217 protein-coding genes, 5 tRNA genes and 2 pseudogenes (1 of these 224 cut by a window edge) are annotated in these 225,433 nt (G+C 61.2%); 134 read left to right on the plus strand and 90 right to left on the minus strand.

Translation table 11 applies throughout. The features are described from left to right. Positions 1 to 56: 56 nt before the first annotated feature. A complete protein-coding gene (locus AC1RLZ_RS15665) occupies positions 57 to 959 on the plus strand; it encodes a plasmid partitioning protein RepB C-terminal domain-containing protein (protein WP_371420447.1) in 903 nt (300 codons plus the stop codon). 134 nt (positions 960 to 1,093) lie between these two features. On the opposite strand, the gene AC1RLZ_RS15670 is transcribed toward AC1RLZ_RS15665, so the two are convergent. Next, positions 1,094 to 2,308, minus strand: coding sequence for a DUF3846 domain-containing protein (locus AC1RLZ_RS15670; RefSeq protein WP_493189357.1), 1,215 nt, complete (start codon positions 2,306 to 2,308; stop codon positions 1,094 to 1,096). Positions 2,309 to 2,676: 368 nt separating this feature from the next. On the opposite strand from AC1RLZ_RS15670, the gene mobF reads away from it, so the two are divergent. From mobF to AC1RLZ_RS15690, 4 genes are all read left to right on the plus strand, one after another. Then, a complete protein-coding gene (gene mobF, locus AC1RLZ_RS15675; protein ID WP_493189358.1) occupies positions 2,677 to 5,340 on the plus strand; it encodes a MobF family relaxase in 2,664 nt (887 codons plus the stop codon). A gap of 34 nt (positions 5,341 to 5,374) precedes the next feature. After that, positions 5,375 to 5,608 (plus strand): hypothetical protein, encoded by a 234-nt coding sequence (locus AC1RLZ_RS15680; protein WP_371420444.1) that lies wholly within the window; start codon positions 5,375 to 5,377, stop codon positions 5,606 to 5,608. A gap of 21 nt (positions 5,609 to 5,629) precedes the next feature. Beyond that, entirely contained in the window at positions 5,630 to 5,992 is a 363-nt protein-coding gene (locus AC1RLZ_RS15685; protein WP_493189359.1) for a hypothetical protein, read from the plus strand. A 108-nt stretch (positions 5,993 to 6,100) separates the two neighbouring features. Then, complete coding sequence (locus AC1RLZ_RS15690) at positions 6,101 to 7,798, plus strand: recombinase family protein (protein WP_493189360.1); 1,698 nt, start codon at positions 6,101 to 6,103, stop codon at positions 7,796 to 7,798. On the opposite strand, the gene AC1RLZ_RS15695 is transcribed toward AC1RLZ_RS15690, so the two are convergent. Further along, a tRNA-Thr gene (locus tag AC1RLZ_RS15695) sits at positions 7,769 to 7,905 on the minus strand. The genes AC1RLZ_RS15690 and AC1RLZ_RS15695 overlap by 30 nt on opposite strands. Positions 7,906 to 7,984: 79 nt before the next feature. Here AC1RLZ_RS15695 and AC1RLZ_RS15700 point away from each other — a divergent pair. The 6 genes from AC1RLZ_RS15700 (at position 7,985) to AC1RLZ_RS15725 (ending at position 16,704) form a co-directional block, all read left to right on the plus strand. Further along, positions 7,985 to 9,265: a tyrosine-type recombinase/integrase gene (locus AC1RLZ_RS15700; RefSeq protein ID WP_493189361.1), complete on the plus strand. Its 1,281-nt coding sequence runs from the start codon at positions 7,985 to 7,987 to the stop codon at positions 9,263 to 9,265. 1,260 nt (positions 9,266 to 10,525) lie between these two features. After that, positions 10,526 to 10,987, plus strand: coding sequence for a hypothetical protein (locus tag AC1RLZ_RS15705; protein ID WP_493189362.1), 462 nt, complete (start codon positions 10,526 to 10,528; stop codon positions 10,985 to 10,987). A 71-nt stretch (positions 10,988 to 11,058) separates the two neighbouring features. After that, on the plus strand, positions 11,059 to 12,123 hold the full coding sequence (locus AC1RLZ_RS15710; RefSeq protein ID WP_493189363.1) for a hypothetical protein: 1,065 nt from the start codon (positions 11,059 to 11,061) through the stop codon (positions 12,121 to 12,123). A 181-nt stretch (positions 12,124 to 12,304) separates the two neighbouring features. Beyond that, positions 12,305 to 12,568: a hypothetical protein gene (locus AC1RLZ_RS15715; protein ID WP_493189364.1), complete on the plus strand. Its 264-nt coding sequence runs from the start codon at positions 12,305 to 12,307 to the stop codon at positions 12,566 to 12,568. Positions 12,569 to 12,648: 80 nt separating this feature from the next. Next, positions 12,649 to 15,240 (plus strand): bifunctional DNA primase/polymerase, encoded by a 2,592-nt coding sequence (locus AC1RLZ_RS15720; protein ID WP_493189365.1) that lies wholly within the window; start codon positions 12,649 to 12,651, stop codon positions 15,238 to 15,240. 699 nt (positions 15,241 to 15,939) lie between these two features. Beyond that, entirely contained in the window at positions 15,940 to 16,704 is a 765-nt protein-coding gene (locus AC1RLZ_RS15725; RefSeq protein ID WP_493189366.1) for a hypothetical protein, read from the plus strand. 34 nt (positions 16,705 to 16,738) lie between these two features. On the opposite strand, the gene AC1RLZ_RS15730 is transcribed toward AC1RLZ_RS15725, so the two are convergent. The 10 genes from AC1RLZ_RS15730 to AC1RLZ_RS15775 all read right to left on the minus strand — a co-directional run bounded on the left by AC1RLZ_RS15730 (position 16,739) and on the right by AC1RLZ_RS15775 (position 26,785). After that, on the minus strand, positions 16,739 to 17,056 hold the full coding sequence (locus AC1RLZ_RS15730; protein WP_493189367.1) for a hypothetical protein: 318 nt from the start codon (positions 17,054 to 17,056) through the stop codon (positions 16,739 to 16,741). A 77-nt stretch (positions 17,057 to 17,133) separates the two neighbouring features. Next, a complete protein-coding gene (locus AC1RLZ_RS15735; RefSeq protein WP_493189368.1) occupies positions 17,134 to 17,550 on the minus strand; it encodes a hypothetical protein in 417 nt (138 codons plus the stop codon). Positions 17,551 to 17,919: 369 nt separating this feature from the next. Continuing rightward, a complete protein-coding gene (locus tag AC1RLZ_RS15740) occupies positions 17,920 to 19,596 on the minus strand; it encodes a retron Ec67 family RNA-directed DNA polymerase/endonuclease (protein WP_493189369.1) in 1,677 nt (558 codons plus the stop codon). Positions 19,597 to 20,157: 561 nt separating this feature from the next. Beyond that, positions 20,158 to 21,036 (minus strand): hypothetical protein, encoded by an 879-nt coding sequence (locus AC1RLZ_RS15745; protein WP_493189370.1) that lies wholly within the window; start codon positions 21,034 to 21,036, stop codon positions 20,158 to 20,160. 10 nt (positions 21,037 to 21,046) lie between these two features. Next, positions 21,047 to 21,655, minus strand: a complete 609-nt coding sequence (locus AC1RLZ_RS15750; RefSeq protein WP_493189371.1) for a hypothetical protein — start codon at positions 21,653 to 21,655, stop codon at positions 21,047 to 21,049. 7 nt (positions 21,656 to 21,662) lie between these two features. Next, positions 21,663 to 22,451, minus strand: coding sequence for a TIGR04255 family protein (locus AC1RLZ_RS15755; protein WP_493189372.1), 789 nt, complete (start codon positions 22,449 to 22,451; stop codon positions 21,663 to 21,665). Between the two features lie 414 nt (positions 22,452 to 22,865). Further along, positions 22,866 to 22,941: transfer RNA gene (locus AC1RLZ_RS15760), tRNA-Thr, on the minus strand. Positions 22,942 to 23,094: 153 nt separating this feature from the next. Then, on the minus strand, positions 23,095 to 24,810 hold the full coding sequence (locus AC1RLZ_RS15765) for a heme biosynthesis protein HemY (protein ID WP_493189373.1): 1,716 nt from the start codon (positions 24,808 to 24,810) through the stop codon (positions 23,095 to 23,097). A gap of 7 nt (positions 24,811 to 24,817) precedes the next feature. Beyond that, positions 24,818 to 25,981 (minus strand): COG4223 family protein, encoded by a 1,164-nt coding sequence (locus tag AC1RLZ_RS15770; RefSeq protein WP_493189374.1) that lies wholly within the window; start codon positions 25,979 to 25,981, stop codon positions 24,818 to 24,820. A gap of 57 nt (positions 25,982 to 26,038) precedes the next feature. Next, entirely contained in the window at positions 26,039 to 26,785 is a 747-nt protein-coding gene (locus tag AC1RLZ_RS15775) for a uroporphyrinogen-III synthase (RefSeq protein ID WP_371425135.1), read from the minus strand. A gap of 144 nt (positions 26,786 to 26,929) precedes the next feature. Between AC1RLZ_RS15775 and tsaD the strand changes: the two genes are divergently transcribed. Genes tsaD through AC1RLZ_RS15795 form a run of 4 tightly spaced genes read left to right on the plus strand, consistent with a single transcriptional unit; the run spans position 26,930 to position 30,095 of the window. Further along, the gene (tsaD, locus tag AC1RLZ_RS15780) at positions 26,930 to 28,003 is read left to right on the plus strand and encodes a tRNA (adenosine(37)-N6)-threonylcarbamoyltransferase complex transferase subunit TsaD (RefSeq protein ID WP_371425149.1); all 1,074 of its coding nucleotides are present in this window, start codon (positions 26,930 to 26,932) and stop codon (positions 28,001 to 28,003) included. 10 nt (positions 28,004 to 28,013) lie between these two features. Further along, positions 28,014 to 28,994 carry an NAD(P)H-dependent glycerol-3-phosphate dehydrogenase gene (locus AC1RLZ_RS15785; RefSeq protein ID WP_493189375.1) on the plus strand — a complete coding sequence of 327 codons (981 nt, stop codon included), beginning with the start codon at positions 28,014 to 28,016 and terminating at the stop codon, positions 28,992 to 28,994. Positions 28,995 to 29,001: 7 nt separating this feature from the next. Next, positions 29,002 to 29,418 (plus strand): EVE domain-containing protein, encoded by a 417-nt coding sequence (locus AC1RLZ_RS15790; protein WP_315839883.1) that lies wholly within the window; start codon positions 29,002 to 29,004, stop codon positions 29,416 to 29,418. Continuing rightward, positions 29,385 to 30,095 (plus strand): class I SAM-dependent methyltransferase, encoded by a 711-nt coding sequence (locus tag AC1RLZ_RS15795; RefSeq protein WP_493189376.1) that lies wholly within the window; start codon positions 29,385 to 29,387, stop codon positions 30,093 to 30,095. Before AC1RLZ_RS15790 ends, AC1RLZ_RS15795 begins: the two co-directional genes overlap by 34 nt. A 1-nt stretch (position 30,096) precedes the next feature. On the opposite strand, the gene AC1RLZ_RS15800 is transcribed toward AC1RLZ_RS15795, so the two are convergent. Next, positions 30,097 to 31,146: a DNA topoisomerase IB gene (locus AC1RLZ_RS15800; protein WP_493189377.1), complete on the minus strand. Its 1,050-nt coding sequence runs from the start codon at positions 31,144 to 31,146 to the stop codon at positions 30,097 to 30,099. A 420-nt stretch (positions 31,147 to 31,566) separates the two neighbouring features. Between AC1RLZ_RS15800 and acs the strand changes: the two genes are divergently transcribed. The 3 genes from acs (at position 31,567) to AC1RLZ_RS15815 (ending at position 35,471) form a co-directional block, all read left to right on the plus strand. Continuing rightward, complete coding sequence (acs, locus tag AC1RLZ_RS15805; RefSeq protein ID WP_493189378.1) at positions 31,567 to 33,516, plus strand: acetate--CoA ligase; 1,950 nt, start codon at positions 31,567 to 31,569, stop codon at positions 33,514 to 33,516. Between the two features lie 38 nt (positions 33,517 to 33,554). Next, positions 33,555 to 34,676, plus strand: coding sequence for a Kelch repeat-containing protein (locus AC1RLZ_RS15810; RefSeq protein ID WP_493189379.1), 1,122 nt, complete (start codon positions 33,555 to 33,557; stop codon positions 34,674 to 34,676). Between the two features lie 279 nt (positions 34,677 to 34,955). Next, complete coding sequence (locus tag AC1RLZ_RS15815) at positions 34,956 to 35,471, plus strand: L,D-transpeptidase (RefSeq protein ID WP_493189380.1); 516 nt, start codon at positions 34,956 to 34,958, stop codon at positions 35,469 to 35,471. A gap of 63 nt (positions 35,472 to 35,534) precedes the next feature. Here the strand turns inward: AC1RLZ_RS15815 and AC1RLZ_RS15820 are convergent, their stop codons facing one another. Together AC1RLZ_RS15820 and AC1RLZ_RS15825 are read right to left on the minus strand one after the other, a co-directional pair. Next, the gene (locus AC1RLZ_RS15820) at positions 35,535 to 36,050 is read right to left on the minus strand and encodes a thermonuclease family protein (protein ID WP_493189381.1); all 516 of its coding nucleotides are present in this window, start codon (positions 36,048 to 36,050) and stop codon (positions 35,535 to 35,537) included. Between the two features lie 111 nt (positions 36,051 to 36,161). Next, a complete protein-coding gene (locus AC1RLZ_RS15825) occupies positions 36,162 to 36,389 on the minus strand; it encodes a DUF1674 domain-containing protein (RefSeq protein ID WP_493189382.1) in 228 nt (75 codons plus the stop codon). A gap of 194 nt (positions 36,390 to 36,583) precedes the next feature. On the opposite strand from AC1RLZ_RS15825, the gene AC1RLZ_RS15830 reads away from it, so the two are divergent. The 3 genes from AC1RLZ_RS15830 (at position 36,584) to purH (ending at position 41,491) form a co-directional block, all read left to right on the plus strand. Beyond that, positions 36,584 to 37,924 (plus strand): RsmB/NOP family class I SAM-dependent RNA methyltransferase, encoded by a 1,341-nt coding sequence (locus tag AC1RLZ_RS15830; RefSeq protein ID WP_493189383.1) that lies wholly within the window; start codon positions 36,584 to 36,586, stop codon positions 37,922 to 37,924. 182 nt (positions 37,925 to 38,106) lie between these two features. After that, a complete protein-coding gene (locus AC1RLZ_RS15835; RefSeq protein WP_493189384.1) occupies positions 38,107 to 39,798 on the plus strand; it encodes a heparinase II/III family protein in 1,692 nt (563 codons plus the stop codon). 100 nt (positions 39,799 to 39,898) lie between these two features. After that, positions 39,899 to 41,491 carry a bifunctional phosphoribosylaminoimidazolecarboxamide formyltransferase/IMP cyclohydrolase gene (purH, locus tag AC1RLZ_RS15840; protein WP_493189385.1) on the plus strand — a complete coding sequence of 531 codons (1,593 nt, stop codon included), beginning with the start codon at positions 39,899 to 39,901 and terminating at the stop codon, positions 41,489 to 41,491. A 12-nt stretch (positions 41,492 to 41,503) separates the two neighbouring features. Here purH and AC1RLZ_RS15845 read toward each other — a convergent pair whose 3' ends face one another. Next, positions 41,504 to 42,895 (minus strand): MFS transporter, encoded by a 1,392-nt coding sequence (locus AC1RLZ_RS15845; RefSeq protein WP_493189386.1) that lies wholly within the window; start codon positions 42,893 to 42,895, stop codon positions 41,504 to 41,506. Positions 42,896 to 43,001: 106 nt separating this feature from the next. On the opposite strand from AC1RLZ_RS15845, the gene ggt reads away from it, so the two are divergent. The 3 genes from ggt (at position 43,002) to AC1RLZ_RS15860 (ending at position 47,014) form a co-directional block, all read left to right on the plus strand. Next, positions 43,002 to 44,747, plus strand: a complete 1,746-nt coding sequence (ggt, locus tag AC1RLZ_RS15850) for a gamma-glutamyltransferase (protein WP_493189387.1) — start codon at positions 43,002 to 43,004, stop codon at positions 44,745 to 44,747. Between the two features lie 76 nt (positions 44,748 to 44,823). Continuing rightward, entirely contained in the window at positions 44,824 to 46,128 is a 1,305-nt protein-coding gene (locus AC1RLZ_RS15855) for an MFS transporter (RefSeq protein WP_493189388.1), read from the plus strand. Further along, the gene (locus AC1RLZ_RS15860; protein WP_493189389.1) at positions 46,115 to 47,014 is read left to right on the plus strand and encodes an amidohydrolase family protein; all 900 of its coding nucleotides are present in this window, start codon (positions 46,115 to 46,117) and stop codon (positions 47,012 to 47,014) included. Before AC1RLZ_RS15855 ends, AC1RLZ_RS15860 begins: the two co-directional genes overlap by 14 nt. Here AC1RLZ_RS15860 and AC1RLZ_RS15865 read toward each other — a convergent pair. Continuing rightward, positions 47,011 to 47,676 carry a glutathione S-transferase family protein gene (locus AC1RLZ_RS15865; RefSeq protein ID WP_493189390.1) on the minus strand — a complete coding sequence of 222 codons (666 nt, stop codon included), beginning with the start codon at positions 47,674 to 47,676 and terminating at the stop codon, positions 47,011 to 47,013. The two genes, AC1RLZ_RS15860 and AC1RLZ_RS15865, sit on opposite strands and share 4 nt — an antisense overlap. Before the next feature lie 133 nt (positions 47,677 to 47,809). On the opposite strand from AC1RLZ_RS15865, the gene AC1RLZ_RS15870 reads away from it, so the two are divergent. From AC1RLZ_RS15870 to panE, 5 genes are all read left to right on the plus strand, one after another. Then, on the plus strand, positions 47,810 to 48,412 hold the full coding sequence (locus AC1RLZ_RS15870; protein ID WP_493189529.1) for a DUF2239 family protein: 603 nt from the start codon (positions 47,810 to 47,812) through the stop codon (positions 48,410 to 48,412). 33 nt (positions 48,413 to 48,445) lie between these two features. Further along, complete coding sequence (locus AC1RLZ_RS15875; RefSeq protein ID WP_493189391.1) at positions 48,446 to 49,795, plus strand: MATE family efflux transporter; 1,350 nt, start codon at positions 48,446 to 48,448, stop codon at positions 49,793 to 49,795. A 97-nt stretch (positions 49,796 to 49,892) separates the two neighbouring features. Further along, on the plus strand, positions 49,893 to 50,507 hold the full coding sequence (locus tag AC1RLZ_RS15880; RefSeq protein WP_493189392.1) for a 2-hydroxychromene-2-carboxylate isomerase: 615 nt from the start codon (positions 49,893 to 49,895) through the stop codon (positions 50,505 to 50,507). An 11-nt stretch (positions 50,508 to 50,518) separates the two neighbouring features. Next, entirely contained in the window at positions 50,519 to 51,256 is a 738-nt protein-coding gene (locus tag AC1RLZ_RS15885; protein WP_493189393.1) for an SDR family oxidoreductase, read from the plus strand. A gap of 185 nt (positions 51,257 to 51,441) precedes the next feature. Beyond that, positions 51,442 to 52,365 (plus strand): 2-dehydropantoate 2-reductase, encoded by a 924-nt coding sequence (panE, locus tag AC1RLZ_RS15890; protein WP_493189394.1) that lies wholly within the window; start codon positions 51,442 to 51,444, stop codon positions 52,363 to 52,365. A 55-nt stretch (positions 52,366 to 52,420) separates the two neighbouring features. On the opposite strand, the gene AC1RLZ_RS15895 is transcribed toward panE, so the two are convergent. The 5 genes from AC1RLZ_RS15895 to AC1RLZ_RS15915 all read right to left on the minus strand — a co-directional run bounded on the left by AC1RLZ_RS15895 (position 52,421) and on the right by AC1RLZ_RS15915 (position 55,498). Continuing rightward, on the minus strand, positions 52,421 to 53,011 hold the full coding sequence (locus AC1RLZ_RS15895) for a c-type cytochrome (RefSeq protein WP_493189395.1): 591 nt from the start codon (positions 53,009 to 53,011) through the stop codon (positions 52,421 to 52,423). A 76-nt stretch (positions 53,012 to 53,087) separates the two neighbouring features. After that, on the minus strand, positions 53,088 to 54,356 hold the full coding sequence (locus AC1RLZ_RS15900) for a PQQ-dependent sugar dehydrogenase (protein ID WP_493189396.1): 1,269 nt from the start codon (positions 54,354 to 54,356) through the stop codon (positions 53,088 to 53,090). 258 nt (positions 54,357 to 54,614) lie between these two features. Further along, entirely contained in the window at positions 54,615 to 55,064 is a 450-nt protein-coding gene (locus AC1RLZ_RS15905) for a hypothetical protein (protein ID WP_371425517.1), read from the minus strand. Between the two features lie 161 nt (positions 55,065 to 55,225). After that, positions 55,226 to 55,300 (minus strand) — tRNA-Gly (locus AC1RLZ_RS15910). Beyond that, positions 55,280 to 55,498, minus strand: a complete 219-nt coding sequence (locus AC1RLZ_RS15915) for a hypothetical protein (RefSeq protein WP_493189397.1) — start codon at positions 55,496 to 55,498, stop codon at positions 55,280 to 55,282. The genes AC1RLZ_RS15910 and AC1RLZ_RS15915 overlap by 21 nt, the downstream gene beginning before the upstream one ends. 99 nt (positions 55,499 to 55,597) lie before the next feature. Here AC1RLZ_RS15915 and trxA (AC1RLZ_RS15920) point away from each other — a divergent pair, with 99 nt between their 5' ends. The 3 genes from trxA (AC1RLZ_RS15920) to AC1RLZ_RS15930 are packed head-to-tail and all read left to right on the plus strand — an operon-like array spanning position 55,598 to position 57,489. Next, positions 55,598 to 56,536: a thioredoxin gene (trxA, locus tag AC1RLZ_RS15920; protein ID WP_493189398.1), complete on the plus strand. Its 939-nt coding sequence runs from the start codon at positions 55,598 to 55,600 to the stop codon at positions 56,534 to 56,536. A 30-nt stretch (positions 56,537 to 56,566) separates the two neighbouring features. Beyond that, positions 56,567 to 57,241 (plus strand): LON peptidase substrate-binding domain-containing protein, encoded by a 675-nt coding sequence (locus tag AC1RLZ_RS15925; protein ID WP_371425513.1) that lies wholly within the window; start codon positions 56,567 to 56,569, stop codon positions 57,239 to 57,241. A 47-nt stretch (positions 57,242 to 57,288) separates the two neighbouring features. After that, the gene (locus AC1RLZ_RS15930; RefSeq protein ID WP_371425511.1) at positions 57,289 to 57,489 is read left to right on the plus strand and encodes a Trm112 family protein; all 201 of its coding nucleotides are present in this window, start codon (positions 57,289 to 57,291) and stop codon (positions 57,487 to 57,489) included. Positions 57,490 to 57,506: 17 nt separating this feature from the next. On the opposite strand, the gene AC1RLZ_RS15935 is transcribed toward AC1RLZ_RS15930, so the two are convergent. The 3 genes from AC1RLZ_RS15935 to gstA are packed head-to-tail and all read right to left on the minus strand — an operon-like array spanning position 57,507 to position 59,165. Then, complete coding sequence (locus AC1RLZ_RS15935) at positions 57,507 to 57,836, minus strand: DMT family transporter (protein WP_493189399.1); 330 nt, start codon at positions 57,834 to 57,836, stop codon at positions 57,507 to 57,509. 7 nt (positions 57,837 to 57,843) lie between these two features. Then, a complete protein-coding gene (locus AC1RLZ_RS15940) occupies positions 57,844 to 58,542 on the minus strand; it encodes a glutathione S-transferase family protein (RefSeq protein ID WP_493189400.1) in 699 nt (232 codons plus the stop codon). Further along, entirely contained in the window at positions 58,539 to 59,165 is a 627-nt protein-coding gene (gstA, locus tag AC1RLZ_RS15945) for a glutathione transferase GstA (protein ID WP_493189401.1), read from the minus strand. The genes AC1RLZ_RS15940 and gstA overlap by 4 nt, the downstream gene beginning before the upstream one ends. A 102-nt stretch (positions 59,166 to 59,267) precedes the next feature. Between gstA and AC1RLZ_RS15950 the strand changes: the two genes are divergently transcribed. After that, positions 59,268 to 60,230, plus strand: a complete 963-nt coding sequence (locus AC1RLZ_RS15950; RefSeq protein ID WP_493189402.1) for a LysR family transcriptional regulator — start codon at positions 59,268 to 59,270, stop codon at positions 60,228 to 60,230. Positions 60,231 to 60,255: 25 nt separating this feature from the next. Here AC1RLZ_RS15950 and AC1RLZ_RS15955 read toward each other — a convergent pair whose 3' ends face one another. Next, positions 60,256 to 61,476, minus strand: coding sequence for a ubiquinone biosynthesis hydroxylase (locus tag AC1RLZ_RS15955; protein ID WP_493189403.1), 1,221 nt, complete (start codon positions 61,474 to 61,476; stop codon positions 60,256 to 60,258). A gap of 142 nt (positions 61,477 to 61,618) precedes the next feature. On the opposite strand from AC1RLZ_RS15955, the gene tesB reads away from it, so the two are divergent. The 8 genes from tesB (at position 61,619) to AC1RLZ_RS15995 (ending at position 71,362) form a co-directional block, all read left to right on the plus strand. After that, positions 61,619 to 62,494 carry an acyl-CoA thioesterase II gene (gene tesB / locus AC1RLZ_RS15960; RefSeq protein WP_089263153.1) on the plus strand — a complete coding sequence of 292 codons (876 nt, stop codon included), beginning with the start codon at positions 61,619 to 61,621 and terminating at the stop codon, positions 62,492 to 62,494. 169 nt (positions 62,495 to 62,663) lie between these two features. After that, positions 62,664 to 63,002 carry a P-II family nitrogen regulator gene (locus tag AC1RLZ_RS15965; protein WP_089263151.1) on the plus strand — a complete coding sequence of 113 codons (339 nt, stop codon included), beginning with the start codon at positions 62,664 to 62,666 and terminating at the stop codon, positions 63,000 to 63,002. Positions 63,003 to 63,470: 468 nt separating this feature from the next. Continuing rightward, complete coding sequence (locus tag AC1RLZ_RS15970; protein ID WP_068730208.1) at positions 63,471 to 63,809, plus strand: P-II family nitrogen regulator; 339 nt, start codon at positions 63,471 to 63,473, stop codon at positions 63,807 to 63,809. Positions 63,810 to 63,863: 54 nt separating this feature from the next. Continuing rightward, positions 63,864 to 65,303, plus strand: a complete 1,440-nt coding sequence (locus AC1RLZ_RS15975) for an ammonium transporter (RefSeq protein WP_371425498.1) — start codon at positions 63,864 to 63,866, stop codon at positions 65,301 to 65,303. A 294-nt stretch (positions 65,304 to 65,597) separates the two neighbouring features. Further along, complete coding sequence (locus tag AC1RLZ_RS15980) at positions 65,598 to 66,827, plus strand: aminotransferase class I/II-fold pyridoxal phosphate-dependent enzyme (RefSeq protein WP_493189404.1); 1,230 nt, start codon at positions 65,598 to 65,600, stop codon at positions 66,825 to 66,827. A gap of 38 nt (positions 66,828 to 66,865) precedes the next feature. Then, a complete protein-coding gene (locus AC1RLZ_RS15985; RefSeq protein ID WP_493189405.1) occupies positions 66,866 to 69,328 on the plus strand; it encodes a DNA translocase FtsK in 2,463 nt (820 codons plus the stop codon). 193 nt (positions 69,329 to 69,521) lie between these two features. Next, a complete protein-coding gene (locus tag AC1RLZ_RS15990) occupies positions 69,522 to 70,376 on the plus strand; it encodes an outer membrane lipoprotein carrier protein LolA (RefSeq protein ID WP_371423389.1) in 855 nt (284 codons plus the stop codon). A gap of 170 nt (positions 70,377 to 70,546) precedes the next feature. Beyond that, complete coding sequence (locus tag AC1RLZ_RS15995; protein WP_493189406.1) at positions 70,547 to 71,362, plus strand: exodeoxyribonuclease III; 816 nt, start codon at positions 70,547 to 70,549, stop codon at positions 71,360 to 71,362. 5 nt (positions 71,363 to 71,367) lie between these two features. On the opposite strand, the gene AC1RLZ_RS16000 is transcribed toward AC1RLZ_RS15995, so the two are convergent. Both AC1RLZ_RS16000 and AC1RLZ_RS16005 read right to left on the minus strand, forming a co-directional pair. Further along, the gene (locus AC1RLZ_RS16000; RefSeq protein ID WP_371423391.1) at positions 71,368 to 71,817 is read right to left on the minus strand and encodes a cyclic nucleotide-binding domain-containing protein; all 450 of its coding nucleotides are present in this window, start codon (positions 71,815 to 71,817) and stop codon (positions 71,368 to 71,370) included. A 72-nt stretch (positions 71,818 to 71,889) separates the two neighbouring features. Continuing rightward, entirely contained in the window at positions 71,890 to 72,576 is a 687-nt protein-coding gene (locus AC1RLZ_RS16005; protein ID WP_068730214.1) for a response regulator transcription factor, read from the minus strand. Positions 72,577 to 72,765: 189 nt separating this feature from the next. Between AC1RLZ_RS16005 and AC1RLZ_RS16010 the strand changes: the two genes are divergently transcribed. Continuing rightward, complete coding sequence (locus AC1RLZ_RS16010; RefSeq protein ID WP_493189407.1) at positions 72,766 to 73,335, plus strand: L,D-transpeptidase family protein; 570 nt, start codon at positions 72,766 to 72,768, stop codon at positions 73,333 to 73,335. 341 nt (positions 73,336 to 73,676) lie between these two features. Here the strand turns inward: AC1RLZ_RS16010 and AC1RLZ_RS16015 are convergent, their stop codons facing one another. Then, positions 73,677 to 74,405 (minus strand): YggS family pyridoxal phosphate-dependent enzyme, encoded by a 729-nt coding sequence (locus AC1RLZ_RS16015; protein ID WP_493189408.1) that lies wholly within the window; start codon positions 74,403 to 74,405, stop codon positions 73,677 to 73,679. Between the two features lie 75 nt (positions 74,406 to 74,480). Here AC1RLZ_RS16015 and AC1RLZ_RS16020 point away from each other — a divergent pair, with 75 nt between their 5' ends. From AC1RLZ_RS16020 to holA, 4 genes are all read left to right on the plus strand, one after another. Beyond that, positions 74,481 to 76,178, plus strand: coding sequence for a diguanylate cyclase domain-containing protein (locus AC1RLZ_RS16020; protein WP_493189409.1), 1,698 nt, complete (start codon positions 74,481 to 74,483; stop codon positions 76,176 to 76,178). 183 nt (positions 76,179 to 76,361) lie between these two features. Further along, positions 76,362 to 78,971 (plus strand): leucine--tRNA ligase, encoded by a 2,610-nt coding sequence (leuS, locus tag AC1RLZ_RS16025; RefSeq protein WP_493189410.1) that lies wholly within the window; start codon positions 76,362 to 76,364, stop codon positions 78,969 to 78,971. After that, a complete protein-coding gene (gene lptE / locus AC1RLZ_RS16030) occupies positions 78,958 to 79,509 on the plus strand; it encodes an LPS assembly lipoprotein LptE (protein WP_493189411.1) in 552 nt (183 codons plus the stop codon). The genes leuS and lptE overlap by 14 nt, the downstream gene beginning before the upstream one ends. A 9-nt stretch (positions 79,510 to 79,518) precedes the next feature. After that, the gene (gene holA / locus AC1RLZ_RS16035; protein ID WP_493189412.1) at positions 79,519 to 80,547 is read left to right on the plus strand and encodes a DNA polymerase III subunit delta; all 1,029 of its coding nucleotides are present in this window, start codon (positions 79,519 to 79,521) and stop codon (positions 80,545 to 80,547) included. On the opposite strand, the gene AC1RLZ_RS16040 is transcribed toward holA, so the two are convergent. The 3 genes from AC1RLZ_RS16040 to rsmG form a co-directional block, all read right to left on the minus strand. Next, complete coding sequence (locus AC1RLZ_RS16040) at positions 80,544 to 81,434, minus strand: ParB/RepB/Spo0J family partition protein (protein WP_371423606.1); 891 nt, start codon at positions 81,432 to 81,434, stop codon at positions 80,544 to 80,546. The genes holA and AC1RLZ_RS16040 overlap by 4 nt on opposite strands. Before the next feature lie 111 nt (positions 81,435 to 81,545). Then, positions 81,546 to 82,400 (minus strand): ParA family protein, encoded by an 855-nt coding sequence (locus AC1RLZ_RS16045; RefSeq protein WP_371423398.1) that lies wholly within the window; start codon positions 82,398 to 82,400, stop codon positions 81,546 to 81,548. Beyond that, positions 82,387 to 83,097, minus strand: coding sequence for a 16S rRNA (guanine(527)-N(7))-methyltransferase RsmG (rsmG, locus tag AC1RLZ_RS16050; protein ID WP_493189413.1), 711 nt, complete (start codon positions 83,095 to 83,097; stop codon positions 82,387 to 82,389). The genes AC1RLZ_RS16045 and rsmG overlap by 14 nt, the downstream gene beginning before the upstream one ends. 102 nt (positions 83,098 to 83,199) lie before the next feature. On the opposite strand from rsmG, the pseudogene AC1RLZ_RS16055 reads away from it, so the two are divergent. Continuing rightward, positions 83,200 to 83,778: pseudogene (locus tag AC1RLZ_RS16055) on the plus strand (DUF4269 domain-containing protein). A 5-nt stretch (positions 83,779 to 83,783) separates the two neighbouring features. Continuing rightward, positions 83,784 to 84,119 (plus strand): MmcQ/YjbR family DNA-binding protein, encoded by a 336-nt coding sequence (locus AC1RLZ_RS16060; RefSeq protein ID WP_493189414.1) that lies wholly within the window; start codon positions 83,784 to 83,786, stop codon positions 84,117 to 84,119. Positions 84,120 to 84,148: 29 nt separating this feature from the next. On the opposite strand, the gene mnmG is transcribed toward AC1RLZ_RS16060, so the two are convergent. From mnmG to hemJ, 4 genes are all read right to left on the minus strand, one after another. Beyond that, entirely contained in the window at positions 84,149 to 86,023 is a 1,875-nt protein-coding gene (gene mnmG / locus AC1RLZ_RS16065) for a tRNA uridine-5-carboxymethylaminomethyl(34) synthesis enzyme MnmG (protein WP_493189415.1), read from the minus strand. A gap of 290 nt (positions 86,024 to 86,313) precedes the next feature. Then, positions 86,314 to 87,642, minus strand: a complete 1,329-nt coding sequence (mnmE, locus tag AC1RLZ_RS16070) for a tRNA uridine-5-carboxymethylaminomethyl(34) synthesis GTPase MnmE (protein ID WP_493189416.1) — start codon at positions 87,640 to 87,642, stop codon at positions 86,314 to 86,316. A 218-nt stretch (positions 87,643 to 87,860) separates the two neighbouring features. After that, on the minus strand, positions 87,861 to 89,126 hold the full coding sequence (gene rho / locus AC1RLZ_RS16075) for a transcription termination factor Rho (RefSeq protein WP_068730228.1): 1,266 nt from the start codon (positions 89,124 to 89,126) through the stop codon (positions 87,861 to 87,863). A gap of 274 nt (positions 89,127 to 89,400) precedes the next feature. Beyond that, a complete protein-coding gene (gene hemJ / locus AC1RLZ_RS16080; protein ID WP_493189417.1) occupies positions 89,401 to 89,823 on the minus strand; it encodes a protoporphyrinogen oxidase HemJ in 423 nt (140 codons plus the stop codon). A 472-nt stretch (positions 89,824 to 90,295) separates the two neighbouring features. Between hemJ and AC1RLZ_RS16085 the strand changes: the two genes are divergently transcribed. From AC1RLZ_RS16085 to dnaQ, 4 genes are read left to right on the plus strand one after another with little or no spacing between them, the layout of a single operon-like run. After that, positions 90,296 to 91,135 (plus strand): pyruvate, water dikinase regulatory protein, encoded by an 840-nt coding sequence (locus tag AC1RLZ_RS16085; RefSeq protein ID WP_149530365.1) that lies wholly within the window; start codon positions 90,296 to 90,298, stop codon positions 91,133 to 91,135. After that, entirely contained in the window at positions 91,132 to 91,740 is a 609-nt protein-coding gene (locus AC1RLZ_RS16090; protein ID WP_493189418.1) for a Maf family protein, read from the plus strand. The genes AC1RLZ_RS16085 and AC1RLZ_RS16090 overlap by 4 nt, the downstream gene beginning before the upstream one ends. A gap of 16 nt (positions 91,741 to 91,756) precedes the next feature. Next, positions 91,757 to 92,356 (plus strand): dephospho-CoA kinase, encoded by a 600-nt coding sequence (coaE, locus tag AC1RLZ_RS16095; RefSeq protein ID WP_371423404.1) that lies wholly within the window; start codon positions 91,757 to 91,759, stop codon positions 92,354 to 92,356. Between the two features lie 45 nt (positions 92,357 to 92,401). After that, the gene (dnaQ, locus tag AC1RLZ_RS16100; RefSeq protein WP_493189419.1) at positions 92,402 to 93,103 is read left to right on the plus strand and encodes a DNA polymerase III subunit epsilon; all 702 of its coding nucleotides are present in this window, start codon (positions 92,402 to 92,404) and stop codon (positions 93,101 to 93,103) included. 61 nt (positions 93,104 to 93,164) lie between these two features. Here the strand turns inward: dnaQ and secB are convergent, their stop codons facing one another. Continuing rightward, positions 93,165 to 93,644, minus strand: coding sequence for a protein-export chaperone SecB (gene secB / locus AC1RLZ_RS16105; RefSeq protein ID WP_493189420.1), 480 nt, complete (start codon positions 93,642 to 93,644; stop codon positions 93,165 to 93,167). Positions 93,645 to 94,148: 504 nt separating this feature from the next. Between secB and AC1RLZ_RS16110 the strand changes: the two genes are divergently transcribed. Genes AC1RLZ_RS16110 through AC1RLZ_RS16120 form a run of 3 tightly spaced genes read left to right on the plus strand, consistent with a single transcriptional unit; the run spans position 94,149 to position 97,202 of the window. Continuing rightward, positions 94,149 to 94,844, plus strand: a complete 696-nt coding sequence (locus tag AC1RLZ_RS16110; RefSeq protein ID WP_371423407.1) for a Tim44/TimA family putative adaptor protein — start codon at positions 94,149 to 94,151, stop codon at positions 94,842 to 94,844. Continuing rightward, positions 94,822 to 96,612: a murein transglycosylase A gene (gene mltA / locus AC1RLZ_RS16115; RefSeq protein WP_493189421.1), complete on the plus strand. Its 1,791-nt coding sequence runs from the start codon at positions 94,822 to 94,824 to the stop codon at positions 96,610 to 96,612. The genes AC1RLZ_RS16110 and mltA overlap by 23 nt, the downstream gene beginning before the upstream one ends. After that, positions 96,609 to 97,202, plus strand: a complete 594-nt coding sequence (locus tag AC1RLZ_RS16120) for a Smr/MutS family protein (RefSeq protein ID WP_493189422.1) — start codon at positions 96,609 to 96,611, stop codon at positions 97,200 to 97,202. The genes mltA and AC1RLZ_RS16120 overlap by 4 nt, the downstream gene beginning before the upstream one ends. A gap of 163 nt (positions 97,203 to 97,365) precedes the next feature. Here AC1RLZ_RS16120 and hslU read toward each other — a convergent pair whose 3' ends face one another. The 3 genes from hslU to hslV are packed head-to-tail and all read right to left on the minus strand — an operon-like array spanning position 97,366 to position 99,889. Beyond that, on the minus strand, positions 97,366 to 98,667 hold the full coding sequence (gene hslU, locus AC1RLZ_RS16125) for an ATP-dependent protease ATPase subunit HslU (protein ID WP_493189423.1): 1,302 nt from the start codon (positions 98,665 to 98,667) through the stop codon (positions 97,366 to 97,368). 41 nt (positions 98,668 to 98,708) lie between these two features. Beyond that, positions 98,709 to 99,320 (minus strand): DUF2585 domain-containing protein, encoded by a 612-nt coding sequence (locus AC1RLZ_RS16130; protein ID WP_493189424.1) that lies wholly within the window; start codon positions 99,318 to 99,320, stop codon positions 98,709 to 98,711. Continuing rightward, positions 99,317 to 99,889: an ATP-dependent protease subunit HslV gene (gene hslV, locus AC1RLZ_RS16135; protein ID WP_068730238.1), complete on the minus strand. Its 573-nt coding sequence runs from the start codon at positions 99,887 to 99,889 to the stop codon at positions 99,317 to 99,319. The genes AC1RLZ_RS16130 and hslV overlap by 4 nt, the downstream gene beginning before the upstream one ends. A gap of 201 nt (positions 99,890 to 100,090) precedes the next feature. On the opposite strand from hslV, the gene hisB reads away from it, so the two are divergent. The 7 genes from hisB to coaA all read left to right on the plus strand — a co-directional run bounded on the left by hisB (position 100,091) and on the right by coaA (position 104,765). After that, positions 100,091 to 100,684: an imidazoleglycerol-phosphate dehydratase HisB gene (gene hisB, locus AC1RLZ_RS16140; protein WP_493189425.1), complete on the plus strand. Its 594-nt coding sequence runs from the start codon at positions 100,091 to 100,093 to the stop codon at positions 100,682 to 100,684. Between the two features lie 31 nt (positions 100,685 to 100,715). Further along, the gene (locus tag AC1RLZ_RS16145) at positions 100,716 to 101,246 is read left to right on the plus strand and encodes a DUF2628 domain-containing protein (protein WP_493189426.1); all 531 of its coding nucleotides are present in this window, start codon (positions 100,716 to 100,718) and stop codon (positions 101,244 to 101,246) included. After that, positions 101,243 to 101,893, plus strand: coding sequence for an imidazole glycerol phosphate synthase subunit HisH (hisH, locus tag AC1RLZ_RS16150; RefSeq protein ID WP_371423414.1), 651 nt, complete (start codon positions 101,243 to 101,245; stop codon positions 101,891 to 101,893). Before AC1RLZ_RS16145 ends, hisH begins: the two co-directional genes overlap by 4 nt. Next, positions 101,890 to 102,627: a 1-(5-phosphoribosyl)-5-[(5-phosphoribosylamino)methylideneamino]imidazole-4-carboxamide isomerase gene (hisA, locus tag AC1RLZ_RS16155; RefSeq protein ID WP_493189427.1), complete on the plus strand. Its 738-nt coding sequence runs from the start codon at positions 101,890 to 101,892 to the stop codon at positions 102,625 to 102,627. Before hisH ends, hisA begins: the two co-directional genes overlap by 4 nt. An 8-nt stretch (positions 102,628 to 102,635) precedes the next feature. After that, positions 102,636 to 103,397, plus strand: coding sequence for an imidazole glycerol phosphate synthase subunit HisF (gene hisF / locus AC1RLZ_RS16160; protein WP_371423416.1), 762 nt, complete (start codon positions 102,636 to 102,638; stop codon positions 103,395 to 103,397). A 65-nt stretch (positions 103,398 to 103,462) separates the two neighbouring features. Further along, positions 103,463 to 103,783 carry a phosphoribosyl-ATP diphosphatase gene (locus AC1RLZ_RS16165; protein ID WP_493189428.1) on the plus strand — a complete coding sequence of 107 codons (321 nt, stop codon included), beginning with the start codon at positions 103,463 to 103,465 and terminating at the stop codon, positions 103,781 to 103,783. A 28-nt stretch (positions 103,784 to 103,811) separates the two neighbouring features. Next, positions 103,812 to 104,765, plus strand: coding sequence for a type I pantothenate kinase (coaA, locus tag AC1RLZ_RS16170; RefSeq protein WP_371423418.1), 954 nt, complete (start codon positions 103,812 to 103,814; stop codon positions 104,763 to 104,765). Positions 104,766 to 104,769: 4 nt separating this feature from the next. Here coaA and olsB read toward each other — a convergent pair whose 3' ends face one another. The 4 genes from olsB to AC1RLZ_RS16190 all read right to left on the minus strand — a co-directional run bounded on the left by olsB (position 104,770) and on the right by AC1RLZ_RS16190 (position 110,404). Next, positions 104,770 to 105,720: a l-ornithine N(alpha)-acyltransferase gene (gene olsB / locus AC1RLZ_RS16175; RefSeq protein ID WP_493189530.1), complete on the minus strand. Its 951-nt coding sequence runs from the start codon at positions 105,718 to 105,720 to the stop codon at positions 104,770 to 104,772. 141 nt (positions 105,721 to 105,861) lie between these two features. After that, positions 105,862 to 108,108, minus strand: a complete 2,247-nt coding sequence (locus AC1RLZ_RS16180; protein ID WP_493189429.1) for an ATP-binding protein — start codon at positions 108,106 to 108,108, stop codon at positions 105,862 to 105,864. A 176-nt stretch (positions 108,109 to 108,284) separates the two neighbouring features. After that, positions 108,285 to 108,755 (minus strand): hypothetical protein, encoded by a 471-nt coding sequence (locus AC1RLZ_RS16185; protein WP_493189430.1) that lies wholly within the window; start codon positions 108,753 to 108,755, stop codon positions 108,285 to 108,287. Between the two features lie 110 nt (positions 108,756 to 108,865). Further along, positions 108,866 to 110,404: a YifB family Mg chelatase-like AAA ATPase gene (locus tag AC1RLZ_RS16190; protein WP_493189431.1), complete on the minus strand. Its 1,539-nt coding sequence runs from the start codon at positions 110,402 to 110,404 to the stop codon at positions 108,866 to 108,868. A gap of 186 nt (positions 110,405 to 110,590) precedes the next feature. On the opposite strand from AC1RLZ_RS16190, the gene AC1RLZ_RS16195 reads away from it, so the two are divergent. Then, positions 110,591 to 111,625, plus strand: a complete 1,035-nt coding sequence (locus AC1RLZ_RS16195; RefSeq protein WP_493189432.1) for a diguanylate cyclase domain-containing protein — start codon at positions 110,591 to 110,593, stop codon at positions 111,623 to 111,625. A gap of 73 nt (positions 111,626 to 111,698) precedes the next feature. Here the strand turns inward: AC1RLZ_RS16195 and AC1RLZ_RS16200 are convergent, their stop codons facing one another. The 4 genes from AC1RLZ_RS16200 to rsmI form a co-directional block, all read right to left on the minus strand. Beyond that, positions 111,699 to 112,679, minus strand: coding sequence for an MBL fold metallo-hydrolase (locus AC1RLZ_RS16200; protein WP_493189433.1), 981 nt, complete (start codon positions 112,677 to 112,679; stop codon positions 111,699 to 111,701). A gap of 192 nt (positions 112,680 to 112,871) precedes the next feature. After that, positions 112,872 to 113,813, minus strand: a complete 942-nt coding sequence (gshB, locus tag AC1RLZ_RS16205; protein WP_493189434.1) for a glutathione synthase — start codon at positions 113,811 to 113,813, stop codon at positions 112,872 to 112,874. Positions 113,814 to 113,850: 37 nt separating this feature from the next. Continuing rightward, a complete protein-coding gene (locus AC1RLZ_RS16210; RefSeq protein ID WP_493189435.1) occupies positions 113,851 to 114,264 on the minus strand; it encodes a YraN family protein in 414 nt (137 codons plus the stop codon). Next, on the minus strand, positions 114,251 to 115,207 hold the full coding sequence (gene rsmI / locus AC1RLZ_RS16215; RefSeq protein WP_493189436.1) for a 16S rRNA (cytidine(1402)-2'-O)-methyltransferase: 957 nt from the start codon (positions 115,205 to 115,207) through the stop codon (positions 114,251 to 114,253). The genes AC1RLZ_RS16210 and rsmI overlap by 14 nt, the downstream gene beginning before the upstream one ends. 225 nt (positions 115,208 to 115,432) lie before the next feature. Between rsmI and AC1RLZ_RS16220 the strand changes: the two genes are divergently transcribed. Next, the gene (locus AC1RLZ_RS16220) at positions 115,433 to 116,659 is read left to right on the plus strand and encodes a penicillin-binding protein activator (RefSeq protein ID WP_493189437.1); all 1,227 of its coding nucleotides are present in this window, start codon (positions 115,433 to 115,435) and stop codon (positions 116,657 to 116,659) included. Positions 116,660 to 116,662: 3 nt separating this feature from the next. On the opposite strand, the gene hemW is transcribed toward AC1RLZ_RS16220, so the two are convergent. The 3 genes from hemW to rph form a co-directional block, all read right to left on the minus strand. After that, entirely contained in the window at positions 116,663 to 117,826 is a 1,164-nt protein-coding gene (gene hemW / locus AC1RLZ_RS16225; protein WP_493189438.1) for a radical SAM family heme chaperone HemW, read from the minus strand. Continuing rightward, complete coding sequence (gene rdgB, locus AC1RLZ_RS16230; RefSeq protein ID WP_493189439.1) at positions 117,813 to 118,454, minus strand: RdgB/HAM1 family non-canonical purine NTP pyrophosphatase; 642 nt, start codon at positions 118,452 to 118,454, stop codon at positions 117,813 to 117,815. Before rdgB ends, hemW begins: the two co-directional genes overlap by 14 nt. Before the next feature lie 119 nt (positions 118,455 to 118,573). Further along, positions 118,574 to 119,296, minus strand: a complete 723-nt coding sequence (rph, locus tag AC1RLZ_RS16235; RefSeq protein ID WP_371423430.1) for a ribonuclease PH — start codon at positions 119,294 to 119,296, stop codon at positions 118,574 to 118,576. 153 nt (positions 119,297 to 119,449) lie between these two features. Here rph and hrcA point away from each other — a divergent pair, with 153 nt between their 5' ends. Then, entirely contained in the window at positions 119,450 to 120,538 is a 1,089-nt protein-coding gene (gene hrcA, locus AC1RLZ_RS16240; protein ID WP_371423431.1) for a heat-inducible transcriptional repressor HrcA, read from the plus strand. 105 nt (positions 120,539 to 120,643) lie between these two features. After that, entirely contained in the window at positions 120,644 to 121,240 is a 597-nt protein-coding gene (grpE, locus tag AC1RLZ_RS16245; RefSeq protein WP_371423432.1) for a nucleotide exchange factor GrpE, read from the plus strand. A 94-nt stretch (positions 121,241 to 121,334) separates the two neighbouring features. Here the strand turns inward: grpE and pncA are convergent, their stop codons facing one another. Both pncA and AC1RLZ_RS16255 read right to left on the minus strand, forming a co-directional pair. Beyond that, positions 121,335 to 122,051, minus strand: a complete 717-nt coding sequence (gene pncA / locus AC1RLZ_RS16250; RefSeq protein ID WP_493189440.1) for a bifunctional nicotinamidase/pyrazinamidase — start codon at positions 122,049 to 122,051, stop codon at positions 121,335 to 121,337. 87 nt (positions 122,052 to 122,138) lie between these two features. Continuing rightward, complete coding sequence (locus tag AC1RLZ_RS16255) at positions 122,139 to 123,053, minus strand: hypothetical protein (RefSeq protein WP_493189531.1); 915 nt, start codon at positions 123,051 to 123,053, stop codon at positions 122,139 to 122,141. A gap of 412 nt (positions 123,054 to 123,465) precedes the next feature. On the opposite strand from AC1RLZ_RS16255, the gene dnaK reads away from it, so the two are divergent. From dnaK to AC1RLZ_RS16295, 8 genes are all read left to right on the plus strand, one after another. Then, the gene (dnaK, locus tag AC1RLZ_RS16260) at positions 123,466 to 125,364 is read left to right on the plus strand and encodes a molecular chaperone DnaK (RefSeq protein WP_493189441.1); all 1,899 of its coding nucleotides are present in this window, start codon (positions 123,466 to 123,468) and stop codon (positions 125,362 to 125,364) included. A gap of 195 nt (positions 125,365 to 125,559) precedes the next feature. Next, positions 125,560 to 126,702 carry a molecular chaperone DnaJ gene (dnaJ, locus tag AC1RLZ_RS16265; protein ID WP_493189442.1) on the plus strand — a complete coding sequence of 381 codons (1,143 nt, stop codon included), beginning with the start codon at positions 125,560 to 125,562 and terminating at the stop codon, positions 126,700 to 126,702. Between the two features lie 92 nt (positions 126,703 to 126,794). After that, complete coding sequence (locus AC1RLZ_RS16270) at positions 126,795 to 127,397, plus strand: class I SAM-dependent methyltransferase (protein WP_371423436.1); 603 nt, start codon at positions 126,795 to 126,797, stop codon at positions 127,395 to 127,397. Between the two features lie 45 nt (positions 127,398 to 127,442). After that, entirely contained in the window at positions 127,443 to 128,021 is a 579-nt protein-coding gene (locus AC1RLZ_RS16275; protein ID WP_493189443.1) for an NADPH-dependent FMN reductase, read from the plus strand. Positions 128,022 to 128,027: 6 nt separating this feature from the next. Continuing rightward, on the plus strand, positions 128,028 to 128,744 hold the full coding sequence (gene pyrF, locus AC1RLZ_RS16280) for an orotidine-5'-phosphate decarboxylase (protein ID WP_493189444.1): 717 nt from the start codon (positions 128,028 to 128,030) through the stop codon (positions 128,742 to 128,744). A 23-nt stretch (positions 128,745 to 128,767) separates the two neighbouring features. Next, positions 128,768 to 129,070, plus strand: a complete 303-nt coding sequence (locus tag AC1RLZ_RS16285; RefSeq protein WP_493189445.1) for a DUF1330 domain-containing protein — start codon at positions 128,768 to 128,770, stop codon at positions 129,068 to 129,070. A 120-nt stretch (positions 129,071 to 129,190) separates the two neighbouring features. Continuing rightward, complete coding sequence (gene dapB, locus AC1RLZ_RS16290; RefSeq protein ID WP_371423439.1) at positions 129,191 to 130,006, plus strand: 4-hydroxy-tetrahydrodipicolinate reductase; 816 nt, start codon at positions 129,191 to 129,193, stop codon at positions 130,004 to 130,006. Positions 130,007 to 130,028: 22 nt separating this feature from the next. After that, complete coding sequence (locus tag AC1RLZ_RS16295) at positions 130,029 to 130,652, plus strand: 2,3-bisphosphoglycerate-dependent phosphoglycerate mutase (RefSeq protein ID WP_493189446.1); 624 nt, start codon at positions 130,029 to 130,031, stop codon at positions 130,650 to 130,652. An 82-nt stretch (positions 130,653 to 130,734) separates the two neighbouring features. On the opposite strand, the gene AC1RLZ_RS16300 is transcribed toward AC1RLZ_RS16295, so the two are convergent. After that, positions 130,735 to 131,616, minus strand: coding sequence for a methylated-DNA--[protein]-cysteine S-methyltransferase (locus AC1RLZ_RS16300; protein WP_493189447.1), 882 nt, complete (start codon positions 131,614 to 131,616; stop codon positions 130,735 to 130,737). 93 nt (positions 131,617 to 131,709) lie between these two features. Beyond that, positions 131,710 to 132,228 (minus strand): DUF2244 domain-containing protein, encoded by a 519-nt coding sequence (locus AC1RLZ_RS16305; RefSeq protein WP_493189448.1) that lies wholly within the window; start codon positions 132,226 to 132,228, stop codon positions 131,710 to 131,712. Between the two features lie 22 nt (positions 132,229 to 132,250). Here AC1RLZ_RS16305 and nth point away from each other — a divergent pair, with 22 nt between their 5' ends. Further along, positions 132,251 to 133,027, plus strand: a complete 777-nt coding sequence (gene nth / locus AC1RLZ_RS16310) for an endonuclease III (protein WP_493189449.1) — start codon at positions 132,251 to 132,253, stop codon at positions 133,025 to 133,027. Here the strand turns inward: nth and AC1RLZ_RS16315 are convergent. Beyond that, positions 133,024 to 133,776 carry a sulfate transporter family protein gene (locus AC1RLZ_RS16315; protein WP_493189450.1) on the minus strand — a complete coding sequence of 251 codons (753 nt, stop codon included), beginning with the start codon at positions 133,774 to 133,776 and terminating at the stop codon, positions 133,024 to 133,026. The genes nth and AC1RLZ_RS16315 overlap by 4 nt on opposite strands. 139 nt (positions 133,777 to 133,915) lie before the next feature. Between AC1RLZ_RS16315 and AC1RLZ_RS16320 the strand changes: the two genes are divergently transcribed. Genes AC1RLZ_RS16320 through AC1RLZ_RS16330 form a run of 3 tightly spaced genes read left to right on the plus strand, consistent with a single transcriptional unit; the run spans position 133,916 to position 137,095 of the window. Next, on the plus strand, positions 133,916 to 135,298 hold the full coding sequence (locus AC1RLZ_RS16320; protein ID WP_493189451.1) for an ABC transporter substrate-binding protein: 1,383 nt from the start codon (positions 133,916 to 133,918) through the stop codon (positions 135,296 to 135,298). A 53-nt stretch (positions 135,299 to 135,351) separates the two neighbouring features. Continuing rightward, positions 135,352 to 136,230: a carbohydrate ABC transporter permease gene (locus AC1RLZ_RS16325; protein WP_371423445.1), complete on the plus strand. Its 879-nt coding sequence runs from the start codon at positions 135,352 to 135,354 to the stop codon at positions 136,228 to 136,230. 13 nt (positions 136,231 to 136,243) lie between these two features. Beyond that, on the plus strand, positions 136,244 to 137,095 hold the full coding sequence (locus AC1RLZ_RS16330) for a carbohydrate ABC transporter permease (RefSeq protein ID WP_493189452.1): 852 nt from the start codon (positions 136,244 to 136,246) through the stop codon (positions 137,093 to 137,095). A 6-nt stretch (positions 137,096 to 137,101) separates the two neighbouring features. Here AC1RLZ_RS16330 and AC1RLZ_RS16335 read toward each other — a convergent pair whose 3' ends face one another. After that, complete coding sequence (locus AC1RLZ_RS16335) at positions 137,102 to 137,992, minus strand: YiiX/YebB-like N1pC/P60 family cysteine hydrolase (RefSeq protein WP_493189453.1); 891 nt, start codon at positions 137,990 to 137,992, stop codon at positions 137,102 to 137,104. Between the two features lie 194 nt (positions 137,993 to 138,186). Between AC1RLZ_RS16335 and AC1RLZ_RS16340 the strand changes: the two genes are divergently transcribed. Next, complete coding sequence (locus AC1RLZ_RS16340; RefSeq protein ID WP_493189454.1) at positions 138,187 to 139,590, plus strand: flavin monoamine oxidase family protein; 1,404 nt, start codon at positions 138,187 to 138,189, stop codon at positions 139,588 to 139,590. A 25-nt stretch (positions 139,591 to 139,615) separates the two neighbouring features. Here the strand turns inward: AC1RLZ_RS16340 and AC1RLZ_RS16345 are convergent, their stop codons facing one another. From AC1RLZ_RS16345 to rpmI, 6 genes are all read right to left on the minus strand, one after another. Further along, positions 139,616 to 140,563 carry an MBL fold metallo-hydrolase gene (locus tag AC1RLZ_RS16345; protein WP_493189455.1) on the minus strand — a complete coding sequence of 316 codons (948 nt, stop codon included), beginning with the start codon at positions 140,561 to 140,563 and terminating at the stop codon, positions 139,616 to 139,618. Between the two features lie 73 nt (positions 140,564 to 140,636). Then, complete coding sequence (locus AC1RLZ_RS16350) at positions 140,637 to 141,404, minus strand: sulfite exporter TauE/SafE family protein (protein WP_493189456.1); 768 nt, start codon at positions 141,402 to 141,404, stop codon at positions 140,637 to 140,639. Next, a complete protein-coding gene (gene pheT, locus AC1RLZ_RS16355; protein ID WP_493189457.1) occupies positions 141,401 to 143,806 on the minus strand; it encodes a phenylalanine--tRNA ligase subunit beta in 2,406 nt (801 codons plus the stop codon). The genes AC1RLZ_RS16350 and pheT overlap by 4 nt, the downstream gene beginning before the upstream one ends. After that, positions 143,803 to 144,885 carry a phenylalanine--tRNA ligase subunit alpha gene (gene pheS, locus AC1RLZ_RS16360; RefSeq protein WP_371423452.1) on the minus strand — a complete coding sequence of 361 codons (1,083 nt, stop codon included), beginning with the start codon at positions 144,883 to 144,885 and terminating at the stop codon, positions 143,803 to 143,805. The genes pheT and pheS overlap by 4 nt, the downstream gene beginning before the upstream one ends. 180 nt (positions 144,886 to 145,065) lie before the next feature. Next, a complete protein-coding gene (gene rplT / locus AC1RLZ_RS16365; protein WP_068730282.1) occupies positions 145,066 to 145,425 on the minus strand; it encodes a 50S ribosomal protein L20 in 360 nt (119 codons plus the stop codon). A gap of 68 nt (positions 145,426 to 145,493) precedes the next feature. Next, entirely contained in the window at positions 145,494 to 145,694 is a 201-nt protein-coding gene (gene rpmI, locus AC1RLZ_RS16370; RefSeq protein WP_068730283.1) for a 50S ribosomal protein L35, read from the minus strand. A gap of 293 nt (positions 145,695 to 145,987) precedes the next feature. On the opposite strand from rpmI, the gene AC1RLZ_RS16375 reads away from it, so the two are divergent. Further along, positions 145,988 to 146,134 (plus strand): hypothetical protein, encoded by a 147-nt coding sequence (locus tag AC1RLZ_RS16375; RefSeq protein WP_493189458.1) that lies wholly within the window; start codon positions 145,988 to 145,990, stop codon positions 146,132 to 146,134. Positions 146,135 to 146,232: 98 nt separating this feature from the next. Here AC1RLZ_RS16375 and infC read toward each other — a convergent pair whose 3' ends face one another. After that, complete coding sequence (gene infC / locus AC1RLZ_RS16380) at positions 146,233 to 146,772, minus strand: translation initiation factor IF-3 (RefSeq protein ID WP_371423610.1); 540 nt, start codon at positions 146,770 to 146,772, stop codon at positions 146,233 to 146,235. A gap of 322 nt (positions 146,773 to 147,094) precedes the next feature. On the opposite strand from infC, the gene AC1RLZ_RS16385 reads away from it, so the two are divergent. Continuing rightward, the gene (locus AC1RLZ_RS16385) at positions 147,095 to 147,877 is read left to right on the plus strand and encodes an alpha/beta hydrolase (protein WP_493189459.1); all 783 of its coding nucleotides are present in this window, start codon (positions 147,095 to 147,097) and stop codon (positions 147,875 to 147,877) included. A 67-nt stretch (positions 147,878 to 147,944) separates the two neighbouring features. Further along, a complete protein-coding gene (locus tag AC1RLZ_RS16390; RefSeq protein ID WP_493189460.1) occupies positions 147,945 to 148,415 on the plus strand; it encodes a nuclear transport factor 2 family protein in 471 nt (156 codons plus the stop codon). Here the strand turns inward: AC1RLZ_RS16390 and queG are convergent. Together queG and AC1RLZ_RS16400 are read right to left on the minus strand one after the other, a co-directional pair. Further along, entirely contained in the window at positions 148,375 to 149,610 is a 1,236-nt protein-coding gene (gene queG / locus AC1RLZ_RS16395) for a tRNA epoxyqueuosine(34) reductase QueG (protein WP_493189461.1), read from the minus strand. The two genes, AC1RLZ_RS16390 and queG, sit on opposite strands and share 41 nt — an antisense overlap. Beyond that, entirely contained in the window at positions 149,559 to 150,251 is a 693-nt protein-coding gene (locus AC1RLZ_RS16400) for a glutathione S-transferase family protein (protein ID WP_493189462.1), read from the minus strand. Before AC1RLZ_RS16400 ends, queG begins: the two co-directional genes overlap by 52 nt. A 204-nt stretch (positions 150,252 to 150,455) precedes the next feature. Between AC1RLZ_RS16400 and AC1RLZ_RS16405 the strand changes: the two genes are divergently transcribed. Beyond that, complete coding sequence (locus AC1RLZ_RS16405) at positions 150,456 to 151,265, plus strand: undecaprenyl-diphosphate phosphatase (protein WP_493189463.1); 810 nt, start codon at positions 150,456 to 150,458, stop codon at positions 151,263 to 151,265. 155 nt (positions 151,266 to 151,420) lie between these two features. Here the strand turns inward: AC1RLZ_RS16405 and AC1RLZ_RS16410 are convergent, their stop codons facing one another. After that, entirely contained in the window at positions 151,421 to 152,389 is a 969-nt protein-coding gene (locus AC1RLZ_RS16410) for a complex I NDUFA9 subunit family protein (protein WP_493189464.1), read from the minus strand. Positions 152,390 to 152,552: 163 nt separating this feature from the next. On the opposite strand from AC1RLZ_RS16410, the gene AC1RLZ_RS16415 reads away from it, so the two are divergent. Next, positions 152,553 to 152,639: transfer RNA gene (locus AC1RLZ_RS16415), tRNA-Leu, on the plus strand. Between the two features lie 175 nt (positions 152,640 to 152,814). Beyond that, positions 152,815 to 154,308, plus strand: coding sequence for a site-specific integrase (locus tag AC1RLZ_RS16420; protein ID WP_493189465.1), 1,494 nt, complete (start codon positions 152,815 to 152,817; stop codon positions 154,306 to 154,308). Positions 154,309 to 154,360: 52 nt separating this feature from the next. Here the strand turns inward: AC1RLZ_RS16420 and AC1RLZ_RS16425 are convergent, their stop codons facing one another. Together AC1RLZ_RS16425 and AC1RLZ_RS16430 are read right to left on the minus strand one after the other, a co-directional pair. Beyond that, positions 154,361 to 155,515 (minus strand): hypothetical protein, encoded by a 1,155-nt coding sequence (locus AC1RLZ_RS16425; RefSeq protein ID WP_493189466.1) that lies wholly within the window; start codon positions 155,513 to 155,515, stop codon positions 154,361 to 154,363. 118 nt (positions 155,516 to 155,633) lie between these two features. After that, on the minus strand, positions 155,634 to 156,272 hold the full coding sequence (locus tag AC1RLZ_RS16430; protein WP_493189467.1) for a recombinase family protein: 639 nt from the start codon (positions 156,270 to 156,272) through the stop codon (positions 155,634 to 155,636). Between the two features lie 909 nt (positions 156,273 to 157,181). On the opposite strand from AC1RLZ_RS16430, the gene AC1RLZ_RS16435 reads away from it, so the two are divergent. Beyond that, the gene (locus AC1RLZ_RS16435) at positions 157,182 to 158,216 is read left to right on the plus strand and encodes a DUF1254 domain-containing protein (protein WP_493189468.1); all 1,035 of its coding nucleotides are present in this window, start codon (positions 157,182 to 157,184) and stop codon (positions 158,214 to 158,216) included. Between the two features lie 86 nt (positions 158,217 to 158,302). Here the strand turns inward: AC1RLZ_RS16435 and AC1RLZ_RS16440 are convergent, their stop codons facing one another. Then, positions 158,303 to 159,319 (minus strand): helix-turn-helix transcriptional regulator, encoded by a 1,017-nt coding sequence (locus AC1RLZ_RS16440; RefSeq protein WP_493189469.1) that lies wholly within the window; start codon positions 159,317 to 159,319, stop codon positions 158,303 to 158,305. Between the two features lie 444 nt (positions 159,320 to 159,763). Here AC1RLZ_RS16440 and AC1RLZ_RS16445 point away from each other — a divergent pair, with 444 nt between their 5' ends. The 9 genes from AC1RLZ_RS16445 to AC1RLZ_RS16485 all read left to right on the plus strand — a co-directional run bounded on the left by AC1RLZ_RS16445 (position 159,764) and on the right by AC1RLZ_RS16485 (position 169,306). Then, on the plus strand, positions 159,764 to 160,699 hold the full coding sequence (locus tag AC1RLZ_RS16445; protein WP_493189470.1) for a formylglycine-generating enzyme family protein: 936 nt from the start codon (positions 159,764 to 159,766) through the stop codon (positions 160,697 to 160,699). Further along, the gene (locus AC1RLZ_RS16450; protein ID WP_493189471.1) at positions 160,683 to 163,070 is read left to right on the plus strand and encodes an arylsulfatase; all 2,388 of its coding nucleotides are present in this window, start codon (positions 160,683 to 160,685) and stop codon (positions 163,068 to 163,070) included. The genes AC1RLZ_RS16445 and AC1RLZ_RS16450 overlap by 17 nt, the downstream gene beginning before the upstream one ends. A gap of 129 nt (positions 163,071 to 163,199) precedes the next feature. Continuing rightward, complete coding sequence (locus AC1RLZ_RS16455) at positions 163,200 to 163,547, plus strand: HdeA/HdeB family chaperone (RefSeq protein WP_492235749.1); 348 nt, start codon at positions 163,200 to 163,202, stop codon at positions 163,545 to 163,547. A 65-nt stretch (positions 163,548 to 163,612) separates the two neighbouring features. Next, on the plus strand, positions 163,613 to 164,434 hold the full coding sequence (locus AC1RLZ_RS16460) for a DUF2092 domain-containing protein (protein WP_493189472.1): 822 nt from the start codon (positions 163,613 to 163,615) through the stop codon (positions 164,432 to 164,434). Then, complete coding sequence (locus AC1RLZ_RS16465; RefSeq protein ID WP_493189473.1) at positions 164,431 to 164,739, plus strand: hypothetical protein; 309 nt, start codon at positions 164,431 to 164,433, stop codon at positions 164,737 to 164,739. The genes AC1RLZ_RS16460 and AC1RLZ_RS16465 overlap by 4 nt, the downstream gene beginning before the upstream one ends. A 336-nt stretch (positions 164,740 to 165,075) precedes the next feature. After that, the gene (locus AC1RLZ_RS16470; RefSeq protein WP_493189474.1) at positions 165,076 to 166,083 is read left to right on the plus strand and encodes a SphA family protein; all 1,008 of its coding nucleotides are present in this window, start codon (positions 165,076 to 165,078) and stop codon (positions 166,081 to 166,083) included. Between the two features lie 607 nt (positions 166,084 to 166,690). Beyond that, positions 166,691 to 167,512: an acid phosphatase gene (locus tag AC1RLZ_RS16475; protein ID WP_493189475.1), complete on the plus strand. Its 822-nt coding sequence runs from the start codon at positions 166,691 to 166,693 to the stop codon at positions 167,510 to 167,512. A gap of 76 nt (positions 167,513 to 167,588) precedes the next feature. Beyond that, a complete protein-coding gene (locus AC1RLZ_RS16480) occupies positions 167,589 to 168,437 on the plus strand; it encodes a hypothetical protein (RefSeq protein WP_493189476.1) in 849 nt (282 codons plus the stop codon). Positions 168,438 to 168,685: 248 nt separating this feature from the next. Continuing rightward, a complete protein-coding gene (locus AC1RLZ_RS16485; protein ID WP_493189537.1) occupies positions 168,686 to 169,306 on the plus strand; it encodes a hypothetical protein in 621 nt (206 codons plus the stop codon). A 1,183-nt stretch (positions 169,307 to 170,489) separates the two neighbouring features. On the opposite strand, the pseudogene AC1RLZ_RS16490 reads toward AC1RLZ_RS16485, so the two are convergent. Next, positions 170,490 to 171,233 (minus strand): annotated as a pseudogene (locus AC1RLZ_RS16490) (caspase family protein); the annotation flags it as partial. Between the two features lie 700 nt (positions 171,234 to 171,933). Here AC1RLZ_RS16490 and AC1RLZ_RS16495 point away from each other — a divergent pair. Beyond that, positions 171,934 to 172,566 carry a DUF1326 domain-containing protein gene (locus AC1RLZ_RS16495; protein ID WP_493189477.1) on the plus strand — a complete coding sequence of 211 codons (633 nt, stop codon included), beginning with the start codon at positions 171,934 to 171,936 and terminating at the stop codon, positions 172,564 to 172,566. A gap of 33 nt (positions 172,567 to 172,599) precedes the next feature. Next, positions 172,600 to 173,379: a DUF2182 domain-containing protein gene (locus AC1RLZ_RS16500; protein ID WP_493189478.1), complete on the plus strand. Its 780-nt coding sequence runs from the start codon at positions 172,600 to 172,602 to the stop codon at positions 173,377 to 173,379. A gap of 285 nt (positions 173,380 to 173,664) precedes the next feature. Here the strand turns inward: AC1RLZ_RS16500 and AC1RLZ_RS16505 are convergent, their stop codons facing one another. From AC1RLZ_RS16505 to AC1RLZ_RS16515, 3 genes are all read right to left on the minus strand, one after another. Then, a complete protein-coding gene (locus AC1RLZ_RS16505; RefSeq protein WP_493189479.1) occupies positions 173,665 to 174,300 on the minus strand; it encodes a 2-dehydro-3-deoxy-6-phosphogalactonate aldolase in 636 nt (211 codons plus the stop codon). Continuing rightward, positions 174,297 to 175,262, minus strand: a complete 966-nt coding sequence (locus tag AC1RLZ_RS16510; protein ID WP_493189480.1) for a 2-dehydro-3-deoxygalactonokinase — start codon at positions 175,260 to 175,262, stop codon at positions 174,297 to 174,299. The genes AC1RLZ_RS16505 and AC1RLZ_RS16510 overlap by 4 nt, the downstream gene beginning before the upstream one ends. A gap of 72 nt (positions 175,263 to 175,334) precedes the next feature. After that, entirely contained in the window at positions 175,335 to 175,793 is a 459-nt protein-coding gene (locus AC1RLZ_RS16515) for a hypothetical protein (RefSeq protein WP_493189481.1), read from the minus strand. 380 nt (positions 175,794 to 176,173) lie between these two features. Here AC1RLZ_RS16515 and AC1RLZ_RS16520 point away from each other — a divergent pair, with 380 nt between their 5' ends. From AC1RLZ_RS16520 to AC1RLZ_RS16545, 6 genes are read left to right on the plus strand one after another with little or no spacing between them, the layout of a single operon-like run. Further along, positions 176,174 to 176,263, plus strand: a complete 90-nt coding sequence (locus AC1RLZ_RS16520; protein ID WP_081421711.1) for a K(+)-transporting ATPase subunit F — start codon at positions 176,174 to 176,176, stop codon at positions 176,261 to 176,263. Positions 176,264 to 176,291: 28 nt separating this feature from the next. Further along, a complete protein-coding gene (kdpA, locus tag AC1RLZ_RS16525; RefSeq protein WP_493189482.1) occupies positions 176,292 to 177,995 on the plus strand; it encodes a potassium-transporting ATPase subunit KdpA in 1,704 nt (567 codons plus the stop codon). Positions 177,996 to 178,016: 21 nt separating this feature from the next. After that, complete coding sequence (kdpB, locus tag AC1RLZ_RS16530) at positions 178,017 to 180,140, plus strand: potassium-transporting ATPase subunit KdpB (protein WP_493189483.1); 2,124 nt, start codon at positions 178,017 to 178,019, stop codon at positions 180,138 to 180,140. 11 nt (positions 180,141 to 180,151) lie between these two features. Continuing rightward, positions 180,152 to 180,757 carry a K(+)-transporting ATPase subunit C gene (locus AC1RLZ_RS16535; RefSeq protein WP_493189484.1) on the plus strand — a complete coding sequence of 202 codons (606 nt, stop codon included), beginning with the start codon at positions 180,152 to 180,154 and terminating at the stop codon, positions 180,755 to 180,757. Between the two features lie 56 nt (positions 180,758 to 180,813). Beyond that, positions 180,814 to 183,534 carry a DUF4118 domain-containing protein gene (locus AC1RLZ_RS16540; protein WP_493189485.1) on the plus strand — a complete coding sequence of 907 codons (2,721 nt, stop codon included), beginning with the start codon at positions 180,814 to 180,816 and terminating at the stop codon, positions 183,532 to 183,534. Continuing rightward, positions 183,531 to 184,220, plus strand: a complete 690-nt coding sequence (locus tag AC1RLZ_RS16545) for a response regulator (protein ID WP_493189486.1) — start codon at positions 183,531 to 183,533, stop codon at positions 184,218 to 184,220. Before AC1RLZ_RS16540 ends, AC1RLZ_RS16545 begins: the two co-directional genes overlap by 4 nt. Positions 184,221 to 184,247: 27 nt before the next feature. Here AC1RLZ_RS16545 and AC1RLZ_RS16550 read toward each other — a convergent pair whose 3' ends face one another. Continuing rightward, on the minus strand, positions 184,248 to 184,829 hold the full coding sequence (locus tag AC1RLZ_RS16550) for a MarR family winged helix-turn-helix transcriptional regulator (protein ID WP_493189487.1): 582 nt from the start codon (positions 184,827 to 184,829) through the stop codon (positions 184,248 to 184,250). Between the two features lie 154 nt (positions 184,830 to 184,983). Here AC1RLZ_RS16550 and AC1RLZ_RS16555 point away from each other — a divergent pair, with 154 nt between their 5' ends. From AC1RLZ_RS16555 to ptsN, 17 genes are all read left to right on the plus strand, one after another. Next, positions 184,984 to 185,514, plus strand: a complete 531-nt coding sequence (locus AC1RLZ_RS16555; RefSeq protein ID WP_371423481.1) for a flavin reductase family protein — start codon at positions 184,984 to 184,986, stop codon at positions 185,512 to 185,514. A 49-nt stretch (positions 185,515 to 185,563) separates the two neighbouring features. Then, positions 185,564 to 187,063: a 4-hydroxyphenylacetate 3-hydroxylase family protein gene (locus AC1RLZ_RS16560; RefSeq protein WP_371423482.1), complete on the plus strand. Its 1,500-nt coding sequence runs from the start codon at positions 185,564 to 185,566 to the stop codon at positions 187,061 to 187,063. Positions 187,064 to 187,087: 24 nt separating this feature from the next. Beyond that, positions 187,088 to 187,468, plus strand: a complete 381-nt coding sequence (locus AC1RLZ_RS16565; protein ID WP_371423483.1) for a cupin — start codon at positions 187,088 to 187,090, stop codon at positions 187,466 to 187,468. Then, entirely contained in the window at positions 187,458 to 188,063 is a 606-nt protein-coding gene (locus tag AC1RLZ_RS16570) for a UbiX family flavin prenyltransferase (protein WP_493189532.1), read from the plus strand. Before AC1RLZ_RS16565 ends, AC1RLZ_RS16570 begins: the two co-directional genes overlap by 11 nt. After that, complete coding sequence (locus AC1RLZ_RS16575) at positions 188,026 to 188,646, plus strand: TIGR02444 family protein (RefSeq protein ID WP_493189488.1); 621 nt, start codon at positions 188,026 to 188,028, stop codon at positions 188,644 to 188,646. Before AC1RLZ_RS16570 ends, AC1RLZ_RS16575 begins: the two co-directional genes overlap by 38 nt. A gap of 119 nt (positions 188,647 to 188,765) precedes the next feature. After that, a complete protein-coding gene (locus tag AC1RLZ_RS16580; protein WP_493189489.1) occupies positions 188,766 to 190,187 on the plus strand; it encodes a UbiD family decarboxylase in 1,422 nt (473 codons plus the stop codon). 45 nt (positions 190,188 to 190,232) lie between these two features. After that, positions 190,233 to 191,198, plus strand: coding sequence for a Bug family tripartite tricarboxylate transporter substrate binding protein (locus tag AC1RLZ_RS16585; RefSeq protein WP_371423486.1), 966 nt, complete (start codon positions 190,233 to 190,235; stop codon positions 191,196 to 191,198). A gap of 81 nt (positions 191,199 to 191,279) precedes the next feature. Continuing rightward, positions 191,280 to 191,729, plus strand: coding sequence for a tripartite tricarboxylate transporter TctB family protein (locus AC1RLZ_RS16590; protein ID WP_371423487.1), 450 nt, complete (start codon positions 191,280 to 191,282; stop codon positions 191,727 to 191,729). Then, positions 191,726 to 193,228 carry a tripartite tricarboxylate transporter permease gene (locus AC1RLZ_RS16595; RefSeq protein ID WP_371423488.1) on the plus strand — a complete coding sequence of 501 codons (1,503 nt, stop codon included), beginning with the start codon at positions 191,726 to 191,728 and terminating at the stop codon, positions 193,226 to 193,228. Before AC1RLZ_RS16590 ends, AC1RLZ_RS16595 begins: the two co-directional genes overlap by 4 nt. Positions 193,229 to 193,276: 48 nt before the next feature. Then, positions 193,277 to 194,953 carry a thiamine pyrophosphate-binding protein gene (locus tag AC1RLZ_RS16600; RefSeq protein ID WP_493189490.1) on the plus strand — a complete coding sequence of 559 codons (1,677 nt, stop codon included), beginning with the start codon at positions 193,277 to 193,279 and terminating at the stop codon, positions 194,951 to 194,953. 125 nt (positions 194,954 to 195,078) lie between these two features. After that, on the plus strand, positions 195,079 to 195,693 hold the full coding sequence (locus tag AC1RLZ_RS16605; protein WP_371423490.1) for a ribonuclease D: 615 nt from the start codon (positions 195,079 to 195,081) through the stop codon (positions 195,691 to 195,693). A 164-nt stretch (positions 195,694 to 195,857) separates the two neighbouring features. Further along, on the plus strand, positions 195,858 to 196,607 hold the full coding sequence (lptC, locus tag AC1RLZ_RS16610) for an LPS export ABC transporter periplasmic protein LptC (protein WP_371423491.1): 750 nt from the start codon (positions 195,858 to 195,860) through the stop codon (positions 196,605 to 196,607). Next, positions 196,604 to 197,287 carry an LptA/OstA family protein gene (locus AC1RLZ_RS16615; RefSeq protein WP_493189491.1) on the plus strand — a complete coding sequence of 228 codons (684 nt, stop codon included), beginning with the start codon at positions 196,604 to 196,606 and terminating at the stop codon, positions 197,285 to 197,287. The genes lptC and AC1RLZ_RS16615 overlap by 4 nt, the downstream gene beginning before the upstream one ends. Positions 197,288 to 197,484: 197 nt before the next feature. Continuing rightward, positions 197,485 to 198,501 carry an LPS export ABC transporter ATP-binding protein gene (gene lptB / locus AC1RLZ_RS16620; protein ID WP_493189492.1) on the plus strand — a complete coding sequence of 339 codons (1,017 nt, stop codon included), beginning with the start codon at positions 197,485 to 197,487 and terminating at the stop codon, positions 198,499 to 198,501. A 90-nt stretch (positions 198,502 to 198,591) separates the two neighbouring features. Next, the gene (gene rpoN, locus AC1RLZ_RS16625) at positions 198,592 to 200,268 is read left to right on the plus strand and encodes an RNA polymerase factor sigma-54 (RefSeq protein WP_493189493.1); all 1,677 of its coding nucleotides are present in this window, start codon (positions 198,592 to 198,594) and stop codon (positions 200,266 to 200,268) included. Between the two features lie 60 nt (positions 200,269 to 200,328). Further along, positions 200,329 to 200,934 (plus strand): ribosome hibernation-promoting factor, HPF/YfiA family, encoded by a 606-nt coding sequence (gene hpf, locus AC1RLZ_RS16630; protein WP_092140795.1) that lies wholly within the window; start codon positions 200,329 to 200,331, stop codon positions 200,932 to 200,934. Positions 200,935 to 201,156: 222 nt separating this feature from the next. Further along, a complete protein-coding gene (gene ptsN / locus AC1RLZ_RS16635) occupies positions 201,157 to 201,618 on the plus strand; it encodes a PTS IIA-like nitrogen regulatory protein PtsN (protein ID WP_371423495.1) in 462 nt (153 codons plus the stop codon). 111 nt (positions 201,619 to 201,729) lie between these two features. Here the strand turns inward: ptsN and AC1RLZ_RS16640 are convergent, their stop codons facing one another. Both AC1RLZ_RS16640 and AC1RLZ_RS16645 read right to left on the minus strand, forming a co-directional pair. Then, positions 201,730 to 202,257 carry a hypothetical protein gene (locus tag AC1RLZ_RS16640; RefSeq protein ID WP_493189494.1) on the minus strand — a complete coding sequence of 176 codons (528 nt, stop codon included), beginning with the start codon at positions 202,255 to 202,257 and terminating at the stop codon, positions 201,730 to 201,732. Positions 202,258 to 202,309: 52 nt separating this feature from the next. Continuing rightward, positions 202,310 to 202,873, minus strand: coding sequence for a hypothetical protein (locus AC1RLZ_RS16645; RefSeq protein ID WP_493189495.1), 564 nt, complete (start codon positions 202,871 to 202,873; stop codon positions 202,310 to 202,312). On the opposite strand from AC1RLZ_RS16645, the gene AC1RLZ_RS16650 reads away from it, so the two are divergent. Beyond that, positions 202,872 to 203,084 (plus strand): hypothetical protein, encoded by a 213-nt coding sequence (locus AC1RLZ_RS16650; RefSeq protein WP_493189496.1) that lies wholly within the window; start codon positions 202,872 to 202,874, stop codon positions 203,082 to 203,084. The genes AC1RLZ_RS16645 and AC1RLZ_RS16650 overlap by 2 nt on opposite strands. A gap of 136 nt (positions 203,085 to 203,220) precedes the next feature. Here AC1RLZ_RS16650 and AC1RLZ_RS16655 read toward each other — a convergent pair whose 3' ends face one another. From AC1RLZ_RS16655 to AC1RLZ_RS16690, 8 genes are all read right to left on the minus strand, one after another. Next, positions 203,221 to 203,487, minus strand: a complete 267-nt coding sequence (locus AC1RLZ_RS16655; RefSeq protein WP_371423499.1) for a BQ00720 family protein — start codon at positions 203,485 to 203,487, stop codon at positions 203,221 to 203,223. A gap of 106 nt (positions 203,488 to 203,593) precedes the next feature. Beyond that, entirely contained in the window at positions 203,594 to 204,019 is a 426-nt protein-coding gene (locus tag AC1RLZ_RS16660) for an Hsp20 family protein (protein ID WP_068730313.1), read from the minus strand. A gap of 158 nt (positions 204,020 to 204,177) precedes the next feature. Continuing rightward, the gene (locus AC1RLZ_RS16665) at positions 204,178 to 205,275 is read right to left on the minus strand and encodes a sn-glycerol-3-phosphate import ATP-binding protein UgpC (protein WP_493189497.1); all 1,098 of its coding nucleotides are present in this window, start codon (positions 205,273 to 205,275) and stop codon (positions 204,178 to 204,180) included. Between the two features lie 6 nt (positions 205,276 to 205,281). Next, positions 205,282 to 206,130, minus strand: a complete 849-nt coding sequence (gene ugpE, locus AC1RLZ_RS16670) for a sn-glycerol-3-phosphate ABC transporter permease UgpE (RefSeq protein ID WP_493189498.1) — start codon at positions 206,128 to 206,130, stop codon at positions 205,282 to 205,284. Then, on the minus strand, positions 206,130 to 207,011 hold the full coding sequence (gene ugpA / locus AC1RLZ_RS16675; RefSeq protein ID WP_493189499.1) for a sn-glycerol-3-phosphate ABC transporter permease UgpA: 882 nt from the start codon (positions 207,009 to 207,011) through the stop codon (positions 206,130 to 206,132). Before ugpA ends, ugpE begins: the two co-directional genes overlap by 1 nt. Before the next feature lie 85 nt (positions 207,012 to 207,096). Next, positions 207,097 to 208,410 (minus strand): sn-glycerol-3-phosphate ABC transporter substrate-binding protein UgpB, encoded by a 1,314-nt coding sequence (ugpB, locus tag AC1RLZ_RS16680; RefSeq protein ID WP_371423504.1) that lies wholly within the window; start codon positions 208,408 to 208,410, stop codon positions 207,097 to 207,099. Between the two features lie 167 nt (positions 208,411 to 208,577). Beyond that, a complete protein-coding gene (locus tag AC1RLZ_RS16685) occupies positions 208,578 to 209,786 on the minus strand; it encodes a CaiB/BaiF CoA transferase family protein (protein WP_493189500.1) in 1,209 nt (402 codons plus the stop codon). Positions 209,787 to 210,009: 223 nt separating this feature from the next. Further along, entirely contained in the window at positions 210,010 to 210,435 is a 426-nt protein-coding gene (locus AC1RLZ_RS16690) for an organic hydroperoxide resistance protein (protein WP_184512582.1), read from the minus strand. Positions 210,436 to 210,595: 160 nt separating this feature from the next. Here AC1RLZ_RS16690 and AC1RLZ_RS16695 point away from each other — a divergent pair, with 160 nt between their 5' ends. Further along, positions 210,596 to 211,054: a MarR family winged helix-turn-helix transcriptional regulator gene (locus AC1RLZ_RS16695; protein WP_493189501.1), complete on the plus strand. Its 459-nt coding sequence runs from the start codon at positions 210,596 to 210,598 to the stop codon at positions 211,052 to 211,054. A 23-nt stretch (positions 211,055 to 211,077) separates the two neighbouring features. Here AC1RLZ_RS16695 and AC1RLZ_RS16700 read toward each other — a convergent pair whose 3' ends face one another. The 3 genes from AC1RLZ_RS16700 to AC1RLZ_RS16710 all read right to left on the minus strand — a co-directional run bounded on the left by AC1RLZ_RS16700 (position 211,078) and on the right by AC1RLZ_RS16710 (position 212,025). Beyond that, positions 211,078 to 211,317 (minus strand): GIY-YIG nuclease family protein, encoded by a 240-nt coding sequence (locus AC1RLZ_RS16700; RefSeq protein ID WP_493189502.1) that lies wholly within the window; start codon positions 211,315 to 211,317, stop codon positions 211,078 to 211,080. Positions 211,318 to 211,458: 141 nt separating this feature from the next. Next, positions 211,459 to 211,534 (minus strand) — tRNA-Ala (locus AC1RLZ_RS16705). A gap of 77 nt (positions 211,535 to 211,611) precedes the next feature. Beyond that, positions 211,612 to 212,025 (minus strand): TIGR02300 family protein, encoded by a 414-nt coding sequence (locus AC1RLZ_RS16710; protein ID WP_149529528.1) that lies wholly within the window; start codon positions 212,023 to 212,025, stop codon positions 211,612 to 211,614. Between the two features lie 148 nt (positions 212,026 to 212,173). Here AC1RLZ_RS16710 and aroA point away from each other — a divergent pair, with 148 nt between their 5' ends. From aroA to AC1RLZ_RS16770, 12 genes are all read left to right on the plus strand, one after another. Beyond that, positions 212,174 to 213,523, plus strand: a complete 1,350-nt coding sequence (gene aroA / locus AC1RLZ_RS16715; RefSeq protein WP_493189503.1) for a 3-phosphoshikimate 1-carboxyvinyltransferase — start codon at positions 212,174 to 212,176, stop codon at positions 213,521 to 213,523. A 111-nt stretch (positions 213,524 to 213,634) separates the two neighbouring features. Beyond that, positions 213,635 to 214,273, plus strand: a complete 639-nt coding sequence (gene cmk, locus AC1RLZ_RS16720; RefSeq protein WP_371423509.1) for a (d)CMP kinase — start codon at positions 213,635 to 213,637, stop codon at positions 214,271 to 214,273. 261 nt (positions 214,274 to 214,534) lie between these two features. Next, positions 214,535 to 216,238, plus strand: coding sequence for a 30S ribosomal protein S1 (gene rpsA / locus AC1RLZ_RS16725; RefSeq protein WP_068730324.1), 1,704 nt, complete (start codon positions 214,535 to 214,537; stop codon positions 216,236 to 216,238). A gap of 202 nt (positions 216,239 to 216,440) precedes the next feature. Continuing rightward, positions 216,441 to 217,421 (plus strand): signal peptide peptidase SppA, encoded by a 981-nt coding sequence (gene sppA, locus AC1RLZ_RS16730; protein WP_493189504.1) that lies wholly within the window; start codon positions 216,441 to 216,443, stop codon positions 217,419 to 217,421. A gap of 161 nt (positions 217,422 to 217,582) precedes the next feature. Then, on the plus strand, positions 217,583 to 217,894 hold the full coding sequence (locus tag AC1RLZ_RS16735) for an integration host factor subunit beta (protein ID WP_116659536.1): 312 nt from the start codon (positions 217,583 to 217,585) through the stop codon (positions 217,892 to 217,894). A gap of 87 nt (positions 217,895 to 217,981) precedes the next feature. Beyond that, the gene (locus AC1RLZ_RS16740; protein ID WP_493189505.1) at positions 217,982 to 218,371 is read left to right on the plus strand and encodes a LapA family protein; all 390 of its coding nucleotides are present in this window, start codon (positions 217,982 to 217,984) and stop codon (positions 218,369 to 218,371) included. A 57-nt stretch (positions 218,372 to 218,428) separates the two neighbouring features. Then, positions 218,429 to 219,085, plus strand: a complete 657-nt coding sequence (locus tag AC1RLZ_RS16745; RefSeq protein WP_493189506.1) for a phosphoribosylanthranilate isomerase — start codon at positions 218,429 to 218,431, stop codon at positions 219,083 to 219,085. Then, positions 219,085 to 220,302 (plus strand): tryptophan synthase subunit beta, encoded by a 1,218-nt coding sequence (gene trpB / locus AC1RLZ_RS16750; protein ID WP_371423514.1) that lies wholly within the window; start codon positions 219,085 to 219,087, stop codon positions 220,300 to 220,302. The genes AC1RLZ_RS16745 and trpB overlap by 1 nt, the downstream gene beginning before the upstream one ends. Beyond that, positions 220,299 to 221,135, plus strand: a complete 837-nt coding sequence (gene trpA, locus AC1RLZ_RS16755) for a tryptophan synthase subunit alpha (RefSeq protein ID WP_493189507.1) — start codon at positions 220,299 to 220,301, stop codon at positions 221,133 to 221,135. The genes trpB and trpA overlap by 4 nt, the downstream gene beginning before the upstream one ends. Positions 221,136 to 221,240: 105 nt before the next feature. After that, positions 221,241 to 222,170: an acetyl-CoA carboxylase, carboxyltransferase subunit beta gene (accD, locus tag AC1RLZ_RS16760; RefSeq protein WP_371423516.1), complete on the plus strand. Its 930-nt coding sequence runs from the start codon at positions 221,241 to 221,243 to the stop codon at positions 222,168 to 222,170. Between the two features lie 95 nt (positions 222,171 to 222,265). Then, positions 222,266 to 223,498: a bifunctional folylpolyglutamate synthase/dihydrofolate synthase gene (locus AC1RLZ_RS16765; RefSeq protein ID WP_493189533.1), complete on the plus strand. Its 1,233-nt coding sequence runs from the start codon at positions 222,266 to 222,268 to the stop codon at positions 223,496 to 223,498. Positions 223,499 to 223,555: 57 nt separating this feature from the next. After that, positions 223,556 to 224,296 carry a metallophosphoesterase family protein gene (locus tag AC1RLZ_RS16770; protein ID WP_493189508.1) on the plus strand — a complete coding sequence of 247 codons (741 nt, stop codon included), beginning with the start codon at positions 223,556 to 223,558 and terminating at the stop codon, positions 224,294 to 224,296. A gap of 145 nt (positions 224,297 to 224,441) precedes the next feature. On the opposite strand, the gene trxA (AC1RLZ_RS16775) is transcribed toward AC1RLZ_RS16770, so the two are convergent. Beyond that, the gene (gene trxA / locus AC1RLZ_RS16775; RefSeq protein WP_068734104.1) at positions 224,442 to 224,762 is read right to left on the minus strand and encodes a thioredoxin; all 321 of its coding nucleotides are present in this window, start codon (positions 224,760 to 224,762) and stop codon (positions 224,442 to 224,444) included. Positions 224,763 to 224,860: 98 nt separating this feature from the next. Beyond that, on the minus strand, positions 224,861 to 225,433 hold the 3' end of the coding sequence (gene addA / locus AC1RLZ_RS16780; RefSeq protein ID WP_493189509.1) for a double-strand break repair helicase AddA. 2,931 nt of this gene lie beyond the right edge of the window; 573 of the gene's 3,504 nt are visible here — the last part of the coding sequence; the start codon falls outside the window, past its right edge — the gene reads right to left on this strand; the stop codon is at positions 224,861 to 224,863.

Here is a 225,433-nt window from a genome sequence, read left to right on the forward strand (position 1 = left end):
AAGCTCGACACAATCCCGCGGAAGCTCGCCAGTCGGATGGAACGTGGAGATATTGCATGACAGCCCGTAAGTCCGAACGTCGCCCTGTCGCGATGGCCTTCGAGCGGGAGAGTGTCTCAATCCCAATGGTCAACATTCAACCGCTTCATCTCGTCAGCGACAGCGTCAAAAAAACCCCTAAATATGCTCAGATTCAGTCCTCCATTCGCGAGATCGGACTGGTTGAGCCACCGGTCGTCGCGCGAGCACGGGACGAGAAGAACAAATATCTCTTGCTTGATGGACACTTGAGGCTGGAGGTCCTGCGCGAGCTTGGAGCATCTGAAGTAACGTGCCTGATCGCAACGGACGACGAGGCCTTCACCTACAACAAGCGCGTGAGCCGGATTGCGATCATTCAGGAGCGCAACATGATCATGACGGCGATTAAACGAGGAGTCCCGGAAGAGCGGATCGCCAAGGTCCTCAATGTAAATGTCTCGCATGTTCGCCTGAAGCGTCGCCTGCTGGACGGGATATGCGCGGAAGCCGTTGAGCTCCTCAAGGATAAGCACGTGCCGATTTCGACATTTGCAGAGCTGAGAAAAATGGTGCCGATGCGCCAGATCGAAGCGGCTCAGCTTATGGTCGCTATGAACAAGTACTCGATCACCTACGCGAAGTCTTTGTTCGGTGCCACGCCGCAGTCCCAGTTGATCGACTCGGCAAAGCCCAAACAGGTCGAGGGACTAACCGACGATCAGGTTGCATTAATGGAGAGAGAATCGGCCAATCTGGATCGTGAGTTTCGCCTCATGGAAGAGTCATATGGGAATGACAATATGGATCTGGTGGTCGCCACCGGTTACCTGCAGCGGATTATTGAAAATGTGCGAGTTGTGCGTTACCTCGCCCAGAACTTTCCGGAACTCCTGGCGGAATTCCAGAAAATATCTGAGTCCACCAGGCCCTCCGCCTAAAAATCTAGGACCGAAAACGATGGGCCATAGGTATTCGATCAAAAGCCGTCTCGAAGGGTGACCCGAATTCCTCCGGCTTGCGGCTAAGCCGTCGGCGCCAGCACGCTGACTAAACCGTGACGTGTTTTCTATATTCAGGCCGGGACGACCACGACACGATTCGTACCCAAGGTCGGATCCGGCTCGGAGAACTTGACGCGTCGAATGATTTCGTCAACGCTGCACTTGACTGCAGCCATCGCATACTCACCGCCATGTGACCCAACAATAAGGCCACGGCCTGGGAGAATTTGGCCGTCGATCTCAAACGACAGCCGGTGCGTGAACAAGCCCTCGTCGTCTACATACAGAATATCACCCTTATCGAACTCTGCGGCCAGTTGGATGTCTCCCCCAATGGCCTGTTGCAGTGTTTCTACCGAACTTGTCACGCTGACAGATTTGACGCTGCGCTGATAGGGATCGATCAGGATCGCGGGATAGCGCGGCCTCTTGAGTGCCTCACCCGACTTAGAAACGTCGGCGTGGCCGGCAGGGAGCAGCTTGGACACGTTCAGGAACGTCGATCCTGCCGGCAGGAACGCGTCGGGGCGGTTCATCTGCTCGGCACGCTTGACATCGATTTTCCGCAGGTGGCTCGCGAGCCCACGCTCCTGCTCCTGTGCTGCATACCAGGCGGTGACACAAGCGACACGTTGAAGTTCCTGGGCGAGCATCGAGGATGTTACGCCGGCCGCTTGCAGGAGATCCGCGCTAACGGGTTGTTGATTTGGCGGTCCGCTTGACGGCGGAACAGTGTCAGTTGCCATGACCTCGTGTGTCGCTCCCCACATCCACGTCAGAATCCGGCGGCTGAATTCACCGGGGGGCGACACGACCGCGAAAACGCGCGGGGATGCAGGCCGCCGTCCGTCGGAGCTCCTTTGAGTGAGCAGCACGATGGCCGATACTTCGAAGCTGTCGGCGATTACCAGCGCTTGGTCAACAAAGTCTAAATACACCGCCAGATATTGATTGTTGAACATCTCGGCCTCGTCGGCCATCGCCTTCGTCATTTGCAGCTTTGCAAGGCCGCCGAGCGTGTTCTGGTCGACTTGGAATGCTGCAACGTGGCGATCGGAATGCCCGCCCTGATCCAGGAACCAGCGTGCGACCGTGGCGTCGAACTCTGTATTGATATCGACACCGCCGCGAGACCTCGCGCGGATGACGGCCGCTCTGTTTGCCGTCATCATCATGGCGAGCAGCGGGTTCTTTGCTTGCGGGAGGTGGCCCTCGCCCCGATCCACGAGATCTGCCGCCACCTCGCGGCCGGCATCCAGCAGGAATCGATCCAACCACGTCGTCATTCTCTTTTTCTCCAAATTCGGTGGCGTCTCAATACACAACGCGGCCTCGAGTCGAGTGAATACAAATGTTCAAATCCAACCAATCCATACTGAGCATCGCGAAAACCGCTGAGTGAGTGCTTCCCGCAGGGGGCGTCATCTTTTAGGCTGGCGGTAGCTTTGCTGGTCGACGTGAAATCTCCATCTCGACAGTCCTTCAACCAGGTCATCCACCGTCGCGGCGTTCAGTGAACGTCTGTTTTGCCGCCGATCGCAGGTAAGCACGGTCGCGCAATTGCATTGCAAATTCGGCCACTCTCAAAATTTGCAATGCACCGCACGACGACTTTAGGCGTGCTTGTTGTGGCCTCCTTCGATGGAGGCTTCTCATGGTTGCGACAATCGCAGCTGGCACGACAGCAGCGTACTACAGCAAGCAGAGCGAATATTATCTCGGCGGCGGCGAGCCGGCGGGTCGCTGGATCACGTCCACGGGCAACTTCGGCGCGACTCGCGGTGCGATCGTCGATAATACGCTGTTCGAGCGTCTTCATGCCGGCCTGGATGCGGACGGGGAGCCGCTGCTCACGAATGGCGGCGACGGCGCTAACCGGGTTGGCGGCATCGACCTGACGCTGTCGGCACCGAAGTCCGTCTCGGTTGTCTATGCATTGGCTGATCCGGCGGCGCGACGTGCGATCGAAGATGCCCAATACATCGCAAGCGAAGCGACCATCGGCTTTCTTGAACGCAATGCTACCTTTTGCCGCCGAGGCAAGAATGGTCTGCGGCTCGAACGCGCGCCGTCGCTTACCGTCGCTTCCTTCCAACATGGCGAGGCCAGGCCTGTTGCGCACGATGACGGGCGTGTATTTGCGGATCCGAATCTGCACACTCATGCGGTTATTCTGAACTGCGCCGTTCGTGAAGACAGCACCGTCGGCGCCCTCGACGCCCGCCACTTGTTCGCGAATAAGATGGCGGCCGGCGCCGTGTACCATCTCGCGCTGGCCTCAGAACTCCAAAAGCTCGGCTTTGCGGTCGGTGCCATTGGGAAGAACGGCATTTTTGAGATCGTCGTCCCGCAGGTCGATGCCGATCGTGATGCGGATCTCGCCCAGGGCTTCGTCGCGTTGCAGCGTCACTTCTCGGCACGCCGCAAGGAAGTCAAGCAGGCTATTGCGGCTGAAGGCCTCACGACCGCGGACGCGCCGGCACTTGCTGCCGCGATTGCTCTCGGCACGCGCTCCACCAAGCAGGAAGAGCGCGCCATCGACCGTTTCGAGCTCTGGGCCGAAGAAGCCGCGCCCTTCCTCGACGTCGACCGCCTGGTGGAAAATCTGCGGACGCCCTGGACCCGCTACCACGCTGAGCAGGAGGCGCTGATCGCCGAGCGCGTGGTGGCGGTGCCGGCGCAGTTGACTGAACACGAAAGCGTTTTCGAGCGGCGCCACCTCCATGCCGCGATCGCGACGTCCTTGGTGGGCACGGGGGCCGATGCAACCCGGGTCGAGCAGGAGGTTAGCCGTCTGATCGAGGCCGGCGGCGTCGTCGAACTCGGCAAGGATGGCTTGCAGCAGCCGGTCTATTCTACCCCCGAGCAGATTGCGATCGAGCGCGAACTCGTTGCCCTGACTGAGCGTTTGGTCGGCCAGCGCCGTACGGCGCCGGATCCGGATCATGTGCTTCAGCTATGCCGGGATCACGGGCTTTCCACTGAACAGACCCGAGCCGCTCTGAGGGCAACCACACCGGCGGCGATCTCGGTGATCGAAGGCGCCGCTGGATCCGGCAAGACGACCACGTTGGCTGCAATCGTGGCTGCGTATTCCGACCAGGCCATCTCATCTCAGCCATTGCGCGTGATTGGAAGCGCGACAGCCTGGAAAATTGCGCGTGAACTGCAGACGCTCGGCATCGAAGCGATGGCCACCGATGCCTGGCTTGCGCGCACGGCGCTGCCGTTCCTCGATTCCAGGACCGTCCTGGTGGTCGACGAGGCCGGCCTTCTGTCGTCTCGGCAGATGCACGCGATCCTGAGCAAGGCGGTAGAGGCTGGTGCCAAGGTCATCTTGGTTGGTGACCGTGAACAGCTCCAGTCCATCGGTGCCGGACCCGGCCTCTCGATCGTCGCAAGTGTCACTGACACAACCCGCATCGACAAGATCGTGCGGCAGCGCGAGGCCTGGATGCGCGCCGCGGTGACGGATTTCGCCAAAGGCCGCGCCGAAGATGGGCTGCGTGCCTTCGACACACGCGGTCTTCTCACGCTGACGGCAGGCGAAAAGGCGACGGTTGAACGTATTACGGACGCCTGGGAGGATACCCAGCGCGTGGTGTCGAACCCCTCCGTTTTGCTGATCGCCAAGACCAACGCGCAGGTTCGCGCGCTGAACGACGAAGTCCGGGTTCGCTTCAAGCGCGATGGCAGAATCGTCGGCGACGATATTGCGGTCGCCGCGGTGACCCCGTCCGGTCATGGCCAGACGCTCGCCTTCGCGATCGGCGACCGTATTCGTTTTCTGATCAGGCACGATAAGCTCAGCGTCATCAACGGCACCACGGCTACGATCACCGACATCGATGACCGTGAGACGCAGGACCCGACTCTTCATGTCGAGATCGCCGGTCGCCTGGCGCAGTTTCGCGTCTCGGACCTGGCGGACGAACACGGCCGGGTTCGCCTGGGCCATGCCTACAGTACCACGATCTACGGAGCCCAAGGCCTGACCACGGATCAGGCGTTTGTCTGGGCAAGCCCGTCGATGACCCGCCACGACGCCTACGTGGCGTTCTCGCGGGCGCGTGATCGCCTCGAGATTTTCGCCGACACCCGCGAAATCGACGCCCAGGTCCGCCTCGACCTCCCGCTGTCGGAGCGCCGGCAAGCCACGATCAGTCCGGAGCGGCGGCTTGACTGGCTGGCGGGACGGTTGTCACGACTTCAGGTCAAGACCTGCACGCTGGATCCGATGCTGGATCACGCCGCGCGCGTGCAAGAGCGCGACCGCGAGCGCGATCGTGAACGGTCGGTGGGGTACGACCGTGGCTAAACCGCGCGTATCCAAAGTGCGCTTGCGACCGCGCGTGCCGAAAAACGCCCACACGGCGCCGGCGGCGACCGCGCCGCTGCAGAAGCTTGCCAAGCCGAAGCGCCCTGGCGGCTCCGGTCCGCGCCCCTCCGACCCCGAATTCTGGACCGTGATCAACGAGATCAGCGATCCCGTCCCCATCGCGCCTGCCGAACTCGATGCCATCGAGAGCTACTTCTCGGCAGTGCTCGACACCGTCTTCGAGTCCGCTCGCAAGACACCTTCCTGACCCAACCAAAGGACCACAACTATGCCCAACCGCCTTCCCCCGATCGACCCTAATACCGTCCTCGGCCTGCAGCTCGAGCACTTCGCCGACATGGCTGTGACCGCCGCGCTCTGGCTGGTGCGAGAATCGCTGGACGCGATCGCCAACAGGACCGCCTTCGATCCCGACCCCAGTAACATCTATCGCGTGTTGGGCCGGCCTCCGGCGGTGCGTGTGCTGGACGATCTCACCGAAGATCAGCGCCACGACATGTTTGTCGAGGGCTTCCGTAACCTCGGCAACCCCGGCGGCATGGACAAGGCGTTCGAGTTGTCGCTGTCTCACTACAAGGAGATGTTGTGGGAGGCGTTCCGGACGCGCTGGAACAGCATCGCAAACGGGTGATCAAGGTCGCCTCTTCTTAACCGTGCGGTGGAATCGATGAGGAATCACTTCCCCTGATTCCACCGCATGAGTAGACTCTTTTTTCTGTACCGCGTGAGGATTTCCCCAATGGCCCGCAAGAATCTCAACGTCGTCGACACCGCGGCCACCACGAGTGAGCCGCGCCCGCGCAACGTGCTCATCTACAGCCGCGTCTCGACCTTGGCCCAGGCCCAGAACATGCTGAGCTCGGACGACCAGATCGCGCAACTGGTCGCGAAGAGCAAGCGCGAGGGCGACAATATCGTCGGCATCTTCCGCGACGAAGGCGAGACCGGCACCAACATGAAGAGGTCCGGCTTCGAGGAGATGATCGCGAGGGCGACTGACGGCTCGCGCACGGTCGATGCCATCCTCGTCTATTCGTTTTCTCGCGCTTTCCGGAATCAGGTCGAACAGGAGCTGACGGTCCAGTCTCTGCGCAAGCACCGCGTCGAGCTCATTTCCCACGCCGAACCGCTGGCCAATGACGACACTGGCGACATGTTTCGCAAATTCATCGGTATAGTTAACGAATATCAGAGCAAGGAAACAGCACGCGCGACCACTCGCACGATGCTGGCCAATGCTCGCCTCGGTTACTCAAACGGCGGAAACATCCCCTACGGGTATATGTCGGTGGATTCAGACATCGTCGGCAACAAGCAGAAAAAGAAACTGGCGGTCGAGCCGGTCGAGTCCGAAGTCGTCAAGCTCGCGTTCAATCTGGCTTTGAGTGGTGACGGGACCACCGGGCCGCTTGGCACCAAGAAAATCTCGATGTGGCTGAACGAACGGGGCTACCGGACCCGCAAGGGATCGTTGTTCGGCACCGGCACCGTCCATGAGCTGCTGACTCGTGAAGCCTATACCGGCTCGCGACGCTTCAACGAGTTCGATCGCAAGATTGGAGAGCGCAAGAAGACAGCTGACATCATCGAATACGACGTGCCAGAGATCATCGACCGGGCCACCTTCGATGCCGTGCAAGCCCTCCTGGTTTCCCGCCAGCCCCGCCTTAAGGGTCCGCGCCTTGCCTCGGCGCCGTCGCTGTTGGGCGGTCTCGTCCGTTGCGACTGTGCCAAGTCCTGCGCCCTGACCACGGCAACCGGCACGTCCCGGACCGGAACCGTCTATAATTATTACAAATGCGTTCAGGCGATCAAACAGGGGCGACACAAGCATGACGACGGCGCGTCCTGCAGCAACCGCAAGATCCCGCGTCCCGTCATCGAAAAGCTCGTCGTCGAGGCGTTGCTGGATCAGCTCCTGCAGCCCGAGCGGGTCACTGCCATCCTGACCACCCTCAAGGCGCGCCGCGATGGCCGTCAGGCCTCTGCCGACCGCCGCCTGGTCGATTTGGCCCGTCAGGTCTCCGATGCCGGGGAGCGGCTGTCGCGCCTCTACGCTTCGATTGAAGCCGGCACCATCGACGGCACCGACCCGTCGCTTAAGGAACGTGTTGCCGGCCTGAAGGCCACCCGAGACCGGGCCATGGAAGCTCTCGAATACGCCAAGAACTCCAGCGTGCTGCCGGTCGAGATCGATCCCGTCGCCATCGAGCGCTTCACCAGATTAATGCGTGAACAGTTGGTGTCCGGAGATGTTGCGGCCCGTAAGGCCTACTTGAGCGCCATCATCGATGCGATCGTCGTGTCCGACACCACGATCCGCATCATCGGATCAAATGACAATATCCGGGCGGCCCTTGGACCAAATGGCCAACCGACGCATTTGGTTCGTAAATCTGTTCAGGAATGGTGCCGCAAACAGGACTCGAACCTGTGACCCCGTCATTACGAATAACGGGGCGGGGTCTAACGCTGCCAAACACTCCCAAACAAAAACACCCCGTTAACCCCTATTTTCATTGGGCTTTCTGCACTATTGCGAGCTTGTGTTAGTCACAGTACCTAACATCTGAAAGTCCGGAATTTCCTACCCCAGACCTACCCCGGCGCTCGCGAGGTCATCATGTCCGAAGTGACCGTTCTGGCCCCGGAAAGGGCCAAAAGGATCGAACGGCCCTTTCTGTCCGAAAAGATCGCGGCCAGCGCCAAGGGCGAGGCTGGTCGATATGAGCTGCGGGATAAGAAGTACAGCGGCCTTCGGCTGGCTGTGCAGCCGTCCGGGATGCGCTCATGGGTTTTGCGCTACTCGAAGGCAGGGATAGATCGTAAATGGACCATCGGCCCCTATGACGCCGACGTGCTGTCATGGGATGCTGCCCGTGCGATTGCCAAGGTCGCATTGCTGGAAATTGCGAACGGCTCCGATCCGGCCGCCAACAAAACCGAAGCTCGCCGCAAAGCCGCCGCAGGTATAACCGAAGGCCAGTTGTTCTCTACTAATTGGACCGACTGGTGCAACGCGCCGAAACCCAAGTCCCGCAACAAAAAGGGCTGGCGGGAGTCGACTGCGCTTCGCGTCAAGCAACTGTACGAGTCGCAGCTAGAGCCAAAATGGGGCAAGCGCCGGTTAGAAGAAATCACCAAGGCGGACGTTTCAAGCCTCTTGGATAAAATCGCATCCGAACATCCGCAGGCCGCAGCGCGCACGCATCGGGTCTTAGCGTCGTTCTTCAATTGGTGCGTCACGAAAGATCGCCTTGGGAAGTCGCCTTGTGATGGGGTTCAATCCGCGAAGGCGAATAAGCGTAAGCGGAAGCTGACCGACGCCGAGATTCGATGGGCTTGGCTGGCATGTGCCAAAGAACCGTTCCCGCTAGGTCACATAATCCGCCTGCTAATTCTAACGCTGGCCCGCCGCAACGAAGTCAGCGGGCTAGTCTGGCGCGAATTGCACCTTGGCAACAGCCGGACATGGCGGCTCCCAGCGCTGCGAACCAAAAATCATCGCGACCATGAGATATTTTTGACTGACTCCATGCTCGAAGTCATCAAGGCGGTTCCGCGTGTGCAGAGCAAGGCGGGCTTCATATTTACGACCAATGGCACGACCCCATTTAGTGGTTTCAGCAAAGCTAAGAAACGCTTCGATGGCCTCATGCTGAAAATCGCCCAAGCCGAGGATTCGGCCGTCGCGTCAATTCCGAATTGGACGCTGCATGATCTTCGGCGAACCGGCTCGACCCGATTGCAGCGACTCGGCTTCGACGACGAAGTCATTGACGCCGTTCTGAACCACGCTGACGACGACGAATATTTGCAACACGACTTCGAGCTAGAAAAAGTGAAGGCGTTTGACGCTTGGTCGCGCGAAGTTGAGCGTATCGTTTCGGCGGCTAGCCGTTAACCAAACTTGTTTGGTGTCTTGACTCTAAATAACGTTGGGATACTTCTGAGCGTACGGTTCTGGCCTAACGGTTTATCCCGTTGGCTGACGTTCCGTGTCGTGGTCGTCGGGCTGATAGCCCAATGGTGACCTACCCGGCGCACCCAACATAGTTGGGCGTAGCGACATTTGATGATGGCCGATCAGTCATCGCAAAAGGGAACCGGCCCTTCCAACCTCTACAAAACGCTCGCCATGCGAGCGGTTGGAAGGCCGCGTTATGTCTCAATCCCCGCTGGACTCTCAGTCCGAGTACCTGACTGCCGCTCAAGTTCGCGCGCGCTACGGCGGTCAGAACGATATGTGGCTGCATCGTCGAATCCGCGATCATGGATTCCCTGCGCCAGTCAGATTCGGAGGCAAGCTTAGATTTTTCCGGCTTGCCGCCGTAATAGCGTGGGAGCGCGAGGCGGCGGCGCGTGAATACAGAACATCCACGCCGTTGCGCGGGGTGCGATCATGAGCATCCTTCGACTCCATGATCGCAACGCGGCTCGTGCGATTCTTGATGGCATCAGCAGCGAAGCCTTTGACGCTGGTATCCGGTCTGGTCGTATCCCTGCGCCTGTTCATGGCTATTGGTCAGGCTTTGAGCTGGACATTTGTCGCAGGCATTTGCTTGAAGCACGCCAGCTACTCCACGGCGCCATGCGACCGCCGTCGCCATCATTTCGGCGCATCGCCCGAACTTTCAAGACGCGGAGCAACTGCGTCGCTGTCATCCACTCGTTTCGTGAGGGGTGCTGACGATGGCTTCATTCTCAGACTCACTACAGGCTACCGAGTGCGAAAATCGCGAAGCCGAACAAGCAATCGAAAGCCAGACGCGACGCCTGCTTGCTGCCGACGCTGCACCGACCGATTCTGAAATTGCCGGCCTCGCTGATCGTGAGGCGGTCTCAGTGGCGACAGCATTGCTATTGGGCACCCTCCAACCATTTGCGCGCGGCGGTGCCCCCGATCTCATCTCGCTTTTTCTGCCCGGACAGAGGCCTGCGCTTCTGGCTTATACGTGCGGCGCGTACCTAAACGTCTTTCCGTATACAGGAAGCTTTGTTTCCGACCCCTTGGAGAAACTCCGAACTCGGACGGATAGCAAGGCGACTTTGGCCCGCTATGCATGCGGCGATCTAACTTCATGGAGAAAGGCGGAGACCGCAGCTCGCGCGGCTATGATACTTCGCAGACTCATTCCCGCCTCGATCAGGATGCGAGGCCGCCATGAGTGACTTTGCGCCGTACGACACGGAAGCCCAAGAGCTACAAATTCTCGCCCAGATAGATGCTCTGCCGGATGATGCTTATGAGCGCGTCCGGATTTGCCTTGAGAAGCGCCCATCAAAGCGCAAACGCGGACGGCCTGAGAACCCAGAACAAACCCAGCGGCGCACTGTCTACACGATGTACGTTGTTGAGCGAATTCGGCTCGTGGACGATTGGAATTTGAACGAGAGCAGAGAGGAGTCGGCGAAGCTCGTGGGACGACACCTCCGCTTCGATATGAGTAGTGGCACAGCCGAGACAATCGCTTTGGTAAATATCGCGCGCGGCAATAATAGACCCTACTTCAAGGCCGCTCGCAAAATGTGGGAAAAGATTTCTGACGAGAAGCGCGCGGCCATTTCAAAGGAAATGATAGCGCTGACCCCGGAGATAAATGATTCCGATTTATCTCCAGCGTAAGGGGGTCTTCAATTTCGTTCGCTCGCTCATATGCTTCTCACCGACGCATTCGAGAGAAAGGCACAGATCAAATGAGCAAGCAGTCACAAGTAACGCCGTCACGCGCGAGTGTGCTTCACGGAGAGTCAGAGGATTTCAAGACTTTCTTCAATAACGCTCTGCCGCCAGAGGGGCAATTGAAAGTCGCCATGGAGCGCCTTCAAGACCTCAAGCGGCAGAGTGAGCAGGCGGCGCGTGCCGACCGGCTCGCTGAATTGGTTGGCGCGAAGCGAAGCCTTGACGCAAATATAGCGCGCTACGATCTGGATTGTGAGCGCAAACACGCGCCGACAGGCGCCGACCGTGCGGAACAGCAGCAAAGGTTGGATGACCGCAAGGAAATTATCGCAGAGATCAAAGCGCTGAGCGAATCGGCACCCCCCGCCTTCGCATACGGGGATATTCGGGCCTTTGGGCAAGAAGCACGGCACCCAAAATATCGGCACAAACGATTTGACCACAACGGTCCTGGGACTCTAGTCGCCTTCGAGAGGTCTAGCGCAGCCGTCAACACCATCAAAGACCAGCGCAAGCATACTGCTCGTGCCAATCGACCCTTGGATGAAGCCTTCCGCCGCGTCGTATCGGAGGTGAGAAACACCGCGCGCGCGGGCGATGTGAAGCCACATTTGACGCTCCGAAACTTTCAAGGATTGCATGGTGATTTCAAGCAAGGTCGCCTGGCATGGAGTGATCGCCAAGACGGCTCTATCTCTGGCGAGCGCGCTCTGGCGTTTATGTGTGACATCTTTGGTGATGAAATAATCGCCAAGCTCAAGCACCGACTCCGCGAGAACTACAATCCGAAGACGGCGCTCACGGATCATGAGCGAAAACGCGCGCTCGCCAAGCTCGACGAGGAGTTGCTCCACGCGGAGCGCGTGAATGAAGCCGTATATATGGCCTGTCGCCGGGCCGGGCTTGACGTCCAGCGACGCCCTAATGCGGCAATGCTTGCAGTCTTGGAGATCGAGGTCGATCCCGACGCCAAAAGACCTACGGTACCGAAGGCTGGCGAGTCCCGTGGCTCTTTGCAGGTTGTCACAGCGGATGACCCGGAGCTTGTAGCTGAAAGTGACGACGACGAATTCGGCTGAGATTCGATTCGGGTCGCGCACTGCCCCTGCGCGTGTCCGATGCTCTGGTCACCTTGCTCCCTTGGTGATCAGAGTTAGCCCAAGGCGGCTGTCCACCGCCTTGGGCTCTCCTTTCACTTATCCAAAGCCCTTGCCACGCCTTGGATCGTTTACTGAACGGCAATATCAGAGGGGACTACACATGACAGACGCAGCAATGACGACAGCGCTCGTACGATTCAAAGCCAAGCACGGACACATGGCGATGCGGGAACTGTTAAAGCGAGTAGCGGGCGCACACGTGGCTTCCGAAGTGCCTGCCAACAAGGTGGTCGATGTGATCGTCGCGTGCGATTCGCATCGAGACTTTTCGAAGCCCGCAGCCAAGGCATCCAAGGCGGACTTCAACGACGCCAGCTTCGTTCGAGGAGTCTATGACCGCTGGAACGGCGGCTCCGCAAATTAGCAGGGATGAACAGAGTCACGCCCGACGTTGGAGCGCCGGGCGTGAATAGCCGAAGTACGTAGTGGAGCGGAGTGAAAATTATGAATATAGCAAATCGGGCTTCGGTGCAATCAACGTTCGCAAGGACCGCGATTGACGCTGCGACCCAGCCGCTTCTTGAAAATGGCTTTACGCTGATCCCACTCCACAAGCCCTTCGATACCAAGACCAAGAACGGAGTCACACGCTCCATAGGCAAAGCCCCCATTGATCTTAACTGGACGAAGGCGACCTATGACAACGAGCAAGTCATAGAGCGATGCGTCCGCGAGAAGCGCAACATCGGCGTACGCCTTCGCAAGACTCAGATCGTCATCGACATTGACCCACGCAACGGCGGCGACGTCGCCTATGCTACACTGTTCGCAGAGTATGGAATCGACGAGAGCATATTTCCGCGCGTCGTGACCGGATCAGGCGGCTTGCATCTGTACTGCCTCAACTCGACGGGCGCGCGTGTGCTCGATACTCTTGGCGAGGAATATCAAGGCGTCGAGTTTAAAAGCCGTGGCCGCCAAGTGGTCGCGCCTGGCTCGATCCACCCGGATACGATGAAACCCTATGTCTGGGACAAGAGCTATCCACCCATTGAGGACGCGCCAGAGATACCAGCGCGCCTGCTCAAGCTCATCCGCAAGCCGAAGGTCGACAGCCAGACGCGAGGCGGCGGCGAGTACGATCAAGAGCAAATCGCCGCGATGCTTGAACACCTCGACGCGCGCGAGTTCAGCGACCAGAAGAAATGGCTTAACATAATGATGGCGTGTCATCACGCCTCCAAGGGCGATGCGCGCTCCGAATTCATTGAGTGGTCAATCAGCGATCCTCAGTATCGCAACGACGCTGCTATCATCGGCCGCCGCTGGGATTCGCTACACCGCGATAAGCTGGGTGGCATCAAGGCCGGCACGCTTGAGATGTATATGCGTGAGGCCGGCGCTACAAATGCGATCCCCTATAAAGGCGTCAAAGCGATCCCATCCGATGAATGGGCGGATGGCGACGCATCGCTTGCCGAACATATCGAGCGCGATGACGAGTTCGAGCCCGATGCCGCGACAGAAGGCGACTTCGAAGATGACGGCGAGTTCGAAGCTGCGAAGCCGATGAAGTATGACATGGTGGAACTTGAGGCGATGCTCGACTATGCCGAAGAGGCGATGCTGTGCGGTGGCGCGCCGCTTTATCAAACCGCCAAGCGTCTTGTGCATCCCGTTCGCATGGAACGGGCATCGGGCGATGATGACTCTATTCGCCGGGCCGCTGGCGCGTTGACGATTCAGGAGGTGCCGGCGTTGCGCCTCAACCAATACATGATCGAACATGCAAAGTTCTTCTTGGTCAAGAAAGCCCCGAACGGCGCGGCGGCCGTCCAGAAAAAACACGCCGCTCCATTGCGCCTAGCGGAGCATATGATTGCCCGGCCGGACAAATGGAAGATTCCGCCACTGACCGGGATTATTGAAACGCCGACCTTGCGCCGTGACGGCTCCCTGCTCGCCGATGAAGGTTATGACGCGGCGTCCGGCCTATTGCTGGATATGGGCGGAGTGACGTTCCCCACCATCCCTGACAAGCCCTCGCGCCAAGAGGCGCTGTTGGCACTGAAGTTTCTCAAGCGCCCTGTGGCGGGCTTCCCGTTCGTTGCAGATGGTCACAACGGCGAAAGCGCGTCACGGTCGGTTATGCTGTCCGCAATGTTGACTGCTCTTATCCGCCGCTCGCTGCCTTCGGCCCCTATGCACGGCTTTAGCGCACCGACGCCCGGCACCGGCAAAACCTTGGCCGTGCAGGTTGCCGCCGTGATCGCAACGGGCCATGAGGTCACGGCCATGAGCCAAGGCGCAAATTCCGAGGAAGATGAAAAGCGAATTTTCAGTGTGTTGATGCAGGGCGACCAAGTCGTCTTGGTCGATAACGTTACTCGCCCCATTGGCGGCAACAGCCTATGCACGATTCTGACCGAACAGTTTTGGCAGTCGCGGATGCTTGGGTTTTCCCGCAATGCGACCGTTGCGACGAATGTCTTGATGACGGCGAGCGGCAACAATCTAGTGTTCGAAGGCGACATGACGCGCCGTGCGTTGTTGTGTCGGATGGATGCCGGAATTGAGAACCCCGAAGGTCGATCCTTCGATATGAATTTGAAGCAATGGGTTCCGGCAAACCGCGTCAAATTGGTGGTGGCGGGACTCACTGTATTGCGCGCGTTCGTCGAGGCCGGGAGGCCAGGACTCGATAAACTACCCGCCTTCGGCAGTTTCGAGGATTGGTCGAATCTAGTTCGCGGTGCAATTTGTTGGTTAGGCCAGCCTGACCCCTGTTTAACGCGCTCGCATATTGCCGCCGAAGACCCGGTCAAAGCGGAGCTGGCCGAACTTCTAACCGCCGTTCAGGCCGTGAAGGGTAGCGAGTGGTTCAGTGCTGGTGAGCTTCTCGCGATCACTGAAACGGACTATGCGCCGGGCGCTTCAATTATGGAGGTCATCGACTCCGCTGTCCCACGCGTCAACAAGAAGCGCCTCGGTCAGTATCTAAAGAGCCATGAGAGTCAGATTGTGGGGGGCTTGCGCCTTGAAACCTCAAAGGACACTGACCGTAAAATCAATCTCTATCGTGTGGCCGCGACATAAAGTTTACGGGGTTCACGGGGTTTACGGGGTAGGTTTGCCCTATACACAGTGGTCTCGTTCAAACCATTATTCTTTACCTCGATCTCGTTAGTAAAATATGGAATCGGGAAAGGGGAACGAGACAAGAGTCTATAGGGCAAACCTACCCCGTAAACCCCGTGAACCCCGTAAAGTGGTCTCGCCGCACGGCTTGGACCTCTGCATACTGGGATCGGTCGCTAATAAAAGATAATGCGAATTATTCCGCGCGTTCAACATACTTACGCGATGCCAATCGGACTCCGAAAGAGAAGTTCATTCTTCGGAGGGCACGGGGTCGTGAATCATAGGTTCTTCCGGGGCGATAAAAGCTATGAGGGCAAGTACCGGGGTCCCAGTGATTTTTTGATTCAGGGCTGAAAAATCGCGGTACCTGTTGCCTTAAGTAGCAGGCGCTACAGCAGCAGAAGAAATATTTCTCTCATGTTTGAACTACACTCGCAGCGAGTCGGCTTCGCTCGATAATGGCGCGCGCGCAGGCAGGGACCTCATGCGTTTCGCGTTCTCCGTCGTACGACCCGAGCAGGTCGCCCGTGACGAATCCAGAATGTACTTTGACTCGCTCCCATATCAGGCATTCTGTGGCTCTCGACTTGCAAAATCGAGGTACATCACATGCCGACCAACCGTCAGATAATGCCAGGGACGGGCATAGCGGGGATGACATTCACCCATCCCAGCGCCATCGAGAGCCGAGCTGCCTTGGCGAAGAAGCGGAAAGCCTTGGCAACGCGCCGGACGTCAGAGGAAGTCCAACGCCAGCTACAGCTCCGTGCCGTCGCTGGCGAGCCCGGAGAGCCGGGGCCGCGCGGGCTTCGGGGGCGGGATGGTGCTACGGGCGAAGCAGGACCACGCGGCCCGAAGGGCGACAAGGGTGAGAAGGGCGACCGGGGCGAGCGCGGTGCCGCCGGGCGCGATGGCGAGGATGGGACCAAGATATTCACGGGGCCGAAGGCGCCCAAGGGCGCCAAGCCGGGCGATCTTTGGCTGAAGCCCGACGGTGCCTATTACGAGCTAAAGAATGACAAATGGCGCAGCGTCACCGAGCCCACCATTCGCGGCCCGCGAGGTCCGGCCGGTGCGCCGGGGGTAGGCGTGCGCGGCCTGCCCGGCCGTGACGGCAATCGATTCTTGTTCGGCTTCGGTCCGCCCCCGGCGGCAAAAGGTCAAGGTGGGGACGTCTGGTTTGATTTGGAGCTCGGCGATCTCTGGCAAAAGCAACGTTCAGGTTGGGGTCTGTTCTTCAACGTCGGTTCACGCGCGTACGCGGGCGATGGTGCGCCGACGGAGAGCCCGCACGACACGGACGACATTCTTGAGAGCGACGAGCCGTCGAGCGACTCGGAGAGCGAGAGCGAACCGTCGTCGAGCGATTTCGATTCAGAGAGCGAATCTGAGTCCGAGTTTGTTTCTGAATTTGGCTAGGGTGCATGTCGCAGCGAGTTCCGCCTAGTGGGCATCACCGTTTGCCGTGATCGCGGAACCATTCCTTCACCGAAATCACCATCTGCCTCTCATCAATGCTCCGGTCCGGGTTAAAGGATCGCATCACTCTTACACCTGAATGACCGCCGTGCCTGTCTTCGAGCGAAAAGCGCTCCGTCCCGTGGCAGATTATATCGAGCGTTGATCCGTTGGCCGCTTTTAGCCGCACTTTGTTACCTTCGATCTGGGACGTAAAAGCCTTCAGCGTAGGATCAGTTATGACCTTCTCTGCCGCATGTTCGCCGACCCGCTTAGCTGCGTCGGTGGGTGTTTCGTCATCGAACATGTTCATAGCACAAGCTCCGATTGCGACGTGTAAGTTGCTGGAAGATGTGGCCGTGGCTATTTCTAACGTCCTGCCGGATCGAACTAACGCTTGCGCCGCGCGTCTTCCGTCTTCGCCATCAAAACTAACATCTCAAGTTGAGCGCGGCGATCTTTCCGCATGTCTTGGTTCTGCGCTTCCATCTTGGCTATAGCGGTCGCCCATGAGGCGGCTTCTTTGCCGAAGCACCCGCCGTCTTGTGCTAAGCGAAGAAAATCTATCGTTTGGTCCATGGCCGTGATCATCTTCGATGACGCCGCAACGCCGTCTGCAATGACATCTAGCGGGGCCGCATCCCTCGCTGTGTCCTTCACGATAGCAAAGAAGCTCTTCTTATAAAGCTCTGTCGCAGCCTGCAGTTCGAGCTTCTTTGAAGTCGCTTGACGATTTATGTCGGCACAATCCGCCCGCGCCGCACATACGCCGGCAACCAAGAAAAGAAATACGAAGATTGCTTTCATCGAGAGCGAGCTCCGTTAGAGCCAATACCAAGGCCAAGCGAGCGTCGAAACCAAATGCGAGATGCCTATTCCGGTATGGCAAAAGAAATAAACAATGCCCTTGGTCGCGGCGATGCAGTCAGCCCGGCTTATAAAAAGCGAAAAGTAGATCGAATGGAGCACACCGATTCCGATATATGCGCATGCGATCAGATAGAGCGCCGCCTGTAGCCCCGCCATGCTCGGTCCCTCGGTTCTGAGTTGCAGCGCGCACAGCCTACGTTTGCTGCCTCGGACGATTACAGTCTATCTGCAACTTACGGCTGTCAATAGACTGAGAGACAGCCTGCTAGTTATGCGGCCCAAATGAACACACGGCGCTGTCGAAACCTATGGCGCGTGATAATGCGCCATGACCGCTGCAATACGATTGAGCAGGCCGTTAAACCCAGAAAAATCAATCGTGGCCGCGTTCGGCTGAATGACCTTCTCAATCAACGCGACTTTTCCGTAATGGAGTGATGCATTGGAGTCCTTCGCCTTGAACGTCTTGCCGTCGATGACGGTGCTCAAAACAGAAGGTTGAAAAAGATCTTCGATACAGGATGTCCCACCCGAAGTGGAAGCCTCTGGTGTTTTAACGAGATAAAGATTGTGACCGAGATGATAGAATGGCGCGGAAGTCTTGGGTGTAATGGAAACTTTGTGTGCGACACCTATATCGGTCAGCACCTTCGGCACATCGTTGTCGACTACAAGGATGACGGGGTGCTTAAGGGGCCGATGGCGAAAACGCGTAATGCGTCGGGCGTAATCAATTGCCAGTATCTTCTGCCCACCGATGCCGCCACCTAGCTTTAACACCTCATCTGCGAGATCGCTGTGCTTGAAATAACCCAAGCGGCTCTGAAATCCGGCGGGTGTGACTGCAATCATCTGCGGGTACGTTGCTGCAAGACGCTGAAGCGCAATTCGTAAATACGCGTTATCGGTTTTCCCCTCGCAGACGATCAGCGGGCGATCGAGCATAACGAAGTGCTTGAAGAACAGAAAATCTCGGAAGAGCTTCCTGATCCCGCTATCTTTCTTTTCCGAAGCGATATCGACCTGTCGCGCGTATGCCACCGCATGCTTGATATGGAAGACGTGATTGAGCATCCCACCAACAACTTCGAGAGAGTTTGTCGGCGGCTCATCCTTCCGAGAATACGCCCCAGTGTTGAAGAACGAATGGCAGATTGACCGAAGACGCCTGTAGTAGTGCGCTTGTACATTGACTTTATCATTGACCGTCAGCCCCGTAACGACTTGCTTCGAGGATTTTAGGTGCATCCGAGTTTTCTTCGGATTGATTTTGAACCCGGTCGACTCGACCTCTTTTAATAACGAGGCATTGGCGAGCCATTGCGATTCAACAAATGGTAACTGAAACGCGAGGGCTGCAGGAAAGACTTTCTGGTTCGTAGAGAACGTCAGATCGTCTACATAACGCGAGTAAGTGCAGGAATGCAGCTTCGCAAGACGCGCAAGGCGAACGTCCATAATATGAGCAAGCAAATCAGAAATAATAGGAGACGATGGCGCGCCCTGAGGAAGTTCGTTGTCGTGACACGCTATCTGGGCGATTATTGTAGCGACGTCTTTGTGTAGCTTGAAATCGTTATTTCGTATGAAGAACCCTCTGACTCTGCCAAAATTGAAGGAGGGAAAGAAGTCTTCGATATCCAAATTGAGAACGTAGCGCCGTTTAGTGTGAGGGCTCGCGTTCGTGATGATGGATAGTCCCTTTTTGTAACCATGGGACATTGGACGACGGTGCTTGGGAAAGGAGGCTTCGATTTCTTCTCTACAGAGATAGAGTGCAGACGACAAATGTTGCTGCAGAGTTTTTATTCGCTCGACCGGCGCTTTTATCGTACGCACGCCGCCGCTTTTCTTAGAGATGGTGAATTCGTGATACTTCGATGCTTCAGGCATCTTATATAGTAGGAAAGTGAGCGCCTTTGGCTGATATCCGAGGATGGTTGCGACATCATGCAGCGAGGTCGCGGCCTTCAGAGATTTCAAGGTACTCATAGCGCGCGGGTAGAGAGTGGCTTACAGGCACTCCTTTGCGGTCCCATGAGTTTCATCATATCGACCATTTGCATTATTCGATTGCCATGTAGCAATGCGGGTCAGCCTTGAATCTTATATTGCGATTCGCAATAACAAATCTGCCTGTAAGCCGATAGTGGTTGTAGCTTCAGTGTCATTGAACGCAAGAGTTCGAACCGTTTTTCAGAGTTCTTTTTTGAATTGCTTGGCTGAATGGGGCGGCTCGGATCGCATCTGACGGAGGCGTAAACAGAGCAAAAAAGCGCCCTCATAGGCATCTTGTAAGGCGACATGATACGGATGCGAGCGGCGTCGGGCGGTGGCGGTGTCTGCCAGTGCCAGAGCATTATCGGCGCCATGGTCCGGCTGGCACCGGTTCACCAGCACACCCGGCGATGGCAGTGGCGGCAGCGCAGCACCATGGCCGGAGCAACCGCTGCTAAAATTCGAGCAACGGCGACGATGACTGGTCCCGTGGGTCGCACTATCTGCGGCGGCCTTATAAACGAGCGGGCTGCGATGCCAACCGCCTCATGTCCCGCTTTTAGCAGTTACCTGTGCGAGAGGCTTAACTATAGGGCTATGCATGGTTGGTTGCTGAGGCTTGGTTCTAAGGCTTACGTTTTCAGAACGCCATTCTTTAAAAGACTGCGCTTGTCTCCAAGTGATGGCTTGATCAGACATGACAATGCACGATTGCAATTCGATATCTTTCCAAACACCGTTTTGGCACAGTTTGGTATCGAAGGCCGCCTCTAGCGCGATGCGTGCCTTTTCGGCTTCGGACTCCGCGAGCGCCTCGTCGACATCAGTATCGTAGACCAACACTATATTGAGTACGTAGACATCGGTTGGTCCGCTCCGTTCGATCTCCAGGCCTTCGTCGACATCGAAGAATATTGCTCGTATGTGCTTTCCGTACTTCTTTGATACGGTTTTGAGCGTTTCTTCCCCGCCAGAAGTATTCAGTCGGCGATTAAATTCGTCTGGGAAGGCCGAACGCTGATATCTAACGGACAGCCAACGCTGAAGCACTACAAGCTCTTCGTAACTTGCGCGAACGTTGGAGTCTGGCTCGTATTGCGCGAGAGAGCTTTTCGGAATAGCGATCTTAGCCGAAGCAACCACCTCGATATTTTTCGAAGCCTTACCGCTTGTGCAGCTCAGGTGCAGGGTACGAGGGCTTTTTGCGAAAGCGAAGTTTCCATCGGCGGTTCCTATTTCACAACCAACAATCACCTCAACAATCGGCTCCGCTTCAGGTGACTGAGCTAGATCGCAATCATGTGACACAACAATCGCGATTGTGGCGTCCGGCTTAGTCGGATGCAATAGTCCGAGATCACGCAAAGCCTGCGTGGATAGGAGATGGCCCTGCCGCCATTTGGTATTGCTATCCCAAATGGCCATGCTCGCTTACTTAGCCTTCCTCACTCAGCATAGGAACGCCGAGAGAAGCCGCTCCAATCTTCCGATTTTTTCGGCCGCCGAGCATGTCGTCCAATCGGGCGCGTTGATTGCTTTCCTTTCGGACTATCGTCACAAATGCGTCCGCTGCCTCTAATGCGTCGCCGCCTTCTCGGACGATATCAAAAAAGTTCTTTCCGTCCTTAATCTTCCGGCGAAGCGCGTAGACTGGATTTTCTAAACCTTCAGCCGCGATGATATCCGACGCAATCGCTAGCTCACGCAACCGGTCAGCATTCGGTTGCGCGATCTGGTTCCCGGACTGCCAGTCGTAGATCGCCTGTCTGGACACGCGGAAAAGATTTGCCAAGTCCGTAACGCTAGACTTTAGGACTTCTCGAATTCGCATCAAGTCTTGGCTTGGCGTTCGCTCACAGCACTCAACTTCAGCAAACCCGGAATCCGAGTAACGCTTAAAAGCATAACCTTTTTCGCCACGGAGCTTATAATAGCTCTCGGTCGCTGAGCCTCCGGTACCAACCTGCAGAGCCAATGTAGTAGCGGCGGCAAAAATTGCGCCGGCAAACCAGCGCGTGGCGATAGACGTGGTTGTCGCAGTCATGTTTCCCTCATTTCCACGTTTTCAGTGCGTAGGGTGTGACCGTCATTTTAAAAACTTTTTCGATTTCGTCGTGTATGGCGAATAGGTTTGAACGAAGGCTACTAGCGTCATAGCGTGAGCGCGACTCAATGGAACCATCATTGTCTAGCGTAGCGTGTATCCCGTCGATCTCTTGGAATTTTTTAGCAATCACGAAGTGTAGCGGCTGAAGGTCGGGAGGAACGGCTATTTTGCCCGGCTGCACAACTACGCGAGCTACAATCCCTACGGAACCGACTCGACTTGAAGTCTCGAAGAACGAATGAGACAACTCACCACCCATCTTATCAAATAAGCCTAAAACAGATGGTTCTAAATACTCAGCGAGCTTTCCTTGTGACTCTGGGCACACGGCGTCCAAATACCGAACACCGACTCTATCAGTGTAACTTAGCCCGCCGACGGCCGAATGAACTATTTCAAGACCCTGCAAAAGCGTGTCGGAGAATGATTCGAAGACATCATAATCAGTCGCGAAATAGGTAATAGAGTTCTGTTGAAGATGAAAACCGAGCGTCTTCTCAATGTTGGAAAATATGTATTGCACGGTCGGGGCCACGGGCACGATCTGTCCTTCGGTCGCTCCCGCAAGATTCAAGTCAAAAGTCTGGACAATGGCTTTCTTGTAATCGGGGTAGCCGAGCGTCCTAAAAGCCTCTTGGATATCGACTGCGTATTTCTCTAACGCCAGCAAGTGGTTAAACTTTACCTGTGCCAACGCCAGATAGACAGGCGCATTCGCCAGTTTCGTGCCCATAACCGTCCCCTGCTTGACATACACTTGACACTTTACAATCTGCTTGACAAGTGGAGACTCGGTTAAAAGTTTCTCTAAAATGCGGCCGTTGGTCGCTCGATCTAGGGAAATTGATTGGCGGCAGCGGGGCGCGGAGGCGTATTTGGAAAAGGTCTGCCGTCGATATTAGAAATCTGCACCGAATCGCCGCGGTTATCAGTCGAAGGCCTCCCGCCGCCGAAGGGCGTGCGCACGATGCGCGAATCACCAGTAGACCGACCCCTGCCCCTCTAAAGGCCCAGCGGTGGCACTCGGATGCGCTGAGGTATCTGACGTAAGGCGATGATCCAACTGGCCAAATGCCGGGATTTTGCCGCTACCTACCCCGGCGCTACCCCGGCTTATTTTGGAAGGCGCTGAAAACCGGCTAAGTAGTGGTGCCGCAAACAGGACTCGAACCTGTGACCCCGTCATTACGAATGACGTGCTCTACCAACTGAGCTATTGCGGCGAACCAAGCGGCGATTCGGCTTTTCGGCCGAAAACGCTGGGGCATCTGATATCGCCCGGGGCGTTGCTTTGCAAGAAGCCGAGACGTCTCCGGCGACCGAAAAGCTGAGCGAACACCCGCCGAAACCTGCCATTTCGGCCCGAATGAGAGGTTTCAGCCGCCCCAGCGCCGCAGAAACCCGCGCCAGCCGCCCTGTTGCTGGCCCGCATTCAATTCGGCGAATTCATCGCGATAATCCTCGGCCTCGTCCACGCCGGGATCGTCCGGAGGCCGGACAATGGGGATGACGGCCGGAATGGCCACAGCGGGCTTGGCAGCGCTGGCGATATCGCTGCGATCACGGAACAGCGGTGGCGGCGCGGGAGCCGGTTTCGGGAGCGGCGGCGGCGCCTCCGCGGGTTCGGACGCGGCATCGGCCACCAGTTCGGGCTGTGCTGGTCCTTCAGGTTCCACCGCGAGGTCCTGAGCCGGCGCGGAGGGCGTGACCTCGGCCGGCACGGGCACCACGGGTTTTGGCATCGCGGGCGGCGGGGCCAGAACGGTCTCGCGCAAAATCTCGGTCTCGATCGTCGAGGCCCTGTCCGACGGCAGGGCGGCCAGCGGCGTCTGCCACTGGAACGCATCGATCCGGCCGGTGACCGGGGACACCGGTCGCCAGCGATCGGACACATAGCCGTCCGCGGTCCAGACCGGATCATGCAAAGCCCGCACGGCACGCATGGTCCAGGCGCGGGCGCGACCGCTGTCGCCATGTTCGGTACGTTCGATTTCCGCCATCAGCATCGCGACGCGCTGGGTGGAGTCGGCCGTGAACGGCGCCAGTGCTTCGCGGGCGCGCGTGAATTCGGCGGCATCGATGGCCGCGCGGGCGATCGCCAGCGCGCCTTCGATATGACCTGGCACTTTCGACGCCAGCGTCTCGACGCGCACCAGCCGCTGCCGCGCGGAATCGCCGAGCTTCACATGGGCATAGGCGTCGGCGAGATCCGGATGCGGCTGCGCCAGCCACGCGGTTTCGATGATCTTCATCGCGCGGCGGATCTGATGCGCCTCGCTCTGGAATCGGCTGGCGAGAACGGCGGCCGGCACCAACGTCGGCGCCAGCTTGATCGCCTCCATCACACTCTCGCGGGACAGGTCGCGATCCCCGGTTTCCAGCTCCAGCGCACGCGCCGTGAGCAGCACGCCGCGCTGCCGGCGAAATGTCGCGCGATCAATCAGGCCGGAGGCGAAATTGTTGTCGAGGATTTTCAGTGCGCCGGTCCAGTCACCCTGCGCGCAGCGGAAGCCGAGCACGGCTTGCGACGCCCATGTCGATGCCGGCGACAGTTTCAGCGCTTCCTCGGCGATCGTGACGGCAGCAACGGGATCATCGCTGCGCTGCGCCTCGATGAACAAGCCGCGCAGACCCAGCAGCCGCGTATCGCCACGCTCGGCCATCGCCTGGAAGGCGCGATGCGCACCGGCGCGGTCGCCATCGAGCTGGGCGGACTGGGCTTGCAGCAGCAAAGCGAGCGGATCGTCCGATGTCAGGCGCTTGGCGATGTCGGCATGGCGCCGCGCAGCATGACCATCGCCCTGTCCGATCGCCAGCAGACCATGGGTAATGGCATGACGTCCGCGCGCGTGACGCTTCTCGCGGCGACGGCGGCGCATCCGCTCAGGTGCACGCCACAAACCACGCAGGAGTGACCAGGCCAGAATCGCGGCGACCATGAGGAGGCCGAGGACCAGCAGGAATACCGGCAACGACGGCGAGGCGCGCCAGACGCCCCAGGACAGCACGACATCGCCGGGCTGGTCGGCCATCCAGGCCGCGCCCGCAGCCGCGAGTGCGATCAAGACGAGGAACAGAATGATACGGAACATCGGATTCCTATGGCGCCGGTTTGGAGAGCGCCGCCACCGCGTCGGCTGCGAATTGACGTGAAGCCGCCAGCGCTGCATCGCGGGTATCCACCCTATCGAGCCAGGGCTGAACCGCCGCGCGATCGGCGGGCGAGAGTGTCAGCAGCTCACGCCTGGCCGCAGCGATGTCACTGCTGCGCGCAGCTGTGGCCGCGCGCGAGACGGCACCGGTGTTGTCACCTGCACCGGCGGCATCGGTGCGCTCGAGGCGGATCAGCTTTGCGGCGCCAGCCTGCAGACGATCCATGAAACCTGCGCCTGCGGCAGGTGCTTCGGCCGGCGCCGGTGCCAGCTTCGGCAATAATGCGAGTAGTTCACGGCTGAGCCCGGCCGCGTTCGGCACGCCCGTCGTTGCAAACGCATCGAGCGGTTTCAGCTGATCGGCATTGCTTGCAAGCGGTTTGACGGCCGCAAGCGCCGCAGCATAGGGCTCGCCCTGGCGCACCGATGTGTCGAGCAGCGAAGCCGCAACGACACGGCGCAAGGCGGCGTCATCGACGGGTTTGGCATTCTGTTGCGCGGCCGACGACTTCAACTCGCTGGCGGCACGTTCGATCTGCCCTAGCCGTTCATTGATCGGCCCGAGATCGACCACGCCGGCTGCCGTGATTGGCGCGGATTTGAGTTGATTGACATCGGCGACAACACGATCCGATTGCGTCTTCGCAGCAGCAAGATCGCCGCGCAAGGCGCCGATGGATTTCTCGAGCGCCCCGACCCGCGTTGCCAGCCCCGTATCCGGCGCAGCGATCGGGCGCGCTTCGATCTGGGCGATGCGAGAGGCCAGTGCATCCACATCCGCTTTATCGCTCGATGCAGCCCCACTCAGCCCGAACCAGGCAATACCGGCGACAAGCGCACCAGCGACGGCGCCCACAGTGGCTGGAACCAGAACAGGCGCGCGCGCCGGCGCTGCTGACACCGGGTCGTTAGCCGCAACCTCCGCGGCGGGCTCGGACGGCGGCATGTCCGACGGCGCGGTATCGACGGACTCCGATGCTGTTCCCGGTGACGCAGGCTCCGCTGCAACCGGGCGTTCGGTGACCCCGGCAGCCGTCAATTCGATGGTCGGCGGTGGCCGCTTGGGCCGGCCGGCATCCGGAGACGATCCTGCATCGCTATCGTCGGCCATGGCGTCGGGTCCCCTCGTGACATGCCTGATCCCTATCGGGATTTGGTCACAGCAGTCTTAACGCGATAACGGCGCGATGGCACGATCCAGCGCCGCGAACAGGGCATTTTCGTCCGGGGTCTGCGCCACCACGACCTGGGTGGCTCCGGCATCATGGGCAATCATGCCGACGGCGGCCGACAGGCAATAATGTGGAACTGCGAGGGCAGCGATTTCAACGCCCGAAAGACCCGCCGCCCGGAAGAATGCCCGGGCGCTCCGCCGCGAATAATGCAGCACGGCCTCGATTCTGCCGGCCACGAAGGCCGCGGCAACATCATCCGGCAGATCGGCGACCGGCATCATCCGGTAGGTGGTTTGTGTCACCACGGTGAAACCGCGCGCACCGAGTTCGCCGGCGAGATCCCGCGCCAGATCGGCGCCCGCCAGATAGAGGAGCGGTCGGGTCTTGTTCAGCAATTTGCTCCTGCTGATCTCGGTCAGCAGTTCGCGGAGTGCTGCGGCATCGCCATCGGCCGACAGGACCCTGGCAAAGCCGAGATCGCGCGCCGCCTGCGCGGTCTTTTCGCCGACCGTGAACAGCGGCAGATGCAGCAGGGCTGCCTGCACCGGCTGATCAGCCAGCGCGCGCAGCGCATTGGCCGACGTCACGATCACGGCCCCGAAATCCGCGTCCGCATCGATGGACAGCATCACCTTTTCGAAGCGGAGCATCGGCGCCGCCAGAACCTCGACGCCCCGCGCCCGCAAGGCGGCGGCGGTGCTGGTATTGTCCGGCTGCGGGCGCGTGACGAGAATAGCCATATCTAAGGTCCGGTTTCGGGGGTCTCGCAGGCCGCACAGCCATCGAGTGATTGCACCTTGCAACCCCGCAATGCTACGCCGGGGACAGGAAAAGCCCGGATTTAGCTGATTTAGCAAGGACCGATAGTGACCACCGACCAACCGATGCTGGTGCTGGGAATCGAGACGACCTGCGATGAAACCGCAGCCGCCGTTATCGAACGCCAGCCCGACGGCAGCGGCAAGATCCTGTCCAATATCGTCCATTCGCAAACCGACGATCACGCGCCCTATGGCGGCGTGGTGCCGGAGATCGCCGCGCGCGCCCATATCGACCTGCTCGACGGGATTGTCAGCCGCGCGATGAAGGACGCCGACGTCAATTTCGCGCAATTGAGCGGCGTGGCCGCCGCCGCCGGCCCCGGCCTGATCGGCGGGGTGATCGTGGGGCTCACCACCGCCAAAGCCATCGCCATGGTGCATGACACGCCGCTGGTGGCCGTGAACCATCTCGAAGCCCATGCGCTGACGCCGCGGCTGACCACTTCCTTGGCGTTTCCATATTGCCTGTTTCTCGTGTCCGGCGGCCATACCCAGATCGTCGCGGTGCTTGGCGTCGGCCACTATGTCCGGCTCGGCACCACCGTCGATGACGCCATGGGCGAGGCTTTCGACAAAGTGGCAAAAATGCTCGGCCTGCCCTATCCCGGCGGCCCGCAGGTGGAACGCGCCGCATCAGGCGGCGATCCCAAACGCTTCGCGTTTCCGCGGCCGATGCTCGGCCGGCCCGACGCGAATTTCTCGCTCTCCGGCCTCAAGACCGCGGTGCGTAACGAGGCCAGCCGTCTCATTCCGCTGGAAGAACAGGACATCGCGGATCTCTGCGCCAGCTTCCAGGCCGCCGCCCTGGAATCGACGGCAGATCGATTAAGCGTTGGCCTCAAACTGTTCGAGGACCAATTCGGCCCGCCACATGCGCTCGTCGCGGCCGGCGGTGTCGCCTCCAACCAGGCGATCCGCGGCGCGCTACAGGCCGTCGCCGCAAAGGCGCAGACCACGCTGATCATCCCGCCGCCGGCACTGTGCACCGACAACGGCGCGATGATCGCCTGGGCCGGTGCAGAGCGTCTTGCCCTGGGACTCACCGACACGATGGAAGCACCGCCCCGCGCGCGCTGGTTGCTCGACGCTGACGCCAAGGCTCCGGCGGGCCATTCCAAATCCCGCGCCGCTTACTGACGGGAACACCATGGCCAACTTCAACTCAGTGGCGGTGATCGGTGCTGGTGCTTACGGCACGGCGCTGGCCGATGTCGCTGCACGCGCCGGTCGCAAGGTCGTGCTCTATGCACGCTCGACTGCAGCTGCCGAACTGATGCAGACGTCGCGCGTCAATCCGCGACTGCCCGGCACGGCCATCGACGACTCCGTCTTCGTCACGGCTGATCTCACGCTCGCCGCCCGCGCCGATATCGTTCTGCTCGCGGTCCCATCGCAGCAATTGCGGGAGGCACTCACCGCACTCGCACCGCTATTGCCCGCGGGCATTCCCGTGATCGCCTGCGCCAAGGGCATCGAGCGCGGCAGCCACAAATTCATGACGGAAGTCATCTTCGATGTCGCACCCCATGTGATCCCTGCCATCTTGTCGGGACCGAATTTCGCTGACGATGTCGCGGCTGGCCTGCCCACGGCCGTGACGCTCGCCTGCGCTGACGAGGATATCGCCGTCGCGCTCGTGCAGGCTTTGGGTTCGGCGACGTTCCGTCCCTATCACTCCACCGATGTGCGTGGTGTCGAGATCGGCGGCGCGGCGAAGAACGTACTGGCGATTGCCGCAGGCATCGTCGCCGGCAAGCAGCTCGGTGCGTCGGCACTGGCAGCTTTGACCACGCGCGGCTTCAATGAATTGCTGCGGCTAGGCATCGCCTGCGGCGCACGCACCGAGACGCTGTCGGGCCTGTCAGGATTGGGCGACCTGATCCTGAGCTGTTCGAGCGCGCAGTCGCGCAATTTTTCACTCGGCGTGGCACTCGGCCGCGGCGAACAGCCGGCGCCCGGCAAACTTGTCGAAGGTGAGTTCACGGCGCCGGTGCTGATCGAGCTTGCGGTGTCGAAGGGCGTCGATATGCCGGTGGCGATGGCCGTGGCGGCGATCCTGGCCGGCGAAGCGACCATCGATCAGGTGATCGAAGGCTTGCTGACGCGGCCGTTCAAGGCAGAGGGTTAGACTCGAAATGAAATACTGGCTGATCAAATCGGAGCCCGACGCCTGGTCGTGGGACGAGCAGAAGAAGGCCGGTGCCAAGGGCACCGAATGGACCGGCATCCGTAACCACACCGCCAAGCTGAACATGATGAAGATGAAGAAGGGCGACCGCGCCTTCTTCTATCATTCGAACATCGGCAAGGAGATCGTGGGTATTGCCGAGATCATCAGGGAGCATCATCCCGATCCCACCGCCGAGCCGGGAACACCCTGGGTCTGCGTCGACGTCAAGGCCGTGCAAGACCTACCAAAGCCGGTGTCGCTGGCGGCGATCAAGGCTGAGCCGAAGCTTGCTGACGTCGCGATCCTGAAGCAGTCCCGCCTGTCGGTGCCGCCGATCACTGCCGAGGAATGGAAGCTGCTCTGCAAGATGGGCGGGTTGTGAGCGCCGACGGCGCGGCCCACCCAACTGCAATATCTGATCCCGTTGCTTTCATCCGCGCCAATACGCGCCTGCTGCCGGTGCCGCTGGTGCCGGAAATCATGTTGTACGTGGCGGACGAAGCCGTGCCGCTATGGAGCAAGACCGAGGAAGAACTCGGCGAGGCCGGATTGCCGCCGCCGTTCTGGGCCTTTGCCTGGGCCGGCGGACAGGCGCTGGCGCGCTTTGTTATCGATCATCCCGAGCATGTTGCCGGCAAGACCATCATCGATCTCGCATCGGGATCGGGGCTCGTGGCTATCGCCGCGATGAAAGCCGGGGCAAGCAGCGTCCTCGCCTATGATATCGACGCCTTTGCACGCACGGCGATCGCACTGAACGCGGCTGAAAATGGCGTCAGGATCAACGCTCGCAGTGACGATCTGCTCGGCGGCCTGGTTGCCCCCGAAGCGCAAACGATTCTGGCAGGAGATATTTTCTACGAGCGCGACACGGCTGAACGCGCATTTGCATTTCTGTCCGCGCAGGCTGCAAGCGGTGCATCTGTCCTGATCGGCGATCCCGGTCGCAGCTATTTGCCGAAGGATAAATTGCGCAAGCTGACCGAATACAAGGTGCCGGTGACGCGCGATCTCGAAGATGCAGAGATCAAGAATACGGCGGTGTGGACACTCGCCTGACCTAACCCGCCTCGGCCACCACCTGCGCCAGAAGTTGCTCGCGCTTCGATTGCGAGCGATAGCCCGTTTGCGTCGCGGCGATGCGGGCAAGGATGCCGTCCTCGAAGGCGGTGACGATGGTATCGTGCACATAGCTCTTGCGGCAGATCGCCGCCGTGTTCTGCAATTCGTCCGCCGCCGAACGCACGGCGTCGAGCACCTGCTTCCTGCGTCCGCGCTCACTCGCTGCCGGCTCGATCCGCGAAAGCGTTTCAGCCACGGTGGCCGAGGCCATCAGAGTGCGGAAATCCTTCAGTGAAATCTTGATACCGGCGATATCGCGCAGGAAGGCGTTCACTGCTGCCGTGTTGACCTTGTGAATGCGGCCGGCATTGTCGCGATACTGGAACAGGCGCTTGCCCGGCACGTCGTGCAGAATACCAATCGCGCGGACGAGCTTCGACGCGTTGGACTCCTTGCGCACTGCCTTGCCGCCCTTGGCCTTGAAGGTGAGCACGATGCAATCGTCTTCGAGCTGCACGTTCGACTTCATCAGCGTGGTGGCGCCGCGCGTGCCTGACAGCTTCATATAGCTCTCATTGCCGGCACGGATCGCGGTCCGCGTGACGAGTTCGATGACAGCGGCGAGCGCGAACTCACGCGTCGGCTCGTCGCCAGCCAGAAGCGCCGAGACGTTGCGGCGGATCTTCGGCAGTGCCGCCACCAGCTTCGCCAGCCGATGCGCCTTGCGTTGCTCGCGAACCTTCTCCCAGTCCGAGTGATAGCGGTATTGCAGCCGGCCGGCCGCGTCGCGGCCTACAGCCTGCAAATGCGACGTAGGATCAACGGCATAGCGGACCTCGGCATAGGCCGGGGGCACCGCCATGGAGTTCAGCCGCTTGATCGTGCCGACATGCTTGATCGGGGTGCCGTTGGCCCTGACGAAGGAATAAGATTTTCCGCGTTTGAGCCGGCGGATGGTCAGCTCAGACTGATCTCCAAGCTTCAGGCCCATTTCACGGGCCAAAACCTCAACACTCGCGGGACTTGGCTTGAGACTTGGCTTGGCCATACCGGCTGACCGCGCGACGGAACGGGCGGAAACGGCCCGGGAAGGCGCGAAATTCTGCTGTTCCATCATAGTGTTATCTGCCTCGTCGGCCCTGTTCTCTGCTAATGCCGTTTATTGATTTTTGGTTCCGGGCCGCTTGGCCGTCCCCGCGAGGGCGATTTAGGGGCTTCCCGCAACTATTGCGAGTCCACAGGCGCGCAATTTCGGTTACTGGTTACCGTTCATCGGCCGAATTGGCCTTATGATGAAGGTTTGGCGGCCGGCAAAACGCGAACGTGATCGGGACTGCGACCTTGCGGACCGACCAAAGGCCTAGTCCGGCCCCGCTTGTCCAGCTATCTCGCCCCGGCGCATATTGCGCGCAACGAGAACCGGCTGGCGGCGACTTCGCGCAGCGGTCGCACGATGGTGGAGGGGACGATGTCCGACAAGATTTACGACGTACCGGCTGAGTGGACGACGCGCGCCTTCGTCGATGACGCGAAATACAACGAGATGTATGCGCGCTCGATCAGCGATTCCCAAGGCTTCTGGGCCGAGCAGGCCAAGCGCCTCAACTGGACCCACGCCCCCACCAAGATCGAGAACTCGTCCTTTGCCCCAGGCAAGATCTCGATCAAGTGGTTTGAGGATGGCGTATTGAACGCCGCCTATAACTGCATCGACCGCCATCTACCGAAGCGCGCCAACCAGACCGCGATCATCTGGGAAGGCGACGACCCCTCGCAGTCGAAGCACATCAGCTATCAGGAGCTGCACGACGAAGTCTGCAAGATGGCCAACGTGTTGCGCAACCGCAATGTCGGCAAAGGCGACCGCGTCACCATCTACCTGCCGATGATTCCGGAAGCCGCTTACGCAATGCTGGCCTGCGCGCGCATCGGCGCGATCCACTCTGTCGTCTTCGCCGGCTTCTCACCGGACTCGCTGGCGCAGCGCATCACCGACTGCCAGTCGAAGATCATCATCACCGCAGATGAAGGCCTGCGCGGCGGCAAGAAGGTGCCGCTGAAGAACAATGTGGATGCCGCGGTCGCCAAGGCCGGCGGTGTCGACTGGGTCGTCGTCGTCAAGCACACGGGCGCACCGGTGAATATGGATCCGGCCCGTGACTTCTGGTACCGCGAAGCCGCCGAAGTCGTCACCACCGAATGCCCCTGCGAGCCGATGAATGCGGAAGATCCGCTGTTCATCCTCTACACGTCGGGCTCCACCGGCCAACCCAAGGGCGTGCTGCACACCACAGGCGGCTATCTGTTGTTCGCCTCGATGACACATCAGTATGTGTTCGACTATCACGAGGGCGATATCTACTGGTGCACCGCCGATGTCGGCTGGGTCACCGGCCACAGCTACATTCTCTATGGGCCGCTGGCCAACGGCGCGACCACGCTGATGTTCGAGGGCGTGCCGAACTATCCGTCGATGTCGCGCTTCTGGGAAGTCATCGACAAGCATCAGGTCAACATCTTCTACACCGCGCCAACTGCAATCCGCGCGCTGATGCAGGCCGGCGACGAGCCGGTGAAGAAGACCTCGCGCAAGAGCCTGCGATTGCTGGGATCGGTCGGCGAGCCGATCAATCCGGAAGCCTGGGAGTGGTACTATCACGTGGTCGGCGAGGCGCGCGCGCCGATCGTCGATACCTGGTGGCAGACCGAAACAGGCGGCATTCTCATCACACCACTGCCCGGCGCAACGAAGCTGAAGCCCGGCTCGGCGACGCGGCCGTTCTTCGGCGTCGTCCCCGAGATCGTCGATGCCGACGGCAAGGTGCTGGAGGGCGAGACCTCCGGTAATCTCTGCATCGCCAAGTCGTGGCCGGGCCAGATGCGCACGGTCTATGGCGATCACGCCCGCTTCGAGCAGACCTATTTCTCGACCTACAAGAACAAATACTTCACCGGCGACGGCTGCCGCCGCGATGCCGACGGCTATTACTGGATCACGGGCCGCGTCGATGACGTCATCAACGTCTCCGGCCATCGCATGGGCACGGCGGAAGTGGAGTCATCGCTGGTCGCGCATGAGAAAGTGTCCGAAGCCGCGGTCGTCGGCTATCCGCACGACATCAAGGGACAGGGCATCTACGCTTATGTCACGCTGATGAACGGCGTCGAGCCGACGGAAGAGCTGCGCAAGGAGCTCGTCGCCTGGGTCCGCAAGGATATCGGCCCTATCGCCTCGCCGGATCTGATCCAGTTCGCGCCGGGCCTGCCGAAGACCCGCTCCGGCAAGATCATGCGCCGCATCCTGCGCAAGATCGCCGAAGACGAGCCGTCATCCCTGGGTGATACATCCACCCTGGCCGATCCCGCCGTGGTCACCGACCTTGTCGAGCATCGGCAGAACAAGAAGCCGGGAGCGTAACAGCCAGCCGCTCCGATCGGAAAACACGGAGTGATGTGATGGATCGTCGGTCATTCGTGTTGGGAAGCGCTGCAGTTGTCGCGGGCGGAGCCTCCGCCCGTGCGCAACATGCCGATCATCCGGCGTTGCCTGCGGCGCCCTCGTCGAAAGAGCCCTACGCCAAATTGCAGGGCGGCGTGCCGCATCACATGACGCCGGAGCAGGAAGCACAGCGCGTCACGGAAAGTCCTGCGCCGAAAGGGCCGCAAGGCAAGTGGGTATCGCGCGCAGCGCTCCCGCTGCCGCGCAGCGAGATGGCATGGGCGACGTCATGGGCCGACCGCATGCATATCGTCGGCGGCTATGGCGAAGGCCGTGTCGACCGCCCCTATCACCATGTCTACGACCCCGCGTCAGACCAATGGCTTGACGCCGCGCCGCTGCCGCGCGGGGCCAATCACGTCTCGGTCGCCGCCGATGCCGGCCGTATCTATGCGCTTGGCGGCTTCGTGCAGCAGAACCGCGGTTCGGATCAGAACGCTTATGCCTACGATGTCGCCGCCAACCGTTGGGATACGATCGCACCGTTGCCGAGACCGCGCGGTGCCGGCGCTGCGGTCGCGCTGAAAGGCAAAATCCATCTGATCGGCGGCGCGTCGGAACCGGCGGCCGAGCGCGCCAGTGTCAGCTGGCATGAGGTCTACGATCCCAGGACCGACAAATGGGAGACCCGCAAGGCACTGCCCGGTGCGCGCGACCATGTCGGCTGCGTCGCCTATCGCGGCGTGATCCATGTGATCGGCGGGCGCTTCAATACGTTCGAGTACAATACCGACCTGCACCATGTGTATCTGCCCGAGCGCGACACCTGGGAGCTGCGCGCCGCACTGCCGACCATCCGTTCAGGCCATGGTCTAGTGGTGTATCGCGACCGGCTGTTCGCCATGGGCGGCGAATCCGGCGTGGTACAGAATGGGCAGCTCACCCAGGGCAAGGTATTCGGACAAATGGAGAGCTACGATCCGGCCTCCGACACCTGGCAGAGCCACGCGCCGATGCTGACCCCGCGCCATGCGGTCGGCGCCACGGTCATTGGCGACTGGATCTATGTTGCCGGCGGCGGCGCCGTTCTTGGCGGCGCGGTACAATCCGCCGTCCACGAGGCCTTTACGCTGGCCTGATCGCTCTGGGCACGTCACCTCTCGCGGCCCTCACGCGATTGTCAGGGCCAGAGGGCCGCCCACTGGCCAATTTAGAGCGAGTGTTGTTTTCCGGGCATTTACTTTGTTCGGCGGATTTCCTCTTTAGGCCCTCGCTGGCGCTGTCCCTCGCGCCGGTAGAGACCGGTTGTTTACGCGACTGGTTGAGAATTTCCCGTGTGCAATTATTTTTATTTTCGCCGCCTTGAAGAGCGGCACGACCTCGTCGGCCACAACGGCCGGGCCGAACTGGAGAGCTCGATGTCCTTGAAGATTGCTCGTGCGTTGGCAGCCACCTTTGTCGTTGGCGCCCTGATGTCCCCTGCCGCACAGGCGGCGCCCAATCTGGTCGGCTTCCACGGTGATTATGCACCCGGCACCATCGTCGTGAAGACCAACGAGCGTAAGCTCTATTTTGTGCTCGAACAGGGTCAGGCCGTCCGTTATCCTGTCGGCGTCGGCAAGCCCGGCAAGCAATGGGCCGGCGCCACCAAGATTGACGGCAAGTATCGCCAGCCGGCCTGGGCTCCGCCCGCCGACGTCAAGCGCGACAATCCGAGCATCCCGGACGTGATCGCTGGCGGCTCGCCGGCCAACCCGATGGGCGTCGCCGCGATGACCCTCGCCGGCGGCGAATATGCCATCCACGGCACCAACCGCCCCAATTCGATCGGCGGCTATGTCTCTTATGGCTGCGTCCGCATGTATAACGAAGACATCACCGACCTCTATTCGCGCGTTTCGGTCGGCACGCCGGTGATCGTCACCCAGCGCTGATCGTTGTCAGCCTCGCTATTCTGAAAAGCCGCGCATCATGCGCGGCTTTTTGCTTGGCTTGTATCAGCGGCCGTTACACCAGCCGCTGCGATGACCGCCGCCATACGCGCGCGCATGACCTGCGCTGAGCAATGCTGCGGACACATTGGGTGTTTGTCTGGTTGCGACATCGGCAACCACGCGGCCGGGATATTTGTCGGGCCCGATATTGTAGATCGTGAGGCTTCCCTCGCGGAGCAACTTGTTCAGTGCGGCCGTCGCGGTTTCTGCCATCTGGATCTCGCGCGCGCATTGCCCCTTCAGCTCCGGCGCATCAATGCCGCGCAAACGAATGCGCACGCTGACGTCCTCACCCGACCCAAGATGCACGCGCGCGCCAAAGGTATCGCCATCGATGGCATAGCGCATCTCGATCGGGTAGCGGGCCTCGGCGTTGCCGGCGCGCCTGACGATCGCCTCGGAATCGCGGGCAGCTTCAGTCTGCTCCGCGCCCGGCAGGAATGGTAGCCAGCGCTTCAATGGCAGCATGGTGCCGGCGGCCATGCCGAGCACGAATACCCACGGCATCGCCGCGGACATGCGGGATCGCCACGGCGACGCACGGTGAATGCGCGATGCTGGGGTCATCGTCCTGCGATAATGTGAGTCGAAACAACCAGCCAGAAGAATCTGGCCAGGTGACCCGAAGTGTTAGAAATCGGACGCAATGCCCTTGCGTTCCCAGTCGCCAAAGCGCGTCGGCTCCGGGCCTTCAGGTCCCTGAAACTCTTTCGCTTTCGCCGCAGTATTTGCTGCGGCTGCAGCCCGGCGCTCTTCCGCCTCGGCCAGAGCGCGCTGTGCGGCTGGCGTCAAAACTTTCTTCAGTGCCGGCTCAGGCTCCGGCAAAGGCGTTGCGGACTCGGAAGGAATGTCGTTCATCTCAAATTTCCTGCTGAACCGGCAAGGGCGGCACGCGTTATACAAACAATGTCGAACAGTTGCCGTTCGACTGTGAACATATAAGGGCGATTCTTACATTTGGCATATTCGCATGCGACAGAATCGCTCCCACCCAGTGGTCGCAGGCTGAGCCTGCCCGTGCCATTGCCCGCCCTCCGTCGTGATGTTTTCGTATGCCGCAAGTAAGATACGCACCGCCAACCGAGGTCCCCGGCCTCGCCGCGCGACGGATTGCAGCGGACATTCTCGACGGCGTGTTGCATAAGCATCGAACCCTCGACGACCAGCTCGAAGGCGCAGCAGCCCATCCCGGCTTGAAAACGCTGTCCGACCGCGACCGCGCGCTGATGCGCCGCCTGGTTGCGACGATCCTGCGCAGGCTCGGTACGCTCGGGCATATTCTCTCCCGTCTGCTCGACCGCGGTGTCCCCACCGATGCCCCGCGTGCGCAAAGTGCGCTCTTGATTGGTGCTGCACAGATCCTCTGGATGGACGTGCCGGATCACGCCGCCGTCGACCTCTCGGTCCGCATGGTGCAGTCCGACCGCCGCGCGGCGAAATATGCCGGGCTGGTCAATGCCGTGTTGCGACGCTGCGCCCGTGAAGGCCAGCCGCTGATCGACGAAGTGGCCGCCCAGACTCTCGACATCCCGCCCTGGCTGATGGCGCGGTGGACGGCGCATTACGGCGAGACAGCCGCGAAGGAAATGGCCGTGGCGCTGAGCCACGAGCCGTGTCTCGACCTCACCGTGAAATCCGAAGCCGATGCCTGGGCCACGCGCCTGCACGGCGAAGTGCTTCCAACCGGTTCCGTCCGAACCTTGCTGCAGGGCTCGGTGACCATGCTGCCCGGCTTCGATGACGGCCAGTGGTGGGTGCAGGACGCCGCGGCGGCACTGCCCGCACGACTATTCGGCGACCTCAAGGGCAAACGCATCGTCGATCTCTGCGCCGCGCCCGGCGGCAAGACTGCGCAATTGGTCCAGGGCGGCGCGCAGGTCACTGCGATCGACCGCTCGTCGAACCGGGTGGCGCGGCTGCGCGAAAATCTCGCGCGGCTATCGCTGGAGGCCGAAACCGTCGTCGTCGATGGCACCGAATATCCCGGCGAGGGTTTTGACGGCGTGTTGCTGGACGCGCCCTGCTCTTCCACCGGCACCATCCGGCGGCACCCCGACGTCGCCTGGCTGAAGCAGGACTCCGACATCGTCATGCTGACCGCACTGCAGCGGCGCTTGCTGCAGAAGGCCGCTTCTATCCTGAAGCCCGGCGGAACCCTGGTCTATTGCACCTGTTCGCTGGAGCCCGAAGAAGGCGAACAGGCCATCGCCGACCTGCTGGCCAAGGACTCCAGCATGCGCCGCGCCCCGGCCGACGCCAGTGAAGTGGCCGGCCTTGCCGAGATCGTCACCCCCGATGGCGACCTGCGCACTTTGCCGAGCCATCTGCCCCATGCCGACCCCCGGCTCGGCGGGCTCGACGGCTTCTATGCGGCGCGACTCATTAAATCCTGATATTCACAGGGTAATCTCCCGATTCGCGAGGCTTCCACAGGAGGCTTCCTTGTACTGTGTGCGGATCGCGTTTCCGGCTAAAAGGATTCGCAACAACCTTTCTCTTCCAGTTCAAGGCGCGCGTGGTCGCACATCGCAGACGTATCTCGGGGCTGATCCTCGGCCGCTTCGCGCGGAGCGCGATGTCGCGCGCGTCTGGCGGATCGGCAGCGCTGGCCCGGCTCTGGCCCGGCCGCACCGATCGCCTGATCATTGCTCCGCATGATCTGCGCACCACCGACGCCACCCGCGCCGCCGAGATCTATGCCGGGCGCTTCGTCTTCGCCGGGAAGATCGTCACCTGTCACGGCCGCTCGATCTTCGATCTGGAGCCGCCATCGGAAGACTGGGAAGTTTCGCTGCTCGGCTTCGGCTGGCTGAGGCATCTGCGCGCTGCCGACACCGCCATTACCCGCGCCAATGCCCGCTCGCTGATCGACGACTGGATGTCGAATCCATCGCGCAAGCGCCCTGTCGGCCGCCGCGCCGACGTCATCGCGCGCCGCGTGATCTCCCTGCTGTCGCAGGCGCCGCTGGTGCTCGGCGATACCGACGGAAAATTCTATCGCCGCTATCTGCGCTCACTCAGCCGCGAGATTCGCTCGCTGCGCTACGCGCTGTCCCATGCACCAGATGGCGTGCCAAAGCTGCAGGTGCTCATTGCCCTGTGCTACGCATCGCTCTGCCTCGCCAACCAGGCGCGCCACATCCGCACTGCGACCCGCAAACTTTCCGACGAATTGCAACGCCAGATCCTCCCCGATGGCGGACATATCTCGCGCAATCCCGGCGCGCTGATCGAATTGCTGATTGATCTGCTGCCACTGCGACAGACTTTCGCCGCCCGCAATATCGCGCCGCCCCCGGCATTGCTGAATGCCATCGATCGCATGATGCCCATGCTGCGGTTCTTCCGCCACGGCGACGGCTCTTTCGCGCTGTTCAACGGCATGAGCAATGCGCCATCGCATCTGCTGGCGACGCTGCTGGCCTATGACGACACCCACGGCGTGCCGATGGCGCATATGCCGCATACCGGCTTCCAGCGCCTCGAAGCCGGCCAGATGACCGTGATCATCGATACCGGCCCGCCGCCACCGCCGAATGTCAGTCATGACGCGCATGCGGGCACGCTGTCTTTCGAGCTTTCCTCAGGTCCAAGCCGCATCGTCATCAATTGCGGCATGCCGTCGACCGGGCGCGACAACTGGCGCGCTTTTGCGCGCGGAACGCCAGCGCATTCGACGATGACCTATCACAACACCTCATCGTCCCAGTTCGTCGAACGCAGCGCGATGAAGAAATTTCTGCAAGGCGCGCCGATCGTCAACGGCCCGCATGTGGTGGAGAGCTATCGCGAGATCACCTCCAACGGCACCATCCTGACCACCGCGCATGACGGCTACCATTCGCGCTTCGGGGTGACCCATCGGCGCGTGCTGATGATCTCCGAGGACGGCTCAAAACTCGAGGGTGAGGACATCGTGGCGGCCGCACCCGGTGCGCGACTCAAGGGCAGCAATACCGACTACGCCTTGCGCTTCCACCTGCACCCTTCAGTGAAGGCCAGCCGGCTCAGCGACGCCCGTGGCGTCATGCTGGTATTGCCGAACCGCGACGTCTGGACCTTCGAGGCGCTGGACGACAAGGTCGAGCTGGAGGACAGCGTATTCCTGGCCGGTAACGACGGACCGCGCCGGACTGCCCAGATCGTGATCCACCAGAACGCCCAGCAGACCTCCAGCATCCGCTGGAGTTTTGCCCGCTCGGCCTCCTCGCCGTCGCAGACCACGGCCCGCCGCAATGCCCGCCGCGAGCCGGAATTGCCGTTGTAAATCAGGCCTTCACGACGAAATTGCTGGCATGCAAGCCCTTGCGGTTTCTTGCATCGCGAAACCATGCTACGCGGCGTCCTTCTCCCAAGGGATACGCATCATGACCGACCATCCGCGCAAGGTTACCCGCGCTCTATTGTCCGTTTCCGATAAGTCCGGGCTGATCGAATTTGCGCGGGCGCTGTCCGCCCACGGCATCGACCTCGTCTCCACCGGCGGTACCGCCAAAGCGATCGCTGCGGCGGGCCTGAAGGTCTCCGACGTGTCCGATCTCACCGGCTTCCCGGAAATGATGGATGGCCGGGTCAAGACGCTGCATCCGAAGGTTCATGGCGGGCTGCTTGCGATCCGCGACAATGCCGAACACGCCAAGGCGATGAAGGATCACGGAATCTCGCAGATCGATCTGCTCGTCGTGAACCTCTACCCGTTCGAGGAGACCGTCGCGAAGAACGCCTCCTATGAGGACTGCATCGAGAATATCGATATCGGCGGTCCGGCAATGATCCGCGCGGCCTCCAAGAACCACGATGACGTCACTGTCGTCGTCGAACCCTCCGACTATCAGTCGGTGCTCGACGAACTCGCGACCAACAAGGGCGCAACCACGCTGACGCTGCGCCGCCGCCTCGCCGCCAAGGCCTATGCGCGCACCGCCGCCTATGACGCTGCGATCTCGAACTGGTTCGCGGATCAGTTGAAGATCACCGCGCCGGATTTCCGTGCTGTCGGCGGCAAGCTCGTCGAAGCGCTGCGTTATGGCGAGAACCCGCACCAGACTGCAGCGTTCTATCGCACGCCCGAACTGCGTCCCGGCGTGTCTTCGGCGCGGCAGGTACAGGGCAAGCAACTATCCTACAACAATATCAACGATACTGATGCGGCCTATGAATGCATCGCCGAGTTCGACCCGAAGCGCACCGCGGCCTGCGTTATCGTCAAGCACGCCAACCCCTGCGGCGTCGCCGAAGGCAGCAGTCTGGTAGAGGCCTATCGCAAGGCACTGGCTTGCGATTCCACCTCCGCATTCGGCGGCATCGTTGCGCTGAACAGGACGCTCGATGCGGACACCGCGCGCGTGATCACCGAGATCTTCACCGAGGTCATCGTGGCGCCTGATGCCACCGAGGAAGCCATCGCCATCGTCGCCGCCAAGAAGACCTTGCGCCTGCTGCTGGCCGGCGCGCTGCCGGATCCGCGCGCGCCGGGCTTTACTGCCAAGACCGTGGCTGGCGGCATGCTGATCCAGAGCCGCGATAATGCTGTTGTCGACGACATGGTGCTGAAGGCCGTGACCAAGCGTCAGCCGACCGATGCCGAATTGCGCGATCTCAAATTCGCGTTTCGCGTCGCGAAGCACATCAAGTCGAACACCATCGTCTATGCCAAGGACCTTGCCACCGTCGGCATCGGCGCCGGCCAGATGAGCCGCATCGATTCCGCACGGATCGCAGCCCGCAAGGCGCAAGATGCGGCCGCTGAGATGAAGCTCGCACAGCCGATGACCCAGGGATCGGTGGTCGCGTCAGACGCATTCTTCCCGTTCGCGGACGGCTTGCTCGTTGCCATCGAGGCCGGAGCCACTGCGGTGATCCAGCCCGGCGGTTCGGTGCGCGACGATGAGGTGATCAAGGCGGCGGATGATGCCGGCATCGCCATGGTGTTCACCGGCGTCCGCCACTTCAAGCACTAAGCCTTCCCGGACTCAGGCCTCTCGCACGCGTGCGAGCAGGCCAAGTCCTCCGACGAAGAACAGCACCAGCACTGCCATGCCAGCCTTCTGGCTGGCGGTGACTGCGGTGACGAGGCCGATCAGCAACGGCCCGATGAAGGACGTTACCTTCCCTGTCAGCGCGAACAGACCGAAGAACTGCGCGATGCGATCCTGCGGCGCCAGCCGGATCAACAGCGTGCGCGATGCCGCCTGCAGCGGACCGCCCGCCATGCCGATCAGGCAACCCAGCGCGAGATAGGCCTTTTCCGCAGGCGCCGCGAACAGACCGCCGCCTGGCACCGGCGGCGTGACCTTGATGAAGAAGATGGTCTCGCGATCTATCAGCAAAATCGCGATGATCGAGGTCAGCAGCAGCAGGATGCTGCCGGTGATCACGCGCTTTGGTCCGAACGCGTCGTCGAGTTTTCCGCCGATGAAGGCGCCGAACGTTCCGGCAATGGCCAGGATGATGCCGAACGTGCCGATCTGAATCGTATTCCAGCCGAATGTGCCGGCCGCATAGATGCCGCCAAAGGCGAACAGCGATACCAGCCCGTCGGTATAGATCATGTTGGCAATCAGGAACGCCATCATCGAACGATGTTTCGGCAGTTCCGCGAGCGTGTGCTTCAGATCGGAGAGACCCTCCCGCACGGCGCTCTGCGCAGAGACCTTCGCGGGAAAGTCGGGTGTCAGCAGAAACATCGGCAGCACGAAGACAACGAACCACAATCCCGACAGCGGTGCCGAAATACGATCGCCCTCGAAGGTCGCGGGATCGAGACCGAGGATCGGGACCAGGCCGAACAGCGTGCGCCCCGTGGTGGGGTTCGCGGCCATGAAGCCGAGCACGATGATGAGGCTGAGAATACCGCCGACATAACCCAGCGCCCAGCCGGAGCCGGACAGGCGACCGATTTTGTCCGGCGGCACCAGCGTCGGCATCATCGCATTGTTGAAGACGGTCGCGAATTCCACCCCGATGGTCGCGAAGCCATAGGCGATCAGCAACGGCAGGATGATGGCGGGATCGCCGGGTTTGCCGATCCACATGATGCAGGCGCCGACTACGAAGATCGCGCCGAAGCTTGCGATCCACGGCTTGCGGCGGCCGCTCGCATCCGCAATCGCGCCGAGCATCGGCGATGCCAGCGCGATGATCAGCCCGGCGGCGGCAGTCGCGAAGCCCCACAGGGATTGCCCGGTTGCGGCGTCGGACGCCACGCGCGTGGCGAAATAAGGCGCGAAGACAAAGGTTGTGATGAGACTGAAGTAAGGCTGCGCCGCCCAGTCGAAAAACATCCAGCTGATCACCGCAGAGCGCGGCGGATAGGTCTTGGGCGCGGCTATCACAGAGGCTGATGAAGCGGCGGCGACCGCCATGAGTGGGTACCCCCGCGAATCACAGAGTGTTGTCTCGTACGTTTCACAAGCCATATAGCATTCGAGACGGCGATGCGATCATGTCCGCTGTCAGCCGGAGTGATCGATGATACCGTTTGCTTTCCTGCGTTGTGCGTGCATCGCAGCACTCGCGTTGATACTCGTCGTCCCGGCATCGACAAACGCGCAGCAGGCGCGTGACATCTATACCCCCGCACCGCCAGGCACGCTCAGGCCCATCGTCGCCAAGCATGGCATGGTGGTCGCCCAGGAAAAGATCTCCGCCAAGGTCGGCGCGGATGTCATGGCGCGCGGAGGCAATGCGATCGATGCCGCAGTAGCCACCGGTTTTGCCATGGCCGTGACCTATCCCCGCGCCGGCAATATTGGTGGCGGCGGCTTCATGGTCATCCATACCGCCTCCGGCGAGGACATCACCATCGACTACCGCGAGACCGCACCGGCGGCGGCCACCCGTGACATGTTTCTCGGCAGCGATCGCAATCCGGATATTGCGAAATCGCGCGACTCCGCGTTGGGTATAGGCATTCCTGGCACCGTTGCGGGACTTTCGCTGGCGCTGCAGAAATATGGCTCCGGCAAGTTCACCCTGTCGGATCTGTTGCAGCCTGCGATTGCATTGGCACGGGACGGCTTCGTCGTGGCGGACGATATTGCCGACACGCTGCCCGACCTGCGGCGACGCACCGCGCGCTGGCCATCATCGGTCAAGATCTTCTCACGCGCCGATGGCACAGCGCTGCAACCAGGCGATACGCTGATCCAGAGCGATCTTGCTGCGACGCTGACGGCAATCGCAGCACAGGGGCCACGCGGATTCTACGAGGGCCCGGTGGCGCAGAGGCTGGTCGATGGCATCAACAAGGCTGGCGGCCTTTTCGCGATCGAAGACCTCAAGGACTATCAACCGGTGATCCGCCAGCCGGTGCGCGGCAGCTATCGGGGCTACGATATCGTCTCGATGCCGCTGCCGTCCTCCGGCGGCACGGTGCTGTTGGAAACACTCAACATCCTCGAAGGCTTTCCAGAGACAGCCTTGCGGCAAGGCTCGGCGCCGTCGCTGCATCTGCTGATCGAGGCGATGAAACGCGCTTATGCCGATCGCGCGCGCTATCTTGGCGACCCGGCATTCGTCAACGCACCGATTGCGATACTGACATCGAAAGACTACGGCGCCAAACAGCGCGCCTCGATCGATCTCGACAAGGCGACGCCATGGACCGATGCGCTCTCTGCGGTGCCGCCGCGTGAGGGGCAGAATACAACCCACTATTCCGTGGTCGATGCTGCCGGTAATGTTGTGAGCAATACCTATACGCTGAACTTTCCCTACGGCGTCGGCCTCGTCGCCGATGGAACGGGCGTGTTGATGAATAACGAGCTCGACGATTTCACCGCAGCACCCGGCGCCTCGAATGCCTTCGGCCTGGTCGGCTTCGAAGCCAACTTGCCGGGACCAGGCAAGCGGCCGCTGTCATCGATGTCGCCGACCATCGTGCTGAAGGACGGCAAGCCTGTTCTCGTCACCGGCTCGCCCGGCGGCAGCCGCATCATCTCGACGGTGCTGCAGGTGATCGTCAATGTGCTCGACTACAAAATGGATGTGATGTCGGCCGTCGCCGCGCCGCGCCTTCACCACCAGTGGCTGCCCGATGAAGTCCGCGTCGAGCGCGGCTTCAGCGAAGAGACTCTCAACGCATTGCGCGCGATGGGCCACAAGGTGGTCGAACCGATGGGCCAGACTTCGGCCAATTCTATTCTCGTGACGTCAGACGGCTTGCTTGGTGCTCCCGATCCGCGTACGCGTGGCGCTGAGGCGTCTGGATACTAACGCCCGAAGAAATATCCGGTACTCCCAGGGGGCGGATGAGCGCCCCCAACCAAGATCATAAACGGGGGAAGCGATCATGAGCGGCGACAGACCAACCAATCCCGGCGCCATCGAGCGCGCGGAGATCGAAGACACCAGCCTTCTGGCCTTCTATCGCGACATGAATGCGCCGGAGCGCCGCACGTTCTGGGCCTGCGCCACCGGCTGGGCGCTCGACGGCATGGACTTCATGATCTATCCGCTGGTGATCGGCACCATCATCGTGATGTGGAAGGTCGATCCCGGCACGGCCGGCCTCGCCGGCACCGTGACACTTCTTGCCTCCGCGATCGGCGGCTGGCTTGGAGGCTATGTTGCCGACCGTATCGGCCGTGTCCGCACGCTGCAGCTCACAATCCTCTGGTTCTCGTTCTTCTCGCTGATCTGCGCCTTCGTGCAGAATTTCGATCAGCTACTCGTGGCGCGTGCGCTGCTCGGCATCGGTTTCGGCGGTGAATGGGCTGCAGGCGCGGTGCTGATGGGCGAAGCGATCCGTCCGCAGTATCGCGGCCGCGCCGTGGGCTCGGTGCAATCCGGCTGGGCGATCGGCTGGGGTCTCGCCGTGCTATCGCAAGCGATCCTGTTCTCCTATCTCCCGCCGGACGTCGCATGGCGCTGGATGTTTGCCATCGGCGCGCTGCCGGCTTTGCTGGTGCTGTATCTGCGCCGCTACGTCGAGGAACCGGTCATCGCCGCGGAGACCCGCGCCAGGCAGAACGCCAGCGGCGATCGGCCCAAGCTCAGCGAAATCTTCACTGGGCCGATGCTGAAGACCACGATCCTCGCATCGCTCGCGGCGACCGGCTGTCAGGGAGGCTACTACGCCATCACCTTCTGGGTGCCGCGCTTCCTCACCACCGAGCGCAAGCTGTCGATCGTCTCATCGACCGGCTATCTCTCGGCGCTGATCGTCGGCTCCTTCATCGGCTATCTCGTTGGTGCGTGGCTCGCCGACCGCATCGGCCGCCGGAATCTGTTTCTGACCTTCTCGCTCGGCGCCATCGCCGTCATCCTGATCTATACGCAGGTCACGTTGACCAACGAAGTGCTGTGGATCCTCGGCTTCCCGCTCGGCTTCTTTGCGTCGGGTTACTTCTCCGGCATGGGCGCGTTCCTCACGGAGCTCTATCCGACGCGCCTGCGCGGATCGGGCCAGGGCTTCTGCTACAATTTCGGCCGTGGCATCGGCGCTCTGTTCCCGTTCCTGGTCGGCGCACTGTCGAACACCACCAGCCTCGGCAATGCCATCGCGATCTTCGCCGTGCTGGCTTACGGCCTGTTCTTCCTTGCAGCCTTCGCGCTGCCCGAAACCCGCGGACGTATTCTCTATGCAGACGCCTGATTCATCATCGAGCGAGCCCCGGGCTTGCCCGGGGCCGCAGCCGACCCAACGCAGCGCGACGCGGTTCACCGTGCCGCGTGGCGCTGTCGATACCCATGCCCATGTGATCGGTCTGCCGCCGGACTATCCGTTCGTCGCCGGACGCAGCTACACACCGCCGGAAGCCACGGCGGCGTCCTATCTGTCGATGCTCGAGGCCACCGGCATGACATATGGCGTGCTGACGCAAGTCAGCGTGCACGGCACCGACAACCGCCTGCTGGTGGATGCGCTCACCGCCAATCGCCAGCGGCTGCGCGGCATCGCAGTGATCGGACTGGACTGTCCCGAGAAGGAAAAGGCTGCTTTGAAGGAGGCCGGCGTCGTTGGCCTTCGCCTCAACGTGCTCTATGGCGGCGGGATGGGTTTCGCGCAGCTTGAGGACTACGCTTCGCTCTGCCGCGAGATGGGCTGGCATCTGCAGTTTCTGATCGATGCCAAGGACATTCCGGCTCTCGTCTCGCGCTTTGCAAAACTCCCGGTGCCGTTCCTTGTCGATCACATGGGGCATTTCCCGACATCGCGCGGCGTCAACGATCCGGGCTTCGATGCTCTGGTCGGACTCGTGCGCGATGGCGCATGGGTGCGCCTGTCAGGCGCCTATCGCACCAGCGTTCAGGGCGGGCCGCCCTATAGCGATACAATTCCGTTCGCGCAGAAGCTTGTCGCCGCCAATCCCGACCGTTGCGTCTGGGGCTCCGACTGGCCGCATGTGGCGAACTGGGACGTGATGATGGGCGTGAGCGAGTTGCTTGACCTGCTCGCAGAGTGGGTGCCGGACGAGGCGGTGCGTAACCGCATCCTCACGGACAACCCACAGAAGGTGTTCGGCTTCCCGGCGGTCTAGCGTCCCACCGAATACGGTCCGCCCTTCTCCAGCGCACGCTGGTAGGCGGGCCGCGCGTGGATCTTCGCCAGCCAGGCCATCGCCTTCGGATGGCCATGCTCCAGCCCGGCGCGCGCCGAGGCGGCTTCGAGCGGGAAGCTCATCTGGATGTCGGCCGCGGTGAACTCGTCGCCGGCAAACCATTCGCTCTTTGATAGCTCGCCTTCCCAGAACGCCATGTGCTGCTTCAACTGCGGATCGACCAGTGTGTTCAGCGCCTTCGCCGAGATCGCATTGACCAGGGGGCGCATCAGCAACGGCGCGCGCTTCGGCAGCATCAGGAAGATCAACTTCAACAGCAACGGCGGCATCGCCGATCCTTCGGCATAATGCAGCCAGTAGGTGAAGCGCAGACGCTCCGGCGTGTTGGGCGGCGGGATCAACCGCCCTTCGCCGTAAGTGTTGACGAGATAATCGACGATCGCACCGGACTCGGCGACCGTGTTGCCGTTGTCGGTGATGACCGGCGATTTGCCGAGCGGATGGATCGCCCGCAGCGCCGGCGGAGCTAGCATGTTGGGCTGCCGGTTGTATCTGATGATCTCACAGGGAACGCCGAGCTCTTCGAGCAGCCACAGCACGCGCTGCGAGCGTGAATTGTTGAGGTGATGGACAGTCAGCATGGCGATCCTTCTGGGCGGCGACCCGGCGAACAGCGGAATATCACCCGGATGATATTGACATGAAAATCACCCGGGTATAAATCGTGCGGTATCTTCTGTATTGCCCCGCAGCTTTTACGTCGCAGGTTTCACAATGAACACAGCACCTTACAACTCCTTTAGTGCATTCGCCGGTGACCGGCTGCTGGCAGCCGGGCCATTGGCCGAGGTCGCCATCGCCGTCAAAATCGCATCCGCTGGCCAGATCGCCGACCCAATCACTATCTTCGACGATTCGACCGGGCGATCTATCGATCTCGATCTGCGCGGCAGCCACCGCGACATCGTCGCCCGATTGCCCCAACCGCCAGCGGCGCCCGCGGAAGCCGCGGCGGAGCCCCGCGGCCGGGGCCGCCCGAAGCTCGGCGTCGTCGCCCGCGAAGTCACCTTGCTGCCCCGGCATTGGGAATGGCTCGGCGCCCAACCGGGCGGTGCGTCGGTCGCGTTACGAAAACTGGTCGAGGCGGCGCGCCGCGCCCATGGCGACCGCGACCGGCTACGCGCCGCGCGTGACGCCGCTTATCACTTCATGTCGACGATGGCAGGCAATCGGCCCGGCTTCGAGGAAGCATCGCGCGCGCTGTTCGCCGACGACCGGCGGCGCTTTGTCGACCTGATCGCCGCATGGCCCGCCGACATCCGCGACCACATCGTCAAGCTTGCCTTCAGCGATCGCGCCGAACCAACCTCCGCGTGATCGGCCGCTCCACCAATACATAGGAAATACCCCGTGTCCGACACCCCTCCCCTCGGGAAGACCTTTCTCGCCTTCCTCGCACCGATGATGCTGAGCAATATTCTGCAGTCGCTGTTCGGCACCATCAACAGTATCTATGTCGGCCAGATGATCGGCACCGATGCGCTCGCCGCAGCGTCGGTGTTCTTCCCGACGATGTTCCTCTTTGTTTCGTTCGTTGTCGGGCTGGGAGCGGGCGCATCGGTGCTCATCGGCCAGGCCTGGGGCGCGGGCGAACGCCACAAGGTGAAGGCCGTCGCCGGCACGACCCTCGCCGTTGCCATTTTGCTTGCCGTGATCATCGCCGTGTTCGGCGGATTGTTCAGCCGACAGTTGATGATCGCACTTGCGACGCCGCCGGATGTTCTCGATGCGGCCACCGCCTATGCCCGCATCATGATGCTGGCGATGCCGGCGACCTTCATTTTCATTCTGATGACATCGATGATGCGCGGCGTCGGCGACACCGTGACGCCGCTATGGGCGTTGGCACTGTCCACCGTCATCGGTCTCACCGTCACGCCGGCATTGATCCAGGGCTGGTTCGGCCTGCCGCGGCTTGGCGTCGCCAGCGCCGCCTGCGCCTCGGCGGTGTCGGGCGCATTCACGCTGGTCTGGCTTGCCGTGTATCTGCGCCGCAAACATCACGCGCTCGCGCCGGACGCAGAATTCCTGCGCAGCATCCGGCTGGACGGCGCGCTGCTGCGCAAGGTGTTGCGGATCGGCATTCCCTCGGCAGCCGGCATGGCCGTGATGTCGATGGCCGAACTGGTACTGCTCGGCCTCGTCAACGGCTTCGGCTCCAACGCTACAGCGGCCTATGGCGCGGTCAATCAGGTTTTGAGTTATGTGCAGTTTCCCGCCATCTCCATATCGATCACGGTCTCGATCTTCGGCGCACAGGCTATCGGCCGCGGCCATACCGACCGGCTCGGCGCCATCGTGCGCACGGGATTGCTGATGAACCTCGTCCTGACCGGCGGGCTGGTGGCGATCGCCTATCTGTTCTCCCGCAGCCTCATGAATCTGTTCATCGTCGATCCTGTCGTACTCGAACTCGCGCAGCGATCGCTTCACATCGTGCTGTGGAGTTCGGTGCTCTTCGGCATGGCCACCTCATTCTCCGGAATGATGCGCGCCAGCGGAACGGTGTTCGCGCCACTGGCGCTGCTGGTGTTCGCTATCGTCGCCATTGAGGTACCCTCGGCCATCGTCCTCAGCCGCACCATCGGCCTCGATGGCGTCTGGGCCGCCTACCCCATCACCTTCTGCGCCATGTTCATTCTGCAGATGAGCTATTACATGCTGGTGTGGCGCAAGCGGACCATACACCGCCTGATCTGACGCGTCCTTGCGCCAGAGTATTATGATCATCATAAAAGCGGTGGACGCAGCGCACGCGCTGCGTCACAATGCCCTATAAAAAATCCGGGAGGCCATCGTGACCAAGACATCGCCGCAATTCCTGTTCGATTTCGGCAGCCCTAACGCCTATCTCAGCCATCTGGCGATCCCGGCGATCGAGGCTCGCACCGGCGTTAAGTTCGAATATGTCCCCGTACTGCTGGGCGGCATCTTCAAGGCCACCAACAATCGCTCCCCGGCCGAGACCTATGCCGGCGTCAAGAACAAACGTGAATTTCATCAGCTCGAGACCGAGCGGTTCGTGAAACGGTTTGGCGTCAAGCCTTACACCATGAACCCGTTCTTCCCAGTCAACACGCTGAATCTGATGCGCGTCGCCATCGCGGCACAGCTTGAGGGCGTGTTCGAGAAATATGTCGAGGCGGCATTCCATCATATGTGGGGTGAGCCAAAGAAGATGGATGACCCCGAAGTGGCCATCAAGGCGCTCACCGACTCCGGTCTCGATGGCGCAAAACTGTTCGCGCGCGGGCAAGAACCGGAGGTGAAGGCGGTGCTGGTCGCCAACACGCAGGCCGCCGTCGAGCGCGGCGCATTCGGCTCACCAACATTCTTCGTCGGCGATGACATGTTCTTCGGCAAGGAACAGCTGCGCGAGGTCGAGGAACTGATCACCGGCGCCGACAAATAACGGAGGGCACCATGCAGAAGCGCAACGCGACTGTCGCAGTCATCGGCGCCGGCGACTATATCGGCGCAGAGATCGCCAAGAAATTCGCCGCCGAAGGTTTCACCGTGTTTGCCGGCCGCCGTAACGGCGACAAGCTGGCGCCTTTGGTGGCAGAGATCGAGGCCACAGGCGGCAGCATCGTGGCGCGCTCGCTCGATGCCCGCAAAGAAGACGAGATCGCCGCCTTTCTCAATGACGCCGATACGCATGCGTCACTGGAGGTCTGCATCTTCAATGTCGGCGCCAATGTGAACTTCCCTATCCTGGAGACAACGGAGCGGGTGTTTCGCAAAGTGTGGGAGATGGCCTGCTATTCCGGATTTCTGGCCGGACGCGAAGCGGCCCGACTGATGATGCCGCGGGGGCAGGGCAACATTTTTTTCACCGGTGCGACCGCGAGCTTGCGCGGCGGCAGTGGCTTTGCCGCCTTTGCCTCCGCCAAATTCGGATTGCGCGCCGTGGCGCAGGCCATGGCCCGCGAACTCGGACCGAAGAACATCCATGTCGCCCATCTGATCATCGATTCCGGCGTCGATACGGCTTGGGTGCGCGAGCGCCGCGAGCAGCTCTGGGGCAAGGAGGCGCTCGATAATCCCGATTTGTTGATGCCGCCGGCGTCAGTCGCCGCGTCATACTGGCAGCTGTATCAGCAGCCGCGCAGCGCCTGGACATTCGAGCTGGAAATTCGGCCGTTCGGGGAGAAGTGGTAGTCCGCTTGCACCCCCAGCGATCATTGCGAGGTCAAGGAAAGATGACCTGCCAAGCTTTCCCCTAAGCCCTTGCGACGAAGCAAACCAGCCCTGCATCGACAAGGAACTGGATTGCTTCGCTTCGCTCGCCGTGACGGGCTACTGTTCGACAGCTTCACGTTCCAATTCAACATGGACTCATCCCAATGCGTATTCTCGTAGTCGGCGCCGGCGCTATCGGCGGCTATTTCGGCGGCAGGCTGTTGCAGGCCGGCAATGACATCACCTTCCTCGTGCGCCCGAAGCGCGCCGGTGAACTGGCCAGTGCCGGCCTTGTCATCAAGAGCCCCCATGGCGACGTCACGCTGAAGAATCCACCGACGGTGCAGGCCGACAAGATCACCGACAAGTTCGACGTGGTGCTGCTGAGCTGCAAGGCTTTCGATCTCGATGACGCCATTGCTTCTTTCGCGCCCGCCGTCGGGCCGAACACGGCGATCATTCCGCTGCTGAACGGCATGAAACATCTCGACGTGCTGGAGAAGAAATTTGGTGCGGAGAACGTGATGGGCGGCCAGTGCCAGATCGCAGCGACGCTCAACGAGGCACGCGAAGTGGTGCAGATGGCGCCGATGCAGTTGCTGAGCTTCGGCGAACGCAAGGGCGGTAGTTCGGATCGCGCGAAGGCGATCGCGGCGATCATGGCGACCGGCAACTTTGGAGGCACAGCCTCCGAGAACATCATGCAGGATATGTGGGAGAAGTGGGTGTTCCTGGCGACGATTGCCGGCTCCACCAGCGCGATGCGCGGCGCTGTCGGCGACATCGTCGCGGCACCCGGCGGCCGCGACTTCATCCTCGGCGTGCGCGATGAGATGAGCGCCGTCGCCAGGGCCAACGGCTTCGCACCGCGAGCAGCGTTCCTGGAACGCACCGAGGGCATGCTGACCGCTGAAGGCTCGAAGATGACCGCCTCGATGTATCGCGACATCCTCAACAAGGCGCAGATCGAGGCCGACCAGATCGTCGGAGATGTCATCGCCCGCGCCGATGCCGCCAAGGTCGCCGTGCCGCGGCTGCGGATGATCTATACGCACCTCAAGACGTATGAGCATCAGCGCGTAGCATAAACATCAGCACGTAGCCCGGATCGAGCCAATCGCCATCCGGGCTACCGACTTCTCCTCACAAATGCGCTAGGTAATGCGCCAGCGCAGTGATCTCTTCTTCACTTAGCGAATAGGCAACCTCGGCCATCGCAGCCATACCGCCACCGGCGCGGACGCCGGACTTGTAGTCGCGCAGCGCCTTGACGAGATAGTCCTCGCGCTGCCCGGCGATGCGTGACACCGCTTTGGTGCCGCCATAGCTCTCCGTGTGACACGATGCACAGCGCCGACCGGCGGCGGCCTGCGCACCCTTGGCCGACAGATCCGGATTATCATCGGGCTTCTTGCCCTCCGGCGGTTTCAGCGAGGCAAAATAGGCCCCGAGATTGCGGATGTCGTTGTTGTCGATCTGCTCCAAGATCGGCTGCATCTGTTCGTTCTTGCGCGTGCCCGAGCGGAAGAACACCAGCTGCCACTGGATAAACAGATCCGGTTGTGCGGCGAGCGACGGGATGTTTTCCATTTGCGAGATACCGTTCTCGCCGTGACAGCCGCTGCAGAGCTCGGCCTTCTCCTTGCCGGCGGCGATATCGGCAGCTTCAACCGGACAGGGCCCGGACCCAAGAACAAAAAAGACAAGAACAGCCGCGATTGCAGAACGACGCATGAGCCACATTCCCATTCCAGAATAAATGAGGCTGGAGCTGCGGATGACGCAACTCCAGCCTCATGCAATTCGCGACTTACTTCGCGTAGCTAATGCGATAGATCGCGCCTGCCCAATCATCGGCAATCAGTAATGATCCGTCCTTGGCGAGAACGATATCGGCAGGACGGCCGAGATAACCCTGGTCACCCTCGATCCAGCCGGAGGCGAAGATCTCCTGCTTGGCGTTCTTGCCATCCGGCCCGGCGATCACGCGCTTGATGCGCGCGCCCTGATACTTGTGCCGGTTCCACGAGCCATGCTCGGCAATGAAGATGTTGTTCTTGTATTCGGCAGGAAACATGCTGCCGGTGTAGAACTTCATCCCCAGGGGCGCGACATGGGCGCCGAGATTCAACACCGGCGGCGTGAATTCCGAGCACTTGTGCCCCATGGCAAATTTCGGATCCGGCATGTTGCCTTGATGGCAATGCGGATAGCCGAAATGCTCGCCGAGCTTCGAGATCATGTTGAGCTTGTCGCTCGGCATATCGTCGCTGATCCAGTCGCGTGCATTTTCGGTGAACCAGTATTTGCCGGTGCGAGGATCGACGTCGCCGCCCACCGAGTTGCGAACGCCGAGCGCTACGATTTCGGCATTGCCGGTCTTGGGATCGACACGGCGGATCTGCGAGAGGCTGGTCGGCGGAATCCCGATGTTGAAAGGAGGTCCGAACGGCACGTAGAACCACCCGTCTTTATCAGGCGCGAGATACTTCCAGCCATGTGCCGCGAATGACGGCATGTCGTCATAGACCACCTTGCCGTCACCAAGCTTGTCGAGATTTGCCTCGGCATTCTCGTATTTGATCAGCTTGTTGATATCGATCACATAGAGCGCGCCATCCTGGAAGGCGATGCCCGTCGGCATCTTCATGCCCTTGATGACGGTTTTGACCTCTTTCTTGCCGCCCTTGTCGGTAATCGCATAGACGTTGCCGAGGCCGAACGAGCCGACAAAGAGTGTGCCCTTGTCACCCCAGGCCATCTGCCGCGCGGCCAGCACGCCGGATGCATAGACCTCGATCTTGAACCCGGGAGGCAGCTTGATCTTCTTCATCATCGCTGCGAGTTCGGCATCGGACGCACCGGTCGGCGGACCCGACGGCGGTGCAAGGCCCTTTTGCGCTTCGGTCTCATCGCCGAGGAACCAATCGTCCGGCGGATTGGTCCAGAACTCCTTGGTATCGGATTTGTAGCTCTTGAGCTTCTGCTGTGCGCTGGCTTGATTGAGCGAGGCCATACCGATCGCCGTGGCGAGGATGGCGGCGCACGCAACAGCGGATCGACCAGTCATCGATTTCATCGCGTCACTCCCTGTGCAGCTCATTGCGGCTGCTATGTCTTATTGAACGTTCGGGACGAACTTATTGGTCTGTGATTTTCTCAGACAGTGAGATGCTAGCACAAATGGCGCAGGTGCAAAGCGCAACCAAACGTTCGCGCAAATGAAAGACATCGCCATGACGACGACATCCTGAAGAGCTATTTTGAAAGTTGGTTCCAGTGGCCTGATGCAGTCGGCGCATCGCACCGCATTATGATGCTATCACTGCTAAACTTTTTAGAGGCTGCCCTTGCTGAGATAGCGCCAGGCCACAGCCAATATGATCAACCCAATAAAGATCAGTGCTGCCGGCAGCTTCTTCTTTTCGCGCGGGGGCGGCGGCGTGTTGGGCTTGATCCGGCGGAAAGGCGTGACGTTGCTATTGTGGTCGTCGGGCATTGGTCTTGATCTCGAAGCCGTCTTGATGATGGGCGCGGTGCCGGTGCCGCCCATGCGGGAATAATAGCTGCGGTAGACAGTCTGGATGGTGGCTTCGGCCGCGGCCGGCTCGGATTGCTTGCCACGTGCGAGCAGCGCGAGATAGCCGGCATAGAATGTCTGGGCTTCCTGCGGCAGCGCGTCGAGGCTTTTCAGCTTCGCCATCATCAGCCAGGTCGCAAAATCCGCCCGCGCCTCATCATTGGCGCGCTTGGCAATTTCCAGGTTGGAATCCGTGGTCGACGGCATCGTCAGTCTCGTACCCGCTTCGCCCGTGGATTGTCTGCCCAACGCCCGATGATTTCAAGCGACGCGGGGCGGATCTGTGTGGCTGCGGATCACAAACAACGAGGCCGCCTTGCGGCGGCCTGCGGTCGATAAAATCAATGCCAAAAATGCCAGGAAAGTTCTGGAGCGGGCGAAGGGATTCGAACCCTCGACCCCGACCTTGGCAAGGTCGTGCTCTACCACTGAGCTACACCCGCATCCGAGAAGACAGGCGGCGATTGCTCGCCGCCGACGCGCAGACCTATGCCAAATGCCGGTGGCGAATGCAACAGGTAGACTGCATCTTGGATCAGGCCGACTAAATCGGGATTTATGGCCGTTTGAGCCCGATTTTGCCCGGAAAACCCGTCAAAATCGCCAAATGTCGCCTTCAGGCTCGAATCGGTGCCTGCCAAGCTTATTTGGCCGGATTGCAAATTACTGTCACGAACGCCATTTAATCGCTCAGGCCATGCTAAAAGCGGCCAAATTTTCAGACATCGAGCGAGGTTCACGTGACCATTATTGATCAGGGCGGCGCACAGGCGCCGCAGGCAGGTTCGACGCCGCAGGCAGCAACCGCTCTCATCAAGGACACGACCACCCGCACCTTCGTGCAGGATGTGATTGAGGAGTCCAAGCGTCAGCCGGTCCTCATCGATTTCTGGGCGCCGTGGTGCGGCCCATGCCGCCAGCTCACCCCCTTGATCGAGAAGGCAGTGACCGCCGCCAAGGGCAAGGTCAAGCTGGTCAAGATGAATATCGACGAGAATCCGGAGATTCCCGGCCAGATGGGCATCCAGTCGATCCCGGCCGTCATCGCCTTCGTCAACGGCCAGCCGGCTGACGGCTTCATGGGTGCGGTTCCGGAGAGCCAGGTCAACGCGTTCATCGACAAGCTGACGGCCGGCATGCCCGGCGCCGAGCCGACGGCTGCCGAATTGCTGCAGGAAGCCGAAGCCGTTCTTGCAGAAGGCGATCCGGCCACCGCCGCTTCGATCTATGGCGAGGTGATTGCCGCCGATGCCGGCAATATCGCGGCCATTGCCGGCCTTGCCCGCTGTTACGTCGAGACCGGCGCCATCGAACAGGCCAAGCAAACCCTTGAGCTCGTCCCCGCCGCCAAGCGTGAGGACGCCGCAGTCAAGGCGGTCCAGGCCAAGATCGATCTGGTCGAACAGGCCAGTGCGCTCGGTCCGGTCACCGAACTTGAACAGAAGGTCGCCGCGAATCCGCTCGACCATCAGGCCCGCTTCGACCTTGCGATCGCGCTCAATGGCGCCAACCAGCGCAGCGAGGCCACGGGTCATCTGCTCGAAATCGTCAAGCGCGACCGCAAATGGGACGACGACGGCGCCCGCAAGCAATTGATCCAGTTCTTCGACGCCTGGGGACCGACGGATGAGGCCACCGTTGACGGTCGCAGGCGGTTATCGACTATCCTGTTCTCGTAATTCTTTTCGCGTGACGAATCGGAACCGGACATGCCCATCAATATCGACTATCGCGGGCCTGCCGAACTTCCCGAGGTGATCCCGGTGTTTCCACTGCCGGGCGCGCTGCTCCTGCCGCGCGGCCAGATGCCGCTGAACATTTTCGAACAGCGCTATCTGGCGATGATCGACGATTCGCTTCGCGACGGGCATCGGCTGATCGGCATGATCCAGCCCGATGCGGCGCATTCGGCGGATGAGGCCAGGCCGGCACTGTTCAAGGTCGGCTGTGTCGGGCGCATCACCCAACTCGCCGAATCCGGTGACGGGCGCTACATCCTGGAGCTGACCGGTGTTTCCCGTTTCGAGGTGGTGGAGGAACTCTCGGTGCTGACCGCATACCGGCAGTGCAAGGTCGACTACTTCCCCTTCATCGACGATTTCACCGCACGCAAGGGCGAAGACGACGTCGATCGGGCCGCGCTGCTCGCGGTACTCACCGACTTCCTCAAGGCCAACAACCTGAAAGTGGATTGGGAAGGCATCGACAAGGCGCCTAACGAGGCATTGGTGAACGCGCTGGCGATGATGTCGCCCTATGGTCCCCCTGAGAAGCAGGCGATGCTGGAAGCGCCTGACCTCAAGACCCGTGCTGAGATCCTGATCGCCGTCACCGAAATGGATCTGGCCAAGAAGCGCACCAGCGGCGACCCGCCGCTGCAGTAATTCTGACAATCAGCTATGATCAACGACCGCATGACCGGAGCGCACCTATGACCACACCATCGATCGAGCGCGCAGAGGGCACCGTCGACGCCAAACTGCTTGAGATTCTGGTGTGCCCGCTAACCAAAGGGCAGCTCGAATTCGATGCCGTCCGGCAGGAGCTGATCTCGCGCCAGGCCAAGCTCGCATATCCGATCCGCGACGGCATCCCGATCATGCTGCCGGAAGAAGCGCGGAAGATCGACTGAATTTCTGATGTGGCGGCTCATGCTGGCGCAAATCTCAGGGCGACGATGCCCGCGACGATGAGGGCGACCCCGCCGCCGCGCAGCAGATTCATCGACTCGCCAAACAGCACGCTTCCGAACAGGACCGTCCCGGCTGCACCGATCCCGACCCATACCGCGTAGGCGGATCCCACCGGCAAAACCTCCAGAACCCGGCCGAGCAGGTAGACGAACGTGGCGAGGAAAATCAGCGACAGGATGGTCCAGCCCGGTCGGGTGTAGCCCGTGGCATATTTCATCGAGATCGCCCACCCCACGTCCAGAAGCCCGGCCACGATCAGTAGCAGCCATGCGACACCCTGGCTCATGGCTGCCTCATGCTGCGATCTTGAGAAGATGTGCGTCGCGCTCAGCAAGGAATGCACGCAACCGATCAGCGTAGTCTGCCGTGACGGCGTTCGCCACGCTCGGACGGTCGCGTAACGCTGCGCGCCATGCCCGAACCTTGGGTGTTTGGGCGAAGACTTCCGTGTCAGCGATGGTATCGAACACATCGAAGTAGCGGAAGATCGGCGCGTAAACCGCATCGACCATACTGAAGTGCTGCCCCGCGAAAAACGGCGCTGCGGTTAGCACGTTCTCGATGCGACCGAATTTTCCGGCCAACATCTTCCGCTTCGCTTCATAGCTGTTCGCTTCGGTGGCCGTCTCGAATCCCCACAGATCGGCAAGGATCGACGAGCCGAACTCGATCCAGCCACGGTGCCCGGCTCGTTCGAGCGGATCGGATGGGTGGAGCCGCACGCCCATCTGCGTCTCTTCGAGATATTCGCAGATCACCGCACTCTCGAAGATCGCGGCGGTGTCATTGCCGTCGCGCCGGACAAGCAAAAGCGGAACCTTGCCCAGCGGCGAGACGGCATGAAACCAGTCCGGCTTATGCGCGAGATCGATATAGCTCCGCTCGAAACGGACGTCCTTTTCGGCAAGTACGATGGCCGCACGCTGCACGTAAGGGCAGAGATGATGGCTTACGAGCGTCAGTGCTGGCGCGTCTGGCTGATCCACGGTCATGCGCTCACCTTTATTCTCTCGGCGCGTATGGCCTGCTGCACGGCGGGTCGCGCCTCGACGCGGGCCATGAAGTCGCGCAGATGCGGAAAGTTGGACAGATCCACCTTGGCGAAGTTGGACCACCCAACGATCGTGAACAGATAGGCGTCGGCCACCGTGAAGCTTTCTCCAAGGAGGAACCGCCTGCCCGCCGCCAGATGGCGCTCAACCGACGCCAACCGCTCTGCGATCTTTGCGCGTGCAACTTCTCCCGCCTGCGCGCCATATTCGGGGTGAAACAGCCACGGGCTGAACATCTTGTGGAGTTCGGTGGCAATGAAGTTGAGCCAGGATTGCAGCTCAACGCGTTGCGGCGTGCCGGCAGGTGGCACCAACCTGCTTTCGGGTTTGAGGTCCGCAAGGTATTGAACGATCACGGTGCCCTCGGTCAGCACTGTCCCATCATCGAGCGCCAGCGCCGGCACATAACCGTTCGGGTTCACCGCCGAATAGTCGCTGCCCGCCTCGGTGACGTGGGGCGATTTCCGGATATCCACCCGCACGAGTTCAAGCGGGATGCCGGCTTCGTTCGCAACAACGTGCGGCGAGAGCGAGCAGGTACCGGTGGCGTAATAGAGTTTCATGATTGGATCTTTCATTGCATCCATCGTGGGGTGGCTATCGCACCAGCAAAGTAGCGCCCGCACAGACGCAAGTCCCATTGGCGTTTCGCCAGCGACGCTTGCGTGACTGCAAGCAAACCCACTGCTATCTTCGTCAACATGGATGATTGGAACGAACTTCGGCTAGCGCTCGCCATCCAACGCGCGGGCAGTCTGACAGCCGCGGCGATCACACTCGGCGTGGATCACTCCACGGCCTTCCGGCGCCTGAAAGCGTTGGAGGACAAGGTTGGCGTGCGCCTATTCGAACGACTTCCAGGCGGCGCCTACCAAGCGACGGAGGCCGGTGCGCGGATGGCGGCTGGCGCGGAGCGCATGGAGGACGAGGCGCTGGCGCTTGATCGCGACATATCAGGTCGTGACCATCGTCTGTCCGGCCGTCTGACGGTCACGTCGTCCGAGACACTGGCCTATAGCCGGCTGACGCCGCTTCTCGCCGCGTTCCAGCAAACTCACCCCGGCATTGTCGTGGAGTTGGTGATCGACAACCGCGTACTGAGCCTGTCGCGCCGCGAAGCCGACATCGCATTACGTCCTATCCGTCCCAAGGAAGGCGATCTTTGGGGACGCAGACTGTCGGCCATCGCGTGGGGGCTCTATGCCGCCCCAGCCTATCTCGAGGCAATTGGCGGCCCGTTATCGAATCCATCCGAGATCGATCGCCATTCCCTGATCGGCTGGGAGGAAACAACGTCAGGCATCGGAGCTGCCGACTGGCTGTCGCGCGCCGCGCCATCGAATGCCTTCGTCTATCGGACAAACAGTCTGGTCAACCAGCTCGTCGCAGCGAAGGCCGGCATCGGGCTCGCGCTAATGCCGTGCTATCTCGCAGATCACGACGCCGGTGTGGCAAGAGCACTGGCTGAGCCGCTCAAGGAACTTGAGGGTGAACTCTGGATCGTGACTCATGCGGATTTGAAGAATACGGCGCGCGTCAGGGCCTTTTTCGATCTCGTCGGCGAAGGATTAACCCGTGAGCGCCCGCTGTTCGAAGGCGAAAAGTGGCAGACACCTTCACCATGTTGAGCGGCGTAACCGCATGACGTGCTGATTACAGCGCCTCGCCTTTCAACAGCCGCGGCACTTCGCCCGACAATCCCGCAGCCTGCTTGATGAAAGCACCCTTCAGCGGCGGCAGTCGATCGACGATGCCGAGACCGATGTCGCGGATACTACGCACGAATGGCAGATCGTTCGAGAACAGGACGTTCAGCACATTGGTGGCGACACCCATCGTCATGGTGTCGAAGCGGCGCCAGCGCTGGTAGCGCTCCAGCACATCGCTCTGGCCGAAATCCATGCCGAGCCGCGCAGCATCGACGATAGTCTCTGCCAATGCCGCGACGTCCTTGAGACCCATATTGAGTCCCTGCCCCGCGATCGGATGGATCACATGCGCGGCGTCGCCGATCAGAGCCAGCCGCTCGCCGATGAAGGAGCGCGCGACGAAATAGCCGAGTGGAAAGGCGCGCGGCTTGTCGAGCGCCTTAACCTCGCCAAGGTGCAGGCCGAAGCGCTGTTCGAGCTCCGCATGGAATTCATCGTCCGGCAACGCAACGATGCGCGCGGCTTCCGTGCGCTTCTCGGTCCACACCAGCGACGAACGCTTGCCAGTCAAAGGCAGAATTGCAAATGGCCCGGCGGGCAGGAAGTGTTCTTCGGCACGTCCGCCATGATCGCGCTCATGGCCGACAGTGACGACGATACCGGACTGGTCATAATCCCAGCCATGGGTCGCGATGCCCGCACGCTCGCGCAGCTTCGAGCGCGCGCCATCGGCGGCGACCAACAAGCCAGCCTCAATCACACTGCCATCCCCGAGCGTGACGCTGACACCGTCGGCCCGTGAATCGAATGTCGTCACCGCAGTCGCGCGCAGCTCGACGCCCGCCGCTTCGGCGCGGATCACGAGTTCGTCGATCAGCCGGCGATTCTCGACCATATGGGCGAATGGCTCGCCCGGCTCGACATGACCACCGAAAGTCAGGAAGGTCGGACGGGTCGCGTCCTCCAGTTTGGAATCGGTGACGACCATGTCGAGGATCGGCTGGCTTTCGGCGGCCACGGCGTCCCAGACGCCGAGGGCATCAAACAGCCGGCGGCAGGCGGCAACGATGGCTGTCGCGCGCGGATCGCGGCTCGGCCTGGCCGCCAGCGCGGGATCGGCGACAATGATCGGCAGATCCGAGCCAAGCCCCTGGCGCAACGCCAAAGCCAGCGCCAGCCCGGCAAACGCTCCCCCGCCGATGACAATGCCTCGTTGTGCCGCCATGATATCCGTTCTCGCTGTTGCCACGCGCTTATAGCTGGGCGAAACAGGAACGCGAAACAAGGGCGGCAACGAGACCGGGGCCTGTATGGCCAAGGTCTTGGTAAACCTCCCTTAATATTGCCGCCGACGGAAAGATGCCGACATGTCCAAGAGCCTGATCGATCTGATCGATATCCTCGATCTCGAGACCATCGAGGTGAACATGTTCCGCGGCCGCAGCCCGAAAACGCGCTGGCAACGGGTGTTCGGCGGCCAGGTGATCGGGCAGGCCATGGTGGCCTCGTGCCGCACCGTCGAAGGCCGCATGCCGCATTCGCTGCATTGCTATTTCATCCTGCCCGGCGACCCTCAGATTCCGATCGTCTACGAGGTCGAGCGGCTGCGCGACGGCAAGAGCTATTCGACCAGGCGCGTTACGGCGATCCAGCACGGCCACGCGATCTTCTCGATGATGGTATCGTTCCATGCTGAGGAAGAAGACTCGTTCAACCACCAGGATCCGATGCCGGACGTGCCACCGCCGGACAAGCTCACGGCGGAAGAACTGTCGAAACATCCGATCATCGAGAAGATGCCCGATTTCATCCGCCGCTATTACGAGTCCGACCGCCCGATCGAACTGCGTCCGGTGGAATTTCAGCGTTATGCCGGCGAAAAGATTCCAGAGGGCCGGATCAATTTCTGGATTCGCACCGCCGCGAAGCTGCCGGACGATCCGGCACTCCACATGTGCGCACTGGCCTATGCGTCGGACTTTTCGTTGCTCGATTCCATTATGGCCCGCTATGGCCGTACGCTGTTCGACGGTCAGGCGATGGCAGCCAGCCTCGACCATGCCATGTGGTTTCACCGCCCCTTCCGCGCCGACGAATGGCTGCTCTACAGCCAGGATTCGCCGAGCGCCCAGAACGGTCGCGGCCTCGCGCGCGGCCTGATCTTCAAGCCCGACGGCACGCTGGTGGCGACCGTGGCGCAGGAGGGCTCAGTGCGCGAGCGACGCGAGAAGCCGGCGACCTAAGTCTCTGCGCTTCCAGCCACGATTACCGCTTCGCCGTCCTGGCGTGCAAACGGCCCGCCCTGAAGGCAGGATTGCCGCTCAATTTCCGCGCGCCATGCCAACGGGGATGGCATAAAGCTGTCTGATTGCGTAAGCAGGGTCGCACACCGCCCCCGAAGAGGAAGCCTGCATGAAGCTCGTGGTCGCGATCATCAAACCCTTCAAGCTCGATGAAGTGCGTCAGGCTCTGACGGCCATTGGCGTCCACGGCATGACGGTGACCGAAGTGAAGGGTTATGGCCGGCAGAAGGGCCATACCGAGATGTATCGCGGCGCCGAGTATATCGTGAATTTCCTGCCCAAGCTGCGCCTCGAAATCGCTGTGGCGTCCGACCTCGCTGCCAAGGCGGTCGAGGTCATTTCCACCGGAGCCCGGACCGGCCAGATCGGCGACGGCAAGATCTTCGTGACCCCGATCGACCACGCCCTGCGTATCCGCACCGGCGAGACCGACAGCGACGCGCTTTAGGCAACAAGCCGGCGCCCGCCGGGCTTTCAGCCGAAGCTGCTCCCAGTCCGCTTGAATGCGCCCGAAGGGCTCTCCGGCCTTGTCCGGTTGAGCCACACCAATTCTACGCTCGTCAGTTGGAAGGGCCTGCAGATTAGACAATTTCGGGTTTTTTGCCTCGAATTGACGTATTCGGACACCTCTGGGCTGCCCGCCGCCTAAGCAGGAATATGTCGGGAGCCTGTCATGCTTCCCTTTTGGGCATAATTGACTAGAGTTTGGGCGCGACCGAATAGCGCACTCTGTCTCATCGCGTGAGAAACGCGAAAAGCTGGGGATTCATAAACCGTTAGAGAATTCCGCCGATCTGGCACGGCATTTGATTCTATCTGGTCTGGCTGTGCCCGCGTAGTGAACTTCTCCGCGTGGTGAACCTCAGTCGAGATCGCCCGGTCGGTTTTCGGTCGGGCCCAAGCGGGGATAGGACCCATGAAAATTGTTATGGCGATCATCAAGCCATTCAAGCTTGAGGAAGTCCGTGATGCCCTGACCGCCATTGGCGTTCACGGTTTGACGGTGACGGAAGTCAAAGGATACGGCCGACAGAAGGGCCATACGGAAATTTATCGCGGCGCTGAATATGCGGTGAGCTTCCTGCCCAAGATCAAGATCGAGGTGGCTGTCGCCTCCGATCAGGTCGACAAGACCATCGAAGCCATCACCACGGCCGCCAAGACCGGCCAGATCGGCGACGGCAAGATCTTCGTCATCAACCTCGACCACGCGGTTCGCATCCGCACCGGCGAGGCCGATGCTGCAGCCCTCTAAGTCGAATTCCTCGGATTTCGCGCTCACCCATTCTTCAATCAGGAGTCAAACACAATGACGTTTAAGCGTCCCTCTGGCGCGGGATTGGCGGCACTTGCCGTTGGCCTGTTCGCCGCAACTGCGGCTTACGCCGACCCGACGGTCAACAAGGGCGACAACGCCTGGATGATGACCTCGACGGTGCTGGTGCTGTTGATGACCATCCCGGGCCTCGCTCTGTTCTACGGTGGCCTCGTCCGCTCCAAGAACATGCTCTCGGTGTTGATGCAGGTTCTCTACACCGCCTGCATCGTGATGGTGATCTGGGCTCTCTACGGCTACAGCATCACCTTCACTGGCGGTTCGGCCTATATCGGTGGTTTCTCGAAGGCGTTCCTCGCCGGCGTGACGCCTGACTCGATGGCTGCTTCGTTCACCGCAGACGCCAACATCTCGGAGCTGGTCTACTTCTGCTTCCAGATGACCTTTGCCGCCATTACCCCCGGCCTGATCGTCGGCGCCTTCGCAGAACGCACCAAGTTCGCCGCGATTGCACTGTTCATCCCGCTCTGGGTGACGTTGATCTACTTCCCGATCGCGCACATGGTCTGGTACTGGGCTGGTCCGGACGCCATCGTGGCAGCTGCCAAGGCTGTTGCGGCTGCGGCTCCCGATGCGAAGGCTGCGGCTCAGGCCAAGCTTGATGAAGTCATGGCCGATGCCGGTCAGGTGTTCCTGTGGGGCGCTCTCGACTTCGCAGGCGGCACCGTCGTTCACATCAACGCCGGCATTGCTGGCCTCGTGGGCTGCCTGATCATCGGCAAGCGCACCGGCTACGGCAAGGAGCTGATGGCTCCGCACTCGCTGACCATGACCATGATCGGTGCGTCCCTGCTGTGGGTCGGCTGGTTCGGCTTCAACGTCGGTTCGAACCTCGAAGCCTCCGGCACTGCCGCTCTCGCGATGACCAATACCTTCCTCGCAACCGCGGTTGCGGCGATGGCCTGGATGTTCGCGGAGTGGATGACCAAGGGGCACCCGTCGCTGCTCGGCGCAGCATCGGGCGCGGTTGCCGGCCTCGTCGCCGTCACCCCGGCCTGCGGCTTCTCGGGTCCGATGGGCGCGATGGTTCTCGGTCTGGTCGCGGGCGTCGTCTGCCTGTTCTTCTGCACCGTCGTGAAGAACTCGCTCGGCTATGACGACTCGCTCGATGTGTTCGGCGTCCATTGCGTCGGCGGTATCATCGGCGCGCTCGGCACCGGCATCCTGGTCAACCCGGCCCTCGGCGGCACGGGCGTTATGGACTACGTCGCCGGCAAGATCGGCGACTACGACATGGTCACCCAGATGATCGCGCAGTGTAAGGCTGTCGCGACCACGCTGGTTTGGTCGGGCGTCGGTTCGGCGATCCTGTTCAAGGTCGTCGACGTGATCGTCGGTCTCCGTGTCAATGTTGAAGTCGAGCGCGAAGGCCTCGACGTCACCGAGCACACCGAACGCGCCTATAACATGTAAGCGTCGTGAGCCATCCCGGATCATCGATCCGGGATGCTCACAAAGGGATCGGTTGGGGCACTACCCGGCAATGTCCCAGCCGTCGAAGGGCTCCAGCGCAAGCTGGAGCCTTTCACTTTTTGGGGGGCATTCTGATCCCCGCATAGGCCTGGACGGTCGCTGAACACGTGATAGCAAGGCGAGCCCCTCGATGGTTAATCGCGTCTTAACCTCGCCGTATCTATGGTGGTTTGATCTCGTTTGGGCCGATCTCATGGGGCGATCGGCTGCCTTGAAAGTACTGGCGTTTTCCTGATGGCACTCACCGCTCCTCCTTCCGCGGCGCATGGCGCTGGCAGCCGGACCTCGGCTGGACCCGATGGCGAGCGTTCGCCGTTTGCGCGGCTGACGGAATTGCTGGCGCCGTATCAGCCCGGCCAACCGCTGATCACTCTGTCGTTGGGCGAACCGCAGCACCCGGTGCCGGATTTCGTCGGGCTGGTCCTCGCCAAGCACATCGCGGAATTCGGCCGCTATCCGATCGCCAGGGGCATCGAGCCGTTCCGGCGCGCCGCAGCCACATGGATGGGTACGCGCTTCAATCTCCCGCGCGCCCTCGATCCCGAAACCGAAGTGCTGGTGCTGAATGGCAGCCGCGAGGGCCTGTTCTTCGCCGCAATCACGGCCGCGCGCTTTGTCGGCCCACGCAAAGGCACGCCGGCGATCCTGCTACCGAACCCGTTCTATCCAGCCTACGGCGCCGGTGCGCGCGCCGCAGGTTGCGAGCCGATCTTCATGCCGACCACAGTGGCCAACGGCTTCCTTCCCGATCTCGATGCGCTCGACGAGGCGACGCTGGCACGCACTGTTGCGATGTACGTCGCCTCGCCGGCCAATCCGCAAGGCGCCGTCGCGACGCCCGCTTACTTCAGGAAGTTGCACGACCTCGCATTGCGCTACGGCTTCATTGTGCTGTCCGACGAATGCTATTCGGAAATCTACACGCAGGCGGCCCCAGACAGCATGCTGGCGTCAGCCGGGCCTGACTATGCCAATGTCGTTGCGTTCCAATCGCTGTCCAAGCGTTCGAACCTGCCCGGCATGCGCGTTGGCTTCGTCGCCGGCGACAAGAAATTCCTGAGTGCGTTTCACGAACTGCGCAACGTGGCCGCACCACAAGTACCGGGGCCGCTGCAGCAGGTCGCCATCGCCGCCTATAGCGACGAGGCGCATGTGGAAGAGAACCGCAGGCTCTATCGTTTGAAATTCGATCTCGCGGATCAGATCCTCGGCAATCGTTACGGCTACAAGCGGCCAGCCGGCGGCTTCTGTCTGTGGCTCGATGTCTCCGCCCATGGCGGTGACGAGGAGGCCACGGTGAGACTCTATCGTGACGGCGGCGTGCGCGTGGTGCCCGGAAGTTATCTGGCGCGCCCGCAGGCCGACGGCAGCAATCCCGGCGCCGGCTATATTCGTTTGGCCATGGTGCAGGACAGTGAAACGACAGCCGAGGCTTTGCATCGGCTGGTGAAGATTTTGAATTGAAGATCCTGGATTAATGCAGGGCGCATGAGCACTCCGGTATGAGCACCACGATCGAACGCGTCATTCCTCTCGTCGGCCACCTGCCCGCGTCGATTCGCGAGATGCTGGGACGACGACTGCGCGAACTCACAGGCTTCGGCCTAGTCTGCGTAGCGGGTGTTGCAGCAGCAGCGATGATGACCTGGTCGGTACAGGACCCAAGCCTGAGCCACGCAACGTCGCGTGCGATCCGCAATGTTGTCGGCTATCCCGGCGCGATCGGTGCCGATCTGCTGATGCAGATCCTCGGCCTTGGCGCGATCATGATGATTCTCACCATCGCCGTCTGGGGCTGGCGGATGATGACGCATCGTCATTTCGACCGCGAGGCACTGCGCATCGGTTGCTGGGTTTTGTGCACCATCATCGCATCAGGCTTTGCCAGCTGCTGGCAGCATGGCGGATCGTGGCCCCTGCCGACCGGCGTCGGTGGCGTGGTTGGCGACGCGCTGTTTCGCGCACCCGCGGTGGTCTTCGGCCCCGTCGGCTTCATCTATCGCTTCGTGCTCGGCCTCATTCTCTGCGCGGCGATGATCGCGTCTTTCTTCATCGCCTGCGGCTATGGCGCGCGCGCCAGGGAAGAATTCGCCGAAATCGACATTGAGGAAGACGACGAGCCGTTCGAGGAAGACGAAACCCGCGATCGCGGCTCAATTTCTGTCTCGCTGGGCTGGGCCGCGCACGCCGTCATGAGCGCGAAAGCACGTCTCGGCCGGTTGCTCTCGCTGATCTACGGCAAGATGGTCGCGAGCGAACCCAAGGCGCGCGCGGTATCCTTCGAGCGTCAGGAGCCTAATCTCGGCGGTCGTCGCAACAGTCCTTCAATTGCGCCGCATGACGAAGACGAAGAGCACGACTACGAGGAAGAAGAAGAGGAAGAGGAACCCGCTCCGAAGGCGCGCAAAAAATCCTCGGCCAAGCAGCCGGTGCGCAAATCCAACGGCAAGTTCGAACTGCCTTCCGTCGGCATGCTCACCGCGCCGAAGGCGGCCGATCGCAAGCCGCTCAGCAAGGCCGAGCTCGAAGCCAATTCGCGCGCGCTGGAAGGCGTGCTGCAGGACTTCGGCGTGCGCGGCGAAATCGTCAAGGCCAATCCCGGTCCCGTCGTCACGCTGTACGAACTCGAACCCGCACCGGGCATCAAGTCGTCGCGCGTGATCGGTCTCGCCGACGACATCGCGCGCTCCATGAGCGCCCTCTCCGCGCGCGTCGCCGTCGTGCCGGGCCGCAACGCCATCGGCATCGAACTGCCGAACGCCCATCGCGAGAACGTCTATCTGCGCGAACTCCTGACCGTGCAGGACAACAACGAGGGCATCAAGCTGCCGCTTTGCCTCGGCAAGAATATCGGCGGCGAGTCCATCATCATCGATCTTGCGCGTACACCGCATATGCTGATCGCCGGTACCACCGGCTCGGGCAAGTCGGTCGCCATCAACACCATGATTCTCAGCCTGGTCTACCGGCTGCGGCCGGATCAGTGCCGGCTGATCATGGTCGATCCGAAGATGCTCGAACTCTCCGTCTATGACGGCATCCCGCATTTGCTGACGCCCGTCGTGACCGATCCGAAAAAGGCCGTGGTCGCGCTGAAATGGGCCGTTCGCGAGATGGAAGAGCGCTACAAGCGCATGGCCAAACTCGGCGTCCGCAACATCGACGGCTATAATGCCCGTCTGGTCGAGGCCAAAGGCAAGGGCGAGGAGCTCACGCGCACCGTTCATACCGGCTTCGACAAGGAGACCGGCAAAGCGATCTACGAGGAAGAGAAACTCGACCTCGAGCCCTTGCCCTATATCGTCATTATTGTCGACGAAATGGCCGACCTGATGATGGTTGCCGGCAAGGACATCGAAGGTCTCGTGCAGCGTCTCGCGCAGATGGCACGCGCCGCCGGTCTACACGTCGTTCTCGCGACGCAGCGTCCATCGGTGGACGTCATCACCGGCACGATCAAGGCGAACTTTCCGACGCGCATTTCCTTCCAGGTCACGTCGAAGATCGACAGCCGCACCATCCTGGGCGAGATGGGCGCCGAGCAACTGCTCGGCCGCGGCGACATGCTCTATATGGCTGGCGGCGGTCGCATCTCGCGCGTGCACGGCCCCTTCGTCTCGGACGAGGAAGTCGAGAAGGTGGTGCGCCACCTGAAGACGCAGGGCGAGCCGGAATATCTCGAGGCGGTCACCGCCGAAGAACCGGAAGAAGGCGAGGACGGCGCCGTATTCGATGCCACCGGTATGGGCGCGGATGGCGGTGGTGGCGATCTATTCCAGCAAGCCGTTGCTATCGTGAAGCGCGACCGGAAGGCATCGACCAGCTACATCCAACGCCGGCTGCAGATCGGTTACAATCGCGCAGCGTCGTTGATAGAGCGGATGGAAAATGAGGGCATTGTCGGTCAGCCCAATCACGCCGGCAAACGCGAGATTCTCATCGAAGAAGAAGAAAGCGGTTTTTGAGAGTTTGACCCAGTCGATGGATAATCCCGCTTTCGAGTCGCGAAATCGCCACAGCTCCGGGTTAGCGCCTGCGCTGGTGGCGCCAGCTGCGACGGGGGCGCAAGAGACCACCGGCCGGACCGCAAAACCGGTACCCATTCTGACGCAAAGCGCGGTAAAATGCGCCGAACCCGCCGAGCAGGACGACGCCTTGATGAGACGCCCGACCCATCACGCCGCAGACCGGCCTTTCCTGCTCGTCGGCGCAGCCGGCCTTGCTGCGACGTTTGTCGCTGCCATTCTGGCCCCTTCGGCCTTTGCGCAGACAATCCCCTTGCCGCGACCTGCACCGCAGGCACGCGGCAATGCCAGCCTCCAGATGGCAGCCTCCGAGCCGCAAGCCGTTCGACCGCCGGTCGCCATCGCTCCCAGGACATCGGCAACGACATCCACGCCGCCCAATCCGGTCATTCCGGATCCGCGCCGCAATGTTCCCGCCAGCATTTTCATGACCTTCGATGCGAATCAGAAGGCGCAGGCGAGTAAGGTCAGCAGCTATCTGTCATCGCTCAGCAATCTGAGCGGTAACTTCGTTCAGGTGGGTCCAGACGGCAGCCGCACCACCGGTGATTTCTTCATCCAGAAGCCCGGCAAGGTCCGTTTCGAATATGATGCGCCGACGACCATCGCCATGGTGTCCGACGGCCAGTCGCTCGCCGTCCGCGATTCCAAGCTGGCGACCCAGGACATCTATCCGCTGTCGCAGACCCCGTTGCGCTATCTGCTGTCCGATCGCATCGACTTGATGAAAGACACCAATGTGGTCGCCGTCACCGCTGACGACCTCTATACGTCGGTGACCATTGAGGAGAAGAATGCGCTGGTCGGTACCTCGCGTCTGATGCTGATGGTCGGCACCAAGGACGGCCAGCTCAAGCAGTGGACTGTCACCGACCCGCAGGGCTATGACACCACGGTCGCGATCTACAATCTCGATACCGCGAAGAAGCCTGACCCCGGGCTGTTCAGGATCGACTTCACCAAGTATCCCACCAGCGGCGCGAATTAGACGCTCTTCCTTCCCTTCTCCCCTTGTGGGAGAAGGTGGCGCGGCCGAAGGCCGTGCCGGATGAGGGGTAACGGCCGAGCTCCGTTGCACCCCTCACCCGCCTCGACCGCTCGGCGGTCGATCCACCCTCTCCCACAAGGGGAGAGGGGAAGAGCCTCGTCCGGATTCCCATGCATTTCAAACTCACCACCTGGAACATCAATTCGGTGCGACTGCGCATCGACCTCGTCGCAAAGTTTCTGGAACAGATGCAGCCGGACGTGCTGTGCCTGCAGGAAACCAAGTGCCCGGACGATGCCTTTCCGCTGAAGCGCTTCAAACAGCTCGGCTACGATCATGTCGTGCTGAACGGGCAGAAGGGTTATCACGGCGTCGCCATCGTCTCGAAGCTTCCGTTCGAGAGCAGCGACATCCGCGTGTTCTGCAACAATCTCGACTCGCGTCACATCTCGGTATCGTTCGGCGAGAAGGCCGGCATGGCCGTGCCGCTGATCGTGCATGATTTCTATGTACCTGCCGGCGGCGACGTTCCGGATCCGGACGTGAATGTGAAGTTCGCGCACAAGCTCTCGTTCCTCGACGAGATGAAAACCTGTGAACCGCTGCATCCGCGCGGCGATGCGCGTCACATCCTGGTCGGCGATCTCAACGTGGCACCGCATGAGAACGATGTGTGGTCGCACAAGCAGATGCTGAAGATCGTGTCGCACACGCCGATCGAATGCGAAAAGCTGCTCGCCGTGCAAAGCGAAGGCAACTGGATCGACGTTGCGCGCGAACGCATTCCACTGTCGGAAAAGATCTACACCTGGTGGAGCTACCGCGCCGCCGACTGGGCTGCGTCCAATCGCGGCCGCCGCCTCGATCATATCTGGGTGTCGTCCGCACTGAAGGATTCGATCCGTGATTTCACCGTCACGTCAGATGCACGCGGCTGGGAGCGGCCATCGGACCACGTGCCGGTCACGACCGTTCTTGAGCTTTGATTCAGTTACTGGCTGAGCTTGGCGCCGATCAGCGTCACGTCACTGGCGAGCTGACTGACGCGGGTGGCCATGTCGTCCCGCAGACGGCGCGCGGCCGCGGGATCGCTGTCGAGCACGCGCTGAAACAGGCTGCGTGTGATGCGGATCGTGCTGGAGTATTCCGTAGCAACCGCCGTCGAGGGTCGTTGCATCGCCACCAGCAGTGCAAGTTCGCCTATCAATGTGCCGGGGCCCGCGATCACTTCATGATCGCTGCCGTCGTCGAGGCTGATGCGGAATGCGCCATTCTGGACGACATAGCCGCAATCGGCATCGTCGCCCTGCCGGAACAACACCGAGCCCCGCGAGAATTCCTGCTGCTCGGAGCCGATCGCGATCACGCGCAAGGCGGCGATACCCAACAGGCGCAATGTCGGGACGCGCTCAAGCAGGGCTACATCATCATCGATCGACATGCAGAACCGTGTGATCGGGACGCGCGAAGGGAGCCACCGAGCAGCTAATGGCGAATCGGCTCCCGAATCGTATCACGGCACCAACTTGTAGCCACCGGCTTCCGTCACCAGGATTTCAGGATTGGCGGCATCCTTCTCGATCTTCTGGCGCAGCCGATAAATGTGCGTTTCCAGCGTGTGCGTGGTGACGCCGGAATTGTAGCCCCAGACTTCCTGAAGCAGCGTTTCGCGCGACACCGGCAACTGGCCGGCGCGATACAGGAAGCGCAGGATCGCGGTTTCCTTCTCAGTCAGGCGAACCTTCTTGGCATTGGCGCCGGTGAGCATCTTGGAGCCGGGGCGGAAGCTGTAGGGACCGACGGTGAAAACGGCGTCTTCGCTGGCTTCGTGTTGACGGAGCTGGGCGCGAATACGCGCCAGCAGCACGGCGAAACGGAACGGCTTGGCGACGTAATCATTGGCGCCGGATTCAAGACCAAGAATGGTGTCGGAATCGGTGTCATGACCCGTCAGCATGATGATCGGCGCCTTGAAGCCCCCTTTGCGCAGGCTGCGCACGACTTCGCGACCGTCCGTGTCGGGCAGGCCGACATCCATCAGCACCAGATCGGGAGAATTGGCCTTGGCGGCAGTGGCGCCCTTGGCACCAGTGTCGACGGCGGAGGCCTCGAACTCTTCATGCAGCGACAGCTGCTCGACCAGCGCCTCGCGCAAATCAGTGTCGTCGTCCACGATCAAGATCTTGCGGGCATTGGGCATTGCGACAATCCTTTGAACGGCTGCGGCGAAGCGGTGTTCGCCGCGCTGAAACAGTGGGCCAGAAATCGTGACAGGCTTCGCCGTTACCGCATATTCTAGCGCAAAATCAGCGGCATTCCCGGCGAATGTACTGCTGCAGCGCGAAATAGAACATTTGCGGTAAATAGCAAGGCGGAGTTCGCGATCCGGATGGGAAGTCTCGTTATTTCAGATACTTATCGAACAAGCTTGCGTGATCGGCCGCTAACTATGATTCACATTCGTGCGTCAGCCGGAGACAGGCTCCGTGGATGGCTGACGACCGATCACGCAACTATACCCGTCGCGCTCGGCCGCGGCGGAATCAAGGCGAACAAACGCGAAGGCGATGGCGGAACGCCACGTGGGACATTTCACCCCATCCGGCTGTGGTGGCGCGCCGACCGCAATCCGCGGCCACGGACGCCCCTGCCGATCCGTTCCATCACGCCCATGGATGGCTGGTGCGAGGATCCCTCCGACCGGCACTACAATCGACCGGTCCGGCTCGACCATGGCAATGACGGCGACCGACTGTCCCGCGAGGACCATCTCTACGATTTCATCATCGAGATCGACCAGAACACCCGGCCACGGATCGCCGGGCGGGGAAGCGCAGTATTCCTGCATCTGGCCCGCCCGAAATTCGCGCCGACCGCGGGCTGCGTGGCGATGACCAAGCCCGCCATGCTGCGGCTGCTAGCCCGGATCGGACCGAAGACGAAGATCGTCATCGGGTAAATCTGGCGCAGACCCTGATCTTCAGGTTTTTCAGACGAGGCATGAAGATCCGGCCGGGATGAGAATGACCCGGCCAGACTGATCGGTTGCTCCGGCCTCTTATACGTTGAACCGTATGCTGATGATTTGAGCCATGGCGACGACCGGCATGCTCAACGTGGCCAGAAGCCAGGTAACGGAGGGAAAGTGTCGCATGTCTGTCCCTCTCGCCGGCGGGTTCCCGCGTCCGGGCCCAGTCGAGACGGAATGGTGCGACATTGTGGCGCATCTTCAGGCGCCCGATCCGGAACTTTTCAGTTCAGCAGAGCGCCTGCGGTCTTTTACCGGAAGCGGGAAAAGAACTACCGCTTCCCGAAAATCGCCGAGCCGACGCGGACATGAGTTGCCCCAAACTGAATGGCAATAGCGAAGTCAGCGCTCATTCCCATGGATAGTTGCGTGAGCCCGTTGCGCGCAGCGATCTTCGCCGTCAGCGCAAAATGCGGCGCCGGCGCCTCGTCAACCGGCGGAATGCACATCAGTCCGGAAATCGTCAGCCCATAGGTATCGCGACAGCGGGCCAGAAAATCATCGGCCTCGCCCGGTGCGATGCCGGCCTTTTGCGGCTCCTCACCGGTGTTGAGCTGTACAAACAGTTGCGGCGTCCGCTGCTGCGCCTTCATCTCCTTGCTTAACGCTTCGCAAATGCTCGGTCGATCGACCGAGTGAATCGCATCAAACAAGGCAACCGCTTCCTTGGCCTTGTTGGACTGCAAAGGCCCGATCAGATGCAACGCAATCGCGGGTTGAGTGGCGATTAGCGCCGGCCATTTGGATTTTGCCTCTTGGACGCGATTTTCGCCGAATACGCGCTGACCGGACTGGATCACGGGGATAATTGCGTCAGCCTCGAAGGTCTTCGACACTGCGATCAATGTCACAGAACTGCGATCCCGCCGTGCTTCGTTACACGCGCGAAAGATATCGTACTCGACCGACGCAAGTCCGTCGGTTGGTAAAGAAGGCGTTACGCCTGTCGGCTCTTGCACGGATTTATTTTCAACCACGGCGCGAACTTTCTTGAGATCCATTGCAGTTTAACGAATCCGGGAAAGGCTTTTTGAAGGCTTTGCAGTACCTATCTCCGCGGGGCTTAGGGATCGAAGATGTCACGCATCGGTATTAACCGCAATAAAGCGAGGCTCAGGGGAGCTCTCGGTATACGCGCTCGACTGGTCTTGTTGGCCCTCATTCTGGTCGGGCCATTGATGGCGGAGCGTATCCGTTCGCTCGATGCGACGCGTACCCACCAGATTGCGATGGCCGCGCGTGATTTCGCCGGCATCGCCCAGCACAGCGCCGATGCGCAGCGCGAGGTCTTCGCCTCCATCGAGGCCGTACTGAAATCATCCGCCTATATCTATACGTCAGCCGCTCAGGTGAATCGCAGCTGTGCGATCATGCGGGCAAGCCTGCGTGGAGACATGCCGTGGCTGCGCAGCCTGACGGTGGCCGGTGCGGATGGCATCGCCAGGTGCTCGACCTGGCCGGAAGTCATCGAGCAGAGATTCGATTTCAGCGATCGCCCCTATTTCAAGAAGGCCGTCGAGACCGGCGAATTCGTCGTCAGCGACTATCTCTTCAGTCGTCTCACGAATCAGCCGACCGTCATGGCCGCCTATCTCGCGCCCGGACTGACCAAGGACGACGATGCGGTGATTCTGGCAGCGGTGAATCTCGACTGGATGTCGAAGATCATCGGCAACCTCGGCGACCGCCCTGGCGTCAGTGCACTGCTGGTCGATCATGCCGGTACCGTGCTCGCAGCACCGCCCGCCGATGCCAGCGCCATCGGCCGGCCGATGGAAGACCTCGCCTTACTGCCCATGATCGAGGCGCATTTGCGCAATACGGACAAGCAGACTGGCTCGCTGTCATTCAGCGCCAGCGATGGTTCGCAGCGCGCCGTATCGTTCGCGATGATCCCGGGCACTGGCGCACAACTGATTGTCAGCATCGACGAGGCCCGGGTCTCGGCAGTTGCCGATCATGAGATTCGCACCGCCTATCTGCAGCTCGCTTTCGTCTGCCTGTTCGTTCTGCTTGGCGCACTTGTGGTTGCGGAGCGCTTGATCATCAAGCCGATCCAGATGATGGAGACCATGGCGAAGCGCTTCGGTCGCGGCGACTGGTCGGCGCGGGTTGCACGTAACACGCTGCCGGCGGAATTCGTGCCGCTGGCGCGCGCTTTTTACGGCATGGCATCGCAGTTGCGCGGTCGGGAACGGGAATTGCGCGCCAGCAACGAGCAGCTCACGGTGCTTGCCTCCATCGACATGCTTTCCGGCCTGGCGAATCGGCGGGGCTTCCAGAGCCGCCTCGATTTCGAATGGCTGAAGGCCCAGCAATCCGGCGACCATCTGACGCTGCTGATGATCGACGTCGATCACTTCAAACTTTTCAATGACACCTATGGCCATCCCGAAGGCGACGCCTGCCTGGCACGCGTCGGCGAAGCGCTCTCCAATCTGGCCGATCGCACCTCGGGCTTCGCCGGACGCTATGGCGGCGAGGAATTCTGCCTGCTGCTCCCGGGCACCGAGGTCGCCCGTGGCATTCAGATCGGCGAAATGGTGCGTGCCGCAATCTGGAACCTGTCGGTCCCCCACGCCACCAGCACGCATCAGCGCGTCACGGTCAGCGTCGGCGTGGCCTCGGCGACTCCAGCTACGCTGGAGACGGCGAACGATTTGATCGAGGCTGCCGATGCCTCGCTCTACGCCGCCAAACGACGTGGCCGCAACACCGTGGTGGAGCACGGCTTCGTCCGGGCATATGGCACGGCCGTGTCGCTGGCGGGGTGAGACGACGGGAGCCCACCCTGGCCCCGTTTCTTGTCTTAAACCATTGACCTAACGCGGCCTTTTATGGCCTAGTCGCCCGCCTCAAGCGCGAATTCAGCCCGAGCAAGCACCGGTTTGCGACCTCGTTCGCGTGTCCTTGATCTGAGAAGCGCTCGAACCGGCCGGCGGATTTCAAAAAGCACCATGAGCAACGAACGTTACAACGCCCGCGAGACCGAACCGCGCTGGCAGCGCGTCTGGGACGACAAGGCGATCTTCGCCACCAAGAACGACGATCCACGCGAGAAGTATTACGTGCTCGAGATGTTCCCGTATCCGTCGGGGCGCATCCATATGGGCCATGTCCGCAACTATACGATGGGCGACGTCGTTGCGCGCTTCCAGCGCGCGCAAGGCAAGAACGTGCTGCATCCGATGGGCTGGGATGCGTTCGGCCTGCCCGCCGAAAACGCCGCCATCGAGCGCAAGGTTGCCCCGAAGGCCTGGACCTATGAGAACATCGCATCGATGAAGAAGCAGCTGCAGACCATGGGTCTGTCGCTGGACTGGTCGCGCGAATTCGCAACTTGCGACCCTACCTACTACAAGCATCAGCAGAAGATGTTTCTCGATTTCATGCGTGCAGGTTTGGCGGAACGCAAGAAGTCCAAGGTGAACTGGGATCCGGTCGATCATACCGTGCTGGCCAACGAGCAGGTGATCGACGGCCGCGGTTGGCGCTCCGGCGCGCTGGTGGAACAGCGCGAGCTGACCCAGTGGTTCTTCAAGATCAGCAAATATTCCGACGAACTGCTGACTGCACTGGATACGCTGGATCGCTGGCCCGACAAGGTGCGCCTGATGCAGCGCAACTGGATCGGCAAGTCGGAAGGTCTGTACTTTGAATTCGGACTGATCGGCGCACCCGCCGGCTTCGACAAACTGCCGGTGTTCACGACACGGCCTGACACCATGTATGGCCCGACTTTCGCTGCGGTCTCGCCGGATCATCCGCTGACGAAAGCGCTGGCCGAGAAGGATCCGAAGGTCGCTGCCTTCATCGAGGAATGCCACCGCATGGGCACCTCGCAGGCCGAGATCGACACCGCCGAGAAGCTCGGCTTCGACACGGGCATCAAGGTCACGCATCCCGCCGACGCATCATGGACGCTTCCACTTTACGTCGCGAACTTCGTGCTGATGGATTACGGCACCGGCGCCATCATTGGCTGCCCGGCGCATGACCAGCGCGATCTGGATTTCGCGCGCAAATACGATCTACCGGTGCTCGACGTGTTCGTGCCCGTCGGCAGCGAAGAGCGCGTTGGTAACATTGCTTTCACACCGGCGAAAAGCGAGACCGTGCAGTATGTCCGTTGGGTGGGTGAACCCGGCGTGATGACCTGCGAAGAAGCGATGAAGAAGTCGCTCGATATTTTCGAGAAGGACGGCTGGGGCAAGCGCGAGATCAATTTCCGCCTGCGCGATTGGGGTATCTCACGACAGCGCTATTGGGGCTGCCCGATCCCGATCATCCACTGCCCGAGCTGCGATATCGTGCCGGTGCCAGACACGGACCTGCCCGTGGTGCTGCCGGAGGATGTTTCTTTCGACAAGCCGGGCAACGCGCTGGATCATCATCCGACCTGGAAACATGTGAAGTGCCCCAATTGCGGCGCGGATGCGCGGCGCGAAACCGATACGATGGACACGTTCGTGGACTCGTCCTGGTATTTCACGCGCTTTACCGATCCGTGGAACACGACGGCACCGACGACCACCGCTGTCGCCAATCGCATGATGCCGGTCGATCAGTATATCGGCGGCGTCGAGCACGCGATCCTGCATCTGCTCTACAGTCGTTTCTTTACCCGCGCGATGAAGGCGACCGGTCACGTCAATTTCGACGAACCGTTTGCCGGCATGTTCACCCAGGGCATGGTCGTTCACGAGACCTACAAGAAGCAGGACGGCACCTTCGCCTCGCCCGCCGAAATCAACATCACCGGCGATGGGGACGGTCGCCGGGCGACCATGCTGGCCGACGGCTCGCCGGTGGAGATCGGCTCCATCGAGAAGATGTCGAAGTCGAAGCGCAACACGGTTGATCCCGACGACATCATGGGGACCTACGGCGCCGATACCGCCCGCTGGTTCATGCTGTCGGATTCGCCGCCGGACCGCGACGTGATCTGGAGCGAGGAAGGCGTCAAGGGCGCCTCGCGCTTCGTGCAGCGCCTGTGGCGGCAGGTCAACGAATCAGCCGCCCACGGCAAATCGGTGCCGGCAGCCCGGCCGGCCGAATTCGGCCCCGATGCGCTGGCGATCCGCAAGGCCGCCCATGGCGCGCTCAGCAAGGTCTCGACCGAGATCGAAAAGCTGCATTTCAACGTCTGCCTCGCGCATATCCGCGAGTTTTCCAATGTGCTGGGTGAAGCCCTGGCATGGCCGGGAACCCCGGCCCCGGATGTCTGCTGGGCGCTCCACGAGGCCTCGGTCATTCTTGTTCAACTGTTTGCGCCGATGATGCCGCATCTGGCCGAGGAATGCTGGGGCGTACTCGGGCAGAAGGGCATGATTTCGGAAGCCCGTTGGCCGCAAATCGAGCCCAATCTGCTGGTTGAAGACACTATGACCCTGCCGGTGCAGGTCAATGGCAAGAAGCGCGGAGAAGTCACAGTGGCCCGGGAAGCGACGAACCCGGAAATTGAGGCTGCCGCTCTGGCGCTCGATGCTGTAAAACAGGCTCTCGACGGCAAGCCCGTCAAGAAGGTCATTGTCGTCGCCCAGAGGATCGTGAATGTTGTCGGCTAAATCCCGCATTGCCGCCCGGCTCATGGTCGTCGCCACCCTGGCGGCGCTGACGGCTGGCTGCTTCCAGCCGATGTATGCCGAGCGTGGCGATGGCAAACCTGGCCTGCGCGAGAAACTACAGGGCGTTGAAGTTCCGCCGCTGGAATATCCCAATGCATCGCCGCAGGCCCGCGTAGGCGTGGCGATCCGTAACGCGCTGATGTTCAAGATGTATGGTAGCGCCACCGGTCTGCCCCCGACCTATCAGCTGAAGATCCGCTTCAACCCGAGCCGGACCTCACTGATTGTCGATCCGAACACTGCGCTGCCGACCAGCGAAAATTACGGCATCGACGCGACCTATGGTCTGATCGAGATTGCCACCGGTAAGCAGGTTTTGACCGGAAGCACCTTCTCCCGCGTTACCTATGACATCCCCGGCCAGATGCAGCGCTTCGCCCGGGCTCGCGCCTATCGCGACGCCGAAGACCGCGCTGCGGGCGAGATCGCCGACAACATCAATACCCGTCTGGCGTCGTTCTTCTACGCCGGCACCTAAGTACGCCGCGTGGTTGCGCTTCGCGGAAAAGAAATCGACGCGTTTCTGGCCAGGCCCGACGCCGGCCGGCCGATTATCCTGCTCTACGGAGCTGACGCCGGACTCGTCCGCGAACGCGCCGACGCGCTGATGAAATCCGCGGTCGACGATCCCAATGATCCGTTTTCGTTGGTCCGCATGGACGGCGACGATCTTGCCGCCGAGCCGTCGCGCCTTGTCGAAGAGGCCATGACGGTGCCGCTGTTCGGCGGACGACGGGCGATCCGCGTCCGCGCAGGCTCCAAGAATTTTTCGGCCGGCGTCGATACGCTCGCCGACACCGACATCAAGGATTGCCGCATCGTCATCGAGGCCGGCGAGCTCAGGCCGGAATCGCCTTTGCGGAAAGTCTGCGAGAAGGCCAAAACCGCGGTGGCCATCGCCTGTTATCCAGACACCGAGCGCGATCTTGCAAAGCTCATCGACGAAGAGCTGCGCATCTCGAATCTCCGCATGGCACCCGAGGCGCGGGCCACTCTCATGGCGCTGCTCGGCGGCGATCGCCAGGCTTCGCGTAACGAACTGCGCAAGCTGACGCTCTACGCCCATGGCACCGGCGAAGTCACACTCGACGATGTCATGGCTATCGTCGCAGACGCGTCCGAATTGAAGATCGATCCGATCGTCGATGGCGCCTTTGCAGGAAATCCCACAGCGGTGGAAGTCGAGTTCAACAAAGCGATGATCGCGGGCACCTATCCCGGCATGATCATGATGGCCGCGCAGCGCCAGGCCGCATTGCTGCACAAAGCCAGCCTGCTGGTCGAGGCCGGCAGTTCAGCGTCATCCGCCGTCGAGAGCGGGTTTCCGCGGCTGCATTTCTCGCGCAAGGGAACGGTCGAAGCAGCTTTGCGGAATTTCTCGGCACAGCGGCTGGTGAACATCATCGACCAGCTCGCCATCGCCGCCCTCGATGTCCGCAAGCAAAACGCCCTCGGCGCGGTGATCGCACAGAGGGCGTTGATGTCGATTGCCGTGAACGCAAGGCGGCGCGGTTAGCCTTCCGAATCCAGCCGCTTCAGAATCTCGTCGAGCTGATCGAGATCTCGATACTTGATGATCACGGTGCCGCCGGGATCGCGGTGATCTACAGCGACCTTCAGCCCGAGCACGTCGCTGACCCGCTTTTCCAGTGCGATCGTATCCGCATCCTTCGCTGCCTTGGGAGACGACGTGCGTGGCTTCTGCGGCGCACGCTCCGGAACGCCCTCTTCATGCGCGAGTGCTTCAGTCTGACGAACGTTCAGTCCCTCGGCAATGATCCGCTTCGCGGCGCTCGATGCGTCTGGCAGATTGATCAGTGCGCGGGCGTGACCGTTGGACAACTGCCCCGATGCGATCAGGCCCTGCACGTCTTCAGGCAGCTTGGTTAGACGCATCATGTTGGCGACATGGCTGCGGCTCTTGCCCACGATTTTCGCGATATCTTCCTGGCTGTGTTTGTAGGTCTCAGCGAGCGCGTGATAGCCCTGCGCCTCTTCCATCGCGTTGAGGTCTTCGCGCTGCACGTTCTCGATGATCGCGATTTCCATCGCGGCCGAATCCGTCACGTCGAGCGGTACAATCGGCACTTCGTGCAGACCGGCGATCTGCGACGCACGCCAGCGGCGCTCGCCGGCGATGATCTCGAAGCGATCGTTGCTGCCCTTCACCGGGCGCACCACGATCGGCTGGATCACGCCATGCTGCTTGATCGAGGCCGCAAGTTCGCTGAGCTCCGCATCCGCAAAGGTGCGGCGCGGATTACGCGGGTTGGCCTTGAGAAATTCGATCGGCACCTTGCGCTGGTTGCGCGAAGGACGCTCGACATGTGCGGCCTCGCCGCCGACATCGCCGATCAGACTTGCAAGACCGCGGCCTAACCGCGAACGCGCTTCATCGGCCATCGCCAATCCCCTTGAACTCATCGCACCACTCCGCACTTAAACTTGAAATTCAGACCGCAGGAGCAATGGCGCAAAGTTCACCGCATCCTGAAAAATTATCGACGCAACGTCTCAGTGAGCGGTGCGCAGATCGCGCTCGCGCTGGATGACTTCGGTCGCGAGCCGCAGATAGGCTTCGGAGCCCGAGCATTTCAGATCATAGACCAGCACCGGCTTGCCATAGGACGGCGCTTCCGAGATGCGGACGTTGCGCGGGATCATGGTCTCGTAGACCTTGCTGCCCATGAATTCGCGCACGTCGGCGACGACCTGATTCGACAGGTTGTTGCGCGCGTCGAACATGGTCATCACGATGCCATGAATCGAAAGGTTCGGGTTCAGCGTCGAGCGCACCTGCTCCACCGTCTGCAGCAATTGCGACAGACCTTCGAGTGCGAAGAACTCACACTGCAGCGGAACGAGGATCGCATCCGACGCAGCCATCGCATTGACCGTCAGAAGATTGAGCGAAGGCGGGCAGTCGATCAGCACATAGGTGTAGTCGGAGCCCGGCGAGACATTGTTGTTCAGTTCGCCGATCGCGTCGCGCAGCCGGAAGGCGCGGTCGCGGGCCGAACCGAGTTCGAGCTCAAGGCCTGAAAGATCCATGGTCGATGCCGCGATATGCAGGCGCGGCACCGCGGTTACGACGACTGCATCGCGCAGCGGGGCTTCGCCGATCAGTACGTCATAGGTCGAGCAGTTGCGATTACGACGATCGATGCCGAGACCGGTGGACGCATTGCCCTGCGGATCGAGGTCAACGATCAACACGCGCTCACCGATAGCGGCGAGTGCCGTACCGAGATTGATCGCGGTGGTGGTCTTGCCGACGCCGCCCTTCTGGTTCGCCAGCGCCAGGATGCGCGGATGTCCAGGCACCGTATTTGACGTATGCTCTTGATATTCCTGATCAATTACGGTCATTTGCGTGGCCATTTTGGTTTGCGGACGGGGGCAGTCGCTCGATCCGGTCGAGTTCGACGATCCAGCCTTGTCCACCGGTCAGGCTGGCATGCAGTCGCGGGCTTAGTTTCCAATATCTAGTAGCTTCGGTCAATTCCGATTCTACATCTTGACCCTTGAGAAATAAGGCCTTTGTGCCCGGCTTCATGAAGGGTTCGGCGAAACCGATGACGATATGTAACGAAGCAACCGCACGAGCGGTGATGCAATCGACATGCTCGGGAAATCTATCCACATTATCCCCGATGTCAGCGAGATGAACTGTCCCCGGGGCTTGCGTCACACGTAGCGCTTCGCGCAGGAACGCCGCCTTCTTGGCGTTGCGCTCGACGAGATGAACATGTCCGCCGGCAACATCGCCCATCGCACAGGCCAGTACCACACCGGGAAAGCCGCCGCCGCTGCCGAAGTCCAGCCAAGTCTTTGCACCCGGCGCAAGATTCAAGAGCTGCAGCGAATCCGAGATATGGCGGGTCCAGAGATTTGGAAGTGTGGCGGGCGAAATCAGATTGGTCTTGGCCTGCCATTGCAGCAGCAGATCGACATAGCGATTAAGCCGCGCCTCCGTTTCACGTGAAACAGGTGTCAGCCGCAGCGCCGCAGCCTTGTCGGCATCGAGCCGGGGTGCAGGAGCAGCTTGCTGGGATCGTTGAGCCATTGGATTGTCTGTCAGAGGATTGGGACCCATCCATACTCTGAGTCCATTTTTCCCGCTATCGATTTGCCCCGCCACTACGACGAATCCGAACGAAAAGACCCGATGGCAGAGCGACCGACATATCAGGAGGCCCTGCGACGCGCCGATCTGCTCAGGATCCTGGCGCCGTTCGACCCACATACTGTTGGCACTCTCCCTCTTGGAGTTGCTCGATCTGGCGGCGATATCGATATTGTCTGCTGCGCGGTCGATCGCTGTGGCATCGCGGCTTTGCTTTGGGAGCATTTCGGCGACGCCGATGGCTTCGCGATCTATCAATGGTCGGCCAAAGGCCGACCTCTCATCGGAAGGTTCTAAGCGTATGGATGGTCATTTGAAATCTTTGCGAGCACTGATCCCGTCCATGAGCAGCCCGGTTGGCAGCATTTCGAGGTGGAGCGGAGGCTTCTTGATCTCGGCGGATCGGTCTTGCGGGCTGCGATCCTGGCGCTTCGGAGCGCCGGGGTGAAGACGGAGCCCGCTTTCGCGACCGTACTGGATCTTCCAGGTGATCTCTATCGAGCCGTGAGCGAGTTGTTCGGCTTGCCCGATGACCGATTGTTTGAATTGCTGACGAAGAGTGGCTTCAAAAGCGGATCGAGGGCCATTGAGCTGCGGGATGGTGAGCACAAAGGGAGCTGAACACCATGAGTGATGGCGCGACGCTGCAACGAATGGCCCTGGCCCTCGATGGGGTCAGCGCTGCCCCACACTTTGACCGGACCGCTTTCAAGACAAAGCGCATCTTCGTGACACTTGCTGCCGATGGTCTGACGGCAAACTTCCGGTTCTCCCCGGATGAGCAAGCGCTCAAATGCGCTGTCCTGCCCGACGCATTTTCACCACTCCCCAATGCCTGGGGTCAGCAGGGCTGGACTCTCGGAGTGCTTTCGAAGCTCCGTGAGGATGATCTGGCAAGTGCGCTTGAGGTGGCATGGCGCCACGCGCAGGCAGTGTCTCGGAAGAAAGCAGCTCGGAAATGATGCTGACGATCTGTTTCACGTGAAACAGATTAAGCGACACCAGCGGTCTGCTTCTTCCGCGCTTCGCGGCGCAGATAGGCTGCAAGAATTCCCAGCGCGGCGGGAGTCATGCCGTCGAGACGTCCCGCCTGCCCCACAGTGTGTGGAAGCGCCGCTTTCAGCTTCGCCCGGGCCTCGTTGGACAGGCCGGGGACCGCATCATAGTCGACATCGACCAGCGCGAGACTCTCATCCCGGCGGAAAGCCTCAACATCGGCTGTCTGCCGCTTCAGATAGACATCATATTTGGCGTCGATCTCGATATGAGTCCCGATCGCTGGGTCAACGGCCGACAATTCCGGCCAGATCCGGGTCACGCTTGCCCATTCGGTCTCCGGATAGGACAGGAGATCGAAGGCGGAGCGGCGCTGGCCGTCGTGATTGAGCGCCAGACCATGCTTCGCCGCCCCGTTCGGGGTAATCGAAAGCGCCTGGGTGAGCGCCTTGCCGGCTGCAAGAGCTTCCATCTTGGCGCCATGCCGGACGGCACGAACGCTGCCGATACAACCCAGGGCGATACCCTTGTCGGTCAGGCGCTGGTCAGCGTTGTCGGCACGTAGTGTGAGGCGATACTCGGCCCGCGAGGTGAACATCCGATAGGGTTCGGTGATCCCGCGGGTGACCAGATCGTCGATCATTACGCCGAGATAGCCGTCAGCACGGTCGAATACGACCGGCGCAGCGCCACTCGCCGCGAGCGCCGCATTCAGACCGGCAACGAGCCCCTGGGCGGCGGCTTCTTCGTAGCCGGTGGTGCCATTGATCTGGCCGGCCAGAAACAGGCCCGGCACGCGCTTGGTCTGCAGGGTCGGATCAAGTTCGCGGGGATCGACATGGTCATATTCGATCGCATAGCCCGGGCGGACCATACGGACCCGCTCCAGACCGGGGATCGAAGCCAGGATCGCGGCCTGAACCTCCTCGGGCAGCGAGGTCGAGATGCCATTCGGATAGACTGTGGGGTCGTCGAGGCCTTCCGGCTCCAGGAAGATCTGATGGCCGTCGCGGTCGCCAAAGCGGACGATCTTATCCTCGATGGACGGGCAATAGCGCGGCCCCGAGCTCTTGATCTGACCGGAATACATCGGCGAGCGATGGACATTGGCCCGGATCACCTCATGGGTCGCCGGTGTGGTGCGCGTGATGCCACACTGGATCTGCGGATTGGTGATCCGCTCAGTCATGACCGAAAACGGCTCTGGCGGATCGTCGGCAGACTGCATCTCGACCCCGGCCCAGTCGATGGTGGTCCCATCGAGCCTTGGTGGCGTGCCAGTCTTCAGACGTCCGAGTGTAAAGCCGACACGCTCGAACGCCCTGGACAGGCCGAGCGCCGGGGCTTCATCGATCCGGCCGGCGGGCCAATTCTTCTCGCCGAGATGGATCAAGCCGCGCAGGAAGGTGCCAGTGGTGATGACCACCGAGCCGGCAGCGACTTCGCGGCCATCGGCCAGGCGGATACCAGCGACTCCGCCATTGGCCATGAGCAGATCGTCGGCTTCGCCTTCGATCACGCTCAGATTTTCGGTGGCGACGATCGCCGCCTGCATGGCTGCGGCATAAAGCTTGCGGTCGGCCTGGGTGCGCGGGCCGCGCACGGCGGGGCCCTTCTTGCGGTTGAGCATGCGGAACTGAATGCCGCCGGCATCGGCAACGCGGCCCATCAACCCGTCCAGCGCATCGACCTCGCGGACCAAATGACCCTTGCCGAGACCGCCGATCGCCGGGTTGCAGGACATCGCGCCGATGGTCGCAAACTGATGTGTAACCAGAGCCGTGCGCGCGCCCAGCCGTGCAGCGGCAGCCGCGGCTTCGCAGCCGGCATGGCCTCCCCCGATTACGATGACGTCGAATTTGTCCTGCATGGCCGCAGCTTCTAGCGCGGGTGGGGCCGGGATTGAAGAGAAATCCACAGGCGGTGTTTCACGTGAAACAAGGTTCCGGCGGATGCCTCGAACAGCTCAGAGACTGTTTCACGTGAAACACCCTCACCCGCTCGTCAGAGCGGGTCTTTCCGACGAAGCAATCCAGCCTTCATTTTTGTACTGGGAACTCTCGCCCGTGGGTTGCTTCGCTCCATTCGCATGAGTGGCTGACGGGGAGACGATTTATCATGAATATTGATTCATAACTTTAATAAATGAACTAATAAATATTACTTACCTATACAAAAGTCTCGGAAGATACTGTCCAGAACATCCTCGACGTCCACCCGCCCCAGCAAGCGCCCTAATTGCTGCGACGCAGCACGTAAATCCTCGGCAATGAATTCTTCACCCCGCCCCGCCGACTCTGCGGCATGCCGCAGCAAATCTGCCGCGCTGCGCAGCAAAATCCGCTGGCGATCACGGGTGATCCATCCGGATTCACCGGAGCCGAAATACTGCGCAGCAAAATCCACCAGCAATCCCATGAGCTGAGGCAGCCCATCGCCCCTTTCAGCCGAGATGGAAATCATCAGATCCAGACCTCCGGCTCCTGCCAGATCCATCTTGTTGCGTACAACCCAGACCGGCACGTCGGAACCCGACAGCCATTGATCGGGGTCAGACCCAGACGCCGCCGCGTCAACGAGCCAGAGCACGAGATCGGCCTCGGCCGCCCGCCTCCGCGCCCGGCGTACGCCCTCCTCCTCCACCGGATCAGCCGTCTCGCGAATGCCTGCTGTGTCGATAATCGTCACCGGATAGCCATCCAGATCGAGCTGCACCTCGATAATGTCCCGGGTAGTTCCGGCATGCGGCGATACGATCGCCACATCGCGCCGGGCGAGCTGGTTCATCAATGTGGACTTGCCGACATTCGGCTGTCCCGCGATAGCCACGACCAGGCCATCCCGTAGGCGTTCACTACGCCCCTGCGCGGACAACACGTCTTCAATTTCCCGATAGAGTGCCGACGCCTTGGCCAAAGCCGGCGCCAGCAGTTCTGCTGACACGTCACCCTCATCAGAAAAATCGATACCGACTTCCACCAGGGCCAGCGCCTCGACGATCTGCTGCCGCCAGTTACGCGCCTTGTCCCCGAGCAGTCCCTTGAGTTGCCGCAGCGCCTGACGCCGCTGTCGATCGGTGTCCGCGTGAATCAGATCGTCGAGGCCTTCCGCCTCGGTCAGGTCCAGCTTGCCGTTCTCGAAAGCGCGGCGGGTGAATTCGCCGGGTTCCGCCGGCCGCAAGCCATCGATCGCCGCCAGTGCTTCAAACAAGGAAGCCAGCACCGCACGTCCGCCGTGGATATGAAACTCGGCGACATCTTCCCCGGTCGCACTGGCCGGTCCCGGAAACCACAGCACCACCGCATCGTCGATCGGGCCGAGCTTCTCGTCTGACAGCAGAACATGAGTCGCCAGTCGTGGCACTGGCAGGTTCTTCGCCAGACGCCCCAGAGCCTGCCCCGCCAGTGGACCCGACACGCGCACGATGGCGATCGCCGTTGGCGGTCGGCCGGAAGACAATGCGTAGATGGTCTGGTCGCGTGGGTGCATCGCCTATTTGCCGATGGGGGTGGCGGGATGCAATGGGGATTCTGGCTCCGAAATCCCATCCATACCGTTCTTAGGGTCTGCACTTCAGCCGGCTTCGCCGACTTCCGTACATTCCGGAACGATAGTGAGCGACGGCGCACAAAACGAAAAGAGCGCCGCTGCTTTCGCAACGGCGCTCTTCGAAATCCTGAGACTGTTCGTTCGAACAGCTCCTGAACTTACGTATTCATCGAGTCGAAGAATTCCGAGTTGTTCTTCGTGTTGCGGAGCTTGTCCAGCAGGAAGTCGATGGCATCCATCGTGCCCATCGGATTGAGAATTCGGCGCAGCACATACATCTTCTTGAGCAACTGCGGATCGGTAATGAGCTCTTCCTTGCGGGTGCCCGAGCGCGAGATATCGATCGCCGGGAAGGTCCGCTTGTCCGAAACCTTGCGGTCCAGGATGAGTTCCGAGTTACCGGTGCCCTTGAATTCTTCGAAGATGACTTCGTCCATACGGCTGCCGGTATCGACCAGCGCGGTGGCGATGATGGTCAGCGAACCACCTTCCTCCACGTTACGGGCGGCACCGAAGAAACGCTTCGGACGCTGCAGCGCGTTGGCGTCGACACCACCGGTCAGCACCTTGCCGGACGACGGCACCACGGTGTTGTAGGCGCGGCCGAGACGGGTAATCGAATCCAGCAGGATGACGACGTCGCGGCCATGCTCGACCAAGCGCTTGGCTTTCTCGATCACCATTTCGGCGACCTGGACGTGACGTACCGCGGGCTCGTCGAAGGTCGAGGAAACGACTTCGCCCTTCACCGAACGCTGCATGTCGGTGACTTCTTCCGGACGTTCATCGATCAGAAGAACGATCAGATAGCATTCCGGATGATTCGCCGTGATCGAATGCGCGATGTTCTGCATCAGCACGGTCTTACCCGTACGCGGCGGCGCGACGATCAGTGCGCGCTGGCCCTTGCCGATCGGCGCGACGATATCGATGACACGCGCCGAGAGATCGCGGCGGGTCGAATCTTCCAGCTCGAGGCGGAAGCGCTGATCCGGGAAGAGAGGGGTGAGGTTGTCGAAATTGACCTTGTGCTTCGACTTCTCGGGATCTTCGAAATTGAGCGTATTGACCTTGAGCAAAGCGAAATAGCGTTCGCCTTCCTTCGGGCTGCGGATATGGCCTTCCACAGTATCGCCGGTACGCAGGCCAAAGCGGCGGATCTGCGAAGGCGAGACGTAGATGTCATCCGGGCCCGGCAGGTAATTCGCATCGGGCGACCGCAAGAAGCCGAAGCCGTCGGAGAGGACTTCAACCACGCCTTCGCCGATAATGTCGGTTTCCTTGATCGCGAGCTGCTTCAAGCTGGCGAACATCAGCTCCTGCTTGCGCATGGTGCTGGCATTTTCGACCCCGAGCTCTTCCGCAAACGAGACAAGCTCGGCTGGCGTCTTGGCCTTGAGGTCCTGGAGTTTCATTTCCCGCATTGGGAGGGGTCCTGTGGAAAGTCGGGGAGGGAGCGCAAGATAGCGGAGACGGATGCGGACGCTGGAAAAGATCGGGAAAGTCCGCAGGTCTCTGGCAAGGAAGTCTTGAGCGAGGAAGGTGCTGAAGAAGCTTCAAACCTGATGCGGTGGCCGGTTCAAAAAACGAAACCGGTGCAAACCACATCCGCCTGCGTGGGGTGGGATGACGCGAATATAGAAAATCACAGGGTGTCGCGCAAGGAGCCGAAACGGCGGTTGTGATGAGAAATTTCGCCTAGAACGGCTTCACGATCACCAAAATCACGATCACGATCATTAAAAATGTCGGTATCTCATTGATAAAACGATAGAATTTAGAAGACCGCTTGTTTTTGTCCTGAGCAAAATCACGCACCCGGCCGCTCAGGAAGCCATGAACCCCGGACATCAGCAGTACCAGCGTCAGTTTGACGTGAAACCAGCCCGCACTGAACCAGTGACCCGCCCAGGCCAGATACAGGCCGAGGATCCAGGTTGCGATCATCGCTGGGTTGATGATCGCCCTGAGCAGACGACGCTCCATCACCTTGAAAGTTTCGGATTGCTTCGAGCCGATCTCCGCATCGCAGTGATAGACGAACAGTCGCGGCAGATAGAGCATGCCCGCCATCCACGAGATGACGGCGATCACATGCAGCGCCTTGGCCCATTCATACATTCGAAAGTTCTTTCCAGCATCACTGCGTCACATCGCACGTGCTGACACCGGAACATTTCACCGGAAAGCCGCGTTGCAGGACACGCCGATACAGAGCGGATCGTCGCACTATCCGCAAGCCATCCTTCTCTTAAATAATATTTATAGAATCTTAGGTTTGAGTCTAAGTGACAGTGGATTTCAGCCGCCCAAAACAATCCCAGAACTGTCCCGCGCTTATGCACATCGCCGCGTGATTTTCCGTCAGCCGCTTGCATGCAATATCCATATGCAGCGCAAGGGCTTACCGTCGTCGTGCACTGGATTATCCCAAGACAAACCCGGATAACCCCATTATCATTTCAGGCAGCCTCAGAGCTTTTCCTTTTCATGAGCCCTGTGAAGAAAAAACCGAGTTATCCCGGGCCTGCAGCGGCGGTGGTCGATATCCCGGAAAAGCTCCACAGAGATTCACAGGACATACACGATCATGGTGCCCACCACCGGCAGCTATTTTCATCTCCATCTGGTCTCCGATTCGACCGGTGAGACGCTGATCACGGTGGCCCGCGCCGTCGCCGCGCAATACGCCAATGTCACGCCCGTCGAACATGTCTACCCGCTGGTCCGCAGCCAGAAGCAACTCGATCGCGTGCTTTCCGAAATCGAGGAAGCGCCGGGCATCGTTCTCTTTACGCTGCTGGAAAAAGATCTCGTCGGCCGGCTAGAAGCCAAGTGCCAGGAAATCAACAGCCCGAGCCTGTCGATTATCGGGCCCGTGATGCAGCTTTTTCAGGCCTATCTCGGTGCGTCGACCACCGGCCGCGTCGGTGCGCAACACACGCTCAATGCCGAATATTTCAAGCGCATTGACGCGCTGAATTATTCGATGATGCATGACGACGGCCAGCATGTCGAAGGCCTCGAAGAAGCCGACGTGGTTCTCGTTGGCGTATCGCGCACGTCGAAGACGCCAACATCGATCTATCTTGCCAATCGTGGTGTGCGCACGGCCAACGTGCCGCTCGTCCCCGGCATCCCCATTCCCCATCAGCTTGAGACGTTGAAAAACCCGCTGGTGGTCAGCCTGCACGCGACGCCGGAGCGGTTGATTCAGATTCGCCAGAATCGGCTTCTCAGCATTGGCAGCGACACAACCAATGACGACTATATTGATCGCCAGTCGGTCACCGATGAAGTGACCTATGCGCGCAAGCTCAGCGCCAAATACGGCTGGGCTTTATTGGAAGTGACACGTCGCTCGATCGAGGAAACCGCGGCGGCCATCATGAAACTGTTGGCCGATCGCCAGCGTCAGAGGATGTCCGAATGACCATTTGGTGCGGCGTGCAGTCGCTGATTCTGGCGTCGCAGAGTTTGGCCCGTCGTGAGTTGCTGGCCAATGCTGGCATTACGTTTGATGCGATGCCCGCGGATATAGACGAGCGCGACATTCAGCAGAAATCCGGATTGACTGCACCGGGCGAGATCGCAGCCTTGCTCGCCGAGCGGAAGGCCGCCTTCATCTCGCTGCGCCATCCCGGTCGCTATGTTCTTGGCGCCGACCAGACCCTGGCGCTGGGTGACAGGATGTTCAGCAAACCTGCAGGCCGCGAACAGGCTGCGGAACAACTCGCCGCACTTGCTGGCCGGACTCACGAATTGCATTCAGCGCTTGCCGTCGTTTGCGATGGCGCGACGTTGTTCTCCAATGTCTCGGTGGCGCATATGACCATGCGCAAGCTGGATGATGCCGCAATCAATGCCTATCTTGATGCCGCGGGCGACAGGGTGACGACGAGTGTCGGCGCCTATCAGCTTGAAGGGCTGGGTGTGCATCTGTTCGAGTTGATCGAAGGCGATCACTTTACAATTCTCGGTCTGCCACTACTGCCGCTGCTGAGTTTCCTGCGCGGCGAAGAGATGATCGCGATCTGATTTTAATGAGGGCTTGATGCGCGTATTGGGGCTGACGGGTTCGATCGGGATGGGCAAATCCACCACGGCGAAGTTGTTCATGGAAGCCGGGGTGCCAGTCTATGATGCCGACGCTACCGTGCACATGATCTATGAGGGTGAGGCTGCACCGCTGATTGAAGCGGCGTTTCCCGGAACCACCGTGAACGGCAAGGTCGATCGCACGAAGCTCTCGCCGCTGGTGGTGCACGATGCTGCCGCCATGAAGAAGCTGGAGCAGATTGTGCATCCCCTGCTCGGCGCCTATCACAGGAAGTTCCTGGACGATGCGGAGAAATCGGGCGCGCCGGTGGCGGTGGTCGATGTGCCCCTGCTCTATGAGACCGGTGGCGAAAAACGCGTCGATGCCGTGGTCGTGGTGTCCACCAATCCCGAGCAACAGCGTGAACGCATTCTCGCGCGCGAGGGTATGACGGCCGAGAAACTCGATGCCATTTTGGCGCGGCAGCTGCCTGACGCTGAAAAGCGCAAGCGCGCCGACTTCGTGGTGGATACGTCGAACGGATTGGACCCTGTACGGGAGCAGATCCGTGAAATTCTCGCCGAGGCTGTTAAGATGCCACGCAGAAGACCCTAATCCTGGGCCCTGATTGCCCCTTGATTCGACAACCGGCTTATTTCGATGCGCGAAATCGTCATGGATACCGAAACCACCGGCCTGGATCCCCTCCGGGGCGATCGACTGGTGGAAATCGGTTGCCTCGAAATCTTCAACCGGATGCCGACCGGCCAGACCTTCCATGTTTACATCAATCCCGAACGCGACATGCCACAGGAAGCGTTCAACGTGCACGGGCTGTCGGCCGAGTTCCTGTCGACCAAGCCGCTGTTCCACGAGGTGGTTGACGACTTCCTGGCCTTCATCGGCGATTCGCCGCTGGTGATTCATAATGGCATGTTCGACCTCGGCTTCATCAATGCCGAACTCGATCGCATCAAGCGCCCGCCGGTGCCACGCGATCGTCTCGTCGATACGCTGCTGCTGGCGCGCCGCAAGCATCCTGGTGTGTCGAACAAGCTCGACGATCTCTGCGCCCGCTATGCGATCGACAATTCCCGCCGCACCAAGCACGGCGCACTGCTCGACTCCGAATTGCTGGCGGAGGTCTATATCGACCTGATCGGCGCCCGGCAGTCGCAACTGATTCTGGCGGACGAAGCACCAGCGCAGCCAACCGGCAGTATCAATGACGCTCCACGCCGCCAGCGCGAGATTGCGCTCGCGCCGCGCGTGACCGAAGCGGATCGCATCGAGCACCGCGCCTTTGTCGCGACCATGGGCGACAAGGCGATCTGGAATGAATTTCTGGGACCGGCGTCATAAAACGAAAATGGCCGGGACAAGCCCGGCCATGACGTAAACTGGTTGGCAAAAATCGCCGAACTTAGTTCGACTTGCCAGCCTCGGCCTGCCCCTGGCGTTCCATGTTCTGGCGATACAGACCGACAAAATCCACGGGGTCGAGCATCAGCGGTGGGAAGCCGCCATCGCGCACCGCGGTGGCGATGATCTCACGGGCGAAGGGGAACAGCAGGCGCGGGCATTCGATCATGATCAGCGGGTGCAGGTTTTCCTGCGGCACGTTGACGATGCGGAACACGCCAGCATAGGCCAGTTCAAACGAGAACAGCACCGAGCCGGCGTTCTCTGCCTTGCCCTCGACCGACAGCGTCACTTCATATTCGCTCTCGGAGAGATTGTTGGCGCCGACATTGATCTGGATATTGATGTTCGGCTGCTGGGCCTGCGGCGCCAGCGAGGCCGGGGCGTTCGGATTCTCGAAGGAGAGATCCTTGGTGTACTGCGCCAGCACATTGAGCTGGGGGGGTGACTGCTCCGGAGGGGTACCGTTGCCGTTTGCCATCGAAAGTTCTCCTGAAGCGCTGTCGGGCGGGTGGAACCGGTTCGTCGCGGACCTCCGCGCGAACGGTCGAATGAGGTGATCGCGGCGAGTGGCTATCATAGGCCTGCGGCACTCCACAAGGATGCCCCCGCCACAACCTGGACGCTAGAAAATCGCTGGTTTGACCCATCACTTGGGCATGCAGGCGCAAAACCGGTCATATTCGTCCCGAATTCACGTTAAATGACTGAAAGTGCGGGTTTTCCTCGCCCGATCCGATTTCCTCCGCCGGGCAAACGCGCTAGAATTTATCGAACCGGTTGCGGTCGAGGCTGCCGGCGCGAAGGCCGCTTTGCCGCAGCTCGACACGATGGCGCGCCATTGGCTGGGCTTAGTTTCATGTCTACATGGAGCAGGTCCGCCCATGATGCGATCTCCCGACCTTGGGGAGCCGATTTCAGGACTGCGATGGGCGGCATAGTCTTCCGCCGGGCATGCCCGGCACCGATCAGAAAGCAATAAGACGTGGACATTTACACCATCATCTTCCTGGCACTGGCGGTCTTCATTTTCATCCGCCTGCGCAATGTGCTCGGACAGCGCACCGGCGAGGAGCGTCCGCCCTTCGACCGTGCTGCGCGTGATGTTCTGCCGCCCGAAGGCAATGTCGTGCCGATGCCGGGCGGTCCCATCGATCAGGCTGCGCCGGCACCAGCCGCTGACGTCTCTCCCGCCGAGCGCTGGAAGGGCATCACCGAACCGGGTACGCCGCTTGCCGCGGGTCTCGATGCCATTGTGGAACAGGATTCGTCGTTCGATCCCCGCCATTTCCTTACTGGCGCCAAGGGCGCCTATGAAATGATCGTGCTGGCTTTTGCCAATGGCGATCGCCGCTCGCTGAAGGACTTGTTGTCGTCGGAAGTGTTCGACAGCTTCGATGCCGTCATCAAGGACCGCGAGAAGAACGAGCAGAAGACCGAGACCCGTTTCGTGTCGATCGACAAGGCCGAACTGGTTGGCGCCGAAGTGCGCGATCGCGCGGCGCAGCTCACCGTGCGTTTCGTGTCGCAGATGATCTCTGTGACGCGCGACAAGACTGGTGCCGTGGTCGACGGCAATGCCGATAAGGTCAGCGACATTACCGACGTCTGGACATTTGCCCGCGACATCACTTCGCGCGATCCGAACTGGAAGCTGGTTGGCACCGGCAGCGTGCAGTAACGCTGCCAGGCTCGGCCGGCTTGCCGCGCTGTGCGTGATTGCTGCTGCGTTGGTCCCCGCCTCGGCAGACGCACGGGCTCGGCGTCAAGCCAAGCACGCCAAACATGATCCTGCACAATTCGTGTATGTCCCGCGGCACAATCCTCCGCGGGAATGGCCGTTCGAATTCACCGGCAGCCAGTATGAGCCCGTCGCCTGGGCCGATATCGCTGGCTGGCGTGACGACGATCACCTCCTCGCCTTCCAGGCGTTTCGCACCAGCTGCAAGCCGATCGTTGCTCAACGCAATCCGTCAACGGATTCGAAGGCGCTCGGTACAACGCTCCGTGATCCCTGCCGTGCTGCCAGGAGCAGCGATATTTCCGACAGTGCCAAGGCCCGCGCCTTCTTCGAAGACCATTTCCTGCCGCTGCGAATCTCGCGTCTCGGCGAGCCCGAGGGTTTTGTCACCGGCTATTACGAGCCGGTGATCGACGGTTCGCGCGCAAAGACAGACGTCTACACCGTGCCGGTCTATCGTCGCCCTTCAAACCTGTTCGTGCGCGGCTATAGCCAGTCATCCGCCAGCATGCCGAATGGCGGCGATGTGTTTCGCAAGATCGGTCGCCGCAAGCTCGTGCCCTATTACGATCGCGGTGAGATCGAGGATGGTGCGATTGCGGGGCGCGGACTCGAGATCGTCTGGCTGAAGAGCCAGACCGATCTGCTGTTCACCCAGATCCAGGGCTCGGCACGCGTGCGCCTCGAAGACGGCGGCATGGTGCGGATCAATTACGATGCGCATAATGGCTATCGCTACACGCCGGTCGGCCGCGTGCTGATCGATCGTGGCATCATTCCGCGCGAACAGATGTCGATGCAGCGCATCCGGCAATACATGGAAGAAAATCCGGATGCTGCGAGTGAACTGCGCCGGCAAAATCGGTCCTATGTGTTCTTCCGCGAGGTGCAGCTCTCCGACAAGGACGAAGCCGTCGGCGCCCAGGGCGTGCCGCTGACGCCGGGTCGATCCATCGCCGTCGACAAGTCGCTGCATGTCTATGGCACGCCGTTTTTCATCGAAGGCGATCTGCCGGTGAATTCGGAGACGGCAAAGACGCCATTCCGTCGCCTCATGGTGGCGCAGGATACGGGGTCAGCCATCATCGGACCGGCCCGCGCCGATCTGTATTTCGGCGCCGGTGCCGAGGCGGGCCGTGTCGCCGGCCGCATGCGCCATCCCGCGCGTTTTGTGATGCTGGTGCCGAAGAGTCTCGATCCCTCTGCGCGCGGCCATCACATGCCGCTGCCCGATGCGCGCCCTTCGGCGGTAATTGCAAAGCTGTTTCCGCAGACGGAGCCTAAACCCGTCGAAGCGCCAAAGACCGAGATCACGACGGTCGATAATAAAGCAGGCGCCAAGTCGAATGCGACTGCAACAGCCAAGCCTGACACATCATCCGCAGCCAAAACTCCTGCGCCGGGCGTTACCAGCGCACCGCCTCTGCCCGCTGCTAAACCAGTTGCGGCTGGAGCCGCGGTGGCCCCGATGGCGGCAACACCTGCTCCACCCGCAGTGCCATTGCCCGAAGCACGCCCGCAGGCGGCGCCTCAGGAGACCCGCCAGGCTGCGGCCGGGGCGAAATCCCAAGTGAAGTCTGAAGTGAAATCCGACGTGCAGCCGGAGATGAGGCCCGAAGCTAAAACCAGGCGCGCCAAACCGAAGCGCCGTCTGTATCGTCGTGCGCCACAGCAGCCGCAGTCCCTGTTCCGTTTCCCCTGGCAATGAAGCGTTCACGTCCGCCGCAACTCATTGATCCCGTAGTGTCGCGCCGTCGTCGCGCGCTGAGCGAGGAAGAGCGTGAGCTTTGGGAACTGGTTGCCAAGCAGGTCAAGCCGCTGCGCAAGAAGCGTGTGGTCAAGCCTGATCCCGTGGAAGACGCGCCCGTACCTGTGAAAGTAGCGGCGCCTAAAAAGACTGTTTCAGCGCCGCCAATAGCCGTCAAACCCGCAAAGCCGGCACCGCCGCCTGTGCCACCATTGGCGCCGCTTGGCCGCCGCGAACGTTCGCAACTGTCGCGCGGCCGCAAGGAGATCGATGCGCGGATTGACCTGCACGGCATGACGCAGACGCGCGCGCATCACGCGCTGTCCGCATTCCTGCATCGGGCAAGTCACGAAGGTCTCACCTTCGTTCTGGTCATCACCGGCAAGGGCCGCACGGTAGGTCCTGAAGCCGAACGCGGCATCCTGCGCCGTCAGGTACCGCTCTGGCTGGGATTGCCGGAATTCCGGTCGCTGGTGGTGGGATTCGAGGAAGCGCATATCGGGCACGGCGGTGCGGGCGCGCTGTATGTGCGGATCAGGCGGGCAAGGTAGCCACAAGCTTGTCATTCGGGAATGCACGCAAGGCGGCGAAGCCGAATGAAGTGCAGACCCGGAATCTCGCAGTGATTGGGGCCGCGCGAGGTTCGAGGTTCGCGCAAAGGGCACGCCCTCAGCCACTCCAATCGGAGTGGCAGGAGACGACGAGATTGGCGAACTACAAAATAAACCGGCTCAAATCCGAATTTTTCGCCAGATCCCCCACATGCTTCTGCACATAGGCTGCATCGACCCGGATGGTCTCGCCGTTGCGATCCGGCGCCGCGAAGGAAATCTCGTCGAGCACGCGCTCCATCACCGTCTGCAAGCGTCGTGCGCCGATATTCTCGACGGTTGAATTCACCGCTACAGCAACGTCGGCCAGCGCATCGATGGCATCATCCGCAAACTCAAGCGTCACGCCTTCGGTCTGCAGCAGCGCGACGTATTGCTTGATCAGTGACGCTTCCGGCTCGGTAAGAATGCGGCGCATGTCATCGCGGGTCAGCGGGTTGAGCTCGACGCGGATCGGCAGGCGGCCCTGCAGTTCCGGCAGCAGGTCTGACGGCTTGGCGATATGGAACGCGCCGGAGGCGATGAACAGGATGTGGTCGGTCTTCACCGCGCCGTGCTTGGTGGAGACCGTGGTGCCCTCGATCAGCGGCAGCAGGTCGCGCTGCACGCCTTCGCGCGAAACTTCGCCACCGCTGCGGCCGTCGCGCACGCAGATCTTGTCGATTTCATCAAGGAAAACGATTCCGTTGTTCTCGACTACGTTGATGGCCTCCTGCACCAGTGCGTCGCTGTCGAGCAGCTTGTCGGCCTCCTCATTCACCAGCGGCTCATGCGCATCTTCGACACGGAGGCGGCGCGTCTTGGTGCCCTTGCCCATCCTGCCGAAGATATCGCCGATCGAGATCGCGCCCATCTGCGCGCCGGGCATGCCCGGGATTTCGAACATCGAGGGGCCGCCGGAGGACTGCACCTCGATCTCGATTTCCTTGTCGTTGAGCTCGCCGGCGCGAAGCTTCTTGCGAAACGATTCTTTCGTGGCCGCACTCGCGGTGGCGCCCACCAGTGCATCGACCACGCGATCTTCTGCCGCGAGTTGCGCGCGGGCCTGGACGTCCTTGCGCTTGCGCTCGCGGGTCAGCGAGATCGCGACCTCGACGAGATCCCGGATGATCTGCTCGACGTCGCGGCCGACATAGCCGACCTCGGTGAATTTGGTGGCCTCAACCTTGATGAACGGTGCGCCAGCGAGCTTCGCCAGCCGGCGTGCGATCTCGGTCTTGCCGACGCCGGTGGGACCGATCATCAAGATGTTCTTCGGCAGCACTTCTTCGCGGAGCGATCCGGTCAGTTGCAGGCGCCGCCAGCGATTGCGCAGCGCGATGGACACGGCGCGCTTGGCGTCGTGCTGGCCGACGATGAACCGGTCAAGTTCGCTAACGATTTCGCGGGGAGAAAAGTCGCTCATGTCACTCTACGTAGGTTGAGAAGGGCGTTGGGACAAGCGGGTCAAATGATGGGTGGTCCGGCCTGCCAGGTTCGGATCGCTTCGAATGGATGAATCAGCATGATCACGTTCAAAGTGAGATTGTCGCGAATGTGCAGGCCGACCAGAATCTCGAATAGCAGTGCGATTGCGACGGTCGCGGCGACCGGCAGCTTCCGCGCCAGGATGAAGCCCGTGATCATCGACAGTGTATCAGCCAGCGAATTGACGATGCTGTCGCCGAAGTAATTCAGCGACATCGTACCCGCGCGATAGCGCTCGATGATCCAGCTCGAATTCTCCAGCAGCTCCCAGCCGCCTTCGATGAGTATGGCGACGATCAGGCGCGCGATCCAGGACAGTTGCGGAAACAGCAGCCAGGTGGCGGCGTAGAACAGGAAGCCATGAATAATATGGGAAAAAGTGTACCAGTCCGTGAGGTGCTGGGAGTTCTCCGAACTCAGCACCACGCCATGCCAGAGTTTTACATAGCCGCACGCGCAGATCGGCAATCGCCCCATCGCAAAAAGAAGAGCCGCCTGCAGCGCGAGCAGGCTCAGCGCGATCAGGGCGCTCTGCTTGACCGAGAGGTCGGTGACAGACGACGCGCGGGTATTGTGACCCGCGACGGTCATGCCTCCAGCATTTCCAGCGTTACGTTGCGGTTGGTGTAGACGCAGATATCGGCCGCGATATCCAGCGACTTGCGCACGATGGTCTCGGCATCCTGGTCGGTATCGACCAGCGCCCGCGCCGCAGCCAGTGCGTAATTGCCGCCGGAGCCGATGGCCATCACGCCGGCTTCCGGCTCCAGCACGTCGCCGGTGCCGGTCAGCACCAGCGAGACGTCCTTGTCCGCGACGATCATCATGGCCTCCAGCCGGCGCAGATACCGGTCGGTGCGCCAATCCTTGGCGAGTTCGACGGCCGCCCGGGTCAATTGGCCGGGATACTGCTCCAGTTTGGCTTCGAGACGCTCGAACAGCGTGAAGGCGTCCGCCGTGGCGCCGGCAAAGCCGCCGATCACGTCGCCTTTGCCCAGTTTACGGACCTTTTTGGCGTTGGATTTGATGACCGTCTGGCCGATCGAGACCTGGCCGTCGCCGCCGATCACGACTTTACCGCCCTTGCGGACGGTCAGGATGGTGGTGCCGTGCCAGACCGGGGATGATCCGTCATGGGAGGCCGAATAGGATGCGTTCATGGAAACCCTCTTGAGCGCCTGATCTAGGCACGGATACCGGCCGTTGCAAATCCGGTGAGGAAGGATAGGCCGGTGGCCGGTCGGCGCGGATTCCGGTCACCATAGGGGCAAAGATCGGTCCGGAATCGGCTCTCCCGCGGTAGCGAAGGTGTCATCTCCCTGTTAAAAGGACGCGTTTTCAGCAGGCGGAGAGGCGTTTTCATGCGCACGGCGACGATCAAGCGCAAAACCAAGGAAACCGATATCGAGGTCTCTGTGAACCTCGACGGCACCGGCGTGTCCAAATCGACCACCGGAATAGGTTTCTTCGACCATATGCTCGATCTGCTCGCCCGCCATTCCCGCATCGACGTCACCGTGAAGGCGGTCGGTGACCTCCATGTCGATTTCCACCACACCACCGAGGATGTCGGCATCGCGCTCGGCCAGGCGGTCAAGCAGGCGCTCGGCGATATGGCCGGGATCACCCGCTATGCCTCGGTCTATATGCCGATGGACGAGACCCTGACCCGGGTGGCGCTGGATATTTCCGGCCGGCCGGTGCTGGTGTTCAAGTCCGCCTTCCCGACCCACAAGATCGGCGAATTCGACACCGAACTGGTGCGCGAATGGTTCAATGCCTTTGCCGGCAATGCGGGCGTGACTTTGCACGTCGAAACCCTATATGGCGAGAACAGCCATCACATTGCCGAATCCTGCTTCAAGGGTCTGGCGCGGGCACTGCGGACGGCCGTTGCGATTGATCCGCGCAATGCCGGCGAAGTGCCATCCACCAAGGGTCAGCTCGGCGGCTGATCGGCCTCTACGGTTCCGGGCGGAGTTTGCCATGCCGGTCTACACAGTTCATGCGCCTCGCGGCGCCGGCCCTGAGCCGTTTTCAGCGACGGACAGGTTCGAGTTCGTGCGCGATGGATTCCATCTATGGGCGTTCCTCGCCGGCCTGATCTGGCTGATCTATCATCGGCTGTGGTGGGCGCTGCTCGGCTATGTCGTGCTGTCGGTCGCAGGCGAAGTCGCATTGTCGCTGCTGAAGGTCGATATCGGGGCGCGCTTTATCGTGATGCTGCTGTTTGCGCTGCTGATGGGCTTCGAGGCCGCCAGCCTGCGACGCTGGACTCTGTCGCGCGGCAAGTGGCGTCAGCTCGATGTGGTCGTCGCCGATAACAAGGATGCCGCCGAGCGCCGCTTCTTCGATCGCTGGACGACGCAGCACCACACCGTCAACGACCAGTGGGCGAGCGATCGTGGCGGTCCGCCGCCGACGCGTCACATGCCCCGCCAAGCATTCTCGCGTCCGCCGTCTCCGGCGCAAAACGACATCGTCGGGTTATTCCCGCAACCGGGAGTGACACGGTGAGCGTTGCCATTATCGATTACGGCTCCGGTAATCTGCACTCGGCGGCAAAGGCGTTCGAGCGCGCCGCGCGCAGTATGGATGTGCCGGAGAAAATCATCGTCACGCGCGATCCAGAAGCCGTGTTTCGCGCCGATCGCATCGTGCTGCCCGGCGTCGGCGCCTTTGCGGATTGCCGTAAGGGACTGGATTCGCTGGACGGCATGGTCGAGGCCATGACCGAAGCGGTGCGCGACAAGGCCAGACCTTTTTTCGGCATCTGTGTCGGCATGCAGCTGATGGCGACCAGGGGCAAGGAGCACGTCACGACCGACGGGCTGGGCTGGATCGCCGGCGATGTCGAGAAGATCAAGCCTCGCGAAGAAAATCTGAAGATCCCGCATATGGGATGGAATACGCTCGATATGGTGCGAGAGCATGCTGTGCTGGAGCGCCTGCCGCTTGGGCCGAAGGGCCGCCACGCCTATTTCGTGCATTCCTATCACTTGAATGCGGTCAACGAGGCCGATGTGCTGGCGCGCGCCGACTACGGCGGTCCCATCACCGCCATCGTCGGCAAGGACACCGCGATCGGTACGCAATTTCATCCCGAAAAGAGCCAGCGCTTTGGGTTGGCCCTGATTTCGAACTTTCTGAAGTGGAAGCCGTGATTCTCTTTCCCGCCATCGATCTGAAGAACGGCCAGTGCGTTCGCCTCGAACAGGGCGACATGGCGCGCGCCACTGTGTTCAACCTCAATCCCGCAGCTCAGGCGCGCGACTTCGAGACGCAAGGCTTCGAATATCTCCATGTCGTCGATCTCGACGGCGCCTTTGCTGGCAAGCCGGTGAATGCGCAGGCGGTGGAAGAGATGCTGAAGGTCGTCAAGATGCCGGTGCAGCTCGGCGGCGGCATTCGCGATCTCAAGACCGTCGAAGCCTGGCTCTCCAAGGGCATCACCCGCGTCATCATCGGCACAGCTGCGGTGCGCGATCCCGCTCTAGTGAAGGAAGCGGCGAAGAAATTCTCTGGCAAGGTCGCCGTCGGCCTCGATGCGCGCGATGGCAAGGTTGCCGTCGAAGGCTGGGCCGAGACCTCGACTGTCACCGCACTGGAAATCGCGCAGCGCTTTGAAGACGCCGGCGTTGCCGCCATCATCTTCACCGACATTGCGCGCGATGGTCTCCTCAAGGGTATCAATTGGGATGCGACCATTGCGCTGGCCGACTCGATTTCAATTCCGGTGATCGCCTCGGGCGGCCTCGCCTCCATCGATGATATCAAGGCCATGCTTGAGCCACGCGCTGCGAAGCTCGAAGGCGCGATCTCAGGCCGTGCACTGTATGACGGGCGGATTGATCCGGCCGAGGCGCTGTCGCTGATCAAGCAGTCACGGGCGGCATAGGAGCTGGTATGTTCAAGGTGCGCGTGATCCCCTGCCTCGACGTCAAGGACGGACGCGTGGTGAAGGGCGTCAACTTCGTCGACCTGCGCGATGCCGGCGATCCCGTCGAGGCGGCGATTGCCTATGACGCCGCGGGCGCCGATGAGCTCACTTTCCTCGACATCAACGCCACCCACGAGAACCGCGGCACCATGATGGACGTGGTCCGCCGCACCGCAGAAGCCTGTTTCATGCCGCTGACGGTCGGCGGCGGCGTGCGCACGGTGGACGATATCAAGACGCTGCTGCGCGCCGGTGCCGACAAAGTCTCGATCAATTCGGCCGCGGTGGCCAATCGCCAGTTCGTCAAGGAAGCCGCCGAGAAATTCGGCGACCAGTGCATCGTGGTCGCGATCGACGCCAAGCGATCCGGCTCGCGTTGGGAGATCTTTACCCACGGTGGCCGCAAGTCCACGGGCATCGATGCCATCGAATTCGCCCAGGAGGTCGTCTCGTTGGGCGCCGGTGAAATCCTGCTCACCTCGATGGATCGCGACGGCACCCGCTCCGGCTTCGATATCGAGCTGACCCGGGCCATCGCCGACAGCGTCGGGGTACCGGTCATTGCCTCGGGCGGCGTCGGTAATCTCGATCATCTGGTCGAAGGTATCAGGAGCGGTCACGCCACTGCGGTTCTGGCGGCCTCGATTTTTCACTTCGGGGAATTTACCATTCGCGAGGCCAAGGACCATATGGTGCGGGCCGGACTACCGATGCGGCTCGACCCCTAGGGTCACTCGACCCGTAAGTCAAAGTCTGGCAGGAGTCCGCGCTGCCCAGCCAACAAGGCGCCGAAATGGCTTTTACGCTTCACGATCTCGCCGATACCATTGACGCCCGCGCGGCAGCGGGTGGCGACGCGTCCTATACGCGCAAGCTGCTCGACAAGGGCGCGGAGCATTGCGCCAAGAAGTTCGGTGAGGAAGCGGTCGAGACCGTGATCGCGGCAGTCGAGAACGATCGCACCAATCTGATCAATGAAAGTGCCGACCTGCTGTTTCATCTGCTGGTGCTTCTGAAGGCGCGCGGCGTGACGATTCAGGAAGTCGAGACGGCGCTAGGTCAGCGCACGTCGCAATCCGGACTGCAAGAGAAGGCTTCGCGCCAGAGCGAGTAACAGCGTCGATCATAACGGGGACCGCTTCATGGATGTGCGGGCAGACCAACAATATAATCCCTATCGGACTTTCTCGCGCGAGCAGTGGGCGAAGCTGCGCGACGATACGCCGATGACGCTGGAGGCCGGCGAGATAGCCGCCCTGCGTTCGATGTATGATCGCCTCGATCTGCGCGAGGTCGAAGAGATTTATCTGCCGCTGTCCCGCCTGCTCTCGATCTATGTCACGGCAACGCAACGGCTGTATTACGCACAGCGCAAATTTCTGGGTATCGAAGACCGCAAGATGCCCTACATCATCGGCGTAGCCGGCTCGGTGGCCGTGGGCAAGTCGACCACTGCGCGCGTGCTGCAGGCGCTGCTGGCGCGCTGGTCGCCGCGGCCGAAGGTCGATCTCGTGACGACGGACGGGTTTCTGTATCCGAATGCAGTGCTCGAGCGCGAAGGCATCATGCAGAAGAAGGGCTTTCCCGAGAGCTACGATCTGCCGACGCTGCTGCAGTTTCTCAGTGACATCAAAGCCGGTCGCAATGCCGTCCGCGCGCCGGTCTATTCGCATCTCACCTACGACGTGGTTCCAAACAAGTGGGTCGAGGTCGACCAGCCCGACATCCTGATCGTCGAAGGCGTCAACGTGCTGCAGACCGGGCGTCTGCCGCGCGACGGCAAGGCGGTACCTGTGGTCTCCGACTTCTTCGATTTCTCGGTTTACATCGATGCGGACGAGCCGGTTCTGCGCGACTGGTATGTGAGACGGTTTCTGGCGCTGCGCGACACTGCGTTCCACGATCCGCGGTCATACTTCAATCGCTACGCGCTGTTGTCGGACGAAGAAGCGACGGCGACTGCGTTGGCGATCTGGGAACGGACGAACCTAGCCAATCTCGAAGACAATATCCTTCCGACGCGGCCGCGTGCGACGCTGATCCTGAAAAAGGGCGCGGACCACGTGGTGGAGAACGTTGCGCTACGTCGGCTGTAGACGATCACGCTGCGTGACGTGAGGCGTCCGTGCTGAAGTGCTCGATGTAGCGGGCGCCGATCGACGTTACAGGCATCACGATCAGGACGTCGGTGGTGCCGAACTGATGATCGATCACGGCGCCGTCGCCGATCATGGCGCCGATTCGCAGATATCCCTTGATCAGCGGCGGCAACGCACGAAGTGCCGCCTTGGTGTCGATGGCATCCGCGGCCATCCGGTTCATCTCGACATAGCGCGACGGATGCGCGCGGGCGCGCCAGGCTTCGGGTGCGCGCGCATTGTGGTGCAGGAACGACAGCGGCAATGCCAGACGATCCGGATCGGTGCCTTCAAAGCTGGCACAACCGATCATGACGTCGAACTTGTTCTGGCGCACATAGCTCCAGATGCCCTGCCATAACAACTCGACGGTGCGCTTGTTGCGGTAGCGCGGCAGCACGCAGGAGCGACCGAGTTCGAGAAAGCGCAGACCCGCATGGCGCTCGATCATCCCCGACAGATCGAATTCGCTATCGGTATAAAAGCCCCCGTTCTGCATGGCTGCCTCATGGCGTAGCAGGCGATAGGTGCCGACCACTGGCTGCTTGCCGGATAGCGTAGGCTTCGCGTCGTGATCGACGACGAGAAGGTGATCGCAGATCTTGTCGAATGCATCCTTGTCGCGGCGTGCGAGCATGGTGGCGGCGTCGGCGATCGCAGTGCCGTTCTTGTAGAATACCTTATAGCGCAGACGCTGCGCGCGCTTCACGTCGCGCTTGTCCTGCGCGAGGCGAACTTCGAGCGGACCCATCCGGCCCAACGAACCGGTGGTAGCCGGAATGCCGTTGGCGGGATGAAGATGCAGCGGCGGCTTGAACCAGGTGATCGCAGTCTGTGCGGCGGCGCTCATGTTCTGGGGCCGCAACATCTGCATGAAACCCTGTTTCGGTCGCACCAGTTCGTTGCCGTGCATGGCCATCCCCAACTCAATCGCCTTGTGCCGCAGGCATCACGCGAATCATCGATGCGGCCTATCCGCACCAGACATCACGAGCGCTCAACAGCCGTGTGACGGACGTGTTGCGGAGGTGTGACAGCGACATTGAGAGTGGAGCTAGGCGGCGATATGCCGCGAGGCAGCAAGTCCCTTGAGGGCTTCGGCGAGTTTGTCGCGGTCCAGCGGCTTCATCAGGAAGCCATCCATGCCGGCCTCGAAACAGGCGTAGCGATCTTCCACCAGCGCGTTGGCTGTGAGGGCGAGGATCGGCGTACGCCTGACGCGCTGGCCGGCCTCGCGCGCGCGAATGCGTTTGGTGGTCTCAATGCCGTCGAGCTTCGGCATCTGGATATCCATCAGGACGAGATCGTAAGGCGTGCCTGCGGAATCCGAGGCCAGCCAGGATTCCAGCGCCTCATTGCCATTGGTGGTCACGACCGGCTTGTGGCCCAGCCGCGTCAGCAGTGAGCGCATCAGCAGCGCGTTGATCTCATTGTCTTCGGCAACGAGGATCGACAGACTGGGCCCCGTCGCCAGCGCCAATCCCGGCGTGGCAGGTTCACGCTCGAGCAGATCATCGGGGGCGATCGCTGGCGAATCGGTCTGCAGGGTCAGGCGCGCAGCGAGCGAGGCCGCACGCAGCGGCTTCACCAGATAGCCGGTGAAGGCGCTCGGTGCCGTGGGCTGCAACTCATGTCGCATTGCCGGGGTAAACAGCACGATCCGTCGTAGCGCGTGCGGAATTGCGGCGTCCGCGAGGTGTTCGGCGGCGTCAGCACCAAGGGCGCGATCGATCATGACAGCATGCCACGACCGTTCGGGCAGCAGTGCTTGTGCGACGGCAATATCCGATACGGTGCAGGTCTGTGCCCCCCAGCGCCCGAGCCGCAAGGCCATCAAGGAGGCTTCGATGGTTTGCGGCGCCACCAGCATCACCGAAAGGCCAGAGAGATCGGGCGCCATGAAGGTCGCCGTACCGCTGTCGGACGCGGCGAGCGGGATCGACACTTCGAATGTCGAGCCGGCGCCGAGTTCGCTCTGCAGCGTGATACGGCCGTTCATGCGCTTGACGATGCGCTCGCTGATGCTGAGGCCGAGACCCGTTCCGCCGTAGTGGCGCGCAGTGCCCTCGTCTGCCTGCTCGAATTCGCGGAAGATGCGCTCCTGCGCCTCGGGTGCGATGCCGATGCCGGTATCTCGCACCAGGAAAGAGATTTCGTTTGGCCAGATGCCCGGTTCGACGATCAGGGCCACGCCGCCGGTGGCCGTGAACTTGATGGCATTCCCCGCGAGATTGAGCAGCACCTGACGCAGCCGCGCCGCATCGCCCATCACTTGCAGCGGCAGCCGCTCGTCGACATAGGCCGCGATTTCGAGATTGCGGGCCTGCGCGCGCGGCGCCAGCAGTTCGGTGATGTCCTCGATCAATCCGGCCAGTGCAAACGGCCGGTGTTCAAGATCGATCTTGCCGGCTTCGATCTTGGAGTAATCGAGCAGCTCCTCGATGAGTGACAGCAGCGCATCGCCGGAGGTCTTCACAGCCTTGGCGTAAGTGGCCTGTTCGGGCGTCAGTGTCGTATCGAGCAGCAAGCCGCTCATGCCGAGAATGCCGTTCAGCGGCGTGCGGATTTCATGGGACGCCATGGCGAGGAAACGCGACTTGGCGCTGTTGGCGGCATTGGCATGGTCGCGCGCTTCACTGAGGGCGCGTTCGGTCTGGGTGCGGTCGGTGACATCGCGGCCGACACTCTGCAATTCGGCGGGCTGTCCGGCGTCGATCCGCACCAGACCTTCGCGCCAGGCGATCCAGCGCGGGCCGGTCGCCGTGGCGATCTTCTGATCGTGCATGCTGGTACCGTTGGGCTCGTTGGCGATGTCGCCCTGCTCCAGCACTGTGAGTTCGAAGCGACTGCCGATCAATGCCTCGCGCGGTCGTTCCGCCAGCGCACAATAGGCATCATTGACGAAGGTGATGCAGCCTTCAGTGTTGCGGATCACGATCAGGTCGCCCTGCGCTTCGAACAGGCTGCGCGCGCGCTCTTCGGCTTCCTTCAATTCCCAGTTCCGGTCGACCAGGGCTTCGTTATGTGCAGCCAGCTTGCGCATCCGCTTGCCCATCAAGCGCATGCGGATGCTCATGGTGGCCAGGGCGACGCAGGCCAGCGCGAACAGGAAGCTGGCGCCGATTGCAAAGGCGTGCGGGTCGTAACCTGAGTCTTTCGACGTCGAGCCGGAGATGAAGCCGTAGGCGCCCCCGAAGGCAGCCGAGAACATCACGAGGGAGCGGATGATGAAAGCAAGCCATGGAAAACGGCGCGCAAAGCGCCGGAAATAGACCTTGATCCGGAAAACGCCCTTCGCCACAGATCAGTACTCCGGCTTGGTCACATCAAGGCTCGCGCCTGCACGCAAATACAGGCCGCGATCAGGCGATCGCGGATATCGGAGACAATGCGGGTATGTTGTTGCCAAGTGCTTGCCCTCGCCGCAGTTTTGAACTTGCCGGCGCAGACATGGTTGATGAAGCGTTAATCTGCGGCCTAGAGGCTGGTCGCTGCCATCCGTGCCGGGCTGCGACTGTGGGCGTTGACGATCAGCGCTGCCGCATCGCGCGCCGTGAAGCTGTGTGACTTCACGAAGATCCGGTAGTCGGCGTCCCCCTGTTCCGACAAATAGATGACGGGCTCCGAACGCGCGGATGTGTTGGCAATGCCGATGAAGCGCGTAGCGGCCGTGACGGAACAGGCGTCGGGTTCCGCTGCGTTGACATCATCGAGCACGACGAAGTCGGCGGTCTCGGCGCTGTCGACGATCTGCACACGGACGGTCGCCTGCAGGGGATCGCTGGTGAAGCTGACATGCGATTGCGCCTGCCAGGGCATGGTGGCGATCTGGATGGTGGTTTCACTGGTGGAGATGCAAGGACGTGTACCGGTCACGAAATCGCCGCGGGTGAGAAAAGCCGCTACAGCCAAGGGAATCGTCGAGGCTAAAATCTTGAAACGCAACATGACACGGTACTCGCCCTGGCCCCGTAACGCGGGGTTATGGTGAGCAGAGCGTAAACAAAACTCGTTACTATCGCGTTGACGTCCACATCCGGCGGGATGACGTGGAGACGTCACGCCGCGCGGCGCACATCCTCAGCCAGCGCGCGGTAAGACAATGCCTCGGCCAGATGCAGCCGACCGATTTTTTCTGCGCCGTCGAGATCCGCCAGCGTCCGCGCTACGCGCAGCACGCGATGATAGCCGCGCGCGGTTAGCCGCATCGTTTCGGCGGCATCGCGCAACAATGTCAGTCCTTGGGCATCCGGCTGCGCGACCGTTTCCAGCACAGAGGCGGGCGCGGAAGCATTGGTGTGGGTGCCCGGCAATCCCGCAGCAGCATAGCGCACGGTCTGCAGATCGCGCGCGGCGGCGACACGCGCCGCGACTTCAGCGGAACCTTCCGACGGCGGCGGCAGAATGAGATCCGACGCGGTGACGGCCGGCACTTCGATGCGCAGATCGATGCGGTCCATCAGGGGGCCGGAGATGCGCGCCTGATAATCGGAGGTGCAGCGATCGATGTGGCCGCGCTTGCAGGAGAAGCCCGGTTCGAACGCGTGACCGCAGCGGCACGGATTCATCGCAGCAACCAGCATGAAACGCGCCGGATAAGTGACGCGGTGATTGGCACGTGACACCGCGACTTCGCCATTCTCCAGCGGCGCGCGCAGCGAATCGAGCACGCGCGGATCGAACTCCGGCAGTTCATCGAGAAACAGAACGCCCTGATGCGCCAGTGAAATCTCACCTGGTCGCGCGCGCAGGCCGCCGCCTGTGAGCGCCGCCATGCTGGCGGAATGATGCGGCGCGCGGAATGGCCGGCGTGCGGTGAGCGCTCCGTCCTTGATTTCGCCGGCCACCGAAGCGATCATCGAGACTTCGAGGAGTTCCGCCGGTGATAGCGGCGGCAGAATCGATGGCAGCCGTGCCGCCAGCATGGATTTGCCCGATCCCGGACTTCCGGCCATCAGCAGGTGATGCCCGCCGGCGGCAGCGATCTCCAGCGCGCGCTTGGCACTTTCCTGTCCCTTGATGTCGCGCAGATCCAGCATGGATTCCTCGCGCGCGTGAATCTTCGGTTGGGGCCGCGACAGAACCTGTGTGCCCTTGAAGTGATTGGCGATCTGGATCAGCGAGGTTGCCGCGATGATCTGGATGTCCGGGCTGGCCCAGGCGGCCTCCGCGCCGCAGGCAGCCGGACAGATGAGGCCTTCATCGCGTGCATTGGCGCCGATGGCAGCGGGCAGCACACCGGCCACAGGCGCGAGCGAGCCATCGAGGCCGAGTTCGCCGAGCACGGTGAAACCACTCAGGGCATCCGCCGGAATCGCGCCGATCGCCGCCATCAGTCCGAGCGCAATCGGCAGATCGTAATGGCTGCCTTCCTTCGGCAAATCGGCGGGCGCGAGATTGACGATGATCCGCCGTGCCGGCAGAGCAAGACCCGAGGCGACCAGCGCGGCACGGACCCGTTCGCGCGCTTCGGACACCGCCTTGTCAGGCAGGCCGACGATCAGGAAATTCGGCAGACCGGGCACGACCTGAACCTGCACGTCGACCGCGCGGGCCTCGATCCCCTCAAAGGCTACGGTGGAAACACGTTGAACCATGCCGCCCTCATTCGGGATGAGAACTTAACTTAAGGTTGTCTCAATTTCAAGAACAATCAGTGAACGAATGGTAGCAATAAAGTATGCTGATTTTGGCTGAAGTCGGCCACTGGCGTAGGAAATCTTAAACACGTCATGCAAAACATCCTATCAAGAGCTCCGAGACGAAGACCGGGTGCCCGCAGAATGTCAGATCGCTTGTCGAAGCCGCCAGACGCTCCGGATGACGCCGACCTGATCGCTGCGCTGAGGGCGCAGATCGAAGCCCAACAAGTCATTATCGACGAGCAAGCTGCTTCGCTGGCGCATAGCCGGAAAATCTTCGATCGCTCCTCGGCCGCCGCGCGAATCGGCGTCTGGGAATGTGACCTTTCCGATGAATCGCTGGTCTGGACTGATGTGGTTTATGACATCTTCGATCTGCCGCGGGGCTCGACGCCGCTTCGCGGAGAGACACTCGCTTGCTATCCTGAAGAATCCGTCAGGGAACTGACGAAGCGGCGCACCAAGGCCATCGAGGATCGCACAGGCTTCAGCCTCGATGCGGAAATCATCAGCTTCAAGGGCAACCGGCGCTGGATTAGGATCACGGCTACCGTCGAGTCCGTCGACGGCGTTGCCGTCCGCATCTTCGGCATGAAGCAGGATATCACGGAAGAGAAGATTCTGGCTGACCGTAACCGCTATCTCGCCGAATTCGATACGCTGACCGGGCTCGCCAATCGCAGCCAGTTTCAAACCAGGCTGTCGCTGTTCGATGCAGCATCGGCCAGCAAGGCAAAACCGTTCGGCGCGCTGTTGCTGATCGATCTGGACGAATTCAAGCCGGTCAATGACTGCTTCGGCCACGCAGCCGGCGACACCTGTCTCACTGTCGTGGCAAATCGTATCCGCAACATTTGCGCGGGCGCGGAACTGGTCGCGCGCCTCGGCGGCGATGAATTCGCGGTTCTGCTGGGGCCCCACGCACAATTCGAGGAAGCCTCCGAGACGGCGCGCGCCATCGTCGCGCAGTTGGGCCTGCCGATCGATCATCGCGGACAGCAACTGCGGGTCGGCGCATCGGTTGGCATCGCTTTGGCGGACAATTGCACGTCATCGCAACTGGCGGCCATGGCCGACTCGGCGCTCTATGCGGCGAAGGATGCCGGCCGCGGGACGTTCCGGATCTACAAGCGCGGTGCAGAGCGACGCGCACGGGACACGTCATCGGCTGCGTAACGATAGGGTCGGTGTGGAATTCCTGCGGCGGCAAGTGTCTCAAGTTCGCCGCAGGAAAGTCGAAAGATGTCCGCTAGAGATTCATCACCATCGGCTCGGCGATGTAGCGGAAGCCGTCGCCTGATTTCACCACATGGCCATAGCCCGGCCACGCGAAGTGATAGGACATCACAGCGGTCTTGTTGGCTGCGAGCATGTCGAGCATCTTCACCCGCGTTGCCGCTGCCATCTTCGGATCGGAGTCATAGGCGAACTCCATCCGTGGCTTCTCCAGTAGCAACACCTGATGATGGGTAAGATCGCCGAGGAATGCGAAGGACTTTCCGTCCGATTGGATCATGAACATGTGGTGGCCGAACGTATGACCGGGCGCATGCATGGCAGTGACGCCCGGCAGGAACTCCTGGCCGTCCTTGTAGAACACCAGGCGGTCGCGCACCGGCAGCAGGTTCTTGCGCGCATGGACGATGAAGTCCTTGAGCGGCGAACCGAGTTTGCCTTCGTCGGTCCAGAACTTGAAGTCTTCCTCGCTGAGATAGACCTGCGCGTTCGGAAATAGCGGCTTGTCGTTGGCATCGACGATCCCGCCGATATGATCGATATGGGCGTGTGAACACACCACGGCATCGATATCGCCGGGCTTGATGCCCGCTTCGGCCATGCTTTTCTGCAGGCGGCCTGTGGTGTTGCCGAACAATTGCGACGTGCCCATGCCGGTATCGAACAGGATGAGTTTGTCACCCATGTTGACGATCGGGGCGTTCTGTTCGAGCACGACGTTGCCGCTGCTGAGGAAATTATCCGTCAGCATTTTCTGCACGTCCTCCTTGGGTACGCCGACGAACGTGCCGGAGGGATCGCCGAGCGGCAAAGGTCCGTCGGAGACAACGGTGACTTCGGCGCTGCCCAGCATGAAACGATGGAAGTAGGGTGCCTGCGTGCCGAGCTTTGGCGCCTTGGCCGATGCGCTGCCGATCAGGCCGGGAGCGAGGAGATTTGCGCCCAGACCTGCGCCGAGTGCGAGCAGGGACCTTCGCGAAACTTCTGAAGTCATGCGTTTCTCCACTGATATGCTTTTGCTTGCCGCCACATGTGGCGGGCCGCCCGATTGGCCGGGCCTGCATCGGCATGCTGCGCTTGCCGACCATGACTGGCAAGCAAAAGCAGCAAGCGGAGAATTGCGATAAATGGAATTCAAACTGCTGCGTCAATGATTGACGCAGCGCAGCGAATGACGTGGCGGAGTTTACTTCCGCTTCGCTTCGATCACGTCCCAGACGCGCGCCGCCACATCCGGTCCACCAAGCTTGGCGATGGCGCGGATGCCCGTGGGGGATGTGACGTTGATCTCGGTGAGGTTACCGTCGATCACATCGATGCCGACGAACAGCAGACCGAGGTCGCGCAGCGCCGGTCCGACGCGTTCGCAGATCTCGCGCTCGCGCGGCGAGAGTTCGGTGGCCTTGGCGGCGCCGCCGCGTACCATGTTGGAGCGCAAATCGTCTTCAGCCGGCACGCGGTTCACGGCACCAGCGAATTCGCCGTCGATCAGGATGATGCGTTTGTCGCCATGTTTCACTTCGGGAAGGAAGCGCTGGATCACCCACTGCTCCTTGAAGGTGACGGAGAACAGATCGTAGAGCGAACCGAAATTCATGTCCTGCGGCAGCACGCGAAACACCGCCGCGCCGCCATGGCCGTGCAGCGGCTTCATCACCACGGCGCCATGCTCGGTACGGAACGCGTTGATCTCATCCTTGTCGCGCGAGATCAGCGTCGGTGGCATCAGGTCCGAGAAACCCATCACGAAAATCTTCTCCGGCGCATTGCGCACCGAGGCCGGGTCATTGACCACCAGCGTCTTCGGATGGATGCGCTCAAGAAGATGTGTCGAGGTGATGTAAGCGAGATCGAAGGGCGGATCCTGCCGCAGCAGCACCACGTCGAAGGATTCCATATTGGTGCGGACGGGGGCGCCGAGGGTGAAGTAATCGCCCTCGACGTCGCGCACCGACAGCGACTGTACCGGCGCCACCACGTCATTGCCGCGCAGCGAGAGCTTGTCCGGGGTGTAATAGGATAGTTTGTGGCCGCGCTTCTGGGCTTCCAGCAGCATCGCGAAGGTCGAGTCGCCCTTGTGATTGATGCGCGCGATGGGGTCCATCTGGACGGCGACGTTCAAGGTCATGCTGGGGGTCCGGAATTGTGATCAGGAAGGCGAAAACTCAGGTACTGGCATCGAATGCCGCTAACAGATGGCGTGGCAAATGTCTCGGCGCAATCAGTACGACGTCAAAACGCAGATCGAATTCCGCATGTTCGGGATGCGTCATCAGCCAGGCCTGAGCGGCATCCATGATTCGGGCCTGCTGGCGCGGCGTCACGGCATAGGCGGCTTCGTCCAGGCTGGCGCGGGCCTTTACCTCGATAAAGGCGACCAGGCTGCGCTTCCTGGCGACGATATCGATCTCGCCATGCGGGGTGCGAAAGCGGCGGGCCAGGATCCGATAGCCCTTGGCCAGCAACAAAGCTGCGGCGCGGCTTTCGGCGGAGAGGCCGGTATTGAACGCGGCGACGCGTTCCGGCGCGGCCGGCTTGGCAGCGGGCGTCGGGGCAGAGACGTTGTCAGTCTTCGCCATCGCCGGAGTCCTTGTGAATCTCCTTGGCCAGTTCCAGCGCGCGGGCATAGACGGCGCGGCGCGGCCGCCCGGACAGCTCAACGGCATGAGCGACGGCATCCTTGACGCTGTCGCGCTGCAACGAGCTGCGCAGCAGGGCATCAAGATCGTCTTCGGTCATCGCCTGTGCATCGGCAGCCGGCGGCCCGATGACCAGTACGAATTCGCCGCGGGTCTCAAGCCCATCGGCTTCCTTGGCCAGATCGGCAATCGCTCCGCGATTGACCTCTTCGTGCATCTTGGTGAGTTCCCGGCAGATCGCGGCGTCGCGGTTGCCCATGATGTCGGCGAGATCGGCCAGCGTGTCCTGCACGCGGTTGCCAGAGTCGAACATCACCAGCGTGGCGTCGATGGCGGCAAGCTCCGTCAGTCGTGACCGGCGCGCCATCTGCCGCGAGGGCAAAAAGCCCTCGAAGAAAAAGCGATCGGTCGGCAGCGCCGAGACGGCCAGCGCGGCCAGTACCGAGGACGGGCCCGGCAATGAAATGACACTGAAGCCGGCGGCGGTCACTTCGCGCACAAGCTTGAAGCCCGGATCGGAGATCAGCGGCGTGCCGGCATCCGACACCAGCGCGATGGACGCGCCTTGTGCCAGCTTCTCGAGGATCTTCGGCCGCGCCTGTTCGGCATTGTGCTCGTGATATTGCTTGAGCGTGCCGGAAATCCCGTAGCGCTCGGTGAGCCGGCGGGTGATGCGGGTGTCTTCACAGGCGATGATGTCGACCCCGGCCAGGGTCTCCAGCGCGCGCAGGGTGATGTCACCGAGATTGCCGATCGGCGTGGCCACAAGATGCAGCCCGGGAACAGCTTTCGGTGCCATGAGCAGGTGACCTGAGACCGTGAAGGTCCGGGCCGATGGCGCCGCGGCGTCCGCAGGCGATGAGGATAAGGGTGTTGCGCGCATGGCGACAATGTAGAGCGAATTGCGCCAAAGGGGGACAGCCGTTTTTCGACGTTTGGCTGTGGTTCATTCCCGTCGTGCTAATCTGCCCGCGGTGACCGGGTAAGGCCGAGCATAAAGCTTTTGTTTTGGTTAACTTATTGCCGACAATATGTCTGAATCCGCGCCTCACACTATATGGTGGGTGATGAGGCGGGCCGATGTGATGCGGCCGAAAGAAGAGAAGTGATGGCGGATCCGTTCGACCCCAAATCCGGGACCAAGGGCGCGACTTCCGGCGCGACACGGCGGGCCGCTGTCGGCCTGCTGCTGGGTGCGCCGCTGCTCGGAGCATGCGCGGGTGTGCAATCGACGCTGACCAATGCGTTTGGCACCGGCCCGGCTGCACCGTCAGGTCCGCCCGCTGGAGCGGCGCAGCAGTCGCAAGCCATCGGCACCGGGGGCACGAAAGTCGGGCTGATCCTGCCGCTGTCGGCTTCGGGCAATGCCGGCGTCGCCGCACAGTCGATGAAGAACGCCGCCGAAATGGCGCTCGCCGAATTCCAGAATCCCAGCATTCAACTGCTGATCAAGGACGACAATGGCAGCGCGCAGGGCGCGCAGCAGGCGGCCCAGCAGGCGCTCGACGAAGGCTCCGAAATCATTCTCGGGCCGCTCTTCGCGCTCTCGGTACCGGCCACCGCGCAGCTGACACGCGCGCGCAATGTGCCGGTGATCGCGTTCTCAACCGATTCCAGCGTCGCCGGTCGTGGTGTTTATTTGCTCAGTTTCCTGCCTGAGTCGGACGTCAATCGCATCGTCGATTACGCCGCAGGCACGGGCAAGCGCTCCTTTGCGGCGATGCTGCCCGAGAATGCCTATGGCAATGTCGTCGAGGTCGCGTTCAAACAGGCCGTCGCGCGCAAGGGTGGCCGCGTCGTCGCCTTCGAGCGCTATGGGGCGGATCGCTCCAGCGCAGCACGCAATATCGCAGCGTCGCTCACCGGCGCAGATGCGCTGTTTATTGCCGACGATGGCGATGCGGTCGTCGCGACAGCCGATGCCCTGACCGCGGCGGGCGCCAATCTGCGCAATGTGCAATTGCTCGGTACGGGCCTGTGGGACAATCCACGCGTCTTCAACAGCGCGGCGTTGCAGGGTGGGCTCTATGCCGCGCCGGATCCTGCAGGGTTCCGTGCCTTCGCCGGCCGTTATCGCGCGAAATATGGCAACGATCCCGTGCGCACCGCGACGCTTGCTTACGATGCGGTGGCGCTGGTCGCCGCTTTGGCACGCACCCAGGGCGGACAGCGCTTCGCGCCTGAAACGCTCACCAATCCATCCGGCTTTGCCGGCATCGATGGCCTGTTCCGGTTCCGCAGCGATGGCGGCAACGATCGCGGCCTCGCCGTGATGAAAGTCGCATCGGGTGGCGGTCAGGCGGTGGCCGGATCGCCGAAGAGCTTCGGCGCGTAGGTTTTACGCCGCCAGATCTGCCACGACTGCATCGAGCACGGGGAATCCCTCCTGCGTCACCCGCAGGCGTCCGTTCTGTTCGACGACGATGGCGCCTTCCTCGCGCAGGATCTGGATGCGCTTCTCATCCAGCGCGCGGCCGGACAGCATCTGATAGCGGGCAGGATCGATGCCCTCAGCGAGGCGCAGGCCCATCAGCAGATATTCGTCGGCGCGTTCTTCGCTGTTGAGCAATTCATCCGATGTTACGCCGTGGCCGTTGTCTTCGACGCGCATCACCCAGGCTTCCGGACGCTTCTCGGTGGCGATGGCATGGCGGACACCGTCGATGTCGAGACGGCCGTGGGCGCCGGGACCTATGCCGGCATATTCCTGGCCGCGCCAATAGACGAGGTTGTGTTTGCACTCCGCGCCGGGGCGGGCGTGATTTGAAATCTCGTAGAACGGCAGGCCCTGCTGCGCGCAGACCTCCTGCGTCACATCATAAAGCGTGCGTGCGAGGCCTTCGTCGGGTGTCTTCAGTTTGCCGGCGGCGTGCAATCCGAAAAACGGCGTGCCTTCCTCGATGGTCAGCTGATACAGCGACAGATGTTCGGCGGCTTCCGAGATCGCGAGCTTGAGTTCATCGGTCCACATCTGCGGCGTTTGATCGGGGCGCGCATAGATCAGATCGAATGAGTACCGTTCGAATGCACTGCGCGCGATGGCGACGGCATCGAGCGCTTCACGCGCCGTATGCAAACGTCCGAGCGACTTCAGCGACGCATCGTCGAGCGCCTGGACGCCGAGTGACACGCGGTTGACGCCGGCCTCGCGATAGCCGCGAAAGCGCGTCGCTTCGACGGAGGTCGGGTTGGCTTCGAGGGAGACTTCGACGTCGGAGGCGACGTTCCAGTATTTTCCGATCGAATCCAGAATCGCGCCGACGGTTTGCGGCTGCATCAGCGACGGCGTGCCGCCACCAAGAAAGATCGATGTCACCGTGCGCCCCGGCGTGCGGGCCGCCGTGGTTTCGATCTCGCGTGCGAATGCGCGCGCGAAACGCACTTCATCGATCGCGTGATGACGGACATGGCTGTTGAAGTCGCAATACGGACACTTCGACAGACAGAAGGGCCAGTGCACATAGACGCCGAACGCGTCTTGCTGTGCGTCAGCGGGGTTCAAGGCAGATCTCCGCGAGTTTCACGAAGGCCCTGGCGCGATGCGACAGGCCTTCACCGAGTGGTGGCAACCCGTGCTTCTCGACCGCGGTCATTTCGCCATAGGTGCGGGTGTGACCATCGGGCAGGAATGTTGGATCGTAGCCGAAGCCGGCGGTGCCGCGCGGCGGCCAGACCAGCGTGCCATGCGCATGCGCTTCGACTTCCTCGAGATGACCGTCGGGCCACGCCACGCAGAGTGCCGAGACGAAATGCGCGGTGCGCTTGTCAGGCGTCGTCGCGCCGCGCTCCTGCAGCAGGCGCTCGATGCGCGCCATCGCGCCGGTGAAGTCCTTGGATTCGCCGGCCCAGCGCGCCGAGAGGATGCCGGGCGCGCCGTCGAGGGCATCGACGACGAGGCCGGAATCATCCGCGAAGGCCGGCAGTTGCGCGACATTGGCCGCAGCGATCGCCTTGATGGCGGCATTGGCTTTGAAGGTGTCGCCGGTCTCGTCGGGCTCCGCGAGGTCGAGTTCGCCGGCCGACACCGCTTCGATGCCGTAGGGGGCCAGAAGATCGCGCATCTCGGCAAGCTTGCCGGGATTGTGGGTGGCGATGACGAGCTTCCCAGTGATTCGACGATGTTGAGTCATGATGAAGTATAGTCCGGTAATAGAACTCCGTCATGGCCGGGCTTGTCCCGGCCATCCACGTTTTTGCTCGCGACTCAGGCGTGGATGCCCGGCATTCGCCGGGCATGACGGCCTTGGTTTTAAGCGATCGCCATCTTCTGCAATTCGACCAGACGGCCGACGCCCGTCTGCGCCAGTGCCATCAGTTTCAGGAACTCATCCTGCGTGAACGGCGTCTTCTCGGCGGTGCCCTGCACCTCGATAATGCGGCCGTCGCCGGTCATCACGAAATTGGCGTCGGTGTCGGCTTCGGAATCTTCGGCATAATCGAGATCGAGCACCGGGGTGCCCTGATAGATGCCGCAGGAAATCGCCGCGATATTGTCGCGCAGCACGTTGCCGCCGCCGTTCTTGAACATGTTGCGGTTCTTCATCCAGCCAATGCAGTCGGCCAGCGCGACCCAGGCGCCGGTAATCGAGGCCGTGCGGGTACCGCCATCGGCCTGGATCACGTCGCAATCGATGGTGATCTGGCGTTCGCCGAGCGCTTCGAGGTCGACGGCAGCGCGGAGCGAGCGGCCGATCAGGCGCTGGATCTCGACGGTGCGGCCGCCCTGCTTGCCGGATGCGGCTTCGCGGCGGGTGCGTTCGAGCGTGGCACGGGGCAGCATGCCGTATTCGGCGGTGACCCAGCCGCGGCCCTGGCCCTTGAGCCATGGCGGCAGGCGCTCTTCCAGCGTTGCGGTGACCAGCACGTGGGTGTCGCCGAATTTCACCATGCAGGAGCCCTCGGCATATTTGACCACGCCGCGTTCCAGCGACACGGCGCGCAGTTCATCGGGCGCACGACGGCTTGGCCGCATGAGAAAATCCTTCCAAATGTCCAGAGAAAGCCTGTTCGCGGTGCTTTTAGGGGCGACGGAGCGCAGCGGCAAGGGCAGGGCAGGTTCCACAATCGCAATGGTGCTTGTATCCGGCCCGCCGGAGCGACAGATTAGGTCCGCAAGGAGTTGCCTGTGGCCCACCACGATCCGATCGGCCTGATTTCGCCGCATGCCGGGCTCGCCCAGCTCAATGAGCGGTCGCGCGAGATCTTCCGGCAGATCGTCGAAAGCTATCTCGCCACCGGCGAACCTGTCGGTTCGCGCAATATTTCACGCCTGATCACGGTTCCGCTGTCGCCGGCTTCGGTCCGCAACGTCATGTCGGACCTGGAGCAGCTTGGCCTCATTTACGCCCCGCATACCTCTGCCGGGCGGCTGCCTACTGAACTCGGACTGCGGTTTTTCGTCGATGCCTTGATGCAGGTTGGCGATCTCACCGAACCCGAGCGGCAGTCGATCCAGCAGCAGCTGTCCTCGGTCGGTCGCTCGCAGACCGTGGAAGCGGCGCTTGGCGAGGCGCTGACGCAGCTGTCCGGCCTGACCCGCGCCGCGGCGGTCGTTTTGACCGCCAAGTCCAATGTGCGGCTGAAACACATCGAATTCGTTCGTCTGGAACCCGAAAAGGCCCTGGTCGTGCTGGTGGCCGAGGATGGCCAGGTCGAAAACCGCGTGCTGACCCTGCCGCCCGGCGTGCCGTCATCGGCGCTGAACGAGGCCTCGAATTTCCTCAATGCCCGGATTCGCGGCCGAACGCTGGCCGAGGCTCGGTTGGAGCTGGAAACCGCGCTGACCCAGAACCAGATCGAGCTCGACCAACTGACCCAGAAGGTGATCGCCGCCGGTATTGCCAGCTGGTCGGGCGGCGACAAGGACGATCGGCAGCTGATCGTGCGCGGCCAGGCCAATCTGCTGGAGGACCTTCATGCACTGGAGGATCTTGAGCGCGTTCGCCTCCTGTTCGACGACCTCGAAGCCAAGCGCGAGGTGATTGATCTTCTCGGCCGGGCGGAAAATGCCGAAGGCGTGCGCATCTTCATTGGCTCGGAAAACAAGCTGTTCTCGCTGTCGGGCTCGTCGACGATCATTGCACCCTATAGCGACGGCGCGGGCCATATCGTCGGTGTTCTCGGTGTCATCGGACCGACACGTTTGAACTACGCGCGGGTGATTCCGATGGTGGATTATGCCGCGCGTATCGTCAGTCGCATGCTCGGCGGCTAACGGATCGGCCAATTCCGGCCGGTTGCGCTTGATTTTCGGCGCTCAAACCCCGATATCCCGCTCAGCAATCCCACCATTTTGGCGTGTTTTTGAGAAGGCAGCGTGATGACTGATTCCAATGGGCAGAACGACAATCAGGACAAGACGGCAGCGGCCGCCGATCCGGTGGTCTCCAAGCCCTACATCATGCCGGACGATCCGGAACCGAATTCGGTTGAGGCCCTGACCAAGGAAGCCGCGGACGCGCGGGACAAGATGCTGCGCACGCTGGCGGAGATGGAAAACCTGCGCAAGCGGACCCAAAAGGAAATCGCCGACGGCCGAACTTATGCGATCGCCAATTTCGCGCGTGAAGTGCTCGATATCGCCGACAGCCTGCAGCGAGCCCTCGATGCGGTGCCTGCCGATACCAAGGCTGCAGCGGATCCGGGTCTGAAGGCCTTGCTCGAAGGTGTGGAGCTTACCGAGCGCTCGCTGCTCAACACGCTGGAAAAGAACGGCGTGAAGAAGTTCGATCCGTCGGGTGAGAAGTTCGATCCGAACTTCCAGCAGGCGATGTACGAAGTGCCCGATGCCTCGGTGCCCGCGGGCACCGTCGTTCAGGTCGTGCAGGCCGGCTACACGATCGGCGAGCGCGTGCTGCGCCCGGCGCTGGTCGGCGTGTCAAAGGGCGGCGCCAAGACGGCGCCGGTTTCGGAGTAAGCGCAGGGTGGGCAAAGGCGCACTTGCGCCGTGCCCACCATTCTCACAGTGAATGTAGCAGGGTGGGCACGCTTGCTTTGCCCGCCCTGCAAGATCAAGCGGCCAGATCGCCCGACTGAATCCGCTTCACGCCGGCCTTGTTCATGTCGGCCCAGGCCTTGGCGAGCGAGCCCTGCGTGTCGATCCCGCGGCAGGCATCCTCGATCACATAGACATCGAAACCCGCTTTTCGCGCATCGAGGGCGGACCACGCAACACAGAAGTCGGTGGCGAGGCCGGCGATGAACACGCGCTGTAATTTGCGGGCTTTCAGATAGGCGGCGAGACCGGTGGTGGTCTTGCCGTCGGCCTCGGTGAAGGCCGAATAGCTGTCGACGTCCTTGTTGAAGCCCTTGCGCAGGATCAGCTCGGTATGCGGGATCGCGAGATCCTTCGAGAGGGCGGCCCCGTCCGTGCCCTGCACGCAGTGATCCGGCCACAGCACCTGCTTGCCGTATTTCACCTCAAGGGTTTCGAACGGCTTCTTGCCGCTGTGGCTGGACGCGAATGAGATATGGCCCGGTGTGTGCCAGTCCTGCGTCATCACCACGTCGGCAAATTTCCTGGCGATGCCGTTGATGACCGGCACGACCTTATCGCCGTCTTTCACAGCCAGACTACCGCCCGGCAGGAAGCAGTTCTGCACGTCGATCACCAGCAACACGGATGTACGATCGAGGCTGACCTTGCCGGCGGCGGATAGTGTTTTGGGAGCTAGGCTGGTCATGGCTACGGCTCCAAGCCCTCCGAGAATTTGACGTCTGTCGAGCATCGCGAAACTCCCCATAGCGGATTGACCCAGCAAATCAGGTCACAGGGAAGTCGTAAAGCGGGCCGTGAGCCCGGCCGGCTCCAGTCTTCAGCGCGGCTCGATACCGTCGCGCACAGCACGGAAGCGCGGAAACGCCTTGGCCCAATCGTCGCGCGGTGCGCTGGCAATGATGCGCATCGTAACCTTGCCGCCGCCAAAGCGCAGCCACTGCACCACGCTGACCGGCGTGTTGTTCTTGCCGCTGACGGCATCGATGCGGGTCTCCCAGCCGGCCACGCCGTCGATGCGCTGCGGCTCCGACATGGTGATGCGGCCCTCGCGCAAACCCGGAATCGCGCCTGCGGCCTGCTGGGCAAACCGGCCGCGGTCGTCGGGCTTTTCCGGTGCCGAGGCCAGGCTGCCGATCACCATGAAAGGATTTGTCTCGATGCTGTTCTCGTCAGTCGAGTCGGCCAGCAAAAGGGCCGCGCCGGGGGCGAGCGTACGGACGGTCTTGAAGTCGCTCATTTCCGAGATCTTGAACGGCATCAGGCCGAGCTGTTCTGCCAGTGGTACTTCCTTGCGCACCACGGCGGATGCGAGCATCTGGCGCACCGCGTCGTCGGTATAGATCTTCTGGGCGTTTTCCGGGACCTGCACGGCCACATAGCCCGAGAAAGTTCCGCCGCCGCCGACGATCATCGAATAACGCCTGACATTGCCGGTGGCGTCCTTGGCATTCTCGATTGTGTAGAAGGCCTTTCCGGCCGTGGTCTCGATGCTTTCCGGCTTCGCGACCATGCCTGCCGGATTGGCCTTGAACGCCGTCTCGACCTCGTTGAAGGCGGCGGCCGGCAATTCGGTCACGAGCACTTTGACGCCCTGATCGGAGGTCTCGAAACCGACAAAGGTCTTTGCCGGGGCGAGGCCGACCAGCGGGGCCAGACCCACGCGGACGCCCGGCGGGAAGATCGGGTCGGCCGCAAAAGCGGGACTGAAGGCGGCCGAAATGGCGGTCAGCATGGTCAGAGCGAACAGGGGCGCAGCATGTTTCATGAAAAATCTACTGGGTTTGCATTGAGGCTGTTCGATGGTGCCGGGCTCCGGCCTTGGTCGCCGCGCGCCGGCCGGAAGGGGCTTTCACGGTTGCCCTGTTCCGCCAACAGATCAAGCCATAAATCCGTTCCCGGCGGGGGCCGCGCCCATCCGCCGCGTCTTGGCGAAACAACTGCCAAGGGACTGTTTCACCAAATATTAATTTCGCGCACTGGTCGTGTTTTCATGGGTCCGGAGTGTGCCAGATGCCTTGCGGCCACCACCCCCCCTCCTATATGAGGCCTACCGTCGCAATATCGCGAATAGTTGATGTTTGGGGGTTGGGAGCGGGGTGCCGTCAGGGCCCAGCCAACCTGCCGCAGAAAAAGGATATGAGAGCATGGGAAAGGTCATCGGTATCGACCTCGGTACGACGAATTCCTGCGTCGCCGTTATGGATGGCAAAACGCCGAAGGTCATCGAGAACGCAGAAGGCATGCGGACCACGCCGTCCATCGTGGCTTTTACCGATGATGGCGAGCGCCTCGTCGGTCAGCCGGCCAAGCGCCAGGCCGTTACCAATCCCGAGCGCACCATTTTCGCGGTGAAGCGCCTGATCGGCCGCCGTTATGACGATCCGACCGTCGAGAAGGACAAGAAGCTCGTCCCTTACAAGATTGCCAAGGCTGGCAATGGCGATGCCTGGGTCGAAGTCGATGGCAAAACCTATTCGCCCTCGCAGATCTCCGCCTTCACGCTGCAGAAGATGAAGGAGACCGCGGAGGCTCATCTCGGCCAGAAGGTCGAGCAAGCCGTCATCACCGTGCCCGCCTACTTCAACGACGCCCAGCGTCAGGCCACCAAGGATGCCGGCAAGATCGCCGGCCTCGAAGTGCTGCGCATCATCAACGAGCCGACCGCGGCTGCGCTGGCTTACGGCCTCGACAAGTCGAAGTCCGGCACCATCGCAGTGTACGACCTCGGCGGCGGCACCTTCGACGTCTCGATCCTCGAGATCGGCGACGGCGTGTTCGAAGTGAAGTCCACCAACGGCGACACGTTCCTCGGCGGTGAAGACTTCGACATGCGTCTGGTCGGCTACCTCGCCGACGAGTTCAAGAAGGAGCAGGGCATTGACCTGCGCAACGACAAGCTGGCTCTGCAGCGCCTGAAGGAAGCTGCCGAAAAGGCGAAGATCGAGCTGTCGTCGACCACCCAGACCGAAATCAACCTGCCGTTCATCACGGCGGATGCCTCCGGTCCGAAGCATCTGACGCTGAAGCTGACCCGCGCGAAGTTCGAAGCGCTGGTCGACGATCTTGTGCAGAAGACCATCGAGCCTTGCCGCAAGGCGCTCAAGGATGCCGGGCTCACCGCCGGTGAAATTGGCGAAGTGGTTCTGGTCGGTGGCATGATCCGCATGCCGAAGATCCAGGAAGTCGTGAAGCAGTTCTTCGGCAAGGAGCCCCACAAGGGCGTGAACCCGGACGAAGTCGTGGCCATCGGCGCCGCCATTCAGGCCGGCGTGCTGCAGGGCGACGTCAAGGACGTGCTGCTGCTCGACGTGACCCCGCTGTCGCTGGGCATCGAGACGCTGGGTGGCGTGTTCACCCGCATTATCGAGCGTAACACCACGATCCCGACCAAGAAGAGCCAGGTGTTCTCGACGGCCGAAGATAACCAGAACGCCGTCACCATCCGGGTCTTCCAGGGTGAGCGCGAAATGGCGGCTGACAATAAGCCGCTCGGCCAGTTCGACCTGATGGGCATTCCGCCGGCTCCGCGCGGCATGCCGCAGGTCGAGGTGACCTTCGACATCGACGCCAACGGCATCGTCAACGTGTCCGCGAAGGACAAGGCGACCAACAAGGAACAGCAGATCCGGATCCAGGCATCCGGCGGTCTGTCCGAGTCCGACATCCAGAAGATGGTCAAGGACGCCGAAGCCAACGCGGCCGAAGACAAGAAGCGTCGTGAAGCCGTCGACGCCAAGAACCACGGCGATGCACTGGTGCATTCGACCGAGAAGGCTCTGAGCGAGCATGGCGACAAGGTTGGTGAGTCCGAGCGCCGCGCCATCGAGGATGCCATGAGCGACCTCAAGGAAGCGCTGAAGGGTGACGATGCCGAGGCCATCAAGGCCAAGACCAACACGCTGGCGCAGGCTTCCATGAAGCTCGGCGAAGCGATGTACACCCAGCAGGCTGAGGCTGACGCCAAGCGCGATGCTGAAAAGGATGACGTGGTCGACGCCGAATTCACGGAAGTCGACGACGACAAGCCGAAGAAGTCGGCCTGATAGGCGAGCAGAACAATGGCCCTCATCCTGAGCAGCGCGGTGCGCATCTCGAAGGATGAGGGTCATTTTTTGTTAGACCGCCTTGTTAGGCGATGCTTGTTAGCCAGGTTTTGTTAGTGCGGGAGTTGCATCTTTATCGATGCGTTCTTCTGGGATGCTCCTCGGGATGAGGACCAATTTCGAGCGGATTGACTGATGTCCACCAAGCAATGTTACTACGACACGCTGGGAGTCGAGCGCACCGCCAATGATGCGGCTCTGAAGACGTCGTTTCGCAAGCTTGCGATGAAGTGGCATCCCGACAAGAATCCGGGCGATGCGTCCGCCGAAGTCAAGTTCAAGGAAATTGCCGAGGCCTACGACGTTCTCAAGGACGGCGACAAGCGTGCTGCCTATGATCGTTATGGCCATGCCGCCTTCGAGCAGGGCCACGGTGGCGGGGGCGGTCCGGGCTTCGGCTCCGGCTTCGCCTCATCCTTCTCCGATATTTTCGAAGACCTGTTCGGCATGGCCGGACAGCGCAGCGGTGGCCGCAGCGGCGGTCGCGAGCGCGGGGCAGATCTCCGCTACAACATGGAAATCACGCTGGAGGAGGCTTACTCCGGCAAGACCGCACAGATCGAGATTCCGGTCGCTGTGACCTGCGAAGCCTGCTCCGGTACCGGCGCCAAGACCGGCACCAAGCCGAAGGCCTGTTCAACCTGCGGCGGTGCCGGGCGCGTCCGCCAGGCCCAGGGCTTCTTTACGTTGGAGCGTACCTGCCCGAGCTGCCAGGGCCGTGGTCAGATGATCGAGGATCCTTGCCCGAGCTGCTCCGGCGCCGGCCGCGTCGAACGCGAGCGCACGCTCTCGGTCAATATTCCGGCAGGCGTCGAGGACGGCACCCGCATTCGCCTCGCCAATGAAGGTGAAGCCGGAACGCGGGGCGGACCGTCCGGCGATCTCTACATTTTCCTGTCGCTCGCGTCGCACGACTTCTTCCAGCGCGATGGCGCCGACCTGCATTGCCGCGTGCCGATCTCGATGGTGACCGCTGCGCTGGGCGGCGAATTCGAGGTGCCGACCATCGACGGCGGTCGCAACAAGGTCAAGGTTCCTTCGGGCACCCAGTCCGGTCGCCGTTTCCGCGTCACGTCAAAGGGCATGCCGGTGCTGCGCTCGCGCCAGACTGGCGACATGTATGTCCAGGTCGTCGTGGAAACGCCGCAGAACCTGACGAAAAAGCAGCAGGAGCTGCTGGCCGAATTCGAAAAACTGTCTTCGGGTGCAACGCAACCTGAAGCAGCGGGTTTCTTCACTAAGGTCAAGGACTTCTTCGGAACGCGGGCGGGCTCCTGACGTTGGAAGCTTGACCGTTTCTATTGTTGCCTATACCTCTTTATGACGAAATTCTGACGTTCCGCACGTTCCGCGGTCTGCCTGGAAGCGACATGCCTCTGCACTCGTCCGCGCGTACGTTGAAGAAGCCGCTCCGTCTCGACGACGAGGTCCGCTTCCTCCGTTCATGGATCGACAAACCTCTGCACATGGGCGCCGTGATGCCGTCGGGCAAAGCTCTTGCCCGCACCATGGCGCAATATGTCGATAACGACGCGACCGGTCCGGTCATCGAACTTGGACCCGGCACCGGCGCGATCACCTCTGCGCTCGTGGCGCATGGGGTGGACCAGAAGCGTCTGGTGCTCGTCGAATTCAATCCCACCTTCTGCGCGCTGCTGCGCGAGCGCTATCCGCAGGCGACGATCGTTCAGGGCGACGCCTACACATTGCGCGACACGCTGTGGGACGTGCTGAAAGAACCTGCTTCCGCCGTCGTCTCCGGCCTGCCACTGGTCACCAAGCCGATGCTGACGCGCCTCAAGCTGATCCGCGATGCCTTCACGGCGATGAAGCCGAACGCGCCCTTCGTGCAATTCACCTATTCGGTGGCGCCGCCGATCCCGAAATCGCTGCCTGGCGTGTCCACAGAGGCCTCGGAGCGGATCTGGATGAACCTTCCGCCGGCCCGCGTCTGGGTGTATCGCAAAGGCTAGTGCCGACCGCGATCGCGCGGCGGCTTCGCCCCGACGATCGGAATTATGGCTGCGATCAAGATCCTCGTTATTCCCGGCTCGCTGCGCACGGGGTCGCTGAATGCGAAACTGGCGGCCGTCGCCATCGATGCGCTGGTCCGCGCCGATGTCGATGTCACCAGGATTTCGCTCGGCGACTTTCCGCTGCCGATCTATGACGGCGATCTTGAGAGCAATTCCGGCGTGCCGAAACATGCGCTCGATCTGAAGCGCATGATATCGGCGCATCATGGTGTGTTGATTGTGACACCCGAATACAATGCATCGCTGCCGCCGCTGGTGAAGAACACGATCGACTGGGTCTCGCGCGTGGAAGACGCGCCTGAGAGCAAGGGCTTGGTGTTTCGCGAGCGGCCGTTTGCTATTGCGGCGGCTTCGAACGGACGGCTTGGCGGTGCGCGCTGTTTGCAGGCCCTGCGGCTGGTGCTGTCGGCGTGTCGCGCAATGGTGATCCCGAACCAGCTCACGCTGGCTTTCGCCGGTGAGGCCTATGACGATATGGACCGGCTGAAACACGCCGCCGACAAGGATGCGATGACGGCGATGGTGCGCCAGCTCATCGATGTCGCGCAGCAGATGAAGTGAGACGAGATGACGTTGCAAACCATTGATCCCCGCGACCGCCTGATCGTCGCGCTTGATTTGCCCGATGTGGACGCGGCAGAAGCGATGATCGCGCGACTGGGCGACAGCGTGAGTTTCTACAAGATCGGCTATCAGCTCGGCTATGCCGGCGGCCTGCCGCTGGTGCGCAAGCTCGCCGATGCCGGCAAAAAAGTATTCGCCGACCTGAAGATGCATGACATCGGCAACACCGTTGCGCGCGGGGTCGAGAGCGTCGCGAAACTCGGCGCGAGCTTCCTCACCGTCCATGCCTATCCGCAGACCATGCAGGCGGCCGCCAACGCAAGCAAAGGATCCGGCTTGAAGATCCTCGCGGTGACGGTGTTGACCTCCTACGACAATGAGGATCTGAAAGCTGCTGGTTACCAGCTCGGTGTCAGCGATCTCGTCGCCGCGCGCGCGCAGCAGGCGCAGGCGCTTGGCATTGATGGTCTCGTCTGCTCGCCGGAAGAGGTCGCGAACCTGCGCAAGCACATTAAGCCCGAGATGTGTCTGGTGACCCCTGGCGTGCGCCCCGCGGGCAGCGATGCCGGCGATCAGAAGCGGATCATGACGCCGGCCCGCGCGATTGCCGAAGGTTCGGACTATCTGGTGGTCGGCCGTCCGGTCATGGAAGCCGCCGACCCGAAGGCTGCGGCCGAGGCGATCGTCGCCGAGATCACACAGGCGCTGGCGAACAAGTAAGAGCGAGACGAGGGAGATAGACGATGGCTAAAGCTTACTGGATTGCGCGCGTCGACGTGCACAATATGGACGGTTACAAGCAATACGTGGCCGAGAACGGCCCGGTCTTCAACAAATTCGGAGCCAGGTTCCTGGTGCGCGGCGGCCAGTTCGAGGCCAAGGAAGGCACCTCGCGGTCGCGCAATGTGGTGCTCGAATTCAAGGACTACCCGACTGCGCTGGCCTGCTACAATTCGCCGGAATACCAGCGGCTGGTGGCCATGCGTAGCCCGCACGGGGAAAGCGATCTCGTGATCGTCGAGGGGTACGACGGTCCGCAGCCTTAATCGGCTGGGCCTTAAGCATGTGTTTGATCTGATTGGTATCTAAGGACTTTAGGTACCGTGGATGTGTTGCCGCCGTGGCAGCGCGCCGCTATACCGCCTTAAGATACTGAGGATCGTTCAATGTCCGATATGAGACTGATTGTTGCTGGCGCCGGCGGCCGAATGGGCCGCGCGCTGATCCGCACCATTTCCGAAACCCCGGGCGCTGTCGTTGCCGGTGCGCTGGAAGCGCCGGGGTCCGCATTGCTAGGACAGGATGCCGGCGTGCTCGCCGGCCTGCCGGAGAACGGTGTCAAACTCTCGGCCGACCTCTGGACGCTGTCGAAGGATGCCGATGGCATTCTCGATTTCACCGTTCCTGCGGCAACCATCGCCAATGTTGCGATCGCAGCCCAGCGTGGCCTCGTCCATGTGATCGGTACCACCGGCCTGTCGGCATCGGATAACGCGGTGATCAAGAGTGTGACAGGTCAGGCCATCGTCGTGCAGTCGGGCAATATGAGCCTTGGCGTTAATCTGCTCGCCGCGCTGGTAAAGCGTGTCGCGCAGTCGCTCGATGATGGCTTCGATATCGAAGTGCTGGAGATGCATCACAAGGCCAAGATCGACGCGCCGTCGGGCACGGCTTTCATGCTGGGTCAGGCTGCTGCCGAAGGCCGCAAGATTCCGCTCGAGCAACATTCGGCGCGTGGCCGCGATGGCCTCACCGGCGCGCGCAAGACCGGCGATATCGGCTTTGCGTCGCTCCGCGGCGGCACCGTCGCAGGCGACCACACGGTGATCTTCGCCGGTCCTCATGAACGCATCGAGCTGTCGCACAAGGCCGAGGATCGCCTGATCTTCGCCCATGGCGCACTGAAGGCGGCGATGTGGGCGCATGGAAAAAAGCCCGGTTTGTATTCGATGGCTGACGTGCTCGGCCTTGGTGAAATGTAAGAAGAACGAAACGGAATTCTCGATGAACGAACGTCTTCTCGTCCTCGTCCGTCACGGGCAGAGCGAATGGAATTTGAAGAACCTTTTCACCGGCTGGAAAGATCCTGATCTCACCGAGAAGGGCGTCGCCGAGGCCAAGGAAGCCGGCCGCAAGCTGAAGGCGCAGGGTCTGACATTTGACGTTGCCTTCACCTCGGCGCTGACCCGCGCACAGCATACGCTCAATCTCGCACTGGAAGAGATGGGCCAGACCGGCCTACCGATCACCAAACATCTGGCACTTAACGAGCGCGACTACGGCGACCTCTCAGGTCTCAACAAGGACGATGCCCGCGCCAAATGGGGCGAGGAGCAGGTCCATGTCTGGCGCCGTTCCTATGACGTGCCGCCGCCCGGTGGCGAAAGCCTGAAGGATACGCTGGCCCGCACACTGCCGTATTTCGTGCAGGAGATCCTGCCTTGCGTGCTGCGCGGTGAGCGCACGCTGGTCGCCGCGCACGGCAATTCGCTCCGTGCATTGATCATGGTGCTGGAGAAGCTGACGCCGGAAGGCATTCTGGCCCGCGAACTCGCGACCGGTGCGCCGGTGATCTACCGGCTCAATGCCGATGCGACGGTGGCGTCGAAACTCGATCTGGCGGGTTGAGTACTTTCAGTCGTCATTCCGACGAGCGAAGCGAGACCAGATTGCTTGGCTTCGCTCGCAGTGACGTGGCGAGGCATGACCTCTAATCAGCCCCGACCTGCCCGGCCTCCCAGCCGATCATCGCCTGTTTGCGGGTGATACCCCAATGATAGCCTGTCAACGCGCCGGATTTGCCGAGTGCGCGGTGACAGGGTACCACGAAGGAGATCGGGTTGCGGCCCACTGCGCCGCCAACGGCGCGTGAAGCCTTCGGCTTCTCGATCTTGCACGCGATGTCTGAATAGCTGACGGCGCGGCCCATCGGGATCTTCAGCAGCGTCTCCCAGACACGGACCTCGAAGTCGCTGCCGATCAGCACGACCCGCAGCGGCTCGTCCGGTCGCCACAGTTTGGTATCAAAGATACGCCGCGCCAGCCTGGCCGTGCCAGCGGTGTCCTCGATCAATGTGGCCGCCGGCCAGCGCCGGCTCATGTCGGCGAAAGCGCGCTGCTCGTCGCCTGGATCGGAGAAAGCGAGACCCGCAAGGCCGCGGTCGCTGGCGATCACGATCGCTGTGCCGAATGGCGAGGGATGGAAGCCGTAGCGCAACTCCATGCCGGCGCCGCCGGTTTTCCATTCTCCGGGTGACATCGCTTCATGGGTGACGAACAGGTCGTGCAGTCGGCCCGGACCGGAAAGGCCGGAGTCGAGCGCTGCATCGAGGACGCTGGCGGAATCGCGCAGCAGGTGCTTGGCGTGATCGAGCGTCAGCGCCTGCATGAATGCTTTCGGTGTCAGTCCGGCCCAGCGACGAAACAGGTGGTGCAGCTCGTCCGGCGTCACGCTCGCGGCGTCCGCGACGGCCTCGATATTCGGCTGGTCCCGCCACTGTGAGTGCATGAAGCCGATGGCACGGCGCACGGAATCGTAATCGCGCAGGGCCGCATCGCGCTGGCCCGGCTTGATCGGGCGATGCTCAGTCATCGCTAGGTCTCTGGCAAGATTCATCATGATATCGATGTAGGCCTGCGCCCGTGCGCAAACCACCCGATTTCCGACCTGATATCACCACAGGCATCATGCCACCGGATTGTAGGTCGGACCGCGTTTGGCTGCCTGCAAGGCAGCAACTAAGTCTTTGACGAAGCTTGCTTTTTCCTCAGCGCCCAGAAACCGCGCGATCGAGACCCGGCGGCCACGCGAGACCAGAAAAAGTTGCTCGATGCCGAATTCGGCGTGGCAGACCTGATCGAGCTGCACCCAGAGCGGATTGAACGCCCATTCCACGACGTCGCCCCGTGGGCTGACCCGGCGCACGCGGATTTCCGACGGCGTGACGGTGATCTCTTCGGTGGCCCCGGAGCGTCTGTCGTAGATCCTGAAGGCGATATAGATCGCCAGCAGGTCGAGGCCGAAAAAGCCGAGCACCGGCCAGGCGCCCATTAACAGGAAGGCCATCCCTGCGCCGAACGAGACTGCGCTGATGAAACCCATAAGCACGAGGAAGCCCTTGCGACCCAGCGCGCGATGCGGACGCAACAGCGCGCTGAACAGCATCGGTTCCTGCAGGACGTCAAAGTCGTTGCCTGATGTCATGGTCCCTCAGTATATCCCTTTGATGCCGAAAATCACCCGCAACCTCCCCGCCAGCACGAAATCCAGTCCTGCAAAGAGGGTTGTAGCGAAAGCGGTCAAGGCACCTGCGAAGAAGATAGCCAGGTCGAAGCCTATCAAGCTGAAACCCATCAAGTTGAAACCTTGGACCAAAGCCCAGGTCCATGAAGCCTTCTCGCGCTTCCGCAAGGCCAATCCCGCGCCCAAGGGCGAACTTGAACATCTTAATCCCTACACGCTGCTGGTCGCCGTGGTGTTGTCGGCGCAGGCGACCGACGCCGGCGTCAACAAGGCCACGCGCGCGCTTTTTCCCATCGCCGATACGCCGCAAAAGATGATCGATCTCGGCGAAGAGACGGTGCGCGAATACATCAAAACCATCGGCCTCTATCGCACCAAGGCGAAGAACGTCATCGCGCTGTCGGAAAAACTGATCCGTGATTTTGGCGGTGTCGTGCCGCGCACCCGTGCCGAGATCGAGTCACTGCCGGGGGCAGGGCGCAAGACCGCCAATGTCGTGCTCAACATGGCGTTCGGCGAACACACGATGGCTGTAGATACCCATGTATTCCGCGTCGGCAATCGCACCAACATGGCGCCGGGCAAGAACGTGCTGGAGGTCGAGCTCGAGCTGGAGCGCGTGATCCCTGCTGAGTTCATGCTGCATGCCCATCACTGGCTGATCCTGCATGGCCGCTATACGTGTCTCGCGCGCAAGCCGCGCTGCGAGGTTTGCCTGATCAACGATCTGTGCCAGTGGCCGGAGAAGACGGTGGTCTAGGTCACCGTGAGTTTTGTCACACGTCTCGGCTCGATCAGCTCCGGCCGTGGGCCGCTCAATCGCTTGTGCATGTGAACCATGAAGGCCATGCCGAATAGCGGCGTGGCGAGGTTGATGATCGGAATTGAGACGAAGGCTGCGATGAACAGGCCGGCGGTGAACACCGTCGCCGCGTGATGCTTGCGCATCGCCTTGGCATCTGCGGGCGAGCGGAACCGCATGGCGGCGAGCTCGAAATATTCGCGGCCGAGCAGCCAGGCTGTGGCAATGAAGAAGACGATGAAACCGACACCAGCGAAGAACACGAAGGGTAGTGCGATCAGATAGACCACGATGGTCAGCAACGCCGTCTTGCCACCTTCGGTGATGGCGAGCCCGAACGGCAATGCGACGCCGACACGCTCCGCAGGATAGTGCTCGCGCTCGACGATATCGGCGACGTCATCGACGAACACGCTGGCGACCAGTGACGTAATTGCCGGCATCAGAAAGATTGCGCCGGCGACGACGCTGAGACCGGCGGCGATCGACAAGGTCCAGGACAGAACATTGATCATCGTGTGGTAGTCCGAGCCTATCGTGCTCTCGGCCCAGACGCCGCCCGAGGTGGCGGCCCAGTTCAATAGCCGCTGCATGCCGATCGCCAATACAGTGATTAAAACCAAGGCAAGCCCGATCGACTTCCACAGGATGCTGCGCATCGGTGGTGACAGAATTTGCGATAGCGCCTTGGCAGCAGCAACAAGCATCCGATTTTCTCCTGCAATTACGAAAACGTAACCGTTGCGAAGTTGTCAGACAAGTGCAGCGCAGCATCGACTTCTTCACTGGACGGATAAATAGAAAGAGGTAGTCTCAAGAAAAATAGTCATCAGGGAGGACGACGTCTTGATCACCAAGGGTACCCGTGCGCTTGTTTTTGCCACCGCCGCTTCCGGCTTGTTTCTGACCGCAGCGCCCGCCTTCGCGCAGCAAAGCATCACTGTGTGGTTCAGCAAGGGGTTCTACAAATCCGAAGATGAATCGCTGCTGGCGGCGATCAAGAAGTTCGAGGACAAGACCAAGATCAAGGTCGAACTCTCGCAATATGCCATTCAGGACATGATCCCGAAGACTGTGGCGGCGCTGGATTCCGGCACGCCGCCGGATGTCGCCTATGCCGACACTTATGATGTGCAGGCCTCCGGCAAATGGGCCTTCGAGGGCAAGTTGGAAGATCTGACCGACATTCTCGCGCCGATGAAGGACAAGTTCGCGCCGAACACGGTCGAGACCGCCTACCTGATGAACGGTCAGACCAAGAAGAAGGCCTATTATGGCTTTCCGCTGAAGCAGCAGTCGATGCATGTTGAGATCTGGAGCGACATGCTTCAGCAGGCCGGTTTCAAGATCGATGACATTCCAAAGGACTGGAAAGGCTATTGGTCGTTTTGGTGCGACAAGGTGCAGCCCGCTTACCGCAAGGCTACGGGCAGCCGTGCCTATGGCGTTGGTCAGCCAATGGGCGTGGAGTCCACGGACTCGCTGCAGTCGTTCTACACCTTCATGGACGCCTATAACGTCAAGCTGGTGGACGATGACGGCAAGCTGCTGGTGGATGATCCCAAGGTCAAGGAAGGCCTGATCGGCGCGCTCCGGGATTACACCGACACCTATGTAAAGGGCTGCACGCCGCCGTCCTCGACGACGTGGAAGGACCCCGACAACAATGTCGCCTTCCATAACAAGAGCATCATCATGACCCACAACTTCACGATTTCGATCGCGGCGAAGTGGTTCGAGGATTCGCAGAACCAGACACTGACACCGGAGCAGCGCGCGGCCGGCAAGAAGGCCTATGAGGAAACGATCGTCACGGCATCGTTCCCGCTAAAGCCGGACGGCACGCCGATCAAGTATCGCTCCGACGTCAAGACGGGGATGATCTTCTCGCAGTCGAAGAACAAGGCGGGCGCCAAGGAGTTCGTCAAGTTCCTGATGGAAGAGGAAAATCTCGGCCCCTATGTCGAGGGCGCGCTCGGCCGCTGGTTCCCGGTGACGAAGGCCGGACAGGCAAGCCCGTTCTGGCAGGCCGATAAACATCGCAAGGCGGTTTACACCCAGTTCACCGGCGGCACCTCGTCGTTCGATTTCGTGAAGAACTACAAGTTCACGATCCTGAACAACGAGAACGTCTGGGCCAAGGCGATGAATCGCGTGGTCAGCGAGAAGGTGCCGGTTGAGAAGGCCGTCGATGAGTTGATCGCCCGCATCAAGGAAGTCGCGGGTTAGTCCGAGACAAAGCCGGCCGCCCCTCGCGGCCGGCTTTTGCAATGGTGCACAGCATGGCCACAATCGCCTATCCCGCTCCCGCCGAGACGCTGCCACGCCGGCCGTGGTCGGCGCGGCTGAGCACGCCGCAGGTCTGGGGCATCGTGATGATCGCGCCCTATCTGCTCGTGTTCCTGGCTTTCGTCGTCTATCCGATCGGTTATGGCTTATGGCTGGCGCGCCATCCTGCGAGCTATGTCGCGCTCTATAACGATCCGGTGTTTGCGCGTGCGGTCGTCAATACGCTGATCTTTCTTGTCATCGGCATCAATTTCAAAATGCTGGTGGCGCTGTTTCTGTCGGGCTTCTTCGTGCAGTCGCGCACATGGATTCGCTGGCTGTCGGTGCTGTTCATCCTGCCCTGGGCGGTGCCATCGATTCCGACCATCCTGTCCGTGCGATTCATGTTCAATCCCGAATGGGGCGTGATCAATAATCTGATTTTCAAATTCACCGGCGAGGATGGGCCCAACTGGCTGAATGACCCTGCCATGGGCCTGACGCTGGCGATTCTGGTGCACATCTGGAAGTCGCTGCCGTTCTGGACGCTGATCCTGATGACCGGGCGTCTGGCAATCTCGACGGACATGTTCGAGGCCGCCGATGTTGACGGCGCCAGCTGGTGGCAGAAATTCCGCTTCATCACCTGGCCATCGATGCAGACGCTGTATCTTACCTGCACGCTGCTTTCGATGATCTGGACGCTTGGCGACTTCAACAGCGTCTATCTGTTGACGGGAGGCGGGCCAGCCGATCTCACCCATGTTCTGTCCACGTTGGGGATTCGCTATCTCCGCCTCGATCAGCTCGACATGTCGATGGCATCCATTGTTTGCGCCATGCCGCTGGTGCTGCCGCTGGTCTATTTCATGATGAAACGGCTCTCTCGATGAAAGGGTCTCCGCGATGAGAGTGCCATCCCTGCGCGAAGCCGGCACCGAAGCGCGACTGCTGCTGATCGGCATTCCGGTGCTGATCTGGACGCTGATTCCGATCTACCACATGTTCCTGTTCGCGATCTCGCCGAAGCAGGATGCGTTTGCGGGCAAGTTGTGGCCCGACCATCCAACGTTGAACAATTTCAGGATCGTGTTCAATCAGCAGCATTATTTCTTGCGCGATTTCTGGGCGCAGTTCGGCAATTCGGTGGTGATAGCAGTTGCCGTGGGCGCGCTGACGCTGGTGATCGCAACATCGGCAGCCTTTGCAATTTCACGGCTGCGCGTGCGCGGCGGCCGAACGGTGATGAACCTCGCATTGTTCACTTACTTTATTCCAGCGGCGTTCCTCGCGGTGCCGATGTATCGCACGATGGGCAATTACGGTCTGCTCAACAATCACTGGTCGCTGATCCTGGCGATGGTCACCATTGCTTCACCCTACGCGATCTGGGTGCTCAAGCAGGCGTCGGACAAGCTGCCGCTTGAGCTCGACGAAGCCGCCATCATGGACGGCGCAACGCCGCTGCAACTGTTCCGTATGGTCTATGTGCCGCTGATGCTTCCGTCGCTGGTGGCCGTCGGTACCTACGCCCTGCTGCTTGCCTGGAACGAATATCTCTACGCATTCCTGCTGCTGTCGAAGGATACCGAGATCACGCTTCCCGTTGCGCTCGGCAATTTCCTTGCCGCCGACGACTCGCCCTGGGAATTGCTGATGACCACCGGCTTCATTTACGCGCTGCCACCGGCTGCAGTCTATTATGTGTTCCGGCGCTATATGGTTGGCGGATTGACGGCGGGCGCGGTGAAATCCTGAGCCGGATCAGGCCACCAGCCTGATCCGGGGATTTATGGTCACTTCCTCGCCAGGAAATTTCGTTTCCGCACCAGCCGTTTCAGAACTGAGCGCCGGCGCGCTGGCGGGCTCCGGAAACGGACCGAAAGCACCCGCTACCTCCGGGAGCGGCTTCTGCTTGTCGGCCCAATGCAGTGCCGTGTAGTCGAAGCCGAGTTCGATGGTTGGCTTGACCACTTCGAAATAGGGCGAGATGTCGAAATCCCTCGGCATATACAGCGAAGAATCGCGGATGTGCAGGATCTCGCGGCGTGCCTGACGGCTGCCGCCACGGGTGATCTTCGGCAGGATAGGATAGCGCACGGCATCGAAGGCCTGTGCGATCAATGCCGAGCAAATGATCTTGGTGGGATCGCCGGATCCGAAAGCGATCATGCGTCGCCGCCAGCGCTGCGGTATCGGCAGCGGAATCAGAAAGCGCATCAGATCCAGAATATTCTTGGTGTCGTAGCCGAAGCCGATGCGGTTGATGGCATAGCGGCACACCGTGGTGCGGTCTTCATAGGACAGTCCGACCGGGCGGCAAACCCGCGTGTGATATGGAAAGTACTTCGACAGCGGCATAGACGTCACGCCTTCGCCGATATTGGCCTCGATGAGCACATGCGGTTCGCCATCGGGCTCCATCGCGCCTTCGATCGGCCCGACATAGAGCGCGGCGTGCGACCAGGTCGATTGCGTCAGATACTTGATGATGCCTGAGATGTGGTTGTTGCCTTCGACCAGCAACACGTCGCCTTCCCGGATCACTTCGCGCAGGCGCTCAGGATCGCTCGGCGTAAACGGCTCATAGCCGGGCAGCTCTTTCTGCAGATACCTGGCGATCAGTTTCCCGACCGTATCGAGCATGAGGCCCATGATGGTTACTCCCCCGGTGCGATTCGTATCGACCGCTTTCCCTGGCTTCATCATGGTCGCAAGCCATTGCAATTTGGTTCATGCCTCTGCGGCACTGGTGACGATTGATTCACCACGACGGTTGCTGCACATCCTCGAATACGGCAAGGTTCGCGGGACGTTCTCATGCATCACAAAGTTTCGGAAACCATGTCATGACAATTTCGCGCCGCGATTTCCTGTCGGCGTCTGCGGCATTGACGCTTGCGCCGCTGTTTGGCGCAAGGGCATTGGCTGCGTCTTTACCGCGCGATGCTGACATTGTCGTGATCGGCGCAGGTGCGGCAGGCATCGCCGCAGCCCGCCGCATCCAGGCGGCGAACCGCAAAGTGATCGTGGTCGAAGCCTCCAACCAGATTGGCGGCCGCTGCGCAACGGATTCCACCAGCTTCGACGTTCCGTTCGATCGCGGGGCGCGCTGGCTGCACACGCCCGAAACCAATGCGCTGGTGAAGTTGGCGCGTCCTGCAGGTATTGATGTCGCACCGTCGCCGCCGAGCCAGAAGTTGCGCATCGGGCGTCGCAATGCCCGCGCCGGCGAGACCGAGGAATTGCTCGCCGCGGTAGTGCGCGCCAATCGCGCCATCGACGAGGCAGCGCGCCGTGCCGACATCTCCTGCGTTGCGGCGCTGCCGAAGGACCTCGGGGACTGGGCGGGCACGATCGATTTCTTGCTCGGGGCCTATGCGACCGGTAAGGACCTGAAGGATCTCTCGACGCTGGATCTTTCTCGCGCACAGGATCGTGCCATCGATGTTGCCACCCGCCAGGGGCTCGGCGCGCTGATGGGCAAACTCGGCGAGACCGTCCCGGTGGCGCTGTCGACGCCTGCGACGCGCGTGACGTGGAGCGGTCGCGAGATCGGCGTTGAAACGGCATCGGGCCGTATCGGCGCGCGTGCTGTCATCATCACCGTGTCGAGCAATGTGTTGTCGTCCGGTGCGATCAAGTTCACGCCGGAACTGCCGAAGCGTCAGTTCGATGCCGCGGCAAAACTCAGTCTCGGCAGTTACGACCGCATTGCGCTGCAGTTTAATGGCAACCCGCTTGGGCTCGGTCGCGACGAGCTGATGGTCGAGCAAAGCATCAATGCGCGGACCGGTGCGCTGTTTGCGAATATTGGCGGGTCATCGCTGTGTACCGTCGATGTCGCTGGCGCATTCGGCCGCGATCTCGCAGCCCAAGGTGAAGCTGCGATGGTGGCTTTCGCGGTCGAGTGGTTGACGAAGCTGTTCGGCTCCGATCTCAAGGCGGCGATCAAGCGTTCGGCAACCACGCGCTGGAATGCATCGCCGTTCGTGCTTGGTGCCATGTCAGGCGCAGCGCCGGGCGGACAGGCTTCACGCCGTATTCTCTCCGAACCGATGGGAAATTTGTTCCTCGCCGGCGAAGCCACGCACGAAACATTGTGGGGCACGGTCGATGGCGCATGGGAAAGCGGCGAGCGCGCAGCAGAGGCCGCGCTCAAGAAGATCGGCGCCATGAAAGAGCTCGAGCCGGAAAAGCCATTGCGGGTCAAGCAGCGTCGGCAGCGATCGAGCGGAGGTGGGGCCGAGTAGTCGCGACGTGAGGCTGCGATTGGCGCTACACCGGTAGCGCCAGCTGCATCAGATCCTTGGCAACGATGATCTTGCCGGAAAAATTCTTTCGCGCGCCTTCGATCCAGTCCTCGTCCGTGACTTCGGGATCGTCGCCCGGCACGAAATGGCTGAGCACCAGCACCTTCACACCGGCTGCGGCGGCGATGCGGCCGACATCCTCGGTGGTGGTGTGGCTCTCCATCAAATGCTTTTTCAGTGTCGCGCCGTTCTTCGTTTTGATCACCAGCCGGTCAACAGCAGGCACGTAAAGTGCCTCATGCACCAGCACGTCCGCTCCCTTGGCGAACTCTGCGAGTTTCGGGTTGTAAGCGGTGTCGCTGGAGAACACGATGACGCCGTCGGGCGTCTCGAATTTGTAGGCGAAGTTGTCGACGATCGGCGGATGCGGCGTGCGGAATGCCGTCACCCTGACGTTGGCGGTCTGCAGCACCACGCCATCCTCCGCGATATCCTTGGCAATGAGCAGCGGCCGCGGATCGGGGCGACCTTCATCTTCGATGCGGGTATCAACGTCGAATTTGTTCAACTCCCAGTAAGTCCGGGTCATTGCCTCGATGCCCTTGGGGCCGAACGAGTGGATCGGTGTCGAGAGGCCTGCGGCCCAGGCATTGTAGAACAGGTTGCCGTATTCCAGATTGTGATCGGAATGGTGGTGGCTGATGAAGATGTACTTCACCGAGGGAATAGGCACGCCGGCATTGACCAGTTGCCGGCTGACGCCCATGCCGCAATCGATCACGAACGGCGTGTCGTTGACCACAACGAGGTTAGCGGGATTGGATGCACCGACGCCGACGCGCGGGCCGCCTTTGGTGCCGAGAAATATGATCCTGGTGCGCGGTTTTGTCAGCGTCTGCGCCAGCGCGGGGCGCGCCGCGAAGACCACGGCGCCGGCAGCAGCAAACTTCAGCATGTCGCGGCGATCGATCATGGTCTTCTCCCGTTGTTCTTGAATTGGAGAGACCCTAGCGCCGTGCCGGCTGGCGCCGCAAGTCACGCAAGCGTCAGTGAAATATCCCGTCGAACAGCGGCAGGCTGATCAGCGCCGAGACGGCGATCAGCGTGTAGCAGATGCGGCGGAACAGCTCGTCGCTGGCCTTGCCGAACAGTTTCGAGCCGATCCACAGGCCAAGTCCGAATACCGGCCCGGTGATCACGGCGAGCCCGAGGATGGCCGTGCTCCACAATCCGCCGATCGTGTAGCTGATGATGATCAGCACGTCGGCGATGGCGAAATACAGAATGATGTTTGCGCGCGTGACGGCGGCCACGGCCGCGTCACGCAGCCAATACATGACCACTGGCGGGCCCCCGAGCTGTGCCAGTCCGCCGAAGAACCCGGCGAGACCGCCAACGCTGACCGTCACCGGTACGGTCGGCTTGCCCGGATAACGCCAGCCGCAGATCAGCAGTGTTAGCATCGTGACGATGAGCGCGACGATACCCCAGCGGATGGTGAGCGGATCGGCCCAGGCCAGGGCCATCGTGCCAAGCGGCACGCCAATGAGTGCGCCCAGCGAAATGATGCTGACGTCGCGCCTGTCGGCTCGTCTTGCGGCGTTCGGGATCAGCGTCAGCGTGGTCGAGAAGTCGATCAGCAGCAGCAAGGGCGACGCGATCTGCGCGCCGGCCACGCTCGAGGCGAGCGGCATGAAGATCAGCGCCGAACCGAAGCCCGAGAACCCGCGGGCCAGTCCGGCGATGAAGGCTGTCACTGTGATGAAGACGAGCGACGTGGTCGAGTATTGGACCAGGCCAAGCGTCTCCATCATGCGCGTAACGTACCGCCCGTTTTCTTCGTCACTTCAGCCACGATCTTTGCCGCCACCGCGTCGATTTCCTGATCGGTCAGGGTCTTCTCGCGTGGCTGGATCGTCACCGCGATGGCTACCGACTTCTTGTCGTCGTCGATGCCCTTGCCCTCATAGACGTCGAACACGGTCACACCGGTGACCAGCTTCTTGTCCACGCCGGCTGCGGCACGCACGATGTCGCCAGACAAGACCTTGCGATTGACGATGAAAGCGAAATCGCGCGACACCGGCTGGAACGCCGAAAGCTCGAGCGTCGGCTTGGCGCGCGTCGCCTTCTGCTTGGCGTCGGGAATGCGGTCGAGGATCACTTCGAACGCCATCACCGGGCCGTCGGCACCGAGTGCCTCGAGTGCGCGCGGATGCAACTCGCCGAAATAGCCGAGGATGTTCTGCGGTCCGATCTGGATCGTGCCGGAGCGACCTGGATGCAGCCAGTCGGCACCACCGGCGACGATCTGCAATGCCTGCATCGGTGCACCCGCGGCTGCGAGAACTGCAAATGCATCGGCCTTGGCGTCGAGCGCGTTCGCAGCGCTGGCGCCTGACCAGTGACGGCCGTTGCCTGCCGACGATGCAAGGCCGCGCCGCACGCCGGAGGCGGCCATGAACTGATCCTGTGGGCGATCACCACGGAAGATCTGGCCGACTTCAAACAGTGCGAGGTCGGACGAGCCGCGATGCGCATTGGCCTGCGCTGCTGCGATAAGGCCTGGCAACAGGCTCGGGCGCATGTCGGAGAGGTCAGCCGCGATCGGATTGGCCAGCGCCAGTTCGGGCGCACCGCCGCCGAAGACTTCGGCGTGGGGCTTCGAAATGAACGACCACGTCACGGCCTCGACGAGACCACGCGCCGCCAGTCCGCGTTTGGCGCGCCGGGTACGCTGCTGAATCTGCGTCAGCACGGGCTTGCGCGGGGCGTCGCCACGTGGGAACGGCGTCATCGGCACCTTGTCGACGCCGACGATGCGCATGATCTCTTCGACGATATCCGCCTTGCCGGTCACATCGCTGCGCCATGATGGCACGGCGACTTTCACCACGGGGCCGCTGCCCGCCACCATGAAGCCGAGATGCGTCAGGATGCGTCGCATCTCCGGGAACGGCACGTCGATGGCGGCGAGGCGCTTCACCTCGGCAATCGGGAAATCGATCAGGCGATCGTCGCCATAGCTCTTGCCGACCACGACGCTATCTGACGGCGTGCCGCCGCACAGTTCCATCACCAGCCTGGTCGCCAGTTCGAGGCCGGGCACCATGAAGGCCGGGTCGACGCCGCGCTCGAACCGATAACGCGCATCGGAATTGATGCCGAGCCTGCGGCCGGTCTGCGCGATATTGATCTCGTTCCACAGCGCGGATTCGATCAGGACGTCGGTGGTTTCTTCCGAACAGCCCGACGCTTCGCCGCCCATGATGCCAGCGAGCGACTCGACGCCATGGTTGTCGGCGATGACGCAGGCCTTGCTGTCGAGCGTATAGGTCTTGCCATCCAGCGCGAGCAGCGTTTCGCCGTCGCGGGCACGGCGTACCACGATATCGCCCTTCACCTTGGCCGCGTCGAACACATGCAGCGGACGTGCGCGGTCGAAGGTCAGGAAGTTGGTGATGTCGACCAGCGCATTGATCGGGCGCAGACCGATCGAGGTCAGCTTCTTCTGCAGCCAATCGGGAGAAGGGCCGTTCTTGACGCCGCGCACGAGACGCAGCGCGAAGCCCGGGCACAATGTCGCGTCTTCGACGGTGACTTTGATGGGGCAGGGGAATTCCCCCTTGATCGGCTTGATACCGGGATTCTTGAACACGCCCATGTCGGCCGCGGCAAGATCCCTGGCGATGCCGGAGACGCCGGTGCAATCCTGGCGATTGGGCGTCAGGTTGATCTCGATGACGGGATCGCCGAGCTTGGCCCAATCGGGATAGATCGCGCCGACAGGCGCATCGGCAGGCAGTTCGATGATGCCGTCGACATTGTCCGGCAGGCCGAGTTCACCGGCCGAGCACAGCATGCCCTGGCTTTCGACACCGCGGATGTTGCCGAGGCCGATGGTGAAATCCTTGCCCGGGATAAAAGTACCCGGCCTGGCGAGGACGGTCTTTAGCCCAGCGCGTGCATTCGGCGCACCGCAGACGATCTGCAGCGGCTTTTCGTCGCCGGCATTGACGGTGCAGACACGCAGGCGGTCAGCATTGGGATGCTGCACGGCCGTGACGATCTCGGCGATCGTGAAGGGCTTCAGAAGCTTCGCCTTGTCGTCGATATGCTCGACCTCAAGACCGATCATGGTGAGCTTGTCGGTCAGCGTCTCGAGCGACTCGTCGGTGTCGAGATGATCCTTCAGCCAGGAGAGGGAGAATTTCACGTGCTCAGTCCTCCGGCCAGTGTCGGTACTTCAAGCGGCTTAAAGCCGTAGTGATTGAGCCAGCGCACGTCGCCTTCGAACAACTGGCGCAGGTCGGCCATGCCGTATTTCAGCATCGCGATACGGTCGATGCCCATACCCCAGGCGAAGCCTTGATACACATCGGGATCAATGCCGCAGGCCCGCAGCACATTTGGATGCACCATGCCGCAGCCGAGAATTTCGAGCCAATCCTCGCCTTCGCCGAAACGGATCTCGTTCTTGTCGCGTCGGCACTGGATATCGACTTCCAGCGACGGCTCCGTGAACGGGAAGAACGACGGGCGGAAACGCATATTGACGTTATCGACCTCAAAGAACGCCTTGCAGAATTCGTGCAGGATCCATTTGAGGTGGCCGAGATGTGAGCCCTTGTCGATGACCAGGCCTTCCACCTGATGGAACATCGGCGTGTGGGTCTGGTCCGAGTCGCTGCGATAGGTGCGCCCCGGGCAGATCACGCGGATCGGTGGTTGCTGGCTCAGCATGGTGCGCACCTGCACGGGGGACGTATGCGTGCGCAGCAGCAGGCGTGAGCCGTCTTCCTTCGGATTGAAGTAAAAGGTGTCGTGCATCTCGCGGGCCGGGTGGCCCTCGGGGAAGTTCAGCTTGGTGAAGTTGTAGTCGTCGGTCTCGATATCCGGACCCTCGGCGACGGCGAAGCCCATATCGGCGAAGATCGTCGTCAGCTCGTCCCAGGTCTGGCTGAGGGGATGAATGCGGCCGAGTTCGGCGGGACCATCGCGCAGCGGCAGCGTGACGTCGATGGTCTCGGAAGCGAGACGTGCATCGAGGGCGGCGGATTTCAGCACATCGCGGCGCGCGGTCAGCGCCTGCGTAACGGTGTCCTTGGCCAGGTTGATGGCCGCGCCTTCGGTCTTGCGTTCTTCCGGCGTCATCTTGCCGAGAGTCGACAACAGCGCGGAGATCGAGCCCTTCTTGCCGAGTGCGCCGACACGGACGGCTTCGATGGCCGCTTCGTCGGAAGCATTGGCAATATCGGCCAGGATATTTTGTTGGAGTGTCGTCAGATCGGACATCAGCAACCTCGATGAGAGAGGCGGGCGCCTCTTGCTGTCTTCGCGTCCGACGGAAGGCCGGGCACCAGCTTCTACAGCACGGGTATCACAGGGATTAAGACGTCAATGGCCGGGACAGGAGCGTGTGAACGCTTCTGCCCGGCCATGACAATGTCGATGAATACGCGGAGCGTAGAGAGCTTAGGCTGCGAGAGCAGCCTTGGCCTTCTCGGCAATCGCGTTGAACGCCGCCGGCTCGTTGATCGCGAGATCCGAGAGCACCTTGCGGTCGACAGTCACGCCGGACTTGGCGAGACCGTTGATAAACACGCTGTAGGTCATGCCGAGCGGACGGACGGCAGCGTTGAGACGCTGGATCCAGAGCGCGCGGAACGTACGCTTCTTGCGCTTGCGATCGCGGAACGCATATTGGCCGGCCTTGTCGACGGCGGCCTTGGCGGCGCGGATGGTATTCTTGCGGCGACCACGGAAACCCTTGGCGGCCTTGTAGACTTTCTTATGCTTGGCGTGAGCCGTCACACCGCGTTTTACGCGAGCCATGACTGATCTCCTTCATCTGAAATAACAAAAGGGGTGATATCCGCCGCAATCAAGCGGCGTAAGGGCGATCAGGCGTTTGGCAGAAAGTACTGCTTGATGTTGTCGCCATCGGTCTTGAACAGCACGCGGGTGCCGCGGAGCTGACGAATCTGCTTCTTCGTCCGCTTGATCATACCGTGGCGTTTGCCGGCATGGGCGGCCATAACCTTACCCGTTCCGGTAACTTTAAAGCGCTTTTTGGCGCCCGACTTGGTCTTCAGCTTGGGCATTTGGCTCTCCTATGGCCACGCAGAAAGCGCCCCGAGGGGCGTTGCGTAGGCTAAAATGCTCGTTAGAGCGTTGAAAATGCTCAACTAACCGCCGTTTGCGGAAAGTCAGCACAGTCGTCGACACGGCAGCCCTTAATCAGCCGGGCGACGAAGGTTGGGCTTATGGCAGAGGAATGCCCCGATGGCAACGATTAACGCGGCTCAACACTCTGTTTAGCGCATGGCTTCAGACTGGTCCGAACGGGCCCGGATGCCTATGTAACCCGAACCAGAGAAACAGAGAGACGACGACAATGGCCCGGAATACACGTGCCGCCGCAAGGGCGGTTGCCATCCAGCAAAATGCCGCTGCTCAGACCGCCACCCGTTGGATGTTCGTCGCCGCGGGTCTTGCCGCCGCCATCGCGCTGGCCGGTGCACTCGCCATCATCTCGGGCTAACCCGTCCGGTTTCGATTGATCTCTGAACACGCTTCCAAAGAAAAAGGCCCGCCAAAACTGACGGGCCGAAATCCCTCGTTGCCAAGTCGCCGCTGTGATCAGCGCGGTGCCAGCACCATCACCACCTGACGACCTTCGAAGCGCGCGTCCTGCTCCACCTTGGCGTATTCGGCGACGTCTGCTTTGACCTTGTCGAGCAGCTTGGTGCCGATTTCCTGGTGCGCCATTTCGCGGCCACGGTAGCGCAAGGTGATTTTGACCTTGTCGCCTTCTTCGAAGAAGCGCTGCATCGCGCGCATTTTCACGTCGTAGTCATGATCATCGATCATCGGGCGGAGCTTGATCTCCTTGATTTCGACGATCTTCTGCTTTTTGCGGGCCTCGGCGGCTTTCTTCTGCGCCGAATATTTGAATTTCCCGTAGTCCATGATCTTGCAGACGGGAGGATTCACGTTCGGCGAAATCTCGACCAGATCCATACCGGCTTCCATTGCCATCTTGATCGCAGCAATGGTTTCCACGGTGCCGTGGTTGAGGCCGGTCTGATCAATCAGCTGGATCTGCAGATTGCGAATTTCATCGTTGGTGCGCGGCCCGTCTTTGGTTGCGGCGGGCGGGGCTCTGTTGGGACGGCGAATGGGTAACTCTCCAATGTTGTGAAGGAAGGCCGCAGTGTGAAGGAATAAGGCGTTTCGAGCAAGCAAACTCACGCCATATGGCGCCAAATCACTCAAATACGAGGCAATTTCGTCACGCGAAAGGCCATCACGCGTCGCGCCCCGCTGACATTGCTCAAATAGAGTTCTCCGGATCGTTCTGCAAGCCGCGGTTGATGGAAGCGCAACGCGGCACTGGGGTGGGTGTTCCAGAGGATATGGAGGTTTAGGGATCGGCGTTGACGATCCCGACCTGCTCAATCAAATAGCAAGCGGCATTTTGAGGTCGAACAAGGATAGTTTGATGAGCACAACGGTATCGACCGACCCTACCTTCATCACTGTCGGCGCCGCCGGCAACAACCGCCAGATCGCCATGCGGGTCCGCGATGGCGGAACACCGGGCCTGTTCTGGATGAGCGGCTTCAAATCCGACATGCAGGGCGGCAAGGCGGTGGCGCTCGATGCCTGGGCCGCCGAGCACGGCCGGGCCTGTGTACGTTTCGACTATTCCGGCCACGGTGAATCCGGCGGCGATTTCGTCGATGGCACCATCGGTCAATGGCTGGAGGATAGCCTCGCGGCGTTCGATGCGGCCTGCCAGGGTCCGCAAGTGGTGATCGGCTCGTCGATGGGGGGCTGGATGGCGTTGCTGCTGGCGCGTGCGCTGGCCCGGCGCGGCAAAGTAGGGCGCGCGACGCTGAAGGGCTTGGTGCTGATCGCGCCGGCGCCGGATTTCACCGAAGAGCTGATGTGGAAGGGCTTCTCTCCGGAAATTCGCGCGGAGATCGAGACTGCCGGCCAATGGCTGCGCCCGTCGGAATATGGCGAGCCCTACCCGATCACGCGACAGTTGATCGAAGAGGGACGCAATCACCTGCTGCTCGGCGGCACGATCGATGTCGGTTGCCCCGTCCGGATCCTGCAGGGCCGGCAGGACCCCGACGTGCCGTGGCAACACGCTTTCCGACTGGCAGAACGGCTGCCGAGCGAGGATGTCGTGTTGACCATGATCCAGGACGGTGATCATCGGCTGTCGCGCCCGCAGGACATTGCGCGACTATTGTCGGCCGTGGCGGAGTTTTGATTGCGTCACCCGCGCGGTTGAATAGGCTCGCCTGAAAAGAGCGATCAATCAGCGGGAGGAACTTGGGATGGATGCCACGGCGATGCTGCGCGCATTTTGCGATGCTGTCGAACAGCGTGACGGCCAGAGCTTCGCGGCGCTCTTTACCGAGGACGGCGTCTATCACGACGTCTTTTACGGTGTGTTCGAAGGCCGCGCCAAAATCGCCGACATGGTCGATGACTGGTTCTATCGGACCGCCGACGATTTCCGCTGGGACATGCACAGGCCGGTAAGCGACGGTACCACGCTCTATGCGCGCTATACGTTCAGCTATCGCTCGAAACTCCCCGAAGCCGATGGCGGTCGCGCGATGTTCGAAGGCGTTGCGATCATGACGCTGCGTGACGGCAAGATCGTGAGCTATCACGAAGTGGCCAATACGGCGCCGGCCTTCGTCGATCTGCATTTCGCGCCGGACCGCATCGCCAAGATCGTCGGCAAGCAGGGGGCAGCGCTTAGAGCGCGGCCGGAGATGGCGCGGCATCTGACAAACTGAGCGCGAGTTGCCATTCGTCGCAGACGCTCTCGTCCTGTTCGGCATCGGCGAGTTGCGAGGCTAGCGCAGCAAATCCGTCCGCAGGCATCAATTGCGACAGCGCCCATATCGCAGCCCCGCGCACCACTGGGCTTTCGTCATCGAGTAGCCGCTGCGCTTCGCTCATCAGCGACAGGTCGTTCGAATTGCCAATGGCGATCAGCACGTTGCGGACGAATCGGTTGCGGCCGATGCGCTTCACGGGCGACTTCGTGAAGAACGCCCGGAAAGCCGCATCGTCGAGCCGCGCCAATTCAGCTAGCGACGGCGCGCGCAATTCATCGCGCGCGGCGAGTTTGATCTCGCGGCCTTCTTGCGCAAACTTGTTCCATGGGCAGGCAGCGAGGCAATCGTCGCAGCCATAGATGCGGTTGCCCATGGGTTTGCGGAACTCGCGGGGTATCGGGCCTTTGTTCTCGATCGTGAGATAGGAAATGCAGCGTCGCGCATCGAGCTTGTAGGGCGCGGGAAAGGCCGCGGTCGGGCAGCTGTCGAGACAGGCCTGGCACGAGCCGCAATGATCGACCGCGCGCGCGTCGCGCGGCAGTTCAAGCGTGGTGAAGATCGCGCCGAGGAACAGCCACGACCCGAATTCGCGCGACACGAGATTGGTGTGCTTGCCCTGCCAGCCCAGACCGGCCGCGCCGGCAAGCGGCTTCTCCATCACGGCGGCTGTATCGACGAATACTTTGACGTCGCCGCCAGCCTGCGCGATCAGCCAGCGTGCCAAAAGCTTCAGGCGTTTCTTGATGAGGTCATGATAGTCGTCGCCGCGGGCATAGACCGAGATCGCGGCATGCGAGCGTTGCTTCAGGATTTCGAGCGGGTTCTCGTCCGGTCCGTAATTGACGCCGAGCATGATGACGGAGCGGACGTCCTGCCACATTACCTTCGGGTCGGCGCGACGGTCCGGATTGTCGGCCAGCCACTCCATGTCGCCATGGGCGCCGGTATCAAGAAATTCCTGCAATCGCTCGCGCACGCCGGCGATGGCATCGGGATCGGTGATTCCGATCGAATCGAAGCCGAGCGTCAATGCCTCGCGGGTCAGCGTCTCTCTGAGATCCGTGGGAAGCGCACCGCGTTCACCGTCAGCGGTTGTGTTCAGAAATCGAGATCCACGTAGGTCCGCGATGCTGGCACGCCCGCCAGCCATTCGCTCAACAGCGGTCGGAACGACGGACGGGATTTCACCCGCGCGTACCACGCCTTCGCTGCGTCGTCCTCGCTCCATGGCACATCGCCCAGATAGTCGATCGCCGACAGATGGGCTGCCGCGACCAGATCCGCATAAGTCAGTCGGTCACCGGCCAGGAAATTGCGCGTCCGCGCCAGCCAGCCGATATAGGCCAGATGATAGCGCACATTTGCGGTGGCTGCGCGAATCACATCCATCGCCGGCGCACCGCCGCCGACTTCTTCGCTCATGAAGCGCTTGTAGATCCGTTCCGTGACCAGGGGGCCGGACGCTTCCTCGAAGAACTTTTCGTTGAACCACGCCATCAGCCGGCGCACTTCGATGCGTTCCGCCATCGAGACCGGCAGTAATCGGCGGTCTCCTACGTCTGGCCCATGTGTTTCGTCGATATATTCGGCGATGATCCCGGCACCGGGAATGGGCGGAAAACCGTCGGTGAGCAGCACAGGCGTAGTTCCCGCGGGATTGAGCGCCAGGAATGCCTCGCGACGATCCCACGGCCGTTCGTCCACCAGCGTGAGGTCGAGTCCGTATTCGCCGAGTACGAGACGAATGAAGCGGGAATGCGGGCAGAACGAATGATGGTAGAGCGTGTACATGCGGGCCTTGATAGTTATGCGATCTTAAGAAAGCGTCTCGGTTGCGTCGGTGGTAAAAGTGTCACGCGGCGCGCGCCAAACTAGCGAAGCTTGGCTCTGAGGCAACCCGCGAATGTGATGGTATTTGCGATTGCAGCAATGGTGGGAATAAGCGAGAAGAACCCGGCTTTTTCAGGCCCACACTGACGAAGGACAGATAAGCAGATGATGTCTGATGCGATAAGGGCGGTGATTCTCGGCGTTGTCGAGGGCGTCACCGAATTCCTGCCGGTTTCCTCCACGGGGCATCTCTTGCTCGCAGAGCGCTTCTTTGATCTGGGTGAGGATAATTTCTGGAAGAGTTTCGCCGTGCTGATTCAGCTCGGTGCCATTCTGGCGATCCTTGCAATTTACTTCGGCAAATTGTGGCATATTGCGCTGGATCTGTTCAAAGGCGATGCCGCGGCGCGCCGTTTCGTGATCGGTGTCCTCGTCGCATTCCTGCCCGCCGCGATCATCGGCGCCGCCGCCGGCGGCTATGTCAAAAGCTATTTGTTCAATCCGTGGGTCGTGTGCTTTTCGCTGATCGTCGGCGGCGCGATCCTGCTCTGGGTCGATCAGCTCGATCTTGAGCCGGTCCATCACGATGCCACGACGTTCCCTTTGCCGATGTATCTGAAGATTGGTCTGGCGCAGTGCGTGGCGATGATTCCAGGCGTGTCGCGCTCCGGCGCGACCATCGTCGGCGCCATGTTGCTCGGCGCCGAGAAGCGCGCAGCGGCAGAGTTCTCGTTCTTCCTGGCGATCCCGACCATGGTCGGCGCTTTCGTCTACGATCTCTACAAGAGCCGCGCCGATCTCTCGGTCGATCACGGCACGATCATCGCCATCGGCTTCGTGGTGTCGTTCATCACCGCGATCATCGTGGTGAAGAGCTTTCTGGGCTACGTCACGCGCCATGGCTTCACGCTGTTCGCATGGTGGCGCGTGATAGTCGGCACGCTCGGTCTGATCGCGCTGGCGCTGGGTTACTAAAATTCCGTGTCATCCCCGCCTGGCACGCCGAAGGCGTGCGTGGAGCGGGGGCCCACAACCACGGCCCCGGTGGTTAGAACGGCGAGGCCGTAATTGCTGCGCTTGAATGAGATCGACAACGTGTCTGGTTCCCCGCCTGCGCGGGGACGACATCGTCAGTTTATGCCGTTATGCGCGAACTGGCCGGTCGCGCGGAAACGCCAGAGATATTGTGGCGCAATGGCTTCCAGCGAATCGGCGGGGATGCCGAGGCCATCCAGCGTCAGGCCGGCCGCCTTGGCTGCGTCCGACACCACATTGTCGACACCAAGCATGGCGACCTGATCCGGCGTCAGCTTGAAGTCGCCGGGCGCGAATTGCAGGAAATACGACTGGAGCTTGGCGATGCCCATCGGCACCGGCAGCGTCATGCGCTTGCGTTCGATGGTCTTGAGAATGATGTCGATGATTTCACTCATCGTCAGCACTTCCGGACCGCCGAGCTCATAGGTGGCGCCCGGCTTGGTCTTGCCGTCGACGGCATCGGCCGCCGCCTGGGCCACATCGCCCACATAGACCGGCTGCATTTTCGTCGTGGCGCCGAACACCGGCATCACCGGGGCCATCCGGGCGAGATTGGCGAATCGATTGGTAAATTGATCCTCGGGGCCGAACACGATCGACGGGCGCAGGATGGTTGCCGATGGCACGGCTGCCAGCACGGCCTGCTCGCCGGCCGCTTTGGCGCGGGCATAGGCCGATTCAGAATTGGCATCGGCGCCGATGGCAGAAAACTGCACCATCCGCGCGCCGATTTCGGCGGCGGCCTGCGCCACCGCGCCGGCGCCCCGCGCCTGCACGGCATCAAAGGTCTGTGCGCCGCTCTCGGTCAGGATACCCACCAGATTGACGACGATGCTGGCGTCGCGCATCGCGGCCTTGATCGAGGCCGGGTGGCGCAGATTGGCCTGAACAATGTTGATCTGTCCGACACGGCCAAGTGGCTGCAGATGGCCGGCCAATTCCGGACGGCGCACCGCGACCCTGATCCGGTATTGGCGCTTGGCCAGCGCGCGGACCACATGGCGTCCCACGAAGCCGGATCCGCCGAAAACCGTGACGAGGGTGTCGATGGGGGCAGCCATGGATCAGTTCCTTGAGTCAGTCATGCAAGGGCAAAACGGGGGAATTTGGACCAATTCGCGATACGCCAACACGCGGGGCCTGTACAGCGGATTTGGAATTGAACGAAGCAATTTGACAAGCGCGTAACGGCCCCCTACTAACCGCGCCACGTGCCTCGCACGTGCCCAGGTGGCGGAATTGGTAGACGCGCTGGCTTCAGGTGCCAGTGGCTTAACGGCCGTGAAGGTTCGAGTCCTTTCCTGGGCACCACGCCCTCTCTATCTCGTTGTATTCGTTCAACTTCCCCTATTCCAAGGGGATTTGGCCGTCTCTCTGGTACACAGAGGCGGTACACATGCTCCTGAGAATGCCCTCTCCTGTTCGGCTCAATTCCGAAGTTCACTATCTCCGTAAGCGAGTCCCCAGTGAGGTGCTCGCTGCAGCCGTGAACACCACTCTCCGCATCCCTGTGGGCGAGGTCGTCGTGCCTGTGCGCGTCGGTCGCGGTGGCATCGTGAAGGTCTCGCTTCGGACCAGCGATCCCAAGATAGCCAAAGAACGCCAAGCGGCGGCGCTCTCCTATCTCGACAAGGTCTGGGCGTCGTTGAAGAACGGCCCTATTCGGCTTGACCATCACGATGTGACCGCGCTCGCTGGCGAGTGGTATAGGCGGACAAAAAAGGTCTGGGAGCGGGACCCCGGTCGGGCGACCTTGTGGGGGATCAAGAACCACGAGGCTCAGCAATGGGACGCGGCGACTGCTCAAGAGCAAATGTGGCCGCACGTAGAGGAGTTGCTGGAAGAGGTTGGGCTTCAAGTCACGGAAGAGACGAAGGTGCGCTTAGCTGCGGCTCTCCATCGCTCGTTCAAGGATGCCACTGCGTTGTTGGAGCGACGTGGACGGGGCGACTACGAAGCTGATCCGCTTGAGAAGAAGATACCCGAGTGGAAGCCCGCGACGTTGGCGAACGACCCGCCGACAAGGGTCCCCGTCATGGTGCTGTTCGCGGACTGGGAGCGGGAGGCGCGGCTTGCCAACCGCACCGAGAAGACACTCGACGAATACCGCTCGCTGCTGCAGCGGTTTGTAGACTTCGTTGGGCACGACGATGCCCTGAGACTGACCCCCGACGACGTGATCCGCTGGAAGGATGCACGCTTAGCCGCTGGCATCTCGCTCAAGACGGTCAAGCACTCCGACCTTGCGACCCTGAAGTCCATCTTCGGATGGGCTGAAGAGAACCGACGAATACCCCAGAGCCCCGTCCCGAAGTTGAAGCTGAAGCTCGGCAAGAAGAACCATGAACGCGAGAAGGGGTTCACGCACCCTGAGGCGATCTCCGTCCTACGCTCGGCACGCGATTACGTCGCCGCTCCGCGCGAACTGGACAAGACGGCAGCAGCCAAACGATGGGTTCCTTGGCTGTGCGCCTACACGGGCTCTCGGGTCGGCGAGATGGTCCAGCTTCGTCGTGGCGATATCGAGAGGCATGGTCGGTACTTGATCGCCACCATTACGCCTGAGGCAGGGAAGGTGAAGGACAAGCAGACGCGGCGTGTTGTGCTGCATCCGCATCTGCTGGAGCTTGGCTTCGCCGACTTCGTCAACAGCTCCTCAAACGGCTATCTCTTCGTCAATGCCAAGAACCGGGCAGAGGCCGAGGGGCGCGTTCAGGCCGTGAAGAACCGGCTGTGCGAGTTCGTGCGGACGACTGTGGAAGATGTGCGGGTGAGCCCTAACCACGGTTGGCGTCATCGCTTCCAGACAGTGGGCCGGAATGTTGACGCGAACGAAGGCGTTGTGAACGCTATCTGCGGCCATGGAAGGCGCGATGTGGCGGACGACTATGGTGACCGTACGTTCGAGGCGATGGCGACCGCTCTGGCTAAGTACCCGAGGTACGATCTTGAAGGGCTCTCGGGGGGGGGGACTCGCTGAGATGGCGGCAGCCTGAACCGCGCTCGGGCGCTGTAAGTGTTCGACGCAATCGTCATCGGTTTCGCTTAATTGCGGCCAGCTTGTCGCGTTGGTGAGCAATAGGTCCGTCGAGGACCGGGATGATTTCGTGGAAGCCGGCCAGCAGGTTCTTGGCGATGCGCGTCACGCAACCAAGCAGGCGGTGAATGTCCCCCTGAGTCTCCTTGAGCAGTTGCCCGGTCTCCACGGAGGTGTCTCCCGTATCGGCCAAATACTTCCGATCGACCACGCCGCCCTTGTGGGAATGGAGGTGCCTGCGGTGGAACATGCGATTTGTGAACGAGCGGTCGTGCGTGTCCAGTCCCTTAAGGACGTCAATGTCGAAGTCTGCTTTTAGCCCGGTCGCGATGTCGTCGAGCTGAGCGAAGTTGGCCTTCTCCCACCGTCCGTAACGGGCCGGGGTCATTGGTACGAGAGCGCATAGCTGTCGAGCGATGTTGCGGCCAATCGTGTCGAACCCGTCAACCGCTTCTTTCAACGCAGTTGCGAGCTGAATGCTGCCCCCGTTCACAGCGTTGCGGAGGGCTTCGACGTCAGCCTCCAGCATTGCCAGGTCGTTCCTCGTGCCGCAGCCAGAACAGAACGCGAAGCGGCCAAGTATGTCGTTTAGGTTCCCGCATGATTCGCAGGTGAACTTGGTCTGCTTCGATTTCTCGACGAAAAACTCAGGTGGAGTCGCAGGCATTCCTTCAGCTATGCCCCGATCCAACAATTCCCGCGCCCTGATCTCCCAATGTCCAGCCTTGTCTTGCTCAAGGACGCCCGTGAAGAAGCCGCAGGCTGCCCTCACATAGGCTCTTTGCGCGTCGCTCAAGCATTCGTGGGAGGCTGAATGCCCTCCGCAGTAACAGCACACAGCGGTTGCTGCGAAGCCGGGTGTCGCGGTTCTCCAGTAGCCGTCACAATGGGGGCACTTGCGGCCCCACATAGCCCTTTGATCCGTTGCGACAAGAACCTGAAAGCGACCATATCGCGGTGATTTATGATCGTTGAGGCCGGCGACGCCGACGGGCTCGCCAGTCTCAGTGGCCCAGATGCTGTACAGCGCCAGCGGTAGGGGCTCCGAGTACTGAATGCCCAGTGATCCAAGTAACCGGCCATCCTCGACGATGACATCGCATGTAAGCGTTACGTCGGAGATCGGGATATCCGTGAACTCTTCGTCCATTGTGGCTCCGCATCTACCGCCACCAAGCGGCAGCGCAATGTCGCATCGTAGGCTGACTTCTTGGCTCCGCGAACAAATACACTGATCGGGCCACGTCGATCATCATGTCGCATCATCTCTATGCCGCCCAGCTCGCCAGCGCTGCCTCTGCCGCGACCCGGTCATCCCTGATCCGGTAGACGGTCTGCCGACTAAGCCCAGTGGCTGATGCAATGTCGCCGACGCCTGCCGACAAATCGAGCATGTTCAACACGACCGTGAGCTGCTCTCGCGAAAAGCTCGGCTTGCGTCCTCGATATTTGGTCTCGGCCTCGGTGGCTTTCGCGAGAGCAATGCCGCCACGTTGAGCTTCCTTGATCGCTTCTGCGTTGGCCTGCGCTGTCGCAGCCATGAACGCGATGAGCGCGTCTCGGACCGCCATCTGCATTGGGTCGCTGGTCGCACCATCGAAAGTCATGCCGTTAATGACGGTGCGGATAATGACGCCCCTTCGCATAAACTCTCGGATGGCGTCGCTTACGTCACTGTAGTTGCGGCCAAGCCGATCAACCCACCGGACAACCAAGGTGTCGCCTCTGCGCAAGATATCGAACAGACGCTTGCCCTCGGGCCGCTCTGCGAGACGGGTGCTGACCCCCGAGACGCCATGGTCAGCAAGAACATGATCGAACTTGTAACCAGCGGCCTCGGCCTGAATGCGCTGGTGGTCGATGGTCTGGTCCTTCGTAGAAACTCGGGCATAGAGGATCGTGGACACAATGGGCTCCGTGTTCGATAGGCTTCTGTCCGATGAGTATCGTGTCCGATGGTGGTGGTCAACCCTAACGGACGCAGAAAGACGACGCCTTTCGCTGTTCGTATGGCTACAGCCTAACGTACGAGGACGCATCATTCGTCTACCTCAATCCTCATGCTAGGAAACAGCAAGTCTTACCGCCGTGAGCTGAGGCCGTGCATGTGGAACGCATTTCTAGTTCTTGTGGGGCTGACACTTCTGCCTTTGGCGGTATCGCTGTTCGGGCGCTTGAAGTCGATCTTGATGACGATGGCCCTCAGCTTGCTAGCGCTTATCTTCATCGTATGGCTATTCATGGAGCAGGGTTCGTCACCGCTGCTGTTCGGCCTCGTGACATCATGGGCGCTGGCGTGGTGGACCGCCTTTCACGGGATCAGAACCAAGCGGTCGTCTAGGGAGCATGCCCGACTGAGGCGGGCCGTCCGACAGCTATACTTCTGGCATCGTTATCGTAGCGGGAGGGGCAAGAATGCTGCACTTTGGCCCTCACCTCTTGATCGCCGAGATTTGCGCCACTCCTGACGTAGCCAATAAGCGATGACCCCGCATGGGGGATGCGCCAAGCACTCCCGGTCGAGGGGGAGGTGTTCTCAGATTTTCGCCAAAATCCCGAGGGTGACGGTTGACGATGGAGGGCCGCCCTCTGCTGCGGCATGGGCTTCTGCCTGGTCCTGCCGTGAGGCCCGACGGCAGGCGTGTCTCGGCGCAACGAGCCGTGTCGGGGAGTGAGCGATCACAGTGCGAGCCTTTATCCCTCCAATGGAAGAAAGGCGGTCGCCGGATAGCAATTGGCGCAAAATGGCAAGACCGGTGATCTGCCTATGCTCGAAATGGCCCCCACGTTAGTCAGATGAATGAAAAGGTACGTCCATGCTCCGCTCGGTTGGCATCAGTCTCGCATTTGCTTCGGTTGCACTGACCGGTGGAGCATTTGCCCAGGCGCCAGCCAGCAAAATGCCGGTCACCGTTGACAATTTCACCCGCGCGGAGACCGATCATTACCTCGCGGCGAATGCAAAGGCCGTAGGCGGGCTGGGCAAGTTTCAGCATTCCCGGGAGCCCGTATCGATCGATAAGCAAACGGTCATCCGCATGAATCGGGATACGCTGTATTCGTTTGCCGTATTTGATCTTGCCGGCGGGCCGGTAACGCTCTCGCTGCCTGACACGGGCAAGCGTTATATGTCGATGATGGTCGTCGATCAGGATCACTACCTGCCAATCGTCGCCTACGGCACGAAGCCGGTTACGTTGACGCAGAAATCCGTTGGCACCCGCTATGCCTTCGTCGCTGTCCGGACGCTGGTCAATCCCAATGATCCGAAGGATCTCGACGAAGTCCACAAGCTTCAGGACGCCATCAAGGTCAGCCAGAAGGCAACAGGCAAGCTCGACCTTCCAAACTGGGATGAAGGGAGCCTGACGGACGTCCGCAATGCGCTGCTCGGACTGGCAAAGTTCCAGACGTCGTTTCGCGGTTCCTTTGGCGCCCGCGGCCAGGTCGATCCGATCCAGCACCTGATCGGCACGGCTGCCGGGTGGGGTGGCATTCCGGACAAGGACGCCATCTACGTAAGCTTCACGCCTGCGAAGAACGACGGCAAGACGGTCTACATCTTCAATATGCCGAAGACTGTGCCTGTGAAGGATTTCTGGTCGGTCAGCGTGTACAACGCGAAGGGATTCTTCGAGAAAAACGAATACAATGCCTATTCGCTCAACGACATCACCGCGAAGAAGAATGCCGACGGCTCGGTGACAGTCCAGTTCGGCGGCTGTGACGGCAAGATCCCCAACTGTCTGCCGATCGTTGAAGGCTGGAACTACACCGTCCGGCTTTATCGGCCGGAGCAACCCCTTGCCAGCGGCGAGTGGAAACTCCCGGAGGCCAAGCCCTTAAACTGAGCCTCAAGCTGAAGGACTGAGCACACCTAATCCCCCACCGTCATCCCGATACGCCGACTGGCGTGTCAGAGGCCGCGCAGAAACACTCAAGGCGACACCCGGTTTCCCAGCCGGGATTGCTCGCGAAACTGTCGCGGCGCCACACCGGCAATTCGGCGGAAGGCGCGGCTGAAGTGTGCCGGATCCGTGTAGCCGGAAGAAAAGGCGATATCGATAATCCTGGCATCCGTGTCGCGCAAAAGTTTGCTCGCATTCTCATATCTGACGGTGTCGAGCAGATCTGAATAGCTCAGGCCGACATGCGCGAGCTTGCGCTGAAAGCTTCGTGTGCTGACGCCAGCCATTTCAGCGACTTCGGCAAGAGCTGGAATTCCGTCGTCCAGATAGGACGGCAGCATCAGTTTCAGCAGCTCAACGATGTCATAGCCGGAAGGGCCATCCTCGTGAGCGTGCGGCGCAGGGCTTAAATCTTTCCGACGGTTGGCGAGACTGAGGTGCGAGATCGGCAAGTCGATCCACGCGGCATGCTGCCCTGACAGGAATCGCACAGTTGGCCACAAGGATTGCGTCGCCGGACGCGGCGTGTAGCGCGCTTCAAAGGCGATCGTTGCCGGCGTCCAGTCGGGCCCCGCGAATTGCCGCACGATGTGTATGGAGAAAATGTTCTGGATCCATTGCAGATGCTCCATATGCAGGAGCCCCTCTGTCCCGGCGAGCCTGCTGCAAATCCGCACGTGATCGTCATCGTGCTCAATCCACATGCTCAGGATCGTATCCTCCCGCGGCGCCCATGTGCAGGCGTGCCGCAGGGCAACGAGCAGCGTCGGGGAGTGCGCGATCAGGGCCCGCGTTTTCTCGCGCATATGGGAGAAATGCAGCCGCTGGCTGGCCAGGAAGCCGAATTCTTCAATGCCCTGGCTTCTCCGCGCTGTTTCCATGAAACGGATTGCGGGCATCAGCGGGACATAGAGATCGCTCTTGTCCTGCAGGGACGACGGAAGCCGAAACTTTGTCAGAAGCGAACTCGTCGGCGCACCGGTCTCATCGAGAATCCCGACGAAGGGCAGAAGAAACTGGCAGCGCGTTAAAGGGATATTAGCCATTGGGTCTCGTCGCGATCATCAGTCAGCACTTTTCATCAGCCACAATTTCATTCGAATCGCTACTGGCGAGCCCGGAGAATGTCACCGTTCTCTTGCCGGCACCTGTCGGCCTCGAATTGCAACGGTCGCCGCGTCGAGTACATGCGGCAAGAATTCACCTGCAAATGACATGATCGGCAGCGATTGGCGCGAAGTGGCAAGACGGCCGGCCCTCGTCTGCACGAAATGACCCGGACAGGGTTCGCCTGTCGATCGGAAGGCAACCGGGCCGGGCGCAGGCCCCGGCTCCCCCAAGATTCCGCCCACGGAACGTCGGCACCGGCCCGGCTTTGCTTCCACCTTCACAATGAATCCGACAAGTAAACTGGAACCACCATATTGAGAACGCTGACCTGCGCCGAAACGGCTCAGACGGATTTGCGATCGGAGCGTGTACGAGACGGCATGATCTTCGTGAGTGCCGGAACGTTCTGGATGGGTTCGGATCGGCACTACCCCGAAGAGAGGCCGGCTCACCGCGTCAGTGTCGATGGGTTCTTCATTGACGAGACTCCTGTCACCAATACTCAGTTTGCCGAGTTCGTGGCCGCAACCGGATATCGCACGGTTGCCGAATCCGTGCCCGATCCAAAAGACTATCCCGGCATAATGCCGGAGATGTTGTATGCGGGCTCGCTGGTTTTTCGCGAGCCGACCGGGCGTGTCGGTCTTGATGACTGGTCGCAGTGGTGGTCGTTTCTCGAGGGCGCCAACTGGCGTCGTCCCTATGGTCCGGTTAGCAGCATCGAGGGACGAGATGATCATCCCGTCGTCCACGTCACCCACCAGGACGCGCTGGCCTATGCACGATGGAAGGGCAAGGATCTTCCTACAGAAGCCGAGTGGGAGTTCGCCGCCAGAGGAGGCCTCGAACAGGCCGAATTCGCATGGGGATCGGAGCTGATCCCCGATGGCCGGCATATGGCCAATACCTGGCAAGGGTCGTTTCCGACAGTCAATCATAACCAGGACGGATACGCCCGCACGTCGCCTGTGAAGGCTTTTCCGCCTAACGGATACGGCCTCTACGACATGATCGGAAACGTCTGGGAGTGGACGTCCGACTGGTACTCCGCGCAGCACGAAGCAGACACGACGAAAGCCTGCTGCGTGCCCAGCAATCCTCGCGGCGGCCATGAGTCAGCCAGCTACGATCCATGCCTTCCCGAAATAAAAATCCCGCGGAAGGTCCTCAAAGGCGGCTCGCATCTATGCGCTCCGAATTATTGCCGCCGCTATCGGCCTGCAGCTCGCCATCCAGAAGCAATCGATACTTCGACAAGTCACGTCGGGTTCAGATGCATTGTTCGAAACGGAGAATCGAATGGAAAAGCCTCCTAATAATCATCTCAGGGCGCGCTGGTTGGGCGTGAGCACGACTCTCCTGTTGTTGGGAACGCCTGCTGTCGCCCAGGAATCGCTGCCGTTTCCGCCGAAGCCCTCAGGGAGCAAAGCCGGACCGACGATCGCGGAGTCGACCTACAGCCCCCTGCCGGTGAAGTCGCATCTCCCGGCCAACGCGCCGAACATCGTCGTGATCATGCTTGATGATGTCGGTCCAGCGCTTCCGAGCACCTTCGGCGGCGTGATCGATACACGGACGCTGAGCCGCGTTGCCGGAGACGGGATCACCTATAACCGCTTCCACAATGCCGCGATGTGCTCACCCACCCGCGCGGCCCTGCTGACCGGGCGCAATCACCATCGCGTCGGCTCCGGCCAGATCACCGAACTGGCGAACGACTGGGACGGCTATTCTGGCCGGATCCCGCGCACATCGGCGACCGCGGCGAAGGTCCTCGGCTATTACGGCTATGCGACGAGCGCCTTCGGAAAATGGCACAACACGCCGGCCAACGAGACCACGGCGGTCGGCCCCTATACGAACTGGCCGGCCGGCCAGGGGATCGGCTTCGACTACTTCTACGGCTTCCTGGCGGGAGAATCCTCGCAATGGGAGCCTGCGGTCGTCGAAAACACAGTCCGGGTGAATCCGTCCGAAGGGAAGAAGGAATACCACTTCACCGAAGACATGACCGACAAGGCCGTCTCATGGATGAAGCAGGTCCGCGCGCTGACGCCGGATCGGCCCTTCTTCATGTATTGGGCCCCCGGCGCCTCCCATGGCCCGCATCACATCTTCAAGGACTGGGCGGACAAATATAAGGGCAAGTTCGACGAAGGCTGGGACGTCATGCGCGAACGCGTCTTCGCCCGCCAGAAGGAGCTCGGCTGGATTCCGAAGGACACCGAGCTGACGCCGCGGCCGAAGACGCTGGCCGCATGGACTGACATTCCCGAGGACGAAAAGCCATTTCAGCGTCGGCTCATGGAAGTGTTCGCCGGATATACCGAACACGCCGATGCGCAGGCCGGCCGATTGATCGATGCTTTGGACGAACTCGGCATCCGCGACAACACGCTCGTCTTCTACATCTGGGGCGATAACGGTTCGAGCGCGGAAGGCCAGAACGGCACGATCAGCGAGCTCCTGGCCCAGAACGGTATTCCGTCCGAGATCAAGGACCATATCCGCACCATGAACGAGCTCGGCGGCCTGGACGTGCTCGGCTCGCCCAAGGTGGACAACATGTACCATGCCGGCTGGGCCTGGGCCGGCTCCACGCCCCATCGGTCGACAAAGCTGATCGCCGCGCATTTTGGCGGCACCCGCACGCCGCTCGCCGTTTCCTGGCCGAGCAAGATCAAGGCGGACAAGACGCCGCGTCCGCAATTCCATCACGTCAACGATATCGTGCCGACGATCTACGACATCCTGCGCATCACGCCGCCGAAGCTCGTCGACAGCGTCAGCCAGGATCCGCTCGACGGCACCAGCATGACCTATTCCTTCGTGTCCCCGACGGCACCGGACCACAAGAAGGAGCAGTATTTCGAGGTCATGGGGAGTCGCGCCTACTACAAGGACGGGTGGATCGCTTCGACATTTGGGCCGAGAGTGCCTTGGCAAGCGGGCGTCGATCCCTCGATCATGACATGGTCGCCGAAGAACGATGTCTGGGAACTCCATGATCTCAAGAAGGATTTCTCGCAGGCGAAGGACGTCGCCGCCGCCAATCCTGGCAAGCTCGACGAGCTGAAGAAGGCTTTCGAGGTAAGCGCGAAAGATAATAAGGTCTATCCGGTGGGCGGCGCGCTATGGTCCGCGATCTTCCACCCGGAGGACGCACCGTCCAATCCCGCCAAGTCGTTCAGCTTCACGCAGGAGGTCGTCGGCGTTCCCGAGTTCACCGCGCCGAAGCTCGGATCGCGTAGCAACCTCGTCACCATCGATGCGGATTTGCAGCCCGCCTCGAAGGGCGTGCTCTATGCGCTTGGCGCCGTCTCGGGCGGCATCGCCCTGTGGGTCGAGGACGGGAAGCTCCACTACGAGTATAATCTGTTCGAGATCGAACGGACGCAGCTGGAAACGTCAGCCCCGCTCCCGACCGGGAAGGTCAAGATCGAGGTCGAAACAACGCGCAAGACCAGCGGCGCCCGCCCCGCGTCTCTCGACATCGTCATCCGCGTTGACGGCAAAGAAGTCAGCAAGGGCCGTGTCCCACGCGCGGCACCAGGTAGCTTTACCGCCAACGATGCCTTCGACGTCGGCCGGGACAGCTATTCCCCCGTCTCGCTCGCGTATTTCGACCGCAAGCCCTTTGCGTTCAACGGGAAAATCAATCGTCTACGGGTTGAGTATCTGAACTGAGTGGTCGTTTGACCACGTTGAGTAATCGTTGACTGGGAGCGGAGATCGAAGGTGTTCGCTGCTCCCGGTCGAGAACGAACTTCACTACCCCTGCAGATAACGCCTGCTGAATCTCGAAAGGAACGTTCAATGATGAAGCAACTTGCTTTTGTTCTTGCTGTTGCGTGCGCAGCCCCACTGGGCTCGGCTCAAGCCCAAACCGAATTGAAGGCCTATGCTGATGCGGATGGTTACATCAACGTGCAGAAGCTGACTTGCGCGCAACTTGCCGGAACGTATCAGGAAGACGCGAACTTTCTCGGCGTTTGGTACAGCGGTTGGTACAATGGCCTCGGAAAGAAGTCGTCCATCAACTTGCCCAGAGTTCGAGAAGGCATTCACGAGTTGATCGTCTACTGCAAGGCCAATCAAGGCACGACGATCATCAAGGCCATCGACGCTCTTCTGAAGGCCGAAAAGGTCCGCACGGCAAAATGAATGATGATTCCCGCATCAGTTTGAATTGCCGGCCCGGCTAACTAACAAGTAACAGGAAACATCCCTTGAAAAACCAATCCAGAACGCCCTTGAATGCGGGGCGCCGATCGATCCGCTCTGTTGCCGCGCTCCTGATCGCGTCGGGTTTATCTGCGACATGCATCGGAGCTGGCGCTGCCCGCGCGGATAATGCTGCATCCATCCTGCGCGCAATGTCCGACTACATCGCGAATCAAAAGAATGTTTCGATATCGTATGATTCCGATATTGAGATCATGACCCCGGACATGCAGAAGATTCAGTTTGCCAGTTCCGGGCAACTTACCCTCCATCGGCCGGACAAACTCCGCGTGACACGGACCGGCGGCTACGCCGACGTTGAGCTCGTATACGATGGCGCCAATTTCACCGTTTCCGATCGTGCCCGCAAAGTCTACGGGCAGATGCCAGTCCCCGGTACGATTGATCAACTCGTCGACCGCATTCGCGACAAGTCCGGTATCGAGGCGCCGGGCGCCGACCTTCTTCTCGCCAATTCCTATGCAGCCTTGATGGATGGAGTCTATGACGCCAAGCATATCGGCAGGGGTGTCATCGATGGCCATGAGTGTGAACACCTGGCGTTCCGTACGCCGGATGCCGACTGGCAGATCTGGATAGAACCAGGCGCGACGCCAATTCCGCGCAAATACATCATCACCACCAAAACGGTGACAGGCGCGCCTCAGTACACGCTCCGAATCAGCAGCTGGAAAACCAGCCCCGACACCAGTGCCGATGCATTCGCTTTCAAGCCGAGTGCAGACATGAAGAAGCGCGAGCTTCAGGATCTCGGCCATATCGACGAGATTCCTCCAGGAATCAGCCCCAGCGGAGAGAAGAAATGACTGGATCGAAAAGCAAGCTGCTGAAAATCGCCCTCGGAACGAGCGTGGCCATCCTGTGTCTGTCGGTCAGCGAACAGGCGTCGTTCACGCGTGGCGGCACGTTCATGACCTCGGCTGAGGCACTCATCGGAGCTCCGCTCACGCCCCTGAGTTACGCCGGCGTCGCGCGGCGAACGACGCGCCGAGCCGTCGTTGGTGGAGCCATCGTAGGCGGAGCAGTCGCGGGTGCAGCCGTCGTCGCCGCGCCACCCGCTTGCGTTCAGGCGGTCGACGTCTACGGCCGAATCTATAACCGGTGCTACTGATCGCACTCAGACCGAGGGCTCTTTCAGCAGGTGGTGGTTGTCGATTCACGTCGAGCAGCGACGATGCGGTGTTCTCAACGTTACTGAAATAGCTGGAGCGCGCTTCCATCGGAAAGCGCTCCAGCTTTTCTTGACGCATCCTGTCTCAGCGCGAATGCGTTTGCGCTGGAATGGCCCCATCCAAGATCGGCTCCCTTAGCGTGGTGTCGCCTTTCGATGTAACGCAACACCCTGCGAATAATGTAAGCAGCGCGGGAATTCGGTGTGACGAATATCGATTTACGCGTATGTTGATCCATTTTTGATTTGTGCTGTTTTACTACGCGGAGTTTGTTGATGCGCTTCTCTTTGACGATGACGGTCGCTGCCTGCGCCATGCTGTGCTGGTCACAAAGTCCAGTCATAGCAGCCGAAGGCGGCGTAAGTGTCTCCCTCCTCGGGTCACACGCAACCGGCGCGGGCATTACGCCGCCGCCCGGCGTCTTCTTTCAGAACGACTTTTATTATTACGACGGCAAACTCAGCGGCGGTCGAACTCTGCCGACTGGTGGTCTTCTCGTTGCAGACGTCTCGGCCCAGAGCTGGATCGAATTGCCAACAACACTCTGGGTTACACCTGCCAAGATTCTCGGCGGCAATCTCGCATTCTCGTTGACGGTGCCCGTTGGTGAGCCGCGCGTGAATGCAAATCTGCTGGTGAACTCGCCGCGCTTCGGGCCGATCGGTGTCGGCGTGACGGACAAGAATGCTAGCCTCAGCGACTTCTTTCTCCAGTCCTTTGTCGGGTGGCAGTCGGGCAATTTTCACTGGCAGCTCGGCGTCGGCGGTGTAATCCCGTCCGGAACGTATGTCGCCGGTCAACTGTCGAACGCCTCGCTGAACAGACCCGCGCTCGACGTCTTCGGCACTTTCACATGGCTAGATTCTGCCATTGGCTGGGATCTCTCCGCCGCGGTAGGCGTAACCTTCAACCAGACCAACACGGCGACCGACTACAAGAGTGGCGATGAATTCCACCTCGAATGGGCAGCAACTAAATACGTCACCAAGGAATTCACGCTCGGGCTCGTTGGTTACTATTACCAGCAACTGACGGCGGACTCCGGAACAGGCGCGAGGCTGGGCGCCTTTGAGGGTCGTGTCGTCGCACTCGGCGGCTCGATTGGGTACACGTTCGAGGTCGGGACGCTCCCGATTTCAACGCGCCTGAAAATCTATCGTGAATTCGATGCCGTGAACCGCATGGAAGGCACTGCCGGATACTTTACCGTGTCTGTGCCCGTCGCGTTGGATACCAATGTAATGGCGCTCGCCGATGGGCGCTCGATAAAAGCCAAATTCTAGCTCCTTCAACTGGGAAGCCTCCAGGCTTGTTCTTTGTCGATGTTCTGAGGAACGATGGATAGGATTGATGACGGCATATCAGTCAGGACACACCGGCTCACAAATTTCGAAGAACTCAGTGCCGCCGTTTATGGAGCACGCATCAGCGGGACGTAGAGATCGCTAAATGGCTTGACCGGCCGCGATTGGCGCGAAGTGGCAAGACGGTTGGCCTTCGTCTGTACGAAATGACCGGATAGGATCCGCCTGTCGATCAGAGGCAATCTGGCTGGACGCAGGCATCGGCGTCCGCGAACAATCCGCTCCACGGAACGTCGGCACCGGCTCGGCTTTGCTTCCGTCTTCCCAAGGAATCCGATAATTAAACTGGAACCACACCTTTACCGCCTCCGCTTCGATTGTTTTTTTCACGGGGCAACTGGTTGTGCCGAAAAAGTCAGGTGGCAACCATCTTCAGAGCACTGATCATTGCAGCAACCTACCGTTTTTGATCGGCGGCTCTGACTTACCTTCTAAGGGGCGGCTCGGTCAGATGGCGGGGACCCGCATTCGGGGAAACTCAGTCGCCTGATGATCCCGGCACTCTTGAAATGAATAGGGACTATCCATGACTGCAAACCTGGTTCGATCCGCAGGCGCATCCGTCTTCGTGCTGCTCACAATTTGCGGTCAAGTCCTCGCCCAATCGAGCGAAGCCCAACCGAAGGTCACTGATCCTCATTTCAAGATAGCGCCCGGCTATCTGAAGCCGTCCGAACTGCCAAACAGCCTGGTCCTGCTCGGTCCGCCCCCCGAGAAGGATTCGGCTGCGCTGGCCAGGGACGAAGAGGCGCGCAAGGCAACGCTCCCGCTGCGCGGCACCGACCGCTGGAAGCAGGCCTATACCGACGCCGACCTTGCCTTCCCGCAGGCCGCCGACAATTTTTCCTGCGCGATGGGCATCAAGATCGACAAGGAACAGACCCCGCGCCTCTATGCCATGATGCAGAAGATGCTGTCCGACTTCGGCCTGTCGACCTATGGCGTGAAGAACAAGTACAACCGCATTCGCCCCTTCGTCGTTCACAACGAAGCCACATGCAGGGCCGATCAGGAAGCGATTCTGCGTGGAGACGGCTCCTATCCGTCAGGCCATACGGCTGCGGGTTGGGGATGGGCCCTCGTCTTCGCACAGATCAATCCCGAGCGTTCCAACGAGTTGTTCACGCGCGGCATCGCTTTCGGCCAGAGCCGCGTGATCTGCGATGCGCATTGGCAGAGCGATGTCGATGCGGGCCGCATCATGGGGGCGGCGACTGTCTCGCGCTTGCAGACCAACGCCACCTTTCTTGCCGACCTCAAAGCTGCAAAGATGGAAGTGAAGGCTGCGAAAGCGAGGCGCGCTGCGCCGGTTTGTGCGGCCGAGACAACAGCCTTGTCCACGCAATAAGCGGGTTTTGATTTTGAGCAGCGGGCGTCTTCGACCGATTCATGGATGGTTTCTGGTTTGCACCATTTGCGTGGGCGTGACCGATGCTGCCTCCGGCAAGGACGACAACGATCAAGCGGCTCAATTTACCCCGCCAAACGTCTATCTGGATCTCCGCACCACCTATGCGACAGCGCCCGGCGGTGCGATCGGAATCGGCTTCGGCAACACGTCGCTGTTTTCGGTTCTGGGGGCGATCGCCCTCGCGGCCGGCCACACGCCGTCGATGGTGCCGACCCATAAAAAGTTGCCGGCAGTGCACGCGGTCACGATTGATATCCCTCTCACCGTCGATCTCAACGATCGGGTATCGGTCTATGGCGGCGTTTCAGTGAATGCCAACACGATGCCGCTCGGTGGCTGGACGGATATCGACATCGCGAGCTGGAACGTCGGCTTTCAGGCTGACCTCTACAAACAGAACGGCGGTGCGCTCCCCAGCATCACCTTGCAATCGACCATCACGCAATCGCTGCCGAGCGGGCCGTTCGCGACGACCAATTTCAACAACGTCATTGAGTTCGACTATGCATTGGACGAGGATCAAACCAAGGGATTTATCTTTGGCCTCCAGGACACCCGCGTCGCGGTCCAAAGCGCAACGGCTGAGGTCCGTTCGAGCATGATCGGATATGCCGGCGGCTACTATCAGTGGCCGAATAACTGGAAAGCGTCCGCCCGCGTCGGCGTGCAGTCATTCGGCGGCGTTGAACTCCTGAACAGAACGCTGATCCAGCCCTTTACCCAACCCATTATCCGCCTCGACCTCGACCGCATGGACGACAACGACAATCGCGTGTTCGGTGTGATGGTGCAGATCCAATGGATCCCGCAGCCGTCCTATCAATTGACGTTCAGGACGCCGCTCTATCTGACGGGGAATTAGCCAGCGTTTGTGTCTGAACTTACCAAGGCACTATGCCGGCATCGTCGACGCCCTGATACCGCTTGAAGCCGCTAATATTCTGAATCGACTTCCGCTTTCGGCGGGATAGCCAAGATAGCTGGACTTCCCGCTAGGCACGCCCGTGCCGCGGTTGACCCGCTCGGACATCGGCGGGTTTGCGGTCAACATAAACACCCCACGGTTTTTCCTTTCCTTTCCTTACCTCGGTGAGGGGCAGGGCTGGCCGTTTGGAAGCACGCATTTGGCAGCTGGTGGTGCTGGACGTGCGGCAGGTGGCGGCGGCGGTGCCGGACGCGCAGCAGGCGGCGGCGGCGGTGCCGGACGCGCAGCAGGCGGCGGCGGTGGCGCCGGACGTGCAGCAGGTGGCGGCGGCGGTGCCGGACGCGCAGCAGGCGGCGACGGTGGCGCCGGACGTGCAGCAGGTGGCGGCGGCGGTGCTGGACGCGCGACAGGTGGCGGTGGCGGCGCGGGACGCGCGGCAGATGGTGGCGGCGGTACTGGACGCGCCGAAGGTGGCGGCGGTGGTGCCGGACGCGCAGCAGGCGGCGTGGCGGCCGGCTTCGTTGCCGAATGCGGAGTTGCTGGCACCGCGGGCGCAGGCCCAGGAGTTTGGGACGATTTTGCGCCGACGGGCGGAGAAGCCTTCGGAGATGCAACAGCTGGAAGCGGCTGGCCGTTGGTTCCTGGTAGCGCCGATCCCGGCTTGTTCGCACCCGGAGCTACAGGGGCTGCTGGCGCCGGCGAAGATTTCGCACCGGAAGCTGGCGATGCGCCTGAAGCTGCGCCGGGGACAGGCGGAAGCGGCTGACCATTCGCTCCGGGTAGAGCCTGTCCCGGCGGCTTGTTGATTGCATTTGGAGTCGAAGGCGCTCCTGGGGCCGGCGGTGTCCCCGGCTTTACAGCTGTCAACGGGCGCGCACCGGGCGCGACATTTGTGGGTGACGTCGGAGCCGGACCTGTTGTCGCTGGCGTGGACTTTGTACCAGCCGGCGGCAGTGCACCGGGAACAGGCTTGCCGTCGGGGCCGATGGCGCCTGGCGGCGGCGTTGGCCCTGTTGCTGGCGTGGATTGCGCCTGAGACGGCACCGGCTGTCCTGGAATAACAGGTTTGGGCGCCTGCACCGGTGGAGGGTTGGGCGCGAGCGCAGCCTTGGTCGCGACGGAAGGCGGCAGCGAAGGCGCCAGAAGCGCAGCAGCCCCTGCACCCGCAACCCCCGCAGCGATGACGCGGCCAGCTCCGGACGAGGGCGCCGGCGCCTGTCCCGCGCCTTGCACTGGAGCAGCGGGCGGAGGCGCAAGGGTTTGGGCCTGTCCGCTGGGATTGGTGATCGTCACCACATTCGTCGTGTTGTTGACGACGACGGTGTTGTGAATGTTGTTGTAGATGATGTTGCTCGGCGGAGGTGCCACATACTCAGGTGGCCGCACCCATACGGGAATGGGCGAATAATCCGGGACCGGAAGAATGAACGCATAGACCGGTGGCGGCGGTGGCGGCAGATCGACAAAATAGACCGGACGCGGCGGCAGGAAGATGACCGGCGGCGGAGGCGGTGGAGCAAATCCGAAATCGGGATCGTCGAACATCAAAACCGGGCGCTCAACGTAGATTACTTCCTCTGGCGGCGGCGGCGGCACGTCGTATGCGATGACGGAAAACTGCGGCGGCGGTTCAAAGGCTGCTGAAAGATAGGCAAGCCGGCGACGGGCATCATCCGCGTGTGCGCCCCGTGGGTAGCGGCGAAGATAGGACCAGTAAGCGGGTGGCGTGTTGACACCCCGCGTTCGGCGCCAGGTGATCGCCTCGCGGCGCGCCGCGACGATCGCGCGAACCCGCCGCGCCATCGGATCATCGGGATAGGCAGCGAGGAAGGCCTCGTAGTCCTCCAGCGTGTCACGGTCCACGGCGGCCAGGTAGGCTTCCTGCGAGCTGAAATCGCGAAGCGGTCTTGATCGGATCGAGGAGGCTTGCTCACGCGAAACCGCAGGCGGAGGCGCGTCGGGCGCGCGGTCGAAGAAATAGAATGGCGCCTCTAACTTCGACGCATTCCACGGGACTTCCGCGCCCTTGGTTGTCTCGTTAACGCGGAGCCGAATGCGGCTGAAGAGGTCTTCCACCCGCAGCCCGCCTTCACGCATCATTTCGGCGAGCGCTTGGGCATATGCCGAATAGGGCCCGGCCTCAGTGGGTGCCACCGTACCAGGTGCCGCATTGAAGGCGATAAACATGCCTTGTTCGGGCTCGACGAGTGCCAGTCCGCCGGTTAGCGGGGGGCCGATTTTGGCGAAGGGATTGGTTCGCGCAATGTCGAGGACCACCATGCTCGCCTTCAATTTCAGCGCGGCAAGCGGAGCCATATAGTCGGATAACCGGAGCGCTTCCGCCGATATATTGACGTCGCGAGCGATCCTGGCATCGACCGGCACGAAATAATTCTCGCCTTCAAGCTGCAATCCATACCCGCCAAGATAGATGAAGGCGACCGTCTCCGGTCCAGAGGACGATGCCTTGTCCAGGAACTCCCGGAACGTCCGACGCAGCGAATCCTGATCCAGATCTCGTGCCCCGGTGACGTCGAAGCCGGCAGCCTGAAGTGTTTGCGCAATCAAGCCGGCATCGTTCGCGGGGGTCGGCAGGGCACCTGCCTGATAGTTCGCATTGCCGATCACCAGAGCGATGCGCCGTTCGGACGGCGCGGCGTTCGATGTGCTTCCACCGACCAGCATGAGTGCCAACAGAAAAGCAGCGAACTTCGAGATCGATGTCATGACCATCCCGCCAAATCGTTGGGTCCAGCGTTACACATAAATTCAACGGCGTTGAACGAATTCTGAATGGAACTGGTCGGAATTAAGACGCGACCAAAGAGCATGATGAGAGCAGCAGGATAGTTACTTTCGATCTTGGTATGTCCGAGCAAATGCCGGACGGACCTGAGGTTGCCTGTGCGCCGATAAATCAGGGTAGCTTTTTGTGCGTCGCCGCGAATGCGTCGCAAACAGCTTCGGATCAAGTCCGGCACCGCCGATCCAGTCCGATCCAGGACGCGCATGATGGCGGGTGGTCATGCTGGTGTGGGGGCCTTGATGTAATCATCGACGGCTTGGCGAGTTCGTTCGCCCAATTCAAACCTGACGGGCAGCCCGTTTTCCTTTGTCGTACCGCTGCGCGATCCGCCGTGCAGCCGCTGGCTCGGCAGCAAATAACCTGTAGCGACTGACCTACACCGGACATCGCCCGGCTTTACCAAAGCTCAGCTCGAGAGCGACGAATGCACCTGTACGCTCAGAACGCCGGGTGATATGCTTTCGCGGTTGGGACAACAGGTCGCCGGTCCGTTAACCGTCGCGTGGTTTCCCGGAATGATGCAGGGCATTCAAATCGAGTCCCGATCCCGCATTGATCCGGATTTTCGAGACAATTGGATTATCAGGCGGCTACATAGTCCCGCGGACAAGGCGATGGAGGTGTGCCATGGCTGCATCTAACTGGCGTCTCGAAGGCGAATGGATCAAGAACTGCAACTGCGCATTCGGCTGTCCCTGCGATTTCAATGCCCCGCCGACTCATGGCTCCTGCAAAGGTATGGTAGCCATGAGAATTACCAAAGGCCATTTCGGAGATACCAGGCTCGATGGTCTCGTTTTCGCGGCAACAGTTGATTTTCCTGGAGCGCTGCATGAGGGCAATGGGCAGCTGCAGCCGATCATTGATGAGCGCGCCACGCCGGAGCAGCGCCAGGCCCTTTTCGAGATCATGTCGGGCAAAAATTCGGCTGAAGGCACAATGTTTCATATCTTCAGCCTGATCGTAACCAAGATCCATGATCCGCTGTTTGTGCCCTTCGAGTTTTCGTTCGACAGGAATGGGCGCGTCGCGCGACTCGTCGCTAAGGGCGTGCTGGAAACCGATGTCGAGCCGATCAAGAACCCGGTGACGGGCGCTCCCCATCGCATTCAAGTGGTGATGCCTGAGGGCTTTGAGCACATCTCCGCCGAGATTGCGTCTGCCAACATCCACTCGACCGGGGCAATTAAATTCGACACCAAGGGCACACACAGTTCTCTCGCAAACGTCGTACAGACGCCCGACGGCGTCGCGGCCTGATGCCATGTTGAGTGCTGTACGGATGTGAACCCAATGGCTGAGCTATTGGCGCTGGAACACCTGATGCGGCGCGACCGCCTTGTCGTTGCCGTAGGGCTGGCCTGTGTGGTGACGCTGGCGTGGATATATCTGGTTATCGGGGCCGGTATGGACACCGACATGGCCGACATGGCGATGGATGAGCCAATGCCTTGGTCGCCGCTCTATGCTGCGCTCGTGTTCGTCATGTGGTGGGTCATGATGATCGCCATGATGGTGCCGAGTGCTGCTCCCATGATCCTGTTATTTACGACAATCCGCCGCAAGCAAGAGGCCTCTGTTAATCCGTCGGCAGAGGCCTGGATCTTTTGCGGCGGCTATCTCCTGGTGTGGGCAGGTTTTAGCCTCGTCGCGATCCTGATACAGTGGAGCCTCGAACGACTCGGGCTATTGTCAACGGCTTTGGCAAGTACAAGCGCCGTGTTCGGCGGTCTCGTTCTGCTTGCCGCAGGATTTTATCAGTTCACGCCGGTCAAGTACGCCTGTCTTCACTACTGCCAGAGTCCGGTCCTGTTCCTGAGCCGGTACTGGCAACCGGGTGCAGGGGGCGCACTTCGCATGGGCCTGCGGCACGGAGGCTACTGCCTCGGCTGTTGCTGGTTTCTGATGGCACTATTGTTTATTAGCGGCGTCATGAATCTTGTCTGGATTGCCGGCATCGCCCTCTATGTCGCATTCGAGAAATTGCTACCGCGCGGCCGCGCATTCAGCCGCGCCGCCGGTGTCGCGCTAGGCGCTTCGGGCATCTTTGTACTTGCCCGCTCGTTCGTTTAATTTAACGAGTTTCATGCCAGCGTCGGTGGTCGAAGTTAGATCGACGTCGGTACATCTAAGTCTTACGAAGCGCTCATTTGCGGTGGCGATAAGTTTTGATTTTGCTCGTGGAAAAGCCTTTGGCCAACAATCCTTTCCCGGGCACCACAGTGCTCCAGAGTCTCTGATATTCAGAGCAATTCAGTGAATTTGGCGGTTTGAGGCCGAGCGTTCGATACGTGCGGGCATGGAGGTGCCGCCGCCGCGAAGCGCGCGCCAACCGCGAATAGACATCGCACCCTGCTTCTAGCGGGCAATCGCCTGATCATAAGCCGCGACAGATGCCTGTGCGGTCGCCTTCACCTCGATAGCGCTCATTCCAGGTCGGTACAGGCTGCTGCCGAGGCCGAAGGCCTGTATGCCGGCGGCGACATAGTCCGCGAAATTCCGGTCGGAAACACCACCAACAGCCCCGATCACGGCATCCTTGGGCAGAACCGCGCGAATGGCGGCGATGCCGGACGGGCCGAGGATCGATGCCGGAAAGAATTTCAGTGCAGAAGCTCCCGCGCGCAGCGCGAGGAAAGCTTCGGTTGGCGAGAACACGCCGGGCATCGTAACCATGCCGCGGCTCACCGCCATTGCCAGCACATCGACATCGACATTCGGGCTCACCATCAGGCGTCCACCGGCATCGGCGACGCGGGCGCAGTCATCTGCGGTGAGGACGGTGCCGGCGCCGATCAGGGCGTCATTGCCAAATCGTTTGCAGATACGCGCGATGGAATCGAACGGATCAGGCGAGTTCAACGGCACTTCAATCATTTCGAAGCCGGTATCGATCAACGTCTCGACGATGCCCTCCACCTCGTCGGGCTGCACGCCGCGCAGAATGGCGACGAGCGGACGCTTCACGCTGGGCCAACGGATTGGCTGGTTCATGTGAACTGAGCTCCCCACAGATGGATTGCGGCCTTGGTCAGGCCGTGTTGCGACGCGCGTTCGGCATCGACGATGGCGACCTCGAAACCGGCAGCCGCAAGCGCCGACGCATAGAGATCCTTGAGCGCGCCGGCGCCGATCAGGCGCACTGGATGCCGCGTGCCATAGCGCGATCCCGCATCGGCGATTTCCGTGCCGATCAGGAGGCCCGACAGGCGAGCCGCGCCGTCGGCCTGTTGCTGGAAGCCTAGCAGTTGCGCCGCGCGCAAGCTGAATAGCGAGGCGGTCAAGCCGATCGGCGCATCGCTCGCGCGCTGCAAGCCATCGCGGAATGCGTCATTCGCGGCGGGCGAACCCGCATCGCGATCGACGGCGTGTTTCAGGATGCTGTGCTGAGTGATGACCGAAAATAGTTCGCCGGTCATATAGGTCGTGAATGACACCACGCTGCCGGCGTCGATCCAGACCCATTTGCTGTGGGTGCCCGGAATGCAGACCAGACCGGTGAAGTGAGGCTCGGTCACGCCGAGCAGTTGCGTCTCCTCGCCGCGCATAACGTCGGGCGCCGCGGCGTCGGCCTGGGCGATGCCGGGCAGAATACGCACGTCGCCTTGTGTATCGACACGCTTCGCGCCGTCGTGCAAGGCGTCGAGCCGTGTCGGTGTGTGCAGATAGGGAGCCTCGATCCAGCCCTGCCGTGCGCCGGCCATGCCGCAGATCAACACGGGCAGGTTCTGCATTCCGCCAAGCCTGGCGAGATGATCAGCGAGCACCGGCGCGAAGCCGGCAGCCGCGCAATGCAGCATGCCTTCAGGCCCGCGCGTCTCCGCAAGCACGCTGCCATCGGCGGCCGTCAACCAGCCGCGAAAGCTGCTGGTGCCCCAATCGACCGCGACGAAAGCCGGTTTGCCTGATGTCACGTTTTGCTCCGGCTTGCCATGGCATGAATTTGTGCCGAGCATAGCCGAAAGTCTCGCTCATGGAAGGCTGTTCAAGACGGTCGAGCTACAGCACTTCGCACCGGTCCTCTTCATTCAACAGTAATTCTCACACAGCATCGGCTCGGAATCGGTGCGCTGGATTGCGTGCACGGACGCTTGCGTCAGATGCGGCGTACCTCCGCCGCTAACAATAGCGCGAAATGCATCCAGGATCGCCGTCGCCATGTCCGGGTGACGCGTCTCGACGGCGCTGTCCAGCCAGTCTGGAAGGTCACGCTGGTTCGAGAGGGCACAATGCCATTCACCTTCGTCATAAGCGAGCCGACGCAGTTGCCACCGCGGTAGTTCGATCGCGATCAGGGCAAGCGCGGCATCGGTCCAGGCGCCGGCGGCGACCAGGCGATCGAGGCGTTGGGCTTCCGTCGTGCGGCGCATGGCGGGTAAGCGCTTGCAGGTGGCGAGGCAGATCGCGGTGAAGCTCATCGCGTCAAGCGGAGTCGTTTCGGACGGCGCTTCGGAAAGGAGCGTGTGCTGAAGCGAGATGAACGACATGACGGGTCTCCATGAGCAGCGCGATCTTCGGAAGGCCGCATCATGCAATGTCCGTCGTCCGCCATTCGAATACGAGACAGCTTCGGGCACAAAGATATAAAGGCTGCATAAGCGCCTGAGGACTGGCGACGCAGGGGCATGCGCTTCTCCGCGTCTTTATGAGATTCCTATAAGGTCACCGTCCACTCCATCTCGAAAACCTACGTCCTGACTGGCACCTGATCCTGCATCAGGCGCGAGAGCTGTTTCCTTTCCGCCGCTGCAGCCAGTGCATCAGGAGCTTCCCATGCTGGACGTCGTCATGCTGGCCCTCGGGCTCGGCTTTTTCATTCTCGCGCTGGGTTATGCCTATGCCTGCGAGCGGCTGTAAGGAGCGCATCATGATTTTCGATTACACGCTTGCCGGCTTCGTATCTGCGGCATTGCTGATCTATCTCACTTACGCGCTGCTGCGGCCCGAGCGGTTCTGAGCGCACGCAATCCAAAAGGTCCACTGACATGACAACAATTGGCTGGATTCAAATCGCTTTGTACTGCAGCGTGGTTCTTGTGCTGGTGAAGCCGCTCGGCGGCTACATGACATCAGTCTTCAGCGGCGAGCGTACTTTCCTCTCTCCGATTCTGCGACCGGTCGAAGCCGGGCTGTATTGGGTTGCCGGCGTTGAAGAGAAACGCGAGCAGCACTGGCTGACCTATACGGTCGGCATGCTGCTGTTTCATGTGGTCGGTTTCCTCGGCCTGTATGCGGTCATGCGGCTGCAGGCCGTGCTGCCGTTCAATCCTGCCGGGCAATCCGCAGTCGCCGAAGATCTCTCCTTCAACACCGCGATCTCCTTCATCACCAACACCAACTGGCAAAACTACGGCGGCGAAAGCACCATGTCGTATCTGACCCAGATGCTGGGCCTGACCGTACATAACTTCCTGTCGGCGGCGGCCGGCATCGCATTGGCCGTGGCCCTGATCCGCGGTTTTGCACGGTCGTCGATGCGCACCATCGGCAATTTCTGGGTCGATATCACTCGTTGCGTGCTCTACATCCTCTTGCCGATCTGCATCGTCTACACACTGTTCCTGGTCTGGCAGGGCATTCCGCAGACGCTTGGCGCCTATGTCGATGCCACGACGCTCGAGGGTGCGAAGCAGACCATCGCGGTCGGCCCGGTGGCATCGCAGGTTGCCATCAAGATGCTCGGCACCAATGGCGGCGGCTTCTTCAACGCCAATGCTGCGCATCCGTTCGAGAACCCGACCGCGCTGTCGAATTTCATCCAGATGATCTCGATCTTCGCGCTGGGTGCGGCGATGACCAATGTGTTCGGCCGCATGGTCGGCAACCCCAGGCAGGGCTGGGCGATTCTCGCCGTGATGGGGGTGCTGTTCGTCACCGGCGTCGCCATCACCTATGGCGCTGAAGCCTCGGGCACCACGGGCCTCAACGCGCTTGGACTCACCGGCGGCAATATGGAGGGCAAGGAGCTGCGCTTCGGCATCGTCGCGTCGTCGCTCTTCGCTGTCGTCACCACGGCGGCCTCCTGCGGCGCGGTCAATGCGATGCATGATTCCTTTACGGCGATCGGCGGCATGATCCCGCTGATCAACATGCAGCTCGGCGAAATCATCGTCGGCGGCGTCGGCGCCGGGCTTTATGGCATGCTGCTGTTCGTCGTGCTGGCAATCTTCGTCGCCGGTCTGATGGTCGGCCGCACGCCGGAATATGTCGGCAAGAAGATCGAGGCGCGCGAAGTCAAGATGGCGATGCTCGCCATTCTCGCCCTGCCGCTGATGTATCTCGGCTGGACCGCGGTGGCGATGGTGTTGCCGTCGGCCGTGGCGTCGATGGCCAATGCCGGACCGCATGGCTTTACCGAAGTGCTCTACGCCTTCACTTCGGCGACCGGCAATAACGGTTCGGCCTTCGGCGGCCTCACCGGCAATACGTTCTTCTACAACCTCACACTGGCGACTTCGATGTTCGTCGGCCGCTTCTTCATGATCGTGCCTGCCATGGCGCTGGCCGGATCATTGGCCGCGAAGAAATCGATCCCGCCATCGGCCGGTACGCTGCCGACCACCGGCGGTCTCTTTGTTGGCCTCGTCATCGGCGTGATCCTGATCATCGGCGGTCTCACCTTCTTCCCGGCGCTCGCGCTCGGGCCGATTGTCGAGCACCTCGCGATGACCGCCAATACCCTGTTCTGATCGGATTTCGGAGTACTCACCATGGAAACGTTGAAACTGCAGAAGCGGGTGCCGGTCTCGGCCATGCTGGATGCGAAAATCGTGTTGCCTGCGATCCGATCGGCTTTTACCAAGCTTGATCCGCGATTGATGATCAAGAATCCCGTGATGTTCGTGGTCGAAGTCGTGGCCGCGCTTACCACGGTGATTTTCATCAAGAATGCCATCATGGGCGGGAGCGATCTGGGCTTCACGTTCCAGATCATTCTGTGGCTCTGGTTCACCGTGCTGTTCGCCAATTTTGCCGAAGCTGTCGCCGAAGGCCGCGGCAAGGCGCAGGCGGAGTCGCTGAAGAAGACGCGGACTGAAAGCCAGGCCAAACTGCTCACCGGCAGCGATTCTGGTGACAAGAGCTACCGCATGGTCTCGGGCACCAGCCTGAAAGTCGGCGATGTCGTGCTGGTGGAAGCCGGCGACACCATCCCCTCCGACGGCGAAGTCATCGAAGGCGTTGCTTCCGTGAATGAGGCTGCCATCACCGGTGAATCCGCGCCTGTCATCCGCGAGTCCGGCGGTGACCGATCGGCAGTCACCGGTGGCACGCAGGTGCTAAGCGACTGGATTCGCGTTCGCATCACCGCAGCGCAGGGCTCGACCTTCATCGATCGCATGATCAAACTGGTGGAAGGCGCCGAACGACAGAAGACGCCGAACGAGATTGCGCTGAACATTCTCCTGGTCGGTCTTACGATCATCTTCGTCTTCGCCACGGTGACGATCCCGAGCTACACGGCTTACGCGGGTGGTTCGATTTCGGTGGTGGTGCTGGTCGCGTTGTTCGTCACGCTGATCCCGACGACCATCGGCGCGCTGCTGTCGGCCATTGGCATTGCCGGGATGGATCGCCTCGTGCGCTTCAACGTGCTGGCGATGTCCGGCCGCGCGGTGGAGGCGGCCGGCGATGTCGATACGTTGCTGCTCGACAAGACCGGCACGATCACGCTCGGCAATCGTCAGGCGACAGCCTTCCGTCCGGTGCGTGGCGTGACCGAGCAGGAACTGGCCGATGCGGCGCAGCTTGCATCGCTCGCGGACGAAACCCCGGAGGGTCGCTCCATCGTCGTGCTGGCCAAGGAGAAATACGGCATTCGTGGCCGCGACATGGCCGAACTATCAGCGACCTTCGTGCCGTTCACCGCACAGACCCGGATGAGCGGTGTCGACGCCGGTGGCTCGTCGGTGCGCAAGGGCGCGGTGGATTCGATGCTGGCTTACGTCAACGGTGGTGGGTCGTTCGCCGTGGCATCCGGTAATACTGCGCGCGCGATGCAGCCTGCTGCCATGTCGGATACGGCACGCGAGATCCAGGCGATCTCCGACGAGATTGCAAAGGCCGGTGGCACACCGTTGGCCGTGGCACGTGACGGCAAGCTGCTTGGCGTCGTTCATCTCAAGGATATCGTCAAGGGCGGTATCCGCGAGCGCTTCGCCGAACTGCGTCGCATGGGTATCCGGACCATCATGATCACCGGCGATAATCCGATGACGGCTGCCGCCATCGCAGCCGAAGCCGGTGTTGATGATTTCCTCGCGCAGGCCACCCCGGAGGACAAGCTGCAGCTTATCCGCGACGAGCAGGCCAAAGGCAAGCTGGTCGCCATGTGCGGTGATGGTACCAATGACGCCCCGGCACTGGCGCAGGCTGATGTGGGCGTCGCCATGAACACCGGCACGCAGGCGGCGCGCGAGGCCGGCAACATGGTCGATCTCGACTCCAATCCGACCAAGCTCATTGAGGTCGTCGAAATTGGCAAGCAGCTCCTGATGACGCGGGGGGCGCTGACCACGTTCTCGATCGCCAATGACGTGGCGAAATATTTCGCCATTATCCCGGCGATCTTCCTCGCCTTCTATCCGCAGCTCGAAGCACTCAACATCATGAAGCTGGCAAGCCCGCAGAGCGCCATCCTGTCGGCCATCATCTTCAATGCGATCATCATCATCGCGCTGATCCCGCTGGCCCTGAAAGGCGTCGGCTATCGCCCGATCGGCGCAGGCGCACTACTCCGCCGCAACCTGCTGATCTACGGCCTCGGCGGCATCATCGTTCCGTTCATCGGTATCAAGGCGATCGACCTCGTTGTCGCCGCCCTGCACCTGGTTTGAGGAGTCACGCCATGTTGAGAGAAATTCGCCCGGCCATCGTTCTGCTGCTCGGCCTCACTGCCATCACCGGCCTCGGCTATCCGCTTGCGATGACGGGCATTGCCGGGGCGATCATGCCGAGCCAGGCGCAAGGTAGCCTCATCGAAAGAGACGGCAAGGTGATAGGCTCTGCATTGATCGGTCAGGAATTCAAGGGCGACAACTACTTCTACGGCCGCCCTTCGGCAACCACCGGTGCCGACCCCCAGGATTCTACCAAGACAGTGCCGCAGCCATACAATGCTGTTAACTCGATGGGCTCGAATCTCGGCCCGACCAGCAAGGCGCTGATCGATCGCGTCAAGGATGACGTCGAGAAACTGAAGGCGGAGAATCCATCGATGCCGGTGCCGATTGATCTCGTCACCACGTCGGGCAGCGGGCTCGACCCGAACATCTCGCCGGAGGGCGCACTGTTTCAGGTGCCTCGGGTCGCCAAGGCGCGCAAGCTGCCCGAGGATCGCGTCCGTCAGTTGGTGACCGAGAAGATCGAGGGCCGCCTGGGCGGTCTGCTCGGCGAACCGCGCGTTAATGTTCTCGCGTTGAATCTCGCCCTGGACGCCGTCGCACCCAAATAGGCCGTCCAGGCCCAAGCCTCATCTAGCCTAAGACTTGGCGGAGACTATATTGCCTTATGGCAAATCAGCGCCGCGATCCCGACCGACGACCTTCGCCTGAGGCCTTGCTGGAAACGGCAAGGCGCGAGGAAGATGCGGCCGGGCGGTTGAAGATCTTCGTCGGCGCCGCTCCCGGCGTCGGCAAGACCTATGAGATGCTGCAGAGCGCCCATGCCAGGCGCAAGGCGGGCGTCGATGTCGTGGTCGGTGTTGTCGAGACCCACGGCCGCGCTGAGACCGAGGCGCTGCTCGCGGATCTGGAAGTCATTCCCCGGCGCCGTATCGATCACAAGGGCCAGGTCCTCGAGGAAATGGATCTCGATGCGCTGATCGCGCGGCGCCCGCAGATCGCACTGGTCGATGAGCTCGCCCATACCAACGCGCCGGGCAGCCGGCACTCGAAGCGCTATCTCGACGTCGCGGAATTATTGGCCGCAGGGATCGACGTCTATACGGCAGTGAATATCCAGCACATCGAAAGCCTGAATGATGTGGTCGCGCAGATCACCCATGTGCGGGTGCGCGAGACCGTGCCGGATTCGGTGTTCGATCGGGCTGACGCCATCGAGCTGATCGACCTCACCCCGGACGATCTGATCCAGCGCCTGAAGGAAGGCAAGGTCTACGTTCCCAAACAGGCCGAGCGTGCGCTGGAGCATTATTTTTCGCCCGGCAATCTCACTGCACTACGCGAGTTGGCGTTGCGCCGCACAGCGGATCGCGTCGATGAGCAACTGCTCACTCATATGCAGGCCAACGCCATTGCCGGTCCATGGGCCGCCGGCGAGCGTATTCTGGTCTGTATCAGTGAGGACCCGCGCTCGGCCGGGCTGGTCCGTTACACCAAGCGTCTCGCGGATCGCCTTCACGCACCATGGGCGGCGGTCAGCATCGAGACGCGGCGCAGCCTTCAACTCACTGAAGAACAGCGCGACGGGCTGGCCGATACGCTGCGGCTCGCCGAAACGCTTGGTGCCGAAGCCCTGACGATTCCGGGCGCTGGACGGCGGATCGCCGACGATCTGCTCGGCTATGCCCATGCCAACAACGTCACCCAGATCGTGATCGGCAAGGCATCGCGGTCATGGTGGTTCGAGCTGGTGCGCGGCTCGGTGGTGCATGATCTCGTTCAGCGCGCCGGCAATATCAGCGTGCATGTGATTGCTGGCGATGCGCTGCCCACGGAGCCTGCCGCGAAACGCGCGCAGATGACAGATCGCGTCGAGCCATTCGATGCCAAGCCCTATCTCGCGGCACCGGCGATCGTGGCTGTTGCGCTGGGTGCTGCTATGCTGATGCGGCCGATGTTCGGGGTCGAGAACGTCGATCTGGTGTTCCTCACAGCCGTAGTCGTCGTCGCGGTTCGCTTTGGGCTGTGGCCATCGATCATGGCAAGCGTGGTGGCATCACTCTGTTATAATTTCTTTTTCCTGCCACCGGTCTACACGCTCACCATCACCGATCCGACCAATGTGGCGGCGTTCTTCTTCTTCATGCTGATCGCTATTCTGGTGTCCAATGTCGCGGCACGGGTGCGCACGCAGGCCGTCTCGGCCTTCGGTCGGGTGCGGACAACCGAGTCGCTCTACGCGTTCAGTCGCAAACTCGCCGGCACGGCGGCGCTCGACGATGTGCTGTGGGCGAGCGCCTATCAGATCGCATTGATGCTCAAGGTGCGCGTCGTGCTTTTGCTGCCGGAACAGGGCGTCATCACCGTTAAAGCGGGCTATCCGCCTGAGGATGAATTGGACAAGGCGGATCTGGCCGCTGCCAACTGGGCCTGGAGCAACGATCGACCGGCCGGTCGTGGCTCCGACACATTGCCAGGTGCCAAGCGGTTGTTTCTGCCGATGCGCACCGGCCGTGGACCGATCGGCGTGATTGGCATCGACGATGATCGTACAGGTCCGCTGCTGACACCGGATCAGCGCCGCTTGCTGGATGCGCTTGTGGACCAGAGCGCGCTGGCCATCGAGCGTGTGCAACTTGTGGAAGACATGGACCGAGCTCAGCGCAACGTCGAATCCGACCGGCTCCGTCAGGCGCTGCTGACCTCGATCTCGCATGACCTGAAGACGCCGCTGGCCTCCGTGCTTGGTGCAGCTTCCACGCTGCGGGACCTGTCGTCGAAGCTCACTGAGGCTGAAAAAGCCGACCTGCTCGGTACGGTGATCGACGAATCCGAACGGCTGAACCGTTTCATCGCCAATCTGCTTGATATGACCAAGCTGGAATCCGGTGCCGTGGTCCCGAACGCAACGCCGCAAGATCTCGCAGAGATCGTCGGCAGCGCGCTGCGCCGGGGCGGCAAGATCCTCATCAAGCATCGCGTTGCGCTGGATCTGGCGCCGGACCTGCCCATGCTGCAGCTTGACGCCGTGCTGTTCGAGCAGGTGCTATTCAACCTGCTCGACAATGCCGCAAAATATGCCCCGGACAACAGTGCCATCGCGATCAAGGCGATGCGCGACAAGGAGTCGGTTTTGCTGCAGGTGACCGACGAGGGGACGGGCATTCCACCCGCCGATCTCGAGCAGGTGTTCGATAAATTCTACCGCGCCAACAAGGGCGATCATGTCAGGGCGGGCACTGGCCTCGGCCTTGCGATCTCTCGGGGCTTCGTTGAGGCAATGCATGGCACCATTTCGGCCGCCAACCGCGTCGACCGCAGTGGTGCCGTGCTGACCATTCGTCTTCCCATCCCGCCGGCCTCCGAAGCTCTGGACACCGCCGCATGAATACCGCCGCCATCAAGGTCCTGATCATCGATGATGAGCCGCCGATCCGCAAATTGCTGCGCATGGGCCTCAGCACCCAGGGCTATGACGTCCTTGAGGCCAGCAATGGCAAGATCGCGCTGGAGAAACTGGCGGAGAAGCCCGCTTTGATCATTCTCGATCTGGGCCTGCCGGACATCCAGGGCCACGATCTGCTGCAGATGATTCGCGCCCGCGACGACAGTGTGCCGATCGTGGTGCTGTCCAGCCGCGGCGATGAAGCGGGCAAGGTGCAGGCGCTCGATCTCGGTGCCGACGACTATCTCACCAAGCCGTTCGGCATGGATGAGTTGCTGGCGCGGATGCGGGCCGCTCTCCGGCATCAGCTACAGGTTCATGGCGAGCGGCCGGTATTCCGCTCCGGAGAATTGTCCGTCGATCTGGTGCGCCGGATTGTGAAGGTCGGCGACCGCGACGTGAAACTGTCACCGAAGGAATATGAGCTGCTGCGGGTCCTGGTGCAGCATGCCGGCAAGGTGCTGACCCACCGGTTTCTGCTGAAGGAATTGTGGGACGAGCTCACCGACGCGCAATATCTGCGCGTCTATGTCCGCCAGCTCAGGCAAAAGATCGAGCTTGATCCGGAGCGCCCGCAATTCGTCCTGACGGAAACGGGTATTGGCTATCGGCTGCGCGCCGGAGAATAGCCAACTATAAAACAGTTGCGCGGCAGGCTATTTCGTCTGCCGCGCCAACGATGCCGGCGCGTTGTAGTCCAGCAGCCGGATCGCCTCGTCGGCGGCTTCCACCATCTCCGACATGAGTTTGCGTGTTCGCTCGAAATCGGCAGCGGTCATGCTGCGAAACAGCATGTCATTCACTGGACGCTGAACGGGTGCCAATTCATTGAGCAATGCACGCGCTTTCGGGGTGATGGTCAGGATGACGCGGCGGCGGTCTTCCTCGTCGGTCTCTTTCTCGACAAGGCCGTTTGATACCAGCTTGTTGATTTCGATGGTAATGAACGCGCCACTGAAGTGCAGATGCTCGGCAACCTGATTGACGCCAATCTTCTCATCTGTGCCGCTCAAATGAGCAATCGCGATCAGCACCGTATACTGCGTGCCCGATAGGCCAATAACCGCGCCGAGCTGTCCGCGCACAGCCTGAAGCCGCGCCGAAAACGCCAAAGTGTCATGAACGAATTGACGGAAAGCCCGATCCGACCCGTCGACCATCAATTGTGGCCGCGAAATCGTCGGCTCTACCTTCATTTTACGTGATTTGCTTCTAGTCGCCATCAGGCCCCCGCACACCTATGAGTCGTATAGCGGCGGCGTTACTTACAAACAAGTTGGAACCAGCGCGGGGCAGATCAGCCATGCTTGACAGCACGAGCTTTCGTTCGATAATATAGCTTTGTTATAAAGCTAATACGTGCCGTTCAGGTTTTGCGATCAGGAGATGACCATGGGCGCCACTGCGGACGTGGATCCCCGCGCCTTCCGCCAGGCGCTCGGGCAGTTTGCCACCGGTGTCGCCGTGATCACGGCCGAAGCCGCCGATGGTCATGCGATCGGTCTGACCATGAGTTCGTTCAACTCGGTCTCGGTCGATCCGCCGCTGATTCTGTTCTCAATCGATCGCAAGGCCTTCAGCCTCAAGGCGATGACCGAGGCCAAGGGCTACGCCGTGAACATTCTCGGCCGCGACCAGGAGCGCCTGTCGAACAAGTTCGCCAGGGCGCTCGACGATAAGTGGGCGGCGGTTGAGCATACGCTGGGCCATGAGGCGGCGCCCCTGATCGCCGGCGCGCTCGCGCACTTCGAATGCGCGCCATACGCGCAATATGACGGCGGGGACCATGTAATCTTCGTCGGCCGGGTGGTGAAGTTCGCCGCCTATCCGGCCAACGAGCCGTTGATCTTCTTCCGCGGGGCCTATCGCAGCCTTGCGAGCACCGAGCGCAGTCCGGAATGGCCGCTGCCGATGCACTACTGAAACAACGCACCTGAATGCTCATCATGACTGAAAGTGACCGAGGCAACCCATGATCAAGACCGGCGAACAGCACATCGCGAGCCTGCGCGACGGCCGTGAAATCTATCTCGATGGCGAGCTGGTGGATGACGTGACCACCCATCCGGCATTCCGCGGTGCGGTAGCGTCGATCGGGCGGATGTTCGATTTTCAGAGCGCGCCGGAAAATCGCGACCTGATGACCTTTGAGACCGAGACCGGTACCCGCGCCAACCGGATCTGGGAATTGCCCGGCAGCTATGATGCGCTGGTCAATCGTCGCCACGGGCTGGAGGCCTGGACCGAGCTGCATGCGGGGTTCATGGGCCGCGCGCCGGATCACGTCGCCTCCTGCATCGCAGGTATGTATATGGGTGTCGAGGTGTTCGAGGCTTACGACAAGGCGCGCGCCAAGGCGCTGGCTGACTACTATCGCTACGCCCGCGACAACGACCTCTACCTCACTTACGTCATTATCAACCCGCAGGCCGACCGCTCCAAGAGCGCGGCGGAGCAGGCCGATCCGTTCCTGTCGGCGGGCGTGGTGTCGCGCGATGCCGAGGGTCTGACGATTCGTGGCGCCAAGATGCTGGCGACCGGCGGCATCATGGCCAACGAGGTGTTCGTCACCTGTATTCAGCCGCTGCAGCCCGGTGACGAGAAATATGCGGTGTCCTTCGCGATTCCGATGAACACCAAGGGTCTGAAGGTGCTGTCGCGCAAGTCGTACGAGGCTGCGTCGCCGTCGGTATTCGACAACCCGCTGTCGAGCCGGTTCGATGAAAATGATGCCGTGCTGTACTTCGACGACGTGAAGGTGCCTTGGGATCGCGTGTTCATCGTCGATGACATCGCGATGTGCCAGAAGCAGTTCCACGCCACTCCGGCGCATGTGTATCAGAACTACCAGGCCATGATCCGGCTCTCGGTGAAGCTGCGCTTCCTGATCGGCATCGCATACCGGACCGCCGAGACCAACGGTATCGCCGGCTTCCCGCAGGTGAAGGAAATGCTCGGCCAGCTCGCCGCCGAAGTGTCGATGGTCGAGGCCTTTGTGGTTGCGATGGAGACCAAGGGCACGCAGCGCGGCGCCTACTACGTGCCGGACCGGGCCATGCTGTATTCGGCGCAGGTTCTGACCCAGCAACTCTATTCCAAGGTCATCAACACCCTGCGCGAACTCGCCGGCGGCGGGATGATCATGCTGCCGTCGTCGGTGAAGGACTTCGCCAATCCGGAACTGGCGCGCCTGATCGGCAAGACCCAGCAGTCACCAGCCGCCAGCGCGACCGAAAAGGTCAAATTCTACAAGCTGGCCTGGGACGCGGTCGGCTCCGAATTCGCCTCGCGTCACTCGCAATATGAGATGTTCTTTGCCGGCGCGACCTTCGTCACCAAGGGGCATGCCTTCCGCACCTATGACTGGATGAGGTCGGCGGCATTGCTCGACAAGATGTTGTCCAGCTATGACCTTGCTGATGAAGTCACCACCTCTGCAGCGCCGGTCACCTCGCCGCGCGCTGTCGCTTGATCCGTTCCTTCAGGAAATCTGACCATGGCCATCAATAAACTTCACGATGAATTCCGCACCGTCGATATGTCCTCGGGATGGGAGACGCCTGCGGGCTATCCGGCCGGCATCCAGCAGAAGATCCTGTCGGGCGCGCTCGACGAGGCGAACAAGCGTGGCAGCCGGACCCGCCTGCTGCGTTTCGAGCCGGGCGTTTACACCACCGAGCCATTCGTGCACGAATACTGGGAAGAGGTATTCCTGTTCACCGGCGATCTGATCGTCGGCAATGACAAGCAGGGCAATGGCGGCGAGTCTTTCAAGCCAAACACCTATGCCTGCCGTCCCCCCGGTGCCTATCATGGTCCGTTCAAGTCGGTAGGCGGTTGCGTGCTGATGGAGATCCACTATTTCGATCCAGTCTGAGACAGCGTCGCGGCGTCTGATCGTTGGCATCACCGGGGCATCGGGCACCATTTATGGTGTCCGTCTGCTGCGGCTGTTGCAGGCAACTGACGTCGAAACGCATCTCGTGCTGAGCAGGTCGGCCAAGATCACGCTGACCCAGGAGCTGGATCTCAAAGTGTCCGACGTCACCGATCTGGCTGACGTCGTGCATCAGGCGGACAATATAGGCGCGACGATTTCCTCAGGGTCGTTCAAGACCATGGGCATGGTGATCGCGCCGTGCTCGATGCGCAGCCTGGCGGAGATCGCCAGCGGCGTGACCTCGTCGTTGGTGACGCGTGCCGCTGATGTCGTACTCAAGGAACGTCGTCGGCTGGTGCTGATGGCGCGCGAAGCGCCGCTGCATCTCGGCCACCTGAAATCGATGGCGGCAGTGACTGAAATCGGCGCCATCGTCTATCCGCCGGTCCCCGCCTTCTATGCCAGGCCAGCCAGTATCGAGCAGATGGTCGACCAGACGCTGGGGCGGGTACTCGATCTGTTCGATATCCATACCGATGTGGTGAGCCGCTGGAATGGCCTCAATCCCGCCAAGACCCGGGATATCCCATGACCGCGCCGCTGCCGGACGTGACAAGCGTGGCGGCGCGACGGCAATGACGGATGATGGCCGGGACCTTGCAGCAGAGAGCTGGGCCTTCGCCCTCAAGCTCTATGCAGAGCCCGGCGTGTCCGACGCCTGCCTGAAGCTGCAGGCCGATACCGGCGTCGATGTCATGATGTTGCTGGTGGTGACCTTCGCAGCGGCGCAGCGGCGTATCCTCCTGACCGTTCCCGACATCAAGGAGATGGACAATGAATGCCGCCCATGGCGCGAACAGGTGGTTCGTCCCCTTCGCGCACTCCGCACGGCGTTGAAATCCGGCCCAGCGCCCGCACCCTCCGAAGCGACCGACAGTCTGCGGTCCCAGATCAAGGCGAGCGAACTGATCGCCGAGCGTCTTGAGAACGATCTGCTTGCTGCCTGGCTGCAGGGCAGGGTATCTCAGGACCGCAGACTGGCGCGGGAAGCGATTGGCGGCGTCATGCGTGACGTCGTGCTGCTAGCACTGGGCGAGGAGCGTCGTCATCAGATCGGCAGCCTGCAGGCCGCCTTCGACACACTTCTCTCAGCTACTGATAAATTCGTGCAATGATGCATTGCACGCTGCCAAATTAGTCAGTCTGTGCCTAGCGAGCACGCTTGACTAGCTTTGGTGCTTAGCTATCTTTGTTCGCAATTCTGTGATCAGGCGAGAAGAGAACAAAAATCCACATGACGCAGCAGATCCTCGACACCCGCTTCCGTTCCGCACTGGCACGTCTCGCCAAAAGCGACCGTATTCTGACATTCGAGAAGCCTGCTGATCCGCATCTGGAGATCGCGGCGGTGCTGAAAAAGCACGATGGGCGGCAAACGCTGCTATTTCCGTCGGTTAAAGGCTACGACGTTCCGCTGGTCGGGAATCTGCTGAGCTCGAAGGAAAATTGCGAGGCCGCATTCGGCCTCGATTTCAACGGTATCCGTGGCTTGGTACAGCGCGCCATGGGTGGTCCGCTTCCGCCGGAAGTCGTCGTCAACGCGCCGTCCCAGGAAGTCGTCCTGAAGAGCGGTTTCGATATCACGAAGATGCTGCCGGCGCTGTTTCATGCGCCGGGGGATGCAGGGCGTTACATCACAGCCGGCATCGTCGTCGTCAAAGACCCCGAGACCGGCATCTACAACGCGTCATATCATCGGCTACAGATGCTTGGGCCGGATCGCGTCGCGATCAAGCTCGACTTCGGTCGTCATCTCCGCCTCGCTTTCGAGCGCGCCAAGGCGCAGGGCAAGTCGCTGCCCGTTGCGGTCTGTATCGGAACGGATCTGGCGCTGCATTTCACGGCGGCGACCATGGGGTCGCAGATGCCGGAAAGTGCCGATGAGCTGGCTGTTGCCGGTGGTCTCGCCGGCAAGCCGCTGGCGGTGGCCAGGGCCGTCTCGCAGGACATGATCGTGCCGGCCGAATGTGAATTCGTGCTGGAAGGTGAAATCCTGGTCGATGACGTGGCCCCCGAAGGTCCGTTCGGGGAATTTGTCGGCTTCGCCGCACCAGCGGCGGATGCGCCCGTTTTGAGAATTACGGCCGTCACGCATCGCATGCGGCCGATCTATCATGTCATCAACGGTTTCGGGCGCGAGACGATCATTCTGCGTAAATACGTTCTCGAGGCCAGCCTGCTCAAGGTGCTGCAATCGGCGATTCCGATTGTCACCGACGTTGAGATGACCTCCGGCGGCTTGCATCGCTTCCACGCGGTCATTCAGGTCAAGAAGCAGAGCCGCCAGCATAACGGCCTCCAGCGCAATGCGATGATGGCGGCATTTGGTGCGCTGAAGGATCTCGATCTGATTACGATGGTCGACCACGACATCGATATTCGCGATCCCATCGATGTCGAATATGCGGTGGCGACACGCATGGAAGCATCGAGCGATCTCATTCTCATTCCGGGCGCACGTGGCCACGAATATGTACGCGTCAGCAAGGAAGGCATTCGCACCAAGCTGGGCATCGATGCGACGGTACCGTTCGAGGATCAGGACAAGTTCCGGCGTGTCGAATTCGCAAAGACCGATATCGAACTCAGTCATTTTGCCGCGGGTGAAGACAGGGCCACGCAGGCGCTCGGGCTCGTAGGAACGAACATTGCATAGTATCTGAAGCCCTCTCGACTTTCTCTCAACGGTTAGGAATCACTGATGAAGCGACTTCTTGCAGCGGCCCTGCTGATGGGCACCGGACTGAGCGCCACGGTCGCATCTGCGCAGGACTGGCCGACAAAGCCGATCAAACTCGTGGTGCCCTATGCGCCGGGTGGCTACACGGATGCGGTCGGTCGCATCACCGCGCGTTTCCTTGAGAAAGAGCTGGGGCAGACGGTGATCGTCGATAATCGCGCCGGTGGTGGTGGTATCGTTGGTTCCGATCTGGTGTCGAAGTCTCCGGGCGATGGCTACACGCTGTGCGTCTGCAGCGTCGGAGCAATCTCGATCGCGCCGGTCGCACAGACCACGTCTTACGATCCGATCAAGAGCTTCAAACCGATCAGCGTCGTCAGCACGATTCCGCAAACCGTGATTGTCAATCCATCTTTGCCAATCAATTCGATGGAAGATCTCGTCAAATACGCCAAGGCCAATCCGGGCAAGCTGACCTATGGCTCCAGCGGTGCAGGCGGGCTGATGTATTTCTCGGTCGCACTGTTCGATGCGCGTGTCGGCACCAAGATGACTCACGTGCCATTCAAGGGCGGCTCGCCGGCAACCGCAGCCGTGGTCTCGGGCGAAGTCAATTTGTCCTTCACCAACATGACGGACGCGCTGCCGCAGATCGAGGCCAATACCGTCCGCGCACTGGCCGTGACGTCCGCAACCCGCAGCGAGTTCACGCCGAAGCTTCCAACTGTAGCGGAGACGGTGTCGCCTGGCTATGCAGTGGAATCGTGGAACGGCGTCATGGCGCCGGCATCGACGCCGGATGCGATCGTCGCGAAGGTGTCGGACGCCCTGAAGAAAATGGCCGCCGATCCGGAAGTGAAGAAGAATATGGCGGTCGCTGGTGCGTCGACGGTGTTTACGACGCCTGCCGAATACACGGCGCAGATCACCCGGGAAGTCGATCAGTGGCGCACGCTGCTCAAGGAAATCTCCGAGAAGAAGACCTGAGTGCGTGATCCTCGGTGGGGCCTGCTTCACGCAGGTGCCATCCGACCTTCGTTTCGACGGCAAACGGCATAAGGGCCCGCCATGAAATCACTCGCGCAGCGTGGGAATTCGGACTTCTACACGGGCTTGCTTCTCGTCGTGGTTGCGGCCGTCGCTTTGCTCTATATCCGCACGCTGACCGTCGGCACCGTGCTCGAGATGGGTCCAGGCTACTTCCCGCTCGGATTGGCCTTGATCCTGCTGGGCATGGGTCTCGTCATGATCGTCAAGGGACTGACGACTGCAGGTGTTCCGGTCGGTGCGGTTCATCTGCGTCCCTTGTTCTTCATTCTGCTGTCCTTTGCCGCGTTCGGCTTGCTCGTCGAGCGGGCCGGGCTCGCCATTTCGATCGTGGTGCAAGTCGGCCTGGCGCATTTCGCTTCGCGTGAAACCACCTGGCTGGCCAGCGTAATCACCGCTGTCGCGCTGGCGATCGTATCCTCGATCGTTTTTGTCTGGCTTCTCAAGATTCCGGTGAGCGTGCTGCCATGATCGACCTGTTTGCCGCGCTCGGCCATGGCTTCTCGGTCGCCGCCACGCCGATCAACCTGCTGTTCTGTCTGATCGGTGCCGTCTGCGGAACATTGATCGGCGTACTGCCCGGTCTGGGTCCGGTGGCCACCATCTCGTTGCTGCTGCCAGCCACCTACGCCCTCGATCCGGTCGGGGCCATCATCATGCTCGCCGGTATTTACTACGGCGCGCAATATGGCGGCTCGACCACGGCGATCCTGGTCAATATTCCGGGCGAGTCCACGTCCGTCGTCACCGCCATAGACGGCTACAAGATGGCGCAGCAGGGTCGGGCTGGCGAGGCGCTGGCGATTGCTGCAATCGGCTCCTTCATTGCCGGCTGTTTCGGCACCGTCGTGATAGCGCTCCTCGGTCCGCCACTGGCGTTGATGACGCAGAAGTTTGCGTCGCCCGATTACTTTTCCTTGATGGTGCTCGGCCTCGTATCCGCGGTTGTGCTGGCCAACGGCTCGGCATTCCGCGCCGTGTCGATGATCTTCCTTGGCCTGCTGCTTGGCATGGTCGGTATGGATATCAATACCGGCGAAGCGCGAATGACGTTCGGTCTGATCGAGTTGTCCGATGGCATCAACTTCGTCGCGCTGGTGATGGGCCTGTTCGGTGTGGCCGAAGTGATCTCGAATCTCGAAGGCGTTTCCACCCGCATCGTCAACCATTCGAAAATCACCAGCATCTGGCCATCCTTCAAAGTGTTGCGCGGAGCCTGGGGCGCAGTGATGCGCGGCACGTTGCTGGGCACGTTGTTCGGTATCCTGCCCGGTGGTGGTGCGACAATTGCGTCTTTCTCATCCTATGCGCTCGAGAAGCGCGTATCGAAGACACCGGAACGGTTCGGTAACGGCGCCATCGAAGGCGTTGCGGGTCCGGAGTCGGCCAATAACGCCGCCGCGCAGACATCGTTCGTGCCTCTGTTGACCATGGGTATTCCAACCAGCGCGACAATGGCATTGCTGGTCGGTGCGCTGACGCTGCATGGCATCGCGCCGGGGCCGACCATCATTTCGCGCCAGCCGGATCTGTTCTGGGGTCTGATCGCCAGCATGTTTATCGGCAATGCGATGCTGGTTATCATCAATCTGCCGATGATCGGGATCTGGGTGCGGCTGCTCAATGTGCCGTATCGTATACTCTATCTGATTATCGTCGTGGTCTGTGCGATCGGCGTGTTCTCGGTCAATAATTCGAGCTTCGACATCTATATGACCGTGGGCTTCACGGCTCTCGGCTATATCCTGCGCAAGCTGGATGCAGAGCCTGCGCCATTGCTGATGGGCTTCGTGCTCGGTCCGATGGTCGAGGAGAATTTCCGCCGCAGCCTGATCACGTCGCATGGCGATCCGATGGTGTTTCTGCAGCGGCCGATCAGCCTCGTGCTTCTCCTCCTGTCTGCAGCTTTGCTGATCTCCATCGTCATGCCGTCGATCAGCAAACGCCGGAACGAAGTCTTTCAGGAGTGACACCAGCCCTCTGTCGGCGGTGCGAATGACAAGAGAACGAGAGACGCCATGAACAAGCACGCCCCGGTTTCCTCATCGGTCGACAAGGCCGTTCTGCGCAATGGTGGCGAGCTTCTCGTCGCGGCGCTCCGCCGCAACGGCGTCGATCGCATGTTCGGCGTGCCCGGTGAAAGCGCACTACCAATCTTTGACGCGCTCTATGAGCCGGATGCCGGGATCCGCTTCGTCGTTTGCAGGCATGAGACAACGGCGTCCCATATGGCGGAAGCCGACGGCAAGATCTCGGGACGGCCCGGCATTTGCGTCGTCAGTCGCGGTCCGGGAGCCATGCAGGCCGCACTCGGATTACACACTGCGTGGCAGGATTCCACGCCGATGATCCTGATCGTGGGCCAGGTGCCGCGAGGCCATCTGGGCCGCGAAGCCTTTCAGGAAATGAACTACGTCCGAACCTTCGATGATATGACGAAATGGGTGGCCGAGATCGACTCCGTCGACCGCATTCCGGAATTGGTCAGCCGTGCCTTCCATGTCGCGATGCAGGGGCGTCCGGGACCCGTCGTGTTGTCGATTCCGGAAGATGTTCTCGGTTCTGTCAGCGAGGTCGCTGATGCGGCGCCGGCGACAGCCATCGAGGCGGCCCCCTCAGACGCGCAGATGGCTGACGTCCACGCGCTGTTGCAGAAAGCGCAGCGACCTCTGGTCATTGTCGGAAATCTCGGCTGGACGGCCACTGCGGCCGAACAGTTCAGAGCATTTGTCGAACGCAATGATCTGCCTGTCGTTGCCGGCTTTCGTTCCCAGGACGTGCTCGATAACCGCAGCGATCAATATATCGGTGATATCAGCCTCGGTTGCAGCCGCCCGCTGATGGCGCGGGTGAAGACGGCCGATCTGCTGCTCGTGATTGGTGATCGACTGGGTGACGTCACCACTAATCATTACTCGCTGTTTGAGGTTCCGACGCCCAAACAGGTCTTGATCCATGTGTTTCCGGGTCCGGAAGAGATCGGCCGTGTCTATGTTCCGACACTCGGCATTCCCGCCAATTCGTCGCGCTTCGCCGAGGCGCTCGCCAGATTGCCGTCGCTTGAGAGTAGCGCATGGGCCGGCTGGCGTGCTGAAGCGCGTCAGGCCTATGAGGACTATCAGGAGCCACGTACCGATGCGCCGCCCTTCGATCTGGCCAAGGTGATCGATCATCTGAATTCCGAATTGCCGGACGATGCGATCGTGACCAATGGCGCCGGCAACTACACGATCTGGCTGCATCGCTACTATCGCTACCGCAAGCTCCGCACCCAGATCGCGCCAAAGTCGGGTTCGATGGGGTACGGCCTGCCGGCCGCCATTGCCGCGCAGCTGCGCCATCCGGAACGCAGGGTCGTCTGCCTGGCCGGCGACGGCTGCTTCATGATGGCCTCGCAGGAATTCGCCACGGCGGTCCAGCAGCAACTGCCGATCATCGTCATCATCGTCAACAACGCGATGTATGGTTCGATTCGGATGCACCAGGAACTCAATTTTCCAAATCGCCCGAGCGGCACGGATCTGCTCAATCCCGACTTTGCCGTGCTCGCGCAGTCCTACGGCGCCCACGGCGAGGCGATCGAGGCGCATGACGACTTCCCGGCCGCCTTCGCGCGGGCCGTGGCGGCGGAGCGCCCCGCGATCATCGAACTGCGCGTCAACCGCAATCAGCTGACGCCTGACCGCAGTCTCTAAGGCCAGTCCGGGCAAGCCCGTCCGGGCTTTCCAATCTGAAGGGAACCTCTCGTCACCCCTGCGATAGGGCGCTAAAGTCTCCTGAAGCCCTCGAATCGCGGGCGCTGAAAGAGGCAACTGAGACCATGACCATCCGCCTGCATCGCGGCGATCTGCCGGATCTGAGCCGCTACACCGATTCGGTGGCGATCGACACCGAGACCATGGGTCTCAATCCGCATCGCGACCGGCTATGCGTGGTGCAGCTTTCGCCCGGCGATGGAAGCGCTGATGTCGTGCAGATTCCGGCGGGCCACACGGATGCGCCGAACCTGAAGAAGCTCCTCGGCGATCCCAAGGTCACCAAGCTTTTCCACTTCGCGCGTTTCGATCTCGCTGCGCTCTACAATGCGCTCGGCGTCATGCCTTCGCCGGTCTATTGCACCAAGATCGCCTCCCGCCTGTGCCGCACCTATACCGACAGACACGGCCTCAAGGATCTGGTCCGCGAAGTCCTCGGCGTCGATCTGTCGAAGCAGCAGCAGTCGAGCGACTGGGGCAGTCAGACCCTCAGTGAGGCCCAGCTATCCTACGCCGCATCGGACGTGCTGCATCTGCATGGGCTCCGCGAGCGGCTGAACGTGATGCTGGCGCGGGAGGGCCGCACGGAGCTGGCGCAGGCCTGTTTCGAATTCCTGCCGACCCGGGCCAAGCTCGACCTATCGGGCTGGGAAAACGAAGACATTTTCGCCCATTCGTGACCGGCTTGCGGCGAAGTGACTTTCTGAAACATCTGAGGGGTCCTCCCGCCGCGTTTCGGTCATAGTCCTCGTTCTGGTGGGGCGGGGCTGCAAACCGGTGCATTTCAGCGTAGACTGGCACTGGTTTGGCATGGCCTTTCTCGGCATGGCCCGTTGGAGCGGCGGTGAGTTCAGTTCAGGTTCCCAGCTATCAGGCGGGCATGGATGCGCGGTTCAGGGCCGCTGCACGCCATAGCCGTTTGGTGCGCGTGCTGCGGATCGCTGTCCCTGCCGTTGTGATCCTGTCGATGGCCGCGATCGTTGGTGTATCGATCTTCAATCCGTTCCGGATCCTCGCCAAATTGCCGCTCGACATGGGCAATCTGGTCGTTTCGGGGACCAAGATCACTATGGAGACGCCGCATCTGTCAGGCTTCTCGCCGGACGGGCGGCCCTATGAATTATGGGCCAAGGCCGCGACGCAGGATCTGACGGACCCTGACAATGTCGAACTGACGACCTTGCGCGCCAAGGTGATGATGGAAGACAAGTCGACGATGACGATGGATGCCCGCACCGGGAAGTTCAATTCGAAGGCGCAGATGCTCTATCTGTATCAGGACATCTTCCTGCAAACGACGACCGGCTACGAAGCGCGGCTGACTCAGGCGGAGATTGACATCGCCAATGGCACCGTCAGGTCGGACGAGCCGGTCGATGTCAAACTTCTCAACGGCACTTTGCTCGGGCAACGGATGCGCATTACGGAACATGGTGAGCTGGTGCGGTTCGAGGGTGGTGTGTCGATGAACCTGAAGATGGACCCACCTTCGCCGGATGCTTCGGCTCAGCCTGAGACCGTGGCAGAGCCTGAAGTCGCGCCGGAGCCTGCAAGGCCGCGGGCGGCAAACGGCAAGCGCGCCAACGCGAAATGAATGTGATGATTTTTCCCGTCAATAATATCCGACTCCGCGGGGTGACAGGTGCTGCGATTGCCGTGCTCGCCTTGGCTCTGACAGGCGATGCAAATGCGCAGAGCGCGGTGCAGGGTGTGCCGAATGCGATGCAGGGCTTCTCGCAGAATCGCGATCAGCCCATTCAGATCGAGGCCGCATCGCTGGAAATGCGCGACAAGAAAAAGGAAGCGACATTCGCAGGCGATGTGAAGGTCGTGCAGGGCGACACCACGATGAAGTCGAAGACGCTCGTGGTCTTCTATGATGGCGGTGGCTCGGCGAACGAGCCGGCTGCCAAGGCTGCTCCCAAGACGCCGATCAAGGCGGCGCAACCGGGTCCGGGCGGCTCGTCGGCGATCAAGCGACTTGAAGCGCGCGGCGGCGTCATCGTCACCCAGAAAGACCAGGTCGTCACCGGCGAGACGGCGGTATTCGACACCCGGACCAATCTCGTCACCATGCAGGGCAATGTTGTGCTCACCCAGGGCAAGAATGTGCTGCGCGGCGATCGTCTGACCGTGGATATGACCACGGGCACCTCACGCGTTGAATCCAACAGCGGCAGGGTTCAAGGCATGTTCGAATCGTCCGGTCAGCAGAAGGGTGGTGGTGGCCCGACCTCGATCATACCCGGGTCTGGAAGCGGAAAACCCAAGTAAATCGAATGATTTACCGACATTGACGAGCCGGGTCCTGTTGAATCCGGCCGCACAACCCGTTATCGCCATTGTTTTAATCGACATGGAAGGCTTGGCGTTCGGCTGGGCAAGGGACATCTAGTCCGCCATGCTGTTCCCAGTGGTCAAACATGCCGCGACCTGGCGCGGATGACGTTTAGAGGCTGATCGAAGCGCGAATGGTTGATTTCCTCGGCATGTTCCGTCGGCGCGCTCCGAAACGCGGTCCGCAGGGTTTTGCGCGCTCGCCGGTCGACATCACGGCGCTTGGCGACAGCATGGGCGACATGCTGGGCAGCCCCAGCCGTGAGGCGCCGCCCCTGGTTCGCACCGGCCCGGCCGATACCCCCCAGGTTCCGCAGGCCCGGGCGGAGGCCCCGCGTGCTCCGCAGCAGGCGCCGGCCCGCCGCCCGGAGAAGGCGCCGCAGCGGCCCCGAACCAACGGCGCCGCCGCACCAAAGGCGGCTCCGCGTGCGGGCTATCTGGCCGTCCATGATGTGAAAAAGAGCTTCGGCTCACGGCAGGTCACCCGCGGCGTCAGTATCTATGTTCGTCGTGGTGAGGCCGTCGGCCTGCTCGGACCGAACGGTGCCGGCAAGACCACGGTGTTCTACATGATCACCGGCCTGATCAAGCCCGACAGCGGCGCCATCGAGCTTGATGGCCACGACGTCACCCAGCTACCAATGTATCAGCGTGCTCGCCTCGGCATCGGCTATCTGCCGCAGGAAGCCTCGATTTTCCGCGGTCTGACGGTCGAGCAGAATATCCGAGCGGTGCTGGAAGTCGTCGAACCCAGCCGGAAGAAACGTGAGCGCGAGCTGGATTCCCTGCTCGAAGAGTTCAACATCCAGAGACTGCGCAAGTCACCGTCGATCGCTTTGTCCGGGGGTGAGCGCCGCCGCGTTGAAATCGCGCGTGCACTGGCGACGCGACCAAATTACATGCTGCTCGATGAGCCCTTCGCTGGCATCGACCCGATTGCGGTGGGCGATATTCAGGATCTGGTCCGCCATTTGACCAATCGCGGCATCGGTGTGCTGATTACCGACCATAACGTGCGCGAAACGCTGGGGCTGACAGACCGCGCCTATATCGTCTATGCTGGTGAAATCCTGACGGAGGGGTCTCCTGAGGAGATCGTGGCTGACCCGGACGTGCGTCGCCTTTACCTTGGCGAGGAATTCCGCCTCTAGACCAAATTTACAATTCGTCAAGTCGTGTACATCAGCCTGGGAAAGAGATAAGCAAGAAACGGACCAACTTTTGGATCGGTTTTTGCCTCCATGGCGCTGACGCAGAGACTAGAGTTCCGGCAATCTCAGTCGCTGGTGATGACGCCGCAGCTGATGCAGGCCATCAAGCTGCTGCAGCTGTCGAATCTCGATCTTGCAACCTTTGTCGAAGATGAACTGGAGCGCAATCCGCTGCTGGAACGCGCCAGCGACGGTCCTGAGCCGCCGGTGGCCGGAGAGGCGACCCCCGAGCGTAGCGAGTTCTCCGGTCACGACGAGGCGGGCTATGCTTCCGGCCAGGACGATGGCGGCGACCATTCCGACTTTTCCGATCGTTCAGGCGGCGATAGTTTCGATGCGCCGGCGCCCGACGAGTGGATGAACCGCGAACTCGGCACCCGCGCCGAGATCGAACAGACCCTGGATACCGGACTGGACAACGTCTTCTCCGAAGAGCCTGCCGAAGCCGCCGCACGCAACGCGCAGGACGCAGCCCCAACCGCCTATACTGAATGGGGCGGCGGCGCCTCCAATGACGACAGCTACAATCTTGAGGCCTTCGTTGCCGCAGAGGTGACGCTCGGCAGCCATCTTGCTGAACAGCTCGCGGTGGCGTTCTCATCGCCCGTGCAACGCATGATCGGTCAATACCTGATTGATCTCGTCGATGAGGCCGGCTACCTGCCGCAAGATCTTGGCGATGTGCATGAGCGACTGGGCGCATCTAGTGACGATGTCCAAAGTGTTCTCGGTGCGTTGCAGAAATTCGACCCCCCGGGGGTCTGCGCGCGCAGCCTCAGCGAATGTCTCGCAATCCAGTTACGTGAACAGAACCGCTACGATCCTGCGATGCAGGCACTGGTCGAGCATCTCGATCTCCTGGCCAAGCGCGACATCGGCAATCTCAGAAAAATCTGCGGCGTCGACGACGAAGATCTCACCGACATGATCGGCGAGATTCGCAGGCTCGATCCGAAGCCCGGTCTGAAATTCGGTTCGGCGCGGACGCAGACCGTTGTGCCCGACGTTTACGTGCGGCCCGGTCCCGATGGCGGCTGGCATGTCGAGTTGAACAGCGACACGCTGCCGCGTGTTCTCGTGAATCAGGTCTATTATTCCGAACTGTCAAAAACGATCCGCAAGGATGGCGACAAGTCGTACTTCACTGATTGTTTACAGAACGCGACCTGGCTGGTGCGTGCGCTGGATCAGCGCGCGCGTACTATCCTGAAGGTTGCGACCGAGATCGTCCGGCAACAGGATGGCTTCTTCACGCAGGGTGTTGCGCATCTGCGGCCGCTGAATCTCAAGGCGGTTGCTGATGCCATTCAAATGCATGAATCGACGGTGTCGCGCGTTACCGCCAACAAATACATGGCGACAAATCGCGGCAGCTTTGAATTGAAATACTTCTTTACGGCGTCGATAGCGTCGGCCGATGGTGGCGAAGCCCATTCGGCTGAAGCGGTGCGACATCACATCAAGCAACTGATTGATGGAGAAAGTCCTTCTCTTATTCTTTCGGATGACACGATCGTGGAACGCTTGCGCGAAGCCGGAATTGATATCGCGCGCCGTACCGTTGCCAAATACCGTGAAGCTATGCGTATTCCATCTTCGGTCCAGCGTCGCCGCGACAAGCAGAGTATGCTCGGCACTGCACTCACGGCGCCCGCCATATCGTCCGACAGGACACCCGACCGATCCCGCGACACTGCACCAGCTTGATTGCACTCCCGCGGAAACGGGATACTGTCGGTTCAGCGCAGAACGAATCGAGGCATCAGCATGACCCTTCGTATCTCGGGAAAAAGCATCAACGTTGGAGACGCTTTGCGAGGCCGCGTGAGCGAGCGGACCGACGAGGTCCTTCGCAAATATTTCGATGGCAACTATTCTGGCCACATCACGCTCAGCAAGGACGGCTTCGGCTTCCGCACTGATTGTGCGTTGCATCTTGATTCCGGAATTACGCTCGAAGCGGACTCCAATGCAGCGGATGCTTATGCCAGCGCCGATCAGGCGCTGCTCCAGATCGAGAAACGTTTACGTCGCTACAAGAGCCGGCTGAAGGATCGTTCCGCGCGCAAGGCGCATGCGGAAAATCAGGCGATGGCCGAACTCACCGCCCCGACCTTGGACGCGCCGAGCTACATCCTTGAGGCCCCCGATCACGAGGACGATGCCGACGGCGGCTACGATCCGGTCATCATTGCCGAATCGACCAGGTCGCTGAAGCGGCTTTCGGTGAGCGAAGCTGTCATGGAACTCGACTTTACCGGCGCTGCGGTCGTGGTATTTCAGCATGGCAGTACCGGCCGGCTCAATATCGTTTATCGACGGGGGGACGGTAACGTGGGTTGGGTCGATCCGCCGGTGGTTAAACCGTCCTGACGGCATTGACGCCCAAACGCCCCCTCCCTATGGTCCGCCGCCTTTGACAGGTTATGCCCGTCAATGGATTTCGCATGGGGGGTTCCGGTGCTAGAGTACGTTCGGGCGTTCGCGCCCGGCGCGTTTTCCACCACAGGGAACGATGCCCTTTCCAGTCTTTCTTGACGCTGCCGGTTTTGGTTCTAACTACCCGCTGACGGTCAAACATCCTCGGAACGGTCAATGACGATTACCGATCTGGTCGCGCCCGAGGCGATAATCCCGGCGTTGAAGGTCAACAGCAAGAAGCAGGCGCTGCAGGAGCTCGCGGCGCGCGCTTCTGCGCTCACCGGTCAGAACGACCGCGCCGTTTTCGAGGTGCTGTTGCAGCGCGAGAAGCTCGGTACGACGGCCGTGGGCTATGGCGTTGCCATTCCGCATGGCAAGTTGCCGAAACTCGACAAGCTCTTCGGCCTGTTTGCGCGCCTCGACCGTCCGATCGATTTCGAGGCCATGGACGGCCAGCCGGTCGATCTGGTGTTTCTGCTGCTGGCGCCGGAAGGTGCCGGCGCCGATCATCTGAAGGCGCTGGCACGGATAGCACGTCTCCTGCGCGATCAGGACGTCGCTAAAAAGCTGCGTGCCTCCCGTGACGCGCAGGCGATCTATTCCGTGCTCGCTTTGCCGCCGGCGACAGCGGCTTAACCGTCTCACCCCGCAGCTTGCGCCAGAAGCGCCCGGTTTGACCGGGCGATTCTGTACCCCGACCCAGACCCCGACCTGTTTGGGGACGGAAGGCTGGTTGGCCTCGCCGGCTTACGCCGCGAATTCCCTGGCGGAGATTGGAGCGAGCGACTCGTTGCGCACCGCCTGCCGCGCGGTGATCGATGCGAGTTCGTTCATGGCTGCAGAGGCGGCTTCGGCCTGCGTTTCGGCACGGACCGATTCTGCTTCTTCTGCTGCGGCAGCTGCGCGCGATGAGGCTGCCATCCGCAGTGCTGTCTGGATCTCATTGGAATCCGCGCCGTTCTTGAGTAGCAGCAGCGTCAGCAGCGCCTTGACGTCGGAATTCATCGCGTCTGCGCTCTGCTTCATGCGTCGCACCGCAGCTGACGTTTCGGGAACGTTGACGGCGGCTACGGGACGAAGCTTGGCGACATTGCTACCCGAAGCTTCTGTACCCTGCATGCGCATCGGACTGGCATGTTCTTCCGCCATCATCACCCGCGATGCGGCAGCAAGCTGCAAAGCATTGTGAATCTCCGGCGAACTGGTGCCGGTCTTCAGCAGCAGCAAAGTGAGGAGGGCTTTGACGTCCGAGTTCATCGCGGCACTGTTTTGCATGGCGTTCCTCGCTTGTGAGAAGAGTGACTGGGTTAGTTGAAACGTTGTCCGATCAGTCGTTCAAAGAAGGTTGGTTGTTGCGGCTCGGGTTGAGCGATTTCGGCAATGAGCTTGAGTGGCTTGTGCCGACGTCACGCTTTAGCCGTGGCTTTGACGGCAGCATGATTGGCACCGGCATGACCATAGGTTCGGCGAAGGTTGTGAGCGTGCCGTCCTCGAGGCTGCCGCGGATCAGGATCGGTGAGGGAAAGTCCGGATCTCCGAATGCAGCAGCCGTCGCAAGGCGCGCGCTATCCAGGGCGCCGGAATTCCGAGCGGCCTCAGTGCTCCATTGCCCGACCGGCAAGCGGTCTGACTTGGTCACGAAAGGCGGGTTGCCGTCGGGCGCGGTAATGGGAGGGACGGTGCCGTCGGCGCGCATCAGGAACACGGTGGCCGCTGCGCAGCCCGGCGCAAAAACGAAGATTGCGAAGCAGGCTGCGATCGCCGGCCGACTATCAAAACTCCGGGAGCTGGTCCGGGGAATTGAATCTGATTTCTGAGGGGTGATCGTTGCACCGACGTTCCGCAGCAAGTCTTCGACTTGAACGATCTGGGCTTGTGTCGATCCACTCATGGGCGACCTCGAATCTCGCTATGACCAGAGTTTCTCAAGTCATGGTGAATGCGTGGTCACTGTTTTCTTTTGTGAAATGGCAGCAGCAATCAGGCGCAATGTTGCCATCGCATCCGATATCTGGATTGTTATTGATGAGGGGATCGGTTTTTCGGATGGTAATGGAGGCCGGAGCCCGTGTCCGAATCGATCACGTCGCATGCTGCGCTGACGGTGTTGACGACGGGTAAAACGAATACCGCATTATCAAATGAAGGACGAGCGGCTGCGTGTGATGACAGTTGGTCGGACGTTGGGATACGCGGCTCCACCGCGTATCCTGACATCTGCCTGCTGGCCGGTTCGCGTTAGTGAACGCTGACGGTCTGCAATTCCTGGCTCCATGCATTCGCAATCGCAGCTTCTCGGCTGTCGGTGAGCATGATCGGCGTGCCGTCAGCGGCATGCAGCGCGAACAGCTGCAGTCCCGGCGCAATCGCTGGCGCCTGCGGGAACAGTCCCGGTACGTCTTCCGAGCGAACCGGCTTCACATAGGCGATCATACCTTCGCCCAGATGCGCCAATGCTTCGGTGGTGACGGCGGCATTTTCATTGATCGTAACAACTTCAGTCATCGTCTCGACTCCTTCTATGAGATCAAGCGGTCGAGTCCGCTACTCGTTCCATACTCAGGATGCATGACTTGATCGAAAACCAGAAACCAGTTTGTCGGGTCATGCATTATTCGTGTTCATTGATAGCGATTGTCTTAATGACCCTTTCAGGCTCAGGCCTGGCCAGATCAATCGACAACAGCCCGTTCTTCAGATCCGCACCCAGCACCAGCATCCCCTCTGCCAGCACAAAAGTACGCTGGAAGTGACGCGCGGCGATGCCGCGATGGATGTATTGCCGGGTCTTGTCGTCCTGCTGGCGGCCCCGGATCACGAGCTGGTTTTCCTCGGTGGTCACATCGAGTTGATCGCGGGTGAAACCTGCGACCGCCAGCGTGATCCGCAGGCGTTCGGGTTGACCGTTGTTACGGTCGCACCGCTCGATGTTGTAAGGAGGATAACCGTCGGCGCCTTTGACAACGCGATCAAGCGCACGCTCAATCTCGTCGAATCCCAAAAGGAACGGACTGGATAACGAAGGAACACGAGACATACCTACAAAGCCCTCTCGAAGCGACTTTGAGGGGCCCTTACGGCACCCCTGGCCAATCGGCACTCTGCCAACAGGTCATTCAACAATATGGGCATGCCAAAGCCCGGTTCAAGCACCCCTAACTTGCCGGGAAACCGTTACTAAGGCCTTGAAACGGATCAGATATCGATCCGACTGCGGCCGTCGGCGCTGAATAGGTGCAGTTTGTCGCGGGAAGCCGTGGCGCGGATCGACGCACCAATGGCCGGGGCGTCCTGGCCGGGGATGCGGACGATGATCTCACCCTCGGGCAGCTCGCCCGGGGTGGCGCTGACGGCCTTCTCAGCCCGCGTGCTGGTGCCGTAGACGAAGGTTTCCGCGCCCACCCGCTCGATGGCCTCGACCGTCAGGTTCAGGGTGATTCCGTCGGCTGTGGCCGCCTCACCGGCGATCGCGAGGTCTTCCGGCCGAACGCCGAGAATGCCGGTGCCGGCGGCGCTGCGGTTGTCGCCGGCGAACCGGGCCCGGATTTCATCACCATTCAGCTTGATCAGGTTCATCGGCGGCGCGCCGATGAAGGAGGCGACGAAGGTGGTCGCTGGCTTGCGGTAGATATCGAGCGGGCTGCCGATCTGCTCGACCTGGCCGCCATTCATCACCACCAGAATATCGGCCAGCGTCATCGCCTCGAGCTGGTCGTGGGTGACATAGATCGACGTCGTCTTCAGCCTGCGCTGCAGCTTGCGGATTTCGACACGCATGGCGACGCGCAGCTTGGCATCGAGATTGGACAGTGGCTCGTCGAACAGGAACACCTTCGGCTGCCGCACGATGGCGCGCCCCATGGCGACGCGCTGGCGCTGTCCGCCGGACAATTGTCGGGGCTTACGATCGAGCATGGCCGTGATTTCGAGGATCTGCGCGGCTTCGCGCACGCGCGTATCGATCTCGGGTTTCGGCATGCCCCGATTGCGCAAGCCGTAAGCCATGTTGTTGTAGACGCTCATATGGGGATAGAGCGCGTAGTTCTGGAACACCATGGCGATATCGCGGTCGGCCGGTTCGATCTCGTTGACGACGCGGCCGCCGATATCGATCTCGCCGGAGGTGATGGTCTCCAGGCCGGCCACCATGCGCAGCAACGTCGACTTGCCGCAGCCGCTTGGTCCCACCAGCACGCAGAACTGGCCGTCGCCGATGTCGAAATCGATGCCCTTGATGGCCTCGAATCCGCCGGGATAGGTCTTGCGGACGTTGCGCAGCGATACGTTGGCCATCTGAATTTACTTCTCCGTCTCGACCAGGCCGCGTACGAACAGCCGCTGCATGAACACAACCACGGCGACAGGCGGCAGCATGGCAAGGATCGCGGTGGCCATCGCGAGCTGCCACTCGGCGAGCTCGTCTGTCGTCGCCAGCATTTTCTTGATACCGGTGACGATGGTCTGCATGGATTCCTGCGTTGTGATCAGCAGCGGCCACAGATACTGGTTCCAGCCATAGATGAACTGGATCACGAACAGAGCTGCCATTGTGGTGACCGACAGCGGCAGCAGTGTATCCTTGAAAAAGCGGAAGGGACCCGCGCCGTCGATGCGCGAGGCTTCGAGCAATTCATCGGGGATGGTCATGAAGAACTGACGAAACAGCAGCGTGCCGGTGGCCGATGCGATCAGCGGCAGGATCAGCCCGGCATAGGTGTCGAGCATCTTCAGATCGGCGATCACCTTGTAGGTCGGATAGATACGGACCTCGACCGGCAGCATCAGCGTCACGAAGATGATCCAGAACGCCGTCTGGCGGAACGGAAAACGGAAATACACCACCGCATAGGCGGAGAGGATCGAGATCACGATCTTGCCGAGCGCGATGCCCATTGCCATGATGAACGAGTTCATCAGCATCTGACCGACCGGCTCGCGGCTGTAGCGCGACCCGCCGACGAAAATCGCACGGTAGTAGTTCTCCAGCGCATGACCGCCCGGCAGCATCGGCATGTTGCCGTTGACCACTGTCGCGGCGTCATGGGTCGAGGCGATCAGTGCGACATAGACCGGGAAGACGACGATGAACACGCCGAGGACCAGGATCGCGTAAGCGAGGATGTCGTTCCAGCGGCGGTGCTCGACCATCAGTACTGCACCTTGCGCTCGACGTAACGAAACTGGATGGCCGTGAGCGCGATCACGATAACCATCAGGATCACCGACTGCGCTGCCGATCCGCCGAGGTCGCCGCCGAGCCTGCCGTCGGCATAGACCTTGTAGACCATGGTGGTCGTCGCTCCGGCCGGCCCACCACCCGTGACGGCGTCGATGATGCCGAAGGTGTCGAAGAAGACATAGACGACGTTGACGACCAGCAGGAAGAACGTGGTCGGCGACAGCAGCGGGAACGTGATCGTCCAGAACCGTCGATACGGTCCGGCGCCGTCGATCGCTCCGGCCTCAAGTACACTGCGCGGGATCGCCTGCAGGCCGGCCAGGAAGAACAGGAAATTATAGGCGATCTGCTTCCACACCGCGGCCATGACAACGAGCGCCATAGCATGGTTGCCGTTCAGCAGCGGATTCCAGTTGAAGCCCATCAGGCGAAGCGGCCGTGCCATGGTGCCGAGCGTCGGGTGGAAGATGAACAGCCACAGCACGCCGGCGACCGCGGGAGCCACCGCATAGGGCCAGATCATCATAACCTTGAAGGTCGGCGCTGCTTTCAGATTCTTGTCGGCCTGGGTTGCGAACAACAGCGCGATCGACAGCGAGAGTGCCGCGACCAGCGACGAGAACACCAGCGTCGTCGCCATCGCCTTGTAATATTCGGGCTGCGCAAGAAGAGTCTGATAGTTCTCCAGCCCGATGAATTCCGAATTCAGACCGAACGCGTCTTCGCGCAAAAACGACTGCCAGACGGCCTGACTCGCCGGCCAGTAGAAAAACACCAGGGTGATGACCAGCTGCGGCACGAGCAACAGATATGGCAGCAGCTTACCCTTAAAGACCGCTGACTTTTCCATTGACGTGGTCGTGCCTTCGATGCCGGTGCTTTGGATGCCGTGTTCGAAGGCCCGCTCCGGTGTTGGAGCGGGCTTCGTGGGAGCGTTACTTCGCAGTCTTTTCGAAGGTCCGCAACATGGCGTTGCCGCGGCTCACGGCGGTGTCGAGTGCCTGTTGCGCCGTCTTCTGGCCACCCAGCGCAGCCTCGATCTCTTCGGACCAGATGTCGCGTAGTTGCACCATGTTGCCGAATCGAAGCCCGCGCGAATTCTCGGTCGGCTCCTTGTTGGTCAGCTCCTTCAGCGGCGTCTGCAGCACCGGGTTCTTTTCGTAGAAGCCGTCAGCCTTGGTCTTTTCGTAAGCCGCCTTGGTAATTGGCAGATAGCCGGATTCCTGATGCAGCCTGGCCTGGCGGTCGGTGTCGGACAGGAAGCTGAAGAATTTCGCGATGCCCTTGTATTCGTCGGGCTTCTTGCCGCCCATCACCCATAGCGAGGCGCCGCCGATGATCGAATTCTGCGGCGCGCCGGTGACGTCGGGATAGTAGGGCATCGGCGCCGAGGTGAAGGCGAATTTGGCAGTGCCCTTGGCGGTGGCGTAATAGCCCGACGAGGTCATGAAGAGCGGGCATTCGCCGGAGCCGAACCGGCTTTCGCTGGCATTGCCGCGGCCGGAATAATCGTAGGTCTTGTCCTTCTGCAGTTCGATCAGCGTCTGCAGATGTTTGACATGCAGCGGCGAATTGAACTTCAGTTCGGTGTCGAAGCCATCGAGTCCGTTCGCCTTGCTGCCGATAGGCACGTTGTGCCACGCGGAAAACTGCTCGATATGCGCCCATGTCGCCCAGGCATTGGAGAAGCCGCAGGTGGTATAGCCGGCCGCCTTGAGCTTCCTGGCGTCCTCGAACACTTCGGGCCAGGTCTTCGGGATCTCGGCGATGTTGGCCTTCTTCAGCGCATCCAGATTGACCCACATCACCATCGAGGACGAGTTGAAGGGGAACGACAGCATCTCGCCCTTCGAGGTCGAGTAGTAGCCGGTAATCGCGGGCAGATAGTTGTTTGGATCGAACGGCTCGCCCGCATCCTTCATGAGCTGGTAGACGGGTTTAACGGCGCCCTTGGCGCTCATCATGGTCGCGGTACCGACCTCGAAGACCTGCAGGATGTGCGGCGCGGTACCGGCGCGGAATGCTGCGATGCCGGCATTCATGGTGTCGGGATAGCTGCCCTTGAAGGTCGGAACCACCTTGTAGTCCGACTGGCTGGCGTTGAAATCGGCCGCGAGCTTGTTGACGATGTCGTTGTTGCCGCCGGTCATCGCGTGCCACCACTGGATCTCCGTCACCGCATGCGCGGGCGAAGCGAGCGCCAGCGTGGATGCGAACAGGGCAGCAAGTGCGAATGGGGGGCGGATCATCCAGTTTCTCCCGTTAGCCGTCATCGTCTCGTTGCAACAAAGCTGCGCCGGATGACGTGCATGCGACATTTTGACAGCGCGGATGCTAGGCGGGAAATGGCGGCGTTGGGAAGCCGCAAAAAGTCGAAGTCGAACGGGGCTGCGGATCGCGCAGCCCCGTGTCGTTCTTATCGTTTGCGTTCGGAGCCGCTTACGGTTCCCTTGGCGACGAGATCCTTGATCTCGTCCGCGGAGTAGCCGAACTCGCCGAGGATCTCGTTGGCGTGTTCGTTGAACTTCGGCGGGACGCGGCGCAGGCTGGCCTTGGTGCGGTCGAAGCGGACCGGGGAGGCGACGCCCTTGTACCAGTCCTTCTCGATGATATCGCCGCGATGCTTCGTGTGCGCATTGGCCAGCGCCTTGTCGATCGACTGCACGGGACCGGCCGGGAGGCCGGCGCCGAGCAGGCGTTCGCACAAAGGTGCGCTGTCGTGATCTTTCAGGATCGCTTCCAGCTCGGCACGCAGCGCGTCGCGATTCTGCACACGGTCGCGGTTGCGTGCGAAGCGCACGTCTGTGCCGAGCTCCGGTTTGCCGAGTTCGCGGCACAGCTTCCGGAACGTGCCGTCATTGCCGACACCCATGAAGATGTTGCCATCGCGCGCCTTGAACACGGCATAGGGCACCAGATTCGGATGCTCGTTGCCGGTCAGAGCAGGCGGCTTGCCGCCATTGTAGAAGTAGTTCGATGTGTGCGGATGCATGATCGCGAGACCGGTCTCATACAAAGTCGCTTCCACGAACTGTCCGAGACCAGACTTTGCACGCTCCTGCAGCGCCATCAGGATGCCGACGCAGGCATAGAGGCCGGTCGCCATGTCGACGAGCGCGACGCCGATGCGGGTCGGGCCGCTTTCCTGCGAGCCGGTCGAGGCCATCAGGCCGACCATCGACTGGATGATGGCGTCATAGCCGGGATGGCCGCCATGCGGACCGTCGGCGCCGAAGCCGGAGATGCGGCAATGGATCAGCTGCGGGAATTTTTCGCGCAGGAAATCATTGCCGATGCCCCATTTGTCGAGTGTGCCCGGCTTGAAGTTCTCGATCATCACATCGGCATCTTCGAGCATCCGCATCAGCACGGCGCGGCCGCCCTCGGAAGCGAGGTCGAGACCGATGGAGCGCTTGTTGCGATTGGCGCCGACGAAATAGGCCGCATCCTCGTCATGGAACGGGGGGCCCCAGTCGCGGGTCTCGTCGCCGGCGGGCGGCTCGACCTTGACGATGTCGGCGCCGTGGTCACCCAAGATCTGTGTGCAATAGGGACCACCAAGCACACGCGACAGATCGATCACGCGCAGGCCGGCAATCGCGCCGGGAGCTATGGGCAAGCTCATTCAATCAGCCTTCTCTCAAGTGTCGTTGGAATATTTTTATGCCAGAGAGCATGTCGAAGGCTGTCAGAGCTAGCGGGCTTCCGGCTGGTCAGCAATGGCCTTGTCCGGGCAGCGGCTATGGCCAGAGCGGGGGTATGGCGCAACCGCCAGACGAACGCGAACGGGCTCGGCCATCGGCCGAGCCCGTTCGTATCGAAAGTTAAATCGTTTGCGTCGCCGTAACTCAGACGATCACGGTGCGGACGTCGATATTGCCGCGTGTGGCGTTGGAATACGGGCAGACCTGATGCGCCTTCTCGACCAGCGCTTCAGCTTCAGCGCGCGGCAAGCCCGGGAGCGAGACCGCCAGTTCGACATCGAGGCCGAAACCACCGGCTGAACGCGGGCCGATGCCCACGGTGGAGGTGACCGACACGTCGGCGGGTACCTTGGGGCCGCCCTGCGAGCCTACGAACTTCATCGCGCCGATGAAACAGGCAGCATAGCCGGCCGCGAACAGCTGCTCGGGGTTGTTGCCGGCGCCGCCTGCGCCGCCAAGTTCCTTCGGCGTGGTGAGTTTGACGTCAAGCGCGCCATCCAGGGTTGCGGCGTGGCCATCGCGGCCGCCGGTTGCTTTGGCGCTGGTCTTGTAAAGCACATTCACAGACATGGTGTGTCTCCTTGTTGTTGTGTCTTGCCCGATTATAATTGCGCACAATTAGATTGTGTGCAATATATAAAACGCGTGACGCAATCGAATTGCGCTCAACTGATCGTGAAGGGGTTGGGGTCTGGCGTTACCTGTGGCCAAATAGACTTTGGAGATAATCATGGCCAAGAAACTCGCACCTGTTCCGCTGCTGCAGCTCGATAATCAGCTCTGCTTTGCCGTCTATTCGACCGGCCATGCGTTCAATCGCGTCTACAAACCGTTGCTGGACCGATTGAAGCTGACCTATCCGCAATATCTGGCGATGCTGGTGCTGTGGGAGCATGACAATGTTCCGGTGAAGGATATCGGGGAACGGCTGTTTCTCGATTCCGGCACGCTGACGCCGCTGCTGAAGCGGTTGGAGGCCGCTGGCCTGATCAAGCGGACCCGCAGCGCGGAGGATGAGCGGCAGATGTTGATCGCATTGACGGCACAGGGGCAGGCATTGCGCGAAAAGGCCAAGGCCGTGCCGCAGGGAATCCTTGCGGCGTCAGCCTGTACCGTAGGCGAGATGGCCGCGATGAAGAATGAACTCGTGGCGCTGCGCGACAGGCTGAATGCGGCGCTGGGGGAGTAAGGGGGTTGCGCTGCGGCTGGTCATCAGAGCCGTTTTTTCGCGAACGCTCGGCCGGAGTGGGATTTCAGATATTTCTCGAAGGCGAGAGCGCGTTGTTTGTCCGGGAAAGCGTAGTACCAGACCAATTCCCAAGGCGCGTACTTTGCGGTGTGTGTGGATTTGCCCGCGTTGTGTTCGGTGAGTCGCCGCTTCAGATCGGCTGTCGCGCCGGTATATTCCTGATGCGGGAAGTTGATGCTGCGGATGATGTAGACGTGCCACATCGTGGCTGGGCCCGATTGGGAAGTCATCAAGCAGTAAAGTGGGAACTTCAGTCCGTCTTCGCCCTAGCGGGCTTCGCCGGACACCACGCTCCGCCAAGAGGCTAAGCGCGGCTGCGCCACGCGTAGCCTCTTGGCGGAGCGTGGTGGAGCCAGGCGGGATCGAACCGCCGACCTCTTGCATGCCATGCAAGCGCTCTCCCAGCTGAGCTATGGCCCCGAACCTGCGACGCACTGGGTGGAGCGTCGCGCGGCAAACCAAGATCACATATCAGCAGTGATCTCAAGTCTTACAATTTAACTTTCTTCGTCGCCCGAAACGTCGCCGATGATGTCGGTGACGTCTTCATCGCCTTCTTCCTCGTCGGCAATGAAGGTCGAATCGTCGTCTTCATCGTCATCGATGGTGTCGTCGACTTCGATATCGTCCTCGGATTCCAGCACGGCAGCCTTCTTGCCGGTGTTTTCCTCGGCGTCGGCTTCCTCCAGCGAGACCAATTCTTCGTTCTCGGCGGCTTCCGGAGCTTCTGCGGCGGCAGATGCTGCCGCTGCGCGTGCGGCGGCGTCCGCGCGGGTCCGCGGCGGTGCGATCGGCGCAATCGGCACAACCTCACCCGTATACGGCGAAATCACCGGGCTCTTGTTGAGGTCGTAGAACTTCTTGCCCGTCGTGGGGCAAATGCGTTTGGTTCCGAGATCGGATTTGGCCACGTGAAGGGTCCTGGGGATTTTTAGAAAAACGGTGCTTCACTTGGCTAGTTGACGCGCCCCTGTCAATAGCGGTTTGCGTGAGAATGACCGCGGCGTGACGCAGCGTGGCTCTTATGCTACGAGCGCGCCTGCGCGAAGGAACACAATCTTGACCCAATCAGACACAGCTGCCGCCCGCCCGACACCGCTGACGGCGCGTAAATCCGGTGCTTTGCGCGGCTCTGCCCGCGTTCCCGGCGACAAGTCGATCTCGCACCGGGCCCTTATTCTGGGCGCTCTGGCGGTCGGCGAGACCCGGATTACGGGACTGCTGGAGGGCGAGGACGTCCTGAATACCGCCAAATCGATGCAGGCGCTGGGCGCCAGCGTCGAACGAACAGGCGATTTCGCGTGGAAGGTCAATGGCGTCGGTGTTGCCGGCTTCGCCGCACCGAAGGCGCCGCTGGATTTCGGCAATTCGGGTACCGGGTGCCGGCTGGTCATGGGCGCCGTCGCGGGCTGTCCGATCGAGGTGACATTCGACGGCGATGCGTCGCTGCGCAGCCGGCCGATGCGCCGGATTGTCGATCCCCTGGAATTGATGGGCGCCAGGGTGACCGCCAGCCAGGAGGGCGGACGTCTGCCGCTGACGCTCAAAGGCGCGCGTGATCCGCTGCCGATCGTCTATCGCACCCCGGTGGCCTCCGCCCAGATCAAGTCAGCCGTGCTGCTGGCCGGCCTGTCGGCCCCTGGCACCACCACGGTGATCGAGACCGAGGCCAGCCGGGACCACACCGAGCTGATGCTCAAGCATTTCGGCGCCGAGATCGTCTCCGAGAAGGAAGGCGCACACGGCCGCAAGATCACGCTGACAGGCCAGCCCGAACTGAAGGGCGCCGATGTCGTGGTGCCGGCAGATCCGTCCTCCGCAGCATTCCCGATGGTCGCGGCATTGATCGTGCCGGGCTCAGAGGTCGTGCTCACCGATGTGATGACCAATCCGCTGCGCACCGGGCTGTTCACGACACTGCGCGAGATGGGCGCGTCGATCGAGGAAAGCGACATCCGCGGCGATGCCGGTGAGCCGATGGCGCAATTCCGCATCACCGCCTCGAAGCTCACGGGCGTCGAAGTGCCGCCGGAGCGCGCGCCATCGATGATCGACGAATATCTGGTGCTTGCAGTCGCAGCGGCATTTGCCGAAGGCACGACCACCATGCGCGGGCTGCAGGAGTTGCGCGTCAAGGAATCCGATCGTCTGGAAGCCACGGCAGCCATGCTGCGGGTCAATGGCGTCAATGTCGAGATCGTTGGCGACGATCTCATCGTGCACGGCAATGGCCGTGTTGCCGGCGGTGGTCTTGTCGCCACCCATATGGATCACCGCATCGCCATGTCGGCACTGGCCATGGGCCTCGCTTCCGACAAGCCGGTGACCATCGACGATACGACATTCATCGCCACCAGCTTCCCTGATTTCATCCCGATGATGCGGCGCCTGGGCGCTGATTTTTCCTGAGGCGGGCTGGCGTGGATATTTCCGGCGACGGGTGCTAAGCCCGCGCAGGTCGCGCGAGCCCGGCTCCCGATCCATTGCCATTCATCGCTTCAAGACGAGCACGCGCAACGCATGATCATTGCTATCGACGGTCCCGCCGCATCCGGAAAAGGCACGCTGGGCAAACGGCTTGCGCACCATTACGGCTACCGGCACCTCGATACCGGCGTGATCTATCGCGCGGTCGCCAAGGCGATGCTCGATCTCGGCGCGGACCTGACCGATGAGGCGCAGGCCGTGGCTGTCGCCAGTGAGCTCGATCCCGAGAAATTCGGCAATCCGGCGCTGAAGACCCAGGAAGTCGGCGACGCGGCCTCTGTAGTCTCGGCCATCCCCCGGGTGCGGGAGGTCCTTTTGAATTTCCAGCGGCGTTTTGCCGAGGATCCGCCGGGAGCGGTGCTCGACGGCCGCGACATTGGAACCGTGATTTGCCCCCATGCGGACGTGAAGATCTTCGTCGTGGCGGATGCCAGGGTCCGCGCCCGCCGGCGCACCCTGGAGGCTCTTGGACGGGGCGAGGTAGCCGATGAGGCCGCCGTGCTGGCAGATATCATCAGGCGTGACGAACGCGACCAGAACCGCCCAATTGCGCCTCTGAAGCCGGCCGCGGATGCATACTTGCTGGATAACTCCAATTTGGATATAGAAGGCGGCGTCCGGGCCGCCATCGACATTGTCGAGGCCGTTCGAGCGGGCCGGCAACGGGTCTGATTTTTCTTTCTTTCCGAAAGGCCTCAGACAAAAACGTTGCCGTCATTGGAGGAAAGCCCGCTCCCGATCTCGAGCTGCGATACGCGCTTCAGGCTCCGGACGCCATCAAGTACTACCCACGTTTCGATCGTGAAGGCATGCTGCCGGCCCGTTCTTGCATCCTCCTGCAAGGCGGTCGTTAGAGGTTGCGGACCCCTGACACTTCACATTTGAGACGCCCCTTAACCCGAACGGCCGGCGATACCCGCATCTGGAGAACAAATGGCTTCGACTGCTTCTTCGTATAATCCTTCCCGCGATGATTTCGCGGCAATGCTCGACGAGTCCTTCGCGGGCGGCAACCTTCAGGAAAGCTCTGTCATCAAGGGCATCGTGGTTGCGATTGAAAAGGACATGGCCGTCATCGACGTCGGCCTGAAGACTGAAGGCCGTGTGGCACTGCGCGAATTCGCCGGTCCCGGCCGTGACAGCGAACTCAAGGTCGGCGACGAAGTCGAAGTGTTCCTCGACCGGATCGAAAACGCACTGGGCGAAGCCGTTCTGTCGCGCGACAAGGCCCGCCGGGAAGAGAGCTGGGGCAAGCTCGAGAAGGCCTTCAATAACAACGAGAAGGTTCACGGCGTCATCTTCAACCAGGTCAAGGGTGGCTTCACCGTCGATCTCGACGGCGCAGTGGCCTTCCTGCCGCGTTCGCAGGTGGACATTCGTCCGATCCGCGACGTCGCTCCGCTGATGAACAACTCGCAGCCGTTCCAGATCCTCAAGATGGATCGCCGCCGCGGCAATATCGTCGTGTCGCGTCGTACGGTTCTCGAAGAGACCCGCGCTGAACAGCGTCAGGAACTGGTCCAGAACCTCGAAGAGGGTCAGGTCATCGACGGCGTCGTCAAGAACATCACCGACTACGGTGCGTTCGTGGATCTCGGCGGTATCGACGGCCTGCTGCACGTCACCGATATCGCGTGGCGCCGCGTCAACCATCCGACCGAAGTGCTCACCATCGGTCAGACCGTCAAGGTCAAGATCATCAAGATCAACCACGAGACCCACCGTATCTCGCTCGGCATGAAGCAGCTGCTCGACGATCCGTGGCAGGGCATCGAGGCGAAGTACCCGCTGAACGCACGCTTCTCGGGTCGCGTCACCAACATCACCGACTACGGCGCATTCGTCGAACTGGAGCCGGGCATCGAAGGCCTGATCCACGTGTCGGAAATGTCGTGGACCAAGAAGAACATGCACCCCGGCAAGATCGTTTCGACCTCGCAGGAAGTCGAAGTGCAGGTTCTCGAAGTTGACAGCGTCAAGCGCCGCATTTCGCTCGGTCTCAAGCAGACCATGCGCAATCCGTGGGAAGTGTTCGTCGAGAAGTTCCCGGTCGGTTCGACCGTCGAAGGCGAAGTCAAGAACAAGACCGAGTTTGGTCTGTTCCTGGGTCTCGAAGGCGACGTGGACGGCATGGTCCATCTCTCCGACCTCGACTGGAAGCAGCCGGGCGAACAGGTCATCGACAACTTCAAGAAGGGCGACATGGTCAAGGCCATCGTCCTCGATGTGGATGTCGAGAAGGAGCGCATCTCGCTCGGCGTCAAGCAGCTCGAAGGCGACCCCTTCGCAGAGCCGGGCGACGTCAAGAAGGGCGCTGTCGTGACTTGCGAAGTGATCGAAGTGAAGGAATCCGGCATCGACGTTCAGATCGCCGGCACCGACTTCACGACCTTCATCAAGCGTTCGGAACTGGCGCGTGAGCGTTCGGATCAGCGCGCTGAGCGTTTCGCCGTTGGCGAAAAGGTCGATGCCCGCGTGATCCAGTTCGACAAGAAGGCCCGCAAGGTCCAGGTGTCGATCAAGGCTCTCGAAGTGGCAGAAGAGAAGGAAGCCATCGCGCAGTACGGATCGTCGGATTCGGGCGCGACCCTCGGCGACATTCTTGGCAAGGCGCTCAAGCAGAGCACCGACAAGTAAGCGCGCAAGTAAGTTTCGACTCACTTGCTGCTACCAATTGGGGCCCCGGTTTCACCGGGGCCCTTTTTGCTGTTTCGACCATGTTTTCTTCATATTGCCTCGCAATTGATGTATTTGAGATACCTCAAGTAAACGCTGCCCGGACGACAGATGCAGCTTCCGCCAGACGCAGCTCTCGCCGAGGGCTTCCAGGAGATTTCCGATGTCGCTTGATTCCGATGTGATCGTCGATCGCCGCAGGATGCGCCGCAAGCTGACTTTCTGGCGTGTGGCCGCCGTGCTGGTAGCGGTCGCAGCGGTGGTCGTCGTCGGGGTCGCTGTGACGCGGTCGGGGTCCGAGGCGCTGTCGTCGTCAGGTGCGATCGCGCGCATCAAGATCGAGGGCCTGATCCAGAGCAACAATGATCGCGTCGAGGCGCTGGAACGGCTGGAGAAGTCATCGGCCGCCGCGGTGGTGGTTCATATCAACTCGCCGGGGGGCACCACAGCGGGCTCCGAGCAGCTCTATGACGCGCTGATGCGCGTGAAGGCCAAGAAGCCCATGGTGGTCGTCGTCGAGGGCCTGGCCGCATCCGGCGGCTACATCGCGGCGCTAGCATCCGACCATATTGTCGCACAGCAGAGCTCGCTGGTTGGTTCCATCGGCGTGCTGTTCCAGTTTCCCAATTTCACGGGTTTGATGAAGACCGTCGGCGTCGAGGTCGAGCAGGTCAAATCCTCGCCGCTGAAGGCGGCGCCCAACGGCTTCGAGCCGACCAGCCCGGAAGCGCGGGCGGCACTCGAATCGCTGGTGAAGGACTCCTACGCCTGGTTCCGCGGGCTCGTGCAGAGCCGCCGCGCCATGGATGAGGCGCAACTACAGAAAGTCGCCGATGGCCGTGTTTTCACGGGGCGCCAGGCCGTGGACCTCAAGCTGATCGACCAGCTCGGCGATGAGAAAGCCGCCGTGGCGTGGCTGGTATCCGAGAAAAAGATCAAGAGCGACCTGCCGGTCCGCGACTTCAAGCTGACGCCCAAGTTCGGCGATCTGACCTTCCTGCGCGCTGCCGCGACGATCACACTCAATGCAGTGGGTCTCAATGCGATCGCGCGCCAGGTCGAGCAGGCCGGCCTCACGCAGGCTATGGACGGTTTTGGCCTCGGCGGCATGCTGGCGCTCTGGCAGCCGGCCACCACCAACTAGGGGACCGCTCATACGATCCCTCCCGCACTGCAAAGAGGGCTGCAACAACGGTTTCGGGCATTTGTCACGCATTTTCGAAGGTGCCCGATTTCATTTAGCGTCTTGACAGTTCAAGGCATTTTCACGGAAATGCATCCTCCCGTTCAGAGTCCAACGTCTCGATGATCAAATCCGAACTCGTTCAACGCATCGCTGAGCATAACCCGCACCTCTACCAGCGGGATGTTGAGAACATCGTGAATGCGATTCTCGATGAGATCGTGGCTGCGCTGGCACGCGGTGATCGTGTCGAACTTCGCGGCTTCGGTGCATTCTCGGTGAAGCATCGCCCCGCCCGCGCAGGCCGCAATCCGCGTACCGGCGAGCATGTTCCAGTGGACCAGAAGAGCGTTCCGTTCTTCAAGACTGGCAAGGAAATGCGCGAGCGCCTGAATCGCGACAATGCGGCGCCGGAAGCAAGCGCAGCGCCATAGAGAACCTCGAGGTAGCGCGCATTCGGGCTGACAAGCCTGAGCCCATTAGCGGAATGCGCACCCGCATCGCCTTCGCGAGAGACGTTGATGCGCAAATTCTTCTCAGCCCTGGTGATTATCCCCCTCGCGATCATCTTCATCGTGTTCGCCGTTGCCAACCGTCATCTGGTCACCGTCTCCTTCGATCCGTTCAACAGCAGCTATCCCGCGGTCGGTGCCACGATGCCGCTGTTCGTCGTGATCATCCTGTCGGCCATCCTGGGCGTCATCGCGGGGGGAATGGCTACCTGGTTCAGGCAGGGCCGCTGGCGCCGTGCAGCGCGTCAGCACGAGGCCGATGTGCGGCGGGCTCGTGCAGAACTGGCTGATCTACGCGCTCATGCTGCGACCGCCTCGCGGAACGGTACGCAGCGGCTCCCGGCCCCGGGTTCCCCTTATATGGCTGGTGAGCGAGACAAGTCCGGCGCGACGTTGTAGAACCCCGCGCATAGGCTTTTCCTGCCATTCCCGGTATTGCCAGCGGCCATTTGAAGCATGTCTCTGATCGTTAAAATCTGCGGCCTGTCCACTCCGGAGACGCTCGACGCGGCTCTGGCCGGCGGTGCGGATATGGTCGGCTTCGTGTTCTTTCCGCCGTCGCCGCGCCACGTCACGCTCGACGTTGCGCGGGCTCTCGGGAACCAGGCGAAGGGCCGCGCTGTAAAGGTCGCGCTGTCGGTGGATGCCGACGATGCGGATCTGGAAAACAGCATCGACGCATTGAAGCCCGATATCCTGCAGCTCCACGGCAAGGAAAGCGTGGCGCGGGTGCGTGATATCAAACAGAAGTTCGGCCTTCCGGTCATGAAGGCGCTCGCCGTCGAGACCAGGGCCGATCTCGTTGCATTGCCCGGCTATGCTGCGGTCTGCGATCGCATTCTGTTCGATGCCAAACCGCCAAAGGATGCAACGCGTCCGGGTGGCCTCGGCGCGGTCTTCGACTGGCATCTGCTCGAAGGCCTCGATCTGAAGCTGCCCTTCATGGTGTCGGGCGGTCTCAATGCCGCCAACGTCGCCGAAGCCCTGCGTATCACGCGGGCCGGCGGTGTCGATATTTCGTCCGGCGTGGAAAGCGCGCCGGGTATCAAGGATCCCGACATGATCCGCGCTTTCATCCGCGCCGCGCGCGCAACGGAAGAGTTGACGACCTGATGACTCAAGCCATTCCCAATTCCTATCGGTCCGGTCCCGACGACACCGGTCACTTCGGCATCTTCGGCGGCCGCTTCGTCGCCGAGACGCTGATGCCGCTGATCCTCAATCTGCAGAAGGCCTATGAGGAGGCCAAGGCCGATCCCGCCTTCCGCAAGGAGATGGACGGTTATCTCAAGGCCTATGTCGGCCGCCCGTCGCCGCTCTATTTTGCGGAGCGCCTGACCGAACATCTCGGCGGCGCAAAAATCTATTTGAAGCGTGAGGAGCTGAATCACACCGGCTCGCACAAGGTGAACAATGTGCTCGGCCAGATCATGGTCGCGCGCCGTATGGGCAAGAAGCGGATCATCGCCGAGACCGGCGCCGGCCAGCATGGCGTGGCGACGGCGACGCTCTGTGCACGCTTTGGCCTCGAATGTATCGTCTATATGGGCGCGGTGGACGTTGCGCGTCAGCAGCCCAATGTGATCCGCATGGAAATGCTCGGTGCCAAGGTGGTGCCGGTGCAGGTTGGTGCGCGCACGCTCAAGGATGCGATGAACGAGGCGCTGCGCGACTGGGTCACCAATGTGCACGACACGTTCTATTGCATCGGCACCGTTGCCGGCCCGCACCCCTATCCGATGATGGTACGCGACTTCCAGTCGATCATCGGGGAGGAAACGCGTGTGCAGATGCAGGAGCTCGAAGGCCGCCTGCCGGATTCGTTGATCGCCTGCATCGGCGGCGGCTCCAACGCGATGGGGCTCTTCCATCCGTTTCTCGACGATCCCTCGGTCGATATCTACGGCGTCGAAGCGGCGGGTCACGGCCTCACCAATTTGCATGCGGCGTCGATCGCCGGTGGCCGTCCCGGCGTGCTGCACGGCAACCGCACCTATCTCCTGATGGATGAAGACGGCCAGATCCAGGAAGGCCATTCGATCTCCGCCGGCCTCGATTATCCCGGCATCGGCCCCGAGCATTCGTGGCTGCATACGATCGGCCGCGTGAAGTATCTGTCGGCGACGGATGAGGAAGCGCTCGCCGCATTCCAGCTGCTGTCGAAACTCGAAGGCATCATTCCGGCGCTGGAGCCGGCCCATGCCCTCGCCAAGGTGAGCGAACTCGCGCCAACGCTGCCGAAGGATCACCTGATGGTCGTCAACCTCTCCGGCCGCGGCGACAAGGACGTCCCGCAGGTCGGCGATATCCTGAAGGGCAGGCAATCGTGACCACCCGCATCGATACCCGTTTCGCCGAACTGAAAGCCGAAGGCCGTGCGGCATTCGTCACCTTCGTGATGGCCGGCGATCCCGATCCCGCCACCGCGCTGGAAATCGTCAAGGCGCTGCCGAAGGCCGGTGCCGACATCATCGAGATCGGTATGCCCTTCACCGATCCGATGGCTGACGGCCCGTCGATCCAGGCTGCGGGTCTGCGCGCGCTGCAGGCTGGCATGACGCTGCGCAAGACACTACAGCTCGTGCGCGACTTCCGCGTCACTGACGACAAGACGCCCATCGTGCTGATGGGCTACTACAATCCGATCTATATCTACGGCGTCGATAAATTCCTGCCTGATGCGAAATCCGCCGGCGTCGATGGCCTGATCATCGTCGACCTGCCGCCGGAAGAAGACGCCGAACTCTGCCTGCCCGCCATGAAGGCCGGCCTCAATTTCATTCGTCTCGCGACTCCGACCACCGACGACAAACGCCTCCCGGCTGTGCTCGCAAACACGTCGGGCTTCGTCTATTACGTCTCGATCACGGGCATCACCGGCTCGGCCAGCGCGGACACCTCCGCCGTGAGCGCCGCTGTGGAACGCATCAAGCGTCACACCAAATTGCCGGTCTGTGTCGGATTCGGCATCCGGACGCCGGAAGCGGCGCATGACATCGCAAGGCATGCCAATGGCGCCGTGGTCGGCACGGCGCTGGTCGATGCTCTGAAGGCGTCGCTGGATGCCGAGGGCAAGGCAACGCCCAGGACCGTCAGCGCTGTCGCCGGTCTGGCCGCAGCCCTTGCCCAGGGCGTTCATGGGGCCAAACAGGCTGCGGAATAAGCCACAATTGGCCGACATAGACCGGGAACGATGGTTGCCGGGCTCTGTGCCGGCCGCCATATAGATATCAGAGCGACGCATCATCTCAGCGACGCGGAGACACACATGAACTGGCTCACCAACGTCGTCCGGCCGAAAATCCGCAACATCCTGCGTCGTGAGACGCCCGAGAATCTGTGGATCAAGTGCCCGGATACAGGACAGCTCGTGTTCTACAAGGACGTCGAGAGCAACCAGTTCGTCATTCCCGGCTCGAACTATCACATGCGCATGGGCGCCACCGCCCGCATGAAGTCGATCTTCGACAACGAGACCTGGTACGACGTCGCGCTGCCCGAAGTGATTGCCGATCCGCTGAAGTTTCGCGACGAGCGCAAATATGTCGATCGCATCAAGGATGCGCGCACCAAGACCAGCATGAACGACTCGGTCAAGGTCGGTTACGGCAAGATGGAGGGCACCGGCGTCGTCGTCGCCGTGCAGGATTTCGATTTCATGGGTGGTTCGCTCGGCATGGCCGCCGGTGAGGCGCTGGTGCGCGGATTTGAGCTCGCGGTCGAGAAGAAGTCGCCCTTCATCGTGTTCGCGGCCTCCGGCGGTGCGCGCATGCAGGAAGGCATCCTCTCGCTCATGCAGCTGCCCCGCACCACCGTCGGCGTGCAGATGCTGCGCGAAGCCAAGCTGCCCTACATCGTCGTGCTCACCAACCCGACCACAGGCGGTGTCACTGCATCTTACGCGATGCTGGGCGATGTGCAGATCGCCGAGCCCGGCGCGCTGATCGGCTTTGCCGGTGCCCGCGTGATCGAGCAGACCATCCGCGAGAAACTGCCGGAAGGTTTCCAGCGCGCCGAATATCTGCGCGACCACGGCATGATCGACATGGTCGTGCATCGCCACGATCTGAAGCCGACGCTGGCGCGCCTGTGCCGCCTGCTGACGAAGTCCCCGGCCATTGCCAGTCCGCCGCGCGCGGAGAGCATTCCGGCCGAGATCGTCGTGGCTCCTGACGCGGTGCCGGCCGCGCACGCGTGAGCAACTCCGCGCCGCCATCGTCGCCGGACCTCGGCGGGATTCTGGCGCGGCTGTCGACGCTGCATCCGACCGCCATCGATCTGTCGCTGGACCGCATGCAGCGGCTGATGGCGCAGCTCGGCAATCCCGAGTGCAAGCTGCCCCCGGTCATCCATGTCGCCGGCACCAATGGCAAGGGCTCAACCATCGCCTATCTGCGCGCGATCTGCGAAGCCGCCGGTCTCAAAGTTCACGTCTACACCTCGCCGCATCTCGTTCGCATGAATGAGAGTATCCGCCTCGCCGGCACGCTGGTGAGCGACGATGAATTGCAAGCGGCTTTCGCCCATGTCGAAACGGTCAATGCCGGCGCACCGATTACGCTGTTCGAGGCCGAGACCGCCGTGGCGTTCGATCTGTTCGCGAAACATCCCGCCGATGTCGTGCTGCTCGAAGTCGGCCTCGGCGGCCGGCTCGATGCGACCAATGTCATCGAAACACCAGCCGCCTGTGTATTGACGCCGATTGCCATCGATCACACGGATTTTCTCGGCGATACGCTCGCGAAGATTGCCGGTGAGAAAGCCGGCATCATCAAGCGCCGCGTGCCGGTGATCACCGCCGAGCAGGCGCCTGAAGTGACCGAGGTGATCGAACAGCAGGCGCGCAGGATGCATGCGCCGCTTGTGAGCGCCGGGCAGGAATGGCACGTCAATATCGAGCGCGGGCGTCTGGTGTATCAGGACGATCGCGGGCTGATGGATATCGCCGCGCCACGGCTGTTCGGGCGCCATCAGTTCGGCAATGCCGGTTTGGCAATTGCGACATTGCGTGCGCTGGACATCTTCAAGATCGATCCCGCGGCCTACGAGACGGGTGTGGCGCGCGCCGAATGGCCAGCGCGGATGCAGCGACTGACATCGGGCAGGCTCGTCGCTGCTGCGCCTGCCGAATCCGAAGTCTGGCTCGATGGCGGCCACAATGCGGATGGCGGTCGCGTCATCGCAGCCGCGCTCGGCGATCTCGAAGAGCGCGTGCCGCGACCGCTGGTAGTGATCGCCGGCATGATGGCCAACAAGGATGCCACCGGCTTTCTGGCGAATTTTGCCGGCCAGACCCGGCATATCATTGCGGTGAAAATCCCCGGCCGCGACGGCGCCATGGCGCCCGAAACACTGGCCGATGCCGCGCGGAGCCTGGGTATGCGCGTCGAGACCGCGCCGAGCGTCGCTGATGCGCTGCAATCTCTCACCAAGCTGGCCTATGAAGTGCCGCCGCGGATCCTGATTGCGGGCTCGCTCTATCTCGCCGGCCATGTGTTGGCCGAGAACGGCACGCTACCTGCATAGAATCTGCATCACGCTAAGCGATCTCTGATTGATCGTTGATTGTTTCGGGGAGATTCGATGCGCTTCGCTGCCATTGCCGATGTTCACGGCAACCATTTCGCCCTTGAAGCTGTTGTCGCTGACATCCGCGCGCAGGGCATTTCCGATATCGTCAATCTCGGCGACATGGTCTCAGGCCCGCTGGATGCCCGCCGCACCGTCGAGATCATGATGGGCATGAATGCCGTCTGCGTGCGTGGCAATCACGATCGCTACGTCACCGATTACAAACTTGAAGACATGTATCCGTCCGACCGCCTGGCGCATAGCCAGCTCGAGCCGGCGCAGATGGAATGGCTGCGTGCGTTGCCCTTCAGCACGATCTATCGCGACGAGGTCTATCTCGTTCACGCCACGCCCGATGACGACAACACCTACTGGATGGAGTCCGTAACGCCCGAGGGCATCGTGCATTTGGCCGCGATCGAAGCCATCGAGGAGAAGGCGAAAGGTATTACCCAATCGCTTATCCTCTGCGCCCACACCCACATTGCACGCTCCGTCAGGCTTCGCGACGGCCGCATGATCGTCAATCCCGGCAGCGTCGGCGGCCCCGGTTATCGCGATGTCGTGCCCTATCCGCACATGCTCGAAGTCGGCACGCCGGACGCCTGCTACGCAATCATCGAAAAGGTGGGCAAGCGATGGCACGTGACGTTCCGTCAGGTGCCTTACGATCATCAGGCGATGGCGGAGTTGGCGTTGGAGAACCAGCGACCCGAATGGGCGAGCGCACTGGCGACGGGATGGATTCGCTGATGTAAGGAAAAACGGTCGGCGTCGCTTCCCTCGCCCCGCTTGCGGGGAGAGGGTGGCGCGGACGAAGCGGGGCGAGGTCAGGTACACAAAACAAAAACGGCCGGTGAAAACCACCGGCCGTCAAATTCTCGAATAAAGCGCGCGATCAGACCGCAGCGCTGATCCACTGCTGCAGCTTCGCCTTCGGCGCGGCGCCGACCTGCCGGGAGGCCATTTCGCCGCCCTTGAAGATCATCAGCGTCGGGATCGACATCACGCCATACTTGGAGGCGGTCTTCGGGTTCTCGTCGACATTGAGCTTCAGGATGGTGACCTTTTCGCCCATGGCAGCGGAGATTTCGTCGAGCGCTGGCGCGATCATGCGGCACGGACCGCACCATTCGGCCCAGAAATCGATCACGACCGGGCCGGTCGCCTTGAGCACTTCCGCTTCGAAATCGGCGTCTGTCACCTTGCCAACGGCCATGGTCGTATCCTCGTCCTGTTCAATGAAAGGCGCGGAAGATTCGCGCGCCGGAATGATGCATCCAACCTATGAACGCCCCCTTGCCGGGTCAAGGTTGGTCACAGTGAGATGATGGCGGCCAGCTCCGCGTCCAGCGCAGCACCGGAAATCTCCATCATTTCAAGCGTTTCCGTCCAGAGCAGGGCGGCGCGGATCGGCCGGTCCGGGTATAACCTGGCGAGCACGCCGCGATACAGCGCCAACTGCCGGACGTAAGCCTTGGGTGCCTCGATCAGCTTTCGCGGCGGATTATGATTGGTCTTGTAATCGACGATCCGGATCTCGCTCTTGGTCAGGACCAGCCGGTCGATCTGGCCCGACACCAGAACCGGCGAGCCGTCCTTTCGCGTCAACCGGCCGGCCACGGCCACTTCGGCGCGACTGCCCGGCGCAAACAGCTCGGCGAGGCGCGGATCGCCGATCAGCGCCAGCACCTGCGTGGCCAGCGCCACCCGGTCAAGGTCGGTCCAGCCGTCCCTTTCTTGGGCGTTACGGGCAAGGAAGCTCAGCCCGGTCTCGCGGCGTTTCTCCGCGGCGATATCGGGCAGCGATTGCAGCAGCCGATGCACGAGATTGCCGCGTTGCAGGGCCAGTTGGCGCAGCCGCTCGGATTCCCCCGTGCGCTGGCCGCG

It is taken from the genome of Tardiphaga sp. GW822-FHT04G09 (genome assembly GCF_058800725.1).

Bases quoted from the DNA above. Each gene is read 5' to 3' on its own strand.
- AC1RLZ_RS16505 (WP_493189479.1), bottom strand. From the start codon at position 174,300: ATGAACCAGCCAATCCGTTGGCCCAGCGTGAAGCGTCCGCTCGTCGCC.
- AC1RLZ_RS16585 (WP_371423486.1), top strand. From the start codon at position 190,233: ATGAAGCGACTTCTTGCAGCGGCCCTGCTGATGGGCACCGGACTGAGC.
- AC1RLZ_RS16555 (WP_371423481.1), top strand. From the start codon at position 184,984: ATGGGCGCCACTGCGGACGTGGATCCCCGCGCCTTCCGCCAGGCGCTC.
- AC1RLZ_RS16475 (WP_493189475.1), top strand. From the start codon at position 166,691: ATGACTGCAAACCTGGTTCGATCCGCAGGCGCATCCGTCTTCGTGCTG.
- coaA (WP_371423418.1), top strand. From the start codon at position 103,812: ATGGATGTGCGGGCAGACCAACAATATAATCCCTATCGGACTTTCTCG.
- AC1RLZ_RS16770 (WP_493189508.1), top strand. From the start codon at position 223,556: ATGCGCTTCGCTGCCATTGCCGATGTTCACGGCAACCATTTCGCCCTT.
- AC1RLZ_RS15770 (WP_493189374.1), bottom strand. From the start codon at position 25,981: ATGGCCGACGATAGCGATGCAGGATCGTCTCCGGATGCCGGCCGGCCC.
- nth (WP_493189449.1), top strand. From the start codon at position 132,251: ATGCCGAAAATCACCCGCAACCTCCCCGCCAGCACGAAATCCAGTCCT.
- AC1RLZ_RS15820 (WP_493189381.1), bottom strand. From the start codon at position 36,050: ATGTCCGCGGCGATGCCGTGGGTATTCGTGCTCGGCATGGCCGCCGGC.
- AC1RLZ_RS15985 (WP_493189405.1), top strand. From the start codon at position 66,866: ATGAGCACCACGATCGAACGCGTCATTCCTCTCGTCGGCCACCTGCCC.
- AC1RLZ_RS16685 (WP_493189500.1), bottom strand. From the start codon at position 209,786: ATGAGCTTGCCCATAGCTCCCGGCGCGATTGCCGGCCTGCGCGTGATC.
- ugpB (WP_371423504.1), bottom strand. From the start codon at position 208,410: ATGATCCGCCCCCCATTCGCACTTGCTGCCCTGTTCGCATCCACGCTG.
- hisB (WP_493189425.1), top strand. From the start codon at position 100,091: ATGCGCACGGCGACGATCAAGCGCAAAACCAAGGAAACCGATATCGAG.
- AC1RLZ_RS15990 (WP_371423389.1), top strand. From the start codon at position 69,522: ATGAGACGCCCGACCCATCACGCCGCAGACCGGCCTTTCCTGCTCGTC.
- dapB (WP_371423439.1), top strand. From the start codon at position 129,191: ATGTCCGATATGAGACTGATTGTTGCTGGCGCCGGCGGCCGAATGGGC.
- hisF (WP_371423416.1), top strand. From the start codon at position 102,636: ATGTTCAAGGTGCGCGTGATCCCCTGCCTCGACGTCAAGGACGGACGC.
- AC1RLZ_RS16330 (WP_493189452.1), top strand. From the start codon at position 136,244: ATGAGAGTGCCATCCCTGCGCGAAGCCGGCACCGAAGCGCGACTGCTG.
- AC1RLZ_RS16700 (WP_493189502.1), bottom strand. From the start codon at position 211,317: ATGTGGCACGTCTACATCATCCGCAGCATCAACTTCCCGCATCAGGAA.
- rsmG (WP_493189413.1), bottom strand. From the start codon at position 83,097: ATGGCTCAACGATCCCAGCAAGCTGCTCCTGCACCCCGGCTCGATGCC.
- coaE (WP_371423404.1), top strand. From the start codon at position 91,757: ATGCGCGTATTGGGGCTGACGGGTTCGATCGGGATGGGCAAATCCACC.
- AC1RLZ_RS16200 (WP_493189433.1), bottom strand. From the start codon at position 112,679: ATGACTTCAGAAGTTTCGCGAAGGTCCCTGCTCGCACTCGGCGCAGGT.
- AC1RLZ_RS15940 (WP_493189400.1), bottom strand. From the start codon at position 58,542: ATGACCGTGGATCAGCCAGACGCGCCAGCACTGACGCTCGTAAGCCAT.
- panE (WP_493189394.1), top strand. From the start codon at position 51,442: ATGCGTATTCTCGTAGTCGGCGCCGGCGCTATCGGCGGCTATTTCGGC.
- hemJ (WP_493189417.1), bottom strand. From the start codon at position 89,823: ATGTATGAATGGGCCAAGGCGCTGCATGTGATCGCCGTCATCTCGTGG.
- AC1RLZ_RS15975 (WP_371425498.1), top strand. From the start codon at position 63,864: ATGACGTTTAAGCGTCCCTCTGGCGCGGGATTGGCGGCACTTGCCGTT.
- AC1RLZ_RS16145 (WP_493189426.1), top strand. From the start codon at position 100,716: ATGCCGGTCTACACAGTTCATGCGCCTCGCGGCGCCGGCCCTGAGCCG.
- AC1RLZ_RS16740 (WP_493189505.1), top strand. From the start codon at position 217,982: ATGCGCAAATTCTTCTCAGCCCTGGTGATTATCCCCCTCGCGATCATC.
- AC1RLZ_RS15810 (WP_493189379.1), top strand. From the start codon at position 33,555: ATGGATCGTCGGTCATTCGTGTTGGGAAGCGCTGCAGTTGTCGCGGGC.
- dnaK (WP_493189441.1), top strand. From the start codon at position 123,466: ATGGGAAAGGTCATCGGTATCGACCTCGGTACGACGAATTCCTGCGTC.
- AC1RLZ_RS16440 (WP_493189469.1), bottom strand. From the start codon at position 159,319: ATGGCTAATATCCCTTTAACGCGCTGCCAGTTTCTTCTGCCCTTCGTC.
- AC1RLZ_RS15705 (WP_493189362.1), top strand. From the start codon at position 10,526: ATGAGTGACTTTGCGCCGTACGACACGGAAGCCCAAGAGCTACAAATT.
- AC1RLZ_RS16695 (WP_493189501.1), top strand. From the start codon at position 210,596: ATGGCCAAGAAACTCGCACCTGTTCCGCTGCTGCAGCTCGATAATCAG.
- AC1RLZ_RS15710 (WP_493189363.1), top strand. From the start codon at position 11,059: ATGAGCAAGCAGTCACAAGTAACGCCGTCACGCGCGAGTGTGCTTCAC.
- AC1RLZ_RS15670 (WP_493189357.1), bottom strand. From the start codon at position 2,308: ATGACGACGTGGTTGGATCGATTCCTGCTGGATGCCGGCCGCGAGGTG.
- AC1RLZ_RS16595 (WP_371423488.1), top strand. From the start codon at position 191,726: ATGATCGACCTGTTTGCCGCGCTCGGCCATGGCTTCTCGGTCGCCGCC.
- AC1RLZ_RS16615 (WP_493189491.1), top strand. From the start codon at position 196,604: ATGAATGTGATGATTTTTCCCGTCAATAATATCCGACTCCGCGGGGTG.
- AC1RLZ_RS16470 (WP_493189474.1), top strand. From the start codon at position 165,076: ATGCGCTTCTCTTTGACGATGACGGTCGCTGCCTGCGCCATGCTGTGC.
- tsaD (WP_371425149.1), top strand. From the start codon at position 26,930: ATGCTGGTGCTGGGAATCGAGACGACCTGCGATGAAACCGCAGCCGCC.
- AC1RLZ_RS16315 (WP_493189450.1), bottom strand. From the start codon at position 133,776: ATGCTTGTTGCTGCTGCCAAGGCGCTATCGCAAATTCTGTCACCACCG.
- AC1RLZ_RS15835 (WP_493189384.1), top strand. From the start codon at position 38,107: ATGTCGCGCGCGTCTGGCGGATCGGCAGCGCTGGCCCGGCTCTGGCCC.
- AC1RLZ_RS16450 (WP_493189471.1), top strand. From the start codon at position 160,683: ATGGAAAAGCCTCCTAATAATCATCTCAGGGCGCGCTGGTTGGGCGTG.
- AC1RLZ_RS16500 (WP_493189478.1), top strand. From the start codon at position 172,600: ATGGCTGAGCTATTGGCGCTGGAACACCTGATGCGGCGCGACCGCCTT.
- AC1RLZ_RS16340 (WP_493189454.1), top strand. From the start codon at position 138,187: ATGACAATTTCGCGCCGCGATTTCCTGTCGGCGTCTGCGGCATTGACG.
- AC1RLZ_RS15870 (WP_493189529.1), top strand. From the start codon at position 47,810: ATGAACACAGCACCTTACAACTCCTTTAGTGCATTCGCCGGTGACCGG.
- hpf (WP_092140795.1), top strand. From the start codon at position 200,329: ATGACCCTTCGTATCTCGGGAAAAAGCATCAACGTTGGAGACGCTTTG.
- AC1RLZ_RS15690 (WP_493189360.1), top strand. From the start codon at position 6,101: ATGGCCCGCAAGAATCTCAACGTCGTCGACACCGCGGCCACCACGAGT.
- secB (WP_493189420.1), bottom strand. From the start codon at position 93,644: ATGGCAAACGGCAACGGTACCCCTCCGGAGCAGTCACCCCCCCAGCTC.
- AC1RLZ_RS16060 (WP_493189414.1), top strand. From the start codon at position 83,784: ATGAGTGATGGCGCGACGCTGCAACGAATGGCCCTGGCCCTCGATGGG.
- AC1RLZ_RS16165 (WP_493189428.1), top strand. From the start codon at position 103,463: ATGGCTTTTACGCTTCACGATCTCGCCGATACCATTGACGCCCGCGCG.
- lptB (WP_493189492.1), top strand. From the start codon at position 197,485: ATGGTTGATTTCCTCGGCATGTTCCGTCGGCGCGCTCCGAAACGCGGT.
- AC1RLZ_RS16575 (WP_493189488.1), top strand. From the start codon at position 188,026: ATGGCCTCAATCCCGCCAAGACCCGGGATATCCCATGACCGCGCCGCT.
- AC1RLZ_RS16455 (WP_492235749.1), top strand. From the start codon at position 163,200: ATGATGAAGCAACTTGCTTTTGTTCTTGCTGTTGCGTGCGCAGCCCCA.
- AC1RLZ_RS16605 (WP_371423490.1), top strand. From the start codon at position 195,079: ATGACCATCCGCCTGCATCGCGGCGATCTGCCGGATCTGAGCCGCTAC.
- AC1RLZ_RS16560 (WP_371423482.1), top strand. From the start codon at position 185,564: ATGATCAAGACCGGCGAACAGCACATCGCGAGCCTGCGCGACGGCCGT.
- cmk (WP_371423509.1), top strand. From the start codon at position 213,635: ATGATCATTGCTATCGACGGTCCCGCCGCATCCGGAAAAGGCACGCTG.
- AC1RLZ_RS16015 (WP_493189408.1), bottom strand. From the start codon at position 74,405: ATGGATCTCAAGAAAGTTCGCGCCGTGGTTGAAAATAAATCCGTGCAA.
- AC1RLZ_RS16665 (WP_493189497.1), bottom strand. From the start codon at position 205,275: ATGGCCAACGTATCGCTGCGCAACGTCCGCAAGACCTATCCCGGCGGA.
- AC1RLZ_RS16650 (WP_493189496.1), top strand. From the start codon at position 202,872: ATGGGCGACCTCGAATCTCGCTATGACCAGAGTTTCTCAAGTCATGGT.
- AC1RLZ_RS15665 (WP_371420447.1), top strand. From the start codon at position 57: ATGACAGCCCGTAAGTCCGAACGTCGCCCTGTCGCGATGGCCTTCGAG.
- mnmE (WP_493189416.1), bottom strand. From the start codon at position 87,642: ATGCACCCACGCGACCAGACCATCTACGCATTGTCTTCCGGCCGACCG.
- purH (WP_493189385.1), top strand. From the start codon at position 39,899: ATGACCGACCATCCGCGCAAGGTTACCCGCGCTCTATTGTCCGTTTCC.
- hslV (WP_068730238.1), bottom strand. From the start codon at position 99,889: ATGAACGCATCCTATTCGGCCTCCCATGACGGATCATCCCCGGTCTGG.
- queG (WP_493189461.1), bottom strand. From the start codon at position 149,610: ATGGCTGGCGGGCGTGCCAGCATCGCGGACCTACGTGGATCTCGATTT.
- AC1RLZ_RS16410 (WP_493189464.1), bottom strand. From the start codon at position 152,389: ATGGCTGCCCCCATCGACACCCTCGTCACGGTTTTCGGCGGATCCGGC.
- hslU (WP_493189423.1), bottom strand. From the start codon at position 98,667: ATGAGCGACTTTTCTCCCCGCGAAATCGTTAGCGAACTTGACCGGTTC.
- AC1RLZ_RS16020 (WP_493189409.1), top strand. From the start codon at position 74,481: ATGTCACGCATCGGTATTAACCGCAATAAAGCGAGGCTCAGGGGAGCT.
- AC1RLZ_RS16350 (WP_493189456.1), bottom strand. From the start codon at position 141,404: ATGATGGAGACGCTTGGCCTGGTCCAATACTCGACCACGTCGCTCGTC.
- AC1RLZ_RS16565 (WP_371423483.1), top strand. From the start codon at position 187,088: ATGGCCATCAATAAACTTCACGATGAATTCCGCACCGTCGATATGTCC.
- AC1RLZ_RS16005 (WP_068730214.1), bottom strand. From the start codon at position 72,576: ATGCCCAATGCCCGCAAGATCTTGATCGTGGACGACGACACTGATTTG.
- AC1RLZ_RS15755 (WP_493189372.1), bottom strand. From the start codon at position 22,451: ATGGGCACGAAACTGGCGAATGCGCCTGTCTATCTGGCGTTGGCACAG.
- AC1RLZ_RS15720 (WP_493189365.1), top strand. From the start codon at position 12,649: ATGAATATAGCAAATCGGGCTTCGGTGCAATCAACGTTCGCAAGGACC.
- AC1RLZ_RS16645 (WP_493189495.1), bottom strand. From the start codon at position 202,873: ATGAGTGGATCGACACAAGCCCAGATCGTTCAAGTCGAAGACTTGCTG.
- AC1RLZ_RS16325 (WP_371423445.1), top strand. From the start codon at position 135,352: ATGGCCACAATCGCCTATCCCGCTCCCGCCGAGACGCTGCCACGCCGG.
- AC1RLZ_RS15925 (WP_371425513.1), top strand. From the start codon at position 56,567: ATGCCCATCAATATCGACTATCGCGGGCCTGCCGAACTTCCCGAGGTG.
- AC1RLZ_RS15860 (WP_493189389.1), top strand. From the start codon at position 46,115: ATGCAGACGCCTGATTCATCATCGAGCGAGCCCCGGGCTTGCCCGGGG.
- AC1RLZ_RS15885 (WP_493189393.1), top strand. From the start codon at position 50,519: ATGCAGAAGCGCAACGCGACTGTCGCAGTCATCGGCGCCGGCGACTAT.
- trpB (WP_371423514.1), top strand. From the start codon at position 219,085: ATGACTCAAGCCATTCCCAATTCCTATCGGTCCGGTCCCGACGACACC.
- AC1RLZ_RS16335 (WP_493189453.1), bottom strand. From the start codon at position 137,992: ATGGGCCTCATGCTCGATACGGTCGGGAAACTGATCGCCAGGTATCTG.
- AC1RLZ_RS16220 (WP_493189437.1), top strand. From the start codon at position 115,433: ATGGCGGATCCGTTCGACCCCAAATCCGGGACCAAGGGCGCGACTTCC.
- rpsA (WP_068730324.1), top strand. From the start codon at position 214,535: ATGGCTTCGACTGCTTCTTCGTATAATCCTTCCCGCGATGATTTCGCG.
- AC1RLZ_RS16580 (WP_493189489.1), top strand. From the start codon at position 188,766: ATGACGCAGCAGATCCTCGACACCCGCTTCCGTTCCGCACTGGCACGT.
- acs (WP_493189378.1), top strand. From the start codon at position 31,567: ATGTCCGACAAGATTTACGACGTACCGGCTGAGTGGACGACGCGCGCC.
- AC1RLZ_RS16515 (WP_493189481.1), bottom strand. From the start codon at position 175,793: ATGTCGTTCATCTCGCTTCAGCACACGCTCCTTTCCGAAGCGCCGTCC.
- kdpA (WP_493189482.1), top strand. From the start codon at position 176,292: ATGACAACAATTGGCTGGATTCAAATCGCTTTGTACTGCAGCGTGGTT.
- AC1RLZ_RS15855 (WP_493189388.1), top strand. From the start codon at position 44,824: ATGAGCGGCGACAGACCAACCAATCCCGGCGCCATCGAGCGCGCGGAG.
- rplT (WP_068730282.1), bottom strand. From the start codon at position 145,425: ATGGCTCGCGTAAAACGCGGTGTGACGGCTCACGCCAAGCATAAGAAA.
- ugpE (WP_493189498.1), bottom strand. From the start codon at position 206,130: ATGGTCGAGCACCGCCGCTGGAACGACATCCTCGCTTACGCGATCCTG.
- AC1RLZ_RS16275 (WP_493189443.1), top strand. From the start codon at position 127,443: ATGGCTGCGATCAAGATCCTCGTTATTCCCGGCTCGCTGCGCACGGGG.
- rdgB (WP_493189439.1), bottom strand. From the start codon at position 118,454: ATGACTCAACATCGTCGAATCACTGGGAAGCTCGTCATCGCCACCCAC.
- AC1RLZ_RS16600 (WP_493189490.1), top strand. From the start codon at position 193,277: ATGAACAAGCACGCCCCGGTTTCCTCATCGGTCGACAAGGCCGTTCTG.
- AC1RLZ_RS15970 (WP_068730208.1), top strand. From the start codon at position 63,471: ATGAAAATTGTTATGGCGATCATCAAGCCATTCAAGCTTGAGGAAGTC.
- AC1RLZ_RS16495 (WP_493189477.1), top strand. From the start codon at position 171,934: ATGGCTGCATCTAACTGGCGTCTCGAAGGCGAATGGATCAAGAACTGC.
- AC1RLZ_RS16390 (WP_493189460.1), top strand. From the start codon at position 147,945: ATGGATGCCACGGCGATGCTGCGCGCATTTTGCGATGCTGTCGAACAG.
- AC1RLZ_RS15745 (WP_493189370.1), bottom strand. From the start codon at position 21,036: ATGGCCATTTGGGATAGCAATACCAAATGGCGGCAGGGCCATCTCCTA.
- AC1RLZ_RS16545 (WP_493189486.1), top strand. From the start codon at position 183,531: ATGAATACCGCCGCCATCAAGGTCCTGATCATCGATGATGAGCCGCCG.
- pyrF (WP_493189444.1), top strand. From the start codon at position 128,028: ATGACGTTGCAAACCATTGATCCCCGCGACCGCCTGATCGTCGCGCTT.
- AC1RLZ_RS16535 (WP_493189484.1), top strand. From the start codon at position 180,152: ATGTTGAGAGAAATTCGCCCGGCCATCGTTCTGCTGCTCGGCCTCACT.
- gstA (WP_493189401.1), bottom strand. From the start codon at position 59,165: ATGAAACTCTATTACGCCACCGGTACCTGCTCGCTCTCGCCGCACGTT.
- AC1RLZ_RS16270 (WP_371423436.1), top strand. From the start codon at position 126,795: ATGCCTCTGCACTCGTCCGCGCGTACGTTGAAGAAGCCGCTCCGTCTC.
- dnaJ (WP_493189442.1), top strand. From the start codon at position 125,560: ATGTCCACCAAGCAATGTTACTACGACACGCTGGGAGTCGAGCGCACC.
- pncA (WP_493189440.1), bottom strand. From the start codon at position 122,051: ATGCTCGACAGACGTCAAATTCTCGGAGGGCTTGGAGCCGTAGCCATG.
- AC1RLZ_RS15895 (WP_493189395.1), bottom strand. From the start codon at position 53,011: ATGCGTCGTTCTGCAATCGCGGCTGTTCTTGTCTTTTTTGTTCTTGGG.
- gshB (WP_493189434.1), bottom strand. From the start codon at position 113,813: ATGACCTTGAACGTCGCCGTCCAGATGGACCCCATCGCGCGCATCAAT.
- AC1RLZ_RS16445 (WP_493189470.1), top strand. From the start codon at position 159,764: ATGATCTTCGTGAGTGCCGGAACGTTCTGGATGGGTTCGGATCGGCAC.
- AC1RLZ_RS16660 (WP_068730313.1), bottom strand. From the start codon at position 204,019: ATGTCTCGTGTTCCTTCGTTATCCAGTCCGTTCCTTTTGGGATTCGAC.
- ugpA (WP_493189499.1), bottom strand. From the start codon at position 207,011: ATGGAAAAGTCAGCGGTCTTTAAGGGTAAGCTGCTGCCATATCTGTTG.
- AC1RLZ_RS16765 (WP_493189533.1), top strand. From the start codon at position 222,266: ATGCAGCGGCTGATGGCGCAGCTCGGCAATCCCGAGTGCAAGCTGCCC.
- AC1RLZ_RS16745 (WP_493189506.1), top strand. From the start codon at position 218,429: ATGTCTCTGATCGTTAAAATCTGCGGCCTGTCCACTCCGGAGACGCTC.
- AC1RLZ_RS15825 (WP_493189382.1), bottom strand. From the start codon at position 36,389: ATGAACGACATTCCTTCCGAGTCCGCAACGCCTTTGCCGGAGCCTGAG.
- rsmI (WP_493189436.1), bottom strand. From the start codon at position 115,207: ATGCGCGCAACACCCTTATCCTCATCGCCTGCGGACGCCGCGGCGCCA.
- rpmI (WP_068730283.1), bottom strand. From the start codon at position 145,694: ATGCCCAAGCTGAAGACCAAGTCGGGCGCCAAAAAGCGCTTTAAAGTT.
- AC1RLZ_RS16385 (WP_493189459.1), top strand. From the start codon at position 147,095: ATGAGCACAACGGTATCGACCGACCCTACCTTCATCACTGTCGGCGCC.
- AC1RLZ_RS16195 (WP_493189432.1), top strand. From the start codon at position 110,591: ATGTCAGATCGCTTGTCGAAGCCGCCAGACGCTCCGGATGACGCCGAC.
- AC1RLZ_RS16435 (WP_493189468.1), top strand. From the start codon at position 157,182: ATGCTCCGCTCGGTTGGCATCAGTCTCGCATTTGCTTCGGTTGCACTG.
- AC1RLZ_RS15900 (WP_493189396.1), bottom strand. From the start codon at position 54,356: ATGAAATCGATGACTGGTCGATCCGCTGTTGCGTGCGCCGCCATCCTC.
- mobF (WP_493189358.1), top strand. From the start codon at position 2,677: ATGGTTGCGACAATCGCAGCTGGCACGACAGCAGCGTACTACAGCAAG.
- AC1RLZ_RS16345 (WP_493189455.1), bottom strand. From the start codon at position 140,563: ATGATCGATCGCCGCGACATGCTGAAGTTTGCTGCTGCCGGCGCCGTG.
- rho (WP_068730228.1), bottom strand. From the start codon at position 89,126: ATGCGGGAAATGAAACTCCAGGACCTCAAGGCCAAGACGCCAGCCGAG.
- rph (WP_371423430.1), bottom strand. From the start codon at position 119,296: ATGCGGCCAAGCCGTCGTGCGCCCGATGAACTGCGCGCCGTGTCGCTG.
- AC1RLZ_RS16255 (WP_493189531.1), bottom strand. From the start codon at position 123,053: ATGCTGACCGCCATTTCGGCCGCCTTCAGTCCCGCTTTTGCGGCCGAC.
- AC1RLZ_RS16285 (WP_493189445.1), top strand. From the start codon at position 128,768: ATGGCTAAAGCTTACTGGATTGCGCGCGTCGACGTGCACAATATGGAC.
- AC1RLZ_RS16130 (WP_493189424.1), bottom strand. From the start codon at position 99,320: ATGACCGTCGCGGGTCACAATACCCGCGCGTCGTCTGTCACCGACCTC.
- AC1RLZ_RS15715 (WP_493189364.1), top strand. From the start codon at position 12,305: ATGACAGACGCAGCAATGACGACAGCGCTCGTACGATTCAAAGCCAAG.
- olsB (WP_493189530.1), bottom strand. From the start codon at position 105,720: ATGCACGGCAACGAACTGGTGCGACCGAAACAGGGTTTCATGCAGATG.
- AC1RLZ_RS15685 (WP_493189359.1), top strand. From the start codon at position 5,630: ATGCCCAACCGCCTTCCCCCGATCGACCCTAATACCGTCCTCGGCCTG.
- AC1RLZ_RS15845 (WP_493189386.1), bottom strand. From the start codon at position 42,895: ATGGCGGTCGCCGCCGCTTCATCAGCCTCTGTGATAGCCGCGCCCAAG.
- AC1RLZ_RS16640 (WP_493189494.1), bottom strand. From the start codon at position 202,257: ATGCAAAACAGTGCCGCGATGAACTCGGACGTCAAAGCCCTCCTCACT.
- AC1RLZ_RS16040 (WP_371423606.1), bottom strand. From the start codon at position 81,434: ATGGCCGATGAAGCGCGTTCGCGGTTAGGCCGCGGTCTTGCAAGTCTG.
- AC1RLZ_RS16000 (WP_371423391.1), bottom strand. From the start codon at position 71,817: ATGTCGATCGATGATGATGTAGCCCTGCTTGAGCGCGTCCCGACATTG.
- AC1RLZ_RS15700 (WP_493189361.1), top strand. From the start codon at position 7,985: ATGTCCGAAGTGACCGTTCTGGCCCCGGAAAGGGCCAAAAGGATCGAA.
- pheS (WP_371423452.1), bottom strand. From the start codon at position 144,885: ATGTCCGATCTGACGACACTCCAACAAAATATCCTGGCCGATATTGCC.
- AC1RLZ_RS16300 (WP_493189447.1), bottom strand. From the start codon at position 131,616: ATGACTGAGCATCGCCCGATCAAGCCGGGCCAGCGCGATGCGGCCCTG.
- ggt (WP_493189387.1), top strand. From the start codon at position 43,002: ATGATACCGTTTGCTTTCCTGCGTTGTGCGTGCATCGCAGCACTCGCG.
- kdpB (WP_493189483.1), top strand. From the start codon at position 178,017: ATGGAAACGTTGAAACTGCAGAAGCGGGTGCCGGTCTCGGCCATGCTG.
- AC1RLZ_RS16465 (WP_493189473.1), top strand. From the start codon at position 164,431: ATGACTGGATCGAAAAGCAAGCTGCTGAAAATCGCCCTCGGAACGAGC.
- AC1RLZ_RS16120 (WP_493189422.1), top strand. From the start codon at position 96,609: ATGAAGCGTTCACGTCCGCCGCAACTCATTGATCCCGTAGTGTCGCGC.
- AC1RLZ_RS15965 (WP_089263151.1), top strand. From the start codon at position 62,664: ATGAAGCTCGTGGTCGCGATCATCAAACCCTTCAAGCTCGATGAAGTG.
- AC1RLZ_RS15795 (WP_493189376.1), top strand. From the start codon at position 29,385: ATGGAAGCTGCTCTGCAAGATGGGCGGGTTGTGAGCGCCGACGGCGCG.
- AC1RLZ_RS16305 (WP_493189448.1), bottom strand. From the start codon at position 132,228: ATGACATCAGGCAACGACTTTGACGTCCTGCAGGAACCGATGCTGTTC.
- AC1RLZ_RS16010 (WP_493189407.1), top strand. From the start codon at position 72,766: ATGGGAAGTCTCGTTATTTCAGATACTTATCGAACAAGCTTGCGTGAT.
- AC1RLZ_RS16590 (WP_371423487.1), top strand. From the start codon at position 191,280: ATGAAATCACTCGCGCAGCGTGGGAATTCGGACTTCTACACGGGCTTG.
- AC1RLZ_RS16400 (WP_493189462.1), bottom strand. From the start codon at position 150,251: ATGTACACGCTCTACCATCATTCGTTCTGCCCGCATTCCCGCTTCATT.
- AC1RLZ_RS15815 (WP_493189380.1), top strand. From the start codon at position 34,956: ATGTCCTTGAAGATTGCTCGTGCGTTGGCAGCCACCTTTGTCGTTGGC.
- AC1RLZ_RS16210 (WP_493189435.1), bottom strand. From the start codon at position 114,264: ATGGCGAAGACTGACAACGTCTCTGCCCCGACGCCCGCTGCCAAGCCG.
- tesB (WP_089263153.1), top strand. From the start codon at position 61,619: ATGTCCAAGAGCCTGATCGATCTGATCGATATCCTCGATCTCGAGACC.
- AC1RLZ_RS16045 (WP_371423398.1), bottom strand. From the start codon at position 82,400: ATGACCGTAATTGATCAGGAATATCAAGAGCATACGTCAAATACGGTG.
- AC1RLZ_RS15785 (WP_493189375.1), top strand. From the start codon at position 28,014: ATGGCCAACTTCAACTCAGTGGCGGTGATCGGTGCTGGTGCTTACGGC.
- AC1RLZ_RS15775 (WP_371425135.1), bottom strand. From the start codon at position 26,785: ATGGCTATTCTCGTCACGCGCCCGCAGCCGGACAATACCAGCACCGCC.
- rpoN (WP_493189493.1), top strand. From the start codon at position 198,592: ATGGCGCTGACGCAGAGACTAGAGTTCCGGCAATCTCAGTCGCTGGTG.
- leuS (WP_493189410.1), top strand. From the start codon at position 76,362: ATGAGCAACGAACGTTACAACGCCCGCGAGACCGAACCGCGCTGGCAG.
- AC1RLZ_RS15800 (WP_493189377.1), bottom strand. From the start codon at position 31,146: ATGGCCAAGCCAAGTCTCAAGCCAAGTCCCGCGAGTGTTGAGGTTTTG.
- dnaQ (WP_493189419.1), top strand. From the start codon at position 92,402: ATGCGCGAAATCGTCATGGATACCGAAACCACCGGCCTGGATCCCCTC.
- AC1RLZ_RS16405 (WP_493189463.1), top strand. From the start codon at position 150,456: ATGATGTCTGATGCGATAAGGGCGGTGATTCTCGGCGTTGTCGAGGGC.
- AC1RLZ_RS15735 (WP_493189368.1), bottom strand. From the start codon at position 17,550: ATGAAAGCAATCTTCGTATTTCTTTTCTTGGTTGCCGGCGTATGTGCG.
- AC1RLZ_RS16425 (WP_493189466.1), bottom strand. From the start codon at position 155,515: ATGGACGAAGAGTTCACGGATATCCCGATCTCCGACGTAACGCTTACA.
- ptsN (WP_371423495.1), top strand. From the start codon at position 201,157: ATGACGATTACCGATCTGGTCGCGCCCGAGGCGATAATCCCGGCGTTG.
- AC1RLZ_RS15995 (WP_493189406.1), top strand. From the start codon at position 70,547: ATGCATTTCAAACTCACCACCTGGAACATCAATTCGGTGCGACTGCGC.
- AC1RLZ_RS15790 (WP_315839883.1), top strand. From the start codon at position 29,002: ATGAAATACTGGCTGATCAAATCGGAGCCCGACGCCTGGTCGTGGGAC.
- AC1RLZ_RS16185 (WP_493189430.1), bottom strand. From the start codon at position 108,755: ATGTTGCGTTTCAAGATTTTAGCCTCGACGATTCCCTTGGCTGTAGCG.
- AC1RLZ_RS15750 (WP_493189371.1), bottom strand. From the start codon at position 21,655: ATGACTGCGACAACCACGTCTATCGCCACGCGCTGGTTTGCCGGCGCA.
- AC1RLZ_RS16520 (WP_081421711.1), top strand. From the start codon at position 176,174: ATGATTTTCGATTACACGCTTGCCGGCTTCGTATCTGCGGCATTGCTG.
- AC1RLZ_RS15905 (WP_371425517.1), bottom strand. From the start codon at position 55,064: ATGCCGTCGACCACGGATTCCAACCTGGAAATTGCCAAGCGCGCCAAT.
- accD (WP_371423516.1), top strand. From the start codon at position 221,241: ATGAACTGGCTCACCAACGTCGTCCGGCCGAAAATCCGCAACATCCTG.
- AC1RLZ_RS16295 (WP_493189446.1), top strand. From the start codon at position 130,029: ATGAACGAACGTCTTCTCGTCCTCGTCCGTCACGGGCAGAGCGAATGG.
- AC1RLZ_RS15980 (WP_493189404.1), top strand. From the start codon at position 65,598: ATGGCACTCACCGCTCCTCCTTCCGCGGCGCATGGCGCTGGCAGCCGG.
- mnmG (WP_493189415.1), bottom strand. From the start codon at position 86,023: ATGCAGGACAAATTCGACGTCATCGTAATCGGGGGAGGCCATGCCGGC.
- AC1RLZ_RS16090 (WP_493189418.1), top strand. From the start codon at position 91,132: ATGACCATTTGGTGCGGCGTGCAGTCGCTGATTCTGGCGTCGCAGAGT.
- grpE (WP_371423432.1), top strand. From the start codon at position 120,644: ATGACTGATTCCAATGGGCAGAACGACAATCAGGACAAGACGGCAGCG.
- AC1RLZ_RS15725 (WP_493189366.1), top strand. From the start codon at position 15,940: ATGACATTCACCCATCCCAGCGCCATCGAGAGCCGAGCTGCCTTGGCG.
- sppA (WP_493189504.1), top strand. From the start codon at position 216,441: ATGTCGCTTGATTCCGATGTGATCGTCGATCGCCGCAGGATGCGCCGC.
- AC1RLZ_RS16375 (WP_493189458.1), top strand. From the start codon at position 145,988: ATGGCCCGGAATACACGTGCCGCCGCAAGGGCGGTTGCCATCCAGCAA.
- lptE (WP_493189411.1), top strand. From the start codon at position 78,958: ATGTTGTCGGCTAAATCCCGCATTGCCGCCCGGCTCATGGTCGTCGCC.
- trxA (WP_068734104.1), bottom strand. From the start codon at position 224,762: ATGGCCGTTGGCAAGGTGACAGACGCCGATTTCGAAGCGGAAGTGCTC.
- AC1RLZ_RS15930 (WP_371425511.1), top strand. From the start codon at position 57,289: ATGACCACACCATCGATCGAGCGCGCAGAGGGCACCGTCGACGCCAAA.
- AC1RLZ_RS15865 (WP_493189390.1), bottom strand. From the start codon at position 47,676: ATGCTGACTGTCCATCACCTCAACAATTCACGCTCGCAGCGCGTGCTG.
- AC1RLZ_RS15765 (WP_493189373.1), bottom strand. From the start codon at position 24,810: ATGTTCCGTATCATTCTGTTCCTCGTCTTGATCGCACTCGCGGCTGCG.
- AC1RLZ_RS15935 (WP_493189399.1), bottom strand. From the start codon at position 57,836: ATGAGCCAGGGTGTCGCATGGCTGCTACTGATCGTGGCCGGGCTTCTG.
- AC1RLZ_RS16540 (WP_493189485.1), top strand. From the start codon at position 180,814: ATGGCAAATCAGCGCCGCGATCCCGACCGACGACCTTCGCCTGAGGCC.
- AC1RLZ_RS16690 (WP_184512582.1), bottom strand. From the start codon at position 210,435: ATGTCTGTGAATGTGCTTTACAAGACCAGCGCCAAAGCAACCGGCGGC.
- AC1RLZ_RS16655 (WP_371423499.1), bottom strand. From the start codon at position 203,487: ATGACTGAAGTTGTTACGATCAATGAAAATGCCGCCGTCACCACCGAA.
- AC1RLZ_RS16510 (WP_493189480.1), bottom strand. From the start codon at position 175,262: ATGCTCGGCACAAATTCATGCCATGGCAAGCCGGAGCAAAACGTGACA.
- AC1RLZ_RS16190 (WP_493189431.1), bottom strand. From the start codon at position 110,404: ATGGTTCAACGTGTTTCCACCGTAGCCTTTGAGGGGATCGAGGCCCGC.
- AC1RLZ_RS15730 (WP_493189367.1), bottom strand. From the start codon at position 17,056: ATGAACATGTTCGATGACGAAACACCCACCGACGCAGCTAAGCGGGTC.
- AC1RLZ_RS15955 (WP_493189403.1), bottom strand. From the start codon at position 61,476: ATGGCGGCACAACGAGGCATTGTCATCGGCGGGGGAGCGTTTGCCGGG.
- AC1RLZ_RS15830 (WP_493189383.1), top strand. From the start codon at position 36,584: ATGCCGCAAGTAAGATACGCACCGCCAACCGAGGTCCCCGGCCTCGCC.
- AC1RLZ_RS16735 (WP_116659536.1), top strand. From the start codon at position 217,583: ATGATCAAATCCGAACTCGTTCAACGCATCGCTGAGCATAACCCGCAC.